180 protein-coding genes, 6 pseudogenes and 1 CRISPR repeat array (2 of these 187 running past the window's edge) are annotated in these 230,686 nt (G+C 45.6%); of the genes and pseudogenes, 87 read left to right on the forward strand and 99 right to left on the reverse strand.

All coding sequences use genetic code 11. The features are described from left to right. Both ACZ5QV_RS12500 and ACZ5QV_RS12505 read left to right on the forward strand, forming a co-directional pair. Window positions 1-472: the 3' portion of a hypothetical protein gene (locus ACZ5QV_RS12500; protein ID WP_464600114.1), read on the forward strand. The gene continues 419 nt to the left of window position 1, outside the view; 472 of the gene's 891 nt are visible here — the last part of the coding sequence; its start codon lies beyond the left edge, outside the window; the stop codon is at window positions 470-472. 90 nt (window positions 473-562) lie between these two features. Next, window positions 563-1,438, forward strand: coding sequence for a hypothetical protein (locus ACZ5QV_RS12505; protein WP_464600115.1), 876 nt, complete (start codon window positions 563-565; stop codon window positions 1,436-1,438). 65 nt (window positions 1,439-1,503) lie between these two features. On the opposite strand, the gene iscB (ACZ5QV_RS12510) is transcribed toward ACZ5QV_RS12505, so the two are convergent. The 5 genes from iscB (ACZ5QV_RS12510) to ACZ5QV_RS12530 form a co-directional block, all read right to left on the reverse strand. Beyond that, a complete protein-coding gene (gene iscB, locus ACZ5QV_RS12510) occupies window positions 1,504-2,805 on the reverse strand; it encodes an RNA-guided endonuclease IscB (RefSeq protein ID WP_464600116.1) in 1,302 nt (433 codons plus the stop codon). Window positions 2,806-3,052: 247 nt separating this feature from the next. After that, window positions 3,053-3,442: an FxsA family protein gene (locus ACZ5QV_RS12515; RefSeq protein ID WP_464600117.1), complete on the reverse strand. Its 390-nt coding sequence runs from the start codon at window positions 3,440-3,442 to the stop codon at window positions 3,053-3,055. A gap of 156 nt (window positions 3,443-3,598) precedes the next feature. Continuing rightward, window positions 3,599-4,399, reverse strand: a complete 801-nt coding sequence (locus ACZ5QV_RS12520) for a sulfite exporter TauE/SafE family protein (protein ID WP_464600118.1) — start codon at window positions 4,397-4,399, stop codon at window positions 3,599-3,601. A gap of 611 nt (window positions 4,400-5,010) precedes the next feature. Continuing rightward, entirely contained in the window at window positions 5,011-5,115 is a 105-nt protein-coding gene (locus ACZ5QV_RS12525) for a MetS family NSS transporter small subunit (protein ID WP_464600119.1), read from the reverse strand. Next, the gene (locus tag ACZ5QV_RS12530) at window positions 5,116-6,582 is read right to left on the reverse strand and encodes a sodium-dependent transporter (RefSeq protein WP_464600120.1); all 1,467 of its coding nucleotides are present in this window, start codon (window positions 6,580-6,582) and stop codon (window positions 5,116-5,118) included. Between the two features lie 502 nt (window positions 6,583-7,084). On the opposite strand from ACZ5QV_RS12530, the gene ACZ5QV_RS12535 reads away from it, so the two are divergent. Genes ACZ5QV_RS12535 through ACZ5QV_RS12545 form a run of 3 tightly spaced genes read left to right on the forward strand, consistent with a single transcriptional unit; the run spans window position 7,085 to window position 7,921 of the window. Further along, window positions 7,085-7,276: a DUF7557 family protein gene (locus ACZ5QV_RS12535; RefSeq protein ID WP_464600121.1), complete on the forward strand. Its 192-nt coding sequence runs from the start codon at window positions 7,085-7,087 to the stop codon at window positions 7,274-7,276. Continuing rightward, window positions 7,276-7,554 carry a type II toxin-antitoxin system RelE family toxin gene (locus tag ACZ5QV_RS12540; RefSeq protein WP_464600122.1) on the forward strand — a complete coding sequence of 93 codons (279 nt, stop codon included), beginning with the start codon at window positions 7,276-7,278 and terminating at the stop codon, window positions 7,552-7,554. The genes ACZ5QV_RS12535 and ACZ5QV_RS12540 overlap by 1 nt, the downstream gene beginning before the upstream one ends. Window positions 7,555-7,612: 58 nt before the next feature. Next, the gene (locus ACZ5QV_RS12545) at window positions 7,613-7,921 is read left to right on the forward strand and encodes a nucleotidyltransferase family protein (RefSeq protein WP_464600123.1); all 309 of its coding nucleotides are present in this window, start codon (window positions 7,613-7,615) and stop codon (window positions 7,919-7,921) included. 32 nt (window positions 7,922-7,953) lie between these two features. Here the strand turns inward: ACZ5QV_RS12545 and ACZ5QV_RS12550 are convergent, their stop codons facing one another. The 9 genes from ACZ5QV_RS12550 to ACZ5QV_RS12590 form a co-directional block, all read right to left on the reverse strand. Further along, window positions 7,954-8,493, reverse strand: coding sequence for a GNAT family N-acetyltransferase (locus ACZ5QV_RS12550; protein WP_464600124.1), 540 nt, complete (start codon window positions 8,491-8,493; stop codon window positions 7,954-7,956). Window positions 8,494-8,585: 92 nt separating this feature from the next. Then, window positions 8,586-10,301 (reverse strand): restriction endonuclease subunit S, encoded by a 1,716-nt coding sequence (locus tag ACZ5QV_RS12555; protein WP_464600125.1) that lies wholly within the window; start codon window positions 10,299-10,301, stop codon window positions 8,586-8,588. Further along, window positions 10,298-11,749: a type I restriction-modification system subunit M gene (locus ACZ5QV_RS12560; RefSeq protein ID WP_464600126.1), complete on the reverse strand. Its 1,452-nt coding sequence runs from the start codon at window positions 11,747-11,749 to the stop codon at window positions 10,298-10,300. The genes ACZ5QV_RS12555 and ACZ5QV_RS12560 overlap by 4 nt, the downstream gene beginning before the upstream one ends. 525 nt (window positions 11,750-12,274) lie before the next feature. Then, a complete protein-coding gene (gene hsdR, locus ACZ5QV_RS12565) occupies window positions 12,275-14,572 on the reverse strand; it encodes an EcoAI/FtnUII family type I restriction enzme subunit R (protein WP_464600127.1) in 2,298 nt (765 codons plus the stop codon). A gap of 1,478 nt (window positions 14,573-16,050) precedes the next feature. Continuing rightward, window positions 16,051-17,772, reverse strand: coding sequence for a dipeptide ABC transporter ATP-binding protein (locus tag ACZ5QV_RS12570; protein WP_464600128.1), 1,722 nt, complete (start codon window positions 17,770-17,772; stop codon window positions 16,051-16,053). A 59-nt stretch (window positions 17,773-17,831) separates the two neighbouring features. Then, window positions 17,832-18,797, reverse strand: coding sequence for an ABC transporter permease (locus tag ACZ5QV_RS12575; RefSeq protein ID WP_464600129.1), 966 nt, complete (start codon window positions 18,795-18,797; stop codon window positions 17,832-17,834). Next, on the reverse strand, window positions 18,794-19,777 hold the full coding sequence (locus tag ACZ5QV_RS12580) for an ABC transporter permease (RefSeq protein WP_464600130.1): 984 nt from the start codon (window positions 19,775-19,777) through the stop codon (window positions 18,794-18,796). The genes ACZ5QV_RS12575 and ACZ5QV_RS12580 overlap by 4 nt, the downstream gene beginning before the upstream one ends. Window positions 19,778-19,869: 92 nt before the next feature. Then, window positions 19,870-20,772: a class I SAM-dependent methyltransferase gene (locus ACZ5QV_RS12585; RefSeq protein ID WP_464600131.1), complete on the reverse strand. Its 903-nt coding sequence runs from the start codon at window positions 20,770-20,772 to the stop codon at window positions 19,870-19,872. Next, a complete protein-coding gene (locus tag ACZ5QV_RS12590) occupies window positions 20,750-22,414 on the reverse strand; it encodes an ABC transporter substrate-binding protein (protein WP_464600132.1) in 1,665 nt (554 codons plus the stop codon). The genes ACZ5QV_RS12585 and ACZ5QV_RS12590 overlap by 23 nt, the downstream gene beginning before the upstream one ends. A gap of 585 nt (window positions 22,415-22,999) precedes the next feature. On the opposite strand from ACZ5QV_RS12590, the gene ACZ5QV_RS12595 reads away from it, so the two are divergent. After that, the gene (locus ACZ5QV_RS12595; RefSeq protein ID WP_464600133.1) at window positions 23,000-23,434 is read left to right on the forward strand and encodes a hypothetical protein; all 435 of its coding nucleotides are present in this window, start codon (window positions 23,000-23,002) and stop codon (window positions 23,432-23,434) included. A 32-nt stretch (window positions 23,435-23,466) separates the two neighbouring features. Here ACZ5QV_RS12595 and ACZ5QV_RS12600 read toward each other — a convergent pair whose 3' ends face one another. From ACZ5QV_RS12600 to ACZ5QV_RS12660, 13 genes and pseudogenes are all read right to left on the reverse strand, one after another. Then, window positions 23,467-24,963, reverse strand: coding sequence for an NAD(P)/FAD-dependent oxidoreductase (locus ACZ5QV_RS12600; RefSeq protein ID WP_464600134.1), 1,497 nt, complete (start codon window positions 24,961-24,963; stop codon window positions 23,467-23,469). Between the two features lie 37 nt (window positions 24,964-25,000). Beyond that, window positions 25,001-26,302 (reverse strand): RNA-guided endonuclease IscB, encoded by a 1,302-nt coding sequence (gene iscB, locus ACZ5QV_RS12605; protein WP_464600135.1) that lies wholly within the window; start codon window positions 26,300-26,302, stop codon window positions 25,001-25,003. A 1,505-nt stretch (window positions 26,303-27,807) separates the two neighbouring features. Next, complete coding sequence (uvrA, locus tag ACZ5QV_RS12610) at window positions 27,808-30,747, reverse strand: excinuclease ABC subunit UvrA (RefSeq protein ID WP_464600136.1); 2,940 nt, start codon at window positions 30,745-30,747, stop codon at window positions 27,808-27,810. 125 nt (window positions 30,748-30,872) lie between these two features. Then, window positions 30,873-31,643: a CRISPR direct-repeat array (repeat unit 32 nt; unit sequence ATTTCAATCCACACACCCGCGAGGGGTGCGAC). 435 nt (window positions 31,644-32,078) lie between these two features. Continuing rightward, entirely contained in the window at window positions 32,079-32,366 is a 288-nt protein-coding gene (gene cas2, locus ACZ5QV_RS12615; protein ID WP_464602107.1) for a CRISPR-associated endonuclease Cas2, read from the reverse strand. A gap of 13 nt (window positions 32,367-32,379) precedes the next feature. Beyond that, entirely contained in the window at window positions 32,380-33,411 is a 1,032-nt protein-coding gene (cas1c, locus tag ACZ5QV_RS12620) for a type I-C CRISPR-associated endonuclease Cas1c (RefSeq protein WP_464600137.1), read from the reverse strand. 69 nt (window positions 33,412-33,480) lie between these two features. After that, the gene (gene cas4 / locus ACZ5QV_RS12625) at window positions 33,481-34,167 is read right to left on the reverse strand and encodes a CRISPR-associated protein Cas4 (RefSeq protein WP_464600138.1); all 687 of its coding nucleotides are present in this window, start codon (window positions 34,165-34,167) and stop codon (window positions 33,481-33,483) included. After that, window positions 34,164-35,012 (reverse strand): type I-C CRISPR-associated protein Cas7/Csd2, encoded by an 849-nt coding sequence (gene cas7c, locus ACZ5QV_RS12630; RefSeq protein ID WP_464600139.1) that lies wholly within the window; start codon window positions 35,010-35,012, stop codon window positions 34,164-34,166. Before cas7c ends, cas4 begins: the two co-directional genes overlap by 4 nt. Next, a pseudogene (locus tag ACZ5QV_RS12635) lies at window positions 35,009-35,581 on the reverse strand (type I-C CRISPR-associated protein Cas8c/Csd1); the annotation flags it as partial. The pseudogene ACZ5QV_RS12635 and the gene cas7c, both read right to left, overlap by 4 nt. 107 nt (window positions 35,582-35,688) lie before the next feature. Further along, entirely contained in the window at window positions 35,689-37,353 is a 1,665-nt protein-coding gene (locus ACZ5QV_RS12640) for an IS1634 family transposase (protein ID WP_464599431.1), read from the reverse strand. A gap of 103 nt (window positions 37,354-37,456) precedes the next feature. After that, window positions 37,457-38,884, reverse strand: coding sequence for a type I-C CRISPR-associated protein Cas8c/Csd1 (gene cas8c / locus ACZ5QV_RS12645; protein WP_464600140.1), 1,428 nt, complete (start codon window positions 38,882-38,884; stop codon window positions 37,457-37,459). Further along, window positions 38,857-39,537 (reverse strand): type I-C CRISPR-associated protein Cas5c, encoded by a 681-nt coding sequence (gene cas5c / locus ACZ5QV_RS12650; RefSeq protein WP_464600141.1) that lies wholly within the window; start codon window positions 39,535-39,537, stop codon window positions 38,857-38,859. Before cas5c ends, cas8c begins: the two co-directional genes overlap by 28 nt. A 4-nt stretch (window positions 39,538-39,541) precedes the next feature. Then, entirely contained in the window at window positions 39,542-41,719 is a 2,178-nt protein-coding gene (cas3, locus tag ACZ5QV_RS12655; protein WP_464600142.1) for a CRISPR-associated helicase Cas3', read from the reverse strand. A gap of 391 nt (window positions 41,720-42,110) precedes the next feature. After that, a pseudogene (locus tag ACZ5QV_RS12660) lies at window positions 42,111-42,794 on the reverse strand (transposase); the annotation flags it as partial. 107 nt (window positions 42,795-42,901) lie between these two features. Here ACZ5QV_RS12660 and tnpC point away from each other — a divergent pair. After that, window positions 42,902-44,464, forward strand: coding sequence for an IS66 family transposase (gene tnpC, locus ACZ5QV_RS12665; RefSeq protein WP_464599444.1), 1,563 nt, complete (start codon window positions 42,902-42,904; stop codon window positions 44,462-44,464). A 7-nt stretch (window positions 44,465-44,471) separates the two neighbouring features. Here tnpC and ACZ5QV_RS12670 read toward each other — a convergent pair. From ACZ5QV_RS12670 to ACZ5QV_RS12685, 4 genes and pseudogenes are all read right to left on the reverse strand, one after another. Beyond that, window positions 44,472-45,281: pseudogene (locus ACZ5QV_RS12670) on the reverse strand (transposase); the annotation flags it as partial. Between the two features lie 1,035 nt (window positions 45,282-46,316). Then, window positions 46,317-46,670 (reverse strand): hypothetical protein, encoded by a 354-nt coding sequence (locus ACZ5QV_RS12675; RefSeq protein ID WP_464600143.1) that lies wholly within the window; start codon window positions 46,668-46,670, stop codon window positions 46,317-46,319. Continuing rightward, the gene (locus tag ACZ5QV_RS12680) at window positions 46,667-46,945 is read right to left on the reverse strand and encodes a hypothetical protein (protein WP_464600144.1); all 279 of its coding nucleotides are present in this window, start codon (window positions 46,943-46,945) and stop codon (window positions 46,667-46,669) included. Before ACZ5QV_RS12680 ends, ACZ5QV_RS12675 begins: the two co-directional genes overlap by 4 nt. 632 nt (window positions 46,946-47,577) lie before the next feature. Continuing rightward, on the reverse strand, window positions 47,578-48,501 hold the full coding sequence (locus ACZ5QV_RS12685) for a bile acid:sodium symporter family protein (RefSeq protein WP_464600145.1): 924 nt from the start codon (window positions 48,499-48,501) through the stop codon (window positions 47,578-47,580). Between the two features lie 378 nt (window positions 48,502-48,879). Here ACZ5QV_RS12685 and ACZ5QV_RS12690 point away from each other — a divergent pair, with 378 nt between their 5' ends. Beyond that, window positions 48,880-49,713, forward strand: coding sequence for an SAM-dependent methyltransferase (locus tag ACZ5QV_RS12690; RefSeq protein ID WP_464600146.1), 834 nt, complete (start codon window positions 48,880-48,882; stop codon window positions 49,711-49,713). 18 nt (window positions 49,714-49,731) lie between these two features. Further along, entirely contained in the window at window positions 49,732-50,346 is a 615-nt protein-coding gene (locus tag ACZ5QV_RS12695; RefSeq protein ID WP_464600147.1) for a DUF2119 family protein, read from the forward strand. 353 nt (window positions 50,347-50,699) lie between these two features. Here the strand turns inward: ACZ5QV_RS12695 and thsA are convergent, their stop codons facing one another. The 3 genes from thsA to aspS all read right to left on the reverse strand — a co-directional run bounded on the left by thsA (window position 50,700) and on the right by aspS (window position 55,352). Next, on the reverse strand, window positions 50,700-52,334 hold the full coding sequence (gene thsA, locus ACZ5QV_RS12700; protein ID WP_464600148.1) for a thermosome subunit alpha: 1,635 nt from the start codon (window positions 52,332-52,334) through the stop codon (window positions 50,700-50,702). Window positions 52,335-52,586: 252 nt separating this feature from the next. Next, complete coding sequence (gene rpiA, locus ACZ5QV_RS12705; protein WP_464600149.1) at window positions 52,587-53,294, reverse strand: ribose 5-phosphate isomerase A; 708 nt, start codon at window positions 53,292-53,294, stop codon at window positions 52,587-52,589. A gap of 723 nt (window positions 53,295-54,017) precedes the next feature. Continuing rightward, window positions 54,018-55,352, reverse strand: a complete 1,335-nt coding sequence (gene aspS / locus ACZ5QV_RS12710; RefSeq protein ID WP_464600150.1) for an aspartate--tRNA(Asn) ligase — start codon at window positions 55,350-55,352, stop codon at window positions 54,018-54,020. 289 nt (window positions 55,353-55,641) lie between these two features. Here aspS and ACZ5QV_RS12715 point away from each other — a divergent pair, with 289 nt between their 5' ends. Beyond that, window positions 55,642-56,133, forward strand: coding sequence for a cupredoxin domain-containing protein (locus tag ACZ5QV_RS12715; RefSeq protein ID WP_464600151.1), 492 nt, complete (start codon window positions 55,642-55,644; stop codon window positions 56,131-56,133). Window positions 56,134-56,887: 754 nt separating this feature from the next. Here the strand turns inward: ACZ5QV_RS12715 and ACZ5QV_RS12720 are convergent. Both ACZ5QV_RS12720 and ACZ5QV_RS12725 read right to left on the reverse strand, forming a co-directional pair. Continuing rightward, complete coding sequence (locus tag ACZ5QV_RS12720) at window positions 56,888-57,217, reverse strand: hypothetical protein (RefSeq protein ID WP_464600152.1); 330 nt, start codon at window positions 57,215-57,217, stop codon at window positions 56,888-56,890. A 173-nt stretch (window positions 57,218-57,390) separates the two neighbouring features. Then, window positions 57,391-58,566: an RNA-guided endonuclease TnpB family protein gene (locus ACZ5QV_RS12725; RefSeq protein WP_464600153.1), complete on the reverse strand. Its 1,176-nt coding sequence runs from the start codon at window positions 58,564-58,566 to the stop codon at window positions 57,391-57,393. A gap of 189 nt (window positions 58,567-58,755) precedes the next feature. Between ACZ5QV_RS12725 and ACZ5QV_RS12730 the strand changes: the two genes are divergently transcribed. The 8 genes from ACZ5QV_RS12730 to ACZ5QV_RS12765 all read left to right on the forward strand — a co-directional run bounded on the left by ACZ5QV_RS12730 (window position 58,756) and on the right by ACZ5QV_RS12765 (window position 69,639). Then, a complete protein-coding gene (locus ACZ5QV_RS12730) occupies window positions 58,756-60,765 on the forward strand; it encodes a VIT domain-containing protein (protein ID WP_464600154.1) in 2,010 nt (669 codons plus the stop codon). A 1,433-nt stretch (window positions 60,766-62,198) separates the two neighbouring features. Continuing rightward, a complete protein-coding gene (locus ACZ5QV_RS12735; protein WP_464600155.1) occupies window positions 62,199-63,005 on the forward strand; it encodes an indole-3-glycerol-phosphate synthase in 807 nt (268 codons plus the stop codon). Window positions 63,006-63,271: 266 nt separating this feature from the next. Then, window positions 63,272-64,483: a tryptophan synthase subunit beta gene (gene trpB / locus ACZ5QV_RS12740; RefSeq protein ID WP_464602108.1), complete on the forward strand. Its 1,212-nt coding sequence runs from the start codon at window positions 63,272-63,274 to the stop codon at window positions 64,481-64,483. 1 nt (window position 64,484) lies between these two features. Beyond that, complete coding sequence (gene trpA / locus ACZ5QV_RS12745) at window positions 64,485-65,306, forward strand: tryptophan synthase subunit alpha (RefSeq protein WP_464600156.1); 822 nt, start codon at window positions 64,485-64,487, stop codon at window positions 65,304-65,306. A gap of 37 nt (window positions 65,307-65,343) precedes the next feature. Further along, on the forward strand, window positions 65,344-66,411 hold the full coding sequence (gene trpD, locus ACZ5QV_RS12750; RefSeq protein ID WP_464600157.1) for an anthranilate phosphoribosyltransferase: 1,068 nt from the start codon (window positions 65,344-65,346) through the stop codon (window positions 66,409-66,411). A gap of 90 nt (window positions 66,412-66,501) precedes the next feature. After that, window positions 66,502-67,197 carry a phosphoribosylanthranilate isomerase gene (locus tag ACZ5QV_RS12755; protein WP_464600158.1) on the forward strand — a complete coding sequence of 232 codons (696 nt, stop codon included), beginning with the start codon at window positions 66,502-66,504 and terminating at the stop codon, window positions 67,195-67,197. Next, on the forward strand, window positions 67,184-68,959 hold the full coding sequence (gene trpE, locus ACZ5QV_RS12760; RefSeq protein ID WP_464600159.1) for an anthranilate synthase component I: 1,776 nt from the start codon (window positions 67,184-67,186) through the stop codon (window positions 68,957-68,959). Before ACZ5QV_RS12755 ends, trpE begins: the two co-directional genes overlap by 14 nt. Further along, complete coding sequence (locus tag ACZ5QV_RS12765) at window positions 68,956-69,639, forward strand: aminodeoxychorismate/anthranilate synthase component II (protein ID WP_464600160.1); 684 nt, start codon at window positions 68,956-68,958, stop codon at window positions 69,637-69,639. Before trpE ends, ACZ5QV_RS12765 begins: the two co-directional genes overlap by 4 nt. Before the next feature lie 135 nt (window positions 69,640-69,774). Here the strand turns inward: ACZ5QV_RS12765 and ACZ5QV_RS12770 are convergent, their stop codons facing one another. Both ACZ5QV_RS12770 and ACZ5QV_RS12775 read right to left on the reverse strand, forming a co-directional pair. Beyond that, complete coding sequence (locus ACZ5QV_RS12770) at window positions 69,775-70,143, reverse strand: hypothetical protein (protein WP_464600161.1); 369 nt, start codon at window positions 70,141-70,143, stop codon at window positions 69,775-69,777. 1,234 nt (window positions 70,144-71,377) lie between these two features. Beyond that, complete coding sequence (locus ACZ5QV_RS12775; RefSeq protein WP_464600162.1) at window positions 71,378-72,289, reverse strand: hypothetical protein; 912 nt, start codon at window positions 72,287-72,289, stop codon at window positions 71,378-71,380. A gap of 328 nt (window positions 72,290-72,617) precedes the next feature. On the opposite strand from ACZ5QV_RS12775, the gene pheT reads away from it, so the two are divergent. After that, window positions 72,618-74,246, forward strand: coding sequence for a phenylalanine--tRNA ligase subunit beta (gene pheT / locus ACZ5QV_RS12780; protein ID WP_464600163.1), 1,629 nt, complete (start codon window positions 72,618-72,620; stop codon window positions 74,244-74,246). Between the two features lie 795 nt (window positions 74,247-75,041). Here pheT and ACZ5QV_RS12785 read toward each other — a convergent pair. From ACZ5QV_RS12785 to ACZ5QV_RS12865, 17 genes are all read right to left on the reverse strand, one after another. Further along, window positions 75,042-75,671, reverse strand: a complete 630-nt coding sequence (locus tag ACZ5QV_RS12785) for a restriction endonuclease (RefSeq protein ID WP_464600164.1) — start codon at window positions 75,669-75,671, stop codon at window positions 75,042-75,044. Between the two features lie 252 nt (window positions 75,672-75,923). Then, window positions 75,924-76,361 (reverse strand): universal stress protein, encoded by a 438-nt coding sequence (locus ACZ5QV_RS12790; RefSeq protein ID WP_464600165.1) that lies wholly within the window; start codon window positions 76,359-76,361, stop codon window positions 75,924-75,926. Window positions 76,362-76,412: 51 nt separating this feature from the next. After that, window positions 76,413-77,192, reverse strand: a complete 780-nt coding sequence (locus tag ACZ5QV_RS12795; RefSeq protein ID WP_464600166.1) for a helix-turn-helix transcriptional regulator — start codon at window positions 77,190-77,192, stop codon at window positions 76,413-76,415. Window positions 77,193-77,348: 156 nt separating this feature from the next. Beyond that, the gene (locus ACZ5QV_RS12800; RefSeq protein WP_464600167.1) at window positions 77,349-79,385 is read right to left on the reverse strand and encodes a sodium-translocating pyrophosphatase; all 2,037 of its coding nucleotides are present in this window, start codon (window positions 79,383-79,385) and stop codon (window positions 77,349-77,351) included. A gap of 565 nt (window positions 79,386-79,950) precedes the next feature. Then, window positions 79,951-80,193 carry a KEOPS complex subunit Pcc1 gene (locus ACZ5QV_RS12805; RefSeq protein WP_464600168.1) on the reverse strand — a complete coding sequence of 81 codons (243 nt, stop codon included), beginning with the start codon at window positions 80,191-80,193 and terminating at the stop codon, window positions 79,951-79,953. A gap of 14 nt (window positions 80,194-80,207) precedes the next feature. Then, on the reverse strand, window positions 80,208-80,810 hold the full coding sequence (locus ACZ5QV_RS12810; protein WP_464600169.1) for a Brix domain-containing protein: 603 nt from the start codon (window positions 80,808-80,810) through the stop codon (window positions 80,208-80,210). Window positions 80,811-80,815: 5 nt separating this feature from the next. Continuing rightward, window positions 80,816-80,953 (reverse strand): DNA-directed RNA polymerase subunit P, encoded by a 138-nt coding sequence (locus ACZ5QV_RS12815; RefSeq protein ID WP_464600170.1) that lies wholly within the window; start codon window positions 80,951-80,953, stop codon window positions 80,816-80,818. A 46-nt stretch (window positions 80,954-80,999) separates the two neighbouring features. Further along, window positions 81,000-81,284 carry a 50S ribosomal protein L37ae gene (locus ACZ5QV_RS12820; protein ID WP_464600171.1) on the reverse strand — a complete coding sequence of 95 codons (285 nt, stop codon included), beginning with the start codon at window positions 81,282-81,284 and terminating at the stop codon, window positions 81,000-81,002. 641 nt (window positions 81,285-81,925) lie between these two features. Continuing rightward, complete coding sequence (rrp42, locus tag ACZ5QV_RS12825) at window positions 81,926-82,741, reverse strand: exosome complex protein Rrp42 (protein WP_464600172.1); 816 nt, start codon at window positions 82,739-82,741, stop codon at window positions 81,926-81,928. Continuing rightward, window positions 82,725-84,173 (reverse strand): exosome complex exonuclease Rrp41, encoded by a 1,449-nt coding sequence (rrp41, locus tag ACZ5QV_RS12830; protein ID WP_464600173.1) that lies wholly within the window; start codon window positions 84,171-84,173, stop codon window positions 82,725-82,727. Before rrp41 ends, rrp42 begins: the two co-directional genes overlap by 17 nt. A 53-nt stretch (window positions 84,174-84,226) precedes the next feature. Beyond that, window positions 84,227-85,003 carry an exosome complex RNA-binding protein Rrp4 gene (rrp4, locus tag ACZ5QV_RS12835; protein WP_464600174.1) on the reverse strand — a complete coding sequence of 259 codons (777 nt, stop codon included), beginning with the start codon at window positions 85,001-85,003 and terminating at the stop codon, window positions 84,227-84,229. Between the two features lie 11 nt (window positions 85,004-85,014). After that, window positions 85,015-85,707 (reverse strand): ribosome assembly factor SBDS, encoded by a 693-nt coding sequence (locus tag ACZ5QV_RS12840; protein WP_464600175.1) that lies wholly within the window; start codon window positions 85,705-85,707, stop codon window positions 85,015-85,017. Window positions 85,708-85,790: 83 nt separating this feature from the next. Beyond that, a complete protein-coding gene (gene psmA / locus ACZ5QV_RS12845) occupies window positions 85,791-86,540 on the reverse strand; it encodes an archaeal proteasome endopeptidase complex subunit alpha (protein WP_464600176.1) in 750 nt (249 codons plus the stop codon). A 532-nt stretch (window positions 86,541-87,072) separates the two neighbouring features. Continuing rightward, complete coding sequence (locus ACZ5QV_RS12850) at window positions 87,073-87,456, reverse strand: Rpp14/Pop5 family protein (protein WP_464600177.1); 384 nt, start codon at window positions 87,454-87,456, stop codon at window positions 87,073-87,075. Continuing rightward, a complete protein-coding gene (rnp3, locus tag ACZ5QV_RS12855) occupies window positions 87,453-88,181 on the reverse strand; it encodes a ribonuclease P protein component 3 (protein WP_464600178.1) in 729 nt (242 codons plus the stop codon). Before rnp3 ends, ACZ5QV_RS12850 begins: the two co-directional genes overlap by 4 nt. Beyond that, the gene (locus tag ACZ5QV_RS12860; RefSeq protein ID WP_464600179.1) at window positions 88,174-88,617 is read right to left on the reverse strand and encodes an RNA-binding protein; all 444 of its coding nucleotides are present in this window, start codon (window positions 88,615-88,617) and stop codon (window positions 88,174-88,176) included. Before ACZ5QV_RS12860 ends, rnp3 begins: the two co-directional genes overlap by 8 nt. Then, window positions 88,614-89,204 carry a 50S ribosomal protein L15e gene (locus ACZ5QV_RS12865; RefSeq protein ID WP_464600180.1) on the reverse strand — a complete coding sequence of 197 codons (591 nt, stop codon included), beginning with the start codon at window positions 89,202-89,204 and terminating at the stop codon, window positions 88,614-88,616. Before ACZ5QV_RS12865 ends, ACZ5QV_RS12860 begins: the two co-directional genes overlap by 4 nt. A 295-nt stretch (window positions 89,205-89,499) precedes the next feature. On the opposite strand from ACZ5QV_RS12865, the gene ACZ5QV_RS12870 reads away from it, so the two are divergent. From ACZ5QV_RS12870 to uvrC, 4 genes are all read left to right on the forward strand, one after another. Beyond that, window positions 89,500-92,349, forward strand: coding sequence for a DEAD/DEAH box helicase (locus ACZ5QV_RS12870; RefSeq protein ID WP_464600181.1), 2,850 nt, complete (start codon window positions 89,500-89,502; stop codon window positions 92,347-92,349). 351 nt (window positions 92,350-92,700) lie between these two features. Continuing rightward, window positions 92,701-92,949, forward strand: coding sequence for a hypothetical protein (locus ACZ5QV_RS12875; protein WP_464600182.1), 249 nt, complete (start codon window positions 92,701-92,703; stop codon window positions 92,947-92,949). A 1,296-nt stretch (window positions 92,950-94,245) separates the two neighbouring features. Then, complete coding sequence (iscB, locus tag ACZ5QV_RS12880) at window positions 94,246-95,547, forward strand: RNA-guided endonuclease IscB (RefSeq protein WP_464600183.1); 1,302 nt, start codon at window positions 94,246-94,248, stop codon at window positions 95,545-95,547. A gap of 51 nt (window positions 95,548-95,598) precedes the next feature. Continuing rightward, window positions 95,599-97,149 (forward strand): excinuclease ABC subunit UvrC, encoded by a 1,551-nt coding sequence (gene uvrC / locus ACZ5QV_RS12885; RefSeq protein WP_464600184.1) that lies wholly within the window; start codon window positions 95,599-95,601, stop codon window positions 97,147-97,149. 234 nt (window positions 97,150-97,383) lie between these two features. Here the strand turns inward: uvrC and ACZ5QV_RS12890 are convergent, their stop codons facing one another. Further along, window positions 97,384-97,509 (reverse strand): hypothetical protein, encoded by a 126-nt coding sequence (locus tag ACZ5QV_RS12890; RefSeq protein WP_464600185.1) that lies wholly within the window; start codon window positions 97,507-97,509, stop codon window positions 97,384-97,386. Window positions 97,510-97,849: 340 nt separating this feature from the next. Between ACZ5QV_RS12890 and uvrB the strand changes: the two genes are divergently transcribed. The 8 genes and pseudogenes from uvrB to ACZ5QV_RS12930 form a co-directional block, all read left to right on the forward strand. Further along, window positions 97,850-99,838 carry an excinuclease ABC subunit UvrB gene (gene uvrB / locus ACZ5QV_RS12895; protein WP_464600186.1) on the forward strand — a complete coding sequence of 663 codons (1,989 nt, stop codon included), beginning with the start codon at window positions 97,850-97,852 and terminating at the stop codon, window positions 99,836-99,838. A gap of 842 nt (window positions 99,839-100,680) precedes the next feature. Next, the gene (locus tag ACZ5QV_RS12900) at window positions 100,681-102,153 is read left to right on the forward strand and encodes a type I restriction-modification system subunit M (protein ID WP_464600187.1); all 1,473 of its coding nucleotides are present in this window, start codon (window positions 100,681-100,683) and stop codon (window positions 102,151-102,153) included. Then, window positions 102,150-103,250 carry a restriction endonuclease subunit S gene (locus ACZ5QV_RS12905; RefSeq protein WP_464600188.1) on the forward strand — a complete coding sequence of 367 codons (1,101 nt, stop codon included), beginning with the start codon at window positions 102,150-102,152 and terminating at the stop codon, window positions 103,248-103,250. Before ACZ5QV_RS12900 ends, ACZ5QV_RS12905 begins: the two co-directional genes overlap by 4 nt. 2 nt (window positions 103,251-103,252) lie before the next feature. Beyond that, window positions 103,253-105,547 carry an EcoAI/FtnUII family type I restriction enzme subunit R gene (gene hsdR / locus ACZ5QV_RS12910; protein ID WP_464600189.1) on the forward strand — a complete coding sequence of 765 codons (2,295 nt, stop codon included), beginning with the start codon at window positions 103,253-103,255 and terminating at the stop codon, window positions 105,545-105,547. A 495-nt stretch (window positions 105,548-106,042) separates the two neighbouring features. Beyond that, window positions 106,043-106,471: a type VII toxin-antitoxin system HepT family RNase toxin gene (gene hepT, locus ACZ5QV_RS12915; RefSeq protein WP_464600190.1), complete on the forward strand. Its 429-nt coding sequence runs from the start codon at window positions 106,043-106,045 to the stop codon at window positions 106,469-106,471. A 29-nt stretch (window positions 106,472-106,500) separates the two neighbouring features. Beyond that, complete coding sequence (locus ACZ5QV_RS12920; protein WP_464600191.1) at window positions 106,501-106,644, forward strand: hypothetical protein; 144 nt, start codon at window positions 106,501-106,503, stop codon at window positions 106,642-106,644. A 103-nt stretch (window positions 106,645-106,747) separates the two neighbouring features. Continuing rightward, window positions 106,748-108,412 (forward strand): IS1634 family transposase, encoded by a 1,665-nt coding sequence (locus ACZ5QV_RS12925; RefSeq protein ID WP_464599431.1) that lies wholly within the window; start codon window positions 106,748-106,750, stop codon window positions 108,410-108,412. A gap of 101 nt (window positions 108,413-108,513) precedes the next feature. After that, window positions 108,514-108,765 (forward strand): annotated as a pseudogene (locus ACZ5QV_RS12930) (nucleotidyltransferase family protein); the annotation flags it as partial. Between the two features lie 56 nt (window positions 108,766-108,821). Here ACZ5QV_RS12930 and ACZ5QV_RS12935 read toward each other — a convergent pair. The 3 genes and pseudogenes from ACZ5QV_RS12935 to fpoO (ACZ5QV_RS12945) form a co-directional block, all read right to left on the reverse strand. Next, window positions 108,822-108,971: a hypothetical protein gene (locus ACZ5QV_RS12935; protein WP_464600192.1), complete on the reverse strand. Its 150-nt coding sequence runs from the start codon at window positions 108,969-108,971 to the stop codon at window positions 108,822-108,824. 37 nt (window positions 108,972-109,008) lie between these two features. After that, window positions 109,009-109,203 carry a DUF433 domain-containing protein gene (locus ACZ5QV_RS12940; protein WP_464600193.1) on the reverse strand — a complete coding sequence of 65 codons (195 nt, stop codon included), beginning with the start codon at window positions 109,201-109,203 and terminating at the stop codon, window positions 109,009-109,011. 108 nt (window positions 109,204-109,311) lie between these two features. Continuing rightward, window positions 109,312-109,392: pseudogene (fpoO, locus tag ACZ5QV_RS12945) on the reverse strand (F420H2 dehydrogenase subunit FpoO); the annotation flags it as partial. A 387-nt stretch (window positions 109,393-109,779) separates the two neighbouring features. Between fpoO (ACZ5QV_RS12945) and ACZ5QV_RS12950 the strand changes: the two are divergent. Continuing rightward, window positions 109,780-111,444 carry an IS1634 family transposase gene (locus ACZ5QV_RS12950; RefSeq protein ID WP_464599431.1) on the forward strand — a complete coding sequence of 555 codons (1,665 nt, stop codon included), beginning with the start codon at window positions 109,780-109,782 and terminating at the stop codon, window positions 111,442-111,444. A gap of 305 nt (window positions 111,445-111,749) precedes the next feature. Here the strand turns inward: ACZ5QV_RS12950 and ACZ5QV_RS12955 are convergent, their stop codons facing one another. The 15 genes from ACZ5QV_RS12955 to ACZ5QV_RS13025 form a co-directional block, all read right to left on the reverse strand. After that, window positions 111,750-117,368, reverse strand: coding sequence for a PKD domain-containing protein (locus ACZ5QV_RS12955; protein WP_464600194.1), 5,619 nt, complete (start codon window positions 117,366-117,368; stop codon window positions 111,750-111,752). 609 nt (window positions 117,369-117,977) lie between these two features. Continuing rightward, window positions 117,978-118,337 (reverse strand): F420H2 dehydrogenase subunit FpoO, encoded by a 360-nt coding sequence (gene fpoO, locus ACZ5QV_RS12960; protein ID WP_464600195.1) that lies wholly within the window; start codon window positions 118,335-118,337, stop codon window positions 117,978-117,980. Between the two features lie 13 nt (window positions 118,338-118,350). Further along, window positions 118,351-119,796, reverse strand: coding sequence for a F(420)H(2) dehydrogenase subunit N (fpoN, locus tag ACZ5QV_RS12965; RefSeq protein ID WP_464600196.1), 1,446 nt, complete (start codon window positions 119,794-119,796; stop codon window positions 118,351-118,353). Between the two features lie 3 nt (window positions 119,797-119,799). Next, complete coding sequence (fpoM, locus tag ACZ5QV_RS12970) at window positions 119,800-121,287, reverse strand: F(420)H(2) dehydrogenase subunit M (RefSeq protein WP_464600197.1); 1,488 nt, start codon at window positions 121,285-121,287, stop codon at window positions 119,800-119,802. Then, on the reverse strand, window positions 121,287-123,296 hold the full coding sequence (fpoL, locus tag ACZ5QV_RS12975; protein ID WP_464600198.1) for a F420H2 dehydrogenase subunit FpoL: 2,010 nt from the start codon (window positions 123,294-123,296) through the stop codon (window positions 121,287-121,289). The genes fpoM and fpoL overlap by 1 nt, the downstream gene beginning before the upstream one ends. Before the next feature lie 2 nt (window positions 123,297-123,298). After that, window positions 123,299-123,601 carry a F420H2 dehydrogenase subunit FpoK gene (fpoK, locus tag ACZ5QV_RS12980; RefSeq protein ID WP_464600199.1) on the reverse strand — a complete coding sequence of 101 codons (303 nt, stop codon included), beginning with the start codon at window positions 123,599-123,601 and terminating at the stop codon, window positions 123,299-123,301. Then, complete coding sequence (gene fpoJ, locus ACZ5QV_RS12985) at window positions 123,598-123,849, reverse strand: F420H2 dehydrogenase subunit FpoJ (RefSeq protein ID WP_464600200.1); 252 nt, start codon at window positions 123,847-123,849, stop codon at window positions 123,598-123,600. Before fpoJ ends, fpoK begins: the two co-directional genes overlap by 4 nt. Next, entirely contained in the window at window positions 123,839-124,129 is a 291-nt protein-coding gene (locus tag ACZ5QV_RS12990) for an NADH-quinone oxidoreductase subunit J (RefSeq protein ID WP_464600201.1), read from the reverse strand. The genes fpoJ and ACZ5QV_RS12990 overlap by 11 nt, the downstream gene beginning before the upstream one ends. Beyond that, on the reverse strand, window positions 124,126-124,536 hold the full coding sequence (fpoI, locus tag ACZ5QV_RS12995; RefSeq protein WP_464600202.1) for a F420H2 dehydrogenase subunit FpoI: 411 nt from the start codon (window positions 124,534-124,536) through the stop codon (window positions 124,126-124,128). The genes ACZ5QV_RS12990 and fpoI overlap by 4 nt, the downstream gene beginning before the upstream one ends. A 4-nt stretch (window positions 124,537-124,540) precedes the next feature. Further along, window positions 124,541-125,578: a F420H2 dehydrogenase subunit FpoH gene (gene fpoH, locus ACZ5QV_RS13000; RefSeq protein WP_464600203.1), complete on the reverse strand. Its 1,038-nt coding sequence runs from the start codon at window positions 125,576-125,578 to the stop codon at window positions 124,541-124,543. A 5-nt stretch (window positions 125,579-125,583) separates the two neighbouring features. Beyond that, a complete protein-coding gene (gene fpoD, locus ACZ5QV_RS13005; protein WP_464600204.1) occupies window positions 125,584-126,708 on the reverse strand; it encodes a F420H2 dehydrogenase subunit FpoD in 1,125 nt (374 codons plus the stop codon). Window positions 126,709-126,717: 9 nt separating this feature from the next. Beyond that, entirely contained in the window at window positions 126,718-127,194 is a 477-nt protein-coding gene (gene fpoC / locus ACZ5QV_RS13010) for a F420H2 dehydrogenase subunit FpoC (protein WP_464600205.1), read from the reverse strand. A 33-nt stretch (window positions 127,195-127,227) separates the two neighbouring features. After that, on the reverse strand, window positions 127,228-127,785 hold the full coding sequence (gene fpoB, locus ACZ5QV_RS13015; RefSeq protein ID WP_464600206.1) for a F(420)H(2) dehydrogenase subunit B: 558 nt from the start codon (window positions 127,783-127,785) through the stop codon (window positions 127,228-127,230). Next, complete coding sequence (gene fpoA / locus ACZ5QV_RS13020; protein ID WP_464600207.1) at window positions 127,773-128,147, reverse strand: F420H2 dehydrogenase subunit FpoA; 375 nt, start codon at window positions 128,145-128,147, stop codon at window positions 127,773-127,775. Before fpoA ends, fpoB begins: the two co-directional genes overlap by 13 nt. 4 nt (window positions 128,148-128,151) lie before the next feature. Further along, a complete protein-coding gene (locus tag ACZ5QV_RS13025) occupies window positions 128,152-128,328 on the reverse strand; it encodes a hypothetical protein (protein WP_464600208.1) in 177 nt (58 codons plus the stop codon). 1,114 nt (window positions 128,329-129,442) lie between these two features. On the opposite strand from ACZ5QV_RS13025, the gene ACZ5QV_RS13030 reads away from it, so the two are divergent. The 9 genes from ACZ5QV_RS13030 (at window position 129,443) to ACZ5QV_RS13070 (ending at window position 140,058) form a co-directional block, all read left to right on the forward strand. Then, window positions 129,443-129,616 carry a 4Fe-4S binding protein gene (locus ACZ5QV_RS13030; protein WP_464600209.1) on the forward strand — a complete coding sequence of 58 codons (174 nt, stop codon included), beginning with the start codon at window positions 129,443-129,445 and terminating at the stop codon, window positions 129,614-129,616. Further along, window positions 129,613-130,908: a phytoene desaturase family protein gene (locus tag ACZ5QV_RS13035; RefSeq protein ID WP_464600210.1), complete on the forward strand. Its 1,296-nt coding sequence runs from the start codon at window positions 129,613-129,615 to the stop codon at window positions 130,906-130,908. The genes ACZ5QV_RS13030 and ACZ5QV_RS13035 overlap by 4 nt, the downstream gene beginning before the upstream one ends. A 552-nt stretch (window positions 130,909-131,460) precedes the next feature. Further along, entirely contained in the window at window positions 131,461-132,465 is a 1,005-nt protein-coding gene (cofG, locus tag ACZ5QV_RS13040; protein WP_464600211.1) for a 7,8-didemethyl-8-hydroxy-5-deazariboflavin synthase CofG, read from the forward strand. Between the two features lie 715 nt (window positions 132,466-133,180). Next, window positions 133,181-134,332, forward strand: coding sequence for a 5-amino-6-(D-ribitylamino)uracil--L-tyrosine 4-hydroxyphenyl transferase CofH (gene cofH / locus ACZ5QV_RS13045; RefSeq protein WP_464600212.1), 1,152 nt, complete (start codon window positions 133,181-133,183; stop codon window positions 134,330-134,332). Window positions 134,333-134,598: 266 nt separating this feature from the next. Further along, a complete protein-coding gene (gene iscB, locus ACZ5QV_RS13050) occupies window positions 134,599-135,843 on the forward strand; it encodes an RNA-guided endonuclease IscB (protein ID WP_464600213.1) in 1,245 nt (414 codons plus the stop codon). Between the two features lie 117 nt (window positions 135,844-135,960). Beyond that, window positions 135,961-136,584 carry a 2-phospho-L-lactate guanylyltransferase gene (gene cofC, locus ACZ5QV_RS13055; protein WP_464600214.1) on the forward strand — a complete coding sequence of 208 codons (624 nt, stop codon included), beginning with the start codon at window positions 135,961-135,963 and terminating at the stop codon, window positions 136,582-136,584. 583 nt (window positions 136,585-137,167) lie between these two features. Then, the gene (locus ACZ5QV_RS13060) at window positions 137,168-138,418 is read left to right on the forward strand and encodes an RNA-guided endonuclease InsQ/TnpB family protein (protein ID WP_464600215.1); all 1,251 of its coding nucleotides are present in this window, start codon (window positions 137,168-137,170) and stop codon (window positions 138,416-138,418) included. Between the two features lie 255 nt (window positions 138,419-138,673). Beyond that, complete coding sequence (locus ACZ5QV_RS13065; RefSeq protein WP_464600216.1) at window positions 138,674-138,850, forward strand: 4Fe-4S binding protein; 177 nt, start codon at window positions 138,674-138,676, stop codon at window positions 138,848-138,850. Then, a complete protein-coding gene (locus ACZ5QV_RS13070; protein ID WP_464600217.1) occupies window positions 138,847-140,058 on the forward strand; it encodes a digeranylgeranylglycerophospholipid reductase in 1,212 nt (403 codons plus the stop codon). The genes ACZ5QV_RS13065 and ACZ5QV_RS13070 overlap by 4 nt, the downstream gene beginning before the upstream one ends. Window positions 140,059-140,704: 646 nt before the next feature. Here ACZ5QV_RS13070 and ACZ5QV_RS13075 read toward each other — a convergent pair. Together ACZ5QV_RS13075 and ACZ5QV_RS13080 are read right to left on the reverse strand one after the other, a co-directional pair. Next, entirely contained in the window at window positions 140,705-141,301 is a 597-nt protein-coding gene (locus ACZ5QV_RS13075) for a flavodoxin family protein (protein ID WP_464600218.1), read from the reverse strand. A 409-nt stretch (window positions 141,302-141,710) separates the two neighbouring features. Next, window positions 141,711-142,283: a hypothetical protein gene (locus ACZ5QV_RS13080; protein ID WP_464600219.1), complete on the reverse strand. Its 573-nt coding sequence runs from the start codon at window positions 142,281-142,283 to the stop codon at window positions 141,711-141,713. 235 nt (window positions 142,284-142,518) lie between these two features. Here ACZ5QV_RS13080 and ACZ5QV_RS13085 point away from each other — a divergent pair, with 235 nt between their 5' ends. Next, complete coding sequence (locus ACZ5QV_RS13085) at window positions 142,519-143,157, forward strand: DUF4145 domain-containing protein (RefSeq protein WP_464600220.1); 639 nt, start codon at window positions 142,519-142,521, stop codon at window positions 143,155-143,157. Between the two features lie 346 nt (window positions 143,158-143,503). On the opposite strand, the gene ACZ5QV_RS13090 is transcribed toward ACZ5QV_RS13085, so the two are convergent. Together ACZ5QV_RS13090 and hdrA2 are read right to left on the reverse strand one after the other, a co-directional pair. Next, window positions 143,504-144,847 (reverse strand): 4Fe-4S binding protein, encoded by a 1,344-nt coding sequence (locus ACZ5QV_RS13090; protein WP_464600221.1) that lies wholly within the window; start codon window positions 144,845-144,847, stop codon window positions 143,504-143,506. Continuing rightward, the gene (gene hdrA2 / locus ACZ5QV_RS13095) at window positions 144,844-147,198 is read right to left on the reverse strand and encodes a CoB-CoM heterodisulfide reductase HdrA2 (protein WP_464600222.1); all 2,355 of its coding nucleotides are present in this window, start codon (window positions 147,196-147,198) and stop codon (window positions 144,844-144,846) included. The genes ACZ5QV_RS13090 and hdrA2 overlap by 4 nt, the downstream gene beginning before the upstream one ends. 857 nt (window positions 147,199-148,055) lie before the next feature. On the opposite strand from hdrA2, the gene ACZ5QV_RS13100 reads away from it, so the two are divergent. The 7 genes from ACZ5QV_RS13100 (at window position 148,056) to ACZ5QV_RS13130 (ending at window position 152,526) form a co-directional block, all read left to right on the forward strand. Then, complete coding sequence (locus ACZ5QV_RS13100) at window positions 148,056-148,337, forward strand: ferredoxin-thioredoxin reductase catalytic domain-containing protein (RefSeq protein WP_464600223.1); 282 nt, start codon at window positions 148,056-148,058, stop codon at window positions 148,335-148,337. 308 nt (window positions 148,338-148,645) lie between these two features. Beyond that, window positions 148,646-149,113: a (Fe-S)-binding protein gene (locus ACZ5QV_RS13105; protein WP_464600224.1), complete on the forward strand. Its 468-nt coding sequence runs from the start codon at window positions 148,646-148,648 to the stop codon at window positions 149,111-149,113. Between the two features lie 10 nt (window positions 149,114-149,123). Beyond that, window positions 149,124-150,374 (forward strand): formylmethanofuran dehydrogenase subunit B, encoded by a 1,251-nt coding sequence (locus ACZ5QV_RS13110; RefSeq protein WP_464600225.1) that lies wholly within the window; start codon window positions 149,124-149,126, stop codon window positions 150,372-150,374. Further along, on the forward strand, window positions 150,374-150,772 hold the full coding sequence (locus ACZ5QV_RS13115; protein ID WP_464600226.1) for a molybdopterin dinucleotide binding domain-containing protein: 399 nt from the start codon (window positions 150,374-150,376) through the stop codon (window positions 150,770-150,772). The genes ACZ5QV_RS13110 and ACZ5QV_RS13115 overlap by 1 nt, the downstream gene beginning before the upstream one ends. A gap of 98 nt (window positions 150,773-150,870) precedes the next feature. Then, window positions 150,871-151,155: a hypothetical protein gene (locus ACZ5QV_RS13120; RefSeq protein WP_464600227.1), complete on the forward strand. Its 285-nt coding sequence runs from the start codon at window positions 150,871-150,873 to the stop codon at window positions 151,153-151,155. A 682-nt stretch (window positions 151,156-151,837) separates the two neighbouring features. Beyond that, window positions 151,838-152,083 (forward strand): hypothetical protein, encoded by a 246-nt coding sequence (locus ACZ5QV_RS13125; RefSeq protein ID WP_464600228.1) that lies wholly within the window; start codon window positions 151,838-151,840, stop codon window positions 152,081-152,083. A gap of 23 nt (window positions 152,084-152,106) precedes the next feature. Beyond that, window positions 152,107-152,526: a hypothetical protein gene (locus ACZ5QV_RS13130; RefSeq protein WP_464600229.1), complete on the forward strand. Its 420-nt coding sequence runs from the start codon at window positions 152,107-152,109 to the stop codon at window positions 152,524-152,526. A gap of 229 nt (window positions 152,527-152,755) precedes the next feature. Here ACZ5QV_RS13130 and ACZ5QV_RS13135 read toward each other — a convergent pair whose 3' ends face one another. The 3 genes from ACZ5QV_RS13135 to ACZ5QV_RS13145 all read right to left on the reverse strand — a co-directional run bounded on the left by ACZ5QV_RS13135 (window position 152,756) and on the right by ACZ5QV_RS13145 (window position 157,072). Beyond that, a complete protein-coding gene (locus ACZ5QV_RS13135) occupies window positions 152,756-154,210 on the reverse strand; it encodes a phytoene desaturase family protein (protein ID WP_464600230.1) in 1,455 nt (484 codons plus the stop codon). A gap of 541 nt (window positions 154,211-154,751) precedes the next feature. After that, a complete protein-coding gene (locus ACZ5QV_RS13140; protein WP_464600231.1) occupies window positions 154,752-156,533 on the reverse strand; it encodes an aldehyde ferredoxin oxidoreductase family protein in 1,782 nt (593 codons plus the stop codon). Beyond that, window positions 156,533-157,072: a 4Fe-4S binding protein gene (locus tag ACZ5QV_RS13145; RefSeq protein ID WP_464600232.1), complete on the reverse strand. Its 540-nt coding sequence runs from the start codon at window positions 157,070-157,072 to the stop codon at window positions 156,533-156,535. Before ACZ5QV_RS13145 ends, ACZ5QV_RS13140 begins: the two co-directional genes overlap by 1 nt. Window positions 157,073-157,176: 104 nt before the next feature. Here ACZ5QV_RS13145 and ACZ5QV_RS13150 point away from each other — a divergent pair, with 104 nt between their 5' ends. The 3 genes from ACZ5QV_RS13150 (at window position 157,177) to ACZ5QV_RS13160 (ending at window position 158,747) form a co-directional block, all read left to right on the forward strand. Beyond that, window positions 157,177-157,587 (forward strand): DUF4326 domain-containing protein, encoded by a 411-nt coding sequence (locus ACZ5QV_RS13150; RefSeq protein WP_464600233.1) that lies wholly within the window; start codon window positions 157,177-157,179, stop codon window positions 157,585-157,587. 89 nt (window positions 157,588-157,676) lie between these two features. After that, window positions 157,677-158,267, forward strand: coding sequence for a GNAT family N-acetyltransferase (locus ACZ5QV_RS13155; RefSeq protein WP_464600234.1), 591 nt, complete (start codon window positions 157,677-157,679; stop codon window positions 158,265-158,267). Window positions 158,268-158,339: 72 nt separating this feature from the next. Next, the gene (locus tag ACZ5QV_RS13160) at window positions 158,340-158,747 is read left to right on the forward strand and encodes a hypothetical protein (RefSeq protein WP_464600235.1); all 408 of its coding nucleotides are present in this window, start codon (window positions 158,340-158,342) and stop codon (window positions 158,745-158,747) included. A 130-nt stretch (window positions 158,748-158,877) separates the two neighbouring features. Here the strand turns inward: ACZ5QV_RS13160 and iscB (ACZ5QV_RS13165) are convergent, their stop codons facing one another. Next, window positions 158,878-160,299 (reverse strand): RNA-guided endonuclease IscB, encoded by a 1,422-nt coding sequence (gene iscB, locus ACZ5QV_RS13165; protein WP_464600236.1) that lies wholly within the window; start codon window positions 160,297-160,299, stop codon window positions 158,878-158,880. A gap of 288 nt (window positions 160,300-160,587) precedes the next feature. Here iscB (ACZ5QV_RS13165) and ACZ5QV_RS13170 point away from each other — a divergent pair, with 288 nt between their 5' ends. The 3 genes from ACZ5QV_RS13170 to ACZ5QV_RS13180 all read left to right on the forward strand — a co-directional run bounded on the left by ACZ5QV_RS13170 (window position 160,588) and on the right by ACZ5QV_RS13180 (window position 162,958). Beyond that, window positions 160,588-161,106 (forward strand): shikimate kinase, encoded by a 519-nt coding sequence (locus ACZ5QV_RS13170; RefSeq protein ID WP_464600237.1) that lies wholly within the window; start codon window positions 160,588-160,590, stop codon window positions 161,104-161,106. A gap of 136 nt (window positions 161,107-161,242) precedes the next feature. After that, window positions 161,243-161,521, forward strand: coding sequence for an ACT domain-containing protein (locus tag ACZ5QV_RS13175; protein WP_464600238.1), 279 nt, complete (start codon window positions 161,243-161,245; stop codon window positions 161,519-161,521). A 75-nt stretch (window positions 161,522-161,596) separates the two neighbouring features. After that, on the forward strand, window positions 161,597-162,958 hold the full coding sequence (locus ACZ5QV_RS13180) for a DUF711 family protein (protein ID WP_464600239.1): 1,362 nt from the start codon (window positions 161,597-161,599) through the stop codon (window positions 162,956-162,958). Window positions 162,959-163,303: 345 nt separating this feature from the next. Here the strand turns inward: ACZ5QV_RS13180 and ala are convergent, their stop codons facing one another. After that, window positions 163,304-164,284, reverse strand: coding sequence for an alanine dehydrogenase (ala, locus tag ACZ5QV_RS13185; protein WP_464600240.1), 981 nt, complete (start codon window positions 164,282-164,284; stop codon window positions 163,304-163,306). Between the two features lie 571 nt (window positions 164,285-164,855). Here ala and ACZ5QV_RS13190 point away from each other — a divergent pair. Further along, entirely contained in the window at window positions 164,856-165,569 is a 714-nt protein-coding gene (locus ACZ5QV_RS13190; RefSeq protein WP_464600241.1) for a DUF434 domain-containing protein, read from the forward strand. Window positions 165,570-165,645: 76 nt separating this feature from the next. Here the strand turns inward: ACZ5QV_RS13190 and ACZ5QV_RS13195 are convergent, their stop codons facing one another. The 7 genes from ACZ5QV_RS13195 to ACZ5QV_RS13225 all read right to left on the reverse strand — a co-directional run bounded on the left by ACZ5QV_RS13195 (window position 165,646) and on the right by ACZ5QV_RS13225 (window position 176,514). Continuing rightward, window positions 165,646-166,638: a tetratricopeptide repeat protein gene (locus tag ACZ5QV_RS13195; RefSeq protein WP_464600242.1), complete on the reverse strand. Its 993-nt coding sequence runs from the start codon at window positions 166,636-166,638 to the stop codon at window positions 165,646-165,648. A gap of 383 nt (window positions 166,639-167,021) precedes the next feature. Further along, window positions 167,022-170,069 (reverse strand): tetratricopeptide repeat protein, encoded by a 3,048-nt coding sequence (locus ACZ5QV_RS13200; RefSeq protein ID WP_464600243.1) that lies wholly within the window; start codon window positions 170,067-170,069, stop codon window positions 167,022-167,024. 337 nt (window positions 170,070-170,406) lie between these two features. Next, window positions 170,407-170,601 (reverse strand): hypothetical protein, encoded by a 195-nt coding sequence (locus tag ACZ5QV_RS13205; RefSeq protein ID WP_464600244.1) that lies wholly within the window; start codon window positions 170,599-170,601, stop codon window positions 170,407-170,409. A gap of 22 nt (window positions 170,602-170,623) precedes the next feature. After that, window positions 170,624-171,547, reverse strand: a complete 924-nt coding sequence (locus ACZ5QV_RS13210; protein ID WP_464600245.1) for a NosD domain-containing protein — start codon at window positions 171,545-171,547, stop codon at window positions 170,624-170,626. A 378-nt stretch (window positions 171,548-171,925) separates the two neighbouring features. Further along, window positions 171,926-172,672, reverse strand: a complete 747-nt coding sequence (arsM, locus tag ACZ5QV_RS13215; RefSeq protein WP_464600246.1) for an arsenite methyltransferase — start codon at window positions 172,670-172,672, stop codon at window positions 171,926-171,928. A 71-nt stretch (window positions 172,673-172,743) separates the two neighbouring features. Further along, the gene (iscB, locus tag ACZ5QV_RS13220; protein WP_464600247.1) at window positions 172,744-174,153 is read right to left on the reverse strand and encodes an RNA-guided endonuclease IscB; all 1,410 of its coding nucleotides are present in this window, start codon (window positions 174,151-174,153) and stop codon (window positions 172,744-172,746) included. A 1,128-nt stretch (window positions 174,154-175,281) separates the two neighbouring features. Continuing rightward, complete coding sequence (locus tag ACZ5QV_RS13225; RefSeq protein WP_464600248.1) at window positions 175,282-176,514, reverse strand: RNA-guided endonuclease InsQ/TnpB family protein; 1,233 nt, start codon at window positions 176,512-176,514, stop codon at window positions 175,282-175,284. A gap of 699 nt (window positions 176,515-177,213) precedes the next feature. Here ACZ5QV_RS13225 and ACZ5QV_RS13230 point away from each other — a divergent pair. The 11 genes from ACZ5QV_RS13230 to ACZ5QV_RS13280 all read left to right on the forward strand — a co-directional run bounded on the left by ACZ5QV_RS13230 (window position 177,214) and on the right by ACZ5QV_RS13280 (window position 189,910). Further along, window positions 177,214-177,504, forward strand: coding sequence for a hypothetical protein (locus ACZ5QV_RS13230; RefSeq protein ID WP_464600249.1), 291 nt, complete (start codon window positions 177,214-177,216; stop codon window positions 177,502-177,504). A 486-nt stretch (window positions 177,505-177,990) separates the two neighbouring features. Next, window positions 177,991-178,434 (forward strand): heat-shock protein, encoded by a 444-nt coding sequence (locus tag ACZ5QV_RS13235; protein ID WP_464600250.1) that lies wholly within the window; start codon window positions 177,991-177,993, stop codon window positions 178,432-178,434. A gap of 194 nt (window positions 178,435-178,628) precedes the next feature. After that, window positions 178,629-179,204 (forward strand): nucleotide exchange factor GrpE, encoded by a 576-nt coding sequence (grpE, locus tag ACZ5QV_RS13240; RefSeq protein ID WP_464600251.1) that lies wholly within the window; start codon window positions 178,629-178,631, stop codon window positions 179,202-179,204. A 94-nt stretch (window positions 179,205-179,298) separates the two neighbouring features. Next, window positions 179,299-181,158, forward strand: coding sequence for a molecular chaperone DnaK (gene dnaK / locus ACZ5QV_RS13245; protein WP_464600252.1), 1,860 nt, complete (start codon window positions 179,299-179,301; stop codon window positions 181,156-181,158). 92 nt (window positions 181,159-181,250) lie between these two features. After that, entirely contained in the window at window positions 181,251-182,432 is a 1,182-nt protein-coding gene (gene dnaJ, locus ACZ5QV_RS13250) for a molecular chaperone DnaJ (RefSeq protein WP_464600253.1), read from the forward strand. A 340-nt stretch (window positions 182,433-182,772) separates the two neighbouring features. Further along, the gene (locus ACZ5QV_RS13255; RefSeq protein ID WP_464600254.1) at window positions 182,773-183,951 is read left to right on the forward strand and encodes an RNA-guided endonuclease TnpB family protein; all 1,179 of its coding nucleotides are present in this window, start codon (window positions 182,773-182,775) and stop codon (window positions 183,949-183,951) included. A gap of 372 nt (window positions 183,952-184,323) precedes the next feature. After that, window positions 184,324-185,673: a Trk system potassium transporter TrkA gene (gene trkA / locus ACZ5QV_RS13260; RefSeq protein ID WP_464600255.1), complete on the forward strand. Its 1,350-nt coding sequence runs from the start codon at window positions 184,324-184,326 to the stop codon at window positions 185,671-185,673. A gap of 112 nt (window positions 185,674-185,785) precedes the next feature. Then, entirely contained in the window at window positions 185,786-187,216 is a 1,431-nt protein-coding gene (locus ACZ5QV_RS13265; protein WP_464600256.1) for a TrkH family potassium uptake protein, read from the forward strand. Between the two features lie 301 nt (window positions 187,217-187,517). Then, window positions 187,518-188,414, forward strand: coding sequence for a pyridoxal 5'-phosphate synthase lyase subunit PdxS (pdxS, locus tag ACZ5QV_RS13270; protein ID WP_464600257.1), 897 nt, complete (start codon window positions 187,518-187,520; stop codon window positions 188,412-188,414). A 288-nt stretch (window positions 188,415-188,702) separates the two neighbouring features. Continuing rightward, window positions 188,703-189,299: a pyridoxal 5'-phosphate synthase glutaminase subunit PdxT gene (gene pdxT, locus ACZ5QV_RS13275; protein WP_464600258.1), complete on the forward strand. Its 597-nt coding sequence runs from the start codon at window positions 188,703-188,705 to the stop codon at window positions 189,297-189,299. A 203-nt stretch (window positions 189,300-189,502) separates the two neighbouring features. Beyond that, window positions 189,503-189,910 carry a pyridoxamine 5'-phosphate oxidase family protein gene (locus ACZ5QV_RS13280; RefSeq protein ID WP_464600259.1) on the forward strand — a complete coding sequence of 136 codons (408 nt, stop codon included), beginning with the start codon at window positions 189,503-189,505 and terminating at the stop codon, window positions 189,908-189,910. A gap of 644 nt (window positions 189,911-190,554) precedes the next feature. Here ACZ5QV_RS13280 and ACZ5QV_RS13285 read toward each other — a convergent pair. From ACZ5QV_RS13285 to rpl7ae, 6 genes are all read right to left on the reverse strand, one after another. Continuing rightward, entirely contained in the window at window positions 190,555-190,959 is a 405-nt protein-coding gene (locus tag ACZ5QV_RS13285; RefSeq protein ID WP_464600260.1) for a 30S ribosomal protein S6e, read from the reverse strand. Window positions 190,960-191,047: 88 nt separating this feature from the next. Then, window positions 191,048-192,832, reverse strand: coding sequence for a translation initiation factor IF-2 (gene infB, locus ACZ5QV_RS13290; protein ID WP_464600261.1), 1,785 nt, complete (start codon window positions 192,830-192,832; stop codon window positions 191,048-191,050). Between the two features lie 138 nt (window positions 192,833-192,970). Continuing rightward, window positions 192,971-193,420, reverse strand: coding sequence for a nucleoside-diphosphate kinase (gene ndk, locus ACZ5QV_RS13295; protein ID WP_464600262.1), 450 nt, complete (start codon window positions 193,418-193,420; stop codon window positions 192,971-192,973). A gap of 9 nt (window positions 193,421-193,429) precedes the next feature. Then, complete coding sequence (locus ACZ5QV_RS13300; RefSeq protein WP_464600263.1) at window positions 193,430-193,618, reverse strand: 50S ribosomal protein L24e; 189 nt, start codon at window positions 193,616-193,618, stop codon at window positions 193,430-193,432. 15 nt (window positions 193,619-193,633) lie between these two features. Next, window positions 193,634-193,855 (reverse strand): 30S ribosomal protein S28e, encoded by a 222-nt coding sequence (locus ACZ5QV_RS13305; RefSeq protein WP_464600264.1) that lies wholly within the window; start codon window positions 193,853-193,855, stop codon window positions 193,634-193,636. Window positions 193,856-193,873: 18 nt separating this feature from the next. Further along, window positions 193,874-194,239, reverse strand: a complete 366-nt coding sequence (gene rpl7ae, locus ACZ5QV_RS13310; protein WP_464600265.1) for a 50S ribosomal protein L7Ae — start codon at window positions 194,237-194,239, stop codon at window positions 193,874-193,876. 350 nt (window positions 194,240-194,589) lie between these two features. On the opposite strand from rpl7ae, the gene ACZ5QV_RS13315 reads away from it, so the two are divergent. From ACZ5QV_RS13315 to ACZ5QV_RS13325, 3 genes and pseudogenes are all read left to right on the forward strand, one after another. Beyond that, window positions 194,590-195,996: an alanine/glycine:cation symporter family protein gene (locus ACZ5QV_RS13315; protein WP_464600266.1), complete on the forward strand. Its 1,407-nt coding sequence runs from the start codon at window positions 194,590-194,592 to the stop codon at window positions 195,994-195,996. 237 nt (window positions 195,997-196,233) lie between these two features. Then, window positions 196,234-197,049 (forward strand): annotated as a pseudogene (locus ACZ5QV_RS13320) (IS5 family transposase). A 378-nt stretch (window positions 197,050-197,427) separates the two neighbouring features. Then, entirely contained in the window at window positions 197,428-199,200 is a 1,773-nt protein-coding gene (locus tag ACZ5QV_RS13325) for an IS1634 family transposase (protein ID WP_464600267.1), read from the forward strand. A 987-nt stretch (window positions 199,201-200,187) separates the two neighbouring features. On the opposite strand, the gene ACZ5QV_RS13330 is transcribed toward ACZ5QV_RS13325, so the two are convergent. Then, window positions 200,188-200,370 (reverse strand): PLDc N-terminal domain-containing protein, encoded by a 183-nt coding sequence (locus ACZ5QV_RS13330; RefSeq protein WP_464600268.1) that lies wholly within the window; start codon window positions 200,368-200,370, stop codon window positions 200,188-200,190. 300 nt (window positions 200,371-200,670) lie between these two features. Here ACZ5QV_RS13330 and ACZ5QV_RS13335 point away from each other — a divergent pair, with 300 nt between their 5' ends. The 13 genes from ACZ5QV_RS13335 to ACZ5QV_RS13395 all read left to right on the forward strand — a co-directional run bounded on the left by ACZ5QV_RS13335 (window position 200,671) and on the right by ACZ5QV_RS13395 (window position 217,638). Continuing rightward, window positions 200,671-201,369, forward strand: a complete 699-nt coding sequence (locus ACZ5QV_RS13335; protein WP_464600269.1) for a dolichol kinase — start codon at window positions 200,671-200,673, stop codon at window positions 201,367-201,369. Between the two features lie 69 nt (window positions 201,370-201,438). Continuing rightward, complete coding sequence (locus ACZ5QV_RS13340) at window positions 201,439-202,770, forward strand: COG1361 S-layer family protein (RefSeq protein ID WP_464600270.1); 1,332 nt, start codon at window positions 201,439-201,441, stop codon at window positions 202,768-202,770. Between the two features lie 59 nt (window positions 202,771-202,829). After that, window positions 202,830-204,047 carry an ABC transporter permease gene (locus ACZ5QV_RS13345; protein WP_464600271.1) on the forward strand — a complete coding sequence of 406 codons (1,218 nt, stop codon included), beginning with the start codon at window positions 202,830-202,832 and terminating at the stop codon, window positions 204,045-204,047. A gap of 18 nt (window positions 204,048-204,065) precedes the next feature. After that, the gene (locus ACZ5QV_RS13350) at window positions 204,066-204,899 is read left to right on the forward strand and encodes an ABC transporter ATP-binding protein (RefSeq protein ID WP_464600272.1); all 834 of its coding nucleotides are present in this window, start codon (window positions 204,066-204,068) and stop codon (window positions 204,897-204,899) included. Next, the gene (locus ACZ5QV_RS13355) at window positions 204,896-205,075 is read left to right on the forward strand and encodes a hypothetical protein (protein ID WP_464600273.1); all 180 of its coding nucleotides are present in this window, start codon (window positions 204,896-204,898) and stop codon (window positions 205,073-205,075) included. The genes ACZ5QV_RS13350 and ACZ5QV_RS13355 overlap by 4 nt, the downstream gene beginning before the upstream one ends. A gap of 399 nt (window positions 205,076-205,474) precedes the next feature. Then, window positions 205,475-206,269, forward strand: coding sequence for a hypothetical protein (locus tag ACZ5QV_RS13360; protein ID WP_464600274.1), 795 nt, complete (start codon window positions 205,475-205,477; stop codon window positions 206,267-206,269). A gap of 149 nt (window positions 206,270-206,418) precedes the next feature. Continuing rightward, on the forward strand, window positions 206,419-207,474 hold the full coding sequence (locus ACZ5QV_RS13365) for an AAA family ATPase (RefSeq protein WP_464600275.1): 1,056 nt from the start codon (window positions 206,419-206,421) through the stop codon (window positions 207,472-207,474). A 52-nt stretch (window positions 207,475-207,526) separates the two neighbouring features. Next, complete coding sequence (locus tag ACZ5QV_RS13370) at window positions 207,527-208,420, forward strand: DUF58 domain-containing protein (RefSeq protein ID WP_464600276.1); 894 nt, start codon at window positions 207,527-207,529, stop codon at window positions 208,418-208,420. Between the two features lie 90 nt (window positions 208,421-208,510). Beyond that, on the forward strand, window positions 208,511-210,430 hold the full coding sequence (locus ACZ5QV_RS13375) for a DUF7408 domain-containing protein (RefSeq protein WP_464600277.1): 1,920 nt from the start codon (window positions 208,511-208,513) through the stop codon (window positions 210,428-210,430). Then, complete coding sequence (locus ACZ5QV_RS13380; RefSeq protein ID WP_464600278.1) at window positions 210,427-213,111, forward strand: vWA domain-containing protein; 2,685 nt, start codon at window positions 210,427-210,429, stop codon at window positions 213,109-213,111. The genes ACZ5QV_RS13375 and ACZ5QV_RS13380 overlap by 4 nt, the downstream gene beginning before the upstream one ends. A 166-nt stretch (window positions 213,112-213,277) precedes the next feature. Then, window positions 213,278-215,275: a HEAT repeat domain-containing protein gene (locus ACZ5QV_RS13385; protein ID WP_464600279.1), complete on the forward strand. Its 1,998-nt coding sequence runs from the start codon at window positions 213,278-213,280 to the stop codon at window positions 215,273-215,275. Between the two features lie 89 nt (window positions 215,276-215,364). Next, window positions 215,365-216,276, forward strand: coding sequence for an AbiTii domain-containing protein (locus tag ACZ5QV_RS13390; protein WP_464600280.1), 912 nt, complete (start codon window positions 215,365-215,367; stop codon window positions 216,274-216,276). A 99-nt stretch (window positions 216,277-216,375) separates the two neighbouring features. Next, a complete protein-coding gene (locus ACZ5QV_RS13395) occupies window positions 216,376-217,638 on the forward strand; it encodes a hypothetical protein (RefSeq protein ID WP_464600281.1) in 1,263 nt (420 codons plus the stop codon). Between the two features lie 1,149 nt (window positions 217,639-218,787). Here ACZ5QV_RS13395 and ACZ5QV_RS13400 read toward each other — a convergent pair. Next, window positions 218,788-220,512, reverse strand: coding sequence for an alkaline phosphatase (locus ACZ5QV_RS13400; RefSeq protein WP_464600282.1), 1,725 nt, complete (start codon window positions 220,510-220,512; stop codon window positions 218,788-218,790). Between the two features lie 320 nt (window positions 220,513-220,832). On the opposite strand from ACZ5QV_RS13400, the gene ACZ5QV_RS13405 reads away from it, so the two are divergent. Beyond that, window positions 220,833-221,321: a universal stress protein gene (locus ACZ5QV_RS13405; RefSeq protein WP_464600283.1), complete on the forward strand. Its 489-nt coding sequence runs from the start codon at window positions 220,833-220,835 to the stop codon at window positions 221,319-221,321. Between the two features lie 362 nt (window positions 221,322-221,683). Then, window positions 221,684-222,139, forward strand: coding sequence for a universal stress protein (locus ACZ5QV_RS13410; RefSeq protein WP_464600284.1), 456 nt, complete (start codon window positions 221,684-221,686; stop codon window positions 222,137-222,139). A gap of 104 nt (window positions 222,140-222,243) precedes the next feature. Here ACZ5QV_RS13410 and ACZ5QV_RS13415 read toward each other — a convergent pair whose 3' ends face one another. After that, window positions 222,244-223,311 (reverse strand): phosphatase PAP2 family protein, encoded by a 1,068-nt coding sequence (locus tag ACZ5QV_RS13415; RefSeq protein ID WP_464600285.1) that lies wholly within the window; start codon window positions 223,309-223,311, stop codon window positions 222,244-222,246. 573 nt (window positions 223,312-223,884) lie between these two features. Between ACZ5QV_RS13415 and ACZ5QV_RS13420 the strand changes: the two genes are divergently transcribed. Beyond that, window positions 223,885-230,259, forward strand: a complete 6,375-nt coding sequence (locus ACZ5QV_RS13420) for an S-layer protein domain-containing protein (RefSeq protein WP_464600286.1) — start codon at window positions 223,885-223,887, stop codon at window positions 230,257-230,259. A gap of 399 nt (window positions 230,260-230,658) precedes the next feature. Next, window positions 230,659-230,686: the start of an RNA-guided endonuclease IscB gene (gene iscB / locus ACZ5QV_RS13425; RefSeq protein WP_464600287.1), read on the forward strand. It continues 1,193 nt past the right edge of the window; the window shows 28 of its 1,221 coding nt (coding positions 1-28); the start codon lies at window positions 230,659-230,661; the stop codon falls past the right edge of the window.

The following is a 230,686-nucleotide window of genomic DNA, read 5'->3' on the forward strand; positions in this document are numbered from 1 at the left end:
AAAGCTGAAAAAAGAATCCGTTGCGGTGGTCTATTCCCTGGGGGGAATCGGAAGGGCCCTTACAAAACAGAACCTTGGAGACGCTGCCAATAGTGCCATTTCCATTCTCGGGGAAGCGGGGAAGGCCGCAGCGTCTCAAAATCTTGAAAATGCGGCTATGAGTGCCGAGTTTCTTCTGGAAGAAATTGGGATAACAGCTATTAATAAAAACCTGAAAGAGGCCGCAGATACCAGCGCCCGTTCCCTTGAAGGTATAGGTAAAGCCGCAGACAAACAGGGACTTGAAGCGGCCTTGCTCCAGGTGTCCTACTCCCTTGAAACGATCAGGGTTGATGCAGACGACAGGTACATGATGAGCGCTTCTATCATTGCAGGGGTGGCTCTGCAAAACCTTGAAAAGATCAAAGTCAATAAGGGATCGAAAAAATCCAGAAAAACCGAAAAATGGCAAAATGGTTCGGAAGCCTACTAAACTTCCAATACTCAAAACTTTCACATGATTTATCTTATTTTTGAGGCAGAGAACTGCCATTAACAAAGCCGATAACCCGGGGATGCTAAAATGTCCAGATTGAACGAAACAAGGGCAATAGACCTGGGGCTGAACTCAGTTAAAGTAAATGACGAACTGGGAGTTTTCCGCTCCATCGATTTTTTGACAGAATTGGGAACAGACTACATTAACAAGAAGCTTGAGCTAGATGCAAAAAGGGCCATAACCCTGATAAAAGATATAGGAAATGCGGCCGCCAGGCAGAAAATGGAGGTCGGGGCTTTTCTTGCCCTCAGGTCTCTTGAGAGGATGGCAAAAGCCGCATCAGGGAAAAACCTGGGAGATGCCTGCATAAGTATCATGTATTCTCTCTATTCGATAGGTAGAGCTGCCGCCGAGGAGGATCTGGAGGTGACGGTAAAGGTTGCGGCTTCCTATCTGGGCGCGATCGGAAACGTTTCAGTTCTCCAAAAACTGAAGAGGGAATCCCTTGTGGCTCCCCTTTCTCTCGGGGCTATTGGGACTTCCGTATACAGGCAGGGTCAGAACTACGAGATCGAAAATTCTGGGAATTTTTCCGGGTTTTTCGGAGCTCTGCCCTGGGGGGGAGGGATTCCTTCCGGGGGGGAAATTATCGTATGCAGCTCTGGCATGTCCGGGCTTGCCGGAATCTTATTTGCAAAAGAGAATCGGGAGGGCTTGCCGGAAGACGCCATTTTTGATCCTGAAATGAGCCCTGAAAATCCGGATTTATTGAATTTTGAGGATGCGATTATACAGGCTGCCCATTCGCTTGACACCTTTATTATCGAGGCCGATTCACGATACCTGATGAGCTATGTAATCATGGGTAAATTAGGGCTCGATTTCTCCGAAGAGCCTGAAATGACCAACGAAGCAGAAATACTGGAGGGAGTGGGAGATAGGTCAACTCCCCCTCGTTGAAGCTGAAATCTAAATTCAGGCATCCGAATTAATTGAAACCGGTCTGTATATTCATCTTCAAAAATTCAGGCAGGGAGCCCGGTTGCTTTAGCGCCGGGAGGAATGCCGCACTTCTCTGTCGAATATTCATAACCATCTGTCCTCTGTAATACTTTGAAGTATTTTTTATTAATTGAGATCCTTTTCCCCTCTTTGTTTTTGATGTCGAAACTACCCGATTTTCTACAAGCAACGGAACCAAACCATGTCCCTTTGTACTTGCCTTTGGGTACAACCGCCTTGACTGTATCGCCAGTTTGAAAACCAAAAAAGGTTTTTTGCCTGGGAAGGTATGAACGAGGAAAGCCGTACTTATCGAGATTTGTTCTTTTATATTGCCCTCTTCCTTTTGCTTTGATATGCAGGACGTTGTTTGTTGCAAAATTGATTTTTTCTGGAGTGGATTCTCCTACACAAATAGCATCGAAATGATGATCTTTTGGCAGCTCTGCCCTGATTCTGTTCATTTTTGTCCTTGCACCCGTGCCGCATTCTACCGGAAGGCCCGTTTTAGTCAATGCCTCGAAAACTTTCCATCTGGTAGCTGTTACAATCGCAGCATCTTTAAGCGGCTTTTTAACCAGGTTATGCACTTCTGGATGCCCAAACTCTTCTGCAGTTTGACTTCCTTTTTTCTGGTTGCATTCTCTACAAGCCAATGTTAAATTGGAGACTCTGTTTGAGCCCCCTCTGATTTTAGGAATAATGTGCTCAATTTCTAAAGGAACGTTTTCAGCTCCACAGTAAACACATTTTCTACCGAATTTTTCAAGCAGGTATTCTCTTATCTCATATCCTTGCAGCTCTCCCTGTTGGTACTCGATTCCACTTATCTCAGGGTTTTGCATGAGTTGAGTATCAAACTTGCAGTTTTCATAGGAAATATGAGTCAGAGGGCAGAGTTTCCTGAGCCTTTCGACCCAATTTTCAATGTTATCTACACGGCTTTGCAGGGACGGAGGCAGCCAGCCTTCCCGCCTTTTCCGGTTCAGAAACCTCGGTTTTCGATAACGGGTGTTTCGATTTCGCCGTGTTCTCCGCATTGATCTTCTGCTATCCATATTCTTTTTTATGCCTGTTTTATGGTGCAACTGTGCAACCCAGACAACATTTGAGCCTTTCAGAATAGCAAGACCAGTGTGACGGCTTCCGTAATCGATTTTCAGTCTAAAAGCCGAATTGTCCTTGGACTCTTTCAGCTCTTTGAGTCGAATTGTAAAGGGATATTTTTTGTGAATAACCGCTTTTCCCGCTTTAAGCAGTTTTCTTGCAACTGCTTCGTGGCAGGGACTTAAAGGCTCTTTGTTCTTGTTTAGTACGAATGCCATATTTGGATTTCTCCGCTCTGCTTTGGAAACGAATTTCCATAGCAGGTAACGCAATTTTTAAATTGTCTCCCCTCGCCAATGTTGGAAACGCTTGTCATGCGTAGCACACCGTCCCTACCTCTCAGGACTTTTAATACTACACGATAGAGCTGCAAACTGAGGAAGCATTCGCAGGTATCATGACATTTCCAACGTAGTCAATTAAGACTTAGGCTGGTCAACTAGGGCTTATACAAGCCCCACTGCTTTAGCATGGGGTAGTTGACTGTCCGCTCTGGATTTTTCGCCGGATCATTTCCCGGGCCAGGCCCACGTAGATATTCCGGATTTGCGGGATAAGCATGGAAAACCCTGCAGCGTCGGTCAGGAAACCGGGAGTCAGGAGGGCAAAACCCCCTACGAGTACGAAAAGCCCGTGCAGGAGTTCATTTCCAGGTATGTAACCCTGACCTGTCGCATTCTGGATCTGGCGGAGCACGAGAAAGCCCTGGCTCTTTGCCAGATAGGCCCCGATTGTCGCGGTAATGAGGATAATAAGCACGGTGTTAAAGGCCCCTATTATCTCGCCGATCGTCAACAGGAGGTAGAGTTCAACAAGCGGGATTATAAGGAAGAGGGAGAATATTTTCAGAAACATGGCTGGCCTTTTTTTGTTTGTTTTAGTTAGGGTTTTGTTTTAGTTAGGGTTTTTTTAAGAGGGTTTTTTGAATTTGAATTGTATTTTAAATTGTAGAAAGTTATTGATATCTCCATCTATATTGTTTTTTTGGAAGGCCTGTTTCTTTTTCTCCTTTCAGGACGGTACAAAAGTCCTTAAGAAGATCAGCAGGCTTATGCCTATCAGCAGGCTTCCCACATACAGCCTCATCCCCTGCACCGACAGTTTTCTTGCGACCGCAGGCCCGATTTGTCCTCCCAGAACTACTCCCGGAGCCACCCAGATCATGATGTTAAAAAGCAGGCTTTTCTGGGCTGCAAGGACGGAAAGAAAGTCAGGGGTAAGGCGGAAGAGCAGGGCACAGCCATTCACTACAAAAATGACTACCAGCGTTGAACCCACAGCCTCGGCGGGGGACCGGATTTTTTTGTGTCCGATGATTCCGGGAACTATCAGTTTTCCAAGCCCGGTTGCGATCAGGCCCTTCAGGAAACCCGCGATAAATGCCCGTCCCCGGTAGATTTTCTCGTGGTCCTCAGGCTCCGGCAGTTTTCCTTTCCTGTAAAACCAGTATCTTTGCACCAGATAGGCCCCGTAGAGCAGAATAAAACCGGCAAACAGGCTCAGGAGTAGTTTCACCGGAGCAAAGGGGACAAGCAGAGTTCCTAAAATAGACGCGGGAACCGTGATTTTGAGGTACTCCTTTACTATGTACCAGTTAATGGTTTTTTGATAAAGGTTCCTGAGAATCCCTGACCCAAACCCGAAGATCATTGTCAGCAGGCCCAGCCAGAAAGAAGTCCTGGGTTCGATCCCGAGCCAGATAAGATAAACCGGGATCCAGAAGTTGGTGCCCGAAATGCCCGCGGACATCGCAAGGATTGCAATAACTACGGCAACGGGAAAGAGGTAACAGTAGGTCAGATAACTTTGCATGGGACTCGTCTTTTTTCTCTGGGTATTTTTTTCTCAGAAGTTTTTTTCAGGAAGTTCTGGAAGTTAGGGGAGAACGTATAATTTTATATTGTGATTTTTTTATTTAGGAATGGCTGAAAAATAACTTCATATTTTCAGGTAGGGAAGCACTTTATACCCACACAGGTTATATTTTTGTTAATGGAAATGTCTTGTGTGTGCATTCAAACCACGGAACACACGGAACACACGGAAAAAGAATGCAGGAAGACGACTATTAAGGTTACTCTGGCGTTTTTTTGTCTGCTTGAGCGAGCGTAGCGAGCGAAACGGACCCCGTGCTGTTGCGATTTCATCGCAACTCCCAGGAAATCTTCGATTTCCTGTGATCCCGAAGCGGAACTCGGGTGGTTAAGAAATGGTAAACAAAAATACTTACGATTATATACTTGATATTATATTTGACTCATTCCTTAATACCATCATTTTAAATAAATCATCTTCTATTATATTTTTTGATACTAATTGATCAATACAAAAAACCAGCAATGCAAAAAAAACTGATCTAAAAAAGTAAAATGGTTGTGAAAAAAGCTTCCTACAACCTTTTTTTAATTTTTGTCTTTCTTTGATCAGAGCATCTTCTTTCTAAGGGCCAGGTTCAGGAAATAGGCAAGTCCTCCGTAGAGGACTACGAACCCGAAAATGGCCATTGCGATACTGCCTGTGGACAGCATTTACTCGACCTCCTTCTTTACGAGGGGCAAAAGGAAGGATATAACAATTCCCAGAACGATCACTCCGGCCCCCACCATCACAGCGGCTGGCTCGTAGCCTCCGTAGGTTACGGTGAGGTTTGTCTTTGTTTCGTTAAGCACCAGGTAGACAAGGACAAGCGGGAGGACTACCTTTATACTGATGTCCCACCAGGCTCCGGCCCGGATATCCGAGTAAGAGTTTGCCCATTCCCTGATCTTATCCGCGCCGTAGATCCAGCCGATTGCGACGGCTTCTAAGATTCCCACTATCATCAGGCCGTAGGTGTTGATAAAGTGGTCCACGATGTCAAGCCAGTACAGACCGGCTTTAGTTGCGTAGATCAGACTGCACAGGAGCCCGAGGACAATGGTCAGGTTTACTGCCATGCCTCTTTTCAGTTCGAACTTGTCCATAAGGGCCGAAGCGAAAGCTTCCACAAGAGAGATTAAAGAAGAAAGCGCGGCCACCACGATACTCAGGAAAAAGGCAACAGCCGTGAGGGCTTTTAAACCCGGTAGCATGTTGAGGGCTTCGGGCAGCACAACGAAAGCAAGTCCTATGCTCTGGGCAACGACCTCTTCAAGTCCCAGACCTTTTGCAAAAGCCATATACCCGAGGGTTCCGAAAATCACAAAACCCATGGTGAAACTGAAGGCTCCGTCGGCCAGGCTGACAATGAATGCGTTGTTTACGATATCACTTTTTTTAGGGAGGTAGCTTGAGTAGGTAATCATGATCGCCATCCCGAGGCTCAGGCTGTAGAAAGCCTGTCCGTAGGCCGCCTGCCATACACTGAGGTCCGTAAGCCTGCTGAAGTCGGGTCTGAGGTACCACTCAATCCCGTCCATGGCTCCAGGAAGGGTTATTGTCCTGAAAACGAGGACGATTAAGAGGATCCAGAGGAGAGGCATAAAGACCCTGTTTGCCCTCTCGATTCCCTTTTGTACGCCCTTCATTTCAATGACCCATATGATAAACCACACAGCGACAAGCCCTGCCAGGACATTGAGAGCAAAACCTCCGAGGTTCCAGGGGGAGTCCGAGATTTCTAAAAGTGTTTCACTGAAGAAAGCTCCCGTATCCGAACCCCAACCGAGGTTGAAGGCCTTTAAGAGATATACCAGGCTCCAGCCCACTATGACCGAATAATAGGTCGTGATAATAAAGCTGGCAAGCACTCCCCACCAGCCTATCCATTCAAAACTTTTCTTTGCTCGCTTGAAAGCCATGGGAGCAGCTCCTCTGAACTTGCTCCCCATGCTGAATTCAAGGATCATAAGCGGGATTCCCGCGGTCAGCAGAGCAATGAAATACGGGATGAGAAAAGCTCCTCCCCCGTTTTCATATGCAGCGTAGCTGAACCTCCAGATGTTCCCGAGGCCCACCGCAGACCCTACCGCTGCAAGGATAAAGCCTACTCTCGTATTCCAGACTTCTCGTGCCATAAAACCACATCACTTCTTCGACTTTTTTAACGCATATCTGGCAAAAAGCATCTTATTTAACAATTTTTTCTGTAAAGTAAACTGCATAATTGTACTATGCAACATAATATTTTAAGTTTCACTCTGGTGTATGTATCTTAGCTCACAATGCTTTTCGGCCAGCTGAAATCAGTAGTTGAAGATATTAGGGGGATTTCTTTGTTAATCTTATTTAAATTTATATATATAAACGGAAATCAATAATTGAAGATATTAATGGGAAGTCTATGTCAATATCATTCAAATGTTGTCGGTGATTTAACTTTGCAGGCGAGAAGAAGGGGGCTCCTTCCTCAAAAGTCGAAGGCCGACATGTGGAGGCCTGCGTTTATTTTAGGGGAAATCAGGAAAACGGGCCACTGTCCCGTTTGCACAGCAAACGGCTTTTTCAAGAGGGAGTCTAATTATAAGTAGTTTATAGTAAATTATAAGTCCTTATAACTATAATAATCAAATGAACATTATGAGTGAAGCAACAACAATTCCGGTAACAAAAGACATAAGGGACAGACTAAAACAATTTGGTATTAAGGGAGAAACTTACAACGATATTCTAAAACGCCTGATGGATGAATCCGATTATGAGTCATTCATGGAACGCCAGTACAAAAAACTGGATGAAAAAGAGAAATTCGTGTCCCTGGATGAAATTTAATGATTTTTGAGGTAAAGCTGCATCCCGATGCAGTAAAATTTCTGGTAGATCAGGATCATGACACAAAGGAAAGGCTAAAAACAGGAATAAAAAGCCTTGAAATTGATCCTTTCAAAAGCAGGTCTCGTTCTGGAATCAAAAAACTGAAAGGAACGAATAAAAGAGATGACCTGTACCGATTAAGGGTTGGTGACTACAGGGTTATCTATGCGGTGGAAGATAACGTCGTTTTCGTCCTCGAAATAATCCCTCGTGAAAAGGGATATAACTGGCTTTGAAATTTAGCCTGTGGAGATATAACGACAATTAAGGATTATCTGGAGGATAACAAAAACAATGCCTGCCCCAGAGTTAAAGGATAAAGAGTACTTTATCGGAATATTGAAGCAACATCTCCCCGAGTTAAAAGAAAAGTACAGTGTAAGTTATCTAGGGTTATTCGGATCTTACGTCCGTGGGGAGCAAAGCGATTCCAGTGACCTTGATGTCCTTGTGCAGTTCTATGAAGCTCCGGGCCTCCTTAAATACATCGAACTGGAATATTATTTGAGTGACCTCCTTGGGGTAAAGGTGGACATGGTGACGAAAACTGGCCTTAAACCCGCTATTGGAGAACGTATTCTCAACGAGGTCGTGCCTTTATAAAAAACGATTTAAGAAGGCCTTTTCCTGCCTCGTCATTCTATTTTAGGCATGACCTCTAATCGTTGTTTTGTAACAAAATAATTATACAGACCAGGTTGAATTTTTCCCGGATATGACAATATTTTATAAGGCAGACTTTCTCCATTTTTATGATATGGGGGCTGGATATGTTTGTAATCATTTTCAACAAAGGAAAGTTTCTTGTAAAATTTCAGTCTTTTGTAAGTTATTTCGTCCACAACTGGCTCAATTTCCAGAATCACTTTTGTTGTTGATTCTCCAAGCCATTCCCGGAGGAATTTGCTTCCATATCCTTTGGCCCTGTATTCTGAATTTATCGCGTAATGTTCCACATACCGGAAGAGATCGAAGTCCCACCATCCCATAAAACCAATTACTCGATTATTTCCAATCCAGGCCTCCAGTTTGTATGAGCTCTTATCCAGAATTTCAATTTGCTGCTCAAGAATTCTTCTTTCATAGAGGGGAAACGCATTTTCACAAATATTCCATAGTTCTGGGATATTTTCATCTTCTGCTGTACGTATTCGTTTTTTTTGCATGAATTTCATTCTTATTCAGCCCGAGTTCCGCTTCGGGAGCACGGGGTCCGTTTCAGTCGCTGCGCTCCCTCAAGCGGACTATTACCATTCCTTTATGATCTTTATTCCGCCGCTTCTGCCAGCAAATTCTGAACAACCGACTCCATCAACTGCCCGCTGTCCTTCTGAGATTTTTTAAGTTTTAATTCGAGGGCGTCGCAGAGGGTCGAAAGCTGTTCGACTTTTTTGACTATGCGTTTTTGTTCTTCGAGGGGTGGTATGGGAATTAAAAATTCTTTGAGTCGAGTCATACTTAGGCCCTCACGTGAAATCCCAACCTGTTCACTCATGATTAAATCTTTGATATATGGGGAAATGATACAAAGGTGTAAATACTCACGAATTTCACGATCAATTGACCTGACAATAGCCACATGCTGACTTACGTTTCCTTCATCAAAATCATGAGGAACTATGCTACTTCTTCCTATAGATGCACCAGTTATGTTTAGAAGAATATCTCCGGGTTCAACAAAAGTTCCGTTCATTCTTTCATGAATTTCAGAAGGGATACATGCAATATTTTCCAATTTGAGCCCATTGTTCCAGACATTTTGAGATCTGATAAATTTTATACCACTTTCCAGATAGACTGATTTTCCACCTTTAGGTGTACTCCCAGCACCAAGTTTTTTTGTGATTTCTCCAAGTCTTGAAAATTCCCATCCACAAGGTAATTCAAAAGGTAATTTTCCATTTTCTACGGGTAGTACTTTTATTTTTTTGATTTTCTGTTCTCGGATCAATCTTTTCTTTTCTTCCTTAATCTTCTCAAGTAAAACCGAGGCCGGTTCATCCTCTCCATTCTGTTCCACAATTTTTCCCTGAACCGCAAGCTGAAGAATTGCCTGCCTGAGTTTTTTAACGTTCTCAGGGTTATCGTAGAGAATATCAAAATTTTTACAAATGCGCTGCCAGCTCTCTTCAAATTTTTCCTGGCTTTCGGCGTTCAACATTTTGTCAAGAGCCGCCCCATTAAGTTTTGCTCGAAGCTCCTGTTTTTTCTGCCGGCGGGTTTCGAGTTCGTCACAGAGGGCCATGAGTTCGTCAACTTTTGAGACGATGCGTTTTTGTTCGGCGAGAGGCGGGAGAGGAAAGGTATATTTCCTTAGATATCCAAGAGATACAAATGATTGAACCCCTCCAGCAGCTTGTTTACGCATATGCTTAGAGGCGAATCTTAAAAACAAGTTTAAATATTTTGGTACAGAATTTTCAAGTGAATAATATTTAAGAAGTGCGACATTTTTAATACTAAATTTTGAATCTACATTAACTATTGCAGGATTTCCGATACTCCCAATCATAGCAAATAGTATGTCATTTTTTTCTACTTTTGATCTTTCTGAAATTTTAGAATGGTCATCTTCAGAAATATATTTGACATTGGTCAAATTTAAAAATCCATCAGAAAGATTTTTGCTAGTTACGAGGGGGATACCTTCTTCTAAATATTTTGGACTATCATGTGTCCCATCTCGGACATCATATACATCGATTAATCGAGTCCAAATCCATGAAGTTGGAATACTGTAAGGTATTTCTTCAGGATTTATTTCCTGTATTTTTTTTGATTTCCTGATTTTCCCTTCCTTTACCAGCCTCTCCTTCTCAGCTTCTATCTTCTCAAGTAAAACCGAGGCCGGTCCATCTTCTGCGTTTTGTTCCACAAGTTTTCCCTGGACGGCGAGTTGAAGGATAAGTTCCCTCAACTTTTTTATGCCGTTTGGGGCCTCGGCCAGTAGCTCGAAGTTTTTGAAGAAAATGTCGGGGTTCATGCGTTTTTACCTGCCAGTGAAGCCATGAGTTCTTCTTTCAATTCCTGCCGGGTTTCTTTGATTTCGGAGAGGAGGGCCTGGTATTCTTTGAGGAGTTCTTCGGGGTCGCCGTTGTCTTTTTCGATTGTGTTGGGGTTTTTGATGTCGAGGTTGTAGTTGCTGGCGATTATGTCTTCAACGGGGACTTTCCAGGCGTGTTCGGTTTCGATGCGGGTGGGCCACCAGGCTTTTTCGGGGGCGAACTCTTCGAGGCGCATGGGTTTTGTTTTGGAGTAGGACTTGTAGCCGGCGGGGTAGGGGTGCTCGTAGAACCAGACTTCTTTTGTGGGGGTTCCACTGGTGAAGAAAAGGAGGTTGGTTTTTATGCCGGTGTAGGGGCTGAAGACGCCGTTTGGGAGTCTTACTATTGTGTGGAGGTTGCACTCCTTCAGAAGTTTTTCTTTTATGCGGGTTTTTACGCCTTCCCCGAAGAGGGTGCCGTCCGGGAGGACTATGCCACAACGGCCTCCTTCTTTTAAGAGCTTCATAATGAGGATCAGGAAGAGGTCGGCGGTTTCGCGGGTCTTGAGGGTTGCCGGGAAGTTGTCTTCTATGCCGTCGGTTTCCATGCCTCCGAAGGGGGGATTTGTAACGATTACATCCACGCGGTCTTTCCGGGAATAATCCCGAAGCGGGCGGGACAGGGAGTTATCATGCCGGATCCGGGACGGGACTTCCATGCCGTGGAGAAGCATATTGGTTACACAGAGCAGGTGTGGGAGCTGCTTTTTCTCAATCCCGTGGATGGCTTCCTGAATTAACCTTAACTCCTCGATATTGTCCTTGTCTTTGTTCATGTGCTCAATGGTCGCGGTCAGGAAACCGCCCGTCCCGCAGGCCGGGTCCAGGACTGTTTCCCCGATTTTCGGGTCCACCATGTCCACTATAAACTGAGTAACTGCCCTTGGAGTGTAGAACTCCCCGGAGTTTCCGGCGCCCTGGAGGTCCTTGAGGATCTTTTCGTAGATCGAGCCGAAGGTGTGCAGGTCCTTTGAACTGGTGAAATCAATCTCGTTGATTTTGTTGATAACCTGGCGGATCAAAGTCCCGTCTTTCATGTAATTGTAGGAATCCTCGAAAGCGTCCCTGACCACAAAACCTCTCGGGTCGGCCTTTTCATCAACAGAGAGGGCCTTTAAGGTCTTGAAAAGCTTTTCATTGATAAAATCGAGCAGTTTCTCCCCCGTGATGCCTTCGTCTTTTTCTGCCCAGTTGCGCCAGCGCAGTTCCTCGGGGATAGGGGAGACGTATTCGTTTTCGTCGTCGAGTTCGTATTCTTCTTCCCGTGCATCGAAAATTTTCAGAAACAGCATCCAGCCAAGCTGACTGACGCGCTGGGCGTCCCCGTCAACGCCTGCGTCCTTTCGCATGATATCCTGAATGCCTTTGATAGTGGTACTTAGAGACATTGTTATTCCTTTTTCCGTGTAAATGATGAGTTGTATGAATTGGAATATAATTAAACTGTTATTAACATGTTATTAAAGCGTCGTTAAGGAATGAGTCAAATATATTTTCATCCACATTTCGACCCCCTGCCAATAGGGGACAATAATTCCAGAATATTGGCCATTTAAGTGACAAAATTTTAACTATATGGCATTTTTGTATCATGAATTTGTACAAAAATGTCAAAAATCGAAATGTGAGTTTTCAAGTATTTTTGTTTACCATTTCTTAACCACGGAACACACGGAACACACGGAAAAAAGAATGAAGAAAGACGGCAATTACGGTTTTTCCGGTGTTTTGTTTACTTTTCCGAAATAAGGTTTATAGTCTGCTTGAGCGAGCGTAGCGAGTGAAACGGACCCCGTGCTCCCGAAGCGGAACTCGGGTGCTGAAGCGGAACTCGGGTGCTGAAGCGGAATTCGGGCGGTTGAACAGGAACACTACCGAACAATCCCTCATAAGCCCTTCGAGTCCCCCATCAATCAGCCCTCAACCGAATAGAGCTGGTCCTCAAGGCCCCGGACCGCAGCCAGATACCCGGCCTTTCCCCCGAAGAGTTTTACGATTTCCATCTGGGTGCCTATCCGGTCAAACGGCCTGACGTTCAAGACCTTCAGGCTCTCCAGATTTTCGACTCCCTCGTCCGCGTACTTTTCCAGCAGAGCGTCCAGGACTTCCTTCGCCTGTTTTCCATAACGGTTGAAATAGTCCTCCTTTCTCCTCACCTGCTCAGCCCGCTCTTTCCGGCTCAGGGGCGGGCAGTCGAAGGCCACATGACAGATCAGGTCAAAAGGATCGAAGTCCCTGCCGACCTCCTCAGAAAGAGCGTCGAGCAAAAGCCCCTCCTCTTCAAGTTCCTCAAGGATGGCCTGCTTCTTTTCCGCCTCGTTCCAGTGCTGCAAAAAGGAATCCAGAGACTCGAAATCCCCGAGCACGGTCTTTCGCGTATAGTCCTTCAGGGATTCCGTAATCAACTTTCCATCCGGGCCGTAATACTGCCTGCGCTCGGTAACGACTTCCACGTCCACATCGTCAACGAAATATTTCTCTTTCCCTGACCCTTCCCCGGTCGAACCTCCCCACATCCCCGACCCTCCGGGTTCGTAAATATCCACCGGCTCCCCGTCAAAATCCGGGTCCGCAAAAAGTTCCGTGGCCTTCTTGAAATCCATAATGGTAAAATAGAATTTCCCGTAATCTTCTCGGATGCGCGTCCCCCGGCCTATGATCTGCTTGAACTCCGTCATGGACCGGATGCGTTTATCCAGCACGATCAACTTGCAGGTCTGAGCGTCCACCCCGGTGCTCATCAGTTTAGAGGTTGTGGCAATCACCGGATAGCGGCTCTCAGGGTCGATAAAATTGCCAAGCTCAGCCTTTCCCTCCGGGTTGTCTCCCGTAATCCGCATGACATACCTGCGATTTTCGACCGCAAGGTCGCTGTTTTCATTTACAAGGGCCCTTCGCATTCGCTCGGCATGGTCGATGTTCTCACAAAACACAATGGTCTTGTCAAAGCGGCCCTCAGCTTTCAGAAATTCAGAAACCTGCCTCGCAACAATTTCCGTCCTTTTCTCAAGCACAAGGTCCCGGTCAAAGTCTTTCTGGTTGTAGATCCTGTCTTCAATAAGCTTCCCGTACCTGTCCAGCCGGTCTTTCTCCGGCCTCCAGCCCTGGAGGTCCTTATCAAGGTCGAAGCGGATCACCCTGTACGGCGCAAGGAAACCGTCTTCAATCCCCTGTTTCAGGGAATAAGTGTAAACCGGTTCACCGAAATAATCGATATTGGAAACCTCCTTCGTCTCCTTCGGGGTGGCTGTCAGCCCGATCTGGGTCGCAGAAGAGAAATACTTCAGGATTTCCCGCCAGGCCGAGTCCTCGGCTGCGCTTCCCCTGTGACACTCGTCCACGACCACCAGGTCAAAAAAGTCCGGGGAGAATTGCTTATAAATGTTATTCACCTCTTCCGTGCCCGTAACCGCCTGGTAGAGGGAAAGATAAATCTCATAAGACTTGTCCACCTGTCGCTTCTTGATTTTGGTCATGGCGCCCCCAAAGGGCTTGAAATCATTGATCCGGGTCTGGTCAACCAGAATATTCCGGTCCGCCAGGAAAAGGATCCTTTTTTTCATACCTCCCTTCCAGAGCCTCCAGATGATCTGAAAAGCCGTAAACGTCTTTCCCGTACCTGTTGCCATCACAAGCAAAATCCTGTTCTGCCCCCTGGCAATCGCCTCAATGGTCCTGTTTATCGCAACCCTCTGGTAGTAACGGGGAGCTTTGCCGCCGGTCGCTGTATAATAGTCCTGGGTCACTATTTTTTGCCGGTTTTCATCAAACCCTTTCCACTCACAGTACTTTTCCCAGAGAAAATCCGGAGAAGGAAACTTTTCAAGCGGGATTTCCTCCTCCACCCGTCCAAGAGTCCCGGTCCGGTCATGCAGCAAAAAAGCGTCCCCGTTGGAACTGAAAACAAAAGGAAGGTCCAGCATCTCGGCATACATAAGGGCCTGCTGCATCCCATCCCCTACCCCAAAACTGTTCTTTTTTGCTTCCACCACGGCAAGAGGAATATTTGGTTTATAAAAAAGGATATAGTCAGCTCTTTTCAGCTTCCCCCTCCTTGGAACTGAACCTTTGACAATTATCCTGCCCTCGGTCAGGTTTACTTCTTCCCTTATCTGGCTACGGATATCCCATTTAGCGCTCTTGATTGCGGGGGTTATGAACTTAGTGCAAATATCCCGTTCACTCAGCTCTCTTTTATCAAAACTTTCCATCGTGCAGTCATCCGGAAGGGGGTTGAACATTTCTATAATAATTATATAAGACCGAACACTCTTCGAGTCTTTAAATTTTTTGTGGTTTCATGGCTCTCAGCACACTTAAAAATTGTTAATCAAAAGAAATTCCTCATTAGCCTGCTTTCGGCAGGTATATTTTCTTCCGATGTAATTTTTGGTGGTGCTGTTTTTGCCACATAAAACAGTGATACACAAGTATGCATTCGTATCCCATCATTTTTGAAACACCCGGCCTCCTGCGTCGGCTGTTGAGGACTTGGGGTTTCTGACCCCCAACACCCGGCCCAGATCCGGCAAAACAATAAATCCAGTTCACAAATCCGGCCCAGACGACTCAAAAAGCTTTTAGGAATGAGTCAAATATAATATCAAGTATTTTTGTTTACCATTTCTTAACCACGGAAAAACACGGAAGGACACGGAAACCGGCCTGATGGCCGGTGAGTACACCGGGACTTTAAATACCCGAGTTTCGCTTCGGCACCCGAGTTTCGCTTCGGCACCCGAGTTTCGCTTCGGGAGCACGAGGTCCGTTTCGCTCGCTTCGCTCACTCAAGCGGACTGAAAAACGCCAGAACAACCTTAATTGGTGTCTTCCGGGATTCTTTCCGTGTGTTCCGTGTGTTCCGTGGTTTGAATGCACACACAAGACATTTCCATTAACAAAAATATAACCTGTGTGGGTATAAAGTGCTTCCCTACCTGAAAATATGAAGTTATTTTTCAGCCATTCCTTAGCCAAAACCGGGCAAATATATTTTTTCTGATTTTCAAGGTTGCCGGCACTTCAACACCGTGGGCCTGTTTTGATATGTACGTTTCTCAACTTCAGCCAGGGTCTTGATTTTGTGGATTAAACCAAACTTCAGGCAATTGTTCATTGATTTCGGGTGAGGAGACGGTACACTCACCGGTCGCGCAAGCGAGCGGCCTTTTCTTAATGACATACATAAAAAACTTGATTTCACAGAAACCCTGCGTTGGATGCTAAAATCTTCAATTACTCTCAAAACAGCGGCACGAAAGTATGCATTCGTATCACATCATTTTTGAAACACCTAGCCTCCTGCTTCGGCTGTTGAGGACCCGGGTTTTCTGAATCACAACAATTAACCCCTCTCCGGTAAAACTAAAAATCGTGTTCAAAATTCCGGGCCAGGCGACTCAAAAAGCCTTTCTCCAAGACCGGGCAAATATATTTTTTCTGATTATCAAGGTTGCCGGGCTTTCAACACCATGGGCCTGTTTTGATATGTACGTTTCTCAACTTCAGCCAGGGTCTTGATTTTGTGGCTTAAACCAAACTTCAGGCAATTGTTCATTTATTTCAAGTGAGGGGAGACGGGGCTCTCATCGGTCGTGCAAGCGAGCGGCCTTTTCTTAATGACACACATACAAAATTTGCTATCACAGAAACCCTGCCTTGAAATTTGATATTATATATGACTTATTTCTTAATGATTATGACAGCAAAGCCCGATTCTTGAACCCACAAGTCTTTTTGTATACTCATCGGAAGGCGAAAGCATCACATCGTGAGAATTTCCCATTTCTACAATCTTTCCGGAATTCATAACGGCTATTCTGTCAGCAATCTTCAGGGTCAGGGAGAGATCATGTGAAATATATATCATTGCAAACCCTCTCCTGTTCTGAAGGCCCTTTAAAAGACGCAATACATTTGCAGAGGTTGAAACATCCAGAGCCGAAGTTATCTCATCGGCAATAAGAAGTTTCGGCTCCATAACCATCGCTCTGGCAAGTGCAACCCTTTGCCTCTGCCCGCCGCTGAGTTCCCCGCAATATTTACTGAGGAAATTCTCAGTACTGGGAAGACGAACCAGTTCAAGGGCATTTTTAACCATTTGCAGTCTATCTCCGTTGGACCCGATCTTATTGATATAAAGAGGCTCTTTGACTGCATCAAGCACGGTAAACCTGTTACTGGTTGAACTGAACGGGTCCTGGAATACTATCTGAATGCCATTGACCCTGTTTCCATAGTTTCCCTCGCTGACATTCCCATCCATAAACAGGACATCTCCACATTCGGGCCTTATTACATTTGCAAGGATATGTGCAAGGGTTGACTTGCCTGAACCGGTCTGACCGACAATTGCAAGGACCTCTCCTTCCCTCACTTCCAGATTAACATTTTCAACTGCCTGGAGATATTCTCCATCTGGCAGACGATAACTGAAACTCAGGTTTTTAGCCTCCAGAAGGCCTGCTATGCCTCCTCTATGGCACGCAATTTCCCGCCCGTCTCCTGCTGGCAACAGAGCCGGAGAAGCTTTATTGCAGATCTCGATTTTTTGTGTACATCTCGGGCTGAAAGGACAGCCTTTAAATCCGTCCCCTGCCGGAACCTCTCCCGGAATTCCCCATAAATCTTTATAAACGAAAATATCCGGGGTCGAATGGACAAGCCCTCTTGTATAAGGATGACGGGGAGATACGAGAATATCCTTTACAGGTCCGGTTTCCACAACTTTTCCTGAATACATAACAGCAATCCTGGACGCCACAGAAGACACAAAAGTGATGTCATGAGAGATCATTAACATCGTATAACCATTCTTTTTTTGAAGGTCAACCAGAAGGTCCCGGATCTCCTTTCGGGTAAATGCGTCAAGTGCGGAAGTAACTTCATCAAGAATCAGTAATTTCGGATCGCAGGAAAGAGCCATTGCCAGAAGAACCCTCTGCCTCATACCCCCGGAGAGCTGGTGCGGATATGAATCCATCCATTTTGGATCAAGGCCGACAGTCCGGAATAAATCAGCACATTTACTCCGGGCTTTGTCAGGGCTGATATCAAGATGCCTTATCATTGGTTCCGTTACCTGAACGCCTACTTTCATAACAGGGTTCATAACCTCCAGGCCATTCTGAAAAACGATTGCAATATCTTTCCATCTGAATCGGTCCATTCCGGATTCGGGCAGAGAAGATATTACATTGTCCTGGTAAAGAATTTCCCCGGAAAAGGTTGTATTTTCTGGCAAAAGCCCCATGATCCCAAGGGCAACAGTAGTCTTGCCACTTCCGGATTCTCCAACAATACCCAGAATATCTCCGGCTTCAATTTCAAAAGAAATGCCGTCAACAGCCTTAACAGTGTTACTGTCAGTCAGATAATGGCATTTTAGATCATTGATTTTAAGCAGACTCATAATCGGAACCCTTTTTTAAACTTTATCATAATCAGAACTCTTATTAAGCAGACTCATAATCAGAAACCTTTCTTTATCTTTAATTTCGGATCAAGCACTCTCTCCATATCCCTGCTTATGAACGCAAGACAGAGCAGCAGGAAAATAAGCATAAACAGCGGAGGCAATAGCCACCATTGCCAGTAAGGTGTAAAATATATCGACCTGAAAACGGTTGCATGATTAAGCATCATCCCCCAGCTTTTGGAAGTAGGATCTCCGAGGCCCAGAAAGGCAAGGCCTGTTTCGGCTATGATTGCATGTGAGGATATGCCGATGATAAGCACAAGCAGAACAGGCATAACTTCCGGAAAAATATGCCTCCAAAGCATGTAAAAGGGTTTTGCCCCGTAATTCCGGGCGGCAATAATATAGTTGTTCTTCTTTAAGGACAGCGTCTGAGAACGTGCAATACGTGCGGGTTTGGCCCAGCTGAAAAGAACAAGTATGAAAATTACATTAAAAATACTTGGACCGAGAAAAGCAGATATTACAATCAGAAGAGGAAAACTCGGAAGAGCCATCGTCACATCAATTACCCTCATCAGGCCCTGATCAATGTGCCCTCCCATATACCCGGCCAGTATTCCGAGAGCTCCTCCCCCGAAACCTGCCGCAAAGGCTACTGCAAGGCCTATTGTGAGGCTCATTCTTGCACCATAACATATCTGTGACCAGATATCCATACCAAGTTCATCGGTTCCAAGTATGTGCCCTGGCCCGGGAGGCTCAAGGGAATCCCCCGTAATCTTTTGAGGGGGATAATCTGTAATCACAGGCGCAAAAACGGCCATTAAAATGATACAGGCAATACCAAAGACCCCAATTTTACCTTCAGTACTGAACCTGAAGAGTATCCTGGTTATACTGTGGGTAACTTTGCGAATTTTTAAAGCCTGACTAATGGCCTGAATAACAGCATGAATAAAAGCCTGAATATAAGAGAGTATTCCGGCTTTTTCAAAGGTAGTAATATTCTTTATCATATCGCAACTCTCGGATCAAGTTTCCCGTATATTTTGTCAACCAGCAGATTGCAGATAAGAATGGAGACTGCAATTACCAGAAGAATACCCTGAATTAGAGGATAATCCCGGCCGACTACAGCACTTCTGAGGGTCATCCCTATACCGGGATAAGAAAAAACACTCTCAACAAGTACAACACCTCCCATCATCATACCGATCATAAAACCTGTCCTTGTCACTACAGGAAGCAGTGCATTTCTGAGTGCATGTCGGTTCCATACGATTTTTTCCCCCAGCCCTTTGGCTCGGGCAGTCCTGATATAATCCTTTGTGGTCACTGTAATCAGGGTATTTCTGGTGAGCAGGTAGACGTCGGTCAATTGTGCAAGTGATAGAGTTACAATGGGCAAAAAGGCATGGTGCAGTATATCCCAGGCCTGTTCTTCCAAACCATTATAGTTTGCGAAGGGGGTAATAGCCCCTGCAAGCGGAAAAAGCCTGAAATATACACTAAAAATCAGAAGCAGAATCAGGCCAAGCAGAAAGGAGGGAATTTCTGCAAAGGCAATCATGCCTGCCATCATAATTTTATCACTCCCTTTTTTTCGGTTCTTTGCCGAAAGTATGCCGAGCCCCACTCCGAGGATTGTACTGATTACCGTAGAGCCTGTGATAATCAGCATAGTCCAGGGGAGATGGAGCATTATTACATCCCTGACCGGCATTTTGTAATAGATACTCCTGCCCAGATTGCCCGTCATCAGGTTTTTCATATATACTAAAAACTGTTCATGAAGTGGCCTGTCAAGTCCGTAATAGTTTACATAATAAAGACGTTGCTCCTCCGTCATTACAACAATCTCTTCTCCTACCTCATCTGCGGAAGTGGTTGAGAATGGATCGCCGGGCATCATCCTCGGAAGAAAAAAATTAATGGCAAGAATTACAAAAAGGGTCAATAACAATCTGTAAATAAATGAATTTCTGTCTTTTTCCATTTGATCATCTGCCGTTAATTTTCCATTTGATAATTTGCCGTTAACTTTCCATTTGATAATTTGCCGTTAACTTTCCATTTGATAATTTGCCGTTAACTTTCCATTTGATAATTTGCCGTTAACTTTCCATTTGACAATTTACCGTTAACTTTCCAGACCATCATACCGGTATATGCATCCGACTCCGAATGGTACATTCCATCCGGAGAGGCGTTTTGATAATAATCCCTTATTTTATCTTTTGTTTCATCATCAAAATCACGGCCTCGTCCGATGAATTCTATTGCCCGTTCTGCAACTTCTTTCCATTCTGTCTTTTCCTTCCATTCGGAATGGTTAATCCTGACCGATGGGCGGTAGCCTGAGAGGTAAAGGTACATGAACGGGTAAATTATTCCGTTCATATTATTCACAGATTTTTCCCCGAGAATTAAACGGAGCTCACGATACGCTTTGTCTTCCTCTCTTCTCAGAAAGTTACTGTAATAACAGAGGTTTTTTGAGCAGGCCGTCATCCTATCAAAGTTTTCGACATCCCTTATTCCGGGAGTCATGGAGGCAATTACAAGGTCATATTTGTTCCTGAATCCAAGCTCATCTATGTCTGCTGTCCACCAGGAGCATTCAATTACCTCTACCGGAAGAGCCTCTTTTTTCACAGTCTCTTTTAGCTTTTTGAGCATTCCGGACGAGATGTCAAGGGAAGTCAGCTCTGCTCCGAGCCTTGAAAGAGGGAGGGTGAGGGTTCCGGGCCCGCACCCGATATCCAGAACTTTTGAACCTTCAGGATTGAAACCGGATTCTTCAAGAAATTTGAGAATCTCATCGGTTTTCTTCCTTCTGGTATCTTTATCAATATTCTTTGAATAATTCTCAGAGCGTTTGTTCCATAATTCTGCCGTCCTGCCCTCATCCGGAATATTCAAAGCGTTACCTGTAGCTTTTTTCCAGCATTCGGTCAGGTTATTAATATTATCTTTTTTCTGCAATTCCATCCCTCTCAAGATATGAAAGAATACTGTGTGTTCTTGCATGGTGGTCATACATATTCATCCAGCCGTCATATTTTGAAATCCGCCATGCATCGTAGCTTGTAGTATAATAAAGTGGGATTACGGGTACATCCTCCGCAAGCACGGTCTGCATATTGTATATTATTTCCATCCGTTTACCATCGTCAGATTCCTGCAATTCCCGGGCTCCTAGAGCATTCAGGGTCTCATTGTGGTAACCATATACGGCTGCCCCGGACGATACACTCATTCCTGACTGTGAATCCGTATCACAGTATCTTGTACGAAGGTAATCCGCATCCCTTCCCCAGCCTCCAAAGCCGCTGATCAGAAGTTCAAAATCTCCGTTATTTAGATTGGCATCCCGGGATTTGCTCTCCAGGGCCTTCACCTGAACGTCAATTCCCGCTTCACCAAGTCTCACTTTTATAAGTTCGCCGATACGAACTTCCCCACTGCCAAGAGACAATAAATATGACAGTTTTTCCCCGTTTTTATCCCGTATTCCATCCCCATCCGTATCAATCCATCCGGCCTCGTCAAGCAATGCTCCGGCCTTATCCGGATTGTAGCCATATTCCGGCTGGTTAGGATTATACCAGATGTGGTCTTCAGAGAGTATGCCCATTTTACCGGATTTCCCTGCACCTCTCGCGATCTTTTCCACAAGTTCATCACGATCAATGGCATAAGCAAAGGCCTGTCTTATTTTTCTGTCATTTAGCTCCGAACATTTTTTCATGTTGAAATAAAACTGATATCCCCAGAAAGCCGGCTGCTGGACTACTCTTACATCAGGGTTTGATGTGAACCGATCAAGAATATCAGGTGATATACCTGTGAAATCTATTTCTCCCTGTTCAAAAGCTATTAATGAATCGCTGACCGGAATAAATTCGACGGATTTAACGGCCGTATCCGGCCCCCAGAATTTATCGTTTGTTACAAACCGGTATGTTCCGTGCTCTTTATTGTACTCATCAAGAATGAACGGGCCAGTACCGGTGACTGCCTCAGAATCAAGGAAACTGGTAGGATCCGAGATATTTTTGTATATATGCTCGGGTATGACCTTAAAACCCGTAAGCTTGTAAAGGAATGTTGAAACAGGCTGAATCAGTACGAATCTGACGGTGTTGGAATCCACAACCTGAACATTATCTACAACACCGGACTCCATACCACCTGAGATAGGTACATTTTCCTGCTCATAATCGAAAGTAAATTTAACATCGCCTGCCGTTAAAGGTGCTCCATCGTTCCACTTGATACCTTCACGGAGATGAAATGTATATTCTGTTCCATCTGAACTGACATCCCAGTTTTCAGCCAGCCAGGGAATTATACCTATTTCATCTCTTTCTACCAGACTATCAAAGATCATTCCGACCTTTGATGATCCGGGACCCCTCGGATATATCGAAAACGGTTGTGGATAGCCATAATCCCCACCAGTCAGATAAACAACATCCGCATACTGTGATCCGTCAGTAGTATTCTCAGCCAGGGTCTCCTCAGCCAATTTCCCGGCCTGAGCACTGTCCTGACCAATACAGCCCGCCGTCATTAAGGTCAGAGCTGTCAGGAAAACAGAAAATAATACTAATAACTTTTTTTTCTCCATTACAGAACACCTCATTTTTGTGAATTACCCTACTAATCATCTGGTAATTTGAATGAAAGATATTAACAATACATGTGGCTTATTACCTAAACATATATTAGTGTTACGAAATATTCATAAAATAAAAAAAAGTATGGGGAAAATAAGTCTTAAAACCATTTTAAATTATACAATTGGGTGACATTTCCTTTCAATTTTATTCCCCTCCAGCTTTAAAAATCGGAACTTTTGGTCCCAAAATTGGGATATTTTAAAGAGGTGATTACAAACCCCTGTGACGAGACCATTAAAAAGATAGAAAAAGAGCAGGAAGACATTAAAAAGGGTGGATATTACACGGAAGAAGAGGTTGCGACAGATCACTTTTCTAGTCTTTAAATTTTTTGTGGTTTCATGGCCCTCAGCACACTTAAAAATTGTTAATCAAAAGAAATCCATCATCAAAACCTGTACGTGGCAAAACCATTCTTATACAAAAATTTTCCACAACAGGATTATGTCTTCCGGGGCCGTATTGAAAAAAGGGTTTGGGTTATTTAATTTTTCAGAATTAGGAGGCCGGTTTTTGGGAACGGAGCTGATTCTTTGAAGCTTGAAGACCCCGGAGGGGAGTTTTCAACAGGTTTCGGGGTTTATGTCGAGGAGGACTCTTTTACGGGACATGCATCCGAGTTTCTGCTTCCCAGACTTGGGGAGAAGGCGGTTGTCCAAATATACATCCTGTTTTTCGGAATGGGCATTTTTTTGTTTATCCTCGGGTTTAAACTGGAAACGCTCGGGGTTTTTCTTCTGTCTTATGCTTTCCTGATTTCAGGGGCGTTTCTCAAGCGAATGACAGACTATTACGGGGCCAGAAAATGTAAAAAATGCGGGAAGGAATTTGCTTACGTACAGGCCTGCTCGCCTGAGGTGGAAGAATACGGATATAATTCGATAGTGGAAACAACCAGCTATTACAGGTGCAGGTTTTGCGAGCATGAATATGTGGAAGTTATGGGGCAAAAAAAGATTCAGAAATGATGAGGGGATTCGGGGTGTGGGTCTGAATTAACTTATGCTACTTTTTTAGCGGAGCTTGCTGGTTTTTCTGTGCTTTGATTATTTTCTGGTTTTGATTCCTTCTCCCCCGCGTCTTTCTCCAGAATCCCCCGGGCCGCCAGAATTCCCGTTGCTGCCGCATTGACAATATCTCTTGAGAGCCCGGCCCCGTCCCCGGCCGCAAAGAGGTTTTTGATGCTGGTTTCCATTTTCCGGTCCACCTGCATGTGCATGGCGTAGAACTTGACCTCGGGAGCATAGAGCAGGGTTGAATCCGAGGCAACGCCCGGAATGATCTCATTTAAGGTCTCCAGGCCCTCGATTATGTCCATGACGATCCTGTGGGGAAGTGCCATCGAAATATCTCCCGGGGTTACGTCTTTCAAAGTATTGATCACCAGGTTTTTGGCCAGGCGTTCCCGGGTTGAGCGCCGGCCCCTCCGAAGATCTCCCATTCTCTGCAAAACCGGCTTGCCCCCGCCGATGGTCGTGGCGAGTTTGGCAATCGAGCGGGCGTACTTCGTCGTGTTTTCCATGGGTTTGGTAAGCTCGACGTGTACCAGGAATGCGAAATTCGTGTTATCCGACTCAACATTGGCCATGGAGTGTCCGTTTGTTGCAATAAAGCCCTCGTACTCCTCCTTAACCACATAACCCCGCATGTTCGTGCAGAAAGTCCTCACGAAATCATCATAGCGCCGGGTCTGGATATGGAACTTGGGGTCCCGGTTAATTTTCGTCACCGGATCCATGATAATTGCCGGAACCTCCACCCTGACCCCGATATCAATCCCGCCGTAGCTGGCCTCAATCCCGTGGCCGGAAACCATCTTCGAGACCCAGTCGCAGCCCCTCCGGCCGGGGGCCAGGAGCACGTAAGGGACTCCCCTGATAGTTTTTCCGGAAGCAAGCAAGACTCCCCGGCAGGTCCCGTCCTCGACCAGCAGGTCCTTAACCTCGGTCTCAAGCAAAAACTTGACTCCCAGCTCCTCCAGTTTTCTCTTGAACTTCCCAATCACAGCCGGGGCGTTGTCCGAGCCTATATGCCGCTGTTTGATCTCGATAAACCGGGCCCCGACCGAAGCCGCCCTCCGTTTCAGTTTTTCAATTTCCGGGCTTTCCAGAGACAGAGAGGTCTCGGGAGCTCCGCATTTGAGAAAAACCCGGTCAACCTGATCCACAAGCTCCCAGGCCGTATCCTGGTCCCCCGTAAGCTCCGCCAGGTCTCCCCCGATATCCGGCCTGAGGTTCAGCGTCCCGTCCGAAAAGGTCCCGCAACCCCCAACCCCGCACATGATATCGCAGGGGGTACAGTGCGTGCAGTAGCCCTTTTCGCTCATGGGACAGTGCCGTTTGTCTATGTCCCGGCCCATGTCTATAATCAGGCTTTTTAGCCCCTGGCCCGCAAGTTCGTACGCGGCAAACATCCCGGCAGGGCCAGCCCCAATAATTATAACATCATACTCCGGGTTTTCCCGGACTTCTTTTTCCCTTTCTTCTATCGTGTCCATGAATCCTCCGGCATCTCAAGGCCTTTTCCACAAAAATTCAGGCAGAGAGCCCGGTTGCTTTAGCGCCGGGAGGAATGCCGCACTTCTCTGTTGAATATTCATAACCATCTGTCCTCTGTAATACTTTGAAGTATTTTTTATTAATTGAGATCCTTTTCCCCTCTTTGTTTTTGATGTCGAAACTACCCGATTTTCTACAAGCAACGGAACCAAACCATGTCCCTTTGTACTTGCCTTTGGGTACAATCGCCTTGACTGTATCACCAGTTTGAAAACCAAAAAATGTTTTTTGCCTGGGAAGGTATGAACGAGGAAAGCCGTACTTATCGAGATTTGTTCTTTTATACTGTCCTCTTCCTTTTGCTTTGATATGCAGGACGTTGTTTGTTGCAAAATTGATTTTTTCCGGAGTGGATTCTCCTACACAAATAGCATCGAAATGATGATCTTTTGGCAGCTCTGCCCTGATTCGGTTCATTTTTGTCCTTGCACCCGTGCCGCATTCTACCGGAAGGCCTGTTTTAGTCAATGCCTCGAAAACTTTCCATCTGGTAACTGTTACAATCGCAGCATCTTTAAGCGACTTTTTGGCCAGGTTCTGCACGTCAGGATGTCCAAACTCTTCTGCAGTTTGACTTCCTTTTTTCTGGTTGCATTCTCTACAAGCCAATGTTAAATTGGAGACTCTGTTTGAGCCTCCTCTGATTTTAGGAATAATGTGTTCAATCTCCAACGGAACGTTTTCAGCTCCGCAGTACACACATTTTCTACCAAATTTTTCAAGCAGGTATTCCCGGACCTCATAACCTTGCAGCTCTCCCTGCTGATACTCAATTCCACTTATCTCAGGGTTTTGCATGAGTTGAGTATCAAACTTGCAGTTTTCATAGGAAATATGTGTCAGTGGGCATAGTTTCCTGAGCCTATCTGCCCAATTTCCTATGTTATCTACACGGCTTTGCAGGGATGGAGGCAGCCAGCCTTCCCGCCTTTTCCGGTTCAGAAACCTTGGTTTTCTGTATCTGGTTTTGCGGTTTCTTCGGGTTCTCCTCATTGCTCTTCTGCTATCCATATTCTTTTTTATGCTTGTTTTGTGGTGCAACTGTGCAACCCAGACAACATTTGAACCTTTCAGAATAGCAAGACCCGTGTGACGGCTTCCGTAATCTATTTTCAGTCTAAAAGCCGAATTGTCCTTAGACTCTTTCAGTTCTTTGAGTCGGATTGTAAAGGGATATTTTTTGTGAATAACCGCTTTTCCCGCTTTAAGCAGTTTTCTTGCAACTGCTTCATGGCAGGGACTTAACGGCTCTTTGTTTTTGTTAAGTATAAATATCATGCTGGATTTCTCCTCTCTGCGCTGGAAACAAATTTCCATAGCAGGTAACGCAATTTTTAAATTGTCTCCCCTCGCCAATGTTGGAAACGCTTGTCATGCGTAGCACACCGTCCCTACCTCTCAGGACTTTTAATACTACACGATAGAGCTGCAAACTGAGGAAGCATTCGCAGGTATCAGTCGGCTAAGTCGGAGGGATTACTCCCTCTTTCTCGCCTAAGAACTGTACGTGAGACTTTCACCTCATACAGCTCAAGCATCTCTTAACCCGTTAGGGCAGCAGTTATTTGGTTAATAACTGCTTTCGTAAGTCATGACTTGCAGCCTATTAACATGTGTTTTGTTTGTAAGCTTCTTGCGGATTGATTTCTCGATCAGCGTATTTGAATGACTTACATTCATAGGTCATACCTTCATTCTTACGTTTTGATACCACGGAGTAAGTCTGCATCCTTTTGGATTAGGGCAAATTTTGAACCCCTATACAGTTCATTACAAATTGTCATTCGCTTTCTACTCCTTTCCTTTACCCTCTATGTCATTGTCATCCTTTGCAGGATTCCTACCCCGAGGGGAACATATAGGGCTTACCAAGTTCTATAAAATGAATAATTGTGAATACCTTAGAAGCCATCTTTAAACCGAAAATCATATGTCCATTTCCCAATAAGTATGTCAAGCCTTATTGGTCTGATTTCATTACCATTTTGGTTCAAGCGTATCAATCTAATTTCGCTTGTTGTTGGTCACGATTCTTACAATGGTTCACATTACGTTCTTCTTAGAATTCTTATCCTAACAGATGGTTTAGATTAGATTTCTAAACTTCTCCATATTGTCATATGAGCTTCACACCTTGACGTTACCATCAACGCATGTCATAGTAGGATTATCCCAAATGGAAGGGATAGCGTTACCGCAATTCATATTATAGCTTTCTTGTCGCACTGACATTTCCAACGTAGTCAATTAAGACTTAGGCTGGTCAACTAGGGCTTATACAAGCCCCACTGCTTCAGCGTGGGGTAGTTGACTTATTATCTGGCCATAAATTTTTGATTGTCAATCTTGTCTGTCAAATTTTCATTTAACCACGGAACACACGGAACACACGGAAAAAGAAAGGTCGGAAGACGACAATTACGGTTGTGATGGCATTTTTTAGTCCTCTTTCAAGAATCCAGAAGCGTTTTTGAATCCTACTCACATTTCGAATTTTAGTATTTTTGTACAAATTAACGGTACAAAAGTACCATTTTGTTAAGATCCTATTAGTTAAATGGCCAATATACCGGAATTAGTTGCCCATTTTGGCAAGGGGTCGAAATATGTGTCCTATTATATAAAGATCCAACTTACTCACCGGCCGTCAGGCCGGTTTCCGTGTCCTTCCGTGTCTTCCGTGGTTAAGAGTCCTCTTGATAGTGATTTTGGTGAGGAAACTTCAAAATTCAAAATTTTAAAGCTGGGTGAGTATATTAAACTCATTCCGGAAACATCGAAAATTATTCCTGCTCGTTTCTTTTTTCATAAACTTCATCCGGCCCCGCCTTTTCATAAACCGCATCAATCAAACCTTCGCTTGAAATGCCTTCCACAAGTCCCATTCCGGCTCTTCCACTTCCGACCTCTCGACCAGTTTCTCCCAGCCTCTCTGCCAGGAACCTGCCCGTATAACTTTCCGGCACTCTTGCTATTTCTTCGGGAGTCCCCCAGGCGATGATTTCCCCGCCAGCATTTCCACCTTCGGGTCCCAGGTCTATGATGTGGTCCGCGGACTTGATGACGTCCAGATTGTGCTCGATTACGACCACGCTGTTCCCTTTGCCCACAAGGTCATTAAGGACCGAGATAAGCTTCTTCACGTCATGGAAGTGTAGCCCGGTCGTGGGCTCGTCCAGGAGGTAGATCGTTCTGCCGGTTCCTTTTTTAGAAAGTTCCCGTGTCAGCTTGATCCGCTGGGCCTCGCCCCCGGAGAGGGTCGTTGAACTCTGACCGAGCTTGATGTAGCCCAGGCCCACCCTCGATAGGGTGTCCAGCTTATTCCGGATGGCCGGGATGTTTTCGAAGTGGACCAGTGCTTCCTCTACAGTCATGTCCAGGACCTCGGCGATGGACTTTCCCCTGTACTGTACGTCCAGAGTCTCCCGGTTGTAACGGGTTCCTCCGCACTCCTCACACTCGACGTAAACATCGGGCAGGAAGTTCATCTCGATCTTTATCAGCCCGTCTCCCTGGCAGGCCTCACAGCGGCCCCCCTTAACGTTAAAGGAGAAACGTCCCCCCTTATAACCCCGGACTTTGGCTTCCTTCGTCTCCGCAAAGGCCAGCCTTATCGCGTCAAAGACCTTGGTGTAGGTGGCCGGGTTCGAGCGGGGAGTCCGACCGATGGGGCTCTGGTCGATTACTATAACCTTGTCGATTTCGGAGTCAAAACTCAGTTCATCGTGCTCGCCCGGAGTTTCATTCGATTTGTTGATATTCTTCATCAGGGCCCTGTAAAGGGTATCGTAGATCAGGGTGGATTTCCCTGAACCTGAAACCCCGGTGACCACGGTGAAGACCCCAATCGGGATATTGACATCAACGTTTTTCAGGTTGTTTTCCCGGCAGCCCCTGAGCCTTATGAAAGCCTCGCTTTGCCTCCGTAAAGCGGGGATCGGGATCTGTTTTACCCCGGAAAGGTATTGCCCGGTCAGGGATTCCGGGTTTTGCTCGATTTCCTCAGGGGTCCCTTCCGCTACCACATATCCCCCGTGGATGCCAGCCCCGGGTCCAATATCGAGCACATGGTCCGCGGCCCTTATGGTGTCCTCGTCGTGTTCGACCACGACCAGGGTATTTCCAAGGTCCCGCAGGGTTTGCAGGGTCTCGATAAGCCGGGCGTTGTCCCGCTGGTGAAGGCCAATGGAGGGCTCATCCAGGACGTAAAGCACCCCCATGAGGTTCGCCCCGATCTGGGTTGCAAGCCGTATGCGCTGGGCTTCCCCTCCAGAGAGAGTTCCAGCATTTCGGGAAAGGGTCAGGTAGCCGAGGCCCACATGTTCGAGGAAACTCAGGCGGGAGCGGAGCTCTTTAAGGACCTGCTTTGCGATTCCCTCGTTTTTCTCGGAAAGTTTGAGGGTCTCGAAAAACTCGATACATTCGGAAATCGAGAGGCTCGTCACCTCCGCTATGGACCTGTCCGCGATTCTTACGGCGAGCACCTTCTTTTTCAGGCGCTGTCCCTTACAGCTCGGACAGGGCAGGACCCGCATGAATTTTTCAAGCTCTTTTCTTCGGTAATCGGACTTCGTCTGCTGGTAAAGTCTTTCGGACTGTGGGAGCAGGCCTTCCCAGGCCCCTTTGTGGGACCAGTGGGCATCCCCGTTTTTCATGCTCATGCTGAACTGGATGCGCTCTTCCGAGCCGTACATAAGGGCAGTGTACTGCTTTTCGGTCAGCTCCGAGATGGGGGTGAAGATGTCAAAGCCGAAGTGTTTTGCGACGGCTGCGAGGTGCTGGCTCCGGTAGCCGTCCAGAAAGTTCCGGTAAAGGGCCACGGTCCCGTCCGCGATGCACATGTCCCTGTCCGGGATGACTAGCTCGGGGTCGAATTCCATCTTTATTCCGAGCCCGTTACAGGTCTCGCAGGCCCCGAAGGGACTGTTGAAGGAAAACATCCTGGGCTGGAGTTCTTCAAAAGCCATTCCGCAAACTGGACAAGCCAGGTTCGAGGAGTAAAGTTTATCCTGTCCGTCGGAATCCACCGCAATTAGGAGCCCTTCGGCCTTTTTAAGCGCGTTTTCGCAGGCCTCCACAAGTCTCGACCGGTCTTCCGCCGGGTCCAGCCTGTCAATTACGACCTCGATATCGTGCTTTTTGTAGCGGTCAAGGGTAATCTCATCGTCTGTCCGGCAGATTTCCCCGTTTACCCGGACCCTGGCAAAACCATCGGCGTCCAGGTCCCTGAAAAGCTGCTGGTAGGTCCCCTTTTTCTGGCGAACGATGGGGGCGAGAACCGTGACCATGCCCTCCATTTCGGAGCTGATGCTGTCCGCGACCCGCTCCGGGGTCTGGGACTCGATTTTAATGTTGTGATCCGGGCAGTAAGGGGTTCCAACCCTCGCAAAAAGCAGCCTCAGGTAATCGTAGATTTCCGTGACCGTCCCAACTGTACTCCGGGGGTTTTTCGATGTGGTCTTCTGCTCGATTGATATGGCCGGGGACAGGCCCTCAATACTGTCCACGTCAGGCTTGTTCATGAGCCCCAGAAACTGCCGAGCGTAGGCAGAAAGCGACTCCACGTAGCGGCGTTGCCCCTCCGCATAAACCGTGTCAAAGGCCAGGGTGGACTTCCCTGATCCCGAAACGCCGGTAATAACAATAAATTTGTCTCGCGGGAGTTCCACGGTTATGTTCTTTAAATTGTGTTCCCGGGCTCCCTTTATAATGATATTTTTCATATTTTTTTCACCAGGATTTTTAATCCTGCTTTGGTTTGAGTAATAGTGAGTAGTTAAGATAATAGTTTTTAATCTATATCTTAGGAGTATAATTATAATTAGATACTTATAATTATTCCGCATCAATTTCAATCCACACACCCGTGCGGGGTGCGACGATGTTATTTTTCTAAGTAATTCTTTACTATATACCATTTCAATCCACACACCTGCGAGGGGTGCGACTTCATAAGCCCCAGAAATTGACGGGCATAAGCTATTTCAATCCACACACCCGCGAGGGGTGCGACTTTCGGCTTCTGTTGGGATATCTCGCCTATCAAAATTTCAATCCACACACCCGCGAGGGGTGCGACCCGTTAAGATTTGATAATCCTGTGAGGCTTCAAGCATTTCAATCCACACACCCGCGAGGGATGCGACGAGCATATAAACACACTCATGACCGGCTCTCAAAAATTTCAATCCACACACCCGCGAGGGGTGCGACATCTCTTCCTTGTCGAGTCTTTCCGGGCTGATATTAAATTTCAATCCACACACCCGCGAGGGGTGCGACAGTGATGGCCGCAGTATTAACCGAGGGAAATTATATTTCAATCCACACACCCGCGAGGGGTGCGACATTAGACATCGTCCACCAGGCCGTTGATGTATCCCTCGTATTTCAATCCACACACCCGCGAGGGGTGCGACCAAACACCCACTCTTCTTTCTCATCATCGTACTATTTCAATCCACACACCCGCGAGGGGTGCGACCATCAGGATAGCTGCGTCTTCTTCTTGCCTTGTGTAATTTCAATCCACACACCCGCGAGGGGTGCGACACGAAGACAGGGAAATTAGTGCCGATAAAGACCTTATTTCAATCCACACACCCGCGAGGGGTGCGACCGCAAATTAATTCACATTAGAACTATTCAGCCTACAAAAAACAGTTGCTTGATATTGATTCTGATGCAACAGGGATATTTGATCACCAAGGATGGAAATCAAATAAACGCAATCAACAGCCAACAATTAAATGAAATCAATTCGCAAAAATATGTCCATTGAATTTTAATTAAGAAGGCTATTGATGTTGTTTTGTATGGGCTGAATAATTAACTCCATACAATATATCAACCTCATTAATATTTAAAATGGTTGCTCCCTCTAGTGCAGGCGATTTAGTCACTCTATATAATATATCAATCTCGTTGATACAGACATTTTCAAAAAGTGTATATTCTGGAATTCCGCAGGAACAACCAAAAATGATAAATATAATGAATAGATTTTTTCTGCGAAGCTCCCAGTAAATCAATGTTCACTATAGGTTCGCAGAGATCATATAACCAACAAACCTTCTGGATCATATCCTTTTTTTGCACCAAAATGATCCACCCGATTTTTCCAATTTTTACCCAAATAATAATATCTTATACTATCTCTCTCCTCATCCATAATCTCATCTAATGAATGTTTAAGCTGCGTAAACTGAGCGGGATCTACAAGGCACTCAAATACAGAGTTCTGGACCCTCTGTCCGTAATTTAAGCACACTTTTGCCACTTTTCTCAGTCTTCTTTTTCCACCTTCTGATACTGTATTCACATCATACGTTACCAATACCATCACCTAAAACACCTCAACTCATAAAAAATGGTGGATAACCATCAATATCTCCTCTTAAATAGCGAGCCAGTAACATTGCCTGGACATATGGAATCAGGCCGATGGGGATCTTTTCTTTTAAATACGGATGGGTAATCTGGTCATATTTTCTCTTTTGCCAGGCCGCCAGTATTTTTTTCCTTCCGTCTTCGGTCATGAGGACAGCTCCATTTTCCTTTTTCAGGAAATCTTTTCCATCGACCTGCCTGAGATTAACCACACTCAAAGCAAGGCGATCAGCCAGGAAAGGCCGGAGTTCTTCCATCAAATCAAGCGCAAGACTGGCTCTTCCAGGCCGATCGGAGTGGAAAAAACCAACATACGGATCAAGCCCGACAGTTTCTAAGGCTGACTCAACGTCATGAGCAAGTAATGTATACAAAAAAGACAACAGTGAATTCACATTGTCAAGAGGAGGCCTTCTGTTTCTATTATGTATGAAAAAATTATCCTTTTGCTTAAGAATAAGTTCGTCCAATACACCAAAATAAGATTTTGCACAATTTCCCTCAATGCCCCGAAGAGAATCCGAATTAAAGCAGGAATCAATGTTCTTGAGATTCTCTATCAGCAAAGCATCAACTGAATGAATTTTATCGACATTGATTACATCTCCGTGGTCACGGGTACTTCTTCCAAGAACAGTCTTGCAGTTGACAATTTTTCCTATGATAAAGGACTTAGCGAGGTCCAAAGAACCATCTTCATTGTCTGCTATTCTATATTGTGTGCGCCGCAAAAGAACATTTCCTCGAACTCGTCCATTAACGCGAGCCAGAAATTTTCCATACGGAGTCAAAAAAGATAGGCCAACATTGTTATCAGTACAAAGTCGCATCAGCTGAGGGCTGGCACCCATATATTCAAAACAAACTATACCTTCAATATTGTGTATCGGAATACGAAACTTTTCAACATCCTTTACCTTAACAACGACATTTTCCCCGTCTCTGTGCAGATAAGATTCAGGGGTTGTGACATACAATGTATTCAGCAATTTTCTCATGGATATAGAGCCCCTCGACCAAACATACAGGTTTGGATTAATAAATACTTCTTGAAAAATATAATTAGATTAGAGATCTCCCGTACATGCATCGTTCAAATGTTTGCTGACATATTTACGGGCAGAAACAGACTTTTTCGTCAATTTCGGAACACAGACATCTACAAGAGAGCAGTATTTGCAGTTTCGAGATTTTTCAGCAGGTGGAGTAATTCCTTTCTTGAAAAGAGAATGCATTTCATCAGACAAAGAAATCACAAGACTTCTCAATTCATCAGTTATCTTAAGCTGAATTCTTCTCCTGATTTCATTATAATAAAAACCCGCTGTGTTTATATTTACATTAAACATCTCTTCCAGGCACATTGCCTGCGCACAGAGTTGAACTTCATCGCGTTCATCAATTTTTGGTTTACCCCTTTTATACTCCACAGGGCGCATCTTCCACAAACCCTCATAACCAGGAAGAGAAACACCATTTTCAGAGCGGACATATTCAATAACATCTGCCACACCATACAGCCCAAGCTGATACGAAACCAGTGGAAACGCCCTTGATAGCACAACATCGCCTCTGCTTTCTTTAAAGAAGGGATCATCCACACGCTCATGGAGAAAATGGCCTTCGACTGTCCGAAGATTATCCTCCCACTGGCGCTCAATATGAATCAACGCCCATTGACGCCTGCAAAAATGAAAATGTTGTATGCCGGACAACGAGAGCAGCTCGTCTTCGGCATATTTCTTTTCGATCATAATTTCTCGATCAACTCAACGCCGTTTGGCATGTCGCCAGAGATTGTTACTTTATAATCCCCAAAAGAACGGGGTGGCAGGTCCTGGGAGAGGCCCTCCACCTTTATTTTGTCAAACAGGATATGAGACTGGCAGCAACCAAGTTTACTTTCATGCTTGAAAACAATCAGTTTCCTTGCAGACATTTTCCCCCTTGCAGCCGAATGATCATGCTCAAACATATTGACCAGACTATCCCAGAGCAGTGCCAGATCATCTTCAGTAAATCCGGTCTTTTTGGCCAGGTGAGCCGAGATATATCCTTCTGCACGGTACAGGCCATATGGTACAATCTGTTTTTTGCCCATTGTCTGGCCTTTTTCAGCATCTGCTTCATTGGTAACCGCACAACGGGTGACTGTTATTTCCTGCTGGAAAATCCGGTCAATGCTGCGAGCAAAACCAAACTGTACAGGCCCTCTTACCTGACCACAGTTGACCTCTGTGGTCATTACGGCCCCAAAGGTCCGGATGTCAAAGAAATTCTGACACATGAACTTTGTCAGTTCCTCGTCTTTTGGTTTCTTCTTGGAAGGTTCAATTCCGAGATATTCATAGGCTTTCTTGTGCTGATTATTAAGAACGGCACCGGACTTGACGTATATTTCATAACCTGCATTTTCACTTTTCACAAGGTCAACATAATCCCTGATCTTTCTCTTAAGACAGACATCAGTTACTAACCCGTTTCCAGTCTGTGGATCAACCCTGGGCATATTGCCCATGTCAGGATCGCCATTCGGATTTCCATTTTCTACATCAAATAACAGCACAAATTCATACCGATTTCCAATAATTTCACTCATGATGAAACCTCCTCACTTGAAGGAACCTCTTTTTTCTTGAAAAAAGCCTTACGCTGATGATAGTAACCAAGCATGAACATGCCCTGGTCTTCAAGGTTCAGGTATGCAGGAAACTCACCCACATCCTCCAGAATCTGTTCAATCAATTGATTGTACCAGAACCCCCAGTCAGACTTTGCGATATGGTGTTGTGCAAGTTTTAACAGCACCGGAAACACAACAGCTGGCGTGGATGATGCACTGCTGAAATACTTGCTGTTGATGGTGCTTTTCATCTCTCTGTTTGTGTCATACTGTACTTTTTCAAGCGTGGAAAATAACCTTCCAAGCTGATATGGCACATTTGAACTCTCTTCGTTTAAACTCATGGTAATCAAATCCTGCTTAACATTTAATAATCCGGCTCTGCTTAATCTGAGCAAATATGCCTTGATAAAACCAGCCCTGACTGAATTAATTGAGCCCTCTACCTTTACACGGCTCAGAATTGCGTTGTATAAAGATACAGGATAGACCGTATTGTTCAGGATTGAACGCATAATCAGGCCGCCAAGAAGTGGCGAAACTGTTTTTTTGTCAGAACTCTGACTTTACTTTCAAAGATGCATGTTTTTCCGTTATCAAGCGGCTTTGTTTGTGTGGGCCTAAGGAATGAATAATCCTACTGATGACGTTTTTATTGGGGTGGCAGGTAATTACCCAGGTTCAAGAAAGAAAATAATGATGCTTGCTTTGTACTCATCTCTTCCAGAATAATATTACACTTATTTGATTCTTTATCCTGGATAACTGCCAGCCTAATTTCGGACAAATTTTCAATTAGTCTTCTCATAGAAAGACCATATCTCTTTGTCTCCCAGGCTAAATATCTGTAGAAAAGTAAGCCAATTATAGACAGAAATACGTGAACTTTGATATTTTCATCTTTGTGGTGGTACACCGGTCCCACAGGGACAAGCAGGTGATCATTCAATAGCTTAAAATCATCCTCTATAGCGCCTTTATTGTTGTATGTTTGCACAATTTTTTTAGTGTGCCAACGGTGCTTATCTGTAAATAGTATATTTTTTCCTAATGAATTTTCGCGCTTATTTTTATTCTCTTCGTCAATCCAGAACTTTAACTGAGGTTTTTTCTTACCTTCAGGAGCATCAGTAATTTCATATTTCACCATACTTCTGTATTTTTTGATAATAATGTCTGCAACCTCTTTTTCTACACTGCTCCTGTTTCTTGCTTTTCCTCTGTTGCTTTCCAGTCTCCTCTGTAGGTCTTCCAGATTCTCAGTTATTTTTGACATATTTGACTCACAAGTTCTTTTTTGAAGTTTGTGAGTTCCTTCATTGAAAGTAATTACTGTTGTAAATTCTGTCCCGTAAAACTGATGCTTTGTCCGATAGCCATAAATTTTGTGGCCTTCTGAGCTTTCATATAAAAATTGATATTTAGATAATGGCACTTCAAGAAGATCATCTGCCTGATTTGCTTTTACAGCCCCTACAAAATTCATCTTTGAAGTTGCTTTTTCAATGTTGTCCTTTGAATTGTTTCCCTTATCAAAAACAAGAACAAGGTCTTCCGAACAAATATTCAATTCGGTTAGACGGTTTACTATTTTGTCAACCAGACCTGAAAATTCCTCTGAATCATGCACATTTCCTGGATATGTCTCGTGAATAAAAGGTAAGTTGTAATCATTAGCAGCCAGCGCTACAGATACCTGATTTTTGTCTTTACGATGCTTTTTGTTATACCCTTTATGAAGCAATTCACTTTTTTCATCATAATTGGTAGCATAAGTGAACCAGTTTGATTCATCCACAAACAGTACTGAAGGGGTTAGTCCTTTTTCGATGAGAACTCGGCACAAATCGTCTTCAATATTTTTCATTGTGTCGGAATCAATGTAATTCATATGATTCAAAAAATTCTGACAATTTAATTTATGAGGGAATTTCCACTTAAAAGATAAGGCCGATTTTTTGAACCATTCCCCAATACCGTTTTCACTTAAAACTCCATGAGATTTCCCCACTATATCAAGTAAAAGATACTCTCCGACACTTAAACCATCGATTGATTTTTTCATAGTGTGCTTGTTCACTATGTCAACGAATCCAAGCTCTTCATTCACATGAAGAAGTGCGGCAAGTTTGCCGTACTCAAAAGATTTCAGTTTCATGTAGGGCAATGATTCACTCTGTTTTTTCATTTCAAATATTTTTTCGGCATTGCCTAAATATATCTGAAATATAGTTTTCACTTTTCCATCAATTCTGCCAGTTTTAATAATATACCAGTATTTTTTACCGTTGATTATTTTCTGTTTTAAAAAAACCATGATATAAATTTAGGTTCTACGTATATAAAGATATTTCTTCAAAAAACAGATACAATAGGCTTTTTAAATGTAATTTAGAACTTAGGCCTTACAAATATTTTTTTTAACGGATCTTCCTTGCCACTGATTTTTGTGGCAAATCAAGGCAAAAATAGCTCTTCTTTGAAAGCTGAGTCTGAGGGACGGTCTCATTTAACAGGCGGTATATTGAGATGTACTGTGGATCATAATCCCCCCGAATGACCTCCATGTCCAGATGATGGTGGGCCACTCTTTCAATAAAATTCCCAATACTGTCAGCATACCAGAAACGGACAGCAAGCCGTGCATTATTAGGAGACAAACCAAGGACATAGAAATTAGTCTCCGGATCTGTCTTAATGTCTTCTTGATTTATTTTTATTCCAGCTCGGACCTTATTGAGAATATCCTCGATCTGTTTGGTCTTGCCGATGTCCTGTACCCGAGAACCCTCGATATTCTTTTCTTCATTTTTCTTTTTTTTCGGATCTTTTTCCCCCTTTTTTATTTCCGGAGGGTAAAAAAGGAATTTTGCAAGATCTTCACAATCTTTTTTACCGGTTTTATCACTTGTCTCAGCCCAAAAAACGACTGTTGTATCAGCAATCCGTATTTTATTACTTTGACTTGAAAGAAGGTGATTCAGAGCAGTCGTGTACTTGAACATCGATGATTCACTGACTGGGGAATTAAAACTCTGTTCTTTACCATAAGAACAGAAAGCATCGTTATTAAAACTGACAAGAGAAGCTCCTGCTGACTGGGCCCCAACAACTCCTTTTATTTTTTGATGCACCTTAGCAGCCGGTTCCACTTTCCCGCTTACCAAGCACTGAGCAACCACTGTGTCATCGGTCTCATCATGGGAATTCGCTTCCCAGGCTTTTTTTACCACATTATTTTCATGTAAGAATTTCCCATCATATTCAAAAATGCAATTTCCACCAGCAAGAAGTTCATCTTTGTATTGACTGATCTTTGGATTTTCAAGGAACTCTTCCGGATTCCAGCTATTCAGAAAATTAAGGAATTTGCGGACTTCGGGATCATCCATACTATCCAATAGATTGTGGTGAAGTGTTTTGAAGGCTTCAAAGCATTCTTTAGAACGTTGATGAACAAGAGTGATTTCTTTATCATTCTCCTCAAGTATTGTATACTCTCCAAGATTTTTCTTTGAATTAGAATTAAATTTTTTCTCAAAATCATTTCTTTTCAGTTTTTCAACACCAAAAACATACTTTGCATTCTCGCAGACAAAATATGGAAATATTGCATTAGCACGAGACTTTCGGAAAGGCACATCAATATTTTGTGGTTTTGGCTTCTTGTCTTCGCTTCGGAGATCAACAATATGTGAAAGTTTATCATCTGAGGAAATAACAAGGGAAAATGAAACTTTGGCGCTACTATACCCGAGCCTTGGTATTTTGGCGTCATCTCCCTCAAGGATATCATAATAGCGGCAAAGGGACTGAATAATCATGAGAAGCCCCCATGGAACAGGCATTTCTGAACATCAATCACCCCATCCACCATACAGGCGCGGAAAAAGATGGCTTTCATATCTTCAGAAAAATCAATATCATAGAGCATGAACCCAAGATCTTGTTCTCCTTCTCTTTTTTCAAGATAATAAGACACAGGAACTTCCCCTTCAATTAATTCAAATTGAACAGGGAATTCACGACAGCCAAAATATGGGTGATGGAAACACTGTCCTTTTCTCATCCGCCGAAGTGCAATATTGTAATGTTTTTCAACGGTGTCATCAGGCCCTGCACGGTCTGTCATCTCAAAATGTGCCTCAATAACATAACAGACATCACGCAGAACAAGAGAAGCCCTTTGAACCGTATCCTCTGTGGAATCCTGATAAAGAGCAACATCGCCCCCTTTAAGAGCAGTTTTCACTTTACTTGCAGATATTTTTCCCGGCCTCTCATTCCTGCGGATATTGTCAAACTTGATCGGGTTTAGAACATGAATTCTGTCAATCTTCCAGCAAATCGCAGGTTTCCAGTAAATAGCTTCAAGAATTCCTCGCGCTGCTGAGGGAGTTATGACATCATAACTTACACGTTCAACTTTCATTTCCGGTCGCGTGAAGCAGGCATAATCTCCCCATACTTTCAGTTTTATTCCAAATGCTATTCCAATCACCTCCTTAAGCAGTTAACAATGAATATTCATCATCACATTTTAGGTTTAAAAGTCCAATGTTTTCAGAATAATAATCCACTCCGTCCTCCAGAACAAAAAATCTATCCGCGATGGAGGAAATTGCATTGATTCTTTCGAGTGCTTTGAACTCTTCGAGGTAAATACTTACTGTATATCCCTGTAAACTTCGAATATACATCCCGGGAAATCCAGTCCTCCGGATCTGTTTGATAATGGATCTGGCATTATCATCGTACGGAATAATAATATCCCGTGTATTATTTTCAATAAGGTTGAATTTACCAGCCACGTCCTCAAAAGGAAATGCAATATCTCTCAACCTCTCCTCAAAGGAGGGCAGAATTCTCTTTTTATCAAGTCCTTCGCCCTCATAGGAATAAAGTCTCTCAAAATATCTGCCCACAGCAGGAAGTGATAAAGGATCATCCCATTCATCAAAAATCATACTGCCAATCTCAGCAACACGGCTCTGCCAGGATGTCGCTTTACCATAGGCTTCAGTGGATCGAAAGACATACACCTCTCCAAAATCCAGTTTTCCTTCACGGTTACATCTTCCGGAAGCCTGACAGACCGAATCAATACCAGCCTTTGCCCGGTACACGGCAGGAAAATCAATATCAACGCCAGCTTCGATCAACTGGGTAGAAACGACGTGACATTCAGCCCCTTCTTTCAATAGACCCTTGATTTCATTCAGTTTATTTCTTCTGTGAACCGGACACATTCTTGCACTTAGATGATAGCATCCCTCAGGTCCGGAAAGTTTTTCATACAGCTTTTGTGCGTGTTTACGGGTGTTAACGATACACAAAACCTGTTTATGCGCATTTAGTCTACCTGAAAGGTCCTCATCATCCATATCCTCAAGATCTGTCACATGGACACGCCGGAATATTTCGTACAGTTCCTGAGGTGAACGTATAATCTCAACAGGCCTGACACTCTCGTCCAGAAGTCCATTGAGATTCGGCTGAGTTGCCGTACAGATAACAACCGTTGATCCATAATTGACTACCAGTTCGGAGAGGGCGGCAAGACACGGTTTCAAAAAACCTGTCGGTAACATCTGAGCCTCATCAAGAATAATCACACTCTTTGAAAGATTGTGCAGCTTGCGACATCGGGAAACTTTGTTGGAAAAAATAGATTCAAAAAACTGGACATTGGTTGTAACGACGATAGGAATATCCCAGTTTTCAGATGAGAGTTTCAACTTCTCCTGTGCAACATCGGTATTTTCAGAATTTTCGTTTTTTGGATCATAGTTGCTATGATGTTCAAGCACATTTTGATTTCCAAAAATCTTACGGAATACATCTGCGTTCTGTTCTATAATGCTTGTATATGGTATGACATAGAAAATTCTGTTCAAATTGTGTTTTTTCAAATGGTCCAGAGCAAAAGCCATTGATGAGAGAGTTTTTCCTCCACCTGTCGGGACAGTCAGAGAAAACATCTGTGGCGGTAATTCTGCTTTTTCCCTGCATTGTTCATAAATTTCCCTTCGATATTTATTGATAGGTTTATCATCAGCTTTCGAAAGTACGGCATTCATGTGTTCATCGAATTTTTCGAAAAGTGTGTCGAAAGACTCAGATTGCCCTCTTAGAGAGGATTTGTCAGGTGAAAGAAATCTTTCCGTATCAAGAAAATCAGCATCAACCAGGCATGAGAAGAGCATACGAGTGTAGAAAGAAAAAGAAAACCCTATCCTATTGTGGATGGGAGTCAGATGAGGATGAAATTCGTTCAAATCCGGGGTTAATATTTCATTTTTATATTCCGAATAATCTGGTAAGTAGGGTTTTGATAAACGCTCCTTTAGACCCGATTCCGGAGTTCCGTAATCAAGAAGACCACCATGATGTCCCGTTATAATATATTCCAGGACCCTACTGTGAAATATACCATATAGTGTTCCAGCTTCTTTCGCTCCGGCAGTTGAATGATCTACTCTGATCCTGGCCCCATCTAAACGTCTCTGAAATTCAGGCGAGTATTTCCCAATATCATGCAATAACCCCGCTGCATATCCGAATTGTTCGGCATTGAATTCCCTGGCAAATCCACTGGCACAATTTGCTACATTTTCCAGATGAGCTTTAAGGGGTTGCCAGTCATTCTTATCCTGGCTGTCGGTAGAATGGGCATAATACATAGTATTTCACTCTGTTATTATCCTTATAATCACATAACGCTTTTCGCTGAATAAATCTCTTTTATTTTTTATAATATGATATCAAGGTAGTTTTCATATTAGTAGTTTTCTTTTAATGTAAGAGAGTTTTGTAGAAAACCTATATAAATCAGTTACAGAAAGCTGAATATCAGTACTTCGACTGTCGGTCGTGTCCTTGAGTCGTAGATTAAATCAGAAAAAACAAGCACATTCCAAGTTGTATCAAAACCAAAATGGATTCTACAATTGGGTAATATCCATTTCAATTTTTATTTCATTTCGACAAAAATAGATTAATTTTCATTGATTAATATAGCTCATTTGCCCAATTTTTATTTCATTTCGACAAAAAAATATTAAATTTCATTGATCAATATAGCTTATTTGTTTTTCCTGCTACAACTCCCCGTTTATTCCCACATTCATTTCCCCTCCCAGTTATCATTTCCAGAATTTCCTTCAGGCTTATACCTTCTCTTTTCATGAAATTTGCTATTTTCTTTATATTGTGTACAGTACACATCATAACAAATTCAATTTTTGCCTTCTTTTTCCCTCTCAAAAGAAATTCCCAAAATCCTCTATCCTCTTTCATTTGACCAAACACAGGTTCTACAGTAGACATTCTTTTCTGATACTTTTCCGTTCCTTCTTCTGTGTTCAGTTTAGCCCTCATATCCTCCATTAGGTACTCTCTGGGATCTCTTGAGATTGTCCTTTTTTTACTCTCAGTACATGCATTTTTTAACACACACAGAGAACAATAATTGCAGACATAATAGCGCAAATCAGGCTCATTTGGCCTTTTTTGGATTCTTGTAAATGGCATCTCAAATGCGGCAGGGCAATAATAACAATCGTTTTTCTCATCATAAGTGAAGAGATATTTCCTGAACTTCTTTGTCTTTCCTCGTTTCTCTACTTTATAAAAGTTATCAGGAATATAAGCATCAATTCCTTCATCTAGTAAAAATTTTACATTGTCATATGAAAAATAACCTGCATCTGCCAGCAATATTGTCGGTTTGTATCCCAGTGTTACCTTTACATTTTCGTATCTATTCAGCTACCTCTGTTTCTAACTTATATTTCGTATAAACTCAACAATTACTTTTTTCATATAGATTAATATAAAAATCATCGGATTTTGGAATGAGGTTTATGAAATGTGAAGAGATTCTTACTCAATGCCGTTCAGACCCTGAATCCATTGTTTCATATATTGAGGATCTTGAGTCTCGGTATGAAGATCTTGGATCTCGGTATGAAGATCTTGGATCTCGACACGAAGAGCTTGAATCTCGGTATGAAGATCTTGGATCTCGACACGAAGAGCTTGAATCTCGATATGAAAATCTTGAATCCGAAAACACCGAACTTCGAGAAAGACTTAATGAGTTAGAATCTCGCCTAAAAAAGAATAACCAAAACCAAAAAAGAAATCGACTTCCCTCTACTAACAATTCTACTGATAAAATACCTCAATCAAAAGGTTCACAAAAAGGAAGTTTTAGACGTCCTGGCGGCCAAAAAGGGCATCCTGGTTCTACATTAAGGATGATTAAAAATCCTGATAAAACAATCATTTATAAGCTACATAAATGTGAACATTGTGGTTGTAACATTGAGAAGATTGAAGTTATAAATTACGAGAAGAGACAAGAATTTGAAATAATTGTAAGGCGTAAAGTGACCGAACATCGTGCTGAGATCAAAAAATGTCCTTATTGTAACCGCAAAAACAAAGCTGCTTTTCCGAAATCAATTACAAAACCTGTCCAATATGGCAATATGGTTTTAACAATTGCAATTTACCTCCGAAACTACCAATTGATTCCCTATGACCGAATCAAGAAATTATTTAAAGATGCCTTTGGATTTGATATAAGCGTTGGTACAATAATTAGGGCAGAAAATAAGTTATTTCACAAGTTGAAAGGTGCTACAAACCACATCAAGAAGCAACTGATAAAAGAAAATGTCATCCATGGTGATGAAACTGGAATCGACGTTGGTGGTCAAGGGGAATACTGCCATTTAATCTCTACAAAAAAATATACATACTATTTCCATAATAGGAGTCGAGGATCAAAAGCAATGAATAAAATGGGAGTGTTGCCTAAATATAGAGGAATTATAGTCCACGATTTCTGGAAACCCTATTTTAAATACAAATGTGAACATGCGGCATGTAATGTCCACATTCAAAGAGAACTTAAAGACATTTATAACATATTCAAGCAAGTGTGGGCTGAGGAGATGTCTGATCTCCTATATGAAATTAAAAAATGCGCAGACTTTGCCAGAAAACAGGGCATACAAATAGATGAAGATACGCTCAAGACCTTTAAAGAAAAGTATCAGTCAATACTAATGAAAGGATTTGAGGACAATCCTCCACCTGAAATCTCGAAAGACAATGGGGTTAAAAGAGGAAGAAAAGCGCAGAGCGATGCAAAAAATCTCCTTGATAGACTTTCAAAGTATGAAAAAGAAATCTTGAGGTTTGCTACGGATCTAAGAGTTCCTTTCAGTAACAACCAAGCAGAAAGAGATCTCAGAATGATAACAGTTCAGCAAAAAATATCGGGAGATTTTAGGAAACCCCATGGAGCAGATGTTTTCTTTAGAATTAGGGGATACATATCTACACTAATAAAGAATAATATACCTACTATAAGTTCACTTCATGCGGCGATTGAAAATGTGCCACCCTTACCCTGAATAGATACACATTTTCTATCATTGGCTCAATCTGATGTAAGTCATTTTCTTCATCGACAACGTCTGCTGCAACGATTAATTGTTCCTTTTCATCAACGGCAGCCTGGCAATTATAGGAAGGTTTTTTACTTCCATCCTTATGTTTCATAATTTTAGCATCGTTATCTGTGATGTTTACTTTTTTTAAATTTTCTTCGTTAAGTTTCTTCTTAGCGACTTCAATTTTCTCTAATCTTTTCTTCTTGTTAGTCAGTTCTTCTGGCACCTGGTATGGTGTCGAATCACCATAAATTTCGTCTTCATGTTTATCGACTTCAATGCTTTCCCTGAGTATCTTATCAATCTCTTTATCAAGGGCTTTCAAACTCTTACTTTGTCTTGGAGAAGCGTTTGCTTTAACCTTTGTTCCATCGATCGAAATACTGGAACTAATCATACCAAGTTCCTTACAAAAAGTGACAACCTGTGAAAAGAAAATTTTAATTGGTTCAAGATGAGTTGAACGGAATCGACAAATAGTATGGAAATCTGGTTTTTGCATGGCTGCAAGATACATGAAAGCGGTATCAGTTTGAGTCATTTGCTCTATCTTGCGTGAACTTCTAATGTTTATCAGATACCCATAAAGTAAGATTTTTAGAAGAAGTCTTGGATGATAAGCAGGGCAACCTTCCTCAGAGTAAGTGGATTCAATTTCGCTAATATCAACGGCATCTATGATGTCGTTTAGTACTCTAGCGATATGGTTTTCAGGAACAAACTCTTCCAAGCTTAGTGGAAGTAATAATTGCTGCTTTTGATCGTACCTTTTGAACATGGTGAAACACTTGGATTGATTTTCATAAAAAGTATACTTTTTATGTAATATATGATTTTAATGAACATAAAGATTTCGATAGTTCTCACCCAAATGTACAATCGAGCAGAGTTTTGAGACAGCCTGACATTCCCCGTGTTTAGGAAAAATGCATAGAGATTCTTATGCTAATGGTTGTCAGTAACTCACGGACACGACTCACGACTCAAAACGTGGGGCGGGTATTAATAAAGTCATATAGCGGGGTGAAAGTATTCCTGACCTGGCCTCCATCCTTTTTGTAGAATATATATTAAAATCGGGACTGCTATCGGTTTTCTTTGTATTCTTAAGCCGGCGGGCGGTTTGAATTACTTTCAAAAAACGGAAACAGTGGAAGGATTTCTGTGAATTTTAAATTTTTTGAAACGGCTGGTGGGGACGAAGGGCCGGCAACCTCAAAACAGAAAAAATATATTTGGACTAGTATGAAGAAAAGCTTTTTGAGTCGCATGACCCGGGTTTTTGAACGGGGTTTTTTTGTTTTACCGGGGCAGGGTTGATTTCAGCGTCTCAGAAAACCGGGTCCTCAACGACTGAAAAGCGATATTTTTATGATGCAAAACAGATTCAAACCACGGAACACACGGAACACACGGAAAATATTTTAGTCTGCTTGAGCGAGTGAAACGAGTGAAACAGACCCCGTGCTCCCGAAGCGGAACTCGGGCATGGAAGACACGGAAAAAGAATGACGGAAGATGCCATTTAAGGTTGCTCTGGCGTTTTATCCAGAGTGAGTTATGAATCGATTATTTTAGAGACCTGGAAACCGATGAAAAACAAAAAAAATATATTTTGCCGGTTTTGGCTAAAAGCTTTTTGAGTCGCATGACCCGGATTTATGAGCCGGTTTTTTTTGTTTTACCGGGGCAGGGTTGATTTCAGCGTCTCAGAAAACCGGGTCCTCAACGGCCGACGAAGGAGGACGGGCGTTTCGGGAATGATACAAAACAGATTCAACTTTTCCACCGCCTTTCTTTTTTGAAAAGCATATCATTTTCTTCTGTAGCCAAATTTTTTATCATAAGTTTTGTGATCCATAACATCAATGACAAGAACTACAATTTCGATATTTGATCCGCTGCCTGTAAGTGTATAAAGCATCCTCCAGTATTTCGGGAGTTCAACTCTAAAAAGGTTTTTTGTATTATATTTGGTTTTGTACTCATCTGGAATTAGCTTTTTCGCTATGGGTTGGCCAAAGTGGATATTTTCCTTAATGAGATCTGTTTTTTTGTGTAAAGAGTCGAGTATCGCTTTTTCATCTTTAGATTTCAGAGCCTCTTTTTTCAGACTTTTGTAGGTTTCTGCGGCCTCTGGGGAAAGAAAAACTCTGACACTGTTCATAATTCAAGTCCCTGAGATATAGCTTTTTTCAGGTTTTCATTGGAGTTAAAAATCCAGGTTATACCTTTTAGCCCTACGTAAATTTTGTTGCTCTTTTCCAGATAATCCAGAATAACCATCATTGTATTATGATTTACCTGCTTTGGGAGCATTTTTTTAAGTTCTGCGACAGTCACGACACTCCCTGGCATGTTTTCTAGAGTATCTTCCACCATCAAAATGGTTTTCAGAGTCGGGGAAGGCTTGACTCTGTTAACATGAATTTCTCCAACCATGGTTGATTAACCTCCAAGACTTACGGATATGATTATGGATTCGTAGTTTTTAGATATCAATTAATAACTATTCATTATTAAATCATATAAATTTGATTGTTTCTAATCAATAGTTGGATAAAATCAGACATAACTTTCAGAATTCCAAAGAAAATTCATTCAGATTTCCTTAAATTACGGCCCTCTCTTTTTTCCGGAGGTTTGAATTACTTTCAAAAAATGAAAAACGCAAACATCAAAAGCACTGGAAATTCAAATAGCAAAAAAGCAAAGAAGCACATAGAATGTTTTTGTCTGCTTGAGCGAGCGGAGCGAGTGAAACGGACCCCGTGCTCCCGAAACGGAACTCGGGTGCCCAAAAAAGAGGAAAAACACCGGCATTCAGGTTTTTCCTCGATTTACGGACCTTTTTTTGTAGAATTCCCCAATTCATACTTAAGTTATTTAGGATTCCCTTTAATTGCGGGACTCTCTTTATTCCGGAAGGCCGATCATTCTATTTTGACCAGCGCCCTACCGGAAAGCTCCTGGAACCTTAACCATACACGAAAATGGCGTCCGGGAGCTGCTTAAATTATCTTTCATCGTGAGATTTGTAATTCTTTCGGATTCCCTTAATTGCGGGCCTCTTTTTATTTTGGGGGGCCCTGATCATTTTCTTTTGACCAGTACCCTGCCAGGACGGCTCCCGATAGGTTGTGCCATATACTGAAAATGGCACCCGGAAGAGCTGCAACTGCCGTGAAATGTTTTATCGCAAGAGCCACGCTCAAACCGGAGTTTTGCATCCCGACTTCGATGGCAATAGTTCGGGCTTCCGTTTCGCTGAGCTTAAAAGCCTTTGCAATCCCGTAACCGCTCGCCAGGCCCAGCCCGTTATGCAGGACTACCGCAAGCAGGACGAGAGGGCCGATCTGCTCAAGGCTTTCCCTGTTAACCCCGATGATGACCGCGATAATAATCACGATCGCAAGGGCCGAGATTGCGGGAAAGATGTCCCTGACCTTTTCAATGTGTTTTCCGAGCATGTAATTTATCGAAAGCCCGAAAATCACGGGTACAAGCACGATTTTCACGACACTCAGCAGCATTCCCATTATATCCACGGGTACGGTCTGCCCGATATAGGCCCAGGTCAGGAAGGGAGTTGCAATGAAGGCCACCATGGTGGAGACGGTGGTAAGCACGATTGAAAGGGCCACATCCCCCTTTGCCAGGTAGCAGATCACGTTTGAAGCCGTTCCTCCGGGGCAGCAGCCCAGGAGTATGAAGCCAGCCATGATTTCCGTGGGAATACTGAGGGCCATACAGACAATCCACGCAATAAAGGGCATGAGGGTGTACTGCATGAGAGTACCCAGCAGGACCACGTAAGGCCTTTTTAAGACTGCCAGGAAGTTCCCTACGGAAAGCGTCACCCCCATCCCCAGCATGATCAGGCTCAGGAAAGGCACGATCAGGCCTTTGTAGGGGACGAAGTACTCCGGGTAAACATACGCTACAGCGGAGAGCAGCACCGCCCAGAGGGGAAATAACGATGTGAACTTCTTAAGCATTGAATTACTCCTTTTTTCCTGGTTTTGATAAATAAATTTATGAAGAGAGTGAAATATCAGGCCGGAAAATGTATGCAGGACAAGATATGTAGATTTGTAGAGCAGGCATATGAAGGCGTTATTTTTTCAGGTTTGAAATTCTCGAATCAAAATTTAAAATAAATATTTTAGTAAATATGAATATATAAAAATACAAAGGAGTATCTCCTTAAAAATATACCTATTTATTGACGATTAATTATAAAGCTTTACAAAAAATAGAAAATATATATAAACAAAAGTATTTTTCATAGACCTCCTCCATGAAAAATTACACCTTTCACATTGTCATCGGTCGGTCATCTACTATATATACAGGCCTGAAAATACTATTGCCCCATGAGACTGGATGCATATCTTGTAGACATGGGCTATTTCAAGTCCCGGGGCCGGGCAAAGTCCGCCATCCTTGCCGGGAGCGTAAAGGTTAACGGCATGGCTGTAAAAAAGGTTTCAAAGGACGTGTCGTCCCTTGATGAAATCGAGGTAGGGGAAGGCCTGGACATGCCTATGGGCTATTTCAAACTGAAACGAATCCAGGAACAAAGTGGGATCTTACAGCCCGGAGACCGGGTGCTTGACCTCGGTTCAAGCGTCGGAGGTTTCCTGACCTTTGCCTCGGAAATCGTGGGCCATATAAAAGGGATCGAGTTCAGCCGGGACTTCCGGAGCGAACTCGGGAAACTCGCCTACGAGAAGGAAAACGTTGAAATTATGTTCGGAAACGTCTTTTCCGTGCCTCTGAAAGAACTCGCCGAGGAGCCCGTGGACGTTATCCTCTCCGACATGACGCTTGACTCCGAATCCTCCATAAAGGCCCTTGAAAAGCTGCTTCCCCTCTTAAAGGAAGAAGGCAAACTGCTTCAGGTAATCAAACTCCTCAGACGCAAAAACCCGAAGCCCATTCTGAGCCAGATCGAAGCCCTGGGCCTCGAAATCCTGCAGGTACTCGAATCCGAAAAACAGGAAATTTACATAATTGCCAGAAAACCGGTGGCAGGGGACAGGAAAGCGGATACGGATGTAGAAGCGGAAACCGATGTAGAAGCGGAAACCGATGTAGAAGCGGAAACCGATGTAGAAGCGGAAACCGATGTAGAAGCGGAAACCGATGTAGAAGCGGAAATGGAAGTGAATACGGAAACAGATTCGGAAGCCCTACGGGAAGAATAATAAGGAGAAGGAATAACAGTGGCGGAAATATTAGGCAGCGGAAAACCTGTCCGCCTCTTTGCCGCAGGCCTGCACGGGGACGAGTGGAGGGAAACTTCAGGCATCCTGGAGGAAATCCGGGATACGGGAAAGGGAGAAGAGGGTGAAGGAAAAACTCCGAAAACCGGGACTCTCGTGCTCCTGCCTCTGGTCAGCAAAGGGGAGTACATATCAACCCTGGACGAGCGTTACTATCCGGGACCGGGAAAACCCCTCCTTGAGGCCATTGAAAAATTCAGGCCCGACATTTACATCGAATTGCACTCGTATTCAAAGGAAAACTTTGAGAAACTTGCAGGAAAAGACCGGATAAGGAAAATCGGGGTTCCTGCCTTCAGTGTCCTTAAAGAGGGAGTACTGCTCGGTTCGGTTTCCCCCCATATCAGAAGGAAGTATTTCCCAAAAGAGGCCCTCTGTCTCTCCTTCGAGGTTGAAAAAGGAAACCCGGCGTCAAAAGAGCTCGTTTCCCGCTTCGTTAAGTTAATTGGGAGGATGGAGTCCAGGGACGAGTTTATCGAATATTTGAGGAAAGAGTTTCCGGAGCAGGCCGGAAAGGCCATTGAGGACTACAGGCGTTTTTACGGGGACCTGTAAGCTCCAGATTTTGAGAATAATTCAATTTTACCCTATTTTACGAGGCGGAAAGCAAAGATGGTTTTCCACAAAACCCGGCTCTTTTCTATGTGTCTGCTTTCAAACATGGCCCTTTTTCTATGAATGCTTTCGAAATCAGACATTGATCCTCTATCATCTATTTTTCCAGAGAAAAATGGGGCCTCTATGCCCATCAGGGTGGCCTTTTTCGAAAAGTAAAAAATGACAGGTAAAAAAGAAAAAAGAAGAAACCTTGCAGAACCTGTCCGCAGGGCTTTTTACCGGCCCCTCTTCCCTGATCTTCAGGAGGGACCGGTATTCTGATTTTTCCGAATTATTTTTTAGGTCCGGTCTCAGAACATGGTGGGGCCAGGAGCCATCGAATCGTAGGAGTTTGCCTGGTGTTCGAGTTTGACGTCCTGTACGGACTGACTCTGGGCCTTGAGCATACTGTCCACCCGGAGCACCATTTCTGCGGCTTCTGAGGCTGATTTGATGGCGTTGACCTTTACCCTGAGGGGATCGATAACGCCTTTTTCAAGCATGTTTTCGAATTCTCCGGTAAAGACGTTGAAACCTGCGTTTTTGTCCTCAGCGTGCTTTGCCCTGAGGTTCAGGATGGAATCAATGGCGTCCATCCCGCCGTTTCTGGCGATGGTCCTGGGGACTTCTTCGATTGCGTCCGCAAAGGCCATGATGGCAAGCTGTTCCCGACCGCTGATCCCTGAGGCGTAGGCGCGCAGAGCGAGGGCGACTTCGACTTCGCTGGCTCCTCCTCCGGCCACGACCTTCCCGTCTTCGAAGACGGACTTTGCGACCCAGAGAGCATCGTCAAGGGCACGTTCGATGTTGTCGACCACATGCTCGGTCCCGCCACGGATGACGATAGAAACGGCTTTTGCAGCGGCACAGTCCCTAAGGTAGGTCTTGCCCTGGTCTCCGTCCCGGTCCTGTTCGAGCAGGCCTGCGTGTCCGAGGTCCTTTGCTTCAAGTTCCTTGATATTCCTGACAATCCTGGCTCCGGTTGCGTTTGAGATTTTCAGGAGGGAAGCAGCCGGCACCCTGCGGGCGGCGTAGATCCCTCTGCTCTGGAGGTAATCGGAGATCTTGTCATCCATGCCTTTTCCGCAGAAGACCGCGTTAGCTCCGGATTTGATAACGTAGTCCGCCATATCGATGAGGCTTTGTTGTTCTTCCTTTACGAAGAGGTCCATCTGCTCAATGGAGGTGATCTGCAATTTTGCCTTGTTTGCGGTCTTTCCGACTTCCATCTGGGCGTCGATAATCGCAATGTTCGCACCTTCGATTTTGAGCGGGAAATTCCGGTCCAGAGCCACTTTATCAATCGCGACCCCTTCCACGAACTCGGAGTCCTCAATCAGGCCGCCGACTTCCTTGGAGATCAGGATACGCTGAATGTCTACAATACCCCTTTCCTGAACTGCAAGAACCGCATCCGATGCAAGTTTTGCGACCAGGATGTTGTACTTCTGGGCGGCTTTTCCCGTAATTGCGGTCCTGGCGGCCTTCTCGAGCATTTCGTGGTCTCCTTCGGCCACGGACAGAGCCATGCCCTCCAGGGTCTCGATTGCATTTTCGGCCGCAAGCCTGTAACCCTTGATAACGACTGTGGGGTGTACTCCACTCTCAATAAGTTCCTCGGCTTTTTCAAGGAGGGCTCCCGTTAAAACAACGGAACTTGTGGTCCCGTCTCCCGCAGAGTCTTCCATGGAACGGGCGACCTCGACAACCATCTTGGCAGCCGGGTGCTCGATGTCCATGTCCTTGAGGATGGTTGCACCGTCGTTTGTGATGGTTATGTCCCCAAGAGGGTTTACGAGCATCTTGTCCATACCTCTCGGGCCGAGAGTGGACTTAACGATACTTGCAACAGCCTTTGCGGCTGCAATGTTCATACTGAGCGTGTCTTTTCCCTTTGTTTGCTCTTTTCTAGGATCTACAATGTAAACTGGCTGGCCACCTGCCATGAAAATAAGCCTCCTCTTAGTAATTTGATTCAGATAAGTTATGAAGTATAATACAAGTTATGAATGTGTTATACAAGTTATGAATATATTATATCAGTATATTTCGTGAGTATATTAATTATAAACCGAACACTCACAAAATTACTGTTAATACTTCTATAAATACGTTTCTCTTATTTACCTGCCTTTATGGCAGTGATGAACTTAATGAAAAATGTAGCGAATCCGGAATCAGGAAAAGGAATTCCTTATTCAGGAATCCATTCTCTTATGAATATCTACTGTCCCGTCCTGCTTCCCAACATAGACCTCGTCCACGTTAGAAAAAATTCCGTGCTCCACTACTCCGGGAATTATTGAAAGTCTCATATAAAGTTCAACCGGGTCCTCGATTGTCCCAAAGTCCGTATCGAGCACGAAGTTCCCGTTATCGGTGATCACGGGCCCGTCTTTTCGGGACGCAAGCCTGAGTTCGGGTTTACCTCCGAGCTCCTTCAGTTTTGCAGTAACGAGTTCTCGGGCCATGGGCAGGACCTCCACCGGGACGTAGTGGTCAAGCTTTTCGGAGAGTTTGGAAGGGTCGAGGACGATCACGAAGCGCTTTGCGGACATCGAGACGATCTTTTCCCGGGTATGCGCAGCCCCGCCGCCCTTGATTGCATAAAATTCGGAGTCAACCCTGTCGGCTCCATCGATTGCCAGATCCAGGACCGGGTGCTGGGCAAGGGTTGTCAGGGGGACCCCGGCCTCGATTGCGAGCATCTCGGACTGGTAGGAGGTGACGACTCCCAGGATCTCAAGCCCCTCTTCCTTAATCCTTCTTCCAAGTTCTTTGATCGTGTAAGCAACCGTGGAACCCGTTCCCAGGCCAACCACCATGCCGGAGCTAACAAGCCCGGCGGCAGCGACACCCGCGGCCAGTTTCCCGGGATTTTCTCCGGATACGTTTCTGTCTGTCATTAAAATTCACCTCGTATTAATTTGGAATTAATGTCAAAAGTTAAGATTCAAAAGTTATAATTAAAATTTAAAAGTTAACAATTAAAGATTAATATATAAAGTTCAAAAGTTAACATTCAAAAGTTACCATTCAAAATTCAACTGTCTCAGCAGGAGCCCCTTTCCTCGGAAGCCGAAGGCTGACAGGTGGGGGTAGTTGACAGATTAATGATCCATTTAAGAATGATGAAAATATAACTTCAGGTTTTATTTTGGGAGTTGCTTCATACTCATACATGTTGTGTTTTTGTGTGAGGAGGTGTTTGGTGTGTGTGCATTCAAACCACGGAACACACGGAATACACGGAATACACGGAAAATATTTTAGTCTGCTTGAGCGAGTGAAACGAGTGAAACAGACCCGAAGATTATATTTAAGGTTGCTCTGGCATTTTTTCGTCCTCTTGAGGGAGCGTAGCTCCCGAAAAGGACCTCGTGCTCCCGAAGCGAAACTCGGGTAGCGAAACTCGGGGAAGACGGCAATTACAGTTTTTCCAGCATTTTTTAGTCATCTTTAAAGAATTGAGGGTATTTTTTGAATTCTATTGCATAAAGATCTAACTTACTCACCGGCCCTCAGGCCGGTTTCCGTGTCCTTCCGTGCTTTTCCGTGGTTAAAGAATGGTAAACAAAAATACTTGATATTATATTTGACCCATTCCTTAACAAAAAAAGGAGAAGAGATCAGGGAGAGAGTCTTCTCCTGTCTCTCGGGAAGAGGACGGTGTCTCTGATGTTTTTGGTATCGAGCATGGTCATGACAAAGCGTTCGCAGCCCAAGCCCCAGCCTGCGTGCGGGGGCATCCCGAATTCAAAGGCCTTGAGGTAGAAATCAAAGCCTTCGGGGTCCAAGCCTTGGGACTCGATGCGGTTTATCAGGAGCTCAGGCAGGTGGATCCGCTGGGCGCCCGAGGAGAGTTCCATGGTGCGGTGCATCATGTCAAAGGATTTGGAGTACTTTGGCCTATCCTCGTAAGGCATGGCGTAGAAGGGTTTGATTGCGGTCGGCCAGTCGATGATGAAGTAGTGGGACTCGCCTGTAGTCTCGAAGACGTGCTGCCCGATGATGTGCTCAGACTGGGTGCCGAGGTCGTCTCCCCACTGCATTTTTTCTTCTGATTTTTCGTTTACGATTTCGATGACCTCTTCATAGGTAAGTTTCTTGAAAGGAGTCACCGGGACCTTGAGTTCCACATTCAGAATCTCAAGGGAGGCCTTGCAGTTTTCAATGACCTTTGTGTAAGCGTAGACCACCAGGTTCTCAAGGATTTCCATGACGTCGAAGTGGTCGGCAAAGCTGACCTCAACATCGATTGATGTGGCTTCGTTAAGGTGCCTCCTGGTGTCGTGTTCTTCCGCCCTGAAGATGGGCCCGATTTCAAAGACCCTGTCAAGCCCGCCGGACATGAGGATCTGCTTGAAGAGCTGGGGGCTCTGGTTAAGGAAGGCTTCCCGATCAAAGTAGGTTATAGGGAAAAGCGCGGTTCCGCCTTCGGTTGCCGTGGCGACGACCTTGGGGGTTGCGGTTTCGATGAACCTGTTTTCCACGAAGAATTCCCGGACTGCCTGAAGGACCTGATGCCTGACCTTGAAGACGGCGGTGGATTCAGCCCTTCGGAGGTCAATGAAGCGGGAGTCAAGCCTGGTGTCGAGTTCGGCTTCAACCTTGCCGGTGGTGTCCATGGGTAGAGGAGAGGCCGAAACGTTAAGGACGTTGATTTCATCAGGGATAAGCTCGTAGCCGTTTGGGGCCTTTTCTTCGAATTTTACGGAGCCTGTGACTGAGATTACGGACTCGCGCACAAGTTTCCTTGCGGCATTGAAGAGTTCCCTGTCTATTTTCTTCTTGACAAGTGTTATCTGGGCTTTCCCTTCCCGGTCCCTGAGGACCACAAAACAGATTCCGCCAAGGTCCCGGACCTCGTAGACCCAGCCGGCGAGGGTGACTTTTGCACCGTCTTCAATTTTTTCAGGAATTACGTCTGCTGTGTAATGTGTTCTGAGATTTGCTAATGTCATAAATTCACCTTAAATGGGAGTGATTGTAAATGTAAACATAAGTTAAAATGAAGCTGAAATTTAGAATGAATAGTCATTCCTTTATTATTAAAGTATTTGTCCTCGGCCCCCTGGCTTTCATGTTTTTGGGGGTTACGTTTCGGATAAAGAATTCTATGTTTTTTTTATAAACAGAACGATGTTCCTTAAATTTGTTCCCTAAATAAGTTTCCAAAAGGGGTTTCTGGCTTGCAGCCCAACGTAAAACCATAAACGAATAGCAAAAGGTAGAGAAATTGGGGGAAAAGAGATGGAAAGACACAAACTAAGAAACAAACTGGGAATTTTCTTTATAGTCCTGAGCGTCCTCATTGCCGGGGGCTGTGCAGGGTATGGAGACTCGGAGGAGACCGGGCCTGCGGAAGAAACCATCGAGGAAGAAACCATCGAGGAAGAAAACGTCGAGGAAGAAAACGTCGAGGAAGAAAACGTTGAGGAAGAAAACGTTGAGGAAGAAACGGAAACAGGAGCAGAAACTGGAGAGGGGACAGAAACCGATATTATTGATGTGGAAATCCGCGACTTCAAGTATATTCCTGAAGAACTCACGGTTTCGATCGGGCAGACCGTCCGCTGGACAAACTACGATACTGCCGTCCATGATGTGGATGGTTCGGGCCTTGACTCGCAGGACATGAGGAAAGGAGATATTTTTACCTTCACCTTCGAAGAAGCAGGAACTTATGATTACCTGTGTACATTCCACCGCTTCATGAAGGGGACAGTAATCGTAAGCGAGTAACGGGCAGGTTGGAAAAAAAGGAGAAAACAGGAAAAACAGGAGAAAACCTTCAGGGGTTCCCCCAGAAAAATACTCAGCCTGATTCTCTTTTTAATAGTGTTAAAGAATGAGTCTAATATAATATCAAATATTTTTGTTTACCATTCCTTAACCACGGAAAAGCACGGAAGGACACGGAAACCGGCCTGAGGGCCGGTGAGTACGCTGGGTCTTTAAATAATCGATTCAAAATCCATTGGTGGTTCATTTGTATTCGGTTGACATTATTTTTAGGAACGTGTCAAATATACTCACCCAGCTTTAAAATTAGGAATTTTGAAGATTTCCATCCAGAATCACTATCAAGAGGACGTTCAACCACGGAACACACGGAACACACGGAAAGACACAGAAAATTTTCCAAAATAAGGTTTATAATCCGCTTGAGTTCGCGCAGCGAGCGAAACGGATCCCGTGCTCCCGAAGCGGAACTCGGGCGATGGAAGGACACGGAAACCGGCCTGAGGGCCGGTGAGTACGCTGGGCCTTTAAATAATCGATTCAAAATCCATTGGTAGACAAAACACCAGAGCAACCGTACTTGTCGTCTCCCTGCATTCTTTTTTCCGTGCTTTTCCGTGCTTTTCCGTGGTTTGAATGCACACACCAAACACCTCCACCAACAAAAACACAACCTGTATGAATATAGAGCAATTCCCAAAATAAAATTTGAAGTTATATTTTTACCATTCCTAAGAATGCAGAAAGATGACATTTAAGGTTGCTCTGGTGTTTTATAATGCTGCGTGTAGATTTCCGGCAAATTCTTTTCGTGTCCTTCCGTGTGTTTCATGGTTGACGGTCCTCTTGCCATTGATTCTGGATAGAGAACTTCAAACGACAAAAATATATTCATACAGGTCTGGTTTTCAGAATTACATTGGGTTACTGCCCTGCATTTTGATGCAAAAATTTTGAATTTTAAAGCCGGGTGAGTAATGACTGCGAACAGATTCGCAGTTAAAGGCATGTATAAATAAAACAGTACCGTATTTTCTTTTACTAACTGAACAAGTTTTTTTGGCATATTTTCACATTTTTGCATTCCAGACCAGAAAAAAAATTCGTTTTAATCCTTATCCAAAAGGGGGATTTAGTGTGAACTACCCCCACCTGTCAGCCTTCGGCTGCCGAGGAAGGGGCTTCCTGTTTCGTTCCCCGGAGTAATCTCCACGAGTCCACAGGCTCTTCCCGATGTCCCATCGGTGTATCTTTAATTTAGATCGCAAGTGCAAACTTTTTAATATTTATAGCTGCGTTTATGTCCCTATCGTGTTCTGTTCCACATTCTGGGCATTTCCAGTTTCTAACATCTAATGTTATTTCCTTATTGTGGAACCCGCAGACACTACAATTTTTAGTAGAAGGTTCCCACTGGCCTATACGGATTACTGTTTTCCCTATCTTTTTGGCCTTGTACTCCAACTTACTCACAAAACCCCCCCAAGCAGCGTCACTTATAGCCTGTGCAAGTTTATGGTTCTTCTTCATGCCAGCAATGTTTAACGATTCTACCGCTACAGCTTGGTTCTCGCTTATAAGGTCATTACTAACCTTGTGCTGAAAATCGTTTCTTTGATTGCTTATCTTTTCATGAATTTTTGCAAGTTTTTGTACTGCTTTCCTTCGGTTCTTTGAACCTTTTTCCTTTCTGCTTACTCTTCTTTGAAGAGTTTTGAGCCTTTTAAGAGAATTTTTAAGAAATCTTGGGTTCTCGATCTTTTCCCCGGTGGAAGTTATTGCAAAATCTTTTAGCCCTACATCTACGCCTATTGTAGTACTTTCAGAATACTCTTGAACTTCTGGATATTCTTCTCCATCTTCGGTTAAGATGCTTACGTAGTACTTACCAGTGGGCGTTCTTCGAACTGTTGCCGTTCTAAAAAACTTCGAATTTAAGTTCTGTTCTATTATGGTTTCCCCATTGACTAGCGTTTTTTCAATGAGGTTATCCATAATTTCAGGGCTTAATAGTTCCCGATGGATTTTAATATTCATCCATCCAATTCCGGGAAAAAAGATCTCTGAGGAAGTGAGATTAATCTTGTACCGTTGGGGCACCTTGAATGATTGTTTAGTGTCTTTTTTTGATTTCCTTTGTGGGAATCCGTTCTGGCCTTTGAAAAATCTTGTATATGCATCTTGCAGGTTCCTTCTGGCCTGCTGTAATGACTGCGAATTGACTTCTTTAAGCCACGGATATATTTCTTTGAGAACCGGAATTAGCTTATCAAGTTCAGTAAGAGATATGTTGATTCTAAATTTGTCATAGAAAATTTGTTTGTACTCTAGTAACTTGTTATAGATGAATCTGGAACACCCTATATGCTTTTCAATTAGCGTTCTTTGTTCATCATTTGCCGGATAGATCCGGTACACAAGCCCCTGTTTCATGCAAACCCCTATATACATTTAATATAATTTAAAAATACTTATTTACAGTTAAACATATTTAAACCGGCCCCTGTAGCCTTGACGCATTCATCTCCCACCTGCCAGTTCCGGCAAAGCCGGAACTGTCGAGGAAGGAGTCTTCTGCTGTTTGAGATAAAGAAAATTCTGATAATATGTCTGGTTTTACTGGTGGCTGTCCAGCCAGGAGCCGCCGCTCCCATTTCGGACTACCTTAATATTAACACTGAGGTGAATAACGGCTACGCCATAAGCACGGTCGAGGAAAAACTGACCAACCCCGCGGCCACGGCGATTCAGGGGGAGTTTTCTTTCCTGATCCCGGAAGGGGCTTTCATATCCGGCTTTTCTCTGACGATTGACGGAAAAGAGTACAGGGCCGACGTCCTGCCAAAAGAAAAGGCCACGGAGAAGTTCGAAGCCGCGGCCTCGGCAGGGAGGACGGCAGGGCTCCTGGAGACAAAAGAAAACAACCTCTTTTCCTATGCTCTGAGCTTTGAGCCCGGGCAGAGCATCACCGTGAAGCTGACTTATGAACAGGCCCTCAAAAAGACCTTGGGGGAATACGAACTTGTGCAGTACCTGGAAAGTCCCCTGGCCGTAAATTCCCTTTCCGCAACTGTAAACATAAGCTCGGTAAATTCCCTCATCAGGCTTGAAACTCCCGGGTTTCCGGACACTGAGGCCCGCTATCTTTCCGCAAATGAAGGACAGGTTAGCTATAAGGCCAGTGGACTTCCCGGCTCAGGCTCGGACCTGGGGACAGGCTCGGAATTGAGGGTTGTTTTTGAGACACAGAACCCGCCCCTTTCCGGGAACATGCTCTTTTACGAAGAAGCCGGGGAAGGGTATATGATGCATATCTTTTCCCCGACTGAAGAAGATCTGGGGACCACGGCTCTCGGAAAAGACATCATTTTCGTGCTTGATAAATCAGGTTCCATGAGCGGGTACAAACTGGAGCAGGTCAAGCAGGCCTTCGGGGACATAATCGCATCCCTTCCCGCCCAGGACAGCTTCAACATAATCTTTTTTGACAGCGGCATACAGAGCTATTCCGACACGCTCAGGCAAGCCACACCCGACTCAAAAAACGGGGCCCTTGATTTCGTAAACGGCCTGGACTCGGGAGGGGGCACGAACATCAAAGACGCCCTTGTGACCGCCCTTGGCATGTTCAGCCCGGAAAGTGAGAGGGTGCCGATAATCGTTTTCCTCACAGACGGGATGCCCACCGTGGGAGTGACCTCTCCCTATGTAATCCGCGAAAACGTCAAAGCCGCAAACAGGGCCAAGGTCTCGATTTTCTCCATGGCCTTCGGGATAGATGACGAAAGTGACTACGGTTTCCTGAAGGCTATGAGCCTGGAAAACTACGGAACGGCTGAATGGTTCGCCCCGAAAACCAATTCGGAAGAGGAAATTGGCAACTTCTATAATACAATTTCCACCCCCCTGGTTACGGACCTGGTATTTTCCTATGGCGGGAAAGTCTCGGAGCCTGTGAATAACGGGGAAAAAAACCTCTTTGCGGGCTCTGATGCCATTGTTCTCGGGAAATACAGCCCCGGAAGCGGGAGCATTCCTTCAGTGCTTTCAGCAACCACGAGGGACGGGAGCAGAACTTTCTCAAACGAGTTTACGGTGGCCTCTTCGGCTGAAAATGCTTTCATTCCGAGGCTCTGGGCCTACAGCACTATTGAGGACTTGCTGGACAGGATCGAGGTGGAAGGGGAAGATGAAAGCCTGGTGGCTGCGGTCACGGAGCTTTCCCTGAAGTTTGAATTCGTTACTCCCTATACATCCCTCTTTGTGGAACTGCCTGAGTTGATCGGGGAAACTGAAGGTGGGGAATATGAGGAAGATGTTTCCGTCGAACTCCTGGAAGAAAGAAAGGAAACGATGGATGCTGATTCTGTGCAAAGTTCTTCATCTCCTGCCACGGATACGAATGCCATCGCTCCCACACAGGGATTCTCCACACAGGAGGAGGCAATGGAAGTAGGTGCGGAAGGAGCTCCAGCTTATGAGGGAATGGCTTACGAAAAAGATGCCATGGACGGAGAGGCGGTAATGCCGGAAGGCGACTATGAGGAATTAGAAACTCCCGGCTTCGGGGCGTTCTTCTCCCTTGCAGGCCTGCTGAGCATTGCTTTTTTGAGGCGTAGAAAACAGGACTGAAGAAAAGAGAAAAAGAGAGAACAAAAACCCTGAGTCTTTAGGCCGAGCTCAGGGGCAATTTCTTTTTTGAAAAAGAAAAGAGTTGTTAAGGGTGCGGGGAAATTTGCTAAAAATATAAATTTGTTAAGTGTATGGAATTTGTTTTTGCTCCCGAAGAGCTCGATTTTGAAGTTGTTGAATAATTCAACCGTGTCAAAATGTCGGGTGCTACATGGTATTTTAATAGAGGTGTAGAATTTAATACGATCGAATATTATAATAATGATGAAGATTTCACAGCGTTTATGTTAAGTATCGAGAAACCGTATTAAGGGTTGTAGATTGAGAGTTAATGGGTTTTCTCTTAATCTCGGGGTTGGATCATCGATAGGAACTGATGGCGCGAAACATAGGTTCCTATCATTCTCTTCTTAGTAATGTTTTGATGACTACTCTCCTACATCGTTTTACATCTATATAACGCTTTTGAGATTTTTAGCAATTTTATAAAATTCTTCAGAATGTCTAAAATCAGCTTTTTTCGATGGATTTTCGAAAAGGCCACACTGCGTGTACAGGCCTGGATACGGCTATTCAGGTTGCCTGGAGTTCAGAATTTCCTTTTTGCTTCCAGTTGATGTCCCGGAATTTGGTTAATCCCCAAACAATCCGGTGGAGGACTGATATTAAAAACCGGTGGGGTAATTGTTCAAAAAGAAATCAGCCCACGCCCCATTTTTAAGCCATTGAAGATTTTAATATATTCAAAATATTGGGTGCCATGTAGCATTTTAATATATGTGTAAAATTTAATGTAATTGAATAATTTCATAATAATAAATATTTCACGGCGTTTATGTTAAGTATCCAGAAGTCATAAAAAAGATTGTAGGTTAAGAGTTATTGGGTTTTCTCTTAATCTCGGGGTTGGATCATCGATAGGAACTGATGGCGCGAAACATAGGTTCCTATCATTCTACTTCTTAGTTATATTTTGATGAATACTATTTTCACATAGTTGTACAACTATATAACGTTTTTGAAATATTGGACAATTTTATAAAATTTTTAAGAATTATTGAGGACAAGCTCTTTTTTAGGAATTTTTCGAAAAGGTCACACTTCGTGCGTACAGGCTCGACCTGGATACGGTATTAGAGGTCACAATACTCTGTAAATTCGATTTCTCCAGCTCCGATCCCTACTCTGAAATACAGGAAAATCCCGGATAGGGGAGATGGGGCTCGCTGAACTGATTATCCTGTAATCTCTTTTTCATGAATAGGCACCAACGTGCAAATATTGAACCATTTTAATAAAAACATATATATAATTTAGTACATATATATCAATTACTTGAAGATGCTGGATCCACAACTACCTTTTCCGAAACCTTCTTATACAATCGCCACTATCACACATCATTGTACATAATTATACACCAGTGATTAACAATGCACCCTACAATCCAGCAAATCCTCACCACAACAAAAAACCGTATTCAGGCCTTCGAGTCTCAGACCGGGCCTGAAACCCGGGCCGGGCCCTTCCAGAAGCGGAACTTCGCATCCTCCGTAGCCGCTGCGAAGGCCGCAGGCCGGGTGCCGGTGATCGCGGAAGTCAAACCTGCCTCCCCGGGAAAAGTTTTCAGGGAAATATCCCCAGAACTGGCAGCCAGGTTTGCAAAGGAAATGGAAGCTGCCGGAGCTGTTGCGATCTCGGTGCTGACCGAACCCGAAATTTTCCGGGGATCCCTCGAAAACCTTGAGAGGGTAAGGGAATCAGTATCCATTCCGGTCCTCAGGAAGGACTTTATTATCGACAGGAAACAGTTCGGAGAAATCGAATCCGACCTCGTCCTGCTGATTGCGGGCTTCCTGATAGAAAAACTGCCCGAATTTGTCGAGCTTGCCCGGTCGAAGGGCTTTGAGCCCCTCGTTGAAGTCCATAATCTCGAAGAACTTAAGCAAGCCCTTTCCACAAAGGCAGAGCTTATCGGGATCAACAACCGGGACCTTGAAACAATGGAAATCAAACTTGAGACCACGGAAAAACTCGCGCCCCTCATCCGGGAACACGACCGGCAAAACGAAACCAGCCACATAATCGTGAGCGAAAGCGGGATCCGCACACCCAAAGACATCAGGCGGGTGCTTACTGCAGGGGCTGACGCGGTGCTCATCGGAAGCTCTATCATGGAAAGTGAATCCGTATTCGAAAAAACAAAAGAACTTGTCCAGGGCCCTGCCTGGCGCTGGTGACTGCTTTTTTTAAAAATGGCCTTCTTTGGCCTTTCACAGCCAGGGATTTATTTCACGTTCTTTCAAACCCCGACCCGAAAATCCGATTTGAAACTTCAATCCGGAAACCGGATCCCGGGTTTTGAACTTTTACGGAATTTTTCCTGATATTTTACGGGAAAAATTCACTTCAAAAATTCACTTCAAAAATCATACTCAGGAACAGGATAAAAGGAGAAATAAAATTGACCGGAGCTACAATTTCACAATCTCAAAAAAACAATTCGTTGAGCGAATCCACCGGCCCGGAATCCGGAGCAGGGGGAAAATACGGGAAATACGGGGGCCAGTACGTGCCCGAGGTCCTTATGCCGGCCCTTGAGGAACTTGAAGAAGGGTACGAAAAATACAAAAACGATCCCGAATTCCTGAAGGAACTCAACCACTACCTCAAAGAGTTCGCAGGCAGGGAAACTCCCCTCTACTACGCCCGGAATCTCAGTAAAAAATACGGCCTCAAAGTTTACCTCAAACGGGAAGACCTGGTACACGGCGGAGCCCACAAGTTAAACAACGCAATCGGACAGGGCCTTCTTGCAAAACACATGGGAAAAAAGCGACTCGTTGCCGAGACCGGAGCAGGACAGCACGGAACCGCAACCGCCATGGTGGGCGCAAGCTTCGGTTTTGAAACCGTCGTGTACATGGGAGAAAGAGACGTCGAACGCCAGCACCCAAACGTCTACCGCATGGAACTCATGGGGACCGAGGTAAGACCGGTACACATCGGCTCGTCCACCCTCAAGGACGCAATCAACGAGGCTCTTCGGGACTGGGTCACAAACGTCGAAGACACGCACTACCTGATAGGCTCCGTCGTAGGACCTCACCCCTACCCCGCGATGGTCAGGGACTTCCAGAGCGTAATCGGAAAAGAAGTAAGGGCTCAGATCCTGGAAAAAGAAGGCCGACTCCCTGATTCCCTGATCGCCTGCGCAGGTGGAGGAAGTAACGCCATGGGGCTCTTTTATCCCCATGTGGCAGACAGAGACGTCAAAATGTTCGCCGTGGAAGCCGGAGGCAAAGGATTGACCTACACGGAAAAAGCGGCTCTTCACTCAGCTTCCCTCTGTGTCGGAACCGAAGGAGTCCTGCACGGGGCCAGGACAAAGATCCTGCAGGACAGCCACGGTCAGATCCTGGAATCCGAGTCCATCTCCGCGGGTCTGGACTACTCAGGGGTAGGCCCCGAACTTGCCCAGCTCTCGGAAACCGGAAGGGTACAGGCCTGCTACGTCACTGACGAAGAAGCCCTTGAGGCCTTCCATGAACTGAGCCGGCTTGAGGGAATCATCCCGGCTCTTGAATCCTCCCATGCCCTCGCCTACCTGAAAAAGGCTGCTGAATCCGGAGAACTTGGGGAAATGGTTGTCGTGAACCTCTCGGGCCGGGGAGACAAAGACCTCGACTCCGTCTTCAAAATGGCAGGGAGGGTCTGAAATGAGCGCAATGATTTCAGAAAAGTTTGCCAGCCTTCAGGAAAAAGGAGAAGGCGCCCTCATAGCCTACGTGATGGCAGGCGACCCCACATCTGATGCGACCCCGGCGATAGTCAGGGCCCTCGTGCGGGGCGGGGCGGACCTGATCGAACTCGGGATGCCTTTCTCGGACCCCGTGGCCGACGGCCCCACAATCCAGGCAGCCGGTGGAAGAGCCCTTGAAGCCGGCATGAACCCCGAGCGCTACTTCGAACTTGTCGCGGGACTGGATGTCAAAGTCCCGCTAATCTGCATGACTTACTATAATCTCATCTTCCACTACGGCCCCGAAACCTTTGTTAAAAAGTGCCGGGCCTCCGGAATCAGCGGGATCATTGTCCCGGACCTGCCCGTGGAAGAAGCCGGGGAACTGACAGCAGCCTGCGGGCGGCACTCGGTTGCCCCAATCTTTTTAATCGCTCCCACGACCCCGGAAAAAAGGATCAAACGGGTCCTCTCGGAAACAGGGGGCTTTATTTACCTGCTTTCCAGGCTCGGGGTTACAGGAGCCCAGAAAGATATAGGGACTTCAGTAAACGCCCTTCTGGCCAGGGTGGAGACAAACCTTCCGAAAGCCGTGGGCTTTGGGGTCTCAAGCGCCGGGCAAGCCGAAGCCCTCATAAGAGCCGGAGCCGACGCCGTGATTGTGGGCTCGGCTTTTGTCAATATCATAGCTTCTAACACAGCCCCTGAAGAGAGGGAAGAGCTTGAAAAGCAGCTTGAAGCCCTTGCAAGGGAGCTTAAAACGGGAATCAGGAATGCGTCAGAGACGCCCGCTATCTAAAAAATACGTTTAATGAAAAATAAGGGAGGGAAAGAATATGGAATCATACATCAGAAAACTGCGTGAAGGCCGGGATCTCTCAGCCCCGGAAAGTGAGACTGCTCTTTTGAACATCCTGAGCTCGGCCACGGACGAGGAAATAAAGGAATTCCTGCTGGCTCTGAAGGAAAAAGGGGAGACTCCGGAAGAAATCGCAGGTTTTGTGCGAGGCATGAAAAAAGCCGCCCATACGATTTCTCCGGCCGTTTTCAGGAAACTTGTGGACGTTGTAGGTACTGGCGGGGACATGTACAATACGATCAACGTTTCCACAGCCGCTGCAATAATCACCGCTGCGGTGGGAGTCCCGGTAGCAAAACACGGAAACAGGTCGGTAACCTCCCTTTCCGGAAGTTCGGATGTCCTCCAGGCCCTCGGGATAAAGGTTGACCACTCCCCCGAAGCTGTCAGGGAATCAATCGAGGAAATCGGGTTAGGGTTCATGTTTGCCCCTGTCTTCCACCCGGCCATGAAACGGGTCGCCCCTATAAGGAAGGAACTCAAAATCAGGACGATTTTCAATATCCTCGGGCCTTTGACCAACCCCGCCGGGGCGAGGGCCCAGGTAGTCGGGGTTTATGACAGAAAACTCTGTGAACCCCTGGCCCTGGCCCTTAAGGAACTCGGTTCCGAGCACGCCCTTGTTGTGCACGGGGACGGGATGGACGAAATCTCCAATGTGGGAGATACCTTTGTAGCCGAACTGAAAAACGGAGAGGTCAGCACCTATACCCTGACTCCCGAAGCCCTGGGGCTCAGCAGAGCAAAACCTGAAGAAATTAAGGGCGGCTCACCTGAGGAAAACGCCCGGGATATTCTCTGCATCTTTAAGGGACTGAGGGGAGCCAAAAGGGACCTCGTGGTAATAAACGCTGCCGCTGCCCTCTATGTGGGAGGAGTTGTGGGCTCCATCCGACAGGCCATCACGATTGCGGAAGACGCAATTGACAGTGGGAAAGTCATGGTCAAGTTCAACCAGTTCAAAGGCTTTACTCCCCGGTCCGAAAGGCAGAACGATGTCATATTAAAAGGAAGCCTGACAAGCCCCGCTGCTTTTCAGTCCTGAAGCCAGGACGGTAAAAAACCCGGGCTGAAAGAGAGAAGGGAAGATAGGAAGAAAAAAAGACGGAAGAAGGGAAGATAGGAAGGAAAAAACATGAAAGTAAAAACCCGGACAAAGATCTGCGGGATCCGCAGTCCTGAAGAACTGGAACTTGCGGTCCGTTTTGGAGTCGATGCAGTGGGCTTTTTAACAGAAGTCCCGGTCGAGACTCCGAGAAAGATCGATTCGAAGACCGCTGCCGCTCTCGTGGAAAAGGTCCCGAAGGGCGTTGACTCCGTGCTTGTCATAATGCCGGAAAACTCTACCCGGGCCCTTGAGCTTATAGAAAAAGTCGGGCCCGATATCGTACAGATCCACTCGGGCCTGTCCCTCCCGGAGCTCGAAGTTATCAAAAAAAAAACCGGCCTTCCTATCATAAAGGCCCTTTCCGTGCCCGCTGGGCAGGAAACTGAAAGAAACTCTTCCCTGGCTATACTGCTTGAAATGGTCCTGGAACTGGAAAACTCCGGGGCCGCAGATGCCGTCCTGCTTGATACCGGGAAGGGAAACATGCCCGGTGGAACGGGGCTTATCCACGACTGGACCCTGAGCCGGCGGATTGTTGAAGAGACTTCCCTTCCGGTTATCCTCGCAGGAGGCCTGAAGCCTGAAAACGTGCAGGAAGCCATAGAGGCCGTATCCCCCTATGCTGTGGACACGGCGTCCGGGGTTGAGACCGGAGGCAAAAAAGACGCCCTAAAGATAAATATGTTTATGAAAGCTGTGAGGTGTGCAGATGCTTTCCTTTGACCTTGATAAAGAAGAATTCATGAAGCTTGCCGGGGAGCTTGAAACCCCGGGTTTTGTCCAGCTCCTGGCAAAGACCGGTTCAAAATGTAGTCCTCTCAGGCTTTACTGCCGCCTGCGGGAAGCCGAAGACAATGAAGAATGTAATTACTCTTACCTCCTGGAGTCCGTGGAAAAAGAAGAGACCAGGGCCAGGTATTCTTTTGTCGGAAACAAACCCGAGGCCATGCTGAGCATAAAGGGAAAGGAACTCAACCTGGAGTTTTTAGCCTCCAGAGACAAAGGCTTCTTTGAGGAGCTCCGCAGAGGGATAGGAAAAGCCTGCAGGCTTGAGGAGGAAGGAACAGAGGATACAGAAAAAACGGAAAGCCCTTTAAAACTCAGGGCTTCAATTCTTCCCGGAAAGGACGGTTTCGATGCACTCCGCTCGGCTTTCCCGACCGCAAACGGGATTCCTCTTTTAAACGGTAAACGTTTTTCCAGGCAGACCTTCCTCGGAGGGGCCATCGGGTACACGGCTTACGATTCGATTTACGAGTGCTGGTTAGAGCTTGAGAACCACCCCGAGTCCGATGTCCCGGACCACCAGTTCCTGCTCATCTCAAAGACTTTTCTTTTCGACCACCTGACAGGAGATGTTTACATTGTCCTCACCCCCTTTATCGGCCCGGACTCGGATCCTGAAACCCTGTACGAAAAAGCCCTTTCAGAGGCTGAGGGACTTTATTCCCTCCTGAAGGAGGCCGAAGTTCTGGAAGAAGAAGAAAAAAAAGAAAAAGAAAAAACTGGGGGAGAAAAAACCGAAGAAGGGCCCGGAAAAGCACAGGAGAGAGAAGTTCAAAACCTTGACCTTCCGCCCGAAGAAGAAAGAAAAGCCTTCGAAGCCGCGGTGCTTGCGGCAAAGCAGCACATTATCGACGGGGATATTTTCCAGGTGGTCCTTTCCCGCAGTCGCACCTTCAGGACTACGGAATCCCCTTTCGAGCTATACATGCGCCTGCGGGCGATTAACCCGAGCCCCTATATGTATCTCTTCGAGTTCGGGAAGCTTGCGATTGTGGGAGCCAGCCCCGAGACTCTGCTGTCGGTCAATGAGCGGACCCTCATCAGCAATCCGATAGCGGGCACCTGTCCGAGGGGTAAGACCGAAGCCGAGGACGAGGCCCTGGCGGCCCGGATGCTGGGGGACGAAAAGGAAAGGGCCGAGCATGTGATGCTCGTGGACCTTGGCCGAAACGATGTGCGGATGGTTTCAAAGAGCGGCTCGGTAAAGGTTGAGGGTTTTATGAAGGTCCTCAAATATTCCCATGTCCAGCATATCGAAAGCACGGTCCTGGGAGAACTGCGGCCCGAATGTGACCAGTTCGACGCATCAAGGGCGGTCTTTCCGGCAGGGACGCTTTCCGGAGCCCCGAAACTCAGGGCTATGGAAATCATTGCCGTGCTTGAAAACACGCCTCGTGGGATCTACGGAGGCGGAGCCGGCTACTATTCCTGGAATGGGGATGCGGATTTTGCAATTGTTATAAGAACCCTGCTCGTAAAGGACGGGCTTGCTTCCGTGCAGGCCGGGGCCGGAATTGTTGCGGACTCCGTTCCCGAAAACGAGTTTCTGGAAACCGAACGCAAGATGGCAGCCATGCTCAGGGCGGTCGGAGCCGGAGTCAGGGAAGAAAGCGCTAAAGGAAACGAAATTCGATCTGAAAAATCTGAAAAATCTGAAAATATAATAAATGAAGGCACGGTAAAAGGAGAGGTTTTATGAAAATACTCTTTGTAAACAACAGGGATTCGTTTGTCTGGAACCTGGTTGACTACATTTCCCGCTTCGAGGAAGATACGCTTGTGGTCCCGAACACCATCAGTCCGGAAGAGGTAAGAGAAATCGGGCCTGATGTGCTTGTAATCTCCCCGGGCCCCGGACACCCCGCAAAACCCGGCGATATCGGGCGTTGTATAGACCTGATCCGGGAGTTCGGGCCGAAAATCCCCCTGCTCGGGGTCTGCCTCGGACACCAGGCCATTAACGTGGCCTTCGGAGGTACGGTCGAGCGAGGGATGTACGGGCCCGTGCATGGGAAAAGTTCGGATATACACTACATTTCTCCTTCCCTCTTCGAAGGACTCGAAAACCCTTTCCCGGGAGGACGCTACCATTCCCTTGAAATCAGGGAACTTTCCCCAAAACTCCGGGTCACGGCCAGGGCCGAGGACAGGAGCATTATGGCCGTAGAACATGAGAAATACCCCATATATGGGCTCCAGTTTCACCCCGAATCCGTCCTGACCCCGGAAGGTATGAAAATTATAGAAAACTTCCTGGAAGCCGCAAGGAGTTTTTTGGAGGCCAGAGCTAAAACGGGAGAAGGGAAGATAGAAGATGTCAAAATAGAAAAGTGTCCGGCATCTCCTGAAACCCTTTCTGACCGGGCCGGATGTTTTTGAATCCTGAGGTTGGAGAAGAGCACCTCCTCTTTTCCGCCCGAAAAGCCTCCGGAAACCGGTGGAAAAATTGAAATGCTGAAGAAAAAAAACAGGATAGCGCTTTTCAAATGAGCGACCACCCGAATTAACTCAAAATTATTTCATTTCCGTTTCTTCTTTTTTAGCCTCTTCTTCGGAATCTTCCACGGTTTCCCCTTCTAAAAATTCCTCTTCCGTGAATTCTTCGTTTGGAGTAGCATCGTAACCGGCAGGTGCAAGGTCCGGGTAGTTTCCGAAACTCTTGATGGTATCACAGATCAGTTTCGGATAGATCTCGATCTGGATCCTGGTAATGAAGGCCCTGGCCTCCGCCTCCTTTATGATAGCTTCGAGGGCGGCTTTTGCGGCTTCCTTCAGGGCTTCAAGCTGTCGTTCTCCGGACTCGTAAGCGATTTCCCCGAGAGCAAGGGTTGTCCAGAGAGTTACCACTTCCATTTTGTGCTCAACGGCCTTTAGACCTATCATTTCGAGCGTTTCGACCGCGTAATGTGTGGGTTTCTCCAGCCCGGACTTTGCGGAAGCTTTCCCTATCTCCTGAACGGCCCTCGCAAGGGAAAAAAGGGAATCTGAGTAACTATTTTCAAAGGCCTGTTCCGAAAGCTCCCTTAGAGCTTTTATGGCAGCTATTGCCGCTTCTTCTATATTATTCTGGGCTGCCTTGTTACCGATGTTTCGGAGGGATATGGCTACGGTCTTGCTGTCCTTTTCGTATTTTTCTCTGATCAGCTCTTCCCCAAGCTCCTTCAGGTACTCGATGTTCTGAATAACTTCATACTCATTTTTATCTCTGGCTGCATTTAATCCGGCGTCACCCAGTTCGATCGCTCTTTTTTCGTTTGTCGAGAAAATGCTTACACCCCTATAATTATCATTCTTTTTGGTAAGCCCGGACCGCTCCGAACTTTTTTCCTTTATCTCAGACAGCAGAAGACTCCTTCCTCGATGTTTCTAATTGAAAATTAGAAACTCCTGTTAAACCTATGGTTTAACACGACAGTTCCGACTTTGGAGGAACTGGCAGGTGGGAGATGAATGCGTCGAGACTAAGGCCCCCATTTTTTGTTTAACAGGGGACCTTAATGTTGTTTGACAGTGACCTTATGTTCTGTCCTCCTTTGCAGGAGTGGGTCCACATCGCCACTGTTATACTGGCTTGTTAATGACCTGAACACTTCCCCTACCTCTCAGAGATGTTTAATCCAGATCGAAATCTCCGAGAACGTGTGGAGTATCCTCGAATATCATGACCAGTATAACGAAAGGCTATTCAACTAGGGCTTACCGAAGCAAGCCCCTTACTCTAAAATCTTAGTCTGAGGGCTAAGATTTTAGGGAGGGGTAGTTGACTGTACGGCCTGCTTAACCATTTACCCCCTTATACGTTTATTGTGATATTAGTCTTCCTATATTTTTTAAAATATATACTGTATATTCTGTACTTTAAGGCCCAAAGGTTACAAATTTACCGACAGGTTAACAGGCCCCTTTCAGGGAATGGGTCTGTAAAAATCCTGGAATAGGTGGAAAATAAAGTTAAGTTAATACAAAATTAATGTGGAATGTTCTCGCAAGTTCCCTGTAACGAAATAGTGGAAAAACGGAAAAAAAACGAAGAAAATCCGGAAAAAACAGGAACAGAAAAAAACGAAGAAAAACAGGAAAAACCGGAATCAAAAAAATTCCGGCAAGTATGTATGTCTTATAAAAGCATATCCAGACGGCCCGAGATTTCAGCTTGCAGATTTTCGACTTCTTCCCGGGCTCCAGCCTGACCTCCGGCGGGCATTTTCATAATTCCCAGAGAATCAAGCTGGGCATCCGCGTTGAGGGTGGTGTTTCCCAGGTATCTGGCTTTTGCGTCCCTTCGGATTATATCCAGGGAAAGGTAAGCCTGAGCCGTGGCTTTTTTCAGTTGTCTACGGGCCGAAATATTCCCGATTTCTCCAAGACATTCGAGAGCGTTACAGCTTTCTTCGTAATACTTGCGTTCTCCGGGATCCGTATTCCCTTGCTTGAAAAATTCCCTGTTGAGCCGGAGCTGGGTGTCTTCGAGCAGGACTTCAGCACTGGTGGTGGCAGCCTCAAGCCCTTCTCTTGCGGCTGCTTTTCCGATTTCCCGTAGTGGAGCCACCACGCAGGTGGAAAGCCCCTCAAAGCACTCCTCTCTGAGGGCTGCAAAACTGCCAAGGTCTTTCAATAAGAGCTGGCTTGCTATAACACCCTCTTCCATTTTCTGTTTTGCGGCCTCCTTTCCGACTTCCTTGAGGGCCGAGGCCGTAACCCGGACCGGCACCTTCATTTTCTGTTTGGCCGCGTTTTTTCCGGTTTCTCCGAGCGCCAGGGCTACCCGGAGCAGCAGGTCAGCATTTCCGACCCTTGCGGCTTCCTTTCCCAGTTTTCCGAGCGAAATGACCGTATTGAGGACCCCCACCGGGATATCCTGTCTGGCCGCCGCTTCCCCGAGCTCCGCTATTTCCGCAATCACTTTTTCAGCTTCATTTTCAGCTTCATCTTCATTTTCAGACGCCGACCCGGACCCGGTGATGGAAGCTCCCCCACCCCGCCTTGTAAGGCTTATTCCAAGCTCCCTCAAGGAGTCAATAACAAGCAAAACTTCCCCTTCGTCCTGCCGGTCAACCGCTAAAAGCCCACGTTCTACTGCCCGTGTTTCCTCCGATTGAAGTATAATACATCCCCCCGTTTACAGGTATTTATCAATTTAGGTAACAATTATGATATTAATATTATAATGTGTGGGATATATTTGTAGCCTCCGGCAAAACGGCACTGCTATGAAATTCAGCAGAGCAGCTCTGAGTTTTTAGCTCAGGGACATTTTATTCATGAAGCCAAACTCCATAGGTTGCCGGGAACAAAAACGTTAAATCTAAAGTTGGTTATTTTTGGGGTTAAGTTACTATAAACGAGATGAAGCCTCCATGCCGATAATAACCCTGAATTACAACGACCTCGAAAAACTTACCGGAAGCGAGAAGGAAACCATTATCGAAAGGGTGCCCATGATAGGGGCAGATATCGAAAGGATTGAAGACGAGTCCATCGACATCGAATTTTTCCCTGACCGGCCCGACCTCTACAGCGTGGAAGGCGTGGCCCGGGCCATGCGCGGTTTTCTGGACATTGAACCCGGGCTTCCGGAATATGGAGCTAAACCCTTTGAGGTCTCCATATCCGTCAGTGAGGATATTTTGAAGATCAGGCCTTTTCTGGGCTGTGCGGTGGTGCGCGGGATAAAATTCAACTCCGAGTCCATCAAGTCCCTCATGGACCTGCAGGAAGACCTGCACTGGGGCCTTGGCCGGAACCGGAAAAAAGTTTCCATTGGGGTCCATGACCTCTCAAACGTCGAACCTCCTTTCAGGTACCTGACCATGGACCCGGATTTCGAGTTTGTGCCCCTGGATTTCACTGAAAAGATGAGCATGAGGGATATTCTGGAAAAGCACCCCAAAGGTACAAAGTTTGCTCATCTCGTTGAGGGCTTTGACAGGTACCCGCTTATTCTGGATTCCAAAGACAACGTCCTTTCCTTCCCACCCATCATCAACGGAAACCTGACGTCTGTGACCGAAGCTACAACCGATCTCTTCATTGACGTTACGGGCCTCGGGGAAGCCGTCTACATGGCCCTGAACATCGTAGTCACGGCCCTTGCCGAGCGGGGAGGGGAGATCGAGTTCGTGAGAGTCATAAAGCCCGATGGGGAAGAAATGATGCTTCCTGACCTTGAGCCTGAAGTCAGGATCCTTACAAGGACCGAGGTTACCACCCTTATAGGCATGGACCTTTCCATGGAAGAAATCGTAAAGCAGTTTGAGAGGATGCGCTTCGGGGCAAAGGCCCTTGATGAGGAGACCCTTGAGGTGAAGGTCCCGGCCTACAGAGCGGATATCCTGCACAACTTCGACCTGATCGAGGATGTCGCTGTTGGTTACGGCTACAACAACATAAAAGCAAAACTCCCCGAGACCTACACCACAGGAAAGGCCCATCCCCTCTCCCTCACAAGGATCGCCGTAAGCGAGGTCATGACGGGTCTCGGTTACTTTGAGGTCATGCCCTTCACGCTGACAAGCGAGAAGATCCATTTCGAGAACATGCGCAGGCCGGAGACAGGGGATGTTACATTTGTGCTCCACCCGATCAGTGAGGACCAGACAATGGTACGGACAACTCTTCTTCCGAACCTGATGGAGATCCTTTCCCTGAACCAGCACCGGGAACTTCCCCAGAAGATCTTTGAGGTAGGGGAGGTCGCGGTAAATGAAAAGAACGGACAGCATGTGGCAGCCGTCTCCATCCACCCCCAGGCAAACTTCACGGAAATCTATGAGGTCGTGGACGCCCTCCTGCGGGAAATGATGCTGGAATACGAGGTCAGGGAGTCAGAAGACCCGGCCTTCCTCGAAGGCAGACGGGCCGACATCTACGTTGCCGGCAAAAAAGTAGGGGGCTTCGGAGAGCTCCACCCCGAGGTCATCAGCAATTTCGAACTCGGGTACGCAGTTGTAGGCTTTGAGATCGACCTTGCGGACATGCAAGCCTGAGCCACCCGAGTTCCGATTCCCGAGTTCCGATTCGGGAGCCCGGGGTCCGTTTCGCTCGCTGCGCGAGCTCAAGCAGACTACAGATAAACTTTTTATAAATAAGAGGGATTTTTAAGGGGGGTCCTTTTTCTGATCGGCCCATAATTCCCCCTTAATTTTCTCCATTTAACCCTCTTACGTGTTTTCCGTGTTTTCGTGGTTCTTGTCTGCTTTTTTTTCTGGAAACACGGAAATTAGCACTGGGTAAATATATATTAACTTTTTTTCGTTTTGTATTTTCCTTAGGAATAGGTCAAATATAATATCAAGTATTTTTTCCTCAACCAGCTTTAAAAATTAGAATTTTGAAATTATCTATCAAGAATCACTATCAAGAGGAACTTTAACCACGGAACACACGGAACACACGGAACACACGGAAAGACACAGAAAATTTTCCAAAATAAGGTTTATAATCCGCTTGAGTTCGCGCAGCGAGCGAAACGGATCCCGTGCTCCCGAAGCGGAATTCGGGTGCCGAAGCGGAATTCGGGTGCCGAAGCGGAACTCGGGTGCTGAAGCGGAATTCGGGCGACGGAAGGACACGGAAGCCGGCCTGCGGCCGGTGAGTACGCCGGTACTTAATGTAATCAATTCAAAATCCATTGTGAAAAAAAGACATATCAACCGTAATTAACGTCTTCCGGCCTTTCTTTTTCTGTGTGTTCCGTGGTTTGAATGCCACACCAAAATATAGAGCTATTCCCAAAATAAAATCTGAAATTATATTTTCACCATTCCTTAGTGGCGGGTCGTTCACACCTTCTTCTTCAGCATTTTTTCCATTTCAAGCGCAATTGCCCTTACTTCTAAAAGATCTTCGGTTTCCTTTAGTTTTTCTACCATCCCCTCCATCTGCTCTCTTAAAAAGACGAGGTCATCAAGAGCAAAAGTAAGTTCGGTGAGAAGGGTCTCAACGCCTTTTATATTGACAATTCCGACAATTTTTTCGGGGCTGACCGGAATTTCGAAAAGGGCCTCCTCGGTATTCAGGTTCACGCCGTACTCAGCTTCGAAGTCCCCTTTGGAAATGAACCTGAGCCACCTGACCTTTCTGACGTGGTTTATGAAATTGCTGACCTGCCGGTACTCGTAATCACCCATCACCTTTCCGATGAGCACTTCTTTTCTGGCCTTGAGAGGCACGACCACGAGGTCTCCGGACCTTATTTCCCTGAGGAATCGGTAAATTTCCCCGGCCCAGGTCCTACAGCGTTCTTCCTGCATTGTCGGATATTTTTCAAGCATTATCTCCTTTACCCGGGCCGCGCTTTCAACTCCGGAAAAGTCCGGAAACTCGGACCAGCCTATGCTTATCACGTTATGATCAAGAATCGCTTCTTCGTCTTCAATTGTGCTTGCGGATTTAATTAACCAGAATTTCATTTAAAAACCTCAAAATATGATCCTGATAAGGAGTGAACTACCCCTCCCTTTCAGCCTTTGGATACTGAGGATGGAGGAGCCTCTGCTGCCTGAGATAGATGTCTGAAAATGCCTGCAAGCTTAATTAAATATTTCCCTGTTTTCAGGAGCCGACTGACGAATTGAAGAAAAGAAAAAATGAGGAAGTGATGAAAATCAAAGTTGCGCTGGCGCACCCCGCAGCAAGCTGGCGGGGTATTCGACTGAAAGAAATTAGCGGACAACCATTACCGGAACGTTTGAATGCCTGAGGACATTTTCTGCCACACTGCCAATCAGGAATTTCTTGATTCCTGTCAGGCCCTGAGTGCCCATCACTACCAGGTCGATTCCGTTTTTCTCAGCATAATCAAGGATTTCTTCAGCTGGATTGCCTTTTGAAAATACGGACTCCACCTTAACTCCAGCCTCTTTTCCAATTTTTACTACACTGACGGTTGCAATTTCTCCCCTATCAGCCAGATATTTTTCAATTGCCTCGGTCCAGCCCATGACCTTTCGCATAGTTGCTGCGTGTTTATCGGAAATTACGTACAGGGCGTACACTTCAGCTCCGCTCATCTTTGCAATATCCAGCCCGTAAAAAACCGCGTTTCTGGAATTTTCCGAACCGTCGGTTGCAATCAGTATTTTTTTGAAAAGATCCCCCATCTTCCTGTCCCCTCCCTTTAATCCATTTCTTAATATATAGGGCCCTTCTTATTAAAATATCGGCTCCGAAAGTTCCCTATAATGTATAAAAAGTTCCCTGCCCCAGGAAAGAGCACTTTCCTCAGAGGACATCAGCAACTGGTCCCTCAGTTTCCCGTCTTTCTCGTAAAGTTTGAGGATCATGAAGCAGTCGGTCACCACAACTAAGGGTAATTTTACAGGCTTTCGGCAAACAGATAATTTTGAATTTTTTGCTTGCTGCATGAATCCTGCCTCTTCGGGATACTCCCGAAAGAGGTGTTCTGCAACTTCTCCGGTCATGCAGAGTTTTAGCTCCACACCCCTTTTAACAAGGCCTGCATAAAGGGAAGGGGACTCGGGATGGAAATAGGAAACGAAGGTCATGACCTCTTTTGATTTCAGGAGGTTTTCCGCAAAATGCCGGGGGGTTTCGAACATCTGCGCGGCCTCAGGCTCAAAGGTTTCACAACGACCCAGCTCTTCTATCCTGTTCTGTAAAAAGGAAGGGATGGCGTTCAAATCGTGTTCTGCCCAGTATTCAGGGTTGCCCTCGAAAAGTTCTACCACACTCAGGAAACCCTGCATTTTTACAACCAGAACCTCCCCCACCTTTGACAATTCATAAATGCCCTTCTCCTCTACAATCAGGTCAGCATCTTTCATTATTTTTAGCTGGGGCTGGATGGAAACCGAGCTTACCTGAAGTAAAGCCTTGATTTCTTCCCTTGTCCGGGAAGTTCCTTTTAAGAAAAGGAGGAGTTCTTTCCTCTTCCGGGATAGAAAAATCAGATCAATTAACGATTGCTTCATAAAAATCCTTCACTTTTACAATCCGCTTTTTAGGGAACCTGTTTTTGCAGGCAGTTCCGGAGCCCTGATACATCTCCCCGCATCTCCAGAAACTGATTATGAAAATAGTCGTTTCTGGAAAAACTGGAAAAAATAAAAAAAGGAAAAGTGAGGGAATCAGGCCATGATAAACAGGGGTGCAAACACAACCGCCACAATACTCATGAGTTTTATGAGGATGTTGATTGCCGGCCCTGCTGTGTCCTTGAAAGGATCTCCCACCGTATCGCCCGTGACGCCTGCTTTGTGGGCATCCGAACCTTTTCCGCCGTAGTTTCCGAGTTCAATATATTTTTTTGCGTTATCCCACGCCCCTCCGGCGTTGGACATTGTGATTGCAAGCATGAAGCCCGAAACCAGGGAACCTGCAAGGAGACCGCCAAGCGCCCCGGGACCGAGCACCAGTCCAACTAAAAGCGGAGCAACAATGGCCAGCACACCGGGAGCGATCATTTCTTTCAGAGCAGAGTTGGTTGAGATTGTAATACATTTGCTATAATCAGGTTCAGCCTTACCTTCCATCAAACCTGCAATCTCTTTAAACTGTCTCCTCACCTCAACTACGACTTCACCTGCCGCTTTTCCGACAGCCATGATCGTCATTGAGGAGAAGAGGAACGGAAGCATTGCACCGATCATAAGCCCGATGAATACATTGGGGTTCATAACATCGATGGACTTGAGCCCCACTGCAATACCATATGAGGCAAAGAGGGCAAGAGCAGTGAGAGCGGCCGAGCCGATTGCAAACCCTTTACCGATAGCGGCCGTAGTATTACCTACCGCATCAAGCGTATCGGTGATCTCGCGGACCTCTTTTTTCTGGTGGGACATCTCTGCAATACCTCCCGCATTATCAGCGACAGGCCCGTATGCATCGACTGAGAGGGAGATCCCGAGTGTTGCAAGCATTCCCACAGCTGCGATAGCTATGCCGTAGAGACCGGAAAGATTGTAGGAGATATAGATGGTAAGAGAAATGATTATGACTGGCCAGAGAGTTGACTCCATCCCTTTTGAAAAACCGGTGATGATGTTTGTGGCCGAGCCTGTTGTACAGGAATCTGCAATCGTACGAGTCGGATTCTTTTCATATGCTGTGTAGTATTCGGTGATCTGTCCTATGAGGAAACCCGAGAGAAGCCCGGCTACAGTTGCAAAAAAGACATTCAACCCGAATTTCCCAAGCAGCATATCCGTAATGAAGTATGAGGCAATGGTCGCAAAAACGATTGCTACAATCAGGCCGGTATTAAATGCCCTGTGAATAGCAGAAGACTCTGTCTTTTTTGTGCGGACAAAATAAGTACCTATAATGGATGCAAGAATCCCGGTAGCTGAAATTATCAGTGGAGTTATAATAACATTCTGAATCGGGATCCCCGGGAAAGTTATTGCTGCGGTTGAGGCTGCAAGAAGCATTGTTGCAAGGATTGAACCAACATATGACTCGTAAAGATCAGCCCCCATTCCTGCAATGTCTCCTACGTTATCTCCGACATTGTCGGCAATTACAGCAGGGTTTCTCGGGTCGTCTTCGGGAATTCCTGCTTCGACTTTTCCTACAAGGTCTGCCCCGACATCAGCAGCTTTGGTAAATATTCCGCCCCCCACGCGAGCAAAGAGAGCAATGGACGAGGCCCCGAGTGAAAAACCCGCCAGAATGTTCACAATGGTGAGTATATCCAGATCTGTAAAGGTAGTTGTAAGAAATATAAATGAAGCGGAAAGTCCAAAGAGACCGAGTCCCACAACACTCATTCCCATTACGGTCCCTGAGGCAAATGAAACTTTAAACGCCGGCCCAATACCTCTTGTGGCGGCATTTGTGGTTCTTCCGTTTGCACTTGTAGCCGTAAACATACCTATATATCCGGCTGTCGCGGAAAGCACCGCACCAAAGACAAAACATAACGCTGTAAGAGGGCCATTTGGCAGAATTATTGCAATTATAATTGTAAGCAAAACGACAAAAACGGCAATTGCACGATATTGTCTGTTAAGGTAGACCATGGCACCGTCGTGGATTGCCGCAGTTATTTTTTTTATTAGATCATTACCTTCGCCCTCTTTTTGTACATTTTTATAGGACATGCCTGCAAAAATCAGGCCGATGAGGGCGCACATTGGTGCGAGGTATATTAACATATTCATAAATTAAACCATCCTTCCGGAAACGAGATTAAAATCAATTTTCGGTTGTTAACACTCCGATGCAATTTTTCGATGCTAGATAGAATGTTTATATATATAAATCTATAAGGATTCAATTTAAGTATTTTGTTTACCGGAAATAGACTGCCCGTGTTCGAAACACAGATTGATTTCCAATTTTGCGGGTGACGATAATTACCACAAAGATAACACGATTATAATAATTAGTATCTTACCCAGAGACAAATATATATAAATCAAATTCTTTTTTGTTTTAAAAAATTGTTTAACGTCGTCGGCATATAACCCGTTCACAAAATAAGAATGTTTCGAAAGGAATGCTAATAAGAGATTAGATTTTTTTCCGGCTGTCCTGGTTTTATTAAGGGACCTGGGGCTGGAAATCAGAACCGAAATTATCCAAAACCCAAGGATATCGGACTATCAAAAAAAATCAGTGCTGGAAAAATAAAGAAAAAATAAAAAATATATTTCAGAAAATGAGTAGGCCCGCTTATTGCCGGACATTAACAGGGCTATTTCCCTAAGTATTTCCCATCGACCCTTACCTGCGGGCCGCCTCAGCCACTTCCTGAGCGATCTGAAGGAGCCTGAACCAGGTGTTCAGGGCCGAACGCATTGAGACCACATCCTCGGCCCGGACGGTCAGCATAAGGTTCTCAGGATCCTGGAGTTCAAGCTCTATAACGGACCTTTCAGAAAAATTATCATCCAGTTCGGGAAGGACTGAACTGTAGATGTCCTTTGCGTTTTCGGCCTCAAAAATGAATTCTGCGTTAAGCTTCACCTGGCCCTCTCCGATTATTTGAATTCGTCTCCGACCTTTTCTTCAGTTCCAAATTCTGTTTTAGGTCCTGCTTCAGCTTCAGGTTCTGTTCCGGGTTCTGTTCCAGGTTCTGTTCCAGATTCTACTTCGGTCTCAGATCCTTCTTCAGCTTCATCATACCTTTTAAAGCCCTTTAGTTTGAGCTTTAAAACGAAGGATTCGCCTTCCCTTAATTCCAGTATGTCCTTATCAACAACGAGTACACGGGAACCTTTCGGGAGAGATGAAACGTCCTTAACCCTTTCGAAAGGCAGGTAGGAAACAAGGGCTTCTGCCGTTTCTCCGGTTCCTGAGATTTTTGGAAGCTTTCTGGGGGAATAAGAGGAATCCTGTTTCAGAGAAGCATCTGAAAACCGAAGGGAAAAAAGGAGATTTCCTTCGGGCCCGTGAAAACCCAGGCTCCCGGGGTTTCCATGGTATTCGCCGGCAGTGAGAAAAGCTTCGCCTTCCGCAAGGTCCAGCAGCTCTCGCATGCCTGTCTTGCCGCGGTTTACGTAGCGGAAAGTCGTAAAATGTGAGAGCTTTTTGCAAAACGTCCGGGTCTTTGCGGAAGGTTTGCGAGAAGAAGTAATGAACATACTTCTTACTCAGCCTTAATGTGTTTGATGGTAGTCGGACGTTCCTTTACAAGAATCCTGTGCCCGCAATAGGGGCACCTGACACCTGTATATTCATAGTCGATTTCTACCTTCTGTTTACATCTTGTACACTTGTAGCCCATACCAACCTCTCATTTTCAGACAGATAATAAGAGGGCAAAGTAATGTTTACTGTGCCTCAAGAGCGTTCTTCATGGTGCGCAACAGGTTCTTTCCGACGCTGGTGTAGGGGATATAGGTCCCGCCTGCGAAGGTGTGTCCACATTTGGTGCACTTCCAGATACCGGTTCCGACCCTCTTCACATTCGGGCGAGCGCACTTTGTGCATACGTGAGGAGCATGCATGCGTGCTTCGATGTCAGCGACCCTCTTTCTGTCCTTTCTCCCATACCTGACCCCAAACCTGCCTGCGGATCTGGAAATTCTACCTTTCTTCGTGTATTTTTTTGCCATTGTTGCAAACTCCTTGAATCGAAATCATTAATCCCTAATAGGGGTATAATAAGCAGTTATAATACTGCCTTAATACTGGCATTTAATATTTATATTTACCTCAGACAGCAGAAGACTCCTTCCTCGATGTTTCTAATTGAAAATTAGAAACTCCTGTTAAACCTATGGTTTAACACGACAGTTCCGACTTTGGAGGAACTGGCAGGTGGGAGATGAATGCGTCGAGACTAAGGCCCCCATTTTTTGTTTAACAGGGGACCTTAGGACTCGTCATAGAACAACCTCTGCATATTTCCAATTGAACCTATTAATTTTCAGGGTCAAGGGCGTCAATCGAAGCTACAATAAATGGTAAATTGCATAGGTTATTTCGTTGCAGGTCCTTAATGTTGTTTGACAGTGACCTTATGTTCTGTCCTCCTTTGCAGGAGTGAGTCCACATCGCCACTGTTATACTGGCTTGTTAATTACCTGAACACTTCCCCTACCTCTCAGGGATGTTTAATCCAAATCGAAATCTCCGAGAACGTGTGGAGTATCCTCGAATATCATGACCAGTATAACGAAAGGCTATTCAACTAGGGCTTACCGAAGCAAGCCCCTTACTTTAAAATATGAGATTTTAGGGAGGGGTAGTTGACTTACTCGGTGGCAATCCTTTCTGCTGCCAGTTCCATCAGGAAACGTTCCCTGATTTCCCTGGACTTCCTGCATGAAAGCTCGATGGCTTCCAGAAGCTCTGCCTCGGTAAAGGCGGATGAACCCATCTTCTGCATCCCTGCAACCGCCCCGTCCGGGCTGGACACTACCGTCAGCCTAGCCTCGCAGATAGCTTCTTCGTCCCTTGAGGGATCTACCATGAGTTTTCCTCCTATCCGGGCAACGGTTACGCCCACAGGGGTCTCTTTCATGGCAAGGTCCGTGTCTTCTCCAAATTCATTCTCTTTGTTGGGAACCCTTGTGGTCAGAAGAGCCGAAATGGCTCCCAGACTGGCCGCGTCAATGAGATTCCCATCATCATTGAGGACATGCACGTCAATGAAAACGGTCCAGACAGTTACTCCTTCGGTAATGCAGAGCTTCTTTATATCGATTGCGCCAGATTCCCGGATTCCCCGGTCCACTACCCGGGCCATTTCTACTGCATCTTCTCTCGGGCCCCCCGACTCAAAATCGGGAGATGCGATGGGGTTGAGTTCCACGTTGGTTATAATAACCCCTTCGTCCAGATAATCCGGATAAGGAGTTCTTGGCTGGAGCTTCACGCCCACAAGCACCTGGGTGGAGCCGAGAGTTACCTTTGCAGACCCATCTGCCTTATCAATAAAATTTGTTTCTACTTTGATCTCACGGAACTCGTCAAACTTCCGGGCCCCCATCCGCTTGCCTTTTACCATGAGGTTGTAAATATAATCCTTTTTCAGGGTGGGGATCACTTCATTACTCATTCTCTTCATCTCCTGAACCGGAATTCCCTGGATCTTTTACGACTTTCCATGGACCTTTCTCCTCGGCTTCAGCTCCTACTTTGGGTTCTTCCTCAGCTTCCGAAGCGATCTCTGTCTCTTCTTCCGGGAGCTTATCTGTAAGCTCCCAGGGGTTTTCAGCTTCGAACTCAGCTTCTTCGGCTTCTACCTCTTCGGCTTCTTCTGCTTTGATTTCTGCTTCGATTTCAGCTTCGAACTCAGCTTCCATTTCAGCTTCTTCGGCTTTTGCCTCTTCAGCTTCTTCGGCTTCTTCAGCTTCGGCTTCTTCAGCTTCGGCTTCTTCAGCTTCGGCTTCTTCAGCTTCCACTTCCTCGGCTTCGGCTTCTTCAGCTTCGGCTTCTTCAGCTTCCACTTCCTCGGCTTCGGCTTCTTCAGCTTCCACTTCTTCAGCTTCCACTTCCTCGGCTTCTGCTTCTTTAGCTTCCACCTTTTCGGCTTCAGCTTCCACTTCTTCGGCTTCAGCTTCCACTTCTTCGGCTTCAGCTTCCACTTCTTCGGCTTCAGCTTCCGCCTTTTCGGCTTCTACTTCTTCAGCTTCCACCTTTTCGGCTTCAGCTTCCACTTCTTCAGAAAAAGCTTTGAATACCTCAGCTTCTGCTTTAAATTCTTCTAATGCCCCAACTGATTCAACAGGCTCTCTTGCGTTCTCTTTTTCAGGGGCCTTGTCCTTACTTTCTTCTTCGACTGGCCCGAACTTCTTCTGGAGAGCCTCTCTCTGTATCTGAAGGATCTGTTTGCAGCCAACCTTTACGAGTGCCAGACCTTCCTTAATCTCTTCCAGAGTAAGGTGCCCGTCCATCTGGGCGAGAGTAATTTCTCCGTCCTGGCTGAGGGCCACCGGAAAATCGGCTTCTCCGTAATTGTCCTCATCCCTGTCGAGGTCAAGCACAATCTGCCCCTCCACCTTTCCGAAAGCACAGGAGCTTACAAGTCCCCTCATAGGGATTCCCGCATCCGCAAGGGCGACTGAAGCCGCGTTGATGGCAGCAGTTCTGGTCCCCGCATCAGCCTGGAGCACTTCCACGAAGATATCAATAGCAGCCTTCGGATAAAGTTCGGCCATGATCACGGGCTCAAAAGCTTCCCTGCTGACCTTGGAAATTTCAGTACTGCGACGGTTCGGCCCCGGACGTGCCCTGTCTTCCACAGAAAAAGCAGCCATGTTGTATTTATAACGGATAACCGCAGAATCAGCCTTCTGCATGCGGCGGGGGTGAGCCTCTCGTGGCCCGTAGACCCCGGCCAGGATTTTATTCCGGCCCCACTCAAGATAACAGGAACCATCTGCTCTGGAGAGCACACCAACTTCAATCTTCATGGGCCTGATTTCACCTTTGCGCCTCCCGTCAAGCCGCAGGCCCTCTTCATTGATTAATATTAAATCCTCGGGTTTATTACTCATAATAAATTCTCCAAATACATCTCAAAAGTCCCATTCTTCGACCAATCCCGATTTCAATTGCTAGGGTCCAGCAAAACATCGATCTTTCTATAGGTCTCTTCAGGATGGTCCTCTTTTTTATCGGCTTCTCTGCCTGCTTCATTTTTAAAAAAAGTACCTGTGAAGGGCTTCCTGCCCTTTTTTACTTGAATAAATTCATAGACCCGATCGGTCAGTTCGGAACGCTGGGCGTCAGCCACAATCAACCGAAAAGCGCTTTCCAGAAGCTCCATATCCTCGTCTTTTCCATCGAACCAGACCCTACCATTTTGTCCGACAAAAATATTACAATTAGTTTCCTTCTTGAGCATGGAGATCATAGAACCTCCGTGTCCTATCACACGTGGGACCTTTACAGGCGAAACCTCAAAAACCTGCCCTGTCCTGAGTATATGGAGACTGGAATTACGCAGAGCAAGTTCGATCTTCATAGAACCGTCAACAGCCTTTACCCGAAGGACCACGGAATCGCCAACGTTCAGATGCTTTGGCATCTCTTCAGAACGAAGTCTTTTCGGATATTCGGATACATGCAGCAGACCATCATAAGGGGAAGCTATGTCCACTATCCAGTTGGAAGGCGTAACCAGGATCACAACCCCGATCACCACATCGTTAGCAGAGGGAATATAAGCCCCGGTAAGCGGGATCACCCCTACTCTATCCTCTTTAACGTTTTCAATACCGCACAACGAAGAATAGACTATGTCGTTCTTGACGTACGTCCCGTATCCGGCTTTCTTTGTGTTTTTGGATAAGAAATCACCGGGAATTACTATTCTTTTATCCATCCGACATCCTCTTACAATAGTTTAGTTTCAGCCTCTCCCTTGGTGAGATGGTTTAAAAGAGCATAAAAATCATTCTGAACTCCCGCAGGAATCCGAACAACCGCAATCCAGGACCCATCGTTCTGCCATTCATTTTTAAGCAGGGTCCCGAATGCGGCAATCTCTCCATATGCCTTGGGCGCAAACTCGGGAGGAATTTTCACAGCAACATCAATTTCTTCAAAGCGTATAGGTATGAGTGGACGAATAGCTTTCATAGCAATTTTTACAAGCTGGTCCACACTTTTCAGAGGATCTATATGCACCTTTGCCTCTTCCATTGCCCTTTCGATCCGGTTCGGGGGATGAGGCGCCCTTGTCTGGGGATTTATTGCATTCCTTGCAATTGTATAAATAACCTTTTTCTTCTTCTCTTCCAAAATACGCTTTCTCTGTTCACTGGTAAGCTGAAGTTCTCCGCTTTTAAGGATCACAGCGGCAATCTTGAGGTAGTCGGTAGTCTCAAAAGCATTGAGAATATCGGATTCAGCTGCCCGGTCACCTCGGCCTGCATCTTCAAAGATGGTTTCCACGGCAAGCACATCTTCAAGCTTAACCTCTTCTCCTCTCTTATACGCCAGTGCACCTTCTGGGTCCACCATTACTTCAAAGTGTTTGCTGCCTCGCTTGAGCCGCGCAGTTACTGCGTCATCCAGAGATACCATTTTTGAATACCTTCTATGAAATAAAAAGATGAGAATCAGAAGATTCTCTGCTACAACATACCTTGAATATTACTTATGTTTTATTATTCTTTTTCCTCTGCATTACCGTGCTTCTCAATAACCCGCTGGACATATTTTTCGACTTCTTCAGGTGCGAGTTTCCGGAACTGTCTGCCTTCGAGGGTCACAACGCCCACTTCAATGGTTGCGGCATCGAATTTACCTTCCGAAGCCTTGTAAAGGGCGTCCATTCCGAGAAGGACCGCTTCATCGACGTTCATATCTTCCTTATAATCCGCCTCAAAGACCTCAACCACGGCATTCCTGCCGGCCCCGATGGCCGTTGCTTTGTATTCCAGCAGGGCTCCGCTCGGGTCGGTCTCGAAAAGCCTTGGCCTGTGGTCGTCCACGCCGGCAATAAGAAGCGCTGTCCCGTAAGGGCGCACCCCCCCGTACTGAGTATAGGTCTGCTTATGGTCGCAGATCTTTTTGGAAAGAACCTCAATGCCTATGGGTTCATCATAGGAAACCCGATTGATCTGGGATTCCACCCTTGCTCTATCGATGAGCGCGCGGGCATCTGCGACCAGGCCGGACGTTGCAGCCCCTATGTGATTGTCAATCTGGAAAATCTTCTCAATTGACCCGGCTTCCACGAGTCTGCTTGTTACCCTTTTGTCAACAAGCAACACTACCCCATTGGCTGCCTTGATTCCCACCGCAGTTGTTCCCCTTTTGACTGCCTCACGGGCGTATTCTACCTGAAAAAGCCGTCCATCCGGACTGAAAACAGTAATTGCCCTATCATAACCCATCTGTGGTGCCATCTGCATATTTTCTTTCTCCTTATATCTGTTACAAACGCCTGAACTGGCTTTAAACCCACCCCATTCCAGGGGCCTCAGGGCATAGAGCCGCAGATCTGCCAGTGTTGGGCCCGTCAGTTATACCCGGGCCAAAGATTGACGCAAACCTTCGGATAATGTCCCTTTTCTAAGACCTCACGGAAAATTTACTTTCCTGTGAGACTTTCCGTTATCTTCGTTAGCAGAAGACCCCTTACTCTAAAATCGGAGATTTTAGGGAGGGGTAGTTAACTTACTAGAGTGTATTTACTCCGTTATAATGCTTGTGAAAGCCCGGGCCTTTCTCAAAGCCATTTTCCCCCAAAATACAGGGTGTTACTCACGATTCCTCAGGCAGGATACATGCTACTTTAGTCGTAGGTAGTTGACCTACTCTCAGGGATGTTTAATCCAGGTCAAAATCTCCGTGAACACGTGAAGTGTCCACGAATATCATGACCGACATAACTAAAGGCTATTCAACCCGGGCTTACCGAAACAGATCCTTGAAACAAGTCCTTTATGCTAAAATCGAAGATTTAAGAGAGAGGGATTTGACACTGAAAGCAACTCTTTCTTCAAGAAATTTTTCCGTTGCTCCCTTAACAGTGCCGGATACTCCGAACACATGGACAAACGCCCTCTTTCTGTTAACCTGTGTAAGAGCAGCAAGGGCCGCTCGTGTCTCACTGAGCTTTGTATGGGCGCACTGGATTATGCCCAGCCCGTCTTCAAAGCCGAGCACTTTGAGATCGCATTCACTTATCGAAACGTCTCCCAAAAGAGAACATGCCGCGAAATAGACTTCCCGGGTAAATTCCCCCCGGCTAGTCGCATCTTCTGAGATTAACTCAATGGCCAAATAGCGTTTTTTGGGGCGAAGCGAAGGCATGAGGCGTTTCAAAGCAGCTCACCTTCTTCAATAACTTCCACTACTTCCACCCCGGGTCTTACATAACCTGCAGAAGGCCGATTTCTTGCAAGGACCTTTTCAGGAACCGTGCTGATAGCGTCGAGAGCCTCATCTTCCTCCATCCCGAACAGCTCCGCAAAAGCGGCCATTTCCCGGGGAGCCCGAAGGTCAAAGCAGGACATGGCATCACTTGAAAGGAGGAGGGGCACATCATACTTCCTGGCAAGCTCAAGGGTCGCCCTGTAATCGGAAAGCAGGTGCACCCGCCGAAAGCCCCTGGAATAAAGAAGAGCAGCCAAGCTCAGCCCGATAGCGACCTCGTTTTCTCCGGCCGCCTTTGCAAGCACCTGGTTAAGGCCCCTGCCCTTCTCAGGAGAAGGGTGGTTCAGGATGTCCACACTGGAGTTTTCAACAGCGGCCCGGTTGATTTTTTCCGAGCCCCCGTGCACGGCCAGCACGTCAACCTTTTTCCTGAACATTCCTATCAGGCCGTGGAGTTTTGAAGGGTTTTCTTCCTTAAGCTCAACGCCCTTAATAATCTCAAAATTCCCTTCTGAAGGGACAGAAGGAAGTCCGGAAGAAAGCTTATCGGAATGAGGAACAAAGGCAAGTCCGCTGTATCCTAAATGTTTTGCGAGAGCCGCCAGTTCCTCTGGAGAATTCTCTCCTTCAGGAGCCGGGTGGACCCCGAAATCATAGAATTTCCGCTTAGCCAAACAATTCCTCCAATAAAAGGCCTGCTTTTTCCCGATTCTTCGGATAGGTCGCAATCTTAACTTTTGCGGTCACCGCATCCGAAGACTCCGTGAGTTTGACCTCTCCGAGGTATGCTGCCTGCTTATCAAAGCGGAGGTGAAAGACCAGGTCGTCATCCAGCCTCTCAGGCATTTCTTCCCGGAACAGCAGGGCGTCCTTTTCCGACATCCCGGCCTTTATAAAATGCGCAAAGGCAAGGCAGGCTGCCTTCTTTTTTAGCAGGGCGGAATATATTGTGATGGGATTGCCATGGTGTCCTTCCACGCAAAGCTCCTCAATCAGTTCGACACTGTCCCGAACGCCGGAACCGGATAAAAAAAAGTCCAGGGCCTCCCGGACCCTGAATGTGTCTTCGGTTGCGTGAGCAAGCACGCGGAAATTTATGTGGTGAATCACTTTCCTCGACTCTGGTGCGAACGGATGCTTGGTCTGGTCTTTTCGGTACCTTTACCGCGTTTGCCAAGACCTCTGCCCTTCCGGCCTGCACTGGTCTTACCTCTGTGGGCTCTGCCACGGGAGGCGGAGGAACAGATCCAGTTAAGGTTTTTGTCGCTCTTGATTACCGGGTGGTGTGGATCAACAAGGATTACCTCATACCATTTCTGTTTCCCGTCTTCCCCTACCCAGTAGGAGTTCAGGACTTCCATGTTCGGGAATTTGCGGTCGGCTCTTTCTTCCGCAATTCTCTGGATGCTCATACCTCCGGAGATCTTGTTCTTCCCCATCTTCTGGGTCCTTCTACCACGAATATACCTGGACTTTCTGAGTCCACCACGGCGGACCCTAACCCTGGCGACAACGATACCCTGTTTGGCCTTGTAGCCAAGGGATCGTGCTCTGTCGATTCTGGTAGGTCTTTCGACCCTGGTTACTGAACCTTCCTTTCTCCAGACCTGAAGGCGCTCCCAGCGAAGTTCGTTCACGTAAGTATTAGCAGGATTTTTCCATGCGTCGCGTATGTATCCATAAAAAGATTTTGCCATAAAAACACCAATTTCACTTTTAAGTTTCACGGTTCAGCCCTTTTAAAGAGCCACATCCCACCGGGATTCAATCCCGAAAAATGAAACATTCGATACAAGCAGATTCATGACATTTAAAGCTTTGCTCAGCCGACAACAGGCGAATAAAAAAATCCTGAAAACCGAAAAAACAAAATAAGCCGGGAGTACCCCCTGTAATATACCCCCTGTAATATATTTCCTGCAAACTCCTGTTATACACTCCTGTAATACTTCTGATAACCTTCAAAAAATAGAAAAAAGGGAGCGAAAAGTTTTGGAGATCCTGCTTGAGGAAATAAAAAAGTCAAAGCGTTATGAAAACCAGATAGTGCACATAGAAAACATTCCCGAAAGAAAAGCCAGCTACGGCCGCATCGAACTCGGGGTGTCCTTAAAAGCAGCCCTCTCCGAAATGGGAATCGAAGAACTCTACAGCCACCAGACTGAGGCCATCGAGAAAATCCGGGAAGGAAAAGACCTTGTCCTGAGCACGACCACTGCAAGCGGAAAGTCCCTGACCTACATGCTCCCTATTTTTGAAGCTCTCCTGAAAGACCCGGAAGCGACAACCCTCTACATCTCTCCTTTAAACGCCCTTGTCAACGACCAGTTGAGAACTTTCCTTGACTTTGAAGAAAAAGTCGGAAGCAAGGCCGGCATAAGTCGCTACACCGGAGCCCTGTCACCTCCCGAAAAAAGGAAAGTCCGGGAAGGGAACACGAATATTATTTTCACAAATCCCGAAATGGTCCACATGAGTTTCCTGTACTGGCACCACCTCTGGAAGCGTTTTTACTCCAACTTGAAGTTCATTGTCGTGGACGAAAGCCACTATTATAGGGGAGTAATCGGGAGCAACATGGCAAACCTGCTCCGGAGGCTCTCAAGGATCGCCGAGTACTACGGCTCCGTTCCTCAGTTCATCTGCTGCTCGGCAACCATCGGAAACCCGAAAGAACATACCGGAATTCTCATTGGCCGGAATGCCTCGCTCGTGGAGATAAACGGCTCTGCCGCAGGAGCCCGGAAGTTCGTGTTCTGGAACCCGCCCCTCTACCTCAATAAAAAAGGCAATACTCTCCGGAAAGGCAGTTTTCCCGAAGCCTCGGATCTTTTTACCCGTTTTGTCCAGAAAGGGCTGCAAACCCTTGTGTTCACCCGTTCAAGGCAGGGGGTCGAGCGGATGTACAGGAGCTGCAGAGAACGCCTCCGGGCAAGAGGGCTTCCCGCCTCCATCTGTTCCTACAGGAGTGGGTATTTTGACAGAGAAAGGGAAGAAATCGAAACGCAGATGGCTTCAGGCACCCTCAGGGGTGTCATTTCCACAAACGCCCTGGAACTCGGCATCGACATCGGTGGCCTCGACGCCTGTATTCTGGACGGTTATCCGGGCACGGTCATGAGCGCAAGGCAGCAGGCGGGAAGAGTCGGCCGGGCCGGGAAGGAATGCCTTGTGGTTCTGGTGGCAGGCACAAACGCCCTGGACCAGTATTATATGCGAAACCCTGAAGACTTCTTCGGGAAAAGCAGCGAAAACGCCGTACTCAACCCTGAAAACCCCCATATCCAGACAGGACACCTGCTCTGTGCAGCAAAGGAGCTCTCCCTCAGGCCGGAGGACGAAAAATACTTCGGGCCCGGATATTCCAGAGCCGTGGAACTCCTGGAAAAAGAAGGCCTTCTGGCAGGAGATGGGCTCAAGACCTCAACCGACCCTTTCCCCCACAAACATGTATCTCTCCGGGGACTGGACCAGAACAGTTATTCTATTATCACTTTTGAGAGTGGAAAACCCGAGCGACTTGAAAAAAATATCGAAGAGAACCTGGCCTTCCGGGAATGCCACCCCGGGGCCGTTTACATGCACAGAGGAGAGTCTTATCACATAACCGGCATCGATCATGAAAAAAAAGAGATCCGGGCGGCCAGGACCCATGAAGGACACTACACAATGCCCCTGATAGACGCCACCCTTAACGTGCGGGAAAAATCCGCCGAAAAAAAGCTCGGACACGCAGAGGATGTGAAAGTCGGGCTTGGGACGGTGGAGGTTACGGACAGGGTTGTCGGGTACAGGAAAGTCCAGCACTACAGTAATGACACCCTGAGTACTCATGCAATTGAAATGCCTCCCGTTACTCTGGAGACCGTGGCCCTCTGGCTGCGACTCCCGGACAGGTTATGGGAACTGGTAAAAGCCCGGGGGCTTGATTATGCGGGCGGGATCCATGCCATTGAACATGCAATGATTGCCATGTACCCCCTCCACCTCCTGGTGGACAGAAACGACGTGGGAGGACTTTCCACTCCGGCCCACCCGGACCTGGGGGGAAAGAGCGGGATTTTCGTGTACGACGGGCACAGGGGAGGGGTGGGATATGCCGAGGCCGGGTATGCAAAGATTGAAAAGGTGCTTGAAGGGACTCTCAAAGCCATTGAGACCTGTCCCTGCGAAAAAGGCTGTCCGAGCTGCATCCAGTCTCCGAAATGCGGAAACAATAACGAGCCCCTGGATAAACATGCCGCCATAATGATCCTGCACGAGCTCCTTGGAAAACCCCAGTATGTTCCTCCCGCAAAGCAGGAAGAAAAAGAAAAGAAAAATAAAGAAAAGGAAGGGAAACAAAAGGAAGGGACACAAAAGGAAAAGAAAGAAAAGTACCTGGCAGAAACCCGAAACCCTTACGGGACAGGAGCCGCCCCTGATAAAACGGAAAGAAGTTCTTCTCCTGACAGGGGAAGGCAAAAACTCCCCGGAGAGATTCTCAGGGAAAAAGCCGGAAGTGGGAAGGCCGAAATTTCGAAAAAAGGAAAGACCTTTGTTGCCACGGACAGCTCTGGAGAAATGCTTGGGGTAATTTCCGCCGCCGGGCCTGACCTCGCCGTGGCAAAAGTTTTCAGAGAAAAACTTGCGGGAAAGAGAAAGGCAACAAAGGAAAACCCGCTTGAAATCCGTATAAGGGATCTCAAGGAACAAAGCGATTCTTTTTACAGGATCTGGACCGAACTTGTGGAAGAAAAGGGTGCTTCCGGGGAATATTCGGGAAACGAGAATGAAGAACGCGGGAAGCCCCCCGAGGCCAGATACGTAAGAAAAAAAATTATCCGAAAAATAGCCGGCTAAAATGGAAAAAGAAATACAGAAGCAAGCCCTCGACTGGCAAATATAAGGAATACATATTTATACATATAAATTAAATTAAATTGTTTGATTAAGCTTTCTGGCCTGGAAAATCAGGCCTTAATTTCAATTTGATTTCGCGAGGGTGTTGCTACGAAAAAAAGAATTTCGCTTTTAATGGTGTTTTTTGTTTTAATCGCTACTTTATTAACGATACAGCCGGCTCTGGGGGAGGTATTTTCAGGAATAAGTGAGGAAAGCCCTTCGACCCCGGATGTCCCGGACCAGATCACCGAGAGCACAAACTCATTTTTTGAAATGATAAACTCGCTCCTCGGGTCCATGGGAGGTTTATTGCAGACTGTAAAAGGAATGCTTGACGTTGCTTATTCCATGCTCGAAACTCTGGAGAAAGTGCTCGGGCTTGTGGACTCTAACCTGGACACGATAAACGCAAGTCCTGATGACCTGGGCTCAACTCTTGAGTCCATAAACAAGAGTAAAGAGGCCCTGAACACAAGCAGGGGACTCATAGATCAGGAAATAGAACTCGTAAACGCGACTCAAATGGATATCAATTCAAGCCATGCCGCACTTGATTAAAATTTTTGGTGTGTGCGGGAATCCCTGGATGCGGTAAATCCGGTATACGAGAAACTGAGGTCTATTTTTACATGAACTATCCGAAATTTTAAGGTTTTTTCTTTTTTCTCTTTTCTTTTTTCTTTTTTCTCTTTTCTTTTTTCTTAGGGGTTTTGTCCCGGTTCCCGTCCTTCGATTTTTTGCTCCTCTTCCCGGACAAAAATTGATATGATTTTATGGGAAGGCCTCCTATGTATTGGGTAGGAAAAAAGGATGGGAAAACGTCAACTACCCCACGCTGAAGCAGTGGGGCTTGTATAAGCCCTAGTTGACCAGCCTAAGTCTTAATTGACTACGTTGGAAATGTCAGTGCGACAAGAAAGCTATAATATGAATTGCGGTAACGCTATCCCTTCCATTTGGGATAATCCTACTATGACATGCGTCGATGGTAACGTCAGGGTGTGAAGCTCATAGGACAATATGGAGAAGTTTGAAAATCTAATTCGAATCATCCGTTAGGATAAGAATACTATGAAAAACGTAATGTGAACCATTGTAAGAATCGTGACTAACAACAAGCGAAATTAGATTGATACGCTTGAACCAAAATGGTAATGAAATCAGACCAATAAGGCTTGACATACTTATTGGGAAATGGACATATGATTTTCGGTTTAAAGATGGCTTCTAAGGTATTCACAATTATTCATTTTATAGAACTTGGTAAGCCCTATATGTTCCCCTCGGGGTAGGAATCCTGCAAAGGATGACAATGACATAGAGGGTAAAGGAAAGGAGTAGAAAGCGAATGACAATTTGTAATGAACTGTATAGGGGTTCAAAATTTGCCCTAATCCAAAAGGATGCAGACTTACTCCGTGGTATCAAAACGTAAGAATGAAGGTATGACCTATGAATGTAAGTCATTCAAATACGCTGATCGAGAAATCAATCCGCGAGAAGCTTACAAACAAAACACATGTTAATAGGCTGCAAGTCATGACTTACGAAAGCAGTTATTAACCAAATAACTGCTGCCCTAACGGGTTAAGAGATGCTTGAGCTGTATGAGGTGAAAGTCTCACGTACAGTTCTTAGGCGAGAAAGAGGGAGTAATCCCTCCGACTTAGCCGACTGATACCTGCGAATGCTTCCTCAGTTTGCAGCTCTATCGTGTAGTATTAAAAGTCCTGAGAGGTAGGGACGGTGTGCTACGCATGACAAGCGTTTCCAACATTGGCGAGGGGAGACAATTTAAAAATTGCGTTACCTGCTATGGAAATTTGTTTCCAGCGCAGAGAGGAGAAATCCAGCATGATATTTATACTTAACAAAAACAAAGAGCCGTTAAGTCCCTGCCATGAAGCAGTTGCAAGAAAACTGCTTAAAGCGGGAAAAGCGGTTATTCACAAAAAATATCCCTTTACAATTCGACTCAAAGAGCTGAAAGAGTCTAAGGACAATTCGGCTTTTAGACTGAAAATAGATTACGGAAGCCGTCACACGGGTCTTGCTATTCTGAAAGGTTCAAATGTTGTCTGGGTTGCACAGTTGCACCACAAAACAAGCATAAAAAAGAATATGGATAGCAGAAGAGCAATGAGGAGAACCCGAAGAAACCGCAAAACCAGATACAGAAAACCGAGGTTTCTGAACCGGAAAAGGCGGGAAGGCTGGCTGCCTCCATCCCTGCAAAGCCGTGTAGATAACATAGGAAATTGGGCAGATAGGCTCAGGAAACTATGCCCACTGACACATATTTCCTATGAAAACTGCAAGTTTGATACTCAACTCATGCAAAACCCTGAGATAAGTGGAATTGAGTATCAGCAGGGAGAGCTGCAGGGCTATGAGATCAGGGAGTATCTGCTTGAAAAATTCGGTAGAAAATGTGTTTACTGTGGAGCTGAAAACGTTCCGTTGGAGATTGAACACATTATTCCTAAAATCAGAGGAGGCTCAAACAGAGTCTCCAATTTAACATTGGCTTGTAGAGAATGCAACCAGAAAAAAGGAAGTCAAACTGCAGAAGAGTTTGGACATCCTGAAGTGCAGAACCTGGCCAAAAAGTCGCTTAAAGATGCTGCGATTGTAACAGCTACCAGATGGAAAGTTTTCGAGGCATTGACTAAAACAGGCCTTCCGGTAGAATGCGGCACGGGTGCAAGGACAAAAATGAACCGAATCAGGGCAGAGCTGCCAAAAGATCATCATTTCGATGCTATTTGTGTAGGAGAATCCACTCCGGAAAAAATCAATTTTGCAACAAACAACGTCCTGCATATCAAAGCAAAAGGAAGAGGGCAGTATAAAAGAACAAATCTCGATAAGTACGGCTTTCCTCGTTCATACCTTCCCAGGCAAAAAACCTTTTTTGGTTTTCAAACTGGCGATACAGTCAAGGCGGTTGTACCCAAAGGCAAGTACAAAGGGACATGGTTTGGTTCCGTTGCTTGTAGAAAATCGGGTAGTTTCGACATCAAAAACAAAGAGGGGAAAAGGATCTCAATTAATAAAAAATACTTCAAAGTATTACAGAGGACAGATGGTTATGAATATTCGACAGAGAAGTGCGGCATTCCTCCCGGCGCTAAAGCAACCGGGCTCCCTGCCTGAATTTTTGTGGAAGCACATTTCATGTTAAGATTAAAATAAGGCTGGAAAAAAATGATCGACCTTGAGACCCTCCCCCACCTTCCGGGCTGCTACCTTTTCAAAGCCGAAGCCGGGACCGTGCTTTATGTGGGTAAAGCAAAGGATCTGAAAAAAAGGGTGAGCAGCTACTTTCAGAAACGGGACCATGACCCAAAAACCGAAAGTCTTGTCCGGGCGGCTCGGAACCTGGACTTTATCGTCACGAATACGGAAGTTGAGGCCCTGCTTCTGGAAAACACCCTGATTAAAAAACACTGGCCCAAATACAATATAAACCTCAAGGACTCTAAACGCTATGCGGGAATCGAGCTTACGGCCGATAAGTTCCCGAGGCTCAGGATTGCCCGGAAGAAAAGTGAAGGAGGGACCTTTTTCGGCCCCTTTGTCTCGGCAAAGGAGAGGGACTATATTTTCGAGGTCGTCAGGAAGACCTTCCGGCTCAGGACCTGCAAGCGTCTCCCGAAACGGCCCTGTCTCCGTTCCCATATCGGAGTCTGCAGCGGCCCCTGTACCGGGGAAATTACCGAAGAGGTATACGCAGGCCAGGTGCAGAAGGCGGCCTCGGTCCTGAATGGAAACATCGGGGAACTTATAGGAACTCTGAAGGCCGAAATGGGGGAATTTGCGGCAAAGCAGCAGTTCGAGCAGGCCCTTGAACTCCGGGACGAGATTTCGGCCCTTGAAAGCCTCAGAGAAAAACAGAACGTGGAGCGGCAGAAAACGCAGGACGAGGATATTTTGAATTACCTTGTTGAAGCCGATATGGTTTACCTCATGCTTTTTAAGGTTTATAAGGGCACTCTGGAGGACAAGCAGGACTTTGTTTTTGCGGCCGGAGAGGCTTTTTTTGAAGAGTTTTTGGTTCAGTACTATTCGGAAAACGAGCCTCCGGGAGAACTTATCGTGCCCGAGGCCCTGGACGAAGGGCTCACGGACTTTCTCTCGCACGTCCGGGGGAAGAAGGTTAAGGTCACGGTCCCGAAACAGGGGGAGAAAAAGGACCTTCTGGACCTTGTTCGGAAAAACGTTGAGCTTGGCTTTTTCGGGGACCGGAAAAAGCTTGAGGCCCTCGGGGGAAAACTGTCCCTTTCGAGCCTTCCGAACGTCATCGAGTGTTTCGATATTTCCCACCTCTCGGGTACGGCCACGGTCGGCTCCATGGTGCAGTTTCGGGGAGGGAGGGCCGATAAGCAGAACTACCGCCGCTTCAAAATAAAGAGTGTGGAAGGGATTGATGACTTTGCCTCCATTGCCGAGGTCGTGAGGAGACGCTACTCCCGCCTGCTCGAAGACGGGCACGAAATGCCGGACCTGATTATCGTTGACGGAGGAAAGGGGCAGCTCTCGGCAGCTTTTGAGGAACTTCGAAAACTCGGGGTCAGGGTCCCGCTAATCTCCATCGCAAAGAGGGAAGAGGAGATTTACGTGCCAGGACTTAAAAACCCGCTACCGATTAAAAAAGACGAGAAGGCCTCCCTCTTTGTCCAGGAAATCCGGGACGAGGCCCACAGGTTCGCAATCACATATAATCGCCTGCTCAGACAGAAATCAGTTCTCTCGTAAGCTCTGCCCGGTCAGATAAATGGCCCAAACAACTGGTATATTCACTCAGTTTTAAAATTCGGAATTTTGAATTTTTTTATTTAGAATCACTATCAAGAAGCCTTTCAACCACGGAACACACGGAAAGACACGGAAACCGGCCTGATGGCCGGTGAGTAAGTTGGATCTTTATGCAATAGGATTCAAAAAATACCCTGGATTCTTTAAAGAGGACTAAAAAACACCAGAACAACCTTAAATATTGTCTTCCCCGAGTTTCTCTTCGGCACCCGAGTTTCTCTTCGGCACCCGAGTTTCTCTTCGGCACCCGAGTTTCGCTTCGGGAGCACGAGGTCCGTTTCGCTCACTTCGCTCACTCAAGCGGACTGAAAAACGCCAGAACAACCTTAAATATTGTCTTCCTGCCGTCTTTTTCCGTGTATTCCGTGTGTTCCGTGGTTTGAATGCACACACACCAAACACCCCCTCACACAAAAACACAACATGTATGAGTATGAAGCAACTCCCAAAATAAAACCTGAAGTTATATTTTCACCATTCCTAAATGGCGTCTTCCTGCATTCTTTTTCCGTGCCTTTTCGTGGTTTGAATGCACACAGCAAACGCTTCCACCAACAAAAAAACAATTCGGAATTTTTGCATCAAAATGCAAGGCAACACCCCAACAGAATTCTGAAAACCAAACCTATGTGAGTATATCATGACATCAAAATCCGGAAAATCCACCGAATTACCTGCTGAAAAGGAAGCCAGCCCGCAGTTCAAACTTGTTTCCGATTTTGAGCCTAAAGGCTCCCAGCCCGAGGCCATCGAAAAGCTTGTGGAGGGCCTGGAAACCGGGCAAAAGTTCCAGACTCTCCTGGGGGTAACCGGCTCGGGCAAGACCTTCACGGTTGCAAACGTTATCGACCGGATCAAAAAACCGACCCTTGTGGTGGTCCACAACAAGACCCTGGCCGCCCAGCTCTACAACGAGTTTCGGGACTTTTTCCCGGAAAACCGGGTGGAGTACTTTGTTTCTTATTACGACTACTACCAGCCCGAGTCCTATCTCCCGACCCGGGACCAGTACATCGAAAAGGACGCCCAGATCAATCCCAAAATCGAACAGATGAGGCTTGCGACTACAGCTTCCCTGATGTCGAGGGAGGACGTGATTGTTGTGGCGTCGGTTTCCTGTATCTACGGACTCGGCAACCCTGAGAATTTTCAGAAGATGGGCTTTGAGCTGAAGGTGGGGGACAGGATTCCGAGAAAAGAAATCCTCAGCCATCTGGTTGACATCCTCTTTGAGAGAAACGATACGGAACTCATGCCGGGCCGCTTCCGGGTAAAGGGGGATACAATCGACCTGATTCCCGGTTATTTTGACAATATTATAAGGGTCGAGCTTTTCGGGGACGAGGTGGACCGCATCTCGGAAATCGATAAGCAGACCAGCCAGCGAAAGGAAGATATGAACTACTTTTTCGTCTACCCGGCCCGGCACTACGTAATTCCTGAGGAGGAGCAGAAAAGCGCAATCAAGGAGATCCTTGAGGAACTTGAAAAGCGTCTCCCGGAGCTCGACCTGATCGAGGCCCACAGGTTGAAACAGCGCACCCTATACGATATGGAAATGATCGGGGAGACCGGGAGTTGCAAGGGAATCGAGAACTATTCCCGGCACTTCGACCACCGGAAAACCGGGGAAAAACCCTTCTGCCTCCTGGACTATTTCCCTGACGACTTTTTGCTGGTCATTGACGAGAGCCACCAGACCATCCCCCAGCTCCACGGGATGTACAAAGGGGACCATTCCCGGAAACGGAGCCTTGTGGACTACGGTTTCCGGCTCCCGAGCGCTTACGACAACCGGCCTCTCCGCTTTGAGGAGTTTGCGGGCTACATGAAAAATACGATCTTCGTTTCAGCTACCCCTGGAGCCTACGAGCTGGAAGAGTCTTCCGGGATCGTGGAACAGATCATCCGCCCGACGGGGCTTGTGGACCCTGTGGTCGAGGTCAGACCCCTCGGGGGCCAGGTCAAGGACGTTATGCAGGAAATTCGGAAGGTTGTCGAACGGGGAGACCGGGCTCTGGTTACCACCCTTACCAAGAAACTGGCCGAGGAGCTGACGGACTTTCTGGCCCGAAACGAGATTAAGACCCGTTATCTCCACTCGGACATCAAGACCATTGAGAGGACCGAGATTATAAGGGAACTGAGGCTTGGAAAATTCGATGTCCTGGTAGGAATCAACCTGCTCCGAGAAGGCCTGGACATTCCCGAGGTGGGTTTTATCGGCATTCTGGACGCAGACAAGGAAGGTTTTCTGAGAAACAGCAAAAGCCTCATACAGACCATAGGCCGGGCGGCTCGAAACGCGAACTCGATGGTGGTCCTCTACGCCGACCGGATGACGGATTCCATAAAACAGGCCGTCCGGGAAACCGAGCGCCGTCGGGCCATGCAGCTTGCCTACAACGCTGAGCACGGAATCGTCCCTGAGACTATAAGGAAACCGATCAGGGAAAAGGTCGTGGACATCACCGACACAAAACACATCCCGAAATCTGACATTCCGAATATGATTATTGAACTGGAAGCGGGGATGCGGGAAGCTGCGGAGCGGCTGGACTTCGAGGAGGCCATAAGGCTCCGGGATTTGGTAAAAAGGCTTGAGAAACAAATTAAGGGTTCTTTATAAAATAGATAGATAATTTTTCATAGATAGTTAGTTAATCAACCACTGTTAAAACATTTTAATATTGTCATGGTGACAAATCATGCAACAGGTACACGGAAATGTTTAACTGGCTATTTTCCCTTTAATCTTCCTCTCATGTTTTTTCATGCTTTCCGTGGCTTAATTCTTTTACCAGGACTTTTCAACCACGGAACACACGGAACACACGGAAACGGTTAATTGTATACTCTCAGTTTTCCCTTTTACCTTCTTTTCGTGTTTTCAATGATTCTAATTTGATTTTGTATTATACTCACCCAGCTTTAAAATTCGGATTTTTGAAGTTCTAGATCCAAAATCACTATCAAGAGATCTTTTAACCACGGAAAAGCACGGAAGGACACGGAAACCGGCCTGAGGGCCGGTGAGTACACCGGTCCTTTAAATACCCGAGTTGCGCTACCCGAGTTCCGCTTCGGGATCACAGGAAATCGAAAATTTCCTGGGAGTTGCGATGAAATCGCAACAGCACGGGGACCCCCGTTTCACTCGCTACGCTCGCTCAAGCAGACAAAAAAACGCCAGAACAACCTTAATTGCCGTCTTCCTGCATTCTTTTTCCGTGTGTTCCGTGTGTTCCGTGGTTTTTTAATACCCACACCAAACACCCCCTCAAACAAAAACATAATATGTATGAGTATAGAGCAATTCCCGAAATAAAATCAGAACTTATATTTTTACCATTCCTTAGGGAATCGAATTGTTTATTAACCCAAACCCCTTAAATACATTGTAAATGTTCATTCTGAGCAAAGCCGAGGGTACTGGCTAATTAAAAAATAGATTAACGGAACGATAAGAGCATGTTTGAACAAACTTTTAAAAATATTGATGACATCCTTCGTAAGGATGCCGGTTGCAGTAGCGAACTTGATTATGTGGAGCAGACTTCCTGGATCCTTTTTTTGAAATATCTGGATGATCTTGAAAATGATAAAAAAGATGCTGCTGAGTTGTCATCCAGTACTTATACAGCCATTATCAGCCCCGAGTACAAATGGGAAACCTGGGCAGCCCCCAAAGACGAAGATAAGAAAATCGATCATAATAAAGCACTTACCGGCGAGGACTTGAAAGAGTTTGTAAACCTCAAGCTGTTCCCCTACCTGAAAAAGTTCAAAGTCGATGCCGAGAGTGCGGATACTATTGAGTACAAAATCGGGGAGATCTTCAGCGAGTTAAGTAATAAGCTACAGAGCGGTTACAACCTGCGTGAAGTCCTGAATATGGTTGATGAACTCCGCTTCCGTTCTCAGGTCGAAAAGCATGAGCTTTCGCACCTGTACGAGGACAAAATCAAGAAAATGGGAAATGCTGGCCGAAACGGTGGCGAATACTACACACCCCGACCTCTTATCAAAACAATCGTGAAAGTGGTTGCACCCTCAATCGGCAACAGGGTCTACGATGGGGCCGTGGGTTCAGCCGGTTTTCTGGTGGAATCCTTTGAATACATGAAAGAGAGCAAGAAACTGACCACGGACAAGGATCTGACCACCAGAGATATGGAGCTCCTCCAGAAAAGTACATTCTACGGTAAAGAAAAGAAGTCGCTTGCCTACATCATCGGCATCATGAACATGATTCTGCACGGCATTGAAGCTCCCAATATTGTGCACACCAATACCCTCACCGAAAATATTTCTGACATTCAGGATAAAGACCGTTACGATATCGTAGTTGCCAATCCCCCATTTGGTGGCAAGGAACGCGCCGAAGTGCAGCGGAACTTCACTATAAAAACCGGTGAAACCGCGTTTCTATTCCTCCAGCATTTCATCAAAATTCTCAAAGCAGGCGGCAAAGCTGGCATAGTAATCAAAAACACTTTTCTTTCAAATAGCGACAACGCATCCGTAAGCCTGCGTAAACTGCTGCTGGAAAGCTGCAACCTCCACACTGTACTGGACCTTCCCGGCGGCACTTTCACAGGTGCAGGGGTTAAAACAGTCGTGCTCTTTTTTGAAAAAGGCGAACCTTCTAAAAATGTCTGGTTCTATCAGCTAAATCTGGACCGAAACCTCGGCAAGACCAACCCGCTGAACGAAAACGATCTGGCGGAATTTGTGGACTTGCAGAAAACAAAAGCCGATTCCGAAAATTCCTGGTCTGTAAACATTGCTGATGTGGACAAAACCATCTATGACCTGTCGGCGAAGAACCCTCATAAAAATGATGAAATAGTGCTGCGTGATCCTCAAGAAATTCTGGAAGAGATTCAGGCGCTGGATAAGGAAAGTGCAGAAATCTTTAATTCGATTCGAGGGTTGGTATGAAGAAGAATTGGGAAGTAAAGAAGCTGGGGGAAGTATGCGAACTGATATCAGGCCAACATATTGAATCAAAAAATTATAACACCCAATCAAAAGGTATAGGCTACTTAACCGGACCTTCAGATTTTGGCTCTTTGCATCCCATAGTGTCAAAGTGGACAGAGTACCCTAAAGTGACGGCCCATAAAGATGATATTTTAATTACTGTAAAAGGATCAGGTATTGGTAAAATAAATTTACTTCACATTGACGAAGTTGCAATTAGCCGTCAACTCATGGCGATTAGAACCAACAAGGCTGAAACCAATTTCATTTATGCATTTCTTGTTCTGCAATACAACTTTTTCCAATCTTTGGGTAATGGTGCAGCTATTCCAGGGATATCAAGAAAAGATGTTTTAAATTTAAAGTGCCCTATTCCACCCCTCTCCGAACAACAACGCATCGTTTCTATTCTTGAGGAAACTTTTGCTGCCATCGAAAAGGCAAAAGAAAACGCCGAAAAAAACCTGCAAAACTCCCGCGAGCTTTTTGATTCGTATCTGCAAAGTTTGGATGCAGAGAAAGAGTCTTTAGGATCATTAGTAGATATCACAACCGGCAAGTTAAATGCAAATGCTGCAACAGAGAATGGACAATATCCATTTTTTACTTGTTCAAGAGATATATTCTCTATCGACAAATTTGCTTTTGATTGTGAAGCAATTCTTTTGGCAGGGAATAATGCTGTAGGCGATTTTAATGTGAAACATTATAAAGGTAAATTCAATGCATACCAGAGAACATACGTGATTACTGTCAATAAAGAAAACAGGGTGCTCTATAGGTATCTTTATTTCCAAATGCTAAATAGCCTCAAAGAATTCAAAATGAAATCAGTTGGAGCTGGTACCAAGTTCTTGAAATTGGGGATGATTAAAGATTTAAAAATTGCATTACCCTCTCTTTCCGAACAAACCTCTATCGTCGCCAAACTCGATGCGCTTTCTGCTGAAACTAAAAAGCTTGAAGCAATCTACCAGCAAAAACTGGCCGCTCTGGATGAGCTGAAAAAGGCTGTGTTGAAAAAAGCCTTTGATGGCGAACTTACGGGGGCGTAATTATGAATGAGGCCGAAACCAGGGCCGAGCTCATTGACCCGAAGTTAAGGGAATGCGGCTGGGGGGTTGTCGAAGGTTCAAAAATTCTTCGGGAGCACTATATAACTTTGGGTAGGATTCAGACCGGGGGGAAACGTGCTAAACCGCTCAAAGCTGATTATGTACTTGTTTATAAAGACCGTAAACTTGCGGTAATTGAAGCCAAAAGAGATGAACTTGAAGTTGGCGAAGGGGTGGCCCAGGCCAAAAACTATGCCGAAAAAATGCATATCGAAACGACCTTTGCTGCCAATGGCAGGGAAATTTACCGGATCTGCATGAAAACTGGGGCAGAAGGATTAGTTGATAGTTTTCCGACGCCGGATGAATTGTGGAATAAGACATTCGTTACTCAAAACCAGTGGCGTGACAGCTTTTCTCAGGTTCCTTTTGAAAATATGGGCGGAACCAAAGCCGTGCGTTTTTATCAGGAAATTGCGGTCAACAGGGCCATGACTGCCATTTCCGAAGGAAAACAGCGCATCCTGCTCACCCTGGCAACCGGTACGGGCAAAACTTTCATCGCTTTTCAGATAGCCTGGAAACTTTTTCAAACCCGATGGAACCTGAAGCGGGATGGGGGACGCAGGCCGAGGATTTTGTTTCTGGCAGATAGAAATATACTCGCTGATCAGGCTTTTAATGCTTTTTCGGCTTTTTCGGAAGACGCGCTGGTGCGTATCAGTCCTAAAGAGATCAACAAAAAAGGAAGGGTGCCAACCAACGGTAGCATATTCTTTACCATTTTCCAGACCTTCATGAGCGGGCCGGAAGGCACACCTTATTTTGGGGCCTATCCTGCGGATTATTTTGATTTCATTGTTATCGATGAATGCCACCGAGGCGGCGCAAATAATGAGGGGAACTGGCGTGGAATCATGGATTATTTTTCTCCGGCAGTCCAGCTTGGTTTAACCGCAACGCCCAAACGCAGTGACAATGTGGACACCTACAAATATTTTGGCGAGCCGGTCTACGTCTATTCACTAAAAGAAGGCATTAACGATGGTTTCCTTACGCCTTTTAAAGTAAAGCAGATCGAAAGCACATTAGATGAATATGTTTACACTCCGGACGATCTGGTCATTGATGGGGAAGTCGAAACAGAGAAAACCTACACGGAGGCAGATTTCAATCGAATCATCGAAATCAAAGAACGTGAAGCAAAAAGAGTGAAGATATTTCTTTCTCAAATCGATCAGAAAGAAAAGGCTATTGTTTTCTGTGCCACTCAAAATCATGCAATGGCAATTCGGAATTTGGTCAATCAATATAAGGATAGTAGTGATCCGAACTACTGCGTTCGTGTTACAGCTGACGATGGCGCGCTTGGTGAACAGTATTTGCGTGAATTTCAGGACAACGAAAATACGATCCCAACGATTCTCACCACCTCACAAAAGCTTTCCACCGGCGTTGATGCCCGAAACATCCGAAATATAATTCTCATGCGTAAGATAAAATCCATGATTGAGTTTAAGCAGATAGTTGGACGTGGCACGCGGCTGTTCGATGGAAAAGAATATTTCACCATTTACGATTTTGTAAAAGCTCACCTTCATTTTGCCGATAAGGAATGGGACGGAGAGCCGATGGATCCTGACCCTCCGAAAGTAAAAGAGCCGAAAGAACCCTATGTCTCATCGGAACAGGCCGAAAAAGAGGCGAAGAAAATACTTAAAATAAAGCTGTGTGATGGCAAAGAGCGCGAGATTCAACACACGATTTCAACTTCTTTTTGGAGTGTCGATGGTAAACCGATTTCAGCACAGGAGTTTTTACAAAATCTGTTTGGTGTTTTGCCAGAATTTTTTAAGAATGAACATGAACTTCGTGTAATCTGGTCAAATCCGGAAACACGTAGTGTATTTCTTGAAAAGCTTGCCGAAGCAGGTTATGGTATGGATGAACTCACAACATTACAAAAACTTATAGATGCTGAAAAAAGCGATCTTTTTGATGTATTGGATTACGTCTCTTTTGCCCTGCCGCCTATCACAAGGGAAATAAGAGTAAATAAGGCTCGATCAAGAATTTTTGAAGGGCTGGATGAAAAGCAAAAAGAGTTTCTGGATTTCGTTCTCTCTAATTACATAGAAACAGGTGTGGAAGAACTCAGCCAGGAAAAGTTGCCAGGACTTCTTGAACTCAAATACCATACAATAAGCGATGCTAAGGAAGCATTGGGCGGAATTGCTAAAACAAAAGAACTATTTTTTGGATTTCAAGAATACCTTTATGCGCCAGTTCTTGCGTGAAATAAACTACATGGAAGGCTATCCGGTTTAATCAAAACCGGTCTTCCATTAAGGAATGAGTCAAATATAATATCAAGTATTTTTGTCTGCCATTTCTTAACCACGGAACACACGGAAGGACACGGAAACCGGCCTGAAGGCCGGTGAATACGCCGGTTCTTTAAATACCCGAGTTGCGCTTCAGCACCCGAGTTCCGCTTCGGGATCACAGGAAATCGAAAATTTCCTGGGAGTTGCGATGAAATCGCAACAGCACGGAAACCCCCGTTTCACTCGCTACGCTCGCTCAAGCAGACAAAAAAACGCCAGAACAACCTTAATTGCCGTCTTCCGGCATTCTTTTTCCGTGTGTTCCGTGTGTTCCGTGGTTTTTGAATGCCCACACCAAACACCTCCTTAAACAAAAACACAACATGTATAAGTATGAAGTAATTCCCAAACTGAAAATATAAAGTTATTTCTCAGCCATTCCTAAGGGTTTCATGCAGAGGTTTTATGAAAAGTTCAGATGCGATTTTCAGAAAATTAAGTTTTATGAAAAGGTGCGTTGATTACCTAAAATCCCTTGACCCCGAAACCCTGGATCTGGAATACGACTACGAAAAACGAAGCGCAGTCGAGAGAAATTTCCAGCTCGCAATTGAGGGCGCTATTGACATAGGAGAGATTATCATCTCGGAAGAAGGATTCGAAAGACCCCCTGATTACGAAGGCGTCTTCATCGTTCTGGGAAAACATTCAATCCTCCCGAAAAATTTTGCAGAAAAATTTACACCGGCCGCCGGGTTCAGGAATGTACTCGTCCACATGTACGAGGATGTGGACCTGGAAATTCTTGAAGAATTCCTGACAGCAAAACTGGGGGATTTTGATGAATTTGCTGGGTATGTGATCGAATATATTGAGAAGAAAGAACCTGAATAACGGAAAATAGAATACCTTCAGGAATCAATATGGAAACCAATACCAGGATAAAGTCAAAAGATGAAAAAACTAAAGATGCGGCCAATTTTAGAAAAATTCTAACTCAGCTTTCAAAGAAGAGCTATTTTTGCCTTGATTTGCCACAAAAATCAGTGGCAAGGAAGATCCGTTAAAAAAAATATTTGTAAGGCCTAAGTTCTAAATTACATTTAAAAAGCCTATTGTATCTGTTTTTTGAAGAAATATCTTTATATACGTAGAACCTAAATTTATATCATGGTTTTTTTAAAACAGAAAATAATCAACGGTAAAAAATACTGGTATATTATTAAAACTGGCAGAATTGATGGAAAAGTGAAAACTATATTTCAGATATATTTAGGCAATGCCGAAAAAATATTTGAAATGAAAAAACAGAGTGAATCATTGCCCTACATGAAACTGAAATCTTTTGAGTACGGCAAACTTGCCGCACTTCTTCATGTGAATGAAGAGCTTGGATTCGTTGACATAGTGAACAAGCACACTATGAAAAAATCAATCGATGGTTTAAGTGTCGGAGAGTATCTTTTACTTGATATAGTGGGGAAATCTCATGGAGTTTTAAGTGAAAACGGTATTGGGGAATGGTTCAAAAAATCGGCCTTATCTTTTAAGTGGAAATTCCCTCATAAATTAAATTGTCAGAATTTTTTGAATCATATGAATTACATTGATTCCGACACAATGAAAAATATTGAAGACGATTTGTGCCGAGTTCTCATCGAAAAAGGACTAACCCCTTCAGTACTGTTTGTGGATGAATCAAACTGGTTCACTTATGCTACCAATTATGATGAAAAAAGTGAATTGCTTCATAAAGGGTATAACAAAAAGCATCGTAAAGACAAAAATCAGGTATCTGTAGCGCTGGCTGCTAATGATTACAACTTACCTTTTATTCACGAGACATATCCAGGAAATGTGCATGATTCAGAGGAATTTTCAGGTCTGGTTGACAAAATAGTAAACCGTCTAACCGAATTGAATATTTGTTCGGAAGACCTTGTTCTTGTTTTTGATAAGGGAAACAATTCAAAGGACAACATTGAAAAAGCAACTTCAAAGATGAATTTTGTAGGGGCTGTAAAAGCAAATCAGGCAGATGATCTTCTTGAAGTGCCATTATCTAAATATCAATTTTTATATGAAAGCTCAGAAGGCCACAAAATTTATGGCTATCGGACAAAGCATCAGTTTTACGGGACAGAATTTACAACAGTAATTACTTTCAATGAAGGAACTCACAAACTTCAAAAAAGAACTTGTGAGTCAAATATGTCAAAAATAACTGAGAATCTGGAAGACCTACAGAGGAGACTGGAAAGCAACAGAGGAAAAGCAAGAAACAGGAGCAGTGTAGAAAAAGAGGTTGCAGACATTATTATCAAAAAATACAGAAGTATGGTGAAATATGAAATTACTGATGCTCCTGAAGGTAAGAAAAAACCTCAGTTAAAGTTCTGGATTGACGAAGAGAATAAAAATAAGCGCGAAAATTCATTAGGAAAAAATATACTATTTACAGATAAGCACCGTTGGCACACTAAAAAAATTGTGCAAACATACAACAATAAAGGCGCTATAGAGGATGATTTTAAGCTATTGAATGATCACCTGCTTGTCCCTGTGGGACCGGTGTACCACCACAAAGATGAAAATATCAAAGTTCACGTATTTCTGTCTATAATTGGCTTACTTTTCTACAGATATTTAGCCTGGGAGACAAAGAGATATGGTCTTTCTATGAGAAGACTAATTGAAAATTTGTCCGAAATTAGGCTGGCAGTTATCCAGGATAAAGAATCAAATAAGTGTAATATTATTCTGGAAGAGATGAGTACAAAGCAAGCATCATTATTTTCTTTCTTGAACCTGGGTAATTACCTGCCACCCCAATAAAAACGTCATCAGTAGGATTATTCATTCCTTAGGCCCACACAAACAAAGCCGCTTGATAACGGAAAAACATGCATCTTTGAAAGTAAAGTCTAAGGCAGCATCTCCCGGAGCTTTCAAGAGAGTATAACATCAGCTTTCTGGGAATTTTCGGCTCTTATGTCCGGGGAGAACAAAAAGAAGCCAGTGACCTCGACATCCTGGTAGAGTTTTCCGAGGCCCCTGACCTTCTTGAATTCGTCGGGCTCAAACAGGACCTTTCCGATATCCTCTGCGTGAATGTGGATCTTGTAATGAAAAGTTCATTGAAACCGAGAATAGGAAAACGCATCCTCCGCGAGGTTGTGCAGGTATGACAGAACGTGAGGCTGGAGATTACCTGCAAAGATGATGATGTTTTTCCGGATCTGCTTTACAGCTTTCTTTTCAGCTCATCAAAAATAATCGTTTTTTCACTCCCCCTTTCCGCAACGATAGCAAGGTCATGCAGGTCTTCCATCATTTTTTCATATTCCTCAAGGGGAAGAATAATCGCTACTTTCTGCCCATTTTCATCAACCACATATTGTTTTTGCTAATCGGCCACATAATCACCTTTTTCAGGAATTTGAATGGCTCAGGCAGGCCTGAATATCTTCATGAGTCAAACCGGGATAGTTTCGCAGGATCTCGTCCTCAGACCATTTGTGAGCCAGCAGGCCTATAATGAATTCGACTGCAAGACGTGTGCCCCTGACAATTGGCTTGCCTGCAAAAACCGTCGGGTCAATGATGATACGCTCTCGCCATGTCATAAGCTTCCACCTGATTAGAATAGTGGTTGTAAGGTATTTTAGTTTTGAGGTTATGCGGTTTGAAGAGGGCCGCAGGCAATGCGAAAAAAAGAAAAACAGGCAGATCTCACAGAGGCCTTTCCAGACGCCTTCGGGATATGCGAATTTCAGGAGGGGACGGGAAAAGCGCAAGGGATCCACAGTTGAAATTCCGCGCCCTTACTCTCTCCTGAAGCCGAAAAATAAAAACCGGACATGAAACCCGTTGAGGTCAGTTGCGAGCCCTTCTGTAACCGCAAAAACAGGGGCGATTGCATAGGAAAAAAAGTAAAACCGGCAGACCTCAAAAGAGATCTGTCTGGAAATAAACGGGGCAGGAAGAAATGAGGAAGAGGTGCTGAACACGCACCGTTTTTCCTCAGACTCAGCTTTCAAAGAAGAGCTATTTTTGCCTTGATTTGCCACAAAAATCAGTGGCAAGGAAGATCCGTTAAAAAAAATATTTGTAAGGCCTAAGTTCTAAATTACATTTAAAAAGCCTATTGTATCTGTTTTTTGAAGAAATATCTTTATATACGTAGAACCTAAATTTATATCATGGTTTTTTTAAAACAGAAAATAATCAACGGTAAAAAATACTGGTATATTATTAAAACTGGCAGAATTGATGGAAAAGTGAAAACTATATTTCAGATATATTTAGGCAATGCCGAAAAAATATTTGAAATGAAAAAACAGAGTGAATCATTGCCCTACATGAAACTGAAATCTTTTGAGTACGGCAAACTTGCCGCACTTCTTCATGTGAATGAAGAGCTTGGATTCGTTGACATAGTGAACAAGCACACTATGAAAAAATCAATCGATGGTTTAAGTGTCGGAGAGTATCTTTTACTTGATATAGTGGGGAAATCTCATGGAGTTTTAAGTGAAAACGGTATTGGGGAATGGTTCAAAAAATCGGCCTTATCTTTTAAGTGGAAATTCCCTCATAAATTAAATTGTCAGAATTTTTTGAATCATATGAATTACATTGATTCCGACACAATGAAAAATATTGAAGACGATTTGTGCCGAGTTCTCATCGAAAAAGGACTAACCCCTTCAGTACTGTTTGTGGATGAATCAAACTGGTTCACTTATGCTACCAATTATGATGAAAAAAGTGAATTGCTTCATAAAGGGTATAACAAAAAGCATCGTAAAGACAAAAATCAGGTATCTGTAGCGCTGGCTGCTAATGATTACAACTTACCTTTTATTCACGAGACATATCCAGGAAATGTGCATGATTCAGAGGAATTTTCAGGTCTGGTTGACAAAATAGTAAACCGTCTAACCGAATTGAATATTTGTTCGGAAGACCTTGTTCTTGTTTTTGATAAGGGAAACAATTCAAAGGACAACATTGAAAAAGCAACTTCAAAGATGAATTTTGTAGGGGCTGTAAAAGCAAATCAGGCAGATGATCTTCTTGAAGTGCCATTATCTAAATATCAATTTTTATATGAAAGCTCAGAAGGCCACAAAATTTATGGCTATCGGACAAAGCATCAGTTTTACGGGACAGAATTTACAACAGTAATTACTTTCAATGAAGGAACTCACAAACTTCAAAAAAGAACTTGTGAGTCAAATATGTCAAAAATAACTGAGAATCTGGAAGACCTACAGAGGAGACTGGAAAGCAACAGAGGAAAAGCAAGAAACAGGAGCAGTGTAGAAAAAGAGGTTGCAGACATTATTATCAAAAAATACAGAAGTATGGTGAAATATGAAATTACTGATGCTCCTGAAGGTAAGAAAAAACCTCAGTTAAAGTTCTGGATTGACGAAGAGAATAAAAATAAGCGCGAAAATTCATTAGGAAAAAATATACTATTTACAGATAAGCACCGTTGGCACACTAAAAAAATTGTGCAAACATACAACAATAAAGGCGCTATAGAGGATGATTTTAAGCTATTGAATGATCACCTGCTTGTCCCTGTGGGACCGGTGTACCACCACAAAGATGAAAATATCAAAGTTCACGTATTTCTGTCTATAATTGGCTTACTTTTCTACAGATATTTAGCCTGGGAGACAAAGAGATATGGTCTTTCTATGAGAAGACTAATTGAAAATTTGTCCGAAATTAGGCTGGCAGTTATCCAGGATAAAGAATCAAATAAGTGTAATATTATTCTGGAAGAGATGAGTACAAAGCAAGCATCATTATTTTCTTTCTTGAACTTGGGTAATTACCTGCCACCCCAATAAAAACGTCATCAGTAGGATTATTCATTCCTTAGGCCCACACAAACAAAGCCGCTTGATAACGGAAAAACATGCATCTTTGAAAGTAAAGTCAGAGTTCTTTTTTCTGTTAATTGTTGAGCCAGCAGTCGATTATTTTTTGCAGCCTTTCGGTTTTTAGTGTTTCTCCGGTTTCCGGAACCGGTATATCATTCAGCCAGAGATAGACGGCTTCCTGAAGGAACTAAAAAAGATAGCAAAAAACAAATCAAGGGGCGAGTTACTGGAACCCGCACCTTTCAACAAAAATGGATGCGTTTAATCAATGCTTACTTATTCTTCTCGTTGTTCTTCCTGGTGTTCAAAGACTCGATCACCTTTATCGTATCTGTTCCCTCAAAAGAAGCCATACCCGAAGCTACTTCATTTTCATACCCTACTTTTCCTTTAAAAGTTACGATTACCTCATCTCCAGTTTCAAGGATAGCTTCAACTTCTTCCCGATCAAACTTGAGCATTCTCTCAAGAATCCCGTCTCCATCCCGATCCATCAGATATTCGCTTTCATCCTTGACAAAACCGTACTTCGGATCCGTAACTGCCGAAACTGTTTCATCGTTCAGGAAAATACTAAATAGGAACATGCTGGATGCATCGATTCCGGCAACATCATACCCATCAGGAAGTTCGATGTATGCAGTAACCCATTTTCCACCGCTCCCCAGGTTAAGGGTATCGGGGTCGAAATCAACTGTTGCAACAATCGGAAGAACAGTGACTGTTAGCTGATCCTGCCCGATTCCACCGTCATCATCCAAAACTTTCAGAATTACATTGAACACGCCCGGTTCAAAATAGGTGAAGTTTCCGGAAACCGTGCCACCTGACTCAGGATTCCTGTTCTCCTCTGTAAGCGAACCTGTCTCAACCGTTCCTTCCCCAAAGTTCCATTCGGCGGTGTGCTTGTCCAGCCAGCCAGCATCAGAGAAATTACCTGCATAAGAAACAGGGTCACCCGCAGTAACTTCAAGATCAGGGCCTGCGGTTACTACCGGGACAGCATTAAGCACGGTAACGTTGAGGGTATCGATTCCAGTTCCACCGTCATCATCCGTTACATTGAGAATTACAGTATAGACACCGTCATCCGCATAAGTATGAGATGTGTTCAGATCTCCTGTAATCGTTGAGCCGTCCCCGAAGTCCCACACTATGGTATGGGTATCGAGAACTCCCGGATCAGTAAAGCTTCCGGAGAAGCTGGCCCTAGAACCTTCGACCACTGAGATATCAGCTCCGGCCTTTACCTGTGGGGAAACGTTTCTCACCTTAACCGTAAGGTTGTCTGTCCCAACCCCACCGTCGTCATCCGTTACATTGAGAATTACAGTATACACACCGTCATCCGCATAATTATGAGAGGTGTTCAGATCTCCTGCAATCGTTGAGCCGTCCCCGAAGTCCCACACTATGGTATGGTTATCGAGAACTCCTGGATCTGTAAAGTTTCCGGTAAACTGAATGAGATCCCCTTCAAACACTTCGAGGTCAGATCCTGCATTCACCACGGGGACAGCATTCATCACGGTAACATTGAGGATATCGGTTCCAGTCCCACCGTCATCATCCGTTACATTAAGAGTTACAATATACAATCCGTTGTCCACATAGGTATGTGAAGAGTTCAGATCCCCTGATGACGTTAATCCGTCGCCGAAGTCCCACTCTATTGTATGGCTGTCATTGGCTCCTGGATCTGTAAAGTTTCCGGTAAACTGAATGAGATCTACTTCAAACACTTCGAGGTCAGATCCTGCATCCGGAACGGGGACAACATTCATCACACTAACCAATAGTGTATCATTTCCAGAGTCCCCTTCTTCGTCAGTTACAGTTAAGTTCACTGTGTAGACCCCGTCATCTTCGTAGACATGAGAAGTGACAAAAGATCCATCAACTACCGTTCCTTCTACTATTAATCCATCACCAAACTCCCAATTGGTGGAATACGTGTGTGACCCTGAAGCCGTATAGTTCCCTTCAAAGTTCACACTGGTTCCTTCCTCCACCGTTTGGTCCGTTCCTGCGTCAACAATTATCGGTGCTTTTTTGGTCGTTGCAGTCAAGTTGACCCACGTCTCATTCACATTCCCGTAAATATCCGCCGTGCACGTACCGATTGTATAACTTGTTTCAGGTTGGAGGCCGGTGGCGTTGAAGTATTCGGCAGAGGTGTTGGTCTTGAAGGTGCCGTTAAGGTAGATTTCGGTGTGGTTGAAGTCGGGGTCATTGGGGTTTGTCCAGGTCCAATTTATCCAAGTTGTACCGTTGGCGGATTGGAGATTGAAGACAGGAGATAGGGGTATCTCTGGCTTAATGGAAGACTCATCGATACTAACTTTGTATTCATGGACTTCATCTTTCTTTATGGTACTTCTAAGAGTGGTTACTTCTGAATATTCATCAACTAATGAAGGATCAAATTTACAAAATTGCAAAAGGTATTCTCCATCCTCAGTTCCCTTGATTATTAATTCATAATCACCTTTGAAATCATCTGGTAAGGAAATGAATTCATCCAGCTCAAATAATGTGTCAGGATCGCCTCTATCCGAATAACCAATTTGACCTGGTGGCATGTATTTTGCACCAATTATTTCATTAACAATCCCCGTATCTGTACTCCCAACTAATCTACCCTGACTGTCCTTAAGTAGCATTTTTATAGGAGATCCTGCTATAATGATGGTGCGTCTTCTCCCACTGTCTTCTTTTAGGAACTTCCACTGAAAGCCATAAGGTTCCACAGGAGAACCAGCACCATCGGAACAACCCAGCTCACAAACTAATGGTACATAGACTTTACATATCTCAAATTTATGTCCTTTGTATTCCCTTTCTTTAAATGTTACTGCTGTTTGTTTATCAAATGCATACCATGCCCTGTATTTGATCATCGTCAAATCATTGTGATCGTCATCCAAATAATTTTCTAAATCAAGATAAGCAACGTATGCACCATTTCTCAATGTTCCCGAAGTCCAAGGATCGTAGAAATTCCACTTATCACTATGCCAAATTTCAGCTGCACCATTTTGTAGATATACTGTAATAGAACCAATTGATGGGTAACCTTCTGCTACTGTGAGTTCTCGAGAAGGAAAACCTAATGCACGCTCAAATGATGTAAACAGATAAGCATGTGTAATACAGACCCACGGAGAATGGGTGTCTAGAGCTCCATTTTCTAATTCACTAAGTATCCAAACATCATTTTGTCTTATTCCTTTCGAGATATCAGATTCTAGATTATCATCAACAAATCTAAATACATTAAATGAAACTTTTCCAGGATCGTCGGGAAAAGCATCAATCAAGTGAGTTTCTGGATTTGTCGAGGCTGCTATTAATGCATATTTACGAACAAGCGGATTACTTATATGGGAAAAGTCAGTGTCACCTTCCTTATAGTATGTAAGATCTTCATCTTGATATCTCTTATACGGCTCAGTATAGAAATTTGGATACTGAATGGACAATACCTCACCATTTTCTGATTCTGGTTTTGTGAACGGTGATACATCCAATTCTTTCCCATCTACTCCGGAATCAGTGTCTGTATCATAGGAAATTTTGATTTTTATTGAATTTGTCAGCTCAATTTTTTGGTTGGCACAGATTACTCCTTTATAGATATCATCGTTTTCTACACCTGCAACGTTTATCCAATTTGTTACAGAAAATTCTTGACCTGGTAAGACATTGCCTTCGTAAATTACTTCATTATCTTCAACAGAAACTACTTCATCGTTACTCTGGAATGAGAATTTTACATTATGTATTGTATCGGGCAAATTGTTCTTGAAAGTGAAATCTAATTTGACCTGATCGTAAGGTACAACCATTTCATCTTCTTCATCTTCCCATACTGCAGAAACAATTTCTATGGGGTCTACTTCAGGTTCCTCAACATTAATGTAAACTCGTGACGTATCACTTTCTTTTCCGTCACTAACCGTTACATCTACAAAAAATGTCCCTGTGATTGGAGGTGCACCAGATGCTGGTAAATCTGCAGTCCATGTTACAACAGAACCACTTCCTGATATGAATCCCCCAGATGATTCATAAGAATAAATCAGACTGTCTCCTTCATAATCAAAAACTTCAACACTTATTGTAGTTGATTCTCCCTGAGTAATCTGAGATGGTGATACATCTATAGATTGAATAATAGGAGCATGGTTAGAAGTTTCTTCTCCTGTAACATCTATATATATCCTTTCAGTGTCAGTTGATTTTCCGTCACTTACAGTTACGTCTACAAAAAAAGTACCAACAATTGGTGGTGCACCAGGAGCAGGAACATCGGCTGTCCAGGTAATAATTGCTCCCTCACCATTAATGAAACCACCAGAGGACTCGTATGAATATGTTATTTCATCTTCATCTGCGTCGTAAGCTGTTACTTTGATAATACTTGTTCCACCCTGCGGGATTTCAGTTGGAAGTACTTCGATATTTTCAATAACAGGTACAAAATTTGGTTTTTCATATGCGGTAACAGTACATCTACTTGTTCCCGTCTCTTCAGTTGTATACATTGTCACATAAATGTGATATTCTCCAGGAACATCCGGTGCCACCCAAGTAACTTGATTTCCAGAACCAATGATAGATCCACCTGTTGTTTCGTAAGAATATCCAAGTATGTCTACGTCTTTATTTACAAACTCGTTAAGATCATCAAGTTCATCATATACGGTTATCACTGAGCTTTCACCTGTATAGAGATCCCTAGGTTCCACGATTATTCTTGATATTGGGACCATTTGACCAACATAAAAGTGTCTATCACTAAATATCAAGTAAATAAATCCATTTTCTGAAGCTATTCCATTTGCTCCGGAATCTATCCCTCCTATAAGTATAATATTTAATGGATCCGATATATCTATATATTCTACTACGCCAGAAGAACGCAAATATGCGCGAGTTCCATCAATGACGATATCATCAATTGGCCGCATATAATTATTATCCCCTTCCTCTTCTCCATCTACAGGAGAGAGTTCACCCATATCTGATAATTCCAAAACAAAGAATGAATTATCACGGTGAGATGATGTTGCATAGAATACATAATTACCGACGACTTCAACGTCAGTAACCTCCACTTCAATACGTTCAGTCCCCCCAATGCCAATGTATTCAACCTTCTCTTCAATATAATACTTATCAACATATTTTGGTTCAGAACGAGTCGTAATATCAAGGACTAAAATGCCCGATGCTCCTGATCCAATGCCAAGTAGAACGTAGTTTTCAACAACACAGACACTAACTACTTCTTCTTCAGTGTCTTCATATTCCCCTACTAATTGAGGATCCAGAGTACTGATATCATAGACTAAAAGACCTAAGTTTGTCCCGACGTATGCAAAATTGTCTACTATTTCGATATCATAGGAAGATATTCCATATTCAAATTGACTTGTTTCTTCATATGTAATAATTTCTGGATTATTTGGATCATTTATGTCTATAACTATCATAGGACATATATTTGAAGTAAGATAAGCACGGTTTCCCTTTATTTTGATTATATCAGAATACGTATATTCTTTGGTAAGTTCACATTCTCCTGCAAAAGTAGGATTTTCAGGGTCATGTATATCTAGAACCACAAAAGACTGTCTAATGTTGGCTGAATCTATATTAATAAGATAAGCATAATCCCCTTCTACTGCTATCCCGCTGTAAATCTGTTCAGATTCAGTATATGAACCACCTGTGCCTCCATATCTGTAATACCAATCACCTGGGAAACCAGAAGCGTTAGTAGTTGTTAATATAAAAAATAAAACAAAAATAAACAGTTTTCCTGTTGCTTTTATTTGTTTCAAATTCAATTTTCTATCTTTAAATTCATCAGATTTAAAATACATAATTGTACTAACCCCCATATTTCAAAATGCAATACAAAAATTATATCAAATTGCAAATTTATAATACAAGTTGTATCAAAACTAAAATGGATTCTACAATTGGGTAATATCCCATTTCAATTTTTATTTCATTTCGACAAAAATAGATTATTTTCATTGATTAATATAGGTATCCTCTTCAAATTTAGGGGTAGCAACGTGAATTCCACGGATTTGAGTAGAATCAAATTAATATTATTAGTTGTGGAATCACATCCATGCGACCCATTTAAGTTATAAACTTCGTGAATTTAACAATTAAGTATTTGCCTGGGTGGAAAATTCACCGCTGATTTTGAAGAGGATGCCAAAAGTTTACTTTTGTATTAATTGTGCTTTCGGCATGTAGCCTGTTCATTTTTGAATTTGGCCAAGGCCTGATCTCAAACATTTCTCGCAGATCTGCAAGCCTTCTTTCACAATGAACATCCCAAAGTTCGGAACTTGCAGTTCCACAGGGCAAAAAAACACTTGAAAAATAGTATTAATGAATCAAAAACATAAACCACAAAAAAGCAGGCCTGGATACCGGAGAGAAAAACTCTCCAGCACCCGCCAAAAAAAATATAATTAATGATGCCTATGTTTGGCCTCTTCTCTTTTAAACTTCGCAAAGGCCTGTCCGGAAACTTTCAGACATTCTTCGCAGAGCATCACGTTTTCTTTTACAACACCTTTCCTGAAGTTCGGGATATGCAGTTCCACAGGATAAAGATCGGTTTTTGTCCCGCAGAGTTTGCATTTGCCGGAGGTTCCGGCCAGGTCTCCCCTGTCTACTTTCGCAAGGGTGGCCTGGGCCGATTCCAGACAGACCTCACAGAGGCCTTTCCAGACGCCTTCGGGGTAGGCGAATTTCAGGAGGGGACCCCCCTGTACGCGCACTGGGTTTACGGTTGGAATTCCACGACCGCATAGATCACAATCTGTCATATCTCATACCTCCTTATACCAGTACCTTTGCGGCTTCCATAGCCCACTGTACGAAGGGTTCGGGCCAGAGGCCGATTGCAAGTACACCTGCCATTGCAAGCACGAGGGCGATTGCGTAGGGGAAGGGTTCGCTGACCCGGCCACCTTCGGGGGGCAGGATGTACATATATTTCACGAGCCTTGCGTAGTAGTAGAGGGAGAGCGCGCTGTTCAGGATCGCGATCACGGCAAGCCAGGTCATGCCTGCTTCGATGGTCGAGGAGAAGAGCACGAACTTGGCCATGAAACCCGCGGTTGGCGGGATTCCTGCAAGGGCAAAGACGAAGATCATCATGGCAAAGGCGGTCAGGGGCATTCTTTTCCCGAGGCCTTTGAAGTTGTCCAGATGATCAGGGATTTTCAGGTTGCCTCTCTTTTCGGAGGTTACCATCCAGACGACCACGCCTGCGGCGATGAAGGCGCCTGCTTTCATGAAGGCATGGGCCAGAGTGTAGAGGATACCGCCTGCAAGGGCCATCGGGGACATGACCACGAAGGCCATTGCGATGTATCCGGCCTGGGCCAGAGAGGAGTAGGCGAGCATTCTCTTGACACTGGTCTGGGAGACTGCGACCACGTTTCCGAGGGTCATTGTGACCACTGCGAGAATCGTGAAGGCGAACTGCCAGTCAGGTTGAAGCGCAGCAAGGGCCACGATGAAGACCCTGAAGGCTGCGATAAAACCCATCTTCTTCGAGCCAGCTGCCAGGAGGGCGGACACAATCGAGGGAGCTCCCTGGTAGGTATCCGGGGCCCACATGTGGAAGGGAACCAGAGCCATCTTGAAGCCGAACCCTGCAATCAGGAGGACGACTGCAACAAGGCCTATCGGGGAACTCGCAAGGAGGTCCGAGTTGGCTGCAATCAGGGGGATGCTTGTAGTCCCGGTTGCTCCGTAGACGAAAGTCATGCCGAAGAGCATGAGGGCGGCCGAAACCGAGCCAATCACAAAGTACTTCATGCCGGCTTCAAGGGACCTCGGGTTCTGCTTCTCGAAGGCTGCAAGGGCGTAGGTCGCAAGACTTGCAAGTTCAAAGGCACAGAAGAGCACGATGAGGTCATTGGCGGAAGCCACGATCATCATGCCGAAGGTCGCAAAGAGCGACAGGGCGTAGAACTCTTCGGTATGGCTACTGTTTTCGTTATACTTGACCCCGGCAATTGAGACCAAAAGGGCCACTACCAGGAAGACCAGTTTGAAAAACTGGGAAAGAGCGTCTATACTCAGAGTGCCGGAAAACATCGCGGCATTAGTCCCGAAGCTGTTAATGGTCAGACCAAGAGCAGCCAGGAGGCCGAGAGTTGCCAGGTATCCGAGCAGGTTTTTGCTCTGGGGGGACATGAAAAGTCCCGCCAGAAGCACAATCAGGCCGGTCACAACGACCGCGATTTCAGGGGCCAGGAGCATAAGGTTTTCCATAGCTCACACCCCCGCTGCAGCCGCAAGGCCGACTATTGCATCCGAATTCGTAATCATCATATCAAGCACCGGACTCGGATTCAGGCCGAAGTAAAGCACCAGAAGGGCAATTACGGCCATTGCGAGGGTCTGGGGCATGTCCAGGTCCGCCACAGGTCCGAGTTTCTCATTGTACACGCCAAACATTGCCCTCTGCATTGCCCAGAGGTGGTAACCGGCGGTAATTACGATTGCCAGGAGAGCGATTATCACAAAGATAGGCAGCTCTCCGAAAGTAAAGGTCAGGACCAGGAACTCGGCAATAAATCCTGTCAGGCCCGGAAGGCCCAGGGAGGCCATGAAGCCGACCATCATGATCACGGTAAGCTTTGGCATTTTAGTTGCAAGCCCGCCGAGTTCGTTGATGATTCTGGTCCCTGTGTTTTTGTGGATTACCCCTGCGGACATGAACAGGATGCTCATGATAAGCCCGTGGGAAAACTGCTGGAACATGGCGCCGGAAACTGACATTGTTACCAGGCCGGCTGCGCCGAGAGTCACGTAGCCCATGTGGCTCACACTGGAGTAAGCTATCATGCGCTTGAGGTCTTTTTGCCTGAGGGCAAGGAGAGCTCCGTAAAGTACACTAACTCCACCAAGGAGGCCCATGACCATAATGAGCAGGTCAGGACTGCCGGTGTTGGGGAGCATGGGGAGCATGATCCTGAAGAGCCCGTATCCACCGATTTTCAGCAGGACAAAGAGTACACTGCCTGCGGTCGGGGCTTCGGAATAAGCGTCCGGAAGCCAGGAATGGAAGGGGAAACTCGGGATTTTAGCGAGGAAACCGAAGAGTAGCGCAAGGAAGATCGCATCTCTCAGTATTCCCGATTCAATGAACTGGAACTGAGTAATCAGTTCACGGATGTCAAAGGACGGGATTCCGGTCTGCTGCCAGGCGGCAAAGAAGATCCCGAAGATCCCGAGCAGCATCACCAGGGACGCCACATGAGTGTAGATGAAGAACTTGTAGGAAGCGTGTTTCCTCTTTTCTCCTCCCCAGAGGTTAACCATGAAGAAGAGGGGAATGAGGGTAAGCTCCCAGAAGATATAGAACATGAAGAAATCCAGAGACACGAAGACACCAATGACGGCTGCCTGCATGGCCAGGATAAGGGCGAAAAACCCGTTCGGGGACTGCCTTTCCTCAGTCCAGGAATAGAGGACAAGGAGAGGAGTCACGATTGCGTTTAAGAGGATCAAAGGCATGGAAATGCCGTCAATCCCGACGCTGTACTTGATCCCGAGAGACGGGACCCAGTTCATGGACTCGAAGAACTGCATTGCTGCAGTGCTGCTGTCAAAGTTCAGGTAGGCAAAGAGGGTCAGGCCAAGGGTTGCAAGGGAGCCTGCAAGGGCAAGCGTTGCGGCCTGGTCTTTCGTTTTTGTGAAAAAGGTTACTGCTGCAAAAATCAGCGGCACCAGAATCAATAAGGATGCGACCGGCAGCATCAAAGCACCTCCACTATTAACTTAACAAGTATGATCAGCAGGCTTACTCCTGCGACCACTACGGCTGCATAGGTCTGCACGACCCCGGTCTGGACCTTTCTGAGGACCTCTCCGGCTTCAACCGTGATGATTCCGACTGATTCCACAATGCTGTCAATTATGACGTCCACTACCTGAGTGAGGAATGCGATTACGCCGTAAACGATTCCAATGGAGAAGAACTCGGTGAAAATCTCGTTCTGGTAGTAGCGCCTGTAAAGCAGTTTGTAGATAGGGTTCTTTTCGGATGCGATGGCTCCGAGGTTCACAGCTCTCATGTAGTAGAGCACGAAGGAAATCCCAAGTCCTGCAAGGGCAACGATAAGCGGGAGCCAGATGATTAAGAGGGGCTCATGTCCTGTTGCGTGGACAAGTTCGTTTCCCCCGAGGGCTGCAAGGCTTCCGATGTCAACGTTCACGAAACTGTTGCTGAAGGTTTCCTCAAGGAAGCGCATAAAGCCGGTTTGAGTCAGGCCTCCGAAAACCAGGGCAAGAACTGCCAGGATTGAAAGGGGAACGGTCATCGTGGAAGGGGACTCATGGCCTCCGTAGTTGCTTCTGGGCTTGCCCGTGAAGGTCATGAAGATCAGCCTGAAGATGTAAACCGAGGTCAGGAACGCAGCCAGGATTGAGAAAATGTAAGGCAGCCAGTTTCCGTTGTGTTCTCCGAGCAGGTAGGCGCTCTCAATGATCGCGTCCTTGGAGAAGAAACCGCTTGTCCCGATAGAAGTTCCGGGAATTCCCATGCCTGAAAGGGCAAGGGCCGCTGCGGTCATGGTTGCTGCGGTAATTGGCATTACCTTTGCAACTCCTCCAAGTTCTCTCATGTCGTGAGTGCCCACAGCGTGGATTACACTTCCGGCACAGAGGAAGAGGAGAGCTTTGAAGAAGGCGTGGTTGATCAGGTGGAAGAGAGATATGCCGACTGCTTCCATTCCGATTGTCGCTCCGAGCCCCAGGCCCAGCATCATATATCCGAGCTGGCTGATGGTGGAGAAAGCAAGCACACGCTTGATGTCGTTCATCACAATGCCCATGGTTGCTGCAAAGAGCGCGGTAAACCCACCGACGTAGGCTACTACCATAAGGGAACCAGGAGCTGCGAGGAACATTGGGAAGGTCCTTGCGACCAGGTAAACCCCGGCGGTAACCATTGTTGCCGCATGGATAAGAGCCGAAACCGTTGTCGGGCCTTCCATTGCGTCAGGCAGCCACACATGCAGCGGAAACTGCCCGGACTTTCCGACGGCTCCTCCGAAGAAGAGCAGTGTAATAATAGTAAGGTGACTGATTTCCGTCCCGAAGATATTTGCCTGCATTGCAGAAAGCTCTGGGATGTAGGAAAAGATTTCGTTGAAGCGGAGCAGGTAGACTCCTTCAGGGATTCCACCGACTATTTTCAGGAGGTCAGAGGTAAGCACGACGATTCCGGTCAGGAACATCACGTCTCCTATCCTGGTAGTCAGGAACGCTTTCTTGGCTGCGGCTGCGGCCGAGGGTTTTGCGAACCAGAACCCGATAAGGAGATAGGAACAGAGTCCCACAAGTTCCCAGGAAACAAAGAGCTGCAAAATGTTGTCCGAGAGGACCAGGGAAAGCATTGCGGCCGTGAAAAGGGCGGTTTCCGCAAAGTACCTGGACTTTGCCGGGTCATGGGACATGTAGCCTACCGCGTAGATGTGGATCAGCAGACTCACAAAGGAGACCATGCAGAGCATTACCGCGGCAAGCGGGTCAATTAATACCCCGAGGTTCAGCATTGCGAACCAGGAAATAGACTGGGTGACGACCTCTTCGGGATTGGCCAGCAGCCTGAGGGTAATCATTAAGGAAATTACTAAGGAGGCGGCAATGGCGAGAATCGGGACAATTGCCCCTCCGGACTTCATATTTTTGCCGAAGAAGAACGTGATTACAAACGCCAGTGCAGGAAGCACCGGAATTAAAAACGCGAGGTTTTCCAGAGCCATTTTTACCACCTCAGAAGGTTGAGCTCATCAAGGTTGATCTTATCATGCATCCTGAAGATTGCCATGAAAATCGCAAACCCTATTGCCGCTTCCGCTGCCGCAAGGGCGATTGAGAAGAGGGCAAAGACCTGTCCGTTTAGAGTGTCCGTGTAACTTGAAAAAGCCACCAGGTTCAGGTTTGCGGCGTTGAGCATAAGTTCGATACACATGATAAGCCTGATACCGCTTTTATGTGTCATTACTCCAAAAAGCCCGATCGAGAAGAGCAGGGCTGAAAGGCCGAGGTAGAAACTTAAAGGAATCATTCACTTCCCTCCCCTTTTGCCATATAGATTGCGCCTATCAGGGTTGCGAGCAGGACAACGGACAGGATCTCAAAGGGCACCACGTAATGGGTGAAAATCAGCATTCCAAGCCCTTCGATGTTACTGGGGTCCTCAAGGTTTCCTGGAAGCTGGGAGACCGGGTTCCAGGCCGTCCCGAAAGCTCCAAGCACCACAATGGCCAGGAAAAGGACGGACACCACTAAGGCTGCGAGTCTGTTATTTTGCACCTGATCCACCTCCTATTTCACGTTTTGTCAGCATCACGGCAAAGAGAATCAGCACACCTATGGCTCCTATATAGACCAGGACCTGGACAACTCCGAGGAACTGGGCGTTTAAGAGGATGTAAAGCGCGGCCACGCCGAACATGCATACAACAAGGGAAAGCCCGGCTCTTACAACGTCCTTTGCGATAACCACAAGGACTGCAAAGAAGACCGTTACCCCGGAAAGCAGGCCAAAAGCTCCCATTTCAAGAAGGGCCCATAAGGTTTCGAGTCCTATCATCGTTCATCACCTTCATCAATGTCAACTTCTCTTGCCAGCTTGGCGGGGGTCATGAGCATGTCTTTGTGTTTCCACTTGACAACTCCTTTAGTGTATTCTTTCCCGCTGGAAAGAGCGCCCTTTGGACACTGGTCAATACAGAGCCCGCAGAAGAGGCAGTGACCTATATCAATTTCCGGGAACCAGCGTTCTTTAGTGCTGCCCGGGGCAATCGGAGCTTTTACGATCCTGATTGTGTTGTTAGGGCAGGTGTTGGCGCAGATCCCACAACCAATGCACTTGCTTTTATCGAGGATCTGAAGACCCCTGAACCTGTCGGGAAGCTGAGATTCAACTTCCGGGAATAGTCTGGTTACCGGGGGCTTTGTGATGTTTTTCAGCGCATATTTAATATTTTTAAAAACCATTATTTTACACTCCCAGGTAGAGCCCGAGCCCCACTGCCCAGACAAGGTTCAGAAGGGAAAGAGGCAGGAGTTTTTTCCAGCTCAGGTCCATGACCTGGTCGATCCTGTACCTTGGTACAGCCCATCTCATCATGACAATAGTACAGAGGACAAGGACGGTTTTGATAAGCAGGAAGAACGTTGGTGCGATCAGGCCTAAAACAGCGTTGTTTGAGACAAAAGCCGGTACGTTCCAACCACCAAGGAAAAGCAGAGCCACAAGGAAAGACCCGAGGATCATGTGGATGTATTCGGCAAAGAAACCAAGCCCGAAACGCATTCCACTGTATTCGGTAACCCAGCCGGCGACCAGTTCTTCTTCGGATTCGTTCTGGTCAAAGGGGAGTCTTCCCATGTCGGCCATAAGGGCAACAAAGAAAACAAAAAACCCGAGTGGCTGCAAGAATATATTCCAGAGCAGGCCCTGGGCCTGAGCAATTTCCACGATGTTGAGGGAACCTGTCATTACCACAATACTGATTATGGTAATTCCGAGAGGCACTTCATACCCGACCATGCGGGCAAAGTTTCTGAAAGCCCCGAGAAGAGAGTATTTGTTGTTGGATCCATAAGCCATCATGAAAATCCCGAAAATCGAGATTGCAGACATTGCCTCGATGTAGAGGATACTGATGTCTATTTCAGTGACCGCAAGCGGATATTCGACTCCGTTTACGAAGACAGCCCCGACCGGGATTGCGACAAGCATCAGGAAAACCGAGCTCATCATGAAAATAGGGGCATTCTTAAAGAGTATTTTGTCAGCGTTTCGAGGCATCAGGTCTTCTTTTGTGAAGAGCTTGATGGCGTCGGCTACAAGCTGGAGCAGCCCGTATTTACCTACCCTCATGGGGCCGTATCTTTGCTGGATATCTCCGGAAAGTTTCCGTTCAATCCAGACAGCTCCCATTGCTCCGAGGAAAATGGCGCCTATAAGTGCAAGCCCCACAATGCCCCGGATTAAGGGAAAAAATGGAACTATGAATTCAGGAATTTCTATCATTGCGCTCACCTGTCCGCTTCACTGGTGCAGCCGTCCATGCTTCCTGCAATTGCTGCCACATCCGCAACCGTGGTCCCAATGATTAAGGGGGGCAGGGCCTGCAGAGTCGGGAAAACGGGGCCTCTGACCTTTACTCTGTAGGGTTTGTCCGAGCCGTCCGAGATCATGTACATGCCCATCTCGCCTCTCGGGTCTTCGACCCTGTGGTAAACCTCGCCAGCCGGGACTCTCATTACGGGAGTTCTCCTGCCATAGGGAGTGTTTACCGGGAAGATCGGGCCTGAAGGTAGTTGGTCAAGGCACTGCTCAATAAGGTAGATGCTTTCCCGCATCTCGTTAAGCCTGACCTGAATCCTTGCGAAGATGTCTCCTGCGGTTTCCGTGCAGACCTTGAAGTCCAGGTCTTCGTAGACCAGGTAAGGTTCGTCCTTCCTTATATCGAAAGGAACACCCGTTGCTCTGAGAGCCGGGCCCGAGACCCCGAGGTCTTTTGCAATATCGGCGGTCAGGATTCCCACCCCTATGGACCTCTGCTTGTAGATGCTGTCCGAGTTGAACATTTCCTCGTAGTCGCTGATGGTTTTCTTGAGGGAGTTCAGGACCGGAAGGGTTTTTTCCTTAAAGCCTTCGGGAAGGTCTTCTCGCACTCCGCCAAACCTGAGGTAAGTGTGTGTAACCCTGGCTCCCGTGACTATATCGATCAGGCCGAGGATTTCTTCTCTTTCCCTGATCGTGTACATGAACATTGACACGAAACCGATGAATTCCCCGAATTCCCCCAGGCCGAGCAGATGGCTCTGGAGCCTTGAGAGTTCTTCTATGATGACTCTTATGTACTGAGCCCTTTTCGGAACCTCGATTCCTGCAAGTTTTTCCACGCAGCCCACAAAACATTCCTCGTTTGTGAGGGCCACAAGGTAGCAGATCCTGTCAACGATTGTAATTCCCTGAAGGTAGGTTTTATTCTCCAGGATTTTTTCAATTCCTTTGTGAATGTAACCCAGTTCCACATCAGCATCCAGCACGGATTCCCCTTTTAACCTCAGGTTAAGCCTGAAGGGACCGGGCTGCATTGGGTGCTGAGGACCCAGGTGTAAGATCATTTCATCTGATCCGACATTTTCTTCCATTTTTCTCCCTCACACCAGGTTTCTGGCTGTTTTGTTCGGGAACCCTTCGTAGTCTTTTCGAAGAGGCCACTCACCCAGCATTTCCTCTGGAAGTAACAGAGGCCTTAAGTCCGGATGGTTTTTGAATACGATTCCGTAGAGTTCGTAGGTTTCCCTTTCATACCAGTTGGCGTTCCAGTAGACCGGCACAACGGACTCGATTTTCGGGCTTTCTCTGGAAAGCACTGCCTTGAGCGTCAGGACCACAGGATGGTCGTAGGAAGCGATATGGTAGACAACTTCCATCTCGTTTCTTTTGGGATAGTCTACTCCGCAAACACTGCCAAGGTGGCCGAACTGCAGGGAATCTTTCAGGTACTGACAGACTTCCTTTGCTTTTTCCCCGTCCACGTTTGCCTGGACGCGGATCTCGGATTTGATTTCGGCTTCCGAAATCATTTCAGGAAACTTGCCGGTTAATGATTCGATAATTGTTCTGGCATCCATGATTTTTCCTCGAATAAAATGATCCGAAAAACCTCAGTATTCCGTGCCCAGGTCCTTTTTGGCCTTGATCTTTTCCTGAAGTTCCACAAAACCCTGGAGCATGGCCTCAGGCCGTGGGGGGCAACCGGGAACGAAAACATCGATTGGGAATATCTCGTCAATGTTCTGAACCGTACTATAGGACTCGTAGAAAGGCCCGCCGCTGATCGAACAGTCTCCAAGACAGAGCACCCATTTCGGGGCAGGCATCTGGTCCCAGAGCCTTTGCAAAGCCGGCAGGTACTTTTTGGTCACGTACCCGCTGATGAGCATGACGTCTGCCTGTCTGGGGGAGTTTCTCGGAATGATCCCGAAACGGTCCGTGTCATAGTGAGCACAGCCCATGGCAATCATTTCCACACCACAGCAGCCCATGGGCTGGGTCATGAACCAGAGCGAGTTTTTCCGGCCCCAGTTAATCAGGTCCTGAGCTATTGTTTTCTTGAGGAAGTTACTGATCGCTCCGGAGGTGGTTGTAATCACTCCGGGAACTCCATCAATAGAATCTTCCTCTGTTGTTCCGCTCGTTTTTTTTGACTTTATTTCACCCATGTAAGGGCCTCCTTCTTCCAGAGATAGAGATAGCCGATAAGCAGTATGAAAACAAAGACAAACATCTCAACAACCGCGATTGTGGTAATCCCGTGCCCCTTGTAGACCGTGGCCCAGGGGTAGAGGAAAAGCACCTCAATATCAAAGAGGACAAAAGCAATTGCATAGAGATAATATTCAACATTAAACTGGATCCTGGCAGTCCCGGTGGGAATCGAACCTGATTCGTATGTTGTGTATTTGTTTGCTGCCTTGCTTCTCGGACTCAGTTGCTTTACTAAAAACATTGTCACGGGCGGCATAATCAGGCCCACGGCAAGGAATATGGCAACTGGTATGTAACTATCGATGATTCCAGCCATTATATCACGACTCCTCAGGCAGGATGCCTGCGACTTTAATCATGGGAAGAATGCCGTCAACTTTCAGGCATTCCGTTCCACGTTTGGATTTTTCTATTCTGCTTTTGAAACAAGTTCCCGTAGCAGGCAACGCAGTTTTTGAAATTATTTTCCCTCGGCCAATGTTGGATCTGCTTGTCATGCGTAGCACACCGTCCCTACCTCTCAGGACTTTTAGTACTACACGATAGGGAATTGGACTGAGGGAGCATCCAAATGTATCATAACATATTCAACGTAGTCAATTAAGACTCAGGCTGGTCAATCAGGGCTTGCCGAAGCAAGCTCCCCCTTTATTGGGGGGTTATTGACCTTTAAAAGTGCAATAATCTGAAATTGCAGGTATTTGATAATCCTAAACTATATACATTCTTTAACAAGTCTTGGAAACTCTGCAGGTCTATTATAACCTGGGCATTAATATGTGAATTTATTAACCCGGAAGCGGAGAATACACCCTCCGAAACAAGGTCGTAAGCCCTTTTACAGATCGAATATATAGTGGGAAAGTTCAGGAACTTATTAGGAGGTAATTATAATTGATAATCTATAATTATTATTCCATTTTCCACTAATAATTCTGCAAATGATAGAGGACTTATATATAGGTATTTGCTAGATAATTAATAATATATAAATATTCAGTATAATTAATTAGAACTCTGACCCTCCGGATCCCGCCCGGAAGAAAACAGAACCTTGTGGCACAACTATCAACATATTCCAGAATAATACATTAAATAAATATATTATTAAAGAATGTGCACGGAAGAGCCTATTTAAAGGAATTTTGCTAATTTTGCTAATTTTGCTAATTTTAGAACTTAAATATAGAGGAATGAATACGAGGGGTAATTATATTAATAGCTATAAAAAACCTCCCAATACTTTATTATTAATAATGACAAAATGGCCATAAAATCGGGGACCTTTTTATATATTTTCACGGATTCATAATATATTTTGTAGAGTGTGGCGTATCGTCTGAAAAACGAATTAAATTATTTACAATACCTTTTGTAAAGTTACTGGCAGTTAAAAACTGCGAGGATTTACTATTAATAAAATATATATAATAATATATAATACAGCGTTTATAGAACATACTGGGCCGGCTTTCCCGGAAACCAACTTGAAACCACCTTAAAACCACCTTAAAACCACCTTAAAACCACCTTGAAACCACCTTGAAACCGTTTATAAGAACCAACACATTATAATAATACGTTTCCTGATAGGGAGGCAGGTGCTATCTCATGAGGGTAAACGAAAATTGTGTAGGATGCGGGCAGTGCGCTGCCTTTTGCAAAAAAAATGCAATTGAAGTCCTGGGAAAAGCCAGGATAACAGACGCCTGTGTGGAATGCGGGATCTGTGCTTCCTACTGCCCTGTTAAAGCTATTGAAGTTGAACTTAAGGTGTCGGCATGAAAGCGCTGGTAATCGGGGCCGGACTTGGAGGACTTTTGAGCGCGGCCAGGCTTTCAAAGGCCGGGTACGCGGTAGAGGTCTTTGAGAGGCTCCCCATCACGGGAGGCAGGTTCACGAACCTTGAATACGAAGGCTTCCAGCTCTCCAGCGGGGCTTTTCATATGCTCCCCCATGGTCCGGGAGGTCCCCTTGCACACCTGCTTTCCGAAGTAGGAGCTGAGGTTAAGGTCGTGCGCTCGGAACCCCTGACAATGGTGCGCGTACCTCTGGAAAAAGGGGGCAGTGATTATACAGAGGGTTTTCGGGATATTCCCTTCAGTGAGTTTCCTTCCAGGCTCTCCAGAAAAGACCGTATGAAAATTGCCTATCTTCTTGTAAGTACCAGGAGAACCCGGCCCACGGGAAGCTCCCTGAGGGCCTGGATCAAGGCCCAGCTCAAAGACGAGGACGACTGGCTGGTAAAACTTGCGGATTCCTTCTGTGGCTGGTCTCTGAGTTTAAAGAGTGAGGAGATCTCCGTGGAAGAGACTTTCGAGATAATTGAAAACCTCTACCGCTATGGCGGCCCCGGTATCCCCATGGGAGGCTGTAAAGGCGTAATCGAAGCCCTGGAAGCCGTAATTACGGCAAACGGGGGAAAGGTCCATACAAAAAGCGAGGTCTCGAAAATCCTGATCGAAAACGGAAAGGCTGTTGGCTTAATCGTGGATGGCGGTAGAGAAAAAGCCGACCTGGTAATCAGCGACATAGGCCACCCCGCAACCGCAGGGCTCTGCGGAGAAAAGGAAAAAGGCCCGGAGGTAGAAGGCTGGAAAGCTTACCTCAAGCAGGCCGGAACTCAGGAACCCTCAGCCGGCATAAAGATCTGTCTTGCGGCAGATGAACCCCTTATAGGACATTCGGGGGTTCTCCTGACTCCTTACGCAAAAATGATTAACGGGATTAACGAGGTTACACACGTTGACCCGGCTCTCGCCCCGGCAGGAAAACACCTTACCATGGCTCACCAGCACGTAAGTCCTGAGAGGGTAAAGTTCCTTGAGGAGGAAATCGAACTCGGGCTTGCGGACCTTAAGGAAATCTTCCCGGGCAAAAGATACGGGGTTCTGTTCATACAGTCCTACCATGACGACTGGCCGGTTAACCGGGCGGCTTCAGGCACGGATGTCGGAAACGGGACCCCGGTTTCCGGGCTCTACGTTGTCGGAGACGGGGCCAAAGGCCGGGGAGGAATCGAAGTCGAGGGAATAGCCCTTGGAGTTGTCGATACCATGAAGAAAATTCTGGGTTAAAATCAAGAACGCAATGTTCCAAATAACTCATCTTAAACTCATCTCAGATCTTATATACTCCCTCAGCTTTAAAATTATAATTTTTGTATAAAATGCAAGGCAATAACCCAATATAATTCTGAAAACCAGACATGTATGTATATATCTGTGTCGATTGAAGTTATCTATTCGGAATCGCTAGCAAGAGGACTTTCAACCACGGAACACACGGAAGGACACGGAAAGAATTTACCGGAAATCTACACTCAGCATTATATCTAACCTCGATTGATACTTCCCCAATTTCCGCTTCGGGACACGAGTTCCGCTTCGGGATCACAGGAAATCGAAGATTTCCTGGGAGTTGCGATGAAATCGCAACAGCACGGGGTCCGTTTCGCTAAGCTCAAGCGGACTAAAAAACACCAGAGAAACCTTAATTGTCATCTTCCGACATTCTTTTTCCGTGCTTTTCCGTGCCTTTCCGTGGTTTAAGTATTCTTTCGAGATTAGTTGGAGAATTTTGGTACCTGACTATAAAAGCCTGAAATTTAAAAAAAATCATTCAAGCAGGTGTTTAGCATTCACCCCAGAAACCCAGGATTTGTAAGCTACACAAAAAACGTCTTCCTTCCTGTTACCAACGTTTGCAGGAACCACTGCGCCTACTGCGGGTTCAGGCGGGAACCCGGACAAATCGGAGCCCGGCTCATGAAGCCGGAAGAACTAATCCCTATCCTTAAAAACGGGGTGAAGGCGGGGTGTACGGAAGCCCTCTTCACTTTCGGGGAATACGCGGAAGAACTGCCCGAGTACAGGGTATGGCTTGAGGCTCTCGGTTATTCTTCCACAATCGAATATCTTGTTTATCTCTGCGAGGCCGCGATCGATATAGGAATTCTTCCGCACACGAATGCGGGGGTCATGACCCGGGCCGAGTTAAAGGCCCTGAAACCTGTAAACGCGAGCATGGGGCTGATGCTTGAGACCACGGCTGCCCTCGAAGCTCATAAAGACTGTCCCGGAAAAGTTCCCGAGCGGAGACTTGAAACTATCCGGGATGCCGGAAGGCTAAAGATTCCCTACACAACAGGCCTCCTTATAGGGATCGGAGAAAGTCGGGAAGACAGGGTTGAGTCTCTGGAGGCAATTTCCGGCCTGCACGAAAAGTACGGGCACATCCAGGAAGTCATTATACAGAACTTCGCTCCAAAACCCGGGACTCTTATGGAAAGCTGGCCTGAGCCCACAAAAGAAGAAATGACGGATACGGTTGTCCTGGCCCGGCAGCTTTTGCCTGAAGACATCTCAGTTCAGGTCGCCCCGAACCTGATCGACCCGAAGACTTTGATCGAAAAGGGTGTGACGGACCTTGGCGGGATTTCTCCGATTACGATTGACTGGATTAACCCCGAAGCCGCCTGGCCGGTCGTGGAAGACTTGCAGGCCAAACTGGGAGCAATGCCTCTTAAGGAACGCCTGCCCATCTATCCTCAGTACATCAAAAAAGGCTGGTATTCGGCCCGGATAAGCAAGTTGATAGAAAAGCTATCGGACACGGAAGGGTATAGAAAATAGACAGAAGGGTATAAACGAACTGGTTTCAGCTTCCCGGAGAGAAGTTCCTGGATATGGAGCTTCCGAATAATCAGAAAGAATAGCGAAAATTAAAATCATATAGGACTTAAGCAGTTGAACAAAAAACCAGCAGGTGTCAACTATCCCCACCTAAAACCTTTGCCTAACGGCTCAGGTTTTTGAGGAAAGGGTCTCCTGCTGAGGTAAGATGAAGCACCAAACTATCATATGCCGGGTTTTATATATCAAGTGCGTAACTCCTACCACCTATCTCAGTGCGTAATTTCTACCACCTATCTCAGTGCGTAATTTCTACCACCCATTTCAGTGCGTAACTTTTACCACCTATTTCAGTGCGTAATTTCTACCACCTATCTCAGTGCGTAATTTCTACCATGGAAGACACGGAAACACACGGAAAAAAGAATGCAGGAAGACAACAATTACGGTTGTTCTGGCGTTTTATCCCTAATTTGTTTGAAATGCTTATTTTAGTGACCCGGCAATCCACCGGCCTTCAGGCCGGTTTCCGTGTCCTTCCGTGTATTTCCGTGGTTATGAGACTAAGATGAGTTAAATTTCCATGTTTATGAGACCTGAGATGAGTTTATTAAGGACATTGTGTTCTTGACTATAATGTCAATTATCCCTGAGCTAAAGCCTCAGGGACCCTCTTTGCTTCATTCTTAAAAAAACAAACACAGGAAAGATCAGGATGATAACAACCGGAATGACAATCCCTGATGATGTCATGGAAAGGGCCTACCAGGGGAAATGCACGAAAGAAGACGCCATGCTCCTGCTTGCAGGCAACCCCTTTGAGCTTTTTAAACTTGCCGATGAACTGCGGGCTCTTGCCGTGGGCGACGTGGTAACCTACGTGGTGAACCGAAATATCTACATCACAAACAAATGTATCGGAAACTGCGGGTTCTGCGCTTACAGGACAAACAAGGGTTACATCCTGAGCGTGGAGGAAATCCTGGCAAAGGCCGAAGAAGCCTGGAATACAGGCGCGGTTGAGGTCTGCATCCAGGGAGGTTACACCCCGGAAGCTGATATGGAGTTTTACCTGGAGATTATCGAGTCTCTGAAAGCCGAGTTTCCTGACCTCTGTGTCCACGCCTTTTCCCCCATGGAAGTAAACTACGCGGCGGGAATTTCTGGCATGTCCGTGGAAGAAGCCCTCGGGAAACTTAAGAAAAGCGGGCTTGATTCCCTCACAGGGACTTCGGCGGAGATCCTGTCCGACAGGGTTCGGAAAATTATCTGCCCGAGCAAGATCAGTACTCAACAGTGGATCGATACCGTAAGTATGGCCCATAAAGCAGGGATTTCCACAAACGCAACCATCATGTACGGGCATGTCGAGACCCTGGAAGAACGCCTGGACCATATTTTTACGATCAGGGAAATACAGCAGGAAACAGGCGGCTTTTCCGAATTCATTCCCATGTCTTTTTTGCCCTACAATAACAGGATCGGAGAACAGATGCTGGCTTCGGGTAAGTTCAGCAGCACCGGGCTTGAGGACCTGCAACTCATTGCGATTTCCAGAGTGATCCTCCATACTCATGTGGACAACATCCAGGCGACCTGGGTAAAACTAGGGAAAAAGCTTGCTCATGTGGCCCTGAGCTGTGGAGCCAACGACTTCGGGGGGACCCTGACCGAAGACCAGATCTCAACGGCTGCCGGGGGCAGCAATGGAGAATTAGTCACTCCGCAGGAATTCGAGTGGATGATAAAGAAATCCGGAAAAATCCCGATGCAGAGGGACACCCTTTACAGACATGTTGAAGCCAGGGAGCCGAAAACTGCTCTGGTCCGGAACCGGGGTAAACAGGGAATCGGTAGTGGAGAATGAGTCAACTACCCCACGCTGAAGCAATGGGGCTTGTATAAGCCCTGGTTGACCAGCCTAAGTCTTAATTGACTACGTTGAAAATGTCATGATACCTGCAAATGCTTCCTCAGTTTGCAGCTCTATCGTGTAGTATTAAAAGTCCTGGGAGGTAGGGACGGTGTACTACGCATGACAAGCATTTCCAACATTGGCGAGGGGAGACAATTTAAAAATTGCGTTACCTGCCGCGGAAATTCGTTTCCAAAGCAGAGCGGAGAAATCCAAATATGACATTCGTACTAAACAAGAACAAAGAGCCTTTAAGTCCCTGCCACGAAGCAGTTGCAAGAAAACTGCTTAAAGCGGGAAAAGCGGTTATTCACAAAAAATATCCCTTTACAATCCGACTCAAAGAGCTGAAAGAGTCTAAGGACAATTCAGAATTTCGGCTCAAAATAGATTATGGAAGCCGTCATACTGGCCTTGCTATCCTGAACGGTTCAACGGTAGTCTGGACGGCCCAACTGCATCACAGGACAGGAATTAAAACGAAACTTGATGACAGAAGAGCAATGAGGAGAACCCGAAGAAACCGCAAAACCAGATACAGAAAACCGAGGTTCATGAACCGGAAAAGAAGGGAAGGCTGGCTGCTTCCATCCCTGCAAAGCCGTGTAGATAACATAGGAAATTGGGCCGATAGGCTCAGGAAACTATGCCCACTGACACATATTTCCTATGAAAACTGCAAGTTTGATACTCAACTCATGCAAAACCCTGAGATAAGTGGAATTGAGTATCAGCAGGGAGAGCTGCAAGGTTATGAGGTCCGGGAATACCTGCTTGAAAAATTTGGTAGAAAATGTGTGTACTGCGGAGCTGAAAACGTTCCTTTAGAAATTGAGCATATTATTCCTAAAAGTAGAGACGGCTCAAGCAGGATTTCTAACCTAACTTTAGCTTGCAGAGAATGCAACCAGAAGAAAGGAAACAGAACGGCGGAAGAATTCGGACATCCGGAAGTGCATAACCTGGCCAAAAAACCGCTTAAAGATGCTGCGATTGTAAATGCTACCAGATGGAAAGTTTTTGAAGTCTTGACGAGAACGGGCCTTCCTGTAGAATGCGGTACGGGTGCAAGAACAAAAATGAACTGGATCAAAGCAGGAATTCAAAAGGATCACCATTTTGATGCTGTTTTTGTAGGCGAATCCACACCAGAAACAATCAGGTTTGCAACAAATAGCGTACTGCACATCAAAACAAAGGGAAGAGGACAGTACAAAAGAACAAATCTCGATAAGTACGGCTTTCCACGGTCATACTTGCCCCGGCAAAAAACCTTTTTCGGATTTCAAACTGGCGATACAATCAAAGCCGTTGTACCCAGAGGGAAGTATAAAGGAATCTGGTTTGGCTCCATTGCTTGTAGGAAATCGGGCAGTTTTGACATTAAGAACAAAGAAGGAAAAAGAATGGCAGAGGAGTACGGCATTCCTCCCGGCGCTAAAGCAACCGGGCTTCCTGCCTGAGGAATCGTGAAGTTTGTTGTTTCAGGTCCACGATTTTGAAGTAAAGAACCACCAGAGTAGAAAAAGAAAAATTTTAAATAAATAAAAATAAAAAACGAAATATTTGAAGGAGTTCAGATGAGAGCCGTTATCCCTTATAAGAAAACCGGCGCAAAGTCCCGCCTGTCCTCGATCCTGAGCCTGCGGGAGCGGGAGGAGTTCGTGGGGCTGATGTTAAATTCAGTGATGGAGACCCTCCGGGAGGCAGGGATTGAAAATATCGATATTATAAGTCCTTCGACTTACGGGCTTGAGGATGTGCAGCCCGGGGTTATTATAGATGAGGCTGACCTGAATGAGGCCCTGAACACCTACCTGGGGAAAGTCAGCGAGCCGGTCCTGATCATCATGGCCGACCTGCCCCTGCTCTTGGCCACACATATAAGAGAAATCGTAGCTACCGAACGGGACATCTGCATCGTGCCCGGAAAAGGCGGGGGTACTAACCTTATTTTCATAAAGAACCCTTCCCGTTTTCAGGTCAGGTATTATGGCTCAAGTTTTTTAACTCACTGCGCAATTGCGGAGGCCGGAGGCCAGAGCTTTGAGGTCTACGATTCCCTCCTTGCGAGCACGGATATCGATGAACCCGAGGATCTTGTGGAACTGCTCGTGCATGGAAAAGGCCCTGCCAGGGAGTATATCGACCGGAAGTTCAATTTTGAAATAAGCAGGGGCCGGGTTAAACTGGAGCATGTCTGAGAAACAATAAGGATCGGGTCCGAAAAAACTCATGCAGAAGAGGCCCGGTCCGGGAAAAAGTTTCCAGGATGTTTTCGTTTTTTGTAGGGCTGGCCAGTTGTCAACTACCATTTTTTATTGCACCCCATCTATCAAACAGGTCTGTTCTATGTCCAAACAGGGAGCCTGCCGGAACAATTAATCGTTTAGAAAGAGAAGGTACTATGTTCCTGAAAAAACTTAAATGCTATCCTGCGAAATTATATTTAAAAGGGGCCAATCGAAAAAATCTGTCGAGGAAAAAAATACACACCGAACATCGGTTACTTGTATTATAAGTGCACAATTGACTTTAACTCAGACAGCAGAAGTCTCCTTCCTCGATGTTTCTAATCAAAGATTAGAAACTCCTGTTAAACCTGCGGTTTAACACGACAGCCGGAGGCTGGCAGGTGGGGGATGAATGCGTCGAGACTACTGGGGCCGGTTTAAATATATCACACTGCCAATATACCAGAACGGGCGGATCATTCATAAATATCTCATATAATATAAATATATATAATATATTCACATAATATTAAAGCTTTTATATGGTGTTCACATGCACCTAACCAACAAAGTCAAAATCCACCCCTTAGAGGAACAGGTCGATGTCCTCTGGACCATTTCAGAGCTATGCCGGAATATCTATAATTTTGCACTTGCAGAACGTAAAGAGGCATGGACTACGAAAAGAAATTCAATCGGTTATGTCGAACAGCAGAATAAGCTCCCCGAACTTAAAGAGCGTTTTCCAGAATACAAAAAAGTATATTCAAAAGTCCTTCAAGGAACATTAAGGACACTTGATGCAAATTATAAATCATTTTTTGCACTTGTAAAGAATGGCGATAAGTCGTCTCGTCCTCCGAATTTCAGAGGATACAAGTACTTACAGAATTTGAAATATAATCAATCAGGATTCAAGGTTAAGGACGGAATTATAAAATTATCACATAAGGTAAATGATGTACCTTTATCCTTTAAAATCGGGTCTGAGTACGACAACCTTAATATAAAACAGGTTGAAATATATAATTCTGATCCTTATAAGGCAAGAGGGGAATTTTTCATATCGATCGTTTTCGATTATGAGCCAGAACTAACATATAAGGATAATGGATTATATCAGGCGATTGATTTAGGGATTACAAAAACCGTAACCGCAGTTAACTCCGAAGGTAAATTTTTTGAAGTCGTAACTCCACGGCCTGATAAGTACTGGAATAAAAAAATGGACAGTATTAAGTCCCGCCGGGATCACTGCAAAAAACATAGTAAAAGGTGGTGGGTACTTCATCGAATTTACCGGAAAATGGAAAAGAAAAAGTCCAATCAAATAAAAGACTTTCAGCATAAGCTTTCTAAAACGATGGTTGAGAACACAAAATCGAATACTATCATCGTGGGGAAGCTCAGTGTCAAAAAAATGGCAAAATCTAAAAAGTACAAAGGCAAGAGAAAGAAGGGCATAAATAGGTCTACTCAAAATCAGGGGTATCTTTCCCGTTTCATCGAATTCTTAACCTACAAAGCGGAAAAAATAGGTAAGAAAACAATAAGAATTGATGAAAGTTATACCTCTAAAGAATGCTATGTCTGTAAAAAACGACATAATATGCCTTTATGGGAAAGAACTATGAAATGTGATTGTGGAAACGAAATCGACCGAGATAGAAACAGTGCGATAAATATAATGGAACGTTTCCTATCACAGAATGCCTTATGGACGGGCTATCGGTACTTTGCCGATAATCTTCGACAAACAGGCTTGAAGATAGGGATTGAGTTCTTAGAACCAATTCCTAAATGATTCAAGTACTCGAAGGAAGCCCCTTCCTCGGTGTTTCTAATTGAATATTAGAAACTCCTGTTAAACCTATGGTTTAACACGACAGCCGAAGGCTGACAGGTGGGGGTAGTTCACATACGAGCTTTACTTTAAACGTTATAATTTACTTTGATTCTTCATTCACTATTCACATTAATATTTTGAAAACTATTACGAGATCTTCAGAATTTTTAGTAAAAAATCCAAAATTTCCTTTTAATTATTGCAGGTGAGCTGGTGAGCATAAGCATAAACAGATACAAGTGCGGATATTGTGGTACTTGTGTAGGAGTTTGTCCCAGTGGGGCACTCGAACTTGTAGAGACCTGGTTGGAGGTCGATGAAAGCATGTGTATATCATGTGGAACATGTGACCGAATCTGCCCTGTTGGAGCAATTGAGGTAATAAAATGAAAGACCGCTACGATATTATAGTGGTAGGAGCCGGACCTGCAGGTTCCATTACTGCAAAAACCGCAGCTGAGAAAGGGCTTGACGTACTTTTGATCGAAAAGCGTCAGGGGATCGGAGATCCTGTGCGCTGCGCGGAAGGAGTCGGGAAAGAGTATCTGAAAAACCATGTTGAAATTAACAAACAGTGGATCTGTGCCGACCTGAAAGGTTCCCGGATTTATGCCCCTGACGGGACCATGGTGGAGATGGCCGAGGAGATTGCGGGGGGAGAAGTCGGTTACGTGCTTGAAAGAAAGCTCTTTGACCGCTTCCTGGCAGAAAACGCTGCAAAGGCCGGGGCCGAAGTCAGGGTCAAGACCAGGGCAACGGGTCTGATTATAGAAGACGGTTTCGTGCGGGGAGCAAAGCTTATGCACCTCGGGAAAGAGTTCGAGGTCCGGGCGGATATCGTAATCGGCGCAGATGGGATCGAATCCAAGATCGGGCGCTGGGCCGGGATAGACACCTCCCTCAAGCCCATCGACGTCGAGACCTGTGCCCAGTACCTGGTTGCGGGCCTGGATATTGACCAGAAGTTCTGCCAGTTTTACATCGGAAATGAAATTTCCCCTGGCGGATACGTCTGGGTTTTCCCGAAAGGTGAGGGCAAGGCCAATGTTGGGGTAGGAATTCTCGGAAACAGGACCGGGAAATTTAAACTCAGACCCATAGATTACCTCAACAATTTCATGGAAAAGTACATGCCCGAAGGCAAAATCCTTGAGATAGTCATGGGAGGAGTCCCGGTTTCCGGAAGCATTAAAAAGACCTCCGCAAACGGCCTCATACTTGTGGGAGACGCTGCCCGCCAGTCCGACCCGATAACAGGCGGCGGGATTTTAAACGCCATGGACGCAGGCAAAATCGCCGGGGAAGCAGCCTTCAAGGCCATTTCCGCAGGGGACGTCTCCGAGAAAAAACTCGGAGAACTCTATGAGAAGAGATGGAGAGAAACAGTGGGCCGCGATATCGATATGAGCCTTATCGTGAAAAACTGCTTCATCAAGCTGGATGACAACGAATTAAATGCTCTGGCCCATTCTCTGAAGTGCATAAAGTTCGAGAGGATGAGACTCTTTGATCTCCTTCAGGCCCTCTTCAAGGCAAACAAGAAACTGCTCTGGGACCTCAGGGTTTTATTTAAGGATGTTATGAAGTACAACCTCTGAATAAATTCATTTTCTTTTTTTATTTTATTTATTTCTTTTTTATTATTTTTTTATAATTGTATGCCCGGTTTTTCTGAGACTCAGCAATCAACCCTGCCCCGGTAAAACAAAAAATGCAGCTCAGAAAAATGGGCCTGGATACTCAAAAAACTTTTCGCCAAAACCGGCCAAATATATTTTTTCTGTTTTTCAAAGGTTGTCGGCCTTTTAATCCCGCGGGCCGGTTTTGATGTTTACAGTTCTCCACTTCGGCTAGGGGGCCATTTTTACGGATTGATCCAGATTCCGGCAATCATTCATGATTTTAAGAGAAAGAGACGGTGCTCTCACCGGTCGCATCAGCGAACGGCCTTTTCGTGATGACACAAAGAAAAAAATAGAATTCGCAGAAACCCTGCCTTGAATACTGAAATCTCCATTTCCGCTCAAAAAACTGCGGTGGAAAAGTATGCATCCGTTTTGTATCATTCTTGAGAAAGGCCGCTCTGATGGGCGTTGAGGGCCCGGTTTTCTGAGATTCTGCAATCAATTCTGCATGATCGGAATGAACATGTCTCGAACCTTTCAGAAAAACGGGCCATGCGACTCGAAAAGCTTTTCACCAAAACCGACCACATATATTTTTCCTGTTATTGTAAAACATCGATTACTGAAGGCTCTCTGCCATTTTTTTCCCCGCCTCATACGCTTTCCTTATAATTTCTTCATCTTTAGAAATCGCTGCCTTAGCAAAATGGCCAGGCGCCAGAAACTTTTCCACCACCTCATAACCCAGGGCTTCAAGGGGCATCCCGAGTGCTTCTAAGGTAAAACCCATTTCTTCGATTTTCAGCTGCTCGCAGACTGTAAAAACAAGGGCTTTTCTCCCCTGGTCTCCAAGCTTGCTCGAATAAGGTCCCGGGCGTTCGTCAGTGAAATTGTAGAAGGGGTAGAGCCGGTCGATGAAGGCTTTCATAGGCGCGGTAACGTTGTAATTGTAGGTTGGAGAGCCGAGAATAAGACCTTTAGCTTCCTCTATTTCGGGATAGAGCAGACTCATCCCGTCATGGAATTTTGCACAGGTTCCGGCTTTCCTGCACGCTTCGCAGCCGATGCAGGACTCGATCGAATATTCCCTTAACATGACTTTTTTCGTTTCAGCTCCTGCTGATTCCGCTCCTTTTAAAAAGCTGTCGAGCAGGATGTCGGTATTTCCGCCTTTTCTGGGGGAGCCTGAAACTCCGAGTATTTTTACGGCATTCATATTATCATATCAAACTACAGGCTGGCGGATTAAGTAAGTTCCTGAAAGGATTGAAAAGTTTGGCCTACTCAATCGGCTGGTGAGGGGCCGTTTTTTCTGAAACTCAGCAATCAACCCTGCTCCGGTAAAACAAAAAAATGCAGCTCAGAAAAACGGGCCAGGCGACTCAAAAAGCTTTTCGCCAAAACTGGCCAAATATTGTTTTTCTGTTTTTCAAAGGTTGTCGGGCCTTCAACGCCGTGGGCCGGTTTTGATATTTACGGTTCTTCACTTTGACCAGGGGGCCATTTTTACGGATTGATCCAGATTCCGGCAATCATTAAAAATTTCGAAAAGAGAAAACGGGGATCTCAACGGTCGCCTGCGACCGGCCTTTTCGTGAGAACACAAAGAAAAAGTAGGTAGTGACTTATATTTTCTGTAAAACCTGTTTAATAGATTCATTATCTTTGACTTCTACAGAACGTAACTTATCCATAATTTTAGTAATAGACTCTTTATTTATACCTCGACAATTCATCCATTTTCTTAAAACAATCTCTAATTCCTGATCTAATTCTTCAAAATAAACACAAGATTTACTAAGTTCTTCGATCATTTCTTCTTGACCCCGTTTGTGGCTGAATTTCAAAGAACGTTCCCAAAAATAATTATGTGTCAAAAAATTTCTTTTTTTCAATGCTTCAGAAAGCTTGTTTTCAAAACCATCTGGCAAATCCACTGATCTTTTGATGTTTTTTATTAGTTGACCGAGCGTCTTTCCAAAATTAGCTTCAAGAAGGCAGTCAAACTGAGGTCTATTAATGAGGTTTACATTAGAATTGTATACTGTGGCGCTAAGCATGGATAAAGTTCTTTCCAAACATTGAATATGAAACATTGTAAGCCCAAAATAAGCATATATATCCTTACAACGATAACATTCAGTATCAAGTGTAGCAATATCAATATCATAAACTTCAAAATCGTAATTATCTACCATGTGTTTTAGTGTAAAACATCTTACTCAAAAAACTTTCTATATAGCATGAAAGTACCACCGTACTTTCATTTTTTGTGCCTATAATATGGAAAATTCATGGGCGTTTTTTATTACTTTTCATTCTGATTCTTTCTAAACTGTCTTTCCGCTCTATCTGAACGCACAAAAACCTTTAATTGTAAGTATCGATGCAAATTAAAAAACTATTTAATGTTGTTTGTAATTTGTTTCTTTTATGGCCAAGTTTGTAAATCCCAAATTCAATTTGTCTGTTTTCACTTGTCCTCATTGTGGTGTACTCGCCCAACAACAGTGGAATAATATATATAGTGATTGTGTAGATGGTGAAACCTACCTTGTTGATTGCTTGAAATTCAATGTCTGTTTGAATGATGATTGTAATGGAATTTGTATTTGGTTAAATCAAAAACTTGTATATCCTTTGGGTTCTTTAGCTCCTTTTCCTTATGATGAGATGCCATGTGATGTAAAGGATGATTATTTAGAAGCTAGGCTTATAGTTGGACTTTCTCCAAGATCTGCTGCTGCTTTACTAAGACTTGCACTACAAAAGCTGATGAAACATTTGGGAGAACCAGGTAAAAACATTAACCAGGATATTAAGAATTTGGTAAAAAAAGGTTTACCTTTAGGGATTCAGAAGGCATTTGATTCTTTACGAGTGTATGGAAATGAAGCTGTTCATCCAGAAGAAATCGACTTGAAAAATGACAGTAAAACGGTTTTAAAATTGTTTGGTTTGATGAATCTAATTGTGTATCATATGATTATTGCACCGATGGAGATTGATGAACTGTTTGAAGGAATTCCTCAAAAAAAGAAAGATGGAATCCTAAATAGAGATTGTAAATGATTTTATTTTGTAGTGGGCTTATACACTCAGCTTTAAAATTCTGAAGATAGTGGTTGGGAAAACATACACATCCAAATCTTTTTGGTTCATTTATTGGAAGTAATTTTACAACCGATTTTCAATAACTAACTTCCAATACAAAAAATAAAGTGAAAAAAGAAGTTTGAGATTCTCAAACTTCTATCTTTTTCTTCACGGCCTCAAGGGCCTTTTGCCAGAGTTTTCAGCCCTGGCGTTTTTTAGTTCACTTTTCCAAAATAAGGTTTATAGTCCGCTTGAGCCCGCAAAGCGGGCGAAACGGACACCGGGCTCCCGAATCGGAATTCGGGTAGCGGAACTCGGGCAATTAAACTTCCATCTTTTTCTTCACGGCCGCAAGGGTCTTTTCCGTAGAATCCTTTTCCCAGAGTTTCCTAACCCTGGCACTCTTAAGGGCCGGCATGACACTTTCGATCTTTTCCCGGACAGCCGCAAGCTGTGCCTCATCAACCTCCGGGAACTCCACTCCCGTGAACTTCTGGGCCTTGAGGGTCTCGGTCTTTCTGTCAACGGCCCTTTCAACCCCACTCCGGACCCCGGTCTTGAGGGATTCGATAGCGTCTTTCCACTGGGAAGCCCAGGGAGAAGCAGGAATTTCCGTGTGGTTTATGGCCGTCCGTTCAACCTTAATGGCGTTCACATGGCAGGCGTTCACACAGGCTCCACAGTAGGTACAGAAATCTTCCACGAAAGCGAGCTTTCTCGGGTCCTCGGGGTCAGTTGGCACGTACCAGAGGTTTGAGGGGCAGACATTGAAACAGCCGTGACAGCCCTGGGGGTCGCACTCTTTGAGGTTGGCCTCGACCAGGGTGAGCTTTCCTTCCATGGGCTTTTGCAGGTCCACAGCCTCGTAGGGACAGACTGCCTGGCACCAGCCGCAGTGTGTACATTTCAGGTCGTCTATTTTGACGTTGCCTTCCACTTTCGGGGCTTCACACGGGCGCTCTCCTTTGACCTTTATAGCCTCCTCGGGGCAGATGTCCTGGCAGAGCACACAGTAATCACACTGGTCTTCATCTACCAGAATCTGCTCAAAGGGTACCGGGTTTTCGGGAGTGGGTTCTCTTTCAAGCAGGATGAAAGCGTCACAGAAACGGGCACATATCCCGCAGAAGTTACACTTTTCCAGGTCGATTTCGATTTCTCCTTTGGCGTCTTCCTTAAAGGGGGCAATTTCCTCTTTTTTCGGGAAAGTGAACTCGACCTCGATTGCGTCCTGGGGACAGGCCCCTTCACAGAGGGCGCAGGGGAGACACTTTTCATTTACCTTTACAAAAGCGTCGAACTTCGGATAGAGGGTCTCGTCAGGCACCTCCCCTACGGCCTCGAAGGTAATGGCGTGGACCGGGCAGAGGTTTGAGCACATCCGGCAGAAGGTGCACTTATCAAGGTCCATCATTACCGGAGGGGCGTCCATGCCGGTTGCGATCTCAAACATGGGGCCGAGTTCGAGGGCTTTTGTGGGACAGATATCCACACAGATCCCGCAACCGTTGCAGCGTTTGTAGTCGTAATCAATGGTCTTGAGGGACTTTTCGGTCTCCTGGGTGTAAATGAAATGGGAACCCTGCAGGTCCATCATGGTCACGACCGTGATCCGGTCCGAACTTTCTTCTTCCTTACATTCTTCTTCGGGATACTCGTCGCTCATTCCGATCCCTCCTTCAATTCGGTCCCTATAGGCCCAATTTCCTCAAGCTCCTTCACAAACTCTGTGATAGTATTGGAGAAACGCTCTCCTTCGGCCGCTGAGATCCAGAGAGTCCGGAGCCGTTTCGTATCAAGCCCGACTTCCCCGAGAATTTCCCTGAGGACGTTCATCCGCTTTTCTGCATCGTAGTTTCCGTAGATGTAATGGCACTCGTCCATCCGGCAGCCGGCGACAAGCACCCCGTCGGCTCCACATTTGAGGGCTTCAAGCACGAACTCGGGGTTTACCCTGGCCGAGCACATCATCCTTATGATCCTGATGTTCGTCGGGTAGGGAATCCTAGACATTCCCGTCAGGTCCGCGCAGGCGTAGCTGCACCAGTTACAGAGGAAAGCCACAACAAAGGGGCTCTGGGACTTATTGGCGGTTGCCGCCCGGATCTGGGCCAGGACCTGCTCGTTTTCGAAATTGCGCATAACAATCGCCCCTTCGGGGCACGCCGCACTGCAATCTCCGCAACCATAGCAGGAAACTTCGTCAATAACAGCTTTTTTGTTCTCGATCCTTATCTTCCCGAACTTGCAGACATCCACACAGGTCCGGCACCCGACACACATTTCAGGCACAACGTGGGCTCCCATCGGATCGGCTTCAAGTTCCCCCTTGCCGAGGAGCTGCATGGTTTTAGCGGCTGCGGCGCCTCCCTGGGCAATCGAGACCTGGATTTCTTTCGGGCCCGAGGCGCAGCCAGCTAGGAAGACCCCGCTTACGGGAGCATCCACAGGGCGCATCTTCGGGTGAGCACTTGCAAAGAAACGGTCCGGCCGTCGGGAAAGGTTAAGCATCCTGCCAATCCCTTCCGCGGCTTTGGCCGGTTCGTAGCCGGTCGAGAGCACTATAAGGTCGTGGGTCTCTTCCTCAGCCCGGCACTCCAGGGTGTTTTCGTAGCGTATAACCGGTTTTCCATCTTCTTTCTGATAAATTTCAGCAACCTTTCCCCGGATAAAGTCAACCCCCATCCGCTGGGTCCTCTCGTAGTACTCCTCGTACATTTCCCCGGCGGCCCGGATGTCGATGTAGTGAATGGTGACATCGGAATCAGGGTAACGTTCCCTGATCATCTGGGAGTTTTTAAGAGCCGCCATACAGCAGACCCTCGAACAGTATTCGTTTCCGACGGTCTTATCCCTTGATCCCACGCACTGGATAAACGCCACACTCTTCGGAGGCACCTGGGAAGATGGAACAAGCACCCTGCCCCCCGTCGGTCCTGCGGAGTTGAGCATACGCTCAAGCTGCATGTTCGTTATAACGTCGGGGTACTTCCCGAAGCCGTACTCCTTTTTCCGGGAGGCGTCAAAGAGCTGGTAGCCTGTGGAGACTATGATTGCGCCTGCCTCAAACTCGATTTCCTCGGGTTTCTGGGCGTAGTCAATGGCCTCGGCAGGACAGGCCTGCTCGCAGAGCCCGCAGCCCACGCATTTCTCAGGGTCGATTAAGACCACCTGGGGCACGGACTGGGGGATGGGCATGTAGATGGCCTTCGTCTTTCCTATGCCGTAGTTCATGGGGTTATCGATTTCCACGGGGCAGACTTCGGCACAGAGGTCCACGCAGCCCTTGCATTTGTCCTCAATTACAAACCTGGGTTTTTTGGTGACTTTTACCTGAAACTTCCCGACCGAGCCCGAGACGTCGGTGACCTCGGAATATGTGTAAAGTGTGATATTGGGGTGGTTCTGGACCTCGGTCATCTTGGGGGCGAGCACGCAGATGGAACAGTCGTTTGTGGGAAAGACCTCGTTCATGAGGGCCATTTTCCCTCCTATGGTGGATTCCCTTTCCACCATGGTTACGGGAAAGCCCGTGTCTGCAAGGTTGAGGGCAGATTCAATTCCGGCAACTCCTCCGCCTACCACAAGCACGTTTTTGCTGGCTTCCGAACTCATGGCACTTAATTCTTTGAGGTATTTTGCCTTTGCAACTCCCATACGGATCAGGTCAAAGGCTTTTTGGGTAGCCATCTGGGGGTCGTGCGCATGGACCCAGGAACACTGTTCCCTGATGTTTACCATTTCCATAAGGTAGGGGTTCAGGCCCGACTTTTCAACGACCCTCCGGAATGTTTTTTCGTGCAGTCGCGGAGAACAGGCGGCGACGACTACCCGCTCCAGCTTGTTTTCTTTTATGTCCTGGATGATTCCTTCCTGTCCGGAATCCGAACACAGAAACTGCACATCCCGGGCAAGTACTACATCCTCCAGTTCAGCCGCCATTTCCTGAAGGGCCGCAACATCAATAACACCCGCGATATTCAGTCCGCAGTGGCAAACGTATACTCCTATTTTCATATCAATAACTCCTTCTATCTATGACTAATGTTAAGAACTGGGGTATGATATAACTTTTGATTTATTTTGCTGCGTAATTATATAATACATATTTTTTCAATTGTTGTCATTGTGAAGCCCCGTACTCCTGTCAAAAAGACGTAAGTCTTCGGGTAAATACCTCCGGAAAGCCCGAAAAAAACCTGGAAACTGTCCATATTTTTCAAAGTCATAGAGGAAATAGTAGATAGGGCAGAGTTGTGGGGAGACTCCCCACAACAGCTTATTTAAATAGTTTTCTAAATATCTCCTAAGAAAAAATCCCATTTTTTGAAAAATCAAAACCTTTATTATAGGTTTCAATTATATTTTTATCTGTGAACATTTTTGGGAATGCCTTCTCAGGAATGCCTTCTCAAGAAAGGTTTTTTCATTACATAAGAGGTCAAACCTTTCTCCGTATCGAAGACGGCCTGATGGATTCCGGCATCATTATTTCTATTAAATCCACATATATTATATATGAAATGAGTTACAATAAAAGATTGACTGATTTCCTCAGAGGTTGTAACAAAGTAACCGGCCGGCCTTTAACAGGCAGGTGGGAAGTGTGGGCTCCGTTTTCAAAAATCGGAGTTTTTAAGTATATATTTTATGAGAAAGTAGTTTAAAAAGAAAACGGACCAATTGATTTATAATCAAAACAATAATTCATAGAGTTGAAGGCCCCCGGTCTGATCGAGTGGCCTGACTCAGGAATGGTTTATAAATACCAATCGAATAGTTGATAGTAAACAATTGATGCGTATAAGAGTCAGTTCCATATAATCAATATTAATTGACCTGCATATTTATTTTTATATATAGGAAGTTTTCAAATGAGCCCGGAAGAGGATTTAGTAAAAAGTATGTACGAATGGACCGAAAAATATGCCAAAAAAATGGGTTTTAAACTCAACCCGGACAAAGAAGCCCTTGCTTACGTACTTGAAGGGCTTGCCACCAGAAAGGTAAAATTCGGGAGGCGCTACTGCCCCTGCAGGGTGGTTACGGGAGATGAGGAAGAGGACAGGAAAATCATATGTCCCTGCATCTACCACAAAGACGAAATAGAACAGGACGGCAAGTGCCACTGTGAACTCTTTTTTAAAGGCGATTAAGGGGGGGAGAAGGGGAAAGTCCTTTTCTTATTCTTCCTTCATAGCCTGTTCTTGCAGACTTTTTTCAGTCCTGCAAGGTCTCTTTTCCCGCCAGAAATGTTCATTTTTCCAGGGGAAACCGTCTTTCGGGGCAAAAGCCGTTGTTTTTATAGGGGGTAGGTCGGCAGCAGTTATAGGGAAGCAGGGCCTTAAGATTTCGGCCCCGAATTAACAGTGCAAATCAAAAAGCAATCATTTATGCTAGATGCCCCTAACATTCATAATGTTATAATATACTCATAATGTAATATCTTCAAGAGTGATAAATAATGACCAACGCAATGGAACTCTATCAATTGCTTCCAAAAACCAACTGTAAGGAATGCGGGAAAACTTCCTGCATGGCCTTTGCGGTTGCCCTTATGGCTCGTGAGCTCACGGTTGATGACTGTCCGCCCCTTAAAAATGAGTCCAAATATAAGAAAAAATATGAACAAATCAAAGAGCTTACAAGTGCTGGGGAGGGGGCGACTGAGACCGGCCTGATCGTGCATGAAGAACTCTGTTTTGGCTGCGGGAACTGTGTTGTGGCCTGTCCTGTCAACGTGGCCAATGACCCTTATGGAGTGGGGGCGGGCAACGCTCCTATAAATACCGAAAAGCTTATCCTGACCATTGAAGACGGGATCGTCAAAGCCATGAATGTGGACGAATGCCGGCGGTTCGGGAAAAACAAAATTCTCTGCACTGGCTGCATTGTGACCTGTCCGGTAGAGGCAATCGAGTTTATCGTTTGAAGGTGAGTGAATGGAAAAAGAATATTACGCATGTACCGGCTGCGGATTGCTCTGCGAGGATATCGAGCTCGAAATGGAAAAAGGGGCTGTAAGCAAGGTGCACACCGCCTGCAGGGTGGGGGTCGCCCACATGAAGGAAAGCCCGGGTGAGGCTGAATACCTGATGGACGGGAAAAACGTGGACGAAAAGACCGCAATAGGGGAAGCTGCGACCATCCTCAAAGCCGCCAAAAATCCTCTTATCTTCGGGCTCGGAAACTCCACAAACGAGGCCCAGAAAAAGGCAATCGAGCTTGCTGAAAAGCTCAACGCAACCCTGGACGACACCTCCTCCTTCTGCCTCGGCCCGGTTATTGAGGCGCTCTTGCAGGAGAAATTTAAGACCTGCACCTTGGACGACGTAAGAAATAAGGCCGACATTTCCCTCTTCTGGGGATCCGACCCCTCAGACTCCCACCCCCGACACCTCTCAAAGTATTCCTACTTCCCGAGAGGCAAGGAAAAACAGAAGGGCTGGGAAGAGGATAGGACAGCAATTGCCGTTGATATAAGGAAATCCCACACCGCAAAGATCTGTGGAAACGAGTTTTACCAGGTCCCACCCGGAGGAGACGCCGAGTTCATGGAGGCCCTGATAACTGGCCTGTCCGGAAAACTGCCCAAAACCTCCTACAAGTTCCCCCCAAAGAAACTTCTGGAACTTGCAAACATCCTGAAAGGTGCGAAGTTCGGGGTTATTTTTGTGGGCCTGGGCCTGATCTATTCCCTGAAAGACCTTGAGCCCCTTATCAAACTCATGGACGTCCTCAACGAGAAGGCGAAAGGAGACTTTTACCTGATCCCCATGGTGGACCAATACAACATGCGGGGCTTTAATCAAAATCTCTTTGAGAAGACCGGGTTCGTGAACAGTGTAAAGTTCGAGGAAGGTATTGTTAAACACGGCCCCGAGTATTCGGTTGTGGAGTCTCTGAAAGCAAAGACCGTGGATGCGGCCCTTATTATAGGCACCGATCCTCTGGCAAGCCTGCCCAATTCAATTGCAAAAGAGCTCCTTGAAATCCCGCTAATCACAATAGACTCCTGCGAGACCCTGAGTTCGAGGAAGGCAAAAGTCTCTATTCGCTCGGGATTCAGTGGAGTTGAGACAGGAGGCAGTGCAACCCGGATGGATGGGGTGCAGGTTACCTTCAAACCGGCAATCGAATCGAAACGTCCCTCGGATGAGGAAATTCTAAGCAAACTCATGGAGGCACTCTGATGGATTTCGGATCTTTCCTTGCAGCCCCTGAAATCAAGGTGAAAATAGTCACCTACAGGGACATTTTCCAGAACAAGGCCATGATTGAGGACCGCTTCGGAGAGGACTACAGGGCCCTATCCACTATTATAAAATTGGACTCCGCAGACTTCAAGAGCCTGAGCGTGAAGAAAGGCGATACGGTTATCCTGAAAAACTCTTTCGGGAAAGTCGTGGTAAAGGCCGAAGAGTCCGGCTATGAGACTCCTCACAAAGGAATTGCCTATATGCCCAACAGCCCCTGGTCCAACATGCTTGTCTCGGACGAGACCGGTGGCACAGGAGTCCCGAAGTTCAAAGACATCGAGGTCACGGTCACCTCAGCTAAAGGCGCGAAGGTTTCGGATTTTAAGTTCTGAAAGTTTCGGGACATATCCGAACTTTTCTTTCTTTTTTTCTTTCTCGCTCCCTTACTTTTTTGTACCGGAATATCCATTATTTCTCCTGAGTTGAGAATATGGACAAAACGACCCTGGAATTCATTCCTGTTTTGAAAAATGGAATAAGGTACTATCGCCTCGAAGCTTTTGAAAACGTGGCCTTCCGCTGGGAACTTCCCTGCGAGTACATAAGCGGGCTCCACTTTACGGCCTGGGACGGGGTTTTGCTCTATTCGGACGGAAATTTTGTCAGGAAGGTTGCTGTGGGCAGCGAAATTTCAGAGAAAGACTACCTGGAACTGAAGAAGGTCGTGGAACTTGGAAAGGAACGGTTGAAGGAAATCCGGGGCAGGCGGGGATGAAGATGAATTTAATTTAAATGACGGCACCAGGATATGAAATCAAAATTCCGCTGGAAACCGATGCCGCCTTAATAGTCGTCTTCTGTCGTTTTTGTCCAGAAAAGGGCCGTCCGCCTCCGGCGGTTGTTGAGGCCCGGTTTCTGAAATTCGATCCTCAACTTTTCGGTCGCCCGGTTGATATATTCACTCAGTTTTAATATTCGGAATTTTGAAGTTTTTTTTAATCCCAAATCACTATCAATAGGCCTTTCAACCACGGAACACACGGAACACACGGAAATACACGGAGTGCGACAAGAAGTTATATCATGAATTGCGGAAACGCTACCCCCTCCATTTGGGGTAACCCTACCAGGATGTGCGTCGCTAGTAATGGCGGGGTGCAAAGCTCTTGGGACAATGTGAAGACCTCTGAAAGTCCAATTCATAATATTTGCTAGGGTAAGGGTTCTATGGAGAATGTAATGTGAATCATTGTAAGAGTCGTGATTTCCGACAAGCGAAAATGGACTGCGCTTGAACCAAAAGGTACGGAATCAGACTGTGGTGGCTTCCGTGACGCTACAGGGAATGGACAAACGGTTCTCGGCTTATAGATGGCTCCTAAGGAATCCATAATTATTTAGGATATAGAACTTGGTAAGCCCTATATGTTCCCTTAATAGGTAGGAAATCCGTAAGGATGTACGATGACATAGAGGGTAAAGGAATCAGTATAAAGCGAATGTCAATCTGTAATGGATTGAATAGAGGTTCAAACTTTGCCTTTATCCGAAAGGATGCAAACTTACTGAAGGTGTTTTCTTGTGAAAACGGAAACAAACTCACTAATGTAAGATACTCAAAGACACCAACCGGTGAGAGGCTTACAGACAGCAATGTTAAGGGGCTGTTATCCGAAATCACAAAATCAGTTATGGATAAATAACTGATGCCCGATACAGAAAGGGTTTGAAAACGCTTGAGCCGTATGAAGGAAAACTTTCACGTACGGTTCTTAGGGGAGAAAGGAGGAGCAATCCTCCCAACTTACCTGACAAGGCACGGAAAGGCACGGAAACCGGCCTGATGGCCGGTGAGTATGCCGGGACTTTAAATAATCTATTCAGAATCGACTGTGGACAAAAAACTAGAGCAACCTTAAATGGCGTCTTCATGCATTCTTTTTCCGTGCTTTTCCGTGCCTTTCCGTGGTTTGAATGCACACACCAAATGTCTCTACCAACAAAAACACAATTTGGAATTTTTGCATCAAAATACAAGGCAACACCCCAACATAATTCTGAAAACCAAACCTGTGTGAGTATATACGGCAAAATTGTCTTTTTCCAGTCTGGGCCAGGCTTTTCAGTTTTAAACTTCGATTTCTGACTTTTTGCTCACTTTCCGCAGATGTACACAAATGTATAATTAATTTGCCGATTTGTCCAATATTCTCAATATTATTTCGAGTTGATTTTTAAACCATGGTCATATTGAGAAAATAGGTGGTATTTTTATGGACTTCTGCAGAAGGTCGGTTTTTGGATCCCTGGCTATGGATGAAAATAAGAAAAGTTGGAAAATAAAAAATTGAAAAAAAGTAAAAACAATAATGGGGTCAGTAGAGGTTCCCGTCATCATTCAGAGTTTTTAATAGCTCGATGATCGAATAGGCCGCCCTGGTAATTCCCATACTGCGTTTGTCCGTATCCGTGCCCGCGATGTAAAGGTTCTTTACCGGCCCCCGGATTTCGGCAAAGTAGCCGTTAATCGTGACTGCGGCCTTTTCAGGGATCATGACCTGTTCGTGCTTCATCTCGACATGATTTTCAATTCCGGGGAGGGCTCTGAAAATCGTTTCATAGGCTTTTTTCTTTTCTGATTTTTCGCTTTTGTTTTCATCGATAACAAAGGAAAAACCCACCAGTTGCTTGCCCGTGGGAGTAAGGGAAGAATCATAGTTGCTTATAGGCATTGCCCAGTAGGGGAAGTCCTTGAACCAGATCTCCGAGCCGGTATAGTTGAACTCTGGCAGTTCCTGATCAAGCCCAAGCCAGACCGACAGGCTCTTTGTATGGACTATTTCTTTCAGTTTTTCCACGTAAGGGGCTGGCAGGTCTTTGATAAGTCTTGGCAGGTCCGCCGCAAAACCGGTATGGATCACGAGGTTCGCCTGGTAGATTTCATCGGCTTCCACTCCGAAGACCTTTCCGTCTCTGGCAAGGATCTGTTTAACCTCACATTCGGTTTTAATTTTCACGGTTTCCGGCAGGGAATAAAGGATTGCGTTTAAAAGGGACTTTAAGCCTTTTCTGGGATAGCCCTGGGAGTAGTGTACCCGGTTTGTCGCAAGCCTTTCCAGAGAGGTGAAGGGCTGGGATGCCCTGTTCACGCGGGCCTTTAAAGAAACATGAAGGTTGTAAGGGATTACGGCCTCAAGGATGGATTCAGTGGACTGACGTCGTTTCGTTTCGATTTTTCCGATCATCACATCGAACTGTTCCTGGGTTATGCTGTCCCGCACAAAACTGCTGCCCGAAAGGATCCGCTGGGTGGAGGTCTCTTTCATGGACTTTCCGGAAAGAAAAGTGGAGATCGTGTCCACGAAGTCATAGGTGTCCTTTGAAAGGTTCTTCGGGAGCGAGTCATAAACGGACTGTCCGGAGAGGTCAAACCCGAAAGAAGAAAGGGTAAAGGCCTTGGTAATTGCCTGGGAGAGCACCACCCGGTCTCTTCTCGGAAGCACATCAAAGGTCACAAAGTCTTTCAGGTTTGAGGGCACTTTCATGAAGTGGTCTTCGGTCCTTACGAAATAATGCCCGTAGTCCTCAAAAACGGGCTGGTAATCGAAATAGTTATCCATCAGGCGCCTGAGTGGGCCTTCATGCAGGTGAGTAATTGCGTGAGCTCCCGTATCTACCTGAAACCCGTCAACCATATAACTGTTGCAATTCCCGCCCAGGTCGCGGCTTTTTTCAAGGACGAGCACTTTTTTCCCGTGTTTGGAAAGCGTGAGGGCGGCTAAAAGCCCGCTTACTCCAGCACCGACAACAATTACATCGTATTTTTCCATCTTACCTCAGTAGGGGACCCCTTCCTCGACCGTTCCGGCTTTGCCGGAAATGACAGGCAGAGGGAATGCGTCAACACTCCTGCCCCTTCTTTTCTGTATTTTATTTAACAGAGAACTTCCGGGTTAACCCAGCAGAACCCTTTACCGTACTTTATAATTTTGACTTTTTGATTGTTTACCGATTTACCTGATTTTTTTTAAGGGTCTAGGAGACTCAAATACTTTTCGTAGCTTGTGCTTTCTACTACATAATACAAACGTCCTTCATACTCCACAGGACACACCGGCTGAACAGAATAGTAATTTTTTCTGATGCTGCACTTTCTTTTCCATGTTTTTCGAAGCCAGAACTGTACAAAAAATTCAACATGATTGTTGTTGTTTCGAATAGTGCAACTCGGGTAGTTCAACCAGGGAAGTGCAACTCAGATTATGGGTGCCGGAATCTAAAATAAAATTATAAAAAGGGCCTTCTCCGGCTGATTTTTTTAGATTCAGCCCTGCGCATGTTCGGGAGTGGGAGAAAGAGGTTTCCCTCTTCTTATTTTTCTTCTTCTTCCTCGTCCATTCCCTGTTTTTTCCTGTAGAGCTCAAGGGCCTTCCTGACTCTTTTCTCGTCAAGCTTTCCGGTCGTGGATACGGTTTTAAAGAACCTTTTTGGAAGGGTCAGGTCCTCAGGATTGTACCCGAACTTTTTCTTAAGGAGGAGTTTTTTCCTGTAAATCACCCTCCCAAGTTCAACAAGGTGTTCCGGAGTCATGTGAATCCCGATTGTTTCCAGAGCCTCGGAGACGACCTCCGGAGAGTAGACTCCCCGGGCAAAGAGGCAGATGGTAAGGGAATTTAACATGCAGCGCAGGTTCTCTTCCTTGACGATGATGTCTACGATTTCCTCGTCCGAAATCTTCTTATTGAAGGCTTTCTGGTCCACGGAATACCCGGCGTTGTCCAGATGTGAGTGCCGGGCCCCCATGGAAAGCCCCACGATGTTTCCGAGGCCCGTATGGTAGCCCGGAATTTCAAGTCCTCCGAGCTGTATCGCAAAATCCTTTCCTCCGTATTTTTCGGAGGCGTAAACCACACCCTTCCCGAGGGCGGCGTAAAACTCGTTCGGGGCCTGGATGATCAAATCGATTGCCTTCAGGTAGGTTTTACAGTCTCCCCAGTCCAATTCAAGCCCCAGGGTCTCTTCCGTCGAAATCATTCCCTCAAGTTGCATTTCGGTGGCCCAGGCAAGGACCACCCCCGTACTTATGATATCTATGCTGGTCTTTTCGCAGGCATCAATAAGCTCAAGCAAGGCTTTTGGGTCCGAGACCCCGAGGTTCGAGCCAAGGGCGTAGATCAGCTCAAAGTCATAAGAGATGTTGATGGTCTCGTACTCATGGGACTTTGAGAAGGGTTTTTTGAGCATGGCTATATGGATGCAGCCTATGGGGCAGCCTGCACAGGACACACGCCTGATCAGGTAGTTGTCTGCGAAATGTTCCCCGGAAATCGTTTCTGCTCCTTCAAAGGAAGTTGTTTGCAGGTTCCGGGTGGGAAGGCCTTTGAGTGCGTTCAGGCCCAGGATATTTTCACTTGTTCCGAGGTTGTGGTACTTTTCCATGAGCCCGGTCTTTACGATGGTCTCGTAGAGGACCTTATACATCTTCTTATAATTCTTATGGTCCGGGCTCAGGATTTCCTTATTTCCGGAAATAACGATAGCCTTCAATTTCTTTGCCCCGAAAACCGCGCCCAGGCCCAGCCTGCCAAAATGGCGGTAGGTGTCCACGTTCACGCTTGCGTATTTGATCCCTTTTTCCCCGCCCCGGCCTATACGGACGATGCTGCGCCTGCCGGCTCCCTTTTCGATACCCCTGAGGATCTTCCCCACATCGTTCGCCGAGGAAATCCCCCAGATGGAAGAGGCGTCTCTGAAGGTGATGTCGTCGTCATGAATTGCCACATAAACAGGATACTCGGAGGCTCCCGTGATGACAATGGTCTCGTAGCCCGCATAACGCATGGACATGCCGAGGTGTCCACCAGCGTAAGATTCTCCCAGTTCCCCGTTTAAGGGGGAGCGGAACATCGCAACCACCTTGGTGCAGGTTGGAAAAACTCCGGTAAGGGGGCCCGTGCTCAAAATCACAGGCATTTCAGGGTCAAGGGGGCCTGTTCCTTCCTTATACTCTTCAAGCATGAGAGCCGTGGCTACCCCGGCTCCCCCCAGGAAGATTTCATAGAGGTCCCGGCGGTCCACAACTTTTGAAGTATGATTCGTAAGGTCCAGGTAGAGGATATTTCTGAGTCCGGGAATGGGTTCTGACTGGGACATCACTTTTCACCGTCCTTTTCTTTGGTCTTTTCTTTTTCCTCTATTTTCCCTTCTACTATTTTTCCTTCCTCTACTTTTTTTTCCTCTATTTTCTCTTCTGTTTCTTTCTTCTCTTCCCTTACTTCGTTTCCGTTTTCATCCACCTCAACCATTTCAAGTACGTCGTGAGGGCAGAACTTCACGCAGATGCCGCAATGCCTGCAGATGATCGCTTTTTTTCCGGCGTCCAGATGAATTGCTCCAACAAGACAGGCGTCCATACAGTTCCCACAGCCGTTGCACAGCTCTTTATGGACTATTACCCCTCCTCCTTTGCGTATTTCCAGGGCGTTCTGCGGACAGGCCCGGGCACAGGGGGGGTCTATGCAGGCGTGACAGACAATGGAGACGTAGGCGCTTTCGATACCTCCGCTTGTCTGGATATCAATTGCGCTGTTTTTCAGAGAAATAGTATCATAGTAAGTCCGTGCACAGGCCATCATACAGGAATAACAGCCAATACAACGGGCCTGATTTGTAATTTTTAGCCTTTTTGCCATTGCTACCCGAACTCCGTTTTCCGATAGAAAAAAATACGTTCCGCCGGTTTATATATTGTATTGTAGGGGTTTTGTGAACTGTGTGGATGGTGAGGGGGTGTTGTATGCAGGGAGATGTAGATAATATGGTTGAAGTCAAAGAAACCCTCGTTAGAAGTAAAAGGAAAAATCAGAGCAAGGAACTTGAGAGATGCAGGGCCATCTATGGGGAAGAAAACGCCGTAATAATTGATCGTACTACGAAATGGGGCAGCCCTTTTTCAATAGCTAAGGATGGGACCAGGGAAGAAGTAATGCAAAAGCACCAGGCCTACCTGAGAACGAGGCCGGACCTTTTAAGAGCAATCCCCGGGGAACTGTCAGGCAAAGTTCTCGTATGCTGGTGCTGGCCTGATCCATGCCATGGAGATATACTGGCATATCTGGCTAACAACCCGGATAAGATCGAAGAATTCAGGCAGGGAAAAAAACCGATGAAGGGAAAAGTCCAGACTACTTTCGGGAGTTTTGTATGAGTGAAGAAAAGCAGCCTGATCCGGTCCTGGTTGTGAGTTCCTGAAAACTGTAAAAATAATAACTCTTTCTATAAATTAATGGTGTATCAATGAAAACAAAGTGGATCAAGGATGACATAGCTTTCAGCTATTGTGTGGAGGCAGACCTGAAGGACATAGCCTCAATGCTTTCAAAAGAAAACGTATGCAAATACATGTTTTTTGGGCCAAACAAAGAAGAAGATACCCTGGCTTATTTTTCTCCGCTGGTCAAATCAATGGAGGCTTCTTTAAAGGAAGATAAAATACCGGATTATCATGTATTCTCCATCAGGACAAACAGTACCGGCGAATTCATAGGTCAGTGCGCATTGCTTCCGATAGAGTTCACAAACGGGAATTTCCTGATCGGGTATCAGATAGATGATACTCAGTGGAAAAAAGGATACGGGACTGCTGCCGGTGCTTTTTTAGTACATTATGCTTTCAATGTTATAGACGCATTCAGGCTTACAGGCGATTGCGCTCAGGAAAATACAGGATCGGAAAAAGTGATGATTAAATCAGGTTTTCAGCCTGAAGGCAGACAAAGAAAATACTGGTTCGTGGGTGGTAAATATTTTGATAGTTTGCTTTTCTCCCTCCTCAAAGAAGACGTTCCTGAAAGCAGGTTAAATAAATTGAATGATGTTTTCAGGTAAAATCCGACCACCTTCGAATCTGGAGCCAAAACATACATTAAAATAACAGAGAAAAGTAAACTTACAACCGGTATGGGCCTGATAGTCGAAAATATTAATTTAATCGCAGGGTGTGCAGTTTTCCTGCTCGGTTTATCTGTATTTTTCCACTTTTATAAATTTCGGCTGCTTTCCATTTCCCTTAAATTCTGCAACTGGATCTGCGGGATGGCGATCAGCTCGGACAGTCCCTGGGTCAAAATGTGCGTGCTCCACATCGTTTTTATTATCAGGGTTCTCATGTACCTTTCAATTGTCTCCCTGGAGCAGGTTGATAATCTGAGTACAAAAGTCATGCTGCGGGAATATGTCTCAGGCACAAAACTCGTGTTCCGGGAATGCCTCTCTGCCTTTACGTCTCCCGATGAGGCTGAAAAAAGGCTCAAAGCCCTTGAAACCCTTTCCGCTTCAGGCCCTGAAAAATACCGGCCCCGGAAGTAAGGGCATTTTTGAGATGGTATTTTTTATCTCAAACAGCAGAAGACTCCTTCCTCGACAGTTCCGGCTTTGCCGGAACTGGCAGGTGGGAGATGAATGCGTCGAGACTACGGGGGCCGGATTCTATATTTTTCTAACGTGGTACTGATTGGTCAATCCAACAGAATCCTTTGCCGTACTTTACAATTTTAACTTTTTGAATATTTACTACTTTGGATGATTTAATTGCTGAGGCTCGAAGTTTCACATACTTTCCGTAATTTTGTGCTCCAGCTACATAATATAGCTCTCCTTCGTACTCAACTAAATCCATTGGCTGAATTGGATAATGATTTTTCCTTATGCTGTATCTTCCTTTCTTTGTTTTCCTACCCCTATACACTCTCAAATTTTCCCCGTTAAAATTTTTGTTTCTGGTAGTTCTTCCAGAATTTAAGTCCTGTCCGGTTTTTTGAGTGCCATCCCTCAAATCAATATACTGCGCATCGTAGAACTTCGAAAGACTCCTGTTATTTCTTCTTATTTGTAGTATTTCATGGGGAGAACATCGAGTCTGAGTTTCCCCTCCAGCAATACAAAAAGCATCGGTTGAATGAGTTTTCTCAAGATTAAGCTCGTACCTTTTTGCTTTTGTGACATATCCAAAAGTGTGCTCAACATCATACTTTTCTTTTAAAATATCCATGAGCTTCCAGCGTACTATATTCATGAATGTAGTATCTTTGAAGCCTCTTACCTTTGGTTTCCATGTTAAAAGGAATCCTTTGTGGTTTTTTTGAGTATGACACTTATTGCAAAGTGTGATAAGGTTCTCAGGCCGATCAGAACCACTGTTACTTCTGTACTGGATATGATGCACCTGAAGTAAAGGCTGTTTTGATTTGTTTTTGCAGTCCGGGTTCTGGCAAGAGTATCCGTCTCTGTGTAAAATATAGGCCCGAATATTATCGTATCCTTTTTGCTCTCCTTCCTGGTATGCTTTGCCTTCAATTTCCGGGTTTTTGATTTTCTGAATGTCGAAATTTCCAACTTCAACTATAATTTTTGTTATGGGTAAGATTTCGGCAAGATCCTCTATTAATCTGATATGGCTTTCAAGCTTATGCGTGATAGATGGTGCCAACCAACCTTCTTTGTTGGTGTTTTTGTTGTACCCAGGTTTCCTGTGTCTTATCTGGTTTCTTCGGTTTCTTCGGTATATTCTCCGTTCATCGTTTCGCTCTGGCATTCCAGTAAGAAGTTTTACCTCTCCTGAAATAAGTTCTTCTTTTTCGGAAACTACCGAAAATCCTATGTTAAGGTACCCACTATCGATTCCCAGGGTTATTTCCTGAGTATTTTTTCCCGAAGGATAAAGAAGTTTGATAGTGAAAGGATTCCTTTGTACCACTTCCGCACGTCCTTCTTTTAGCAATATTCTCGCTTTTCTGGGTGACGTGGGCATTAGTGTTTCTTTTTTGTTGTTAATAACAAAGACCTTCAAAAGTTTTGTCCTCCTTGATTGGAGTGGGTCCACATCGCCACTGTTATATTGGCTTGTTAATGACCTGAACACTTCCCCTTCCTCTCAGGGATGTTTAATCCAGATCGAAATCTCCGAGAACGTGTGGAGTATCCTCGAATATCATGACCAGTATAACGAAAGGCTATTCAACTAGAGACTTGTCGAAACAAGCCTCCTCCTCAAAAACCTGAGTCCTCAGACGAAGGTTTTAGGAGGGGGGGTAATTGACATATTAAAAGATCTTACTTTCGCAGGTGCAAATTAAAGCATATTATCCCTATTAAAGGGCGAAGATTAAATAATTGAGTCTACTTACATATGGCTCAAGAAGAGGTTTTTATGAATATAACATTAATCGGCATGTCCGGAGTGGGTAAGAGTACTATTGGAAAGGCTCTTGCAAAGCGTCTGGGCTACACCTTCATTGATGTGGACTCAGTGATTAAGGAAAAGGCAGGCATGCCGCTGCAAATGCTCATCGATACACAGGGAGATTCCGTCCTCGTACGGCTGGAGGAAGAAGCCGTTCTCGGGCTTGACTTGAAAGACGGGAGTATCATATCGCCGGGTGGCAGTGTGATTTATTCCGAAGAAGCAATGACTTTTTTGAAGAAAATGTCCACAATAATTTTCCTGGATATGTCTTTAAAAAACATCATAAAAAGGGTTAAAAACCCCGGGAACCGGGGAATCGTCGGTTTTCACGAGAAGAGTCTAAAAGAAATTTATGAAGAACGGATCGCCCTCTACAAAAGATATGCCAACATTACCATAAGGCTCAGAGGCGGGGAAAAAAATATCAAAGTTGTGGAAAGCATTCTGGAATTATTGGAAGGTTACGGTATAACCGGTTATTGAATAACTGGTTTTATAAATTGAAATTAAAAAGTTGGCTTTATTATCTATTAACGCTTCATTCTGACCCCGAATTACTCTAATTGCATTCCTTTCCACGAACGTTTTCCCATTATCAAAAAATACCAGGAGAAAAACTATGGCGTCAAGTCGTTTCATAATCACGGTTATCGGTAGCGATAGGGTAGGAATCGTTGCCAGCATCACCACGGTGATGGCAAGCTTCAAAGTAAACATCGTAGATATCACCCAGACCATCATGCAGGGGATCTTTACCATGATCATGCTGGCCGAAGCCTCGCAGGAAGAATTTGATCTCCCGGCTTTCCAGAAGGGAATGGAGGCTGAAGGGAATAACCTGGGAGTCGAGGTCAAGGTACAGCACGAAGACATTTTTCGCTTCATGCACAGGATCTAAATCAGAACCTGAGAAAATAATTCAGAACCTGATAAAAAATAAAAGAGAAACTGACCCAAAAGGAGAGGGGCTTTAATGCTTATCAACCCAAACGAAATTCTGGAAACCATCCGGATGGTAAAAATGGAACACCTGGATATCCGGACAGTAACCATGGGCATCAACCTCAGGGGCTGCTCCCACCCGGACATCGAGATTTTCAATAAAAATATCTACGAGAAAATCACGGGTTACGCCCGGAACCTGGTCCGGACAACGGAAGAAATTCAGAACCTCTACGGCATCCCAATCATCAACAAAAGAATCGCCGTAACCCCCATTGCAATAGTTGCGGAAAGCTGCATTGCAGAGGACTACGTATCCATCGCAAAGACCCTTGATGCGGCCGCAAAGGAACTGGGTGTGGATTTCATAGGAGGGTTCAGCGCCCTTGTTCACAAGGGCATAACGCCGGGAGACCTGAAACTTATCAATTCCATCCCCGAGGCTCTGGCCTGCACCGATAAGGTCTGCGCTTCCGTAAACGTCGCAACCACGAAGGCCGGAATCAACATGGATGCCGTGGCCCTTATGGGGCACACAATCAAAAAAACCGCCGAAAGAACGGCCGACCGGGACGGGCTCGGCTGTGCCAAACTCGTGGTTTTCGCAAACGCCCCCGAGGACAACCCCTTCATGGCAGGGGCCTTCCACGGGATAGGGGAACCCGACTGCGTGATCAACGTCGGGGTCAGTGGCCCAGGCGTGGTAAACGCGGCCCTCCGGGAACTTATTGACCCTGACCTGACCGAGATCTCGGAGACCATCAAAAAGATCGCCTTCAAGATTACCCGCATGGGAGAAATGGTAGGTCGGGAAGCTGCCCGGCGGCTCGGCGTGGAATTTGGAATCCTCGACCTCTCCCTTGCCCCCACCCCCGCCATAGGGGACAGCGTGGCCAGGATCCTTGAAGCCATGGGGCTTGAACGTTGTGGGACCCACGGGACAACAGCCGCCCTTGCCCTCTTAAACGACGCCGTCAAGAAAGGAGGCTCCATGGCATCCTCCTCGGTCGGGGGCTTAAGCGGCGCCTTCATCCCGGTAAGCGAGGACGAAGGAATGATCGAAGCCGTAAACGCAGGCGCCCTGAGCCTGGAAAAGCTCGAAGCCATGACCTGCGTCTGTTCCGTGGGTCTCGACATGGTCGCAGTCCCCGGAGATACCCCAACCTCCACAATATCGGCAATCATCGCAGATGAAATGGCAATCGGCATGGTCAACAAAAAAACGACCGCAGTCCGGATCATCCCCGCCCCCGGCAAAAAAGTAGGAGACAGCGTGGAATTCGGAGGGCTACTCGGAAGGGCCCCCGTCATGAAGGTACACGGTTTCAGCTCCGAAGCCTTCATCAGAAGGGGAGGCAGAATCCCGGCTCCCATCCAGGCCCTGACAAACTGAAATTTCCAGGACTGAAAAACAGTTTTGGAACAATTGAAAAACAGTTAACCGTTTTCGTGTTTTTACCGTGGTTAAAAATTGACTGTCAGAAAAAAATTAAACCACGGGATACACGGAATACACGGGAAAAAGAACGACGGGGATACACCATTTACGGTTGATCTTGTGTTTTTCAGTCCGCTTGAGTGGGAAAAATGGAACTCGGATTTGAGTTCGCCTGATTGAGCAAAACTGAACTTGGTTTTCAGTCCACTCGAATGAGCAAAACGAAACTTGGTTTTCAGTCCGCTTGAGCTCGCGCAGCGAGCGAAACGGACCGCGTGCTCCCGAAGCGCAACTCGGGCGTTAGAACAGATTCATTGTTTTTCCAAGACCTTTTTCTAAAGCTCTTTTATAGGCGAGGTGAGCGCTTGAGACGTCCTGGATGGCAAGCCCTGTTGAGTCAAAGACCGTGATTTCCTCTTCACTGGTCCGTCCGGGTTTCAGGCCTGCTATTACTTCTCCGAGCTGGCAGTAGATGTCGTTTTCTGAGATGTAGTCTTTAGAGAGCGGGACATTTACCTCGCCCGAGTGCAGGGCCTGGACAATGTCATCCACGATTATCTTGGAGGTCAGAAGGATTTCGGGGTCCAGTTCTTCCTTGCCCACAGCATCGGCTCCGATTGCGTTAATGTGGGTTCCTTCCCGGATCCATCTGGCTTTTACGATGGGTTTTCGGACCGGGGTGGTGGTAACAAGGATATCGCAGTCGCAGGCCTTCTCGATACTCTCTTCCCAGCGGATTTCACAGGGAATGCAGGCTTCCGTATTCTCGCAGAACTTCTCGAAACTTTTTTTGCTCCTTGAGGTGACTTTTACAAGTTCAGGCTCAAAAACCTCACAAAGAGCGGCAAGCTGGGCCCGGGCCTGGTGTCCGGCTCCCACAAGCCCGATGACCTTCGAGTCTTTCCTTGCGAGGTGTTTTGCGGCAATCCCGCCCGCGGCTCCGGTCCGGATGTCCGTCAGGTAAGTCCCGTCCAGGACCGCCAGGGGGGCTCCGGTTTCCGGAGAAATCAGGATGATAAGGGCCATAACCGTGGGAAGGCCCTTTTCAGGGTTTCCGGGGTGTACGTTTACGATCTTTACCCCTGTTATGCCCTCCTCCTCAAGATAGGCGGGCATGGTCCTTAGGTCCCCGTTATATTCGGTATAATAGAGGTAGGACTTGGGAGGCATCTGTACTTTTCCGAGCCCGTGCTGCTTGAAAGCCTTTTCAACCACTTCCATTGTAGAACGCATGTCCACAACACTTTTCACTTCTTCTTGCTCCAACCACAGGACTTCCATAAAATAATCCTCCAATATTATCTCGAAATCAACCGATCAAAGGCTTCCAATCCTTAAATCATTATTCGGGTCCACCAAAGATTCTCAAACCCGCGAAGGATTCTCAAACCCTTTAAGGAATGAGTCAAATATAATATCAAGTATTTTTGTTTACCATTTCTTAACCACCCGAATTCCGCTTCGGGAGCACGGGGTCCGTTTCACTCGCTACGCTCGCTCAAGCAGACAAAAAAACGCCAGAGCAACCGTAATAGTCGTCTTCCGGGATTCTTTTTCCGTGTGTTCCGTGTGTTCCGTGGTTTGGATGCACACACCAAATGTCTCAATCAACAAAAATACAACCTGTATGGGTATAAAATGATTTCCTGACTGAAAATATGAAGTTATTTTTCAGCCATTCCTAAGCAAAATTCAGAAACCGTAACAATATACAAAAATTGATCTATATTTGCAGACGCTTACTGTCTAACAATGCCCTATCATAACAAATTGTAGTGGTATGATATATAATATATACCCGAACCCTCTAAATTATCCACAATCTTGAAAATAAAAGAAACCGGTGCCAGACATGCAAGAAATTTCCGCAAGCAACCTCCGGGATAAATTACTGAAACCCGCAGCCGACATCCGGAGTATCCTCCGCTGGGGTTACCCGAAGTTTGCCACCATTCGCTTCGTTGCGGACCACGCCGGCCTGGATGCCCGGGAGAGGCAGGTCCTTATAAGAGTAGTCCTGCCCCCGGACAGGACCGTTAGCAGGGCAAAGAAAAAGCTCAAGTATGACAGGATCAGGGGAAGAGCTCTCCTGATCGACGGGTACAACGTCCTCCTGAGCGTGGACAGCCTGCTTAAAGGGGAAATCATGTGGCTCTGCGATGACAGTTTCATCCGGGACACCCGTTTTTATTTCGGAAAGGCAAAACATGCCGATGATATAGAGGAAGCCCTCGAAGAACTGCTCTCCTTCCTCGCCGAAACCGGCCCGAAATCCGTGACCATCCTGCTCGATTCCCAGATTAGCCGGAGCGGGGAACTGGCGGGAATTATCCGGAACAGGCTAAAAGAAAAAGGAATTCCGGGGGAGGCCCGCACCTCAAAGCATGTGGATTTTGACCTGAAAACCGCCGGAAAATCTTCAGGGGAAATTTTCGGGAATGACAGCGAAGAAAAACCCGTAATCGCAACCTCCGACGGAATTATTATAGACGCAGTTTCCGAAGTGATCGACATCCCGGCCTGTCTTATGGAAAAAAAAGGCATTGAACCCCTCAAACTGCACTAAATTGAGGAGAGGCCGGAAAATCCGGCCATTTTTTTGGCCGAAAAATCCAGCTTATCTTTTTTGGCAAAAAATCCGCTCAGCTATTTTCCAGAAGTAACTCCCTGTAATTGTAAAGGGCTTCCTCATGGCAGGGGTCAACTCGAAGAGCTTTTCTATATAGTACATCAGCTGCGTACCCGTATCCTAACCTTGCGAGCAGTTTTGCATATCCTGAGAGGGTATCCACATCTTCCGGGTTCAGGTGAAGGGCCAGTTTAAAGTGCTGTTTGGCCCCTTTCAGGTTCCCTTCTCCAGAGAGCAGTCTTGCATAGCTCTGATGAATCCTCACGTTTTCTGGATCGGTTTTCAGGGCCTCTCTGTAGCGGGTTTTAGCCTGAAGGGCTTTTCCCATATCCTCAAGGAGGAGGGCATAGTGGTAATTAGCAGCCACCTGCTGCGGGTCCGATTGAAGGGATTTTTCATAATGGTAGGCTGCCTTCAGTTTGTCCCCCGACTCACGGAGTAAAATCCCGTACCTGTAGTGGGTTTCTGCATGGGCGGGGTTTAAAATCAGGGCTTTTCTATAGGCATCTTCAGCCTTAGCTGTTTCTTTGAGCAGGTGTAGCAGTTTTCCGTAACCTGAGAGGGTGTTTATATGAAAGGGGTGTAATTCAAGAGCCTTTTCATAAAAAACCCTGGCTCTTTTCAGGTCTCCGAAATCTGTTAGAACAGAGGCAAACCTGTAAAGAGCATCCACATTTTCCGGCTTTGAGTTCAGCACTTTTTCGTAACTTTTCTCGGCCTCTTCCGTTTCTCCGAGGAAGAAAGCAGTTTCTCCCGCAAGCAAACAGGAATCTTCACTCATCTTTCCTTCAGAAAGTTCAGCACAGGCCCTGGCAAAAACGTATTTTTCCCTGTACATCTTTTCTTTTCCGCAGATCAAAGTAAGCTCAAAAAGTGTTTTCGGGGATATTGAATTTCTTTTAGAATAATCCAGGGCAAAATTAACAGCAGGACCGAGATTATCTCCTTTCGATGCAACTCGCTCAATAAGCTCGGACACGAATATTTCGATAACGTCCGTTTCCATTGCCAATACATCTCCAAAAAAATGTCCTTGTAAATAAATCGGTTGCCGGCGTATAAATACTTAGTTATTTTTTTCAAAAAACAGAAATCGTGGGTGATCTAATCATTTTTAAATAAAAAATGACATTCAAATATTGTTTTTCAAAAACCCATAATTTCATGTGAATCGTTATGGTGTGGCATCATGGATGGATGAATTGAAAATTTGTGGAATTTTCCTTGAAACTGGAAAAATAACCTGGCAAAAAACTAATAAATGAATCCCCGCCGGGGCGGCAGGTAGGGCATGTGGATCTGTGGAAATTGCTTTGGAGAATTAGCAGGAAGTCTGTTAAATCTTTTGTTAAATCTTTTGTTAAATCATTAGATTTTGCGGGTAGTTGACTATTTGGAAACCCATAAAAAACGTTCCAGTACCCCTATTTTATCCTTCATAAGCTCGGGAGTTAGCAGGCTCGCTTCAATTGCCTCTTCCAGTTCGTCCAGGACTTCATCCGGTACATCGAACTTAAAAGAAGGGGGTTCGTGCATTTCAAGTTCGAGTCCCTCAGGCTCTTTTCCTGTCCGAATTGCTGGAAATAGCAGAATAAAAAACAGACATGCGAGGAAAATCACATATTCAGTACCAAACTGTCCCCAGTCCGGGAAAGTGAAACCCACACCCGGAAATTCAAATGCCGGGTGAGAAAGCAGCAGACCGGAAGCAAAAACAAGGACTATGCCAAAAAAAGCCCGTTTAAGCCAGTGATGTGAAGGGGACGCAAGCCACCATTCCAGGCCCGAAGGCCTGAGAGGGCCTTTCCTTAGTTTATCAAGCAGGTGAGCCGCAGCCCTTTTCCGGGAAAGGAGAGGAGAGGGAGTGGTCCCAGCCGCCTTTCTTTCACATTCTTTTACCCCATCAAGCCGCAGGCAGGCTTCGAGCTTTTCTGCGGCCTTCCGGAAATAGCCTGCCCTGTAGTAAAAGAAACCTGTGAAATAAAGGAGACAGGCCCACATTTCACGGCCCTCGGCTTCTCTTCGGCCCCGGGATCCTTCAAAAGGGAGAGACTTCTCCCAGGATTCCCCGGATGGGAAGGAATTTCCCCCGGAAAAGGCCGTATGTTCCAGTTTTTTGATTATTCCGAGGAGCATATGCCGGTAACGAGGGCTCCCGAATTTGAAACTGACTTCCACCTTAAGGTAGCTGGCATAGGCTTCCCAGAGCAGAAGTTTCGGGTTTCCGGGATTAAGGGAAAGGGCCTTTCCAAAGGACTCCACGGCAGCCCCGTAGTCCTGTCCCTCAAGTTCGAGCCTGGCTTTAAGGCACCTGGAAAATTCGTTTTCCTGCCCTGTCGCAATCGAGGACTCAAGCTCTTTCAGAGCTCCTCTGCTGTCCCCAAGCCTGAAATTGAGGTCCGCAAGCCCGTTATGGGCATGGACATTTTTCGGGTTGATCGCCACGGCTTTCCTGTATTCTCGAAGAGCGTCCGCAGGTCTTTCCAGCCGGTCTGCGGCAAAGCCCAGGAGGAGCCGGGACATGTCCTTATATACAGGAATCACTGTTGGGTCCTTCAGAGTGGCCCCGGCTTTTTCATAGTTCCCAAGCCTCAGAAGGGTAAAGGCTTTCAGGACACGGGCAGAGGGGTTTTCGGGTTCCGTGTCCAGGACTTTTTCAAAGGAATTGAGGGCTTTATTCCACTCCCCGAGCCGGGAAAAGACCAGGCCCTGTCCCAGACAGTCAGAATCACCATTTCCTCCCTTCAGCCGGGCCTGTTCAAAAGTTTCCAGAGCTTCATTATATCTTTCGAGGGAAGTGAGGGCAAAGCCTCTGGCGGTAAGGACGGCTTCTGAAAGGAGGGGGTCTTCAGCATTTTTGAGAGCTTCCAGGGCCTTTTCATAACGTTTCATGTAGATAAGCACAAGCCCTCTGTTAAGTTCAGAAGCCCCTCCCGGTTCAAGCTGTAAAGCTTGATCAAAGGCTTTCAGGGCTTCATTATACTCATCGAGTTCGGCCAGGGCAAGCCCCCTGTACTTCAGGCCTGTGGAATCCGCTCCATCTTTCCTTATTTTTTTAGAAAATTCCAGATATTTGGAAAAAGCTATCTGGAGCAGGGCCTCTTCCCCCCCATCATATCCGGGACGGCTTTTTCTGAGCCTGCCGATGGCAACGCCTCTGTTGTAACGTGCGGAAAGGCTGTCATTGTCAAGCCCGAGCAACTCCTCGTAAGCTTCCAGGGCCTCCTCATAGTTCCCCAGTTCGCAGAGGGCGTTACCCTTCCCACTCCAGGCATAAGGGTTTGCAGGGTCAAAGAGAAGAGCCGCTTCAAAAGCTTTCAGAGCCTCTTGAGGCTTTCTTATTTCGAAAAATACGCTGCCTTTCCCGCACAGGGCTCCCCTGTTCCCGGGGTCAAGAGAAAGGACTTTTTCATAAGCTTCCAGAGCTTTTTCATAATTTCCGAGTCCGAAAAGAGCGTTTCCTTTTCCCCTCAGAGTCCTGACATTTTCCGGTTCAAGGAGCAGGGCCGAATCAAAGGTCTCCAGGGCTTCTTCATACCGGTCAAGTATCAGAAGGGCGCTTCCTCTGTTAGCAAGGGCTTCGGAAAAATCCTTTTTCAGGTCAAGGGCCCTGTCAAAGGCCAGGAAAGCTTCTCCATACCTTTCAAGGGTGACGAGAGTCTTTGCTTTATTGTTCCAGACACCTGCGTTATCATCTTCCAGTTCCAGGGCTTTTTCGAAAGCTTCCAGGGCCTTTCCGGACTTTCCCTGACTTTCGAGCACCTCGCCTTTGCCGTCCCAGGCCCCCGCAAAGCCGGGGTCCAGTTCCAGGGCCGAATCAAACGCTTTCAGGGCCTCTTCTGGCTTCCCAAGGGCGTGCAGAACCTTTGCTTTTCCTCTAAGGCCTCCAGCATGGGCCGGATCCAGTTCCAGGGCCTGCTCAAAGGCTTCCAGGGCCTCTTCTGGCCGGTTAAGGCAATTGAGGACAAGTCCTCTGTAATACAGGACCCCTGTATTTTCAGGATCGATTTCAAGGGAACGAGATAATGCTTTAAGGGCTTCTCCATCCCTTTTAAGGTTGTGGAGGGCAAGCCCCCTGTAGTGCCAGGCCCCGGCATCCCTGTCGTTTTCCTCAAGCACCTTTTCAAGGGCCCGGAGGGCTTCTTTAGGCCGGTTAAGGTAGCCGAGCGCAAGCCCCTTGCAGTACCAGGCCTCGGAGTAACCCGGGTCAAGGGAAAGGGCCCTGTCAAAGGCTTCCAGAGCCTCTTCAGGCCGGTTAAGGTAGCTCAGCGAATTTCCTTTATAGTACCAGGCCCCGGCATTCTCCGGGTTTATCAGGAGAGCCGTATCAAAAGATTCCAGAGCTTTTTCAAAAATGACCCGGGCTTCGGCATATTTCTTCAGGTTTAGAAAAGCAAGGGCTTTGCTGTACAGGGCTCGGGCATAGGTGAGGTACATATTGCATCACGGGTCCGGCTACTCAATTTAAAAAATTTATATTTAAATTATTATTTATCTTAAATCATTCCGGCAGCATGTTGTGAACTACCGCTCGGCTAAAGACTGACCAGCTTCCTGCTTCATACCCTAGAGCAACCTCCACGAGTCCACAGGCCCTTCCCGCCGTTCCGGCGGTGTTAACTAATTTAAAGTGTACTTTTGCTTGGTTATTTTCCAGTTACACTGGAAATCCCACAAATATTCAATTTGTGCGATCGCAAAAGTGAATAATATCAACGTATATTATTAATATATTAACGTTATGGTATTAAACCTTATATTGAAAAGTGGACGCTTATATCCCCTGAGCTAAAGACTCGGGAGTTTTACGCTGCTTTCTATAAAAAAGGGTGTAGAAGAGAGTTTCTGATATGAGATTTGAGTTAACCGGGGTCAGGGAAAAATGGCACATGTTTATCAGCCTGCCCTCTTCAAGACCCGACCGGTGGAGGGGGACCTCCCCTTTTCCTACTTTCCGGACTGAAAGCATTTTCCCTCAGCCGGCAATCCCCTTACCACCTCAGTATCTTCTTTGTTATATATACGGCAAGAGCCAGGCCTATAAGGGCAGACGCAAAGAGGGAAATTGCAATAATATGAGAGGGTTGTTCAATCCCTCCGGTACGGATAAGGGGCATGTGGTCGATGTTGCATTCTCCGAGGTCGTAGGATGCATCACAAATACCGTCTCCGTTAAGATCTTCAATGACAAAGAGGGCTTCATCAGGGGCTGTCCAGTAGTTGCCTCCCGTATAGGGGCCGCCTGCAATGCTTATGCCCCGGTGTTTGCTGATGTTCCAGGTGTTTTCAAGGTTTGTGCCGCTGTAGCCCACGTTTGCGGCATTGTAAAAAAAGTTGTCAAATATCAGGTTTCCGCTACTGTTTGAGAGGAGGAGGCCATGTTCTAGGTTGAGGCGCAGGATGTTTCCGTTCAGGCGGTTCAGGTCCGAAGCCTGAAGGAGGATGCCTTCAAGGTTGTTTACGTCTAATTTGTTATTCATAACCAGGTTGCCCTCTGAAGTTTTCAGGAGAATCCCTACCATATTTCCGGAAGCTTTGTTAAGGTTCAGCATATTGCCAGTCGAGTCCTCAAGACAGATCCCCAGCCGGTTATCCGAGAGGTTGTTATTGCTTATCATAACTCCCCGGGTGTTTTCAAGGTATATGCCGGCTTTATCGGGGGCATTGGCCCCTTTTATGGAAAAACCGCTTATCGTCACGTTGTTTGAGTGGACGTGAAAGACGTGGTCCCCGGAGTCTTTTGCCTTAACAATATGAAGTTCGGGCCTTCCGCTTATGGAACGCACGGTGATTTCTTTATCAAGGTCCACGTTTTCCCTGTAAAACCCGCTGTAAACATAGACCGTATCTCCGGGCTTTGCAGCGTCCAAGCCTGCCTGAATCGAGGAATAGTCCATGTTATCGTTGGTTCCCACACTAATCCTTCCAGCGCTGGCCGGGCCTGCGCTCAGCATCAAAAATAAGGAAGCAACTGCAAAACAGGTCTTTACGCTCTGGATGGATATCAGTCACATCACCTTTTAAAGTGGTTCCTTCCCCACTTTCCCCATGCGAAAAAGCATTAAAAGTCTGCAATGACCGGCCCGGAAATTCCCGGAAATCCAAAAAGAATAATCCAATAATCATTAAATCTAGGCGGGGATATAATTATTGAATCACCGTTTCGGAATAATATTTATTGTTAAGTTGGTTCCGAGAAAGTCGGTTCTGGAAAAGCTAACCTTGATTGTCTGGCTGAAATACGGACTGTTTGTAAAAAAATTTAAGAGGGACGATGAGGACGATTTTCTCTCTTATTTCCAGGCCTTTAACTTCAGGCTTTCGATCGGAAGGCCTCCATACTGCCTGTCACTGATTTCTTTATCCTCATTCAGTATTTCCACATTCAGGCCTGCTTTTTCCATTAGTCCTATATAATCTTCTTTCAGGACAGCTCCGGCCACACAGCCTGCCAGCAAGTCCTCATCCTCTAGCAGCTCTTCAGGAAGTTCTGCCAGCAGCACCATATCCGAAATGTACATCCTGCCCCCTGCTTTGAGGACCCTGTATGCTTCCCGGAAGACCTTTTCTTTATTCGGAGCAAGGTTAATTACACAGTTGCTGATAATCACATCCACAGATTCGTCCTCAACGGGCAGGGCTTCGATGTTTCCCGGGCGGAACTCCACGTTATCGTACCCGTACTTGAGGGCGTTTTCCCTTGCCTTTTCTATCATCTCTCCGGTCATGTCCACGCCGATAACTTTCCCGGGGGGCCCCACTTTTTTTGCGGCAAGGAAACAGTCAAATCCGGGCCCGGAACCCAGGTCAAGGACCACTTCACCCGGCTTTAATTCCCCTAAAGCCGTTGGGTTTCCGCAGCCGAGCCCCAGGCCTGCATCGGGGGCCGTCTGGATTTCGGACGTGGAATAGCCGATCGATTTCAGGATTTCCTCAGAATTCATATTACTGTCACAGCAGCCGCAAGTACAGGAAGTATCAGAACTCGCAATTTCCCCATATTTCATCTTGATAATTTTCTTTTTTTCATCCGAATCCATTTATTCATCTCCTTTTTTTTAACCGTTGTCCTTATTTCTGCAAATTTGACAAGTCTCCGGGCTCTCACGGATCAACAGGCAGGAAGCTCGGTTGCTTTAGCGCCGGGAGGAATGCCGTACTCCTCTGCCGAATATTCGTAGCCATCTCCTCTCTGTACCACTTTGAAGTATTTTTTATTAATTCCTTGTGCAATTCTTTTTCCTTCCTTGTTTTTAATGTCAAAACTGCCTGATTTCCTACAAGCAACGGAGCCAAACCAGATCTCTTTGTACTTCCCTCCAGTTACAACAGCTTTGATTGTATCGCCAGTTTGAAATCCGAAAAAGGTTTTTTGCCGGGGCAGATATGACCGTGGAAAGCCGTACTTATCGAGATTTGTTCTTTTGTACTGTCCTCTTCCCTTTGCTCTGATGTGCAGTACGCTGTTTGTTGCAAACCTGATTGTTTCCGGTGTGGATTTTCCTACAAAAACAGCATCAATATGATGATCTTTTGGCATTCCGGCCCTGATCCGGTTCATTTTCGTTCTTGCACCTGTACCGCATTCTACAGGAAGGCCCGTTTTATTCAACACTTCAAAAACCTTCCATCTGGTAGCAGTTACGATTGCAACATCTTTAAGTGGCTTTTTGACCAGGTTATGCACTTCAGGATGTCCAAATTCTTCTGCTGTTTTACTTCCTTTCTTCTGGTTGCATTCTCTGCAAGCTAAAGTTAGGTTCGAAATCCTGCTTGAGCCGTCTCTACTTTTAGGAATAATATGCTCAATTTGCAAAGGAACGTTTTCAGCTCCGCAGTACACACATTTTCTACCAAATTTTTCAAGCAGGTATTCCCGGACCTCATAACCTTGCAGCTCTCCCTGCTGATACTCAATTCCACTTATCCCAGGGTTTTGCATGAGTTGAGTATCAAACTTACAGTTTTCATAGGAAATATGTGTCAGTGGGCAGAGTTTTCTGAGCCTATCGGCCCAATTTCCTATGTTATCTACACGGCTTTGCAGGGATGGAGGCAGCCAGCCTTCCCTTCTTTTCCGGTTCATGAACCTCGGTTTTCTGTATCTGGTTTTGCGGTTTCTTCGGTTTCTCCTCATTGCTCTTCTGTCATCAAGTTTCGTTTTAATTCCTGTCCTGTGATGCAGTTGGGCCGTCCAGACTACCGTTGAACCATTCAGGATAGCAAGGCCAGTATGACGGCTTCCGTAATCTATTTTGAGCCTAAATTCTGAATTGTCCTTAGACTCTTTCAGCTCTTTGAGTCGGATTGTAAAGGGATATTTTTTGTGAATAAGCGCTTTTCCCGCTTTAAGCAGTTTTCTTGCAACTGCTTCGTGGCAGGGACTTAAAGGCTCTTTGTTCTTGTTTAGTACGAATACCATATTTGGATTTCTCCTCTCTGCTCTGGAAACGAATTTCCGTAGCAGGTAACGCAGTTTTTGGAACTGTCTCCCCTCGCCAATGTTGGAAATGCTTGTCATGCGTAGTACACCGTCCCTACCTCCCAGGACTTTTAATACTACACGATAGAGCTGCAAACTGAGGAAGCATTTGCAGGTATCAGTCGGGTAAGTCGGCGGGATTGCTCCCGCTTTCTCCCCTAAGAACTGTACGTGAGACTTTCACCTCATACAGCTCAAGTATCTCATAACCCTTTATATTGGGCAGCAGTTATTTGGTTAATAACTGCTTTCGTAAGTCATGACTTGCAGCCTATTAACATGTGTTTTGTTTGTAAGCTTCTCGCGGATTGATTTCTCGATCAGCGTATTTGAATGACTTACATTCATAGGTCATACCTTCATTCTTACGTTTTGATACCACGGAGTAAGTCTGCATCCTTTTGGATTAGGGCAAATTTTGAACCCCTATACAGTTCATTACAAATTGTCATTCGCTTTCTACTCCTTTCCTTTACCCTCTATGTCATTGTCATCCTTTGCAGGATTCCTACCCCGAGGGGAACATATAGGGCTTACCAAGTTCTATAAAATGAATAATTGTGAATACCTTAGAAGCCATCTTTAAACCGAAAATCATATGTCCATTTCCCAATAAGTATGTCAAGCCTTATTGGTCTGATTTCATTACCATTTTGGTTCAAGCGTATCAATCTAATTTCGCTTGTTGTTGGTCACGATTCTTACAATGGTTCACATTACGTTCTTCTTAGAATTCTTATCCTAACAGATGGTTTAGATTAGATTTCTAAACTTCTCCATATTGTCATATGAGCTTCACACCTTGACGTTACCATCAACGCATGTCATAGTAGGATTATCCCAAATGGAAGGGATAGCGTTACCGCAATTCATATTATAGCTTTCTTGTCGCACTGACATTTTCAACGTAGTCAATTAAGACTTAGGCTGGTCAACCAGGGCTTATACAAGCCCCACTGCTTCAGCGTGGGGTAGTTGACAGGCACAGTAACTATGCTCTAGCAGGTAGGAAACGATGGTGAGCCTGGTCTCGTCTCCAAGTGCTTTAAAAAATTTGACTTTTTTTTCTAACATACCTATATGGAAATATGCACATATATGCATATATTCATTTTGAAAAAAAGCGTTCACAATACTTAGATATGCTATGAAAAGTCCTAATTAGTATCACAAACTATTATGAATTTGTGATATAAACTGTTCTTTGTATAGTGGATTAACACTAACAGGGTGAAGCACAACACCCTCTATCCCCTCTGCAAAGGCATTAGGGATTGCTTTTCTAATCATATTATATGCTGCATTGACATCAGCGTTAAGAAGAACTCCCGTGGCACTTCGGAAAAGCCCTCTTTTGACCCGTTTTCCGAGATATTCTTCATGGTGTTCCATTAGCTCATTATCAAGGAAAGAGCATTTGCTTGTATAGGATTCTTCGATCCGTTCAACCGAAATTCCAACCTCTTCGGCCTTGTATTCGACCATTGAAATAAGGGTACTGTGAGGTATCTGAGCAAAATTCTGGTTATTTTTCTTACCCATGTTGACTTTCTGTTTCCAGAAAGGGTTGCTTCCGATAATGATTTTCTCCACGTTCATTTCCAGAGAATAGTTGATTATTGCCCTGCTCAGTTTGTGGAGTACGTCTTTAATCCTTGAGTTTCGTTTATGGGTAAGTACTTCTACACTCTTTCCTGTTTTGATTCCATGCTTCTCATAAGTGCTCTGGAGCTTTGCTTTCTGCTTGTTGTAAAACTGGTTTACTGACTTGGCAACCCCGCCCTTAACAATAATTGGATTTTCTCCAAAATTGTTTCCAATGGTTACGAGGTTGACAACTCCAAGATCAATTCCCAGGACTCGACCGGAATTGAGAGGTATGGGGTCTTCGATTTCCTTTTCAAAAACAATTTCACAGGTGTATCCTGCGTGTTTTGGAATGATCCTGACTTCTCTCAAATTAGTATCATCAGGAAGTCTTGTCTGGATGGATAATGGAACTACTTTGGGAAACTTGAGCACCCCGTCTTTGATCCTGACCTGTTGATTTGTAAAAATTAACAGGTATTCCCCGTTTTTTTCCAGATACTTTGGAGGGTTCGGTTTGCCTGTGAAAAGTTCAGGATTCTTTTTGTAAGATTTTAAAGCTTCGAAAAAAGATTTCCAGTTACGGTCAAGTACTTTTAGAGTCTGTTGAGCAGATTTAGCAGGAAGTTCTTTGTAAGGCTCAGAGGACTTCACAAGCCCATAAAGTTTATTGTACCTGATCCATTTTCCGTTATTGAAGAACTCCTGTCTGATAATATAATCAGAGAAATTGTACAGGTTTTTGGACTTATGGCACAAATCCCCTATTTCCCTGGAATGAAACTGGATTTGCTCAACACGTTTAATTATCAATTTGGCTCGACCTCGATTTCTAACCTTTTTTCTTTTCTTTTGCTATAATGTTTCACAGAATAATAATGAAGCATTGAAATTATTTCATCAAATATTTCTGATGCTTAATGTATTTCTTGATACCTTTAGCAGATTGAGCACTTCTTTTGCATTTATAGTGGATATTATATAATGTAATATGGATACTAATTATATCTATTGGGTGCTATTACGTACTATACTCACACAGGTTTGGTTTTCATAATTATGTTGGGGTGTTGTCTTGCATTTTGATACAAAAATTCCGAATTGTGTTTTTGTTGGTGAAAGCGTTTGGTGTGTGCATTCAAACCACAGAAATTCACGGAAATTCACGGAAAAAGAATGCGTGTGGACGAATATTATGTTTGCTCTGGTGTTTTTCAGTCCGCTTGAGCGGAGCGAAACGGACCCCGTGCTCCCGAAGCGGAACTCGGGAAGCGGAACTCGGGTATTTAAAGTCCCAGCATACTCACCGGCCATCAGGCCGGTTTCCGTGTATTCCGTGTGTTCCGTGGTTGAAAGGACTATTGATAGTGATTCTTGACAAAAAACTTCAAAATTCCGAATTTTAAAACTGAATGAGTATAAGTTCCGAATTCTTAGACCAGGGTTTTGCAGGTCCAGAGAAGACTTATCACTTTAAATAAAATGACGAATTAATCATATTTGGGGATAGTTATGAAAATCACCATTGAGATAGAGACCGATTTACCGGAGCCTGAAGTGACCGAGGTCGTCCAGGCCGCCATTAACCATGAAAAGCATATCGCAAAATATAAAGTAAACAGGTATGCGATGATCTGTGATGAGTTTGAAGAAAAGTATGACATGAACTCGAACGAATTCAGAAAAAAATTCGAGGCCGGAGAGATAGTGGACGAGGGAGACCTTTTTGACTGGTATGCGGCAAAGCGAGGAGTTGACCACTGGAAAAATAAACTGGCCATTCTTTCAAAAATTATTATTTAAAATGTAACTATTCAGCTACTGATAAAAAAAGTATGGTTTCAGTTGATTATTATATTTTGTCCATTGATTTTCCCATTTAGATATATATATCTTTTGGGTTTAACCCGTAAAATCCCGGTTCAATACGTAATATACTTATATTAGTTCAGCATTACTGTTACTTGTGAGCGGGACTCTCTTTTTACAAGATAACCCCAACCCCCCAACACCCCCAATTCATACTCCCCAACCCGCTCACGCATGATTCTTCTTTTCTACGATTGCAGCTTTTTGTTATATGGGCAGGAAGGCTTCTCTCTCGATATTTCCGGCCCTGTCGGAAATGACAGGCGAAGATGGCTAAATTTCTAATAAATATAGATTATGTATTGCAGAGCTTCATTTTAGAGAACACTGAGGGCTAAAGCCTTAAAGGTCAGATACTTTCCATACCTGGACGTTGGGTGTGTATTTCCCCTCATCGGATTATCTTATAATAACTTAAAGGTGCCTGGTAACATAAGCAGCAAAAATCCCGATTCATACTCTGTATTTGAGAACCCTTTTGTTCGGACCCTTCTGACCTCGGTCCTTATGGCCGTGTTTCTGGTCGATATGGGACTGGGGCTCTATGGATTTTTTTACACAAAATCGGGCCCTTTCCCTGGGTCTGCCATATTCCTGATTTTCGCGGTGGTCTTCATTACAGGCCTTGTGTTTTATGAAAAGCACGGAGTTGGTCCTGTAGTTTCCCTTCTTGGCGGAGTCGTTGCAGGGTTCGGGTTTTCTTTTGTTTTTGTTTCCCTTGTAGGGGGCTTCCAGTTTGCTCTCAAAGGAGGAATTTCCGAGATAGGTCTCGAACAGATCACTTCCGCAATTGCGGCGTCCATGATTATTAGTGTGGTAATGCTCAAACTGCTCTCATACAAGCTTCATGATTTTGTTTACTAATTTTTTATCTTGATTTTCGGGCAGGATTTTTTGCATTTTTTCTGTTTTCCAAAATCCCTTCTTTTCTACTTACAATTCTCTTTTAGTGTCTTTTTCAGATAAGTGAATGGATGCGAAAACTATTTATAGAATTACAAACAATCACAGCCAAGGACGAGCGTAACCGTAGAAATATTTACCTGGGGATGACACAAATGGAAAACTCTAAAAAAAAGGAAGACGAAGCTTCCTGTGAGGCAGAATCCGGGCAGGGGCCGGAAAGCTCTGAACCTGGTTCCGAAGAGGCCTGCAGAGAAGATAATGAAAAGCTTAAAGAGAGGCTTGTCCGCCTGGCCGCGGATTTTGATAATTATAGAAAGCGGTCCGTTCGTCAGATGGAAGATTCCCGCAAGTTTGTGCTTGAAGGGATTCTGGTCGAGATGCTTGAAGTTTCCGATAACTTTGAGCGGGCTCTTAAGTCCTCGAAGAAAACCGGAGATATGGATTCCATAGTAAATGGGGTTGAGCAGCTCTCCAAACAGTTCAATTCAATCCTTGAAAAACACGGCCTGGAAAAAATCGAATGTGGAAAGACCAGTGAATTTGATCCCCACCTTCATGAAGCCGTGCAGTACGTGGAAACGCAGGAGCTTCCGGACCATACGGTCTTTGAGGTCTACAAGCCGGGTTATAGCCTTAACTCAAAGGTCATAAGGCCCGCAATGGTCGCTGTTGCCAGAAACGAAAGTTTGGGCAGCGAAAATGCTGAGAAGAACGACACTGAAGAATAACAGTTGATAATGTACATTACTGTATTCCTTTTACTTTATACTCCACTAATCTTTAAATTCAGAACCTAAATTTAATTTACTGTGAGGAAAAAATATGGCAAAAATACTGGGCATTGATCTCGGAACAACTAATTCCTGTGTGGCAGTTATGGAAGGCGGAGAGGCCGTTGTAATCCCGAATGCTGAGGGCAGCAGGACTACTCCTTCAATTGTGGGCTATTCCAAAAAAGGAGAACGGCTTGTCGGACAGGTCGCAAAGAGGCAGACCATCTCAAATCCCGACAATACCGTTTACTCCATCAAAAGGCACATGGGGGACGCAAACTACAAGGTAACCCTGCACGGTAAAGAATACAGTCCGCAGGAAGTTTCCGCAATGATTCTCCAGAAGCTCAGGGCCGACGCCGAAGCTTACCTCGGGGAAAGTATTCAACAGGCAGTTATCACAGTCCCGGCCTACTTTAACGATGCCCAGCGGCAGGCCACAAAAGACGCAGGACAGATTGCGGGCCTTGAAGTCTTAAGGATCATCAACGAACCCACGGCCGCATCCCTTGCCTATGGGCTTGAAAAGGGAGAAGAAGACCATAAGATCCTTATCTACGATCTGGGTGGAGGAACCTTTGATGTATCCATCCTCGAACTCGGTGGAGGGGTCTTTGAAGTCCTATCCACAAGCGGAGACACTCGCCTTGGTGGGGACGACTTCGACCAGCGTATTATAGAATACCTGCTTAACGAGTTTAAGAAGGCTGAAGGGCTTGACCTCTCCAAGGACAAGGCCGTGCTCCAGCGCCTTAAAGACGCAGCCGAGAAAGCCAAGATCGAGCTTTCCGGGGTCGCCAGCACAAACGTCAACCTGCCCTTCCTGACCGTTGGCCCTGACGGGGACCCAAAACACATGGATGTTGATCTTACAAGGGCTCAGTTCCAGAAGATTACCGAAGACCTCCTCGACAAGACTCTGGTTTCCATGCGCCAGGCTCTCAGTGACTCCAAACTCAGCCCCAAAGACATCGAAAAGGTAATCCTTATCGGCGGGTCCACAAGGATGCCCGCAGTCGTGGATCTTGTGGAGAGCTTCATCGGGAAGAAACCTTACAAGAATATCAACCCTGATGAGGCCGTTGCCGTCGGGGCAGCCATCCAGGCCGGAGTGCTCGGAGGAGATGTAAAAGACGTCCTTCTGCTCGACGTGAGCCCCCTGACCCTTGGAATCGAGACCCTTGGCGGAATTTCCACCTCGCTTATCGAGAGGAACACCACCATCCCAACCAAGAAGAGCCAGATTTTCTCCACAGCCGCAGACAGCCAGCCTTCCGTGGAAATCCATGTACTTCAGGGCGAGCGCGGAATCGCTTCCGAAAACAAGACTCTCGGGCGCTTCATCCTGGACGGTATACCCCCTGCTCCAAGAGGCATCCCGCAGATCGAGGTCACCTTTGACATTGACGCAAACGGGATTCTGCACGTAAACGCCAAGGACCTCGGAACCGGCAAGGAACAGTCCATCTCCATCAAGAAGCCTGGCGGACTTTCGGACGAAGAAATCGAGAACATGATCAAAGACGCCGAACTCCACGCTGAAGAGGACAAGAAGCGCAAGGAAGAGGTCGAGACCCGGAACAACGCCGAAAGCCTCGTCAATGCCGCGGAAAGGACCCTCAAGGAAGCTGAGGAAATCGCAACGGAAGAGCAGAAATCCAAAATTAACGCCGCAATCGAGGACCTGAATAAAGTCCTTGAAGGTGAGGACCTCGAGGAAATCAAGTCCAAAACCGAAGCTCTCCAGAACGCCGTCTACGAGGTCACTACCGTTATGTACCAGAAAGCCCAGGAAGAAGCAGCCGCAGCCCAGGAAGCAGCAGGGGAAGGTGCAACAGACGCAAAGGGTCCGGAAGAGACGGTCGTTGATGCGGATTATGAAGTCGTCGATGACGAAAAGAAAGCCTGAACCGGTAATTCCGGTTCATCTAATTTAAAATATGTTAATTGTGGGGCCTTTCCGGCACCCACTATCTTTTTTAAACTAACAGGGTAATCCTGATGGCAACCAAACGCGATTACTATGAAATTCTCGGGGTCTCAAAGGACACTTCGGCCGACGAGATCAAGAAAAAATACCGGAAACTTGCTCTGAAATACCATCCTGACAGGAGCGATGAACCGGGGGCAGAGGAAAAGTTCAAGGAGATTTCCGAGGCCTACGCTGTTCTTTCCGATTCTGATAAGAGGGCCCAGTACGACCGCTTCGGACATGCCGGAATTGACGGCCAGTACTCGGCCGAAGACATCTTCCGAAATGCGGATTTCGGAGGTTTCGGGGATATCTTTGAGATGTTCTTTGGAGGCGGAGGCGGAGGCGGAGGCCACAGGGGTTATCGAGGACCCAGGCGAGGGTCTGACCTTCAGTATGAGCTCCATATCACCTTTGAAGAGGCGGCTTTCGGGGTCCGTAAGGATCTCAATATTCCGAGGACTGAAAACTGTAGCTCCTGTAAAGGAAGCGGGGCCAAGGAAGGCACGAAACCGAAAAGCTGTCCGACCTGCGGAGGCATGGGTCAGGTCAGGACCACAAAGACGACCTTCGGTATGCAGTTCGTAAGCACCATTCCATGTTCGAGCTGTCATGGCAGAGGTCAGATCATCGAATTCCCCTGCCCTGTTTGCGGAGGGTCTGGAAGGGTTCGGAATACCCGGATGATCAGTGTCAGCGTCCCGGCAGGAGCAGATTCGGGTATGACTCTCAGGCTCACCGGAGAAGGCGAAGCAGGCGAACCCGGAGCCCCGGCCGGAGACCTTTATGTCCTGCTCCGGGTAATGGAGCACAGGCATTTCAGGAGGGTGGACTATGATGTCATATCCGAACTTCCGATAAGTTTCCCACAGGCTGCACTCGGAGCCGATGTCCTGGTGGAAACCCTTCACGGGAAGATGAAGATGAACGTTCCGGCAGGGACCCAGACCCATTCCGTATTCCGGCTAAGGGAAAAAGGAATCCAGCACCTGCATGGACATGGCAAAGGGGATCACCTTGTAAGGGTTATTCTCAAGACTCCCTCAAAACTGACGAAGGAACAGAAAGAGCTGCTCGAACAGTTTGAGGGACTAAACGAAGGTAAAAAGAAAAAAAAAGAAGAGCACCCGAAAACCGAGGGTGAAGGTGCAAAAGGTGAGAAATCCAAAAAAGGGTTTTTTGATAAAGTGAAGGACGTCCTGGAGGGTTGAATCCTTCCTTCCTCGTTTTTCCAGATTTTTGGATTATACAGTTTTGAGAATTTCTTATCGGGTGCCTATTTAGTATGAAAGTATCATGTGTATTTTCATTTTTTGTGCATGTAATTCGAAGAATTTCATGTGCGTTTTTTTAACTGCTAATTTTTTAAAAATCATTATATGTCCCATACATTTCTAACTGAAACAGCAGAGGTCTCCTTCCTCGACAGTTCCGACTTTGGAGGGACTGGCAGGTGGGAGGTGAATGCGTAGGGGCTACGGGGCCCGGTTTAAATAAGTTCAAATGTTTATAATTATTTTTGTATAATATTAAAGATATATAGACGATTGCATGAAACAGGGAAATCTTTTCCGGCTATATCCAACAAAAGAACAGGAAATAGCACTTGCTCAACACTTCGGAGCTTACCGTTTTGTGTATAATCATTTTCTCAATATTAAGACAGAAATGTATAAGAAGTTTAGGGCAAGTCCCACAAAAAAGCAACTTCAAAAATACTTGACAGTGGCCAAACATACTATTTTTGATTGGATGGGGGATATTAATTCTCAATCCCTCCAGAGTGCAAATAAGGACCTTTTCACTGCATTTGAGAATATGTTTGAGCATGGCAGAGGATATCCACAATTCAAGTCAAAAAACGATCTAGATCAATCTTTTCAGGTGCCTCAAAGTTACAAGATTAATCTGACTACATCCAAAATATATTTGCCTAAAATCGGGTGGATAAAAATCAAGTTACACAGGGATTTTTTAACGCCTGAGATAATGGAAAATTGCATTACCTACACGGACTTAAACGGGGACAGGATAATCGAAAAAGATCTGAATAAGGACTTTTTCAAAACTGCAACTGTTTCAAAAAAATCTTCGGGAAAATACCACGTAAGTATCCTAACGGAAGACGGAACAGCAGCACCGGAAAAGGTTGAATATTCAGAGGATACAACTATTGGAATTGACCTGGGACTCAAGGACTTTGCAATCCTGTCAAATGGGGAAAAGATAGAGAACCCCAAACACTTGCAAAACTCAGAAAAACGCCTAAAGGTACTTCAAAGAAGAGTAAGCAGGAAAGTTAAAGGTTCCAATAACCGAAGAAAAGCAGTAAGAAAACTTGCAAGACAACACGAAAAAATCGCAAACCAAAGAACGGATTTTCAGCAAAAACAGTCTTCAAAAATAGTCTGCGAAAGCCAAGCAGCCATAGCCGTGGAGACGCTGAACATTGAAGGGATGCGAAAGAACCACAAACTTGCAAAAGCGATAAGTAGTGTTTCGTGGGGTTCTTTTGTTAGAATGTTAGAGTACAAGGCGGAGAGGGTAGGGAAAACCCTCTTAAAAATAGGAATGTTTGAGCCTTCGACAAAAACCTGTAACGTTTGCGGGTTCCGTAATCCTGATATAACATTAAGTATCCGTGAATGGGAATGTCCTGAATGCAAAACGTTCCACGATAGGGATATTAACGCTGCAATTAACATCAAAAAGTTTGCACTTGCAAATTAATTAAAGGAACACCGCCGGAACGGCGGGAAGAGCCTGTGGACTCGTGGAGATTTCTCCGGGGTACGAAGCAGGAAGCCCCTTCCTCGATGTTTCTAATTGAAAATTAGAAACTCCTGTTAAACCTATGGTTTAACACGACAGCCGAAGGCTGACAGGTGGGAGTAGTTCACTTAAGGTTAAGGGAAGAGGAAATAATAGCATAAGCTTTATGTTATTCAGATTCGTTTATGTCCGCAAGTGGGAAGCCTCCTCTCTCGAAGTCGAAGGAGGCAGAGAAGGGTAGTTAACGTTCCAATTCTCCGGGCGTTTCCAAAAATACTTAAATATTGCAGATTAATCTACCAGCAAACAGTTCTCTTTTGAAGGAATTTTATGAAAGCGGTAATAATAGGAGCAGGTGAAGTCGGTTATCATATTGCAAAGGCTCTTTCTATGACACATGATGTAATTGTCATTGAAAAAGATGAAGAGGCTTTGAAAAGAGCAGACGAGCTGGATGTCCAGGTTTTGGAGGGAAACGGTGCAAATGCCGATGTTCTTGCCAATGTTCTTTATGATGCTGATCTTCTGGTTGCTGTCACGGGTGTTGACGAGGTAAATATCGTTGCCTGCATGACAGCCAAACTTATTATAAAGTCCATGCCCGGAGAAAAGGAAACAAAAACCATAGCAAGGGTCAGCAATCCTGATTATATAGACGTACCCGTAACTTCAAGAGCCCAGGTGGGGGTAGACCTCATGATCTGCCCTGAACTGGCGCTTGCATCTGAAGTAGCCGAGGTGCTCGCAAGCCCTTCGGCAATCGATGCGGAAATGTTTGCCGGGGGCAAGGTCCAGATGATGGAGTTTGCAATCAGCCCTAAAAACGAGCTTGTGGGTAAAAGGATGCAGGACTTCCGGCTTTCGGACTGCTGTATTGTGAGTGCCATTTTCAGGAACGAGGAAATCATCATCCCCCGTGGGGATGATATCATTATGGTCAATGACCATATGGTAATAATTGGAAAACCCGCTGCAATGGAAGACCTCAACAGCTTTTTCGGCGGGCAGCAGGGGCCACGCAGGAACAGAATCCTGCTCATTGGCTGCGGGATAGTGGGCTTTTTCCTTGCTAAATTGATTGACAAAGCTGATAAATCGGACCTTAAAATCATCGAGTACCGGAAAAGTCGCTGCATTGAGGTTGCAGAAATGCTCGAAAACGCTCTCGTCCTCAACGGGGACGGCACGGACGTAAGCCTTCTTAAAGAGGAGAACATCGAGGACATGGATGTCGTGGTCGCGGTTACGGACAGCGACGAAAAAAACCTTCTCTGCTCCCTTCTGGCAAAGCAACTGGGTGCAAAAAAAGTGATTGCCAGAGCTGACCGTTCGGACTATGTCCCCCTTTTTGAAATGGTAGGAATCGACATTGCGATAAGTCCCAGGGAGGCAACCGTAAACGAGGTCCTCAAGCTTACCATGGGCCGGGGTATAGAAGCGATTACCAGCATTGAGGGAGAAAAAGCGGAAATTATCGAGTACACGGCATCCGCAAAATCGAAAATTGTGGGTAAGCCCCTCAGCAAGGTAAAATTCCCTAAAGGTGCAATTATCACCATGGTGGTGCAGGAAGACGATATCGTGATCCCCAAAGGAGATTTCATAATCAGGGAAGGGAATCGGGTAATCATCTTTGCGCTATCCTCTACGGTCTCGCTTGTGGAGAAATTCTTTAAATGAAGGGTCAACTCCCCCTCTCTAAAATCTCTGATTTTAGAATCTGGGGGCTTCTGCTACGAAAGATAAAGGTTGAGGATTGGTGTTATAATAATTCTAAAAACAGAGGATCATTATGAATTTTAAGATCGTCCTTTACGTTCTTGGCGGCCTGCTCCGGCTTCTCGGGATGCTGATGCTCATCCCTCTGGCTGTTGCCTATTACTACGGGGAGAGCCTTACTCCATTTTTAATTGCGATTCTGATAACCTCCCTCGTAGGTTTCCTTCTGCTTACATATAAGTCTAAAGGGGAATGGCTACTAAAAGAGGGTTTTGCCATTGTGGGTTTGGGCTGGCTTGCAGTTGCGATCTTCGGGGCAATTCCCTTTGCACTGGATGGGATTACTCCCTTAAATGCCCTTTTTGAGTCCATGTCCGCCTTTACTACTACCGGTTCAACCATCCTTGTGGATATCGAGAGCCATTCCCGGAGCATACTTTTCTGGCGCTGCATGATGCAGTGGCTTGGAGGCATGGGAATTATCGTTCTTTTCATTGCCATCCTGCCTAAACTCGGGGTCGCCGGCCGGCAGATGTTTCGGGCCGAAGCTCCGGGTCCCACGGAAGATAAGTTAAAACCCAGGATCCGGGAAACCGCAAAGATCCTCTGGATGGTTTATCTTGTGATTTCCATTGTGGAAGTCATTGCTCTCCTTCTTGCGGGGCTCTCCTTCTATGACGCAATAACCCATACCTTTACCACCATGGCCTGCGGTGGTTTTTCTCCTTACGGCATGAGTGTCGCGGCTTTTGAAAGCCCCCTCGTGGAGGCCATTATCACCTTTTTCATGTTCGTGGCAGGGGCGAACTTCGCTCTGCACTATCGGGCCATCTATGTCAACAAGAAATTCCTCTTCAAGGATGACGAGTTCCGTTTCTACACCGCGACCGTGCTTGCGGCCTCGGGCCTCCTTACCATCCTGCTCTGGAGGGACATGGGCACAGACCTCTTAACGTCCTTCCGGTACGCCATCTTCCAGGTGGTCTCGATCATAACCACGACCGGATATGCCACAGTGGACTTTAACTACTGGTCCGATTCCGCAAAAATGATCCTCCTGATGGTCATGTTCATCGGGGGCTGTGCCGGTTCTACGGGTGGAGGGATCAAGGTGGTCCGCATCCTTCTCCTCCTCAAGCACGGCCGGAGGGAACTTTTCAAGGTCACGCACCCGAGAGCCATCAAGACCATCAAGTTCAATGGCAAAAGCGTGCCCGATGAGGTCGTGAACTCCATCATCTCCTTTGTGGTGATCTATCTGCTGGTCTACCTTTCAAGTACCGTTATTCTCTCGGTGCTCGGCATGGACCTCATAACTTCGATTACGGCCTCCATCGCAACGCTTGGCAACATCGGCCCCGGTTTCAATGTGGTCGGGCCCATGGGCACCTTTAACACGATCCCGCCGCTCGGTAAACTGATCCTTATCGCAAACATGTGGATAGGTCGGCTTGAAGTCTATACAGTGATCGTGCTCTTTACCCCGGAGTTCTGGAACCGGTGAATGCGGAAGGTGATTTAATAAGGCAGTTAAAAAAGGCAGTTAAAAAAAGCAGCGTTAAAAAAGGCAAAAGTTTAAGGATAGGAGCGTAAAATCCAATCTAATTTATAATGTAGTACTGTGGCTAGAGAATAACTTAAATAAAGCCTTTTACTATTGAAGGTATTCACAATTCATAAGCCAGCAGTAATAAATACCGCACCGGATATAATACCCCCAAAATGTGGTCAAGAGACTGCGATAAGGATGTATTACGAAAATACCTTTCAATAATATCACTTACCAATCAAAGAGGATGACATTCATGGATTTTGAAAAATTGAGACACGGGACCGAATTGATCAAGCGGGGCTTTGCAAAGATGCAGAAGGGAGGAGTGATCATGGACGTTACGACCCCTGAACAGGCCAGAATCGCAGAAGAAGCCGGAGCAGTTGCCGTTATGGCCCTCCATGCCGTGCCTGCCGACATAAGGAAAGCCGGAGGCGTTGCCCGGATGGCTGACCCTGAAATCGTCCAGCAGATTATCGATACCGTTACAATTCCTGTTATGGCAAAGGCCAGGATCGGGCACTTTGTGGAAGCTGAAATCCTCGAAGCCCTCGGTGCAGACATGGTTGACGAGTCCGAAGTCCTGACCCCAGCCGACCCCTTCTACCACATAGACAAGACCGCGTTTACCGTGCCCTTCGTCTGTGGCGCAAGGAATCTCGGAGAAGCCCTCCGCCGGATTAACGAAGGCGCTGCCATGATCCGCACGAAAGGCGAAGCCGGGACCGGAGATGTCAGTCAGGCTGTTAAGCACATGAAGCAGATCCAGGGAGAAATCAGAGCCCTTGCAGGCAAGAACAAGGAAGAACTGATCAAGGTCGCCAGGGAAATCGAAGCCCCTATCGAACTTGTGATGGAAACCGCTGAGATGCAGCGCATGCCTGTCGTGAACTTCGCAGCCGGCGGAATCGCAACCCCTGCCGACGCAGCCCTTATGATGAGGCTCGGAGCAGACGGCGTATTCGTTGGGTCCGGAATCTTCAAGGCCGAAAATCCAACTCTTATGGCAAAGGCAGTCGTGGAAGCCGTAAACAATTACGAAAACCCCGCAAAACTCGCCGAGATTTCCAAGGGCATCGGCGAAGGCATGAAAGGCATCAGTGCAGACACAATCCCGAAGGGAGAAGGGCTGCAAGAACGCGGTTGGTAACCCACCCGAGTTCCGCTTCGGGAGCACGGTGTCCGTTTCGCTCGCTGCGCGAGCTCAAGCGGACTAAACGGTTAATTAATTTTTGAAAATGAGCTTTCTTCCGGTCAGCCGGAAGGAGACTCAAATCTATTCAATTTTTAAATTTATTAGATTTTCAAATCAATTTAGATTTTCAAATAAGTTTTAATTTCAGATCAACAAATCCAATTTTTAAGTCAATTTGTTTTTGAAAAATCTTTGATTAAATAATCAACTTTAAGGACTTATTTTTTAAAACAGGTGTTTTCAATGAAGATAGGTGTAATTGCTATCCAGGGAGCAGTTTCCGAACATGTTGAGGCTTTGAAAAAGGCCCTTGCCGAGAGAGGGGAAGAGGCTGAGGTTGTTGAGATCAAGCATAAGGGTATTGTCCCGGAGTGCAGCGGGATTGTGATTCCCGGTGGGGAGAGTACCACGCTTTGCCGGCTGCTGGCCCGGGAGGGGGTTGCTGAGGAGATGAAGGAGGCAGCTTCTAAGGGAGTTCCTATTCTTGGAACCTGTGCGGGGCTTATTGTGCTCGCAAAGGCCGGGGATGAGCAGGTGGAAAAGACCAGTCAGGAACTGCTCGGGATTATGGACACTACGGTTAACAGGAATGCTTTTGGAAGGCAGAGGGATTCTTTTGAGGCTGAGCTTGAGCTTGAGATTCTTGATTCTCCTTACACCGGGATTTTCATCCGGGCTCCGGGGATTACGAAATGTGGGGAAGGGGTGCGCGTACTCGGAGAACTTGACGGCATGATTATTGCGGCCGAGCAGGGAAATGTGATGGTCCTTGCTTTTCACCCGGAACTTACTGAGGATATGCGTATCCACCAGTACTTCCTGGATAAAATTTTTGGGTGAGTCAAACCCTCTTTTTTTTCAATTTTTATGGGGGCTGAGAGGCCAGCTTCTTAAATTTAGAAGAGTTGGATTTAGCCTGGTTTTTGCTTTTTTGAAAAGATTTTTATATATATTTATAAACAGGTTTCTGGAATTGTTGAGACGCTACAATTATATTAAGGCCGACACTATATAAAAGTAAAAATTAACACAGGTGAACAGATATGGCAAAACTAACTGAAGAAATGAAAGAAGCTTTTTCCAAGATGAGAATATTCCCGCTTGCAACCGCCTCAAAGGACGGAAACCCAAACGTCGTTCCAATAGGCTTTTGTAAGCTTCAGGAGGATGGGGAAACCATTTGGATTGCTGATAACTATTTCCTGAAGACCCGCGCAAACCTTGAGGAAAACCCGAGGGTCGCAATCTACGTATGGGGGGCTGAAATCAAGGGCTGTTTCCAGATTAAAGGAGACATTGACCTGAGGACAGAAGGGGAAGAGTACGAGAAGATGTACAAAATGGTCAAGGAACTCGGAGACAAATACCCTGCAAAGGCCCTTGCCTTTATGAAGATCACGGAAGTTTACGAGTGTAAGTCCGGAAATGAGGCCGGAAAGCAGCTTCTTTGAAAGGTTTATAATTCATCTTAAAAAAATTGTTATTTGGTCTATGGGACTGGAAAAAAACAGCCTTTAGGCCACTATTTTTTAAAAATGTCGAAAATCAAAAAACCGAATAATAATTTAAAAACAGAAATTAAAAATTCAAAAAATCAGTAAAAGCAAAAAAGGGTGAATCAACTACCCCCACCTGTCAGCCTTCGGCTGTCGTGTTAAACTATAGGTTTAACAGGAGTTTCTAATTATCAATTAGAAACATCGAGGAAAAGGACTCCAGCTTATATAGTTGAAAAATTATGACTCCTCAGGCAGGATGCCTGCGACTTTAGTCGTGGGAGGAATGCCGTCAACTTTCAGGTATTCCGTTCCACGTTTGGATTTCTCCACTCTGCTATTGAAACAAGTTCCCGTAGCAGGTAACGTAGTTTCTGAAACTATCTCCCCTCGCCAATGTTGGAGATGCTTGTCATGTGTAGCACACCGCCCCTACCTCTCAGGACTTTTAATGCTACACGATAGAGCTACAAACTGAGGAAGCATTTGTAGGTATCATGACATCTCCAACGTAGTCAATTAAGACTTAGGCTGGTCAATCAAGGCTTGCCGAAACAAGCCTCCCACTTTAGTGGGGGGTTATTGACCCTTTAGTGCAATTATTCTGCTACGGCTTCTTCGGTTTCGAGGCCGAGGAGAGCTCTGACGGATTTTTCGCCGCGTTCAACGATCTTGGCGTTGATCTGGACGATGTCCGGGGCGATTTCCTTTCCACGCATCATTTTTCTTCTGCGTTGTCCATTTGATTTCGGGATGTAACCGACACCTTCGGCAGTCATAATCCTCATTCTTCTGGGACCGGGAAGGTCCGAGCGCATTACAAAACCACTGCCGTCACAACCGCCTGTGATCTTGATCTGGTATCCGGGAAGGCCCATTGGGGTTCCTTCAACCACATTTCCGATTGATTTTCCTATAAGTGCGTTTGCCTCAGCATCCTTTACATCGAGCTGGTAGGCAAGCGCGGTTTCTGGATCTGAAACTACAACTTTAAAATTTGCCATGTGAATCCTCCGACTATCTTATTAAATAAATACGTAACTGGTCCTCATCGTACCTTCACGTTTATTTTCTTTTGACTGCCTTTACCGTTTACTTGGCCCAGAACGGGTTTTCCCTGCGTTTGATCACAAGGAATGATTCCAGGGTTTCTTTCTCGTCACTGGACAGGGAATCGTAAATCTCATGTTCAAGGACTTTGGCATGCCTTTCCGGGACATTGATGAAAAGCACGTCGTTTTCCTTGACCTGCCTGCCCACGGTTACACCTTCGATTGCCATTGCGACTTCTTTGCCTGAACGGGCATCGGCGATGTTCTCCCCGTCAAACTGGAGCCCTTTGACCTTGCCCACAACGGACCCGTTATCAAGCATGACATCGGCGTTTGTCCTGATGATTCCCCCAAGAACCCTGACCCCGACAACCGCAGGTTTGCTCTGCCGGAAGACGCAGCCAGGCAGGATCTTGAACTTTCCGGGCCGGATGATCGTCTCGAAAATCTTCTTCTCGGCCAGTTCCTGCTGCACCTTGACATATTCCTGGTAGTCCTCGATCAGGCGGTAGATGACATCATTCATGAAGACTTTCACGTCTTTCCCGGATTTGCCCTGGAGAAATTCCTTCGCATCCGCATGCATCTTTACGCTAAAGCCAACAATCACCGAATAGAGGGGGTCTTCCACTGTGGAAGCCTCGACCGCGTCCCGGTGGGAAATGTCGCCTACCTCGGCTTTCCGGATAGGGACCTCTTCCTTCTTGAACTCGTGGACAAGGGCTTCAAGGGAGCCGATGGTATCCGCCTTGATCATTACCCCGACGGAGTCCGTATCAATCCGGACCTCATCGATTTCGGCCTTTACCTGCCGGACGATCTCTTCAAGGGTCTCTTCATCAGCTACCCGTATGGGAGATCCTGCAAGGGCATTGTCAAGCCCCGGGGCCGAGATTTTCACACCCACCGCGGCCGTGACACTCCTGACCTGCTGGAACTTGCTCTCATAGCGGATTTCGGAAAGTTCTCTGGGTTTTAAAAGGGCCTTGACCTTGGTCTGGATGGGCTCTCCCAGGCTCCCGATTACCACCGTGTCCCCTTTCTTCAGGGTGCCGTCGTAGAGGATAATATCCGCCGTCGCTCCGAGTCCTTTTTCTTCCTTGACTTCAAGGATGGTCCCAACTCCGGGCCCTGTTGCGCTGTACTCCAGGTTTGCTTCCAGGAATTTCTGGGCAAGCCCGAGGAGCATCATCAGCACGTCAGGGATTCCTTCCCCGGTAATGGCACTGGCGGGAATCACGCCGAGCGATTTCTGGAAATCCGCAACTCTGTCATAGCGATCTGCGGCAAAACCCTGGGTGTAGAGTTCTCCGATGACCTCATAGAGCTTCATGTCGAGCCGGCTCTGGACCTCTTCATTCTGTTTCTTGAAGGTTGGGGCAAAAGGCATATCCTTGTATGGGATCCAGCCTCCGATCCTGTCGATCTTGTTGGCAACAACCACAAAAGGTGTCTTGAAACGCTTCAGGATCTGCAGGCTTTCGAAGGTCTGGGGCTTGAACCCCTCGTTTACGTCCACAACCACAATCGCAAGGTCGGCAAGAGCGCCTCCCCTGCTCCTGAGCGTCGTAAAGGCGTGGTGGCCAGGGGTGTCGATAAAGAGCAGCCCCGGTACGAGGAAGCGTTCCTTGAGTTTTGGATCTCCGAGTTTTTTCACAATAACATCAATGGGGACTTCCGTTGCCCCAATGTGCTGGGTGATAGCTCCGGCTTCTCCGCTAACGATGGCGGTACCCCGGATTTTATCAAGTAAAGTAGTCTTCCCGTGATCCACGTGCCCCATCACACAAACGATGGGCGTCCGCAAGTTTTTCTTGTCAGCCATATGCAACCCTCTGGCTTCAAAATAATTTCTATCTGCTGGTCCTGGTTTTACGTACAGAAAGAGTCCGTATCAGGGTCGGTAAAAATTGTACTCGCAGCGGAAAAGAGTCCCGCTGCGAATTTCAAACGGTTTAACGGTTTATTCATAAATACAGACTTCGTCGATCCGGGAATAGTCCGCGATTTCAGAGTCCTTAAAGTGGATTGCAATTTCTTTTGCTGCCGCTTCAGGGGAGTCGGATGCGTGAACTATGTTCCTGCCGATATCGAGGGCAAAGTCTCCGCGGATGGTGCCGGGTGCGGCTTCCACCGGGTTGGTTGCCCCGTTTACGGTCCTCATGACCTTGACGGCGTTTTTCCCGACAACGACCATTGAAACGGAGGGGTCCGAGGTTATGTACTCAATAAGGGAGGGGAAGAAAGATCTTTCCGCGTGTTCACCGTAGTGTTCCTTTGCGGTGGCCTCGGCGATGATGTTCATCCTGAGGGCTGCGATTTTCAGACCTTTCTTCTCAATCCTGGAAATGACTTCCCCGACGAGTCCACGCTGGACTCCGTCAGGTTTTACCATAACGTACGTCTGTTCCATGTAAACACCTTAAACTTTCTTAAGCTGGGCTCTACCTTTTTCGGTCCAGGTAACACGCCTTGGGAGCCTGCCGAGCTTGAGGTTGTTCATGCACTTGGATGAACACACGTAGTAGGTGGAGCCGTCCTTCTTTACGTAAAGCTTACCGGTACCCGGTTCAAGCATTTCTCCGCAAAAATAGCATTTTCTCTGTTCCATATCAGATCACCTGGCTTACCTGGTAGTAAGCTTCTTTGCCTCTCTCGAGGTTTCCATAAGCATAAAGATGTCTCCGGTCCTGACAGGGCCCACACAGTTTCTGGTGATTACTCTGCCTCGGTCTCTGCCTTCAAGGACCCGACACTGGATCTGACTGGCTTCTCCATGCATACCGGTGTTCCCAATAACATCAATTACCTCAGCGGCAAAGCCAGATACGCTACTTTCTTCAGCCATTTTCATACCCCTTTATTTTTATTCTTTAAGGGCTTCGATCTTCTGAGCGATGTCCTGAATAAGTTCTGCGGCTTTCCCTGCGTCTACGATTGAGACGGTTGCACAGGAGACACTAAGTCCACAGGCAGCTCCGAGTTCTCTCTGGGTTTTTACAAAGATGTAAGGAGCGTTCTTTTCTTCAGAAAGGGGGGCGATGTGAGCAATAATTTCCCCGGGCTCGACGTCTTCTGCGATAATAACGAGCTTTGAGATGCCTCTTTCGATGGCTTTTGTAGCTTCGTTGGTTCCCTTCTTGATTTTTCCTGTGTCTCTGGCAAGCTCCAGGGCTTCCAGTGCTTTATTTGCGAGTTCTTCGGGTACGTCGATATTAACGAATTGTGCCATATAAATATCTCCTTCGAAATTGCAAGTTGCGCAATTTTTCATCATTCATTGGTTTTTTAACACATTTCATGAAGCATTGAAATTCTGCTTATACAGTTTTCATATGAAAACTTCATGACTCCAATGCATGAAATAAGTTTAAATGAAATGGGATGCTGCGGGCTAATGTGCCGCAAACAGAACCTTAAAAGAACATGATAGCGTATAAACTTTCTGCTTGAAAATAAAGCTAAAACCCGGGAAAACAAACCAAAATACAAATGACAGGATAAATATCAAAACATGATGACAGTTTAAATATTAATACCGAGTAAAAAATCATTTCTTTATTTTCGGGGGTCAGGAATTCGATGGAACTATCTGGAGTAAACATACTCGACCTTTTAACAGAAATCGACAGCCTTGTCTGGGGGCCTCCGCTTCTCCTTCTTCTTGTAGGTACAGGCTTTTTCCTGACTTTCCGCCTGGGCCTGATCCAGATCTTCAGGCTGCCTCTCGCCCTTAAATATGTCGTAAACTCCAGAAAATACGAGGCCGGCCTGCAAGGAGATGTCTCAAGTTTTGCGGCCCTTTCAACGGCCCTCGCAGCAACAATCGGGACCGGAAACATTGTAGGCGTTGCAACGGCCGTTAAGATGGGAGGCCCCGGAGCCCTGTTCTGGATGTTTCTTGCAGCCTTTTTCGGAATGGTGACAATGTACTCCGAGGCCCTCCTCGCGGTTCGGTTCCGGGTCACGGACGAAAACGGGCAGATGTCCGGGGGCCCTATGTATTATATTAGAAACGGACTTGCGGATAAGTGGTACAGCGAGGCTTTTGCAGCACTTTTTGCTTTCTTCGGGCTCAGTGTGGCCCTTTTCGGGATCGGAACCTTCCCGCAGGTCAACGCCATCACGGACTCGGCCCGGATCGCTTTTGATATCCCGGAAGTCCTGACCGCGGCTGTTCTGAGCCTGCTGGTGGCTTTCGTGACCCTTGGGGGAATTAAGAGAATTGCGGGGGTTGCCCAGTTCCTGGTGCCTTTTATGGCAACGGCCTACGTGCTCGGCTGCCTGATAATTATTGGCCTGAACCTGGATAAAATCCCTGCAACCTTTTCCCTTATCCTCAGCTCAGCCTTCACAGAAACCGCAGCTAGAGGGGGTTTTCTCGGGGCCGGTGTGATGCTCGCCGTCCGGATGGGAATTGCCCGGGGGATTTTTTCAAACGAAGCCGGTCTGGGAAGTACACCCATAGCAGCCGCGGCCGCAAAAGTAAAGGAGCCCGCAAAACAGGGCCTGATCTCCATGACCGGGACCTTTTTCGACACAATCGTCGTCTGCATAATGACCGGGACTGTCCTTATCATGACTGACTCCTGGACCGGTGACCTCGCCGGGGCCTACATGACCAGCTACGCCTTTTCGACCGTGCTTTCCGATGCTGGTAGCTACATCGTAACCGTGGGCCTGATTTTCTTCTCCTTCACGACCATCATCGGCTGGAATTACTACGGGGAACGCTGCACGGAATTCCTCTTTGGGGTAAAGGGAATTTTGCCCTATAAGATTCTCTACATCTTAATAGTCGCCTCTGGGGCCTTTCTTACCCTGGACACGATCTGGGTCCTCGCGGATATCGTTAACGGGCTCATGGCTATTCCGAATTTGATTGCGCTTCTGATGCTGAGAAAAGTTATTGTGGCCGAGACCGGGGAATATTTCAGGAAACTGGGGGCCGAAAAGCAGAAAAAAGAGCTGGGAGAAAACCGGGCCTGAAAACTACCCTAAGATTTTGCTTAGTGGTTGACCCACCTGGATTACTAAGAGGCTGTCTGAATATTCAAACCATTTCTACATTTGGGTAATAGGCATTGTTGATCTTCAGCTAACACAGCAAATTAATTTAGTCATACTTATCTACTCGATGTTTAAAATCAAATTCATTGGACATCATAATTAAAATTGAGTGGGTGTAATATAATTAAATAATACTTGCACCCAAATCATTTGTTGATGCCAGAACAAAATGAAAGACTGCCTTACCCGAGTGATTTATCTGATGAAGAATGGGAACTACTTAAGCCGCATATCCCAAATTCCAGAAATAATCGAGGTCGAAAGCGTGTTCATTCTTATCGGAAAATATTGAATGCCATATTCTATTTGCTACGTTCTGGTTGTGCATGGAGAATGTTACCACACGAGTTTCCACCGTGGAAAACTGTTTACCACTATTTCCGTCTTTGGAGGATCAAAGGAATTTGGGAGCGCATAAATGCTGCGCTGAGAACTAAACTGAGAGTTGCAAATGGCAGAGAACCAGAACCAAGTGCAGCGATTATAGATAGTCAATCAGTCAAAACCACAGAAACACCTGGAGTGCGCGGCTATGATGCTGACAAGAAAGTCAAAGGGCGAAAACGCCACATTCTGGTGGATACAACAGGGTTACTATTGACGGTTGTAGTTCATGCAGCGAATATTTAGGATCGAGATGGAGCTAAACTTGTTCTGGAACGAGTTAATGGGACATTCTCTCGATTGCAGCTTATTTGGGCTGATGCTGCTTATGCTGGTAAACTGATTGATTGGGTCAATATTACGTGCAGTTGGGTTTTGGAAATCATAAGGCGTAAGGATGATGTCAAAGGTTTTCAAGTACTTCCTCGCAGATGGGTAGTAGAACGTACATTTGGATGGCTGGGTCGATATCGGCGTTTGAGCAAAGATTATGAAGGATTGACAGAGTCCAGTCAAGCCTTCATCTATGCTGCTATGATCCGTGTAATGAGCAAACGACTGGCTAAGATAGAACATTTAGAAAACTGAAATGTGAATATTTAGACAGCCTCTTAGACTTTAGACATTTGACGGTTTAATGTTACCGTTTTTTGGTCCAAATACGTGAGTACTATCCCAATTGTATAATCAAATTGAATTTTAAGACACGCTCTAAGGAATGATGAAAATATAACTTCATATTTTATTTTGGGAGTTGCTTCATACTCATACATGTTGTGTTTTTGTGTGAGGGGGTGTTTGGTGTGTGTGTATTCAAACCACGGAACACACGGAATACACTCGTATTTCGACCCCACCCTTCAATAAAACATAATTTCTTTTTTAAATAAGTATTTTGAGCTCCCCTTCATAACAATTTATTAAATAAGAAACGATTTTTATAAAACGTGATTGATATATATTCACATGATGAATAAATCACTTCCACTTCTTAATAAAATACAAGCGATATCTTCTATGGAAGTGGACTACAACTGTAATAACATTTCAAAACACTTGAATGCAAATGAATTTCCACAGACAAAAACGACCCCATTTACAGTTATGGCCTCCAAAAATTATTTGGATAAAATGAATTTTGAATCCATTATCAATGACAATATTCGATGGGATCAAGATCAGTGGAGAATTTCTCCAGGAACACTTGCATTGAGTATAGTGTTAACTCCTTTTTTTCGAACAGATAAACGATATCCTTTGTGCAGTGTCGAAGAAATTGTTGAATTCATGGATTCTAAACTCGTTTTTGGTAAGGAATATCCCAATTTTTACTTCAATGATGATTGTTTAGGCTTGCTGTTGGATCGAATTCACGAAGCAGGGTGTTCTAGCCTTTTCAGCATGATTGTATTGCAAACTTTTGTAAAATTCAAAATTCCTTTTGATAATGTATTTCATGCGGATACTACTTCCCACGTTTGCTATGGGGATTATAAGGCATGTGAACAGGAAAATTATGAAGGCCTGAAAGTCACTTACGGCCATAGCAAAGCTCATCGTTCTGATAAAAAACAAATAATGAGTGGTATGATCACAGATTCTTCAGGATTTCCTCTTTATACAGAAGCACTTGATGGAAATACTGCTGACATTGTTTGGATCCCAAATGCAATACGCAATTTTAGAAAATTCTTTGGTAAAATGTGTGATGAATCAATATTCATAGCAGATTGTAAGCTGATCAGTAAAAACAATTTTAAAATTCTTTATGATAAAACAAATCCAATCACTTTTATTTCCAGGTGTCCAGAAAAATTCAGTGCAAGACTTGCAGAAAAGACAATAAATGAAGCTTATTCTCAGAATAAATGGAAATACATAGGGGCCTGCTGTGAAGATGAAGAATCAAAAAGAGCAATGGAGTATGAAGCACAGAGTTTTAATAAAATTGCTCATGAAAAAGAGTGTCGTGTGATTGTTTATAGGGACATCGGTGACAATGAAAAGATAGTTTATGAGATTAAAAAACAAAGGGAAATAATTGAAGCAGATATAAAGAAGAATTTTAAAGACCCTTATTCCTGTGAACCAGATGCACAGAAAGAAATTGATGAGTTCATTAAAAAATATAAAAACTCATTATTCAATATCAAATTCGAAATCCAGGAAGAAACAATTATAAAAAGACCAAGGGGAAGGCCATCAAAGAGTCAAGAAATATTTGAAATCATCAGTAAATTCCATGTAAAACTCAAAAGCCTTGAACAAAACAAAGAAAAAGTGGAAAAACGCAAGCGATCATTGGAAACGGTAGTACTGATTACAAATGTTCTACCCAAAACAAAAAATGATAAAAAAATCTTTCAGTTATATAAAGGTCAATATGTCGTTGAGACTAATTTTGAAGAATTGAAAAAACCTTCTATGTTTTACAGTATATTTCTGAAAAAACCAGAGCGTATTGAAGCATTGCTGATGCTGCTGCATGTTTCCTTGTTAGTAAGGGTACTTATGAGGATTATTGCAAGAAATAATTTGAAAACCGAAAAAGACCCTCTTCGTATCGATTTTGGCAGGAATATCCTGAAAAATCCTACCGCTGAAAAATTATTGAGGTTACTTTCCTTTCATAATGTTATCACTATGGGTGGGAAACATATAGTTTTTGCAAAAAACGGTAAAGTCGATCACTTGCAAAAGTTGCTACGGCTATTGGGATTGAATCTTGAACCTGGATGATCTTATTAAATCAAAAGGGATAAAAGGTTAAACCTAAGTAAACTTGTAGCGGTAGCTATACGTTTTTTGCTGACAATTTGGTTAATGAAGGACGAAAATATAACTATTTTGATAAGTTGAACTACTGGATTAACCAGAAAGTATGGTTATTGGATCAATATTAAGTGGAAAAATCAAGGGTGGGTCGAAATGTAAGATACACGGAAAAAGAATGCAGGAAGATGATAATTACGGTTGCTCTGGTGTTGTTTTATCCTCTTTTTCCGGCATTTTTTAGTCATCTTTAAAGAATTCAGAGTATTTTTTGAATCCTATTGCATAAAGATCCAACTTACTCACCGGCCGAAGGCCGGTTTCCGTGTCCTTCCGTGTGTTCCGTGGTTGAAAGTCCTCTTGCTAGTGATTCTGGATGGAAAATTTCATAATTCCGAATTTTAAAGCTGGGTGAATATATTTGACTCGTTCCTAATAATAATAATAATAATAATAATAATAATATCAACCGAATAAAAATGGACCACCCAAAAATACTTGAGATTATATCTTACTTATTTCTAAAAATAAGAAGCCGGCCGTTTCATTGAATCTATTTTCGGGAATTCAGAGCAGTTTTTGAATTTGAGTATTTTAAAGGCCCGGCTTACTCAACGGCCGCAGGCCGGGCTTTTCGTGACTGAAATGGAAAAAATAGCAATCAAATACCCGTACTTGTTTTTTGAATAGAGTGCTGGCAGGTCAAAAAATACAGTCGGATGATGCGTTTTCGTTTGTTCGGCCCCACGGTTTTTAGCATGCGTTCTGTCCTCATTTTCATTTCGTCCCGGCCGGCCTCCTGCGTCGGCCGTTGAGAGCGTCGGTATCGAAAATAGATTTAAAAAAGGACAAAAGCCGGTTTGAAAACCAATTGGCTAACGTTCCTTCACGGGCATCGGGAAGCTAAGAAACAAAAAAGGATTGCGGGAAATCAATCGCATAATATGGGTATGCTTATTTCCTCCTCCCGAACAGGTAATAGGCCGCTGCTCCCAATATGCCGAATATCAGGGCAGCTAATATCCACACTATTTTCATTAGATCGCTCAAGCCTCTGTTTTTCATCAATACATCATAAATAACCCACGCAACTGATACCAGTACAAGCAATCCCCACATAGTGCTCAAAAGACTCAATCATACGCCCCCTTATAATATGCCATATATAATAATGAAATATATACATTTCTCTGCGGATTTCGTGAGCCTGTTCAAGCAGGGTTTTGAAGTCGGTTTCCTCAGATTCCGGCGCACTCACCGACCGCAGGCCAGCCTTCAGCTGTCGTGTTAAACCATAGGTTTAACAGGAGTTTCTAATTTTCAATTAGAAACAATCGAGGAAGGGGCCTTCTGCTGCGAGAGGTAAGAAATTCCCATCAGGGTGAGAGATCACATAAATTCAAAAATACTTTATATACAAAAGATATACAGGGTGTTATGGAAACCTTCCTCCGAATCCCATTGGAAGCCATAATAGCTGACCTGTCCTTATTTGCAGCCCTTGGGGTCTGGAATTTATTCGTAATCCTGGTTCTTGCAAAAAAAACTTATGAATTTGCTCTGGAGAAGGGAAGATCACACAATTCTTCAATATACTTTGCCAGAAAAGTAGTCCATTTTTTAGCGGGAGGCCTGACCGCAATGTTGCTGCCTTTTTTTGCCCGGGAGCCTATCGTGCCGGCAGCCCTTGCACTCGGACTTGCTTTTGCAACATACGTCCCGCACAGGACTGGCAGGCTGATGTACTGGTTTCAGGACCCGGACAACCTCTACGAGGTAGACTTCTCACTTATCTGGGGCCTGATAGTGTTTTTCACATGGTACATTGACAAAACGTTCTGGTTAGGAGTTATCCCCGTTCTTTTCATGGCATACGGGGACGGAATTACCGGAATAATCAGGAACCTCAAATATAACAGAAGGACAAAAGCCTGGGAAGGCACTGTGGGAATGCTGGTCCTGTGCATAATCATAGGTGCTAAAATGGGGCCTGCCGGAATTTTTGCGGGAATAGTGTGCTCGTTCGTTGAGCGAATCGAGAATGTTGATGATAACCTCACCGTTCCGATAGTCAGCTTATTAATCTTACTGGTAGCTCATATATGGTTCCCTTCATTTACCGTTTCTTTCTACTGACCTGCCGTTCCTGTCTTGAAATACTGCTACAGTGCAAGGGTTATAAGTTAATTTCACCAATAGTCAAGCATGAAGGCCACCAGTGTTTATACCCCGCACAAAACCTCCCGGAGTAGAGGGAAAATTCCGGCTTTTAAAACCCTCTGGCCGGATGGTCCGGCTGCGTTTCTGTTTTTTGCCATGCTCCTGTCTCTCCTATTTTTTCTGTCTTTCCTGGCAAACCCCTGCTCTGCGGCCGTAATTTCTGGAGACACTCACCTGGACGTGACCGTTTCTGAAATCAGTCCCAACCCGGCCAGGCCCGGAGAAGACCTGCTCATAAAAATCAATCTCGAAAACAGCGGAGACGAAGCGGCCCGGAATATCAAAATAGGGATTGAGGACCTCTACCCCTTCGAATTCAGGTACAGCACTTCAAAAGAATACGGCAGCGGGACAAACACCGAAAAAACATTCGAGATTGAGCAGCTCAGGCAGCGCTCAAATGTCGAGCTGAACTTCCATTTCAGGGTTGACTCCAGAGCGGTTTCCGGGGTTCATGAGCTTGAGTTCACGATAATGGACAACGGAGAAACCGCTTTTTCAGAAAGGATCCCGGTCAGGGTGGAAGGAAACCCCGACCTTGTGCTCATGGGAACGAAAATCATTCCAGCAAATGAAAATTTTTCTGTTGACTCCCTCGTCCCGGGACAGGCGTTTTACATCCGGACCACCGTTAAAAACGCCGGAAACGGAAACGCAAAAAACATCCGGTTGCGGCTGGACCTGAACTCCTCGTCGCCTCTCGTCTCACTTGAAGACAACGTCCGTTTCCTGGAAAAACTTGAAGCCGGAAGTTCGGAAAACCTTTCTTTTAAATTACTGCTCGGAAGCAACGCCATGGTGCAGCCCTATAAAATCCCCCTAAGAGTCACGGCCTCAAACGAAGCCGAGACCATGCAGATTGACAGGGTTCAGGAAATCGGGTTCAACGTCCTGCACAAAGCCGAGATAAACATCGCAAGCCTGAAATTCGACCCCGAGTTGCCGGTTAGGGGGCAGAAAGTCTCCATGATTGTGAGGCTTGAAAATGTTGGGGAAGGGGAAGCCCGTTTCGTAAAAGCCCGGCTTGAAGGGTTTGAAGGCAGCGGTAGCGGCAGTCCCGGGGCTTTCCTCGGAAGGCTTGAAAAGGACGACGATGCCCCCGTAGTCTTTACTTTCATCCCGGAAAAGGCCGGGGAAGAGAAAGTAACTCTCCTGGTGGAATACGAAGATGATTTCGGGAAACACCAGCTTACTGAGAGCCTGAACTTCAATGTGGTAAGGGATTCGGGAAACCTGACCCCTTTTCTTCTCGGGGCTCTGGTAGTGCTAGCCGTGGCGGTATTTTTCATGAAAAAGAAAGGGATGAGAAAGCTCTGAGGGAGAGGAAATGACCGACTTTAGGAAACACCTGTAAACCGGCCCTGGAGATATCCAATATGCTCGAAAAAGCAAAAGTCTCCTTCTTCCTGGCCGCCCGCTCGATTAGCCGGGGGAATAAGGGAATAACAATTTTCACAATCTTCGTGCTGACCCTGATCTTTGTGCAGCTCGTGCTTTTCTCGAGTATTCTCGCCGGGATTACGGTCAAGTTCAACGAACTCATGGTGGACTACCAGACCGGAAACGTGGTCATCGAGCCTGAGGAAAATGAAAAGTATATTGAAAATATGGAAGCTCTGCAAAAAAAGATAGAGAGTCTTCCGGAAGTCGTGGGGACCTCTGCCCGTTTGAAAAAGGCGGGCTCAGTCCGTTATAATGAAAAAGAGGCCGGAGGCACGGTATACGGGGTTGACCCTGCCGAGGAGAGCTTTGTTACGGCAATTGAAGGTGCAATGGTGAGCGGGGAGTTCCTGAGCCGACCCGACCGCGGCGAGATCATCCTGGGCCGGGAGGTCTCGGGCGGGTTTGGGGCCCTTATGGAATCCCGCTCCCTGGGAGGCGTGGAAGTCGGGGATACGGTTGAATTGACCATTAGCGGAGAGGGCCGGGAGTTCAGGGTCAAGGGCATCTACAGCACCCTTTTTTTCATGGCCGATTCAGGGGCCTATATCAGCCGGACCGATATGGAAGAAATGATTGGCCTTGATGAAGGAAAAGGATGTCGGGACCTGGCCCATGAGCTTGCGATAAAGACCACCGCGGGCACTGACGAGTACGAGTTCCGGAGGAAACTTCTTTCCCTAGGGGTCAAAGAAAACATCCGTACCTGGCACGAGTTTGCCGGAATCCTCCGCCTGCTCGAAGAGACCCTCGGCCTTATCCGGAATCTTCTGAACGCAATCGGGCTCCTGATCGCCTTTGTGATTATCTTCGTGGTCATTTATGTTAACATTGTAAACAAGAAGCGCCAGATTGGGGTCCAGAAAGCCATTGGGATCGAGCAGAACGTGATAATCGCCTCCTTTGTCCTCCAGGCCATGCTCTATGCGGGCTGCGGGGTGATTTTCGGCTACCTCCTGATGCGTTACGGGATCGTTCCCTATACGGTCGTCCACCCAATAAGGGCCCCTCTGGGGGAAGTTAGCCTGAGCCTGGACAGTTTCGAGGCCCTTAGCCGGGCAGTCCTCCTTTTCCTGGCTTCGGTTGCAGCCTCCGTGGTCCCGGCCTATAAACTGGCGAATAAGGACCTGCTGGAACTGATCTGGGAGAAGTGAAGGGAGGGGGCGAAAAATATGGAAAATCAGCCTGAAACAGCTAATAGAACCGGGAACGGAGCAGAAAAAGGGGCCGGAAAGGGAAATGAAACGGGAGCAGAAAAAGGAGCCGAAACGGAAGCAGAAGCAAAAACCGAAACCTGGGAAAAAACAGGAGCTGAAGCAACAAGTGAAATTATAATCGAAGGCCTGGACATCACCCGCACCTTTAAAATGGGGGATGTGGAAGTTCGGGCCCTTCGGAGGGTTTCCGTGAAAATCCGGCGTGGGGAATTTGTTGCGATCATGGGCCCGAGCGGTTCCGGGAAAACCACCCTTCTTAACCAGTTAGGCCTTCTCGATACCCCCAATTCCGGCAGGATAAGCATAGCCGGGACCGATACCTCTACCCTTTCGGAAAAAGAAAAAGGGGCCTTTCGCCTCCACAACCTGGGTTATGTCTTTCAGGACTATGCCCTCCTCCCGGAACTCAACGCAGCAGAAAACGTTTACCTTTCCCTTATGATGCAGGGGATTAATAAAAAAGAATATGAGGCTGTTGCGGCCGAAATCCTGACGGCCGTCGGCCTGGGGAGTCGTTTAAACCAGCTCCCCTCGAAGATGAGCGGAGGAGAACAGCAGAGGGTCTCGGTTGCAAGGGCGCTTGCTCATTCCCCCATCATCCTCTTTGCGGACGAACCCTGTGCCAACCTGGATTCCCAGACCTCGAAGGAGGTGCTGGACATGTTTAAGAAGTTCAATCAGGAAGAGGGGCAGACGATTGTCATGGTTACTCATGAGGCCTGGCATGTGGAGTATGTGGACAGGGTGATCAGGTTGAAGGACGGGGAGGTCGAAAAATATCTAGAGTGATTTTTGAGAGCGGATTCGAAAAAAACACCGGTCTTGGCCTCTTTTTATCCGGGGAAATCCTCTATATCTGCGGCCTGGAAATCAAAGAGACCGGAGAATACGGGAAGGGAGCCAGGTTTGAGGTCCATGTCCCTCAGGCTCATTCAGGCCCGTTTCCTGATGAAATCCCGGACTGATATTCAAATCCGAGCCGAGATCAGGAAAATCAAACCCCTGGATTCAGTCGACCCGGTCAAATTCCCTCCATATTTTTCCGTTGATAATTAAGCTCGCAAGTAAATTTTAAACATTTCAAATATGTAATGAGTATATTTTAGACGTTATAGAAAAACCTACTTATTTTTTCATATTGGTAGGGAAAAAACCGGCACAAAAAATTGAACTGAAAACAAGCCCTTCATTCAAATCTCTTTCTTAGAATACTTGAAATTCTTAGCAAAGTTTTTTTAGTAACATCTACAATACAATTACTAAAAATTGATGTTGTGGTTTGAGATTCTATGCTTGTTGAGTCCCTACTGAAGAAGTATGAAAAATACCTGAGGCTATCCTGCTGGGGCCTCGGTTTTTTGCAAATGGCTGAAAAATTTGCCATCCTGTTTCTGCTGCTTATTTTATTTGATGGGTATAAACTTGCTCACTATTTCCCTGAATTAAATACATTTATTGAAACCCAGGCCTACGCTAGCCCTTACCTGGCTAACATCATCTTAATGGTCGTGGAAGCAGGGATACTGACCGCTTTTATCAGTATTGGCTCCAGGCTGGTCAACAAAAAAAGAAAAATATCCCTGGTCAATTGCCTCGAAAAGACTTTTCCCGAACTCAGGACAAAACTGAGCACAGCATACGACAATAGGCAAAACCTCAACATAGTTACAACGAAATTGCTTGAGGAAGTGCATAAACAACTGGCCGTAATCAGCATAAATAAGGTAATTCCATACACCCGGATGTTCAGATCCCTTGCAGTACTCCTGCTGCTTACAGGAGCGATTTTTTTCTGTATAAACGAAGAATTTAGCTTTGATGTGTCCCCCGGCCGGCTGATGGACAGGTTTCTGGAAAACATCCCTGATTTGACCGGAGAAATCACGCCTGACGAGGAATACGAGAACAAAACCTCTCCTGCTCTTACATACAATATAGAAGCTGTCATCATAAAAAACGGGGAAAAGGTTGAAATGGAAATAAACCCGGGCCTCGGTCTCGGGTTCACGAGCAGAACCGATGCGGAGACCGGAAATGACATAAATGGAAGTGCAGACAATTTTAACGATATATTCAGTTACGGACGGACATATACGGAAAACCTGCCGGAAGAATACGAGCCCATGATAAAACAGTACTTTGAAGACCTTTCGTCTTAAGGACCGTTCGCCAGTTTAAATAATCTAATATTCCCGGACTTTCGGACTTTCAAACTTTCAGACTTTCAAACTTTCAAACTTTCAGACTTTCAGACTTTTAGACTTTCAAACTTAATAAATTAATTTATAAAAAATAGAGGGGTTTCAATATGAGAGGGGAACAGGAAATCCAGCTTGAAGACTCGGAACTTAACTTAAAGCCAACGTATGAAAGGGCCCCGGAGATTTTCGAAATGATCTTCAGGGAAGTGGGAAACGCCATCGTCGGGCAGAGGGAAATGGTCCGGCAGATCCTTATTGCCATGCTCTGCGAGGGGCACGTCCTGGTCGAAAGCAACCCGGGCCTTGGAAAAACCCTGACCATATCCACCATTTCCCGGATAATGGACATGAAGTTCAGCAGGATACAGTGCACGCCTGACCTGATGCCTGCGGATATCACAGGGACCGACATCATTGAAGAGGGGGAAAAAGGTTCTAAACATTTCCAGTTTAAACAGGGCCCGGTCTTTGCAAATATTGTGCTCGCGGACGAGATAAACCGGGCGTCCCCGAAGACCCAGTCTGCTCTTCTCGAAGCCATGCAGGAAAAACAGGTAACGATTGCAAACAGTACGTATACCCTGGACAGGCCTTTCTTTATCTTTGCAACGCAGAACCCGATAGAAATGGAAGGGACCTACACTTTACCCGAGGCCCAGCTTGACAGGTTCCTAATGAAAATCCTCCTTACATATCCGGACCCCGAGGAAGAATTAGAAATTGTAAACCGCTACGCGGAATTTTCGAAGCCAGTTGTCCGGAAATGCATAGATAAACAGACCTTCCTCGAGCTCCAGCAGATCACCCGGAGAATTCCAATCTCCAACAAGCTCAAAAGATACGCAATAGACATTGTGAACCGGACCCGGAACATGCCGGAGCTGATAGAAATCGGAGCCTCTCCACGGGCATCGATCGCTCTCATCCTCTGCGCAAAGGCAAACGCCTTTCTCGACAGGCGGAGATACGTCGAAAAAAATGATATTGACGCCATGGCCCTTCCGGTCCTCCGCCACAGGCTCCTTCTCTCTTTTGACGCTGCACGAGAAAACGTCACCGGAGACAAAGTTATAAAGAAAATACTGAAAGACCCCTCAATTACGGACAAAATAATTGAGCTCACATCCCTTCAGCCAGCGATTAAATCCGGCTGGAGGGAGTGATTGGCCATGGATCGGGGGAGGAATTGACCTTGACTGAGGAAGGGGATTAAACGTGGCCGGGATTGAACATAAAACCAAACATAAGATCGACACCTCCTTTCTGGCCCGGCTCGATAAATACACGCTCCCTCTTAGAAAAAGAGTGACGGCAGTCCACCCGGGTAGCCATCTGTCTACCAGGCAGGGAGCAGGGCTTGACCTTGTGGACCACAGGAAGTACAACCAGGGCGATTCCTTAAAAAACATCGATTGGAACCTCTATGCCCGTACTGAAAAACTTTACGTCAGGCGCTTTGAAGAAGACAAAACCATGAACATGGTCGTCCTGCTCGACGCGAGCAGCAGTATGCTCTTTCCGGACAGCAGCCCGAACAAATTCGAATACGCGTCAACAATAGCCCTCGGGGTTTCTTACATCGTAATGAAATACAACGACAGGTACAGGATCTACCCCTTTACGGACAGCGTGGACTACACAAGGTCCCGGAAAGGAAGGGCCGACTTTCTCCGGACCATTGACAGTTTATCCGAAATATCAGTCAGCGGAACCACGAAACTTGCAAACTGTGCGGATTCCGTCTATCCGAGAATAAAATCGAAATCAATGCTAATGATAATTTCGGATTTCCTGGACGAGCCCGAATCAATCCGCTATGCTGTCCGCAAACTGTCCCGACACGAACCCGTTCTTGTCTGCCTCTACGACGAAAGCGAGGTAAATTTGCCTGAAAGCACGGACGGGTCAATAAAGTTTGTTGACAGTGAAACAGATGAGGAACTCAATATTTCGGTAGGTCCGAAGTTCAGGAAAGAATACGCTTCAGAATATGCCAGACACATAACCGAGCTTGAGAAAATCGTCTATGAATTTAAGATTCCATATTTCAGAGTGAACATAAAAAACCGGCCCTTTGATACGGTTCTCAAAATCATAGGCGAGGGATGATTCGAGTGATTCGGATGCAGGTGAATCGGGTGAATTGGGTGCAGGTGATTCGAGTGAGTCTGGTAAGTCGGGTGAATCGGGTGGTCCTGCATGGACTTTGAATTTTTCCGGGGCCTGGCCGCGCTTGCGGGTATAATTCCCCTGACGATAGTATACCTGCTTAAACCGCGCCCGAAACAGATTATCCTGCCATCCCTGCTCTTCATCCGGCGAATAAGCCACAACGTACTCGATTCCCGGCGCAGGATCAGTACAAAAATTACAGACCCGCTCTTCTTTCTGCAGCTCCTGGCCCTGGCCCTTATATCGACGGCCCTTGCGGGGCCCCTGCTAGAAGAGCCTGTGGGAAACTCGGAAAAAGTCATAATCATCCTGGACTCTTCGGCCAGCATGAGTGCAACCGACCGGATTTCCGGGGCAAAAACCTTGGCTATAGAAAATTTGGGCCAGCAAAATACCGTTGTCTCTGCGGAAAGCCTTCCGGTTGTGCTTGCGAAGGGCCTTGATGCGGCCGGTGCAAAAGAAGTGATTGAGAAAATGGAGGCCGGAAATACCAGGGGCGATGTCCCGCAAGCCATTCTGGCGGTCCTGGATGACAGGGAGAGTCAGAACGGGAAAGTCCTGGTCATATCCGATTTTGAACACTGGGAGGGAAAAGCCCCTGAGACGTATATCAGGGTTGCCAATTCCAGAAGTATCGAACTCGAATTTTTGCAGGTCGGGGAAAAAACGGCCAACATCGCAATCGTGGACGGGTATCTGACAGACCGCAATGACGGGACTTACGAATATACCTGCACCATAAAAAATTTCAATAATAAGAACGCCGAAGTCGAACTTCAAATGGAAAGCAAATCAGAGCTCTTCTCCCCCCGGAAAGTGAGCAATTCGGTTTTCCTGGCAGGCTTCGGGACCCGACAGGTCACTTTCTCAAATATCCGCCAGGGCACGTCCACGGTGGAAATTCTCAATGAAGATGCGGTTTCCTGCGACAATATCGCGTATATCTCAATCCCTGAAGTCAAAGAAAGAAAGGTCCTTGTACTAACGGACCTCGACCCTGCCGTTAACAGATCGGCCCTGATAACGGCGATCTCCCTGATTCCCGGAGCCGTCGTTGAGGTGGATTATGACTTTTCCGATGAGCTTCCGGCTGATTTTGGAAAGTACGATACGATCTTCATAAACTGTAAGTATGAACCCCTGCCGGCCCGCACCGTCCTGGAAATACTTTCTTATTCTAAAGAGGGGAAAGACCTGGTGGTCATAGGAAATGGCTGCTTATTCAACTCTTCGGCAATGCGGGGGCTTTCTCCGGTCCTGCCGGTAGATATAAACTCGGTTAAAGCGGGAGACGATGAAAGAGGAGGGGGAGAAGGCCAGACGGTTGAAGCTTCCGGAAGCGGCCGGGAGATTTTTGAGGACGTTTCCTTTGATGAGGTATATTTAAGAAAGTTCCTGGAAAGCTCCCCGAAGGAAGGGGCCGCCGTACTTGTGAAAATGGAAGGAGCAGGACCTCTGGTCTCTACCCGGAATATAAACAACGGGACTGTTGTTTATGTGGGCTTTAGCGACATTACTGAAAACGAGGCCTGGAACAATTTTCATACTATTCCCACCTACCCTGTTTTCTGGGCGGAACTGCTCAAATACATATGGGGAATCGGGGACATCCGGGATACAAATGTAAAAACCGGCAGGTACCTGACATTCGACCACACCGTCAGAGTCAAAACCCCCGGTGAAACTATCAACAGCAAGTTCGTTTACTACAATATCTGCGGCCTGTACGAGCTGAACCGGCAGACCATTGCTGCTAACCTCTACGATTCCCAGGAATCAAATACTTTTACGGAAAACCGGCTGGACCTCACAGGTGAAAACGAAGAGGTCCGGAAACAGGAACTCAGGATAAAATCCCCGTACAGGCCCCGAAAATACCTGGTTTATGCCTTACTGCTGCTTCTCGTAATTGAAAACATAATCATGTTCAGGAGGAGGGTCATATGACCGCCGGATTTCCGAATGTGGCCGATTTTCTTAACGGTATCGGATTTTTGAATGGTGCAGGATTTCCGAATAGTGTCGATTTTCTGAATGGTACAGGACTTCCGGATGGAACCGAGCTTCTGAACCGGGCCGCATCTCTTAATGGCAACAGTATTCCTTATGGCTTTAATTTTTTACACTGGGGGGAGCTCTTGCTCCTGCTTCCTCTGGCCTTTTTTTTAGTTATGGGGTTCAGAAAAAAAATCAATAAAAAACACCTGTTTTTCCATGCCCTTGTGGGCTTCCTTCTGATTATAGCGCTTGCTGCCCCCTACTCTGCAGAAATGGTTTCCCTGAAAAGCGACCATTCCCGGATTACCATTCTCTCTGATGAAAGTGCAGGTATGGAACTGCTCCGGCAGGGGGTTTCCGAAAAGATTTCGGAAAACCTCAGCGGCCTGGTCCCGGTTACACTTACCACGATTTCAGGGGAAAATACCCCTCTCGGGGATGCTATTCTTCAGCAGGCCTCGTCCGAAAACTATGTGCTGGTAATCTCGGATGGGCAGAGCAACTCCGGGACCTCGATTGAAGATGCTCTCTCATTTTGCTCTAAAAACGGGTTCCCGGTGGGGGCTCTCGTCCCTGAGACCCTTGAAGAGGAGCTCAGCGTAGAAATTGAAGGCCCGAATGAGGTTTCGGTCGATACGGAGGCCTTTTTTAAAGTTCACATCCGGAAATCAACTGAAAACAAAATGACTTACAGGGTAAGAGTTACCCTTGACCTTGTAAAAATCCTGGAGCGGGAAATTTCCCCGACCGAGAGGACCGTAAGTCTTGACTTCAACCACAGTTTCGATTCCCTCGGCCCGCATACCCTGAAAGCGACCCTTCACCCGGAAAACGTACAACCGGAGGGGCTGGACGATTTCAAAAACAATAACCAATTTATGAAAAGTGTGTACGTAACCCCGAAGCCGAAGGTGCTTTTCGTTAGTGACGAGCCCGAGTCCCCTCTTGCCGATATATTGTATGAAGTTTACGATGTACAGAAGACTAGTTCTGGCAACTCAGCCGGCCCGTATGCTGTCCTGGAAAAAGAAGACAGCCTGATAGATGCCGTAATAATCGACAACCAGCAGGTTTCGGCCATTCCGGCCGCCGGGGTCGAGACGCTTAGAAAATTTGTCCTTAACGGGGGCGGGCTGGTGGTGGTCGGGGGAGATTCTTCTTTTGATTACCCGGTCGAGCAGAGCTATCAGGACACGGAGTTTGAAGCTCTCCTGCCGGTTACGTCCAGGCCCTCGAACTGGAGGGGAGGCCGAAACATTGTCCTGATGCTTGATGTATCCCCAAGCACCCTTCAGGAAAACGGGATTGGGGGCCGAATCCTGGATGATATACTTTCAAATGCCATCGTACTTCTTGAAAGCGACCTTTTGAAAGACGCAAGTGTGGATGTGATCACCTTCGGGAGCAAGGGCCAGGACATTTCGGAGGGCTTTCTGGACATGTCAAGGGAGGCTAACAGGCAGTGGCTTGATGCCAGGATCAACGAAACAAAACCCTCGGGGGATTCGACATCCCTTGAACAGGGCCTTCTTACTGCAAGCCGCCTTCTGGAGGCTCAGGATGACGGAACCGGGGCTGGGGCTGAAATCGTGGTCATCTCGGACGGCGGAATCGGAGACCCGTATCTGGGAGAAGGCCGGGTTGAGCGGGCGGTTGAGCGGGCGGACGGGCTTAAGGAAAAGGGTATTGGAATATATTTTGCTCATATCCATTCCCCGAAGACCGAGAGCCAGGTCACAAAAGAGGGCCAGTACTACGCCGAGACCTTTATGAGAAGTATCGGCCTCTACGAAAAATATGAGAGGGTCGAGCCCGGCCAGAGACTAAAGCTGAGCTATTCCGAAGAAGAGAAAGATTCCGAGACCCTGGATAACTATTCTAGCGGCTCGGTGGTAATCTACAACCCGAAACATTTCATCACGCGGGACGTTTCTGAGATTTCCAATGAGGTCCTGGGCTATAATGAAGTAACCCCCCGCCCCGAAGCAAACCGTCTGGTTATAACAAGGCTCGGAAAACCCCTTATTACGGTCCGGAGGCTGGGCCTCGGCCGGGTTGCAGCAATCACAACCGATAACGGGAACGGCCACGGCATCCCCTGGGCTCCGGCCCTCTACTCGGGAAAAGACAGCCTGGTTATTACAAATACCCTTAACTGGGCCGTGGCCGACACCGAAACGGCCGAGGACATCCGGCTAAAAGTCCCTGACCTCAAAGTAAACCAGCCCGGCCGAATCCTCATCACGGCCCGGAAAAAAGGGACTCCGGAACTGAGTTTCGACCGGACCCCGCTGGAAATTACTTCCATCGGCAAAAACATGTACGAAGCCTACGTAACTCCGCAAAAATTAGGGATCAACTATATTTCAGAAAGGCGCGTTGCCGTCAACCAGCCCGACGAGTACGTCTACATCGGCGAAAACCCCAACTTCAAAACGGCCATCCTCGAAAACGGCGGCAAAATCTATACTCAGGCCGATATTTACTCCCGCATCATAAACGACTCCAGGACCACCACGGAAAAACCGGTCAGGGTGGAGGTTGTATATACGAAACAACTTTTGGGGCTGGCCTTTTTGGTTTATTTGTTGTATACGCTGGTCCACACATTTAATATGAAAATGAAGTGAGGGGGAAAGGGGAGACCAAAAACATCTGGTATGAATTGAGGGATAATTTCTGGAGGAGGTGGAATAATAGAGGGGATGTTTGAGGTTATGAGTAGATGGGGAGGGGATGATATGGAAAAGAATGATTTATTAATTTAGAGATGTTAGAGGGTCATGGTGTAGGGAATTGGTAGATCAGGAAGAGATTCATAGAAAATGTAATAGTGATGATCCAAATGAACATGAAGATGCAGTGGATCAACTACGTAATAGTTTTGAATATCTTTCTGATAAAGAAAAGGCGTGGCAAGATTTAGTTGGATTGACTTCAGATCAAGATAAACTTGTGCGATGGAAGGCGACAGAAGTACTTGAAACTGTTTTTCAATATGTGCCTGATAAAGAAAAAGCGTGGCAAGATTTAGTTGGATTGACTTCAGATCAAGATAAACTTGTGCGATGGAAGGCGGCAGAAGTACTTGAAACTGTTTTTCAATATGTGCCTGATAAAGAAAAAGCGTGGCAAGATTTAGTTGGATTGACTTCAGATCAAGAGAGCCATGCGCAACGGGAGGTAGCATGGGTACTTGGGAGTGTTTTTCAATATTTGCCTGATAAAGAAAAGGCGTGGCAAGATTTGCACGGACTGACTTTAGATCAAGATAGCCATGTGCGATGCAGTACAGCATGGGTACTTGGAACTGCTTTTCAATATGTACCTGATAAAGAAAAAGCGTGGCAATATTTACACGGACTGACTTTAGATCAAGATAGCCATGTGCGATGGGTAGCAACATTGATACTTGAAATTGTTTTTCGGCATGTGCCTAATAAAAAAAAAGTGTGGCAAGATTTACACAGACTGATGTTAGATGAAAACAGCGATGTACGATGGAGGGCAGCAGGGGTACTTGAAACTGTTTTTCAGCATGTGCATGATAAAGAACAGGCTTTGGAAGATTTACACAGACTGACTTTAGATGAAAATAGTGATATGCGATGGAGGGCAGCAGAGACACTTGGAACTGTTTTTCACTATGCTACTGATAAGGAACAGGCTTTGGAAGATTTACACAGACTGACTTTAGATCAAGACAGGGGTGTGCGAGAGAGTGCAACAGTAGCATTTGGAACTGTTTTTCAACATGCACTTGATAAAGAAATGGTGTGGGAATACTTAATCAGACTAACGTCAGATCAAGATATCTATGTAAGAGTCAAAGCATATCATTCTCTGGGTCGAATTTCTATTTACGAGGCATCAAAATCCGAGACTGAGGAAGCATATTTAGAAGAGTTGAAAAAAGCGATTGATTTATTTGAAAAGGCAGCTAAAGAATCCATTTTGGATAATCCATCTAAATTTTGCTTCCCATTTTACCGTTCATTTTACACAATAATTTCTACTAAAAAGCGAGAGGCTATAGATGAAGTTGAGAAATACCTTGCAGAAGCAAAGAGCGAGATCGGTTGGTCAATTAATAGAGAATTACTCATTGAAGCGATTGAGAATCTTGCTAATGCATTAAAAGAAGTCCAGAACATTGAAAATATGGATCTGGAAGCAAAGAAGGGAGAACTTAATTTTTATAGGAAATACTGTGAACAAGCCGCAAAGTTAATGAAAAATACTGAAGAAAAAGCACCGTTTGCTACAGCCACAATGAAAAAAGGGCTTCCCATTCTCGATCGAAATCTAAAATTCCTTCTCGAAGAAATTCAGGAAAAAGCAAAGACCGCGTGCCAGATATCTCAAGGAACTGATACAGAAGAAATTGCATGCGCTGTCAGTCGAGAGGTTCAGAAATGGGAAATCGGTAGTCAGGAAGAAATGACTCGATATGTACAAAATCTTATTTTTTCCTTAGAATCTGTGATTCCAAATACTACAAAAAATCGAAAAATCTATGATAAAATTGAAGCTATAGAGAATGAAAAAGACCTCACAAAACAATATGAAATATTACCTACTATTATCGCACTAATACCCACAGTACAAGTTGAGAATCAAAGCAAAACGAGAGCAATTGAATCTTCTGCAACTATAGCAGGATTCTTAGGTTTTGTTATTTTGGAAATAATAAATTTAGTTCATCCACTGGGTTCTCCTAATGATCATTTTATTTGTCTCTCGGTCTCAATTTTGATATTTCTTATTGTTTATCAGTTTTTAAAAAATAATTAATTGATTTCCTACTTTCATCACACATAACTAAAAGAACAACTTTAAAATGATATTTAAATATGAGAACATAGTTAATTACTTGGGTTTGCATGAATTTGATTAACGAATTACAAGAAGATATTCTGAATCAATCAAATGATCTTTCATCGATCTTAAGAAAAGCAAAAGTTCTTGCTTATAAATTAAAAAACGAAGAGATGAAAGCATGGGTAAACAATGAGCTGAATGGTTATAGTGACAGAAAGGAGTTACCTGATTATAGGAGATTTAGTGCTGTAAACAGAGGGAATTTTTATGATTCTTTTGGAAGGCAGTTAAAGAATGCTCCTATAACTCTCATGAACATTCCAGAAAAAGTTAGACAACGTTTGGATAAATTTGACTTGTATCATGGAGTGAAATCTCTAGAAAGTGCAATTGAAAGTGGGGAAAATACTTTTAAATATCCCTGGTCTCCAGAAATAATTGCTCTTTTTTCAGATAAATTCTATGTTGATTTTGCCTGTGGAGAGGCTTGGAAGGCAGTTAATGTTGAACTATATGAACAAGTTTTGGACAACATAAGAACTCGTTTACTGGATTTCATTTTGGAACTTCAAGAAAAATGTCCAGACATTCAAGACTCTAATGATAATATTCCAAAAATCCCAGAAAACGAGGTTTCAACTATTTTCCATACTTACATTTTCGGGGGGCAGTGTTCTATAGCTAGTAGTTTTGATAATTGCCAAATTGTACAGCAACATGTACAGAAAAATGATCTGCCCAGTTTATTGAAATATCTTGAGGAAATTGGGATTCCTTCAAGCGAAATAAAAAACGTGGAAGTTGCAATTAAAAACGATAACTATGGAGAAGAAAAGAAAGGGATCGGATCAAACGTCCAGACATGGATTTCTAATTTTTCTCAAAAATTGTTTTCAGGTGCTTTGGGCAAAGCAACAGACATATCTCTTGATTTAATTATGAAAGCAGTGTTGGCTTATTATGGATTAACCTAAAACTAACACTTGATTTAATCGCATAATCTTTAGACTACAAAAGTGAGTTCAATCTTCGCAATCAAAATTTAAAATTTATGATAATGATGAAGGTTTTTTATGAAAAGAAATAAGTGGGAATCAATAACGCAAAATTTATCAAAACCTAATATGAGGAAAAACATCATTATCTTTTTTATAAAAAGCATAATTTTGGGTGCAATTACCGCGATTTTCCTGTCCATCAACATTGAATCAGTTTCTTTTTGGACAATTTTGTATTACTTAATTATTGGTGCTTATGGAACAATTTGTATATTTCATTTTAGAGAAAAGAAGCTTGCAAACATATCTGAAACTAAGTTGAAGAAAATACTAGACAAAAATGAACTCGTTGCGTTCCTTATTTTATTTTTTATAATAAGTTCTCCAATTTATACTCCATACTTTATGAATTCTATCGTGAAGCATTACGATAATAATGGATATTTTGAAGAAATGGCAGAATCTATTTTTGAGAATAAAACTGATGATATATCAAAAGTGAAAGCTGTTTTAATGTGGAATAAAAGAGAGTTGTTACCTCACAATACATACAAAAATAGTTACCGAATCTTATACACAAATATATTCTTGGTAAAAACATTTCCACCTATACTTTGTTTAAGACCGTTAGGAAATGAAAATGGAAAATGGCCATTAATATCAAGATACGGAGCTTGTGGAGAAAACTCTCTTGCTTTTATGGAATTTATAAAAACCCAGAATATTCCTGTCAGAAGAATTCATATTGCTGCCGAAGATCATAGCTTTAATGAAGTTTACATAAATGGAAGTTGGATAACTGTTGATCCTACTCTCACTTGGAGGAACATCGAAGACGGTTACGATGTTTTTCCCAGATATTATGAAAAAGAGTGGAACTGGAAAGTATCTTATGTATTTTCAGAGTACCCAAACGGAACATTCGAAGATGTAACAAGTAAATACACCAATACTTCCACTGTAACTGTTAAAGTGTTTGATATGAAGAGAAATCCGGTAGAAAATGTATCAATTTATGTCTTCAGTAATAATAAATACACTCATAAAAGTACTAATTTAGTCACAACTACAGACCTCTATGGAATATCTACGTTCACTTTGGGTGATGGAAATTATACGATAGAATTGAATAAAGACTCATTATTTGGAACTAAGAATTTTGAATTAGAAGAGGGAGCAAAAAAAGAGTTGAATGTAACTATTAAAAGCAACATAGATAAAAATATAGAAAGGGTTGTATTCTCGAATGACATATTATATCAAGCTATAAAAGCTGTTTATTTATCATTTGTTATCGTCGGACTTATTGCAATTTACAGAAGATTAAGATATTTTTAAGTTTTTTAAAAAAATTATCCCGTATATTATTATCATATAAATCAACAATCAAATCCAATAAACCGCAGCAAAATCTACCTAACGTAAACCCGTCCACCCAAAAATAAAATAATAAAAACACTCCAATGTCCTTACCTCCATCTTCCTAAAGCCTAATCTCTGATCACCATCTCTAATTCAACTTCCTTTTCTATAACTCAAAATAGTCGCCGGTTTCATTCCCCTCCTCTTCAAAACTCCCGGCCTCCTCCTTATCGATTTTTAAGAAAACGGCTTCGAGAACTTCGGCCCTTGGGAAATCGATTTTTCAAACGGTTTGTGGGGTACTGATGTGTGGGGCCGCCGGGAAATATAAAAAAGAAGTTATTTTAGTCCATGAGTGAACTTCAGATCGAGAAACAGTCGCCGGTTTTATTCCCCTCTTCTTCAAAAATCTCTGCCTCCTCCTTATCGATTTTTAAAAAAACGGCTTCGAGAACTTCGGCCCGCAGGAAATCGATTAATTCAAACGGTTCATGGGGCACTGATGGGTGGGGCCGCCGGGAAAAATAAAAAAGAAGTTATTTTAATTTGTTTGAGCGAACTTCAGTCGAGAAAAAGTCGCCGTTTTCCTTCCCCTCCTCTTCAAAAATCCCGGCTTCCTCCTTATCAATTTTTAAGAAAACGTCTTCGAGAACTTCAGCCCGCAGGAACTCGATTAATTCAAACGGTTTATGGGGAACTGATGGGCGGGGCCACCGGGAAAAATAAAAAAGAAGTTATTTTAATCTGCTTGAGCGAACTTCATATCGAGAAATAGCCGCCGTTTTCCTTCTCCCCCTCTTCAAAAATCGCGGCTTCCTCCTTATCGATTTTTAAGAAAACGGCTTCTAGAACTTCAGCCCACAGGAACTCGATTAATTCAAACGGTTAATAGGGTACTGATCGGTGGAGCCGCCGGGAAAAATAAAAAATCAGTTATTTTAATCCACTTGAGCGAACCAATAAGGATGATAGTTTTTTGAAAAGTTCATTACTGGTTCACAACTGGTTCGCTTCAGGGGTGATGCCGGAAGTAAAAAAGGAAAAGGCCCCCCCGGCCAAACACGGCTGGGGGTAGTTCACTCCTTCTAAAAGCCCTTGTTCATGAATTTTACAGGAACGCTTGCATCAGACAAGTGAAAGTACATCATCAGGAATGTAAATTTTGCCTGTTACCGGAGCGTAGACAACCACTCCTTTGAGCTCATGAGTTATTCCGTCCTTGATAAGGACATTCTTATTCACTGGCAGTTCGGCGTCTCCGATTTTCAGCACGGGGTTTGAAGAATCTGTCATATCCAGCAAATACTCGTTTTCATCCGCCTGTCCGTCTTCATTGTCTATGGGAAATACTTCCCCTACTTCGACAAACAGGCAGCTGTTAGTTTCATCCAGGTTGAAACCGATTTTTTCAGCGATGTATTCCGCAATTTCGGTATTATCCATGTAACCTGCGGGGTGGTCAGGGCCATAAGCCCATAGGGGGACATCTTCAGCACAATGCCCATGAGTAGTCCATCCGATAACGGTATGATTTCGGCTGATTACCTCGCTGATAGCATAGGAAAGTGAGATACCATTCCCATTGTTGTAAAGTTCGAGAATTTCGGTGACATCCTCATCAGTTGCATCAATTCCCCACCACGTCTTTAGCTGGGTTTTGATATTTTCGGAAGAGAGGTTCGTTCCTATTTTTGCCGCAACACCTATGGAATTGAGCTTCATGCCTTCGAGAGGCCCGATAACGTCTTCAATGGATGTGGATTCGTATTCGGAATCCGAGTAACTGCCAATAGTCATGCCTCCCGTATTATGATCCGGGAAGACCAGCACAAGAGTATGTCCGTCTTTTTCAGCAAAGTCAACTGCGACCTTAACAGCTTCGTCAAAAGCCAGGAACTCGGTAACAGCATAGATAGGATCATTTGCGTGGGTTGCCCCGTCTATTTGACTGCCTTCAACCATCAGGAAAAAGCCATCTTTGTCCCGGGAGAGCAGCTCGACAGCCTTTGCAGTCATCTCTGCAAGAGAGGGTTGATCAGGGGCAAGGAAGGGACGATTAATGTCCGACGCCATGTGACTGCTGGAAAAAAGCCCCCAGGTTTTGCCGGAGCTAAGGTTCAACATTTCATCTTTGCTGTCAACAAACTGGTAGCCTCTGTCAAGAAGCACTTTTGTCAGATTTTCTCCATCAGTCCTTTTTCCCCTTTCAGCCACTGGTATAAGATGACGGGAACCACCGCCGAAGACCACATCAATATCTTCGTAAACCATCTGTTCCATGATTTCGTTTTCCTTATCCCGGTTATCTACATGAGATGCAAAAGCTGCAGGCGTGGCATGAGTAACGCGAGTGGTTACCACAAGCCCGGTAGCTTTGCCTTCAAACTTTGAACCTTCAAGCACTGTTGCAAGTGGGCTGTATTGCAAGTCTTCGGAAGGTTTTTCCAGTATACTTAACAAAGTATCTCCGGATGGGCCGACACTCACAAACCCATTTGTTGTTTTATAACCGGTAGCAAATGCCGTTGCAGCAGAAGAAGAATCCGTGATAACAGAATCAGTACTGTAAGTGGACACTGTTCCAACTATCATTTCATCAAGCTGCAAAGGTTTCCCGCTGTACCATCGAGTAAGGGTCTGTAAACTCTGGGAACACCCGTCAGGGACAAGGACAATAACATTTTTGATTTTTGACTCCGGGTCGGCCGAAGGTTTGTAATTGGCATTAACACTGGAAGCGGTATTTTGGTTCAAGAAATCGCCTGATGCCACTGTCAGAGCAATGCTTACGAGAAGCAACAGGCCGACGATTGATAGGGTAAACAAAATATGTGATTTTTTGGTCTCCATGAAATCACCTCAAACTTAAGAACAACTTATTAAGAACCGTTTTTGAGAGCAGGCTTTCTTCGATCATACTCAAAATTTTAGATTGTAAGTTTGAAAAATGTGTCAAAAATATTTAAATGTCTCCCATATTAAATATATGTGCAGAATTTTAAACTGTTTGGAGACTACCGATCGGGAGAGCCATCGGGCTAAAAATAAATATAAAAATAGAGTAGTAACAGGCGGGCTTTTTCCCCGAAAAAACAGGCCTCAGAATCGATCTCAAAAATTATCGATGCAATTATATTTAATGCAATCGAATAACCAAAAGGGGAAATTGCATGGGTAGCTCGTTTTTCAGGAAAATCATGATTGCGACGGATGGGTCCGAGAATACGAAAGACTCGGTTAAGGCCGGGGTAGAGCTCGCCCGGATAAGTGGGGCCACGGTTTACGTGGTTTATGTTGTATCAACGGACTATTTTTCCTCCATGTCGGTGGACTTCGGGTGGGAGACCATGTACGAGGTCCTGAAAAAGGAAGGGGAGGAGGCCATAGAGGCTGTCGTGGAGGCCGGAAAGGCAGCCGGGATCCCGGTTGAGTCCGTTTTGCTCGAAGGCCATCCCGCACCCGAACTGATCGATTTTGCCGAAAAGGAAGGGATGGACCTGGTCGTCATGGGGACACTCGGAAGGAGCGGACTTGACCGGTTGCTGCTCGGGAGCGTGGCTGGAAACGTTGTCAGGCACTGCAAGGTGCCGGTGATGGTCGTGAGGGGGGAGAAGACGGAGGAGAAGGTGGGAGAAGAAACCCCGGCTTTCGAAGATTGAAAGAAAAAAAACCTGGGAAAAGATGGAGCGGTTAAGTGGGCATTAGAGTAAGTTACTCTGCTGTATCTGCTGTACGCTAAAATATTCAATTTTCTAAAAAAACCAGAAACAAATCCTGGATGTTGACCGCATTAAGGATATCGAACAGCCCGAAGAGAGAAAAAGCGGCATAACATGGATGGTTGAACTCAGGATTAATAAGGGAACGGAGTTCAGGATAGGGTTCGGGGAAAACCCGGCCTGACGAAATTTCCTCCTCTGCTGTCATTCGGGATTTACCTATACACGTAGATATATATTATTGATAATATCACCGATGCTGTTATATCTCTTGAATATAAATATATATGTAGGTGAAATTTATGGGAAACTCATTCAAGAAAATAATGATCGCAACGGACGGATCTGAGAATACGAAAAATTCGGTTAAGTCCGGAATAGAACTCGCCCGGCAGACCGGGGCCACGGTTTACGCAGTCTATGTTGTGTCAACTGACTATTATTCATCCATAGCAATGGACATTGACTGGGAAACCATGTATGGGGGCCTGAAAAAAGAAGGGCAGGAGTGCCTGAAGCTCGTAGAAGAAGCCGGAAAAGAAGTCGGAGTCACGGTCGAGTCCGTTTTGCTTGAAGGGCATCCGTTCTCCGAAATTGTCGACTTCGCGGAAAAAGAGGAAATGGACCTGGTCATCCTGGGAACCCATGGCAGGACCGGGCTTGACAGGCTGCTGCTCGGCAGCGTCGCTGGAAATGTTGTCAAGCACTGCAAGGTGCCTGTAATGGTGGTCAGGTCAAACGAGAATCCAGTGGAGTAAAATCCTTGTACTGTTTTTGTTAATTCCTTTTTTCTTCGAATTTTCAGGAAAAGGCCGATCCGGGAGATCTGCCTTTTTTGAAACCTTTCCTTTCCTTTCTGTCCTCATTCACTGCTTTTTCCTGCAGCCTCTTCTTTTCCATACAACCCCAGCCTGGAACATATTTCCACGGAAATCCATATCGTGGCCGCCGGGACGAAAGCTTCCGCAAATTCAAGAATGTCGAGGCCGAGAAAACCTGTCTGGAAAATCCCTGTTCCGGGAATCCCGGCACCCTCCATCAGATAGATCCCGACCGCCATAAAGCAGGAAGCTATGGCGAAGTTCAGGAGTGCTACCAGGGCCCGAGCAGTTCTTTTACCGGGGCTTCCGTGGTCGTCGGGAAGCCCTTTTCGTATCACAAGGAGGTAGGCCGCATTTGTTCCTGTAAGATAACCTGCCACATCCGGGCCTATCAGGGACGAGGCTGCAAGCACGAGGGGAACAATGAACATAAAGGAATAAAACAGGACACTGGGCCCCTTTCCCCTGAAGACCGGGACAAAGCTTTCTTTCCTGAAAAAAGCTTCAGCCAGGGGGCTCCCGAGAAATCGGGAAAATGTAAGCAGCAAAAGTAGTCCCAGCAAAGCTCCTCCTATCACATCTCCCAGGAAATGCCTGCCCAGGTACATTCTTGAAAAAGCCATCAGGACCACCACGCCCGGGGCCAGTCTCCCAATATTCCGGTTTTCAAAAATCCGGGAGGTCCCACCCCAGAGGGCGGTTGTCGTCGAGACGTGGCCGGAAGGAAAGCCGTAAGCCATAAAAGAGCTTACCTGGTTTCGGAATGCCTCAAAAACTTCCCTCTCAGGAAGGGATAAAAAACTTTTTGCGCCTTTGCCCTGAAAAGCAGATCCGGAAGACAGTCCCTTTTCAAGGTCCAGGACTTTCGAGTCCACAAAATAAGGCCTTGGAAACGCAAACAAAACCTTAAAAATCTCAGTAACAGCCGCCGTCCAGAGCAGCAACTGGAAAAGTAAAAAACCCTTTCGGAAATTGACCCCGAAAGTAATTCCGATTATCACGGCCGCAAAAAAGGCCGCAGTGCCCATGGAAGAAATCGCAAGCATGAGGGGTGTAAGCCAGTCGGAGGCTAGGGCCTGCAAATAAAGTATCGGTTCTGTCTGAAACATTTTATAAGAACTCCTTAACTCCGGGGTGCTTCCGTGAACCCAATGAACTTTTTGTGAAATACTGATGTATTTCTTGAATTAGGTTATGGCTAAAATAGCTTCCGGACAAAAAACATAATATCTAAATGTATTTCCTAAAAAACATTGCAGAAAAGTCAGGAACCCGTTTATTCACCGGTTTTTAAAAATATGCTTTCAGAGCCAGCATACTCAAAGCCAGTGAATATATTGCTCCCAAACCCATTCTATTTTTTCACATCACGTGTCAATAAGTTTATCATGTATCAGGTAAAATTATTTTATAAATTCTTATTCAATTATATTACAGAGGTTACCATGTGGAGAATAAAGAATAATATAATACTTTTATCCGCGATTTTTCTAATCCTGATTAGTGGATCTGGTGTGGGGACAGCAATTGAAATCTCCGTTCATCCCGGTGATTATTTTCGGGCTGCTGTAAACGAAAACTCCCCGGATGAGGGGCTATGTTCGATAAACTTTGTCTCACCCGGCAGGCTTGAGGTAGTTTCCGAAACTTCGGAGGGCTTCTCCGAAAGGAGGCAATTATCCATGAGCGCCTTAGCAGAAGCCAGACCTTATGGGTCTGAGTCGCTTGAATTTGATTTCCCGGAATTGAGCCTGGAAAATACAAAGTTGCAGGTTTCGGGAAATGAGGTGCAGGTTCCGATAAATGAAATGGAACTGGAAGGAGGCTATATCCTCCGGGTTTCTGACTTTAGCGCTAATGGGGACAGGGTGCTTGTCAAACTTTTCAAAGGCGAGGAAGTTCTTGAAGAATGCATTCTGGAAGCCGGGAATATATATTATATTGCCAGTCCCATATCCGGGCCGGCTACGGGGGACAAATACATTGAGAGTGCAGGAATTCGAGATTACGTTGTCGGCTCCGGCCCGGTTGTCGGGGACAAATATACTCTGAGGCCCGGAGAGTCCCTGGAGTTAAATGAAGGCTATTTATTCACCTTGGTCGAAGTTGATGAACAGGGGAATAAAGCTCTCGTAAGTCTTTCAAAAAACGGGGATTTTCTTGGTGAAAGATTCGTGGAAGCAGGAGACCATTATTACTATAACAGGTCTTACAATGGAGAAAATAAGGTCATTATAGACCTTCTGGTCGAGTCTGTATTCAAGGGATCCGTGGATTCGACTGCCCAGTTTTTTTTAGAGGGGCAGTATTCTGACGCTGGCACAGTTGCCATCGATTCTGTATTTATCCTCAGGGCCGGAGAGGAACTGGAACTTGAAAATGCATATTCCCTCGGGCTGGAGGATGTGGGGTTCAAAAGTGAGAGCTGTATCCTTTCCCTGAAAAAAAATAATGTTCTTGTGGACCGGAGAGTGAACGTTGGGGGTGAAAGTTACATTTACCAGAGAAAGGATACAGGCAGTGGAAACATAAAGACCATCCTGGAAGTCCCTCTATCAGCCCTGTTTTATTCCGATTCTGTCCGATATGTGGAACTGACAGGTGATTATACCATTTTCTCTGATGAAAACACAGTTGATATTGATCCTGTGGTCCTGGTGGATTCCGGAGCTTCCTGGGACCTTGGTGACGGTTATGTGCTGGAAATAAATGAGGTTTCCAATAATAAAGGGACTTTTGCTTCTCTTCTGAAAGACAATGTGGTCGTAGATCAGGACGTCCTTGAAGAGGCGAGTGCTTACCAGTACTTCAGGAAAAATTCAGGGGATGGAAGCCTCCGGCAAATTCTGGATCTCAGTGTAAATAGAGTGTTCAGAGGAAAATCCACCAGCTGTGTTGAATTTTCTTCGGATTATACCCGGAATTCCGACCTCAATACCGTTGCCCTTGATGACAAAATAGTCCTGGAAAAGCTGGGGCAGTTAGAGCTTGAAGAGGACTACGTCCTGAAGCCGGAAGCCATCGGTTTTAATGGGGACAAGGCTTTATTTTCGCTAACAAAAGATGGTATTTATCTGGACGAGCAGATCCTGCCCGTAGGCAGCAATTACTATTACAACAGATCAACGAATGGCATAAATCAGGTCACCCTTACCTTTAAGCTTGAGAAAATATTCCAGGGGGAAGAAAACGAGCTCGTAATCATAAGGGATCTTGAGCAGAATTCGGATGAAGGCCTGGCTGTTGAGCCCGCCATCCGGCCAATTGGCAGGGAGAGTCTGGAAATCAGGAGTACGGTTTACAGTGGTCCGGATCTTTGGGCGGTTCTTAATGCAAATGGTGAAGCCCTTCAAATAGACGGCAGGACTTTCGTTGACTTTTATTATGACCTGGAGAACGGAGCCATCGGGGAAGAACTCTCCGTCCTGCATGCCGGGGAAGCCAGGGAAATCCCTGAAGAAGGCCTTGAATACAGGACAACGATCCGAAAAACCGCTTACGAATATGAAGGAGAGGACTGGGCTGGTGAGCAGTATGACCTGCTGGGCTTCTTCGGGGATCTTTTTGTGCCCCTGAACACTTCTCCTGATAAACTTGCCTCGCTGGTCCTTGACGATGATGAAAAATACACCCTGCGGACCGGGGAAATCCTTGACCTGGGATACGGCTACGGGCTTGAGGCCAAGCAGATCGATGTTGATGGTAAAAAGGTCTGGCTGGAATTTACAAAGGACGGGGAGTTTGTCGATGATGAAATCATTGAAACGGGCGACCTTGACTCAAGCTGGATCATGGACCTTGACGATATCGAATATGAAAATGACATTGTAGTATTCAGAGCCCACATAAACGATGTCCTGCTGGATGAAGAAGGAAAGGGTTTTGTACAGGTCCAGGGACTCTGGTTAATCGATTATGCTAACGCCTTTACGATTGGATCTGGCGATGAATTTGGGGTCTTTGAGGTTGATACTATCAGCCACGATTACCTGCAGCTCAGAAATTTTGAAGCCGTTTCCCTTGTTCGTGATTCGGAACAGGTGCTTGCCGGAGACCTGAAATTCAAAGTTATCGATGATGACGAACTCCGTTTTTATCTATCTAAAGAATACACATCCTCAGGCACGTATGAAGTCCATGGAGAAATAGCCGAAGGGGCCGCAGCCCGGGTATGGACAGGCCTGAATTTTGCGGCTTTGCACTATGACCCGAAGACAGGTATAAGTTCCGAGGCTCTAAGAGTCAATTCCATTGAAGGCAGAGAACTTCCCGAAGGAACATTGCAATACCTGAGTTTTCCCGTGGACGCGGAATTTGAGTACAGGGAATGGGGTTCATATCAGGCAGTCTGGTTTATGGCAGAAAAATACCTTGCGGGATATTCTTCAGGAGATACGACCTTTGTGGCAGAAGACCTGGACCTGCTTTCGGAAGGCAAACTCTGCAGAGTGCTTCTCGATGAATCGGAGAACGAACGCTTCTATGCAGGATCTATCCTGCCTCTGAGAGACGGTTATTCCCTCAGGATCGCCAATGTTGACCCTGCCGAAAATCAGGTATCCATCGAGCTGGAAAAGGAAGGTGTCCTGCTCGATTCCGGGCTCATCGGCATAAATCAGGATTATGTTTACAGGGCTGCTCCGGCCGGAACCCTGTTTGAGGTCCCGCAAATAGCGGTTCATTTTGGGAACATTTTCAATGATGTAGGCCTGAACGGGGTATTTGTTAAGGGCATATTCCAGGCTTCGGACACTTCCCTTGAAATTGAGGAAGGGGCCCGGTTTGGCAAAATGGAAGTAAGTTCAGTATCCGGAGACCGCCTGTTAATGAAAAATCATGATGATGTTTACCTGTACAGAGATTCGGAAATCCCCCTCACGGATAGTATCCGGTTCCGGGTAGCTGATTCCGATACTCTCAGGTTTTACCCCTTCGCAAACATTGAACTTTCTTCAGGGGTTTACCTCACGGTTGACAATGATCAGCCCGCGGATTTCAATTCCATACAGGCAGCAGTGAACAGTGCCTCTACCGGTGCAATTATTCTTGTTAGGCCGGGTACATATGAGGAAAACGTGCATGTGGACAAAAGTTTGACGATAAGCTCGGTCCTCGACATGGAAGAAGGTGGAGGAGAACCCGCACTTGTTCTGGCCAGAGACCCGGGCAACGTTTTTTACATAACAGCGGACAACGTGACCATAACCGGACTTACCATAGAAGGTTTCAACGACAACTGCGGAATACTTCTTGATGGGGTTAATGACTGTATTATTAAGAACAATGATTTTTCGGAATGCTACTGTGGCATAGGAATGCTTGGGTCTAGCGGTAATACGATATCAGGCAGCAGAATATATTTAAATTACTGTGGTTCCGTTCTTGTCAGTTCCAGCCAGAATACCTTTTCCGTCAACAATGTTTCAGGGAATGAATATGCCATCTCGCTGGATGAGTCCAGCAGTTATAATGTGTTTTCAGGAAATATTCTGTCGGAAAACACATGCGGCATCGCCCTTAAAGAGGCTTATTTCAATACACTGGTCAACAATTCTGTAAAGGCAAATGTTTACGGGATCTTTCTGCTTGATTCAGCCAGTAACACTATCTTTAACAACGATTTCAACAACACAAACAACACATATTTTGAAGGCATAAACTCCGGCAACATCTGGAACACCAGCAGGACTGAAGGCCCGAACATTGCTGGCGGTCCCTACCTGGGTGGTAACTTCTGGGCCTCTCCGAATGGGAGCGGATGGAGCCAGACCCACGAGGACAGTAACAGAGACGGGATCTGTGTGCTACCCTTCCAGTTTGATGAAAACAATACCGACTACCTACCTCTACTTTCTTTTATGGAAGAATTCCCTCCCGTTGCTAACTTTAAGGTCAACCGCAGTCTTGGCATAAGGCCCATGACCGTAGAGTTTGCGGACAGGTCCCGAGATGCGCTTAATTATACCTGGGACTTCGGGGACGGAAACGGCTCGACTGAAAGGAATCCCGTACATACTTACAGCAGGGCAGGCAGTTTCACAGTGAACCTGACTGTCAGCAATGCTCTCGGAAACAGTTCAAAAAACGACGTTGTGATAAGAGTCCAGGAGCCCATTTATCCTGTGGCCAATTTTACGGTCAACCGCAGCCTTGGCGTAAGGCCCATGACCGTAGAGTTTACGGACAGGTCCCGAGATGCGCTTAATTATACCTGGGACTTCGGGGACGGAAACGGCTCGACTGAAAGGAATCCCGTACATACTTACAGCAGGGCAGGCAGTTTCACAGTGAACCTGACTGTCAGCAACGCTTACGGAAACAGTTCAAAAAACGACGTTGTGATAAGAGTTCAGGAGCCCATTTATCCTGTGGCCGATTTTACGGCCGAACCTTCCGAAGGAATAAGCCCTCTGTTCGTCCGGTTTAAGGACAATTCTACAGGGAATGTAGAATCCCGGGCCTGGGATTTTAACGGGGACGGGGTTGAAGACTCGAATGAAATTTCACCTGTATGGGTCTTCCGGACAGAAGAAGGAGAAGAGGCCTCCGTCGAGTATACCGTTGAGCTGACGGTGGGTAACTACAACGGGACAGCCCGGAAAACGGTTCTGATCAATGTGAGGCCTTTTATCCCGGAGCCGGTTATTTCTTCGCTTTTCAGAGGGGATGAAAAGGCAGTAATTAACGACAGTTCAGGAAAAATCACAATCAGTGCCAGTGGTGATAATTTAGAAATTTCTTCTGACAACAGCATGCTCAGGGTTAAAAACCCCGGCCTGACCCTCTCCATTTACGCAGATGGGGCAGGTTTTAACACAGATGGAGGGAACTGGACCGGCAACTATACGGGAGCAGGCCTTGAAAAAGCCCTCGAAACTCTGGACCTTGGAGGAAACCTGACCCGTGTCTTGGTTTCGTTTAACGCAACACTTTCAGGAAACCTTTCCGGGCTTTTCAATAGCAGTATAAACCTTACAAGCACTGTGGTGCCGGGTACGCCCGATAACTCTACAAAAAAAGCTTTTCAGCTTGCGGGGAAAAGTTTTGCGGAAAGCATTGAGGTCGCCTACTCCCTGTCAATTGAAAAGAACTGGCCCGAAGAACCTGACGTAACGGACGCATATATTGTAATGACTGCTCCGAAGGCCTATGTGGACTTCAGAGGAGGGCCGAAGAACTTTGCCATTCTGAGCCTGCATGATGGGACTGTCACCAGGCTTGAGACGAGCTATGAGGACCTTGGTTCATACTATGAATTTACGGGTTACTCCCGGGAAGGGTTCTCTGTAAAAGCTCTGGTCTCTTATACCCCATTGTCAGAAGACTCGTCCGGAAATTCCGGAGGAAGCAGTGGTGGTGGAGGTAGCGGTTCTTCTGAACCTGCAAGCAACGTGGAAATAAAGGAACTTGCTCAAAAATTTGTCAGCAATGGTAACCGCGCCCGTTTTGATTTTTCAAGGAATGTGACCTGTGTTAAGTATGTAGAATTTGATGCCCGGCGGTCTTTTGGAAAGATAACGGCCATTGTCGAGATGTTGAAAGGAAAGTCTATGCTTGTAACAGGCCTCCCGGACGGTACGGTCTACAAAAACCTGAACATCTGGGTCGGAAGTGGCGGGATGGCCAGCCCGGAAAACCTCGGAAACGCGACTGTTGGTTTTAAGGTCGAAAAGGCCTGGGTCAGGGAAAACGGTATCAATGAATCTTCAATCTCCCTTTGCAGGTACGATAGCAAAAACGGGACCTGGGTTTCCCTTTCGACCAGTCGGCTGGACGAGGACGAGGGCTTCTTCTATTTCGAGGCCGGGGTTTCTCCGGAATTTGCCTCCTTTGCAATTACGGGCAAAGGCCCGGAAGCCAGTGGAAATTTAGCTTCCGAAATAGAAAAGAAGCCCACCGGTGAAGATGAGGGTCAGGGAGTTGAAGGCTCGGAAACCGTAAAGACAGGCGCTGAACAGGAAAAATCTCAGGGTATGCCCGGTTTTGAACTCGTTTCTGCGGGGGTTTGGCTCCTGTTTTCTCTTGTTTTCCTGAACCTGAGGAAAGTGAGAAAGTAAAAATAAACTCTTGGAATGAATATTTAGAAAAAATGTTTTGGGAAAATTTGGAAAGGATATTGAAAGTTGGCAGCCCCACAGTCAATTACCCCTCCCTAAAATCTTAGCCTTCAGGCTAAGATTTTAGAGTAAGGGGCTTGTTTCGGCAAGTCCCTGGTTGACCAGATCGCCAGTAAGGAGCTTTATAATACTGGCAGCCGATACGAAAGAATATTATAGTTACCCTGGAATGCCGCCTCAGTTTCAGGCTCTAAGGATGCCGGTTAAACAGTCCTGAAAGGTAGGGACAGTGCTTGCATCATACAAACCTTTCAGTATCAGATCAAGAGGAAGTCGGATTTGGTGGGTTGACTCCATAGCCCCCAATACGCATAACTCCAAAAAATGGAGGTGAACTCTATGTTAGTTTACATTAAAAACCAGAACG

Source organism: Methanosarcina baltica (genome assembly GCF_055394095.1).

Coding starts and splice junctions, on each gene's coding strand:
- ACZ5QV_RS12505 (WP_464600115.1), top strand. CDS start 563: ATGTCCAGATTGAACGAAACAAGGGCAATAGACCTGGGGCTGAACTCA.
- iscB (WP_464600116.1), bottom strand. CDS start 2,805: ATGGCATTCGTACTAAACAAGAACAAAGAGCCTTTAAGTCCCTGCCAC.
- ACZ5QV_RS12515 (WP_464600117.1), bottom strand. CDS start 3,442: ATGTTTCTGAAAATATTCTCCCTCTTCCTTATAATCCCGCTTGTTGAA.
- ACZ5QV_RS12520 (WP_464600118.1), bottom strand. CDS start 4,399: ATGCAAAGTTATCTGACCTACTGTTACCTCTTTCCCGTTGCCGTAGTT.
- ACZ5QV_RS12525 (WP_464600119.1), bottom strand. CDS start 5,115: ATGCTGTCCACAGGCAGTATCGCAATGGCCATTTTCGGGTTCGTAGTC.
- ACZ5QV_RS12530 (WP_464600120.1), bottom strand. CDS start 6,582: ATGGCACGAGAAGTCTGGAATACGAGAGTAGGCTTTATCCTTGCAGCG.
- ACZ5QV_RS12535 (WP_464600121.1), top strand. CDS start 7,085: ATGAGTGAAGCAACAACAATTCCGGTAACAAAAGACATAAGGGACAGA.
- ACZ5QV_RS12540 (WP_464600122.1), top strand. CDS start 7,276: ATGATTTTTGAGGTAAAGCTGCATCCCGATGCAGTAAAATTTCTGGTA.
- ACZ5QV_RS12545 (WP_464600123.1), top strand. CDS start 7,613: ATGCCTGCCCCAGAGTTAAAGGATAAAGAGTACTTTATCGGAATATTG.
- ACZ5QV_RS12550 (WP_464600124.1), bottom strand. CDS start 8,493: ATGAAATTCATGCAAAAAAAACGAATACGTACAGCAGAAGATGAAAAT.
- ACZ5QV_RS12555 (WP_464600125.1), bottom strand. CDS start 10,301: ATGAACCCCGACATTTTCTTCAAAAACTTCGAGCTACTGGCCGAGGCC.
- ACZ5QV_RS12560 (WP_464600126.1), bottom strand. CDS start 11,749: ATGTCTCTAAGTACCACTATCAAAGGCATTCAGGATATCATGCGAAAG.
- hsdR (WP_464600127.1), bottom strand. CDS start 14,572: ATGGAAAGTTTTGATAAAAGAGAGCTGAGTGAACGGGATATTTGCACT.
- ACZ5QV_RS12570 (WP_464600128.1), bottom strand. CDS start 17,772: ATGAGTCTGCTTAAAATCAATGATCTAAAATGCCATTATCTGACTGAC.
- ACZ5QV_RS12575 (WP_464600129.1), bottom strand. CDS start 18,797: ATGATAAAGAATATTACTACCTTTGAAAAAGCCGGAATACTCTCTTAT.
- ACZ5QV_RS12580 (WP_464600130.1), bottom strand. CDS start 19,777: ATGGAAAAAGACAGAAATTCATTTATTTACAGATTGTTATTGACCCTT.
- ACZ5QV_RS12585 (WP_464600131.1), bottom strand. CDS start 20,772: ATGGAATTGCAGAAAAAAGATAATATTAATAACCTGACCGAATGCTGG.
- ACZ5QV_RS12590 (WP_464600132.1), bottom strand. CDS start 22,414: ATGGAGAAAAAAAAGTTATTAGTATTATTTTCTGTTTTCCTGACAGCT.
- ACZ5QV_RS12600 (WP_464600134.1), bottom strand. CDS start 24,963: ATGGACACGATAGAAGAAAGGGAAAAAGAAGTCCGGGAAAACCCGGAG.
- iscB (WP_464600135.1), bottom strand. CDS start 26,302: ATGATATTTATACTTAACAAAAACAAAGAGCCGTTAAGTCCCTGCCAT.
- uvrA (WP_464600136.1), bottom strand. CDS start 30,747: ATGAAAAATATCATTATAAAGGGAGCCCGGGAACACAATTTAAAGAAC.
- cas2 (WP_464602107.1), bottom strand. CDS start 32,366: ATGGTATTGGTAACGTATGATGTGAATACAGTATCAGAAGGTGGAAAA.
- cas1c (WP_464600137.1), bottom strand. CDS start 33,411: ATGAGAAAATTGCTGAATACATTGTATGTCACAACCCCTGAATCTTAT.
- cas4 (WP_464600138.1), bottom strand. CDS start 34,167: ATGATCGAAAAGAAATATGCCGAAGACGAGCTGCTCTCGTTGTCCGGC.
- cas7c (WP_464600139.1), bottom strand. CDS start 35,012: ATGAGTGAAATTATTGGAAATCGGTATGAATTTGTGCTGTTATTTGAT.
- ACZ5QV_RS12640 (WP_464599431.1), bottom strand. CDS start 37,353: ATGGTTTTTTTAAAACAGAAAATAATCAACGGTAAAAAATACTGGTAT.
- cas8c (WP_464600140.1), bottom strand. CDS start 38,884: ATGCCTGTTCCATGGGGGCTTCTCATGATTATTCAGTCCCTTTGCCGC.
- cas3 (WP_464600142.1), bottom strand. CDS start 41,719: ATGTATTATGCCCATTCTACCGACAGCCAGGATAAGAATGACTGGCAA.
- tnpC (WP_464599444.1), top strand. CDS start 42,902: ATGAAATGTGAAGAGATTCTTACTCAATGCCGTTCAGACCCTGAATCC.
- ACZ5QV_RS12675 (WP_464600143.1), bottom strand. CDS start 46,670: ATGAACAGTGTCAGAGTTTTTCTTTCCCCAGAGGCCGCAGAAACCTAC.
- ACZ5QV_RS12680 (WP_464600144.1), bottom strand. CDS start 46,945: ATGGTTGGAGAAATTCATGTTAACAGAGTCAAGCCTTCCCCGACTCTG.
- ACZ5QV_RS12685 (WP_464600145.1), bottom strand. CDS start 48,501: ATGCTTAAGAAGTTCACATCGTTATTTCCCCTCTGGGCGGTGCTGCTC.
- ACZ5QV_RS12690 (WP_464600146.1), top strand. CDS start 48,880: ATGAGACTGGATGCATATCTTGTAGACATGGGCTATTTCAAGTCCCGG.
- thsA (WP_464600148.1), bottom strand. CDS start 52,334: ATGGCAGGTGGCCAGCCAGTTTACATTGTAGATCCTAGAAAAGAGCAA.
- rpiA (WP_464600149.1), bottom strand. CDS start 53,294: ATGACAGACAGAAACGTATCCGGAGAAAATCCCGGGAAACTGGCCGCG.
- aspS (WP_464600150.1), bottom strand. CDS start 55,352: ATGACATTAGCAAATCTCAGAACACATTACACAGCAGACGTAATTCCT.
- ACZ5QV_RS12715 (WP_464600151.1), top strand. CDS start 55,642: ATGGAAAGACACAAACTAAGAAACAAACTGGGAATTTTCTTTATAGTC.
- ACZ5QV_RS12720 (WP_464600152.1), bottom strand. CDS start 57,217: ATGCAAAAATGTGAAAATATGCCAAAAAAACTTGTTCAGTTAGTAAAA.
- ACZ5QV_RS12725 (WP_464600153.1), bottom strand. CDS start 58,566: ATGAAACAGGGGCTTGTGTACCGGATCTATCCGGCAAATGATGAACAA.
- ACZ5QV_RS12735 (WP_464600155.1), top strand. CDS start 62,199: ATGCACCCTACAATCCAGCAAATCCTCACCACAACAAAAAACCGTATT.
- trpA (WP_464600156.1), top strand. CDS start 64,485: ATGAGCGCAATGATTTCAGAAAAGTTTGCCAGCCTTCAGGAAAAAGGA.
- trpD (WP_464600157.1), top strand. CDS start 65,344: ATGGAATCATACATCAGAAAACTGCGTGAAGGCCGGGATCTCTCAGCC.
- ACZ5QV_RS12755 (WP_464600158.1), top strand. CDS start 66,502: ATGAAAGTAAAAACCCGGACAAAGATCTGCGGGATCCGCAGTCCTGAA.
- trpE (WP_464600159.1), top strand. CDS start 67,184: ATGCTTTCCTTTGACCTTGATAAAGAAGAATTCATGAAGCTTGCCGGG.
- ACZ5QV_RS12765 (WP_464600160.1), top strand. CDS start 68,956: ATGAAAATACTCTTTGTAAACAACAGGGATTCGTTTGTCTGGAACCTG.
- ACZ5QV_RS12770 (WP_464600161.1), bottom strand. CDS start 70,143: ATGATAGGTCTAAAGGCCGTTGAGCACAAAATGGAAGTGGTAACTCTC.
- pheT (WP_464600163.1), top strand. CDS start 72,618: ATGCCGATAATAACCCTGAATTACAACGACCTCGAAAAACTTACCGGA.
- ACZ5QV_RS12785 (WP_464600164.1), bottom strand. CDS start 75,671: ATGAAATTCTGGTTAATTAAATCCGCAAGCACAATTGAAGACGAAGAA.
- ACZ5QV_RS12790 (WP_464600165.1), bottom strand. CDS start 76,361: ATGGGGGATCTTTTCAAAAAAATACTGATTGCAACCGACGGTTCGGAA.
- ACZ5QV_RS12795 (WP_464600166.1), bottom strand. CDS start 77,192: ATGAAGCAATCGTTAATTGATCTGATTTTTCTATCCCGGAAGAGGAAA.
- ACZ5QV_RS12800 (WP_464600167.1), bottom strand. CDS start 79,385: ATGAATATGTTAATATACCTCGCACCAATGTGCGCCCTCATCGGCCTG.
- ACZ5QV_RS12810 (WP_464600169.1), bottom strand. CDS start 80,810: ATGTTCATTACTTCTTCTCGCAAACCTTCCGCAAAGACCCGGACGTTT.
- ACZ5QV_RS12815 (WP_464600170.1), bottom strand. CDS start 80,953: ATGGGCTACAAGTGTACAAGATGTAAACAGAAGGTAGAAATCGACTAT.
- ACZ5QV_RS12820 (WP_464600171.1), bottom strand. CDS start 81,284: ATGGCAAAAAAATACACGAAGAAAGGTAGAATTTCCAGATCCGCAGGC.
- rrp42 (WP_464600172.1), bottom strand. CDS start 82,741: ATGAAGAGAATGAGTAATGAAGTGATCCCCACCCTGAAAAAGGATTAT.
- rrp41 (WP_464600173.1), bottom strand. CDS start 84,173: ATGAGTAATAAACCCGAGGATTTAATATTAATCAATGAAGAGGGCCTG.
- rrp4 (WP_464600174.1), bottom strand. CDS start 85,003: ATGGATAAAAGAATAGTAATTCCCGGTGATTTCTTATCCAAAAACACA.
- ACZ5QV_RS12840 (WP_464600175.1), bottom strand. CDS start 85,707: ATGGTATCTCTGGATGACGCAGTAACTGCGCGGCTCAAGCGAGGCAGC.
- psmA (WP_464600176.1), bottom strand. CDS start 86,540: ATGCAGATGGCACCACAGATGGGTTATGATAGGGCAATTACTGTTTTC.
- ACZ5QV_RS12865 (WP_464600180.1), bottom strand. CDS start 89,204: ATGGCAAAATCTTTTTATGGATACATACGCGACGCATGGAAAAATCCT.
- iscB (WP_464600183.1), top strand. CDS start 94,246: ATGATATTTATACTTAACAAAAACAAAGAGCCGTTAAGTCCCTGCCAT.
- uvrC (WP_464600184.1), top strand. CDS start 95,599: ATGATCGACCTTGAGACCCTCCCCCACCTTCCGGGCTGCTACCTTTTC.
- uvrB (WP_464600186.1), top strand. CDS start 97,850: ATGACATCAAAATCCGGAAAATCCACCGAATTACCTGCTGAAAAGGAA.
- ACZ5QV_RS12900 (WP_464600187.1), top strand. CDS start 100,681: ATGTTTGAACAAACTTTTAAAAATATTGATGACATCCTTCGTAAGGAT.
- ACZ5QV_RS12905 (WP_464600188.1), top strand. CDS start 102,150: ATGAAGAAGAATTGGGAAGTAAAGAAGCTGGGGGAAGTATGCGAACTG.
- hsdR (WP_464600189.1), top strand. CDS start 103,253: ATGAATGAGGCCGAAACCAGGGCCGAGCTCATTGACCCGAAGTTAAGG.
- hepT (WP_464600190.1), top strand. CDS start 106,043: ATGAAAAGTTCAGATGCGATTTTCAGAAAATTAAGTTTTATGAAAAGG.
- ACZ5QV_RS12920 (WP_464600191.1), top strand. CDS start 106,501: ATGGAAACCAATACCAGGATAAAGTCAAAAGATGAAAAAACTAAAGAT.
- ACZ5QV_RS12925 (WP_464599431.1), top strand. CDS start 106,748: ATGGTTTTTTTAAAACAGAAAATAATCAACGGTAAAAAATACTGGTAT.
- ACZ5QV_RS12940 (WP_464600193.1), bottom strand. CDS start 109,203: ATGACATGGCGAGAGCGTATCATCATTGACCCGACGGTTTTTGCAGGC.
- ACZ5QV_RS12950 (WP_464599431.1), top strand. CDS start 109,780: ATGGTTTTTTTAAAACAGAAAATAATCAACGGTAAAAAATACTGGTAT.
- ACZ5QV_RS12955 (WP_464600194.1), bottom strand. CDS start 117,368: ATGTATTTTAAATCTGATGAATTTAAAGATAGAAAATTGAATTTGAAA.
- fpoO (WP_464600195.1), bottom strand. CDS start 118,337: ATGACAGATTGTGATCTATGCGGTCGTGGAATTCCAACCGTAAACCCA.
- fpoN (WP_464600196.1), bottom strand. CDS start 119,796: ATGGAAAACCTTATGCTCCTGGCCCCTGAAATCGCGGTCGTTGTGACC.
- fpoM (WP_464600197.1), bottom strand. CDS start 121,287: ATGCTGCCGGTCGCATCCTTATTGATTCTGGTGCCGCTGATTTTTGCA.
- fpoL (WP_464600198.1), bottom strand. CDS start 123,296: ATGGCTCTGGAAAACCTCGCGTTTTTAATTCCGGTGCTTCCTGCACTG.
- fpoK (WP_464600199.1), bottom strand. CDS start 123,601: ATGATTCCTTTAAGTTTCTACCTCGGCCTTTCAGCCCTGCTCTTCTCG.
- ACZ5QV_RS12990 (WP_464600201.1), bottom strand. CDS start 124,129: ATGATAGGACTCGAAACCTTATGGGCCCTTCTTGAAATGGGAGCTTTT.
- fpoI (WP_464600202.1), bottom strand. CDS start 124,536: ATGGTTTTTAAAAATATTAAATATGCGCTGAAAAACATCACAAAGCCC.
- fpoH (WP_464600203.1), bottom strand. CDS start 125,578: ATGATAGAAATTCCTGAATTCATAGTTCCATTTTTTCCCTTAATCCGG.
- fpoD (WP_464600204.1), bottom strand. CDS start 126,708: ATGGAAGAAAATGTCGGATCAGATGAAATGATCTTACACCTGGGTCCT.
- fpoC (WP_464600205.1), bottom strand. CDS start 127,194: ATGGATGCCAGAACAATTATCGAATCATTAACCGGCAAGTTTCCTGAA.
- fpoB (WP_464600206.1), bottom strand. CDS start 127,785: ATGGGTGAAATAAAGTCAAAAAAAACGAGCGGAACAACAGAGGAAGAT.
- fpoA (WP_464600207.1), bottom strand. CDS start 128,147: ATGGCTGGAATCATCGATAGTTACATACCAGTTGCCATATTCCTTGCC.
- ACZ5QV_RS13025 (WP_464600208.1), bottom strand. CDS start 128,328: ATGACAAGCAGATCCAACATTGGCCGAGGGAAAATAATTTCAAAAACT.
- ACZ5QV_RS13030 (WP_464600209.1), top strand. CDS start 129,443: ATGAGGGTAAACGAAAATTGTGTAGGATGCGGGCAGTGCGCTGCCTTT.
- ACZ5QV_RS13035 (WP_464600210.1), top strand. CDS start 129,613: ATGAAAGCGCTGGTAATCGGGGCCGGACTTGGAGGACTTTTGAGCGCG.
- cofH (WP_464600212.1), top strand. CDS start 133,181: ATGATAACAACCGGAATGACAATCCCTGATGATGTCATGGAAAGGGCC.
- iscB (WP_464600213.1), top strand. CDS start 134,599: ATGACATTCGTACTAAACAAGAACAAAGAGCCTTTAAGTCCCTGCCAC.
- cofC (WP_464600214.1), top strand. CDS start 135,961: ATGAGAGCCGTTATCCCTTATAAGAAAACCGGCGCAAAGTCCCGCCTG.
- ACZ5QV_RS13060 (WP_464600215.1), top strand. CDS start 137,168: ATGCACCTAACCAACAAAGTCAAAATCCACCCCTTAGAGGAACAGGTC.
- ACZ5QV_RS13070 (WP_464600217.1), top strand. CDS start 138,847: ATGAAAGACCGCTACGATATTATAGTGGTAGGAGCCGGACCTGCAGGT.
- ACZ5QV_RS13075 (WP_464600218.1), bottom strand. CDS start 141,301: ATGAATGCCGTAAAAATACTCGGAGTTTCAGGCTCCCCCAGAAAAGGC.
- ACZ5QV_RS13080 (WP_464600219.1), bottom strand. CDS start 142,283: ATGGTAGATAATTACGATTTTGAAGTTTATGATATTGATATTGCTACA.
- ACZ5QV_RS13085 (WP_464600220.1), top strand. CDS start 142,519: ATGGCCAAGTTTGTAAATCCCAAATTCAATTTGTCTGTTTTCACTTGT.
- ACZ5QV_RS13090 (WP_464600221.1), bottom strand. CDS start 144,847: ATGAGCGACGAGTATCCCGAAGAAGAATGTAAGGAAGAAGAAAGTTCG.
- hdrA2 (WP_464600222.1), bottom strand. CDS start 147,198: ATGAAAATAGGAGTATACGTTTGCCACTGCGGACTGAATATCGCGGGT.
- ACZ5QV_RS13100 (WP_464600223.1), top strand. CDS start 148,056: ATGAGCCCGGAAGAGGATTTAGTAAAAAGTATGTACGAATGGACCGAA.
- ACZ5QV_RS13105 (WP_464600224.1), top strand. CDS start 148,646: ATGACCAACGCAATGGAACTCTATCAATTGCTTCCAAAAACCAACTGT.
- ACZ5QV_RS13110 (WP_464600225.1), top strand. CDS start 149,124: ATGGAAAAAGAATATTACGCATGTACCGGCTGCGGATTGCTCTGCGAG.
- ACZ5QV_RS13115 (WP_464600226.1), top strand. CDS start 150,374: ATGGATTTCGGATCTTTCCTTGCAGCCCCTGAAATCAAGGTGAAAATA.
- ACZ5QV_RS13120 (WP_464600227.1), top strand. CDS start 150,871: ATGGACAAAACGACCCTGGAATTCATTCCTGTTTTGAAAAATGGAATA.
- ACZ5QV_RS13125 (WP_464600228.1), top strand. CDS start 151,838: ATGTACGATGACATAGAGGGTAAAGGAATCAGTATAAAGCGAATGTCA.
- ACZ5QV_RS13135 (WP_464600230.1), bottom strand. CDS start 154,210: ATGGAAAAATACGATGTAATTGTTGTCGGTGCTGGAGTAAGCGGGCTT.
- ACZ5QV_RS13140 (WP_464600231.1), bottom strand. CDS start 156,533: ATGTCCCAGTCAGAACCCATTCCCGGACTCAGAAATATCCTCTACCTG.
- ACZ5QV_RS13145 (WP_464600232.1), bottom strand. CDS start 157,072: ATGGCAAAAAGGCTAAAAATTACAAATCAGGCCCGTTGTATTGGCTGT.
- ACZ5QV_RS13150 (WP_464600233.1), top strand. CDS start 157,177: ATGCAGGGAGATGTAGATAATATGGTTGAAGTCAAAGAAACCCTCGTT.
- ACZ5QV_RS13155 (WP_464600234.1), top strand. CDS start 157,677: ATGAAAACAAAGTGGATCAAGGATGACATAGCTTTCAGCTATTGTGTG.
- ACZ5QV_RS13160 (WP_464600235.1), top strand. CDS start 158,340: ATGGGCCTGATAGTCGAAAATATTAATTTAATCGCAGGGTGTGCAGTT.
- ACZ5QV_RS13170 (WP_464600237.1), top strand. CDS start 160,588: ATGAATATAACATTAATCGGCATGTCCGGAGTGGGTAAGAGTACTATT.
- ACZ5QV_RS13175 (WP_464600238.1), top strand. CDS start 161,243: ATGGCGTCAAGTCGTTTCATAATCACGGTTATCGGTAGCGATAGGGTA.
- ACZ5QV_RS13180 (WP_464600239.1), top strand. CDS start 161,597: ATGCTTATCAACCCAAACGAAATTCTGGAAACCATCCGGATGGTAAAA.
- ala (WP_464600240.1), bottom strand. CDS start 164,284: ATGGAAGTCCTGTGGTTGGAGCAAGAAGAAGTGAAAAGTGTTGTGGAC.
- ACZ5QV_RS13190 (WP_464600241.1), top strand. CDS start 164,856: ATGCAAGAAATTTCCGCAAGCAACCTCCGGGATAAATTACTGAAACCC.
- ACZ5QV_RS13195 (WP_464600242.1), bottom strand. CDS start 166,638: ATGGAAACGGACGTTATCGAAATATTCGTGTCCGAGCTTATTGAGCGA.
- ACZ5QV_RS13200 (WP_464600243.1), bottom strand. CDS start 170,069: ATGTACCTCACCTATGCCCGAGCCCTGTACAGCAAAGCCCTTGCTTTT.
- ACZ5QV_RS13205 (WP_464600244.1), bottom strand. CDS start 170,601: ATGCTTTCAGTCCGGAAAGTAGGAAAAGGGGAGGTCCCCCTCCACCGG.
- arsM (WP_464600246.1), bottom strand. CDS start 172,672: ATGGATTCGGATGAAAAAAAGAAAATTATCAAGATGAAATATGGGGAA.
- iscB (WP_464600247.1), bottom strand. CDS start 174,153: ATGACAAGCATTTCCAACATTGGCGAGGGGAGACAGTTCCAAAAACTG.
- ACZ5QV_RS13230 (WP_464600249.1), top strand. CDS start 177,214: ATGAAAATCACCATTGAGATAGAGACCGATTTACCGGAGCCTGAAGTG.
- grpE (WP_464600251.1), top strand. CDS start 178,629: ATGGAAAACTCTAAAAAAAAGGAAGACGAAGCTTCCTGTGAGGCAGAA.
- dnaK (WP_464600252.1), top strand. CDS start 179,299: ATGGCAAAAATACTGGGCATTGATCTCGGAACAACTAATTCCTGTGTG.
- dnaJ (WP_464600253.1), top strand. CDS start 181,251: ATGGCAACCAAACGCGATTACTATGAAATTCTCGGGGTCTCAAAGGAC.
- ACZ5QV_RS13255 (WP_464600254.1), top strand. CDS start 182,773: ATGAAACAGGGAAATCTTTTCCGGCTATATCCAACAAAAGAACAGGAA.
- trkA (WP_464600255.1), top strand. CDS start 184,324: ATGAAAGCGGTAATAATAGGAGCAGGTGAAGTCGGTTATCATATTGCA.
- ACZ5QV_RS13265 (WP_464600256.1), top strand. CDS start 185,786: ATGAATTTTAAGATCGTCCTTTACGTTCTTGGCGGCCTGCTCCGGCTT.
- pdxS (WP_464600257.1), top strand. CDS start 187,518: ATGGATTTTGAAAAATTGAGACACGGGACCGAATTGATCAAGCGGGGC.
- pdxT (WP_464600258.1), top strand. CDS start 188,703: ATGAAGATAGGTGTAATTGCTATCCAGGGAGCAGTTTCCGAACATGTT.
- ACZ5QV_RS13280 (WP_464600259.1), top strand. CDS start 189,503: ATGGCAAAACTAACTGAAGAAATGAAAGAAGCTTTTTCCAAGATGAGA.
- ACZ5QV_RS13285 (WP_464600260.1), bottom strand. CDS start 190,959: ATGGCAAATTTTAAAGTTGTAGTTTCAGATCCAGAAACCGCGCTTGCC.
- infB (WP_464600261.1), bottom strand. CDS start 192,832: ATGGCTGACAAGAAAAACTTGCGGACGCCCATCGTTTGTGTGATGGGG.
- ndk (WP_464600262.1), bottom strand. CDS start 193,420: ATGGAACAGACGTACGTTATGGTAAAACCTGACGGAGTCCAGCGTGGA.
- ACZ5QV_RS13300 (WP_464600263.1), bottom strand. CDS start 193,618: ATGGAACAGAGAAAATGCTATTTTTGCGGAGAAATGCTTGAACCGGGT.
- ACZ5QV_RS13305 (WP_464600264.1), bottom strand. CDS start 193,855: ATGGCTGAAGAAAGTAGCGTATCTGGCTTTGCCGCTGAGGTAATTGAT.
- rpl7ae (WP_464600265.1), bottom strand. CDS start 194,239: ATGGCACAATTCGTTAATATCGACGTACCCGAAGAACTCGCAAATAAA.
- ACZ5QV_RS13315 (WP_464600266.1), top strand. CDS start 194,590: ATGGAACTATCTGGAGTAAACATACTCGACCTTTTAACAGAAATCGAC.
- ACZ5QV_RS13325 (WP_464600267.1), top strand. CDS start 197,428: ATGATGAATAAATCACTTCCACTTCTTAATAAAATACAAGCGATATCT.
- ACZ5QV_RS13335 (WP_464600269.1), top strand. CDS start 200,671: ATGGAAACCTTCCTCCGAATCCCATTGGAAGCCATAATAGCTGACCTG.
- ACZ5QV_RS13340 (WP_464600270.1), top strand. CDS start 201,439: ATGAAGGCCACCAGTGTTTATACCCCGCACAAAACCTCCCGGAGTAGA.
- ACZ5QV_RS13345 (WP_464600271.1), top strand. CDS start 202,830: ATGCTCGAAAAAGCAAAAGTCTCCTTCTTCCTGGCCGCCCGCTCGATT.
- ACZ5QV_RS13350 (WP_464600272.1), top strand. CDS start 204,066: ATGGAAAATCAGCCTGAAACAGCTAATAGAACCGGGAACGGAGCAGAA.
- ACZ5QV_RS13360 (WP_464600274.1), top strand. CDS start 205,475: ATGGCTGAAAAATTTGCCATCCTGTTTCTGCTGCTTATTTTATTTGAT.
- ACZ5QV_RS13365 (WP_464600275.1), top strand. CDS start 206,419: ATGAGAGGGGAACAGGAAATCCAGCTTGAAGACTCGGAACTTAACTTA.
- ACZ5QV_RS13375 (WP_464600277.1), top strand. CDS start 208,511: ATGGACTTTGAATTTTTCCGGGGCCTGGCCGCGCTTGCGGGTATAATT.
- ACZ5QV_RS13380 (WP_464600278.1), top strand. CDS start 210,427: ATGACCGCCGGATTTCCGAATGTGGCCGATTTTCTTAACGGTATCGGA.
- ACZ5QV_RS13390 (WP_464600280.1), top strand. CDS start 215,365: ATGAATTTGATTAACGAATTACAAGAAGATATTCTGAATCAATCAAAT.
- ACZ5QV_RS13395 (WP_464600281.1), top strand. CDS start 216,376: ATGAAAAGAAATAAGTGGGAATCAATAACGCAAAATTTATCAAAACCT.
- ACZ5QV_RS13400 (WP_464600282.1), bottom strand. CDS start 220,512: ATGGAGACCAAAAAATCACATATTTTGTTTACCCTATCAATCGTCGGC.
- ACZ5QV_RS13405 (WP_464600283.1), top strand. CDS start 220,833: ATGGGTAGCTCGTTTTTCAGGAAAATCATGATTGCGACGGATGGGTCC.
- ACZ5QV_RS13410 (WP_464600284.1), top strand. CDS start 221,684: ATGGGAAACTCATTCAAGAAAATAATGATCGCAACGGACGGATCTGAG.
- ACZ5QV_RS13415 (WP_464600285.1), bottom strand. CDS start 223,311: ATGTTTCAGACAGAACCGATACTTTATTTGCAGGCCCTAGCCTCCGAC.
- ACZ5QV_RS13420 (WP_464600286.1), top strand. CDS start 223,885: ATGAGCGCCTTAGCAGAAGCCAGACCTTATGGGTCTGAGTCGCTTGAA.